The organism is Serratia sp. A07 (assembly GCF_058725505.1).
This window is the reverse complement of the sequence record NZ_JBZXDO010000002.1, coordinates 1-219690: the sequence shown is the minus strand read 5'-3', so window position 1 is coordinate 219690 and position 219690 is coordinate 1. Positions and strand designations below refer to the sequence as shown.

Annotated in this window: 221 protein-coding genes, 5 pseudogenes and 1 riboswitch (1 of these 227 only partly in view); of the genes and pseudogenes, 103 read left to right on the top strand and 123 right to left on the bottom strand. The window is 62.4% G+C overall.

Annotation, left to right across the window (positions count from 1 at the left end; genetic code table 11):
- The 4 genes from glnH to ybiO form a co-directional block, all read left to right on the top strand.
- A protein-coding gene (gene glnH / locus AC4PR2_RS03020; RefSeq protein ID WP_038880498.1) for a glutamine ABC transporter substrate-binding protein GlnH crosses the window boundary here: on the top strand, nt 1–676 show its 3' portion. The gene continues 68 nt to the left of window position 1, outside the view; 676 of the gene's 744 nt are visible here — the last part of the coding sequence; its start codon lies beyond the left edge, outside the window; the stop codon is at nt 674–676.
- A gap of 103 nt (nt 677–779) precedes the next feature.
- Entirely contained in the window at nt 780–1439 is a 660-nt protein-coding gene (gene glnP, locus AC4PR2_RS03015; RefSeq protein ID WP_019454487.1) for a glutamine ABC transporter permease GlnP, read from the top strand.
- Nucleotides 1436–2158 carry a glutamine ABC transporter ATP-binding protein GlnQ gene (gene glnQ / locus AC4PR2_RS03010; RefSeq protein ID WP_004939230.1) on the top strand — a complete coding sequence of 241 codons (723 nt, stop codon included), beginning with the start codon at nt 1436–1438 and terminating at the stop codon, nt 2156–2158. Before glnP ends, glnQ begins: the two co-directional genes overlap by 4 nt.
- A 154-nt stretch (nt 2159–2312) precedes the next feature.
- Nucleotides 2313–4538 (top strand): mechanosensitive channel protein, encoded by a 2226-nt coding sequence (gene ybiO, locus AC4PR2_RS03005; RefSeq protein WP_492174882.1) that lies wholly within the window; start codon nt 2313–2315, stop codon nt 4536–4538.
- Here the strand turns inward: ybiO and AC4PR2_RS03000 are convergent.
- The 5 genes from AC4PR2_RS03000 to rlmF form a co-directional block, all read right to left on the bottom strand.
- Nucleotides 4535–5542 (bottom strand): alpha/beta hydrolase family protein, encoded by a 1008-nt coding sequence (locus AC4PR2_RS03000; RefSeq protein WP_330113377.1) that lies wholly within the window; start codon nt 5540–5542, stop codon nt 4535–4537. The two genes, ybiO and AC4PR2_RS03000, sit on opposite strands and share 4 nt — an antisense overlap.
- Entirely contained in the window at nt 5530–6186 is a 657-nt protein-coding gene (locus AC4PR2_RS02995) for a GNAT family N-acetyltransferase (RefSeq protein ID WP_197801938.1), read from the bottom strand. Before AC4PR2_RS02995 ends, AC4PR2_RS03000 begins: the two co-directional genes overlap by 13 nt.
- 11 nt (nt 6187–6197) lie before the next feature.
- Complete coding sequence (locus AC4PR2_RS02990) at nt 6198–6767, bottom strand: TetR/AcrR family transcriptional regulator (RefSeq protein WP_330113376.1); 570 nt, start codon at nt 6765–6767, stop codon at nt 6198–6200.
- A 183-nt stretch (nt 6768–6950) separates the two neighbouring features.
- Nucleotides 6951–8255 (bottom strand): methyl-accepting chemotaxis protein, encoded by a 1305-nt coding sequence (locus tag AC4PR2_RS02985; protein WP_064290256.1) that lies wholly within the window; start codon nt 8253–8255, stop codon nt 6951–6953.
- A gap of 295 nt (nt 8256–8550) precedes the next feature.
- A complete protein-coding gene (rlmF, locus tag AC4PR2_RS02980; RefSeq protein ID WP_197801945.1) occupies nt 8551–9516 on the bottom strand; it encodes a 23S rRNA (adenine(1618)-N(6))-methyltransferase RlmF in 966 nt (321 codons plus the stop codon).
- A gap of 118 nt (nt 9517–9634) precedes the next feature.
- Between rlmF and AC4PR2_RS02975 the strand changes: the two genes are divergently transcribed.
- Nucleotides 9635–10264 (top strand): flavin reductase family protein, encoded by a 630-nt coding sequence (locus AC4PR2_RS02975; protein ID WP_197801947.1) that lies wholly within the window; start codon nt 9635–9637, stop codon nt 10262–10264.
- Between the two features lie 167 nt (nt 10265–10431).
- Nucleotides 10432–10692 (top strand): multiple stress resistance protein BhsA, encoded by a 261-nt coding sequence (gene bhsA / locus AC4PR2_RS02970; RefSeq protein WP_197801949.1) that lies wholly within the window; start codon nt 10432–10434, stop codon nt 10690–10692.
- 68 nt (nt 10693–10760) lie between these two features.
- Here bhsA (AC4PR2_RS02970) and AC4PR2_RS02965 read toward each other — a convergent pair whose 3' ends face one another.
- A complete protein-coding gene (locus AC4PR2_RS02965) occupies nt 10761–11177 on the bottom strand; it encodes a putative T6SS immunity periplasmic lipoprotein (protein ID WP_048795879.1) in 417 nt (138 codons plus the stop codon).
- 276 nt (nt 11178–11453) lie between these two features.
- Here AC4PR2_RS02965 and AC4PR2_RS02960 point away from each other — a divergent pair, with 276 nt between their 5' ends.
- Complete coding sequence (locus tag AC4PR2_RS02960; protein WP_004939270.1) at nt 11454–12089, top strand: carbonic anhydrase; 636 nt, start codon at nt 11454–11456, stop codon at nt 12087–12089.
- A 66-nt stretch (nt 12090–12155) separates the two neighbouring features.
- Here the strand turns inward: AC4PR2_RS02960 and AC4PR2_RS02955 are convergent, their stop codons facing one another.
- From AC4PR2_RS02955 to AC4PR2_RS02940, 4 genes are read right to left on the bottom strand one after another with little or no spacing between them, the layout of a single operon-like run.
- The gene (locus AC4PR2_RS02955) at nt 12156–14012 is read right to left on the bottom strand and encodes a M3 family metallopeptidase (RefSeq protein ID WP_197801951.1); all 1857 of its coding nucleotides are present in this window, start codon (nt 14010–14012) and stop codon (nt 12156–12158) included.
- Nucleotides 14013–14058: 46 nt separating this feature from the next.
- The gene (gene ybiB / locus AC4PR2_RS02950) at nt 14059–15018 is read right to left on the bottom strand and encodes a DNA-binding protein YbiB (protein ID WP_060456844.1); all 960 of its coding nucleotides are present in this window, start codon (nt 15016–15018) and stop codon (nt 14059–14061) included.
- 38 nt (nt 15019–15056) lie between these two features.
- The gene (locus AC4PR2_RS02945; protein ID WP_197801955.1) at nt 15057–15686 is read right to left on the bottom strand and encodes an FMN-binding negative transcriptional regulator; all 630 of its coding nucleotides are present in this window, start codon (nt 15684–15686) and stop codon (nt 15057–15059) included.
- Between the two features lie 56 nt (nt 15687–15742).
- Nucleotides 15743–17167, bottom strand: a complete 1425-nt coding sequence (locus AC4PR2_RS02940; protein WP_443014430.1) for an MFS transporter — start codon at nt 17165–17167, stop codon at nt 15743–15745.
- A gap of 99 nt (nt 17168–17266) precedes the next feature.
- Here AC4PR2_RS02940 and AC4PR2_RS02935 point away from each other — a divergent pair, with 99 nt between their 5' ends.
- Nucleotides 17267–18106: a helix-turn-helix transcriptional regulator gene (locus AC4PR2_RS02935; RefSeq protein WP_197801959.1), complete on the top strand. Its 840-nt coding sequence runs from the start codon at nt 17267–17269 to the stop codon at nt 18104–18106.
- Here AC4PR2_RS02935 and AC4PR2_RS02930 read toward each other — a convergent pair.
- From AC4PR2_RS02930 to prpB, 4 genes are all read right to left on the bottom strand, one after another.
- Nucleotides 18103–18732 (bottom strand): LysE family translocator, encoded by a 630-nt coding sequence (locus AC4PR2_RS02930; RefSeq protein WP_048321374.1) that lies wholly within the window; start codon nt 18730–18732, stop codon nt 18103–18105. The two genes, AC4PR2_RS02935 and AC4PR2_RS02930, sit on opposite strands and share 4 nt — an antisense overlap.
- 79 nt (nt 18733–18811) lie before the next feature.
- Nucleotides 18812–20263, bottom strand: coding sequence for a bifunctional 2-methylcitrate dehydratase/aconitate hydratase (locus tag AC4PR2_RS02925; RefSeq protein WP_330113568.1), 1452 nt, complete (start codon nt 20261–20263; stop codon nt 18812–18814).
- A gap of 40 nt (nt 20264–20303) precedes the next feature.
- Nucleotides 20304–21467 (bottom strand): bifunctional 2-methylcitrate synthase/citrate synthase, encoded by a 1164-nt coding sequence (gene prpC, locus AC4PR2_RS02920; RefSeq protein ID WP_049200932.1) that lies wholly within the window; start codon nt 21465–21467, stop codon nt 20304–20306.
- A gap of 33 nt (nt 21468–21500) precedes the next feature.
- Nucleotides 21501–22391 carry a methylisocitrate lyase gene (gene prpB, locus AC4PR2_RS02915; protein WP_049200934.1) on the bottom strand — a complete coding sequence of 297 codons (891 nt, stop codon included), beginning with the start codon at nt 22389–22391 and terminating at the stop codon, nt 21501–21503.
- 245 nt (nt 22392–22636) lie between these two features.
- On the opposite strand from prpB, the gene prpR reads away from it, so the two are divergent.
- Nucleotides 22637–24226, top strand: coding sequence for a propionate catabolism operon regulatory protein PrpR (prpR, locus tag AC4PR2_RS02910; protein ID WP_492174881.1), 1590 nt, complete (start codon nt 22637–22639; stop codon nt 24224–24226).
- Between the two features lie 3 nt (nt 24227–24229).
- Here the strand turns inward: prpR and AC4PR2_RS02905 are convergent, their stop codons facing one another.
- Entirely contained in the window at nt 24230–25138 is a 909-nt protein-coding gene (locus AC4PR2_RS02905) for a DMT family transporter (protein ID WP_060421219.1), read from the bottom strand.
- 136 nt (nt 25139–25274) lie between these two features.
- Between AC4PR2_RS02905 and AC4PR2_RS02900 the strand changes: the two genes are divergently transcribed.
- On the top strand, nt 25275–25709 hold the full coding sequence (locus AC4PR2_RS02900; RefSeq protein ID WP_038880548.1) for an Lrp/AsnC family transcriptional regulator: 435 nt from the start codon (nt 25275–25277) through the stop codon (nt 25707–25709).
- On the opposite strand, the gene dinG is transcribed toward AC4PR2_RS02900, so the two are convergent.
- The 4 genes from dinG to AC4PR2_RS02880 form a co-directional block, all read right to left on the bottom strand.
- Nucleotides 25710–27908, bottom strand: coding sequence for an ATP-dependent DNA helicase DinG (dinG, locus tag AC4PR2_RS02895; protein WP_033637643.1), 2199 nt, complete (start codon nt 27906–27908; stop codon nt 25710–25712).
- Between the two features lie 66 nt (nt 27909–27974).
- A complete protein-coding gene (locus tag AC4PR2_RS02890) occupies nt 27975–28367 on the bottom strand; it encodes a tautomerase family protein (RefSeq protein WP_084826590.1) in 393 nt (130 codons plus the stop codon).
- Nucleotides 28357–28689: a carboxymuconolactone decarboxylase family protein gene (locus AC4PR2_RS02885; protein ID WP_492174880.1), complete on the bottom strand. Its 333-nt coding sequence runs from the start codon at nt 28687–28689 to the stop codon at nt 28357–28359. Before AC4PR2_RS02885 ends, AC4PR2_RS02890 begins: the two co-directional genes overlap by 11 nt.
- A gap of 124 nt (nt 28690–28813) precedes the next feature.
- Nucleotides 28814–29470 carry a glutathione S-transferase family protein gene (locus AC4PR2_RS02880; protein WP_038880560.1) on the bottom strand — a complete coding sequence of 219 codons (657 nt, stop codon included), beginning with the start codon at nt 29468–29470 and terminating at the stop codon, nt 28814–28816.
- Between the two features lie 241 nt (nt 29471–29711).
- Between AC4PR2_RS02880 and ompC the strand changes: the two genes are divergently transcribed.
- From ompC to AC4PR2_RS02865, 3 genes are all read left to right on the top strand, one after another.
- Nucleotides 29712–30809, top strand: a complete 1098-nt coding sequence (ompC, locus tag AC4PR2_RS02875) for a porin OmpC (RefSeq protein ID WP_492174879.1) — start codon at nt 29712–29714, stop codon at nt 30807–30809.
- A gap of 179 nt (nt 30810–30988) precedes the next feature.
- Nucleotides 30989–31840: a GNAT family N-acetyltransferase gene (locus AC4PR2_RS02870; protein ID WP_443014427.1), complete on the top strand. Its 852-nt coding sequence runs from the start codon at nt 30989–30991 to the stop codon at nt 31838–31840.
- A gap of 17 nt (nt 31841–31857) precedes the next feature.
- A complete protein-coding gene (locus AC4PR2_RS02865) occupies nt 31858–32688 on the top strand; it encodes a 5'-nucleotidase, lipoprotein e(P4) family (protein WP_084826592.1) in 831 nt (276 codons plus the stop codon).
- A gap of 3 nt (nt 32689–32691) precedes the next feature.
- Here the strand turns inward: AC4PR2_RS02865 and AC4PR2_RS02860 are convergent, their stop codons facing one another.
- From AC4PR2_RS02860 to AC4PR2_RS02835, 6 genes are all read right to left on the bottom strand, one after another.
- The gene (locus tag AC4PR2_RS02860) at nt 32692–33210 is read right to left on the bottom strand and encodes a GNAT family N-acetyltransferase (RefSeq protein WP_060440418.1); all 519 of its coding nucleotides are present in this window, start codon (nt 33208–33210) and stop codon (nt 32692–32694) included.
- Nucleotides 33211–33212: 2 nt separating this feature from the next.
- Nucleotides 33213–33782: a helix-turn-helix domain-containing protein gene (locus AC4PR2_RS02855; RefSeq protein ID WP_197801974.1), complete on the bottom strand. Its 570-nt coding sequence runs from the start codon at nt 33780–33782 to the stop codon at nt 33213–33215.
- A gap of 69 nt (nt 33783–33851) precedes the next feature.
- Entirely contained in the window at nt 33852–34163 is a 312-nt protein-coding gene (locus AC4PR2_RS02850; protein ID WP_049200952.1) for an AzlD domain-containing protein, read from the bottom strand.
- On the bottom strand, nt 34160–34870 hold the full coding sequence (locus AC4PR2_RS02845) for an AzlC family ABC transporter permease (protein ID WP_346420225.1): 711 nt from the start codon (nt 34868–34870) through the stop codon (nt 34160–34162). Before AC4PR2_RS02845 ends, AC4PR2_RS02850 begins: the two co-directional genes overlap by 4 nt.
- A gap of 71 nt (nt 34871–34941) precedes the next feature.
- Nucleotides 34942–35790, bottom strand: a complete 849-nt coding sequence (locus tag AC4PR2_RS02840) for an AraC family transcriptional regulator (RefSeq protein ID WP_049200955.1) — start codon at nt 35788–35790, stop codon at nt 34942–34944.
- 30 nt (nt 35791–35820) lie between these two features.
- Complete coding sequence (locus AC4PR2_RS02835) at nt 35821–37275, bottom strand: MFS transporter (RefSeq protein ID WP_197801980.1); 1455 nt, start codon at nt 37273–37275, stop codon at nt 35821–35823.
- A gap of 103 nt (nt 37276–37378) precedes the next feature.
- On the opposite strand from AC4PR2_RS02835, the gene AC4PR2_RS02830 reads away from it, so the two are divergent.
- The 4 genes from AC4PR2_RS02830 to AC4PR2_RS02815 all read left to right on the top strand — a co-directional run bounded on the left by AC4PR2_RS02830 (nt 37379) and on the right by AC4PR2_RS02815 (nt 40018).
- Complete coding sequence (locus tag AC4PR2_RS02830) at nt 37379–38032, top strand: helix-turn-helix transcriptional regulator (RefSeq protein WP_060421189.1); 654 nt, start codon at nt 37379–37381, stop codon at nt 38030–38032.
- Nucleotides 38033–38210: 178 nt separating this feature from the next.
- Nucleotides 38211–38705 (top strand): DUF2878 domain-containing protein, encoded by a 495-nt coding sequence (locus AC4PR2_RS02825; RefSeq protein WP_197801986.1) that lies wholly within the window; start codon nt 38211–38213, stop codon nt 38703–38705.
- Nucleotides 38706–38814: 109 nt separating this feature from the next.
- On the top strand, nt 38815–39735 hold the full coding sequence (gene yedA, locus AC4PR2_RS02820) for a drug/metabolite exporter YedA (protein ID WP_197778783.1): 921 nt from the start codon (nt 38815–38817) through the stop codon (nt 39733–39735).
- Nucleotides 39736–39841: 106 nt separating this feature from the next.
- Nucleotides 39842–40018: a hypothetical protein gene (locus AC4PR2_RS02815; protein ID WP_016928550.1), complete on the top strand. Its 177-nt coding sequence runs from the start codon at nt 39842–39844 to the stop codon at nt 40016–40018.
- On the opposite strand, the gene AC4PR2_RS02810 is transcribed toward AC4PR2_RS02815, so the two are convergent.
- Complete coding sequence (locus AC4PR2_RS02810) at nt 40006–40917, bottom strand: LysR family transcriptional regulator (RefSeq protein ID WP_330113372.1); 912 nt, start codon at nt 40915–40917, stop codon at nt 40006–40008. The two genes, AC4PR2_RS02815 and AC4PR2_RS02810, sit on opposite strands and share 13 nt — an antisense overlap.
- Nucleotides 40918–41049: 132 nt before the next feature.
- Between AC4PR2_RS02810 and AC4PR2_RS02805 the strand changes: the two genes are divergently transcribed.
- Nucleotides 41050–41769, top strand: a complete 720-nt coding sequence (locus AC4PR2_RS02805) for an SDR family oxidoreductase (protein WP_197801991.1) — start codon at nt 41050–41052, stop codon at nt 41767–41769.
- A 6-nt stretch (nt 41770–41775) separates the two neighbouring features.
- On the opposite strand, the gene AC4PR2_RS02800 is transcribed toward AC4PR2_RS02805, so the two are convergent.
- The 9 genes from AC4PR2_RS02800 to AC4PR2_RS02760 all read right to left on the bottom strand — a co-directional run bounded on the left by AC4PR2_RS02800 (nt 41776) and on the right by AC4PR2_RS02760 (nt 49522).
- Nucleotides 41776–42537 (bottom strand): phosphate/phosphite/phosphonate ABC transporter substrate-binding protein, encoded by a 762-nt coding sequence (locus AC4PR2_RS02800; protein ID WP_080432947.1) that lies wholly within the window; start codon nt 42535–42537, stop codon nt 41776–41778.
- Between the two features lie 28 nt (nt 42538–42565).
- Nucleotides 42566–43339: an ABC transporter permease gene (locus tag AC4PR2_RS02795; RefSeq protein WP_048233049.1), complete on the bottom strand. Its 774-nt coding sequence runs from the start codon at nt 43337–43339 to the stop codon at nt 42566–42568.
- Nucleotides 43336–44271, bottom strand: coding sequence for an ABC transporter ATP-binding protein (locus tag AC4PR2_RS02790; protein ID WP_084826595.1), 936 nt, complete (start codon nt 44269–44271; stop codon nt 43336–43338). The genes AC4PR2_RS02795 and AC4PR2_RS02790 overlap by 4 nt, the downstream gene beginning before the upstream one ends.
- Nucleotides 44268–45428, bottom strand: coding sequence for an ABC transporter permease (locus AC4PR2_RS02785; protein ID WP_046686654.1), 1161 nt, complete (start codon nt 45426–45428; stop codon nt 44268–44270). The genes AC4PR2_RS02790 and AC4PR2_RS02785 overlap by 4 nt, the downstream gene beginning before the upstream one ends.
- 61 nt (nt 45429–45489) lie before the next feature.
- The gene (gene osmF / locus AC4PR2_RS02780) at nt 45490–46419 is read right to left on the bottom strand and encodes a glycine betaine ABC transporter substrate-binding protein OsmF (protein ID WP_047728273.1); all 930 of its coding nucleotides are present in this window, start codon (nt 46417–46419) and stop codon (nt 45490–45492) included.
- 40 nt (nt 46420–46459) lie between these two features.
- Nucleotides 46460–47491, bottom strand: coding sequence for a fatty acid desaturase (locus tag AC4PR2_RS02775; RefSeq protein ID WP_197801997.1), 1032 nt, complete (start codon nt 47489–47491; stop codon nt 46460–46462).
- 89 nt (nt 47492–47580) lie between these two features.
- Nucleotides 47581–48057 carry an OsmC family protein gene (locus AC4PR2_RS02770; protein ID WP_337046426.1) on the bottom strand — a complete coding sequence of 159 codons (477 nt, stop codon included), beginning with the start codon at nt 48055–48057 and terminating at the stop codon, nt 47581–47583.
- A gap of 140 nt (nt 48058–48197) precedes the next feature.
- A complete protein-coding gene (locus AC4PR2_RS02765; protein WP_060440426.1) occupies nt 48198–48566 on the bottom strand; it encodes a cell envelope integrity TolA C-terminal domain-containing protein in 369 nt (122 codons plus the stop codon).
- 44 nt (nt 48567–48610) lie between these two features.
- The gene (locus AC4PR2_RS02760; RefSeq protein ID WP_049200980.1) at nt 48611–49522 is read right to left on the bottom strand and encodes a LysR substrate-binding domain-containing protein; all 912 of its coding nucleotides are present in this window, start codon (nt 49520–49522) and stop codon (nt 48611–48613) included.
- 140 nt (nt 49523–49662) lie between these two features.
- On the opposite strand from AC4PR2_RS02760, the gene AC4PR2_RS02755 reads away from it, so the two are divergent.
- Genes AC4PR2_RS02755 through AC4PR2_RS02745 form a run of 3 tightly spaced genes read left to right on the top strand, consistent with a single transcriptional unit; the run spans nt 49663 to nt 52793 of the window.
- Entirely contained in the window at nt 49663–50307 is a 645-nt protein-coding gene (locus tag AC4PR2_RS02755; RefSeq protein ID WP_004939390.1) for a hydrolase, read from the top strand.
- Nucleotides 50308–50354: 47 nt separating this feature from the next.
- The gene (locus AC4PR2_RS02750) at nt 50355–50900 is read left to right on the top strand and encodes an antibiotic biosynthesis monooxygenase (protein ID WP_197802002.1); all 546 of its coding nucleotides are present in this window, start codon (nt 50355–50357) and stop codon (nt 50898–50900) included.
- Nucleotides 50901–50921: 21 nt separating this feature from the next.
- Nucleotides 50922–52793 carry an amidohydrolase gene (locus AC4PR2_RS02745; RefSeq protein ID WP_033637616.1) on the top strand — a complete coding sequence of 624 codons (1872 nt, stop codon included), beginning with the start codon at nt 50922–50924 and terminating at the stop codon, nt 52791–52793.
- Between the two features lie 102 nt (nt 52794–52895).
- Here AC4PR2_RS02745 and AC4PR2_RS02740 read toward each other — a convergent pair whose 3' ends face one another.
- The 3 genes from AC4PR2_RS02740 to AC4PR2_RS02730 all read right to left on the bottom strand — a co-directional run bounded on the left by AC4PR2_RS02740 (nt 52896) and on the right by AC4PR2_RS02730 (nt 55070).
- Nucleotides 52896–54026 (bottom strand): Gfo/Idh/MocA family protein, encoded by a 1131-nt coding sequence (locus AC4PR2_RS02740; RefSeq protein WP_049200982.1) that lies wholly within the window; start codon nt 54024–54026, stop codon nt 52896–52898.
- A 228-nt stretch (nt 54027–54254) separates the two neighbouring features.
- Nucleotides 54255–54878: a glutathione S-transferase family protein gene (locus AC4PR2_RS02735; protein WP_089185681.1), complete on the bottom strand. Its 624-nt coding sequence runs from the start codon at nt 54876–54878 to the stop codon at nt 54255–54257.
- Between the two features lie 9 nt (nt 54879–54887).
- Complete coding sequence (locus tag AC4PR2_RS02730; RefSeq protein ID WP_060440430.1) at nt 54888–55070, bottom strand: DUF1127 domain-containing protein; 183 nt, start codon at nt 55068–55070, stop codon at nt 54888–54890.
- Between the two features lie 180 nt (nt 55071–55250).
- Here AC4PR2_RS02730 and AC4PR2_RS02725 point away from each other — a divergent pair, with 180 nt between their 5' ends.
- The gene (locus AC4PR2_RS02725) at nt 55251–56690 is read left to right on the top strand and encodes an aminotransferase-like domain-containing protein (RefSeq protein WP_141958450.1); all 1440 of its coding nucleotides are present in this window, start codon (nt 55251–55253) and stop codon (nt 56688–56690) included.
- Here AC4PR2_RS02725 and AC4PR2_RS02720 read toward each other — a convergent pair.
- Entirely contained in the window at nt 56678–57100 is a 423-nt protein-coding gene (locus AC4PR2_RS02720) for an NUDIX hydrolase (RefSeq protein WP_060421150.1), read from the bottom strand. The genes AC4PR2_RS02725 and AC4PR2_RS02720 overlap by 13 nt on opposite strands.
- A gap of 106 nt (nt 57101–57206) precedes the next feature.
- On the opposite strand from AC4PR2_RS02720, the gene sseA reads away from it, so the two are divergent.
- Nucleotides 57207–58052: a 3-mercaptopyruvate sulfurtransferase gene (gene sseA / locus AC4PR2_RS02715; RefSeq protein ID WP_089185679.1), complete on the top strand. Its 846-nt coding sequence runs from the start codon at nt 57207–57209 to the stop codon at nt 58050–58052.
- On the opposite strand, the gene AC4PR2_RS02710 is transcribed toward sseA, so the two are convergent.
- Nucleotides 58049–58918: a LysR substrate-binding domain-containing protein gene (locus AC4PR2_RS02710; RefSeq protein ID WP_060440433.1), complete on the bottom strand. Its 870-nt coding sequence runs from the start codon at nt 58916–58918 to the stop codon at nt 58049–58051. The two genes, sseA and AC4PR2_RS02710, sit on opposite strands and share 4 nt — an antisense overlap.
- Nucleotides 58919–59023: 105 nt before the next feature.
- Between AC4PR2_RS02710 and AC4PR2_RS02705 the strand changes: the two genes are divergently transcribed.
- The 5 genes from AC4PR2_RS02705 to AC4PR2_RS02685 all read left to right on the top strand — a co-directional run bounded on the left by AC4PR2_RS02705 (nt 59024) and on the right by AC4PR2_RS02685 (nt 62078).
- Nucleotides 59024–59593 (top strand): DUF4865 family protein, encoded by a 570-nt coding sequence (locus AC4PR2_RS02705; RefSeq protein ID WP_070914036.1) that lies wholly within the window; start codon nt 59024–59026, stop codon nt 59591–59593.
- Between the two features lie 76 nt (nt 59594–59669).
- Entirely contained in the window at nt 59670–60905 is a 1236-nt protein-coding gene (locus AC4PR2_RS02700) for an FAD-dependent oxidoreductase (RefSeq protein WP_197802009.1), read from the top strand.
- 68 nt (nt 60906–60973) lie between these two features.
- Nucleotides 60974–61234: a type II toxin-antitoxin system Phd/YefM family antitoxin gene (locus tag AC4PR2_RS02695; protein ID WP_033637606.1), complete on the top strand. Its 261-nt coding sequence runs from the start codon at nt 60974–60976 to the stop codon at nt 61232–61234.
- Nucleotide 61235: 1 nt separating this feature from the next.
- Nucleotides 61236–61541 (top strand): type II toxin-antitoxin system RelE/ParE family toxin, encoded by a 306-nt coding sequence (locus AC4PR2_RS02690; protein ID WP_047568680.1) that lies wholly within the window; start codon nt 61236–61238, stop codon nt 61539–61541.
- Nucleotides 61542–61565: 24 nt separating this feature from the next.
- The gene (locus tag AC4PR2_RS02685) at nt 61566–62078 is read left to right on the top strand and encodes a GNAT family N-acetyltransferase (protein ID WP_197802012.1); all 513 of its coding nucleotides are present in this window, start codon (nt 61566–61568) and stop codon (nt 62076–62078) included.
- A gap of 22 nt (nt 62079–62100) precedes the next feature.
- Here AC4PR2_RS02685 and AC4PR2_RS02680 read toward each other — a convergent pair whose 3' ends face one another.
- From AC4PR2_RS02680 to trpS, 16 genes and pseudogenes are all read right to left on the bottom strand, one after another.
- Nucleotides 62101–62613 (bottom strand): DUF2165 family protein, encoded by a 513-nt coding sequence (locus tag AC4PR2_RS02680; protein ID WP_336947796.1) that lies wholly within the window; start codon nt 62611–62613, stop codon nt 62101–62103.
- 118 nt (nt 62614–62731) lie between these two features.
- Complete coding sequence (urtE, locus tag AC4PR2_RS02675) at nt 62732–63430, bottom strand: urea ABC transporter ATP-binding subunit UrtE (protein WP_049201010.1); 699 nt, start codon at nt 63428–63430, stop codon at nt 62732–62734.
- 12 nt (nt 63431–63442) lie between these two features.
- Complete coding sequence (gene urtD, locus AC4PR2_RS02670; protein ID WP_015377102.1) at nt 63443–64249, bottom strand: urea ABC transporter ATP-binding protein UrtD; 807 nt, start codon at nt 64247–64249, stop codon at nt 63443–63445.
- Nucleotides 64246–65322, bottom strand: coding sequence for an urea ABC transporter permease subunit UrtC (gene urtC / locus AC4PR2_RS02665; RefSeq protein WP_016928582.1), 1077 nt, complete (start codon nt 65320–65322; stop codon nt 64246–64248). Before urtC ends, urtD begins: the two co-directional genes overlap by 4 nt.
- Nucleotides 65322–66902 (bottom strand): urea ABC transporter permease subunit UrtB, encoded by a 1581-nt coding sequence (gene urtB / locus AC4PR2_RS02660; protein WP_330113367.1) that lies wholly within the window; start codon nt 66900–66902, stop codon nt 65322–65324. The genes urtC and urtB overlap by 1 nt, the downstream gene beginning before the upstream one ends.
- A 56-nt stretch (nt 66903–66958) precedes the next feature.
- The gene (urtA, locus tag AC4PR2_RS02655; protein WP_089185674.1) at nt 66959–68227 is read right to left on the bottom strand and encodes an urea ABC transporter substrate-binding protein; all 1269 of its coding nucleotides are present in this window, start codon (nt 68225–68227) and stop codon (nt 66959–66961) included.
- Between the two features lie 26 nt (nt 68228–68253).
- Complete coding sequence (locus AC4PR2_RS02650; RefSeq protein ID WP_084827869.1) at nt 68254–68973, bottom strand: GntR family transcriptional regulator; 720 nt, start codon at nt 68971–68973, stop codon at nt 68254–68256.
- Between the two features lie 14 nt (nt 68974–68987).
- Nucleotides 68988–72608, bottom strand: coding sequence for an urea carboxylase (gene uca / locus AC4PR2_RS02645; protein WP_443014426.1), 3621 nt, complete (start codon nt 72606–72608; stop codon nt 68988–68990).
- Nucleotides 72601–74439: an allophanate hydrolase gene (gene atzF, locus AC4PR2_RS02640; protein ID WP_330113365.1), complete on the bottom strand. Its 1839-nt coding sequence runs from the start codon at nt 74437–74439 to the stop codon at nt 72601–72603. The genes uca and atzF overlap by 8 nt, the downstream gene beginning before the upstream one ends.
- Before the next feature lie 223 nt (nt 74440–74662).
- The gene (locus AC4PR2_RS02635; RefSeq protein WP_197802024.1) at nt 74663–77230 is read right to left on the bottom strand and encodes a putative mucin/carbohydrate-binding domain-containing protein; all 2568 of its coding nucleotides are present in this window, start codon (nt 77228–77230) and stop codon (nt 74663–74665) included.
- A gap of 176 nt (nt 77231–77406) precedes the next feature.
- Nucleotides 77407–77871: pseudogene (locus AC4PR2_RS02630) on the bottom strand (YehS family protein).
- Between the two features lie 109 nt (nt 77872–77980).
- Nucleotides 77981–78880 carry a phosphonate ABC transporter, permease protein PhnE gene (gene phnE, locus AC4PR2_RS02625; RefSeq protein WP_033637591.1) on the bottom strand — a complete coding sequence of 300 codons (900 nt, stop codon included), beginning with the start codon at nt 78878–78880 and terminating at the stop codon, nt 77981–77983.
- Nucleotides 78877–79740: a phosphonate ABC transporter, permease protein PhnE gene (gene phnE, locus AC4PR2_RS02620; protein ID WP_019454695.1), complete on the bottom strand. Its 864-nt coding sequence runs from the start codon at nt 79738–79740 to the stop codon at nt 78877–78879. The genes phnE (AC4PR2_RS02625) and phnE (AC4PR2_RS02620) overlap by 4 nt, the downstream gene beginning before the upstream one ends.
- Nucleotides 79741–79818: 78 nt before the next feature.
- Nucleotides 79819–80751, bottom strand: a complete 933-nt coding sequence (gene phnD, locus AC4PR2_RS02615) for a phosphonate ABC transporter substrate-binding protein (protein ID WP_492174878.1) — start codon at nt 80749–80751, stop codon at nt 79819–79821.
- 41 nt (nt 80752–80792) lie between these two features.
- A complete protein-coding gene (phnC, locus tag AC4PR2_RS02610) occupies nt 80793–81626 on the bottom strand; it encodes a phosphonate ABC transporter ATP-binding protein (RefSeq protein ID WP_041034041.1) in 834 nt (277 codons plus the stop codon).
- Between the two features lie 117 nt (nt 81627–81743).
- Nucleotides 81744–82751: a tryptophan--tRNA ligase gene (gene trpS / locus AC4PR2_RS02605; protein WP_046686640.1), complete on the bottom strand. Its 1008-nt coding sequence runs from the start codon at nt 82749–82751 to the stop codon at nt 81744–81746.
- Nucleotides 82752–83041: 290 nt separating this feature from the next.
- On the opposite strand from trpS, the gene AC4PR2_RS02600 reads away from it, so the two are divergent.
- The gene (locus tag AC4PR2_RS02600) at nt 83042–83917 is read left to right on the top strand and encodes an NAD(P)-dependent oxidoreductase (RefSeq protein WP_149572575.1); all 876 of its coding nucleotides are present in this window, start codon (nt 83042–83044) and stop codon (nt 83915–83917) included.
- A 33-nt stretch (nt 83918–83950) separates the two neighbouring features.
- Here the strand turns inward: AC4PR2_RS02600 and AC4PR2_RS02595 are convergent, their stop codons facing one another.
- The 3 genes from AC4PR2_RS02595 to AC4PR2_RS02585 form a co-directional block, all read right to left on the bottom strand.
- A complete protein-coding gene (locus AC4PR2_RS02595; protein ID WP_149572079.1) occupies nt 83951–84478 on the bottom strand; it encodes a cysteine hydrolase family protein in 528 nt (175 codons plus the stop codon).
- Nucleotides 84479–84507: 29 nt separating this feature from the next.
- On the bottom strand, nt 84508–85611 hold the full coding sequence (locus AC4PR2_RS02590; RefSeq protein ID WP_038880072.1) for a suppressor of fused domain protein: 1104 nt from the start codon (nt 85609–85611) through the stop codon (nt 84508–84510).
- Between the two features lie 163 nt (nt 85612–85774).
- Nucleotides 85775–86647, bottom strand: coding sequence for an oxygenase MpaB family protein (locus tag AC4PR2_RS02585; protein ID WP_187307581.1), 873 nt, complete (start codon nt 86645–86647; stop codon nt 85775–85777).
- Nucleotides 86648–86888: 241 nt separating this feature from the next.
- On the opposite strand from AC4PR2_RS02585, the gene AC4PR2_RS02580 reads away from it, so the two are divergent.
- The 4 genes and pseudogenes from AC4PR2_RS02580 to AC4PR2_RS02565 all read left to right on the top strand — a co-directional run bounded on the left by AC4PR2_RS02580 (nt 86889) and on the right by AC4PR2_RS02565 (nt 90120).
- The gene (locus AC4PR2_RS02580) at nt 86889–87332 is read left to right on the top strand and encodes an acetyltransferase (protein ID WP_015377088.1); all 444 of its coding nucleotides are present in this window, start codon (nt 86889–86891) and stop codon (nt 87330–87332) included.
- Between the two features lie 264 nt (nt 87333–87596).
- Nucleotides 87597–88622 (top strand): methionine ABC transporter ATP-binding protein, encoded by a 1026-nt coding sequence (locus tag AC4PR2_RS02575; protein WP_033647004.1) that lies wholly within the window; start codon nt 87597–87599, stop codon nt 88620–88622.
- Nucleotides 88615–89282: pseudogene (locus AC4PR2_RS02570) on the top strand (methionine ABC transporter permease). Before AC4PR2_RS02575 ends, AC4PR2_RS02570 begins: the two are co-directional and overlap by 8 nt.
- Before the next feature lie 19 nt (nt 89283–89301).
- Nucleotides 89302–90120, top strand: a complete 819-nt coding sequence (locus AC4PR2_RS02565; protein ID WP_038880058.1) for a MetQ/NlpA family ABC transporter substrate-binding protein — start codon at nt 89302–89304, stop codon at nt 90118–90120.
- A 35-nt stretch (nt 90121–90155) separates the two neighbouring features.
- On the opposite strand, the gene AC4PR2_RS02560 is transcribed toward AC4PR2_RS02565, so the two are convergent.
- Nucleotides 90156–90800 (bottom strand): TetR/AcrR family transcriptional regulator, encoded by a 645-nt coding sequence (locus AC4PR2_RS02560; protein WP_049201030.1) that lies wholly within the window; start codon nt 90798–90800, stop codon nt 90156–90158.
- A gap of 176 nt (nt 90801–90976) precedes the next feature.
- Between AC4PR2_RS02560 and bhsA (AC4PR2_RS02555) the strand changes: the two genes are divergently transcribed.
- A complete protein-coding gene (bhsA, locus tag AC4PR2_RS02555; RefSeq protein ID WP_060421097.1) occupies nt 90977–91234 on the top strand; it encodes a multiple stress resistance protein BhsA in 258 nt (85 codons plus the stop codon).
- Between the two features lie 192 nt (nt 91235–91426).
- Nucleotides 91427–91684, top strand: a complete 258-nt coding sequence (gene bhsA, locus AC4PR2_RS02550) for a multiple stress resistance protein BhsA (RefSeq protein ID WP_004939517.1) — start codon at nt 91427–91429, stop codon at nt 91682–91684.
- 77 nt (nt 91685–91761) lie between these two features.
- Here bhsA (AC4PR2_RS02550) and AC4PR2_RS02545 read toward each other — a convergent pair whose 3' ends face one another.
- Nucleotides 91762–93060: an SLC13 family permease gene (locus AC4PR2_RS02545; protein ID WP_060440445.1), complete on the bottom strand. Its 1299-nt coding sequence runs from the start codon at nt 93058–93060 to the stop codon at nt 91762–91764.
- 84 nt (nt 93061–93144) lie between these two features.
- On the bottom strand, nt 93145–94050 hold the full coding sequence (locus AC4PR2_RS02540) for a bifunctional helix-turn-helix transcriptional regulator/GNAT family N-acetyltransferase (RefSeq protein ID WP_080347957.1): 906 nt from the start codon (nt 94048–94050) through the stop codon (nt 93145–93147).
- Between the two features lie 481 nt (nt 94051–94531).
- Between AC4PR2_RS02540 and AC4PR2_RS02535 the strand changes: the two genes are divergently transcribed.
- The 5 genes from AC4PR2_RS02535 (at nt 94532) to AC4PR2_RS02515 (ending at nt 98803) form a co-directional block, all read left to right on the top strand.
- Nucleotides 94532–95203, top strand: a complete 672-nt coding sequence (locus tag AC4PR2_RS02535; protein ID WP_004939528.1) for a CsgG/HfaB family protein — start codon at nt 94532–94534, stop codon at nt 95201–95203.
- Between the two features lie 18 nt (nt 95204–95221).
- On the top strand, nt 95222–95578 hold the full coding sequence (locus AC4PR2_RS02530) for a DUF4810 domain-containing protein (RefSeq protein WP_060421091.1): 357 nt from the start codon (nt 95222–95224) through the stop codon (nt 95576–95578).
- A complete protein-coding gene (locus AC4PR2_RS02525; protein ID WP_060421088.1) occupies nt 95575–96231 on the top strand; it encodes a DUF799 domain-containing protein in 657 nt (218 codons plus the stop codon). The genes AC4PR2_RS02530 and AC4PR2_RS02525 overlap by 4 nt, the downstream gene beginning before the upstream one ends.
- Nucleotides 96232–96343: 112 nt before the next feature.
- Nucleotides 96344–97834: an alpha-amylase gene (gene amyA / locus AC4PR2_RS02520; RefSeq protein ID WP_100396125.1), complete on the top strand. Its 1491-nt coding sequence runs from the start codon at nt 96344–96346 to the stop codon at nt 97832–97834.
- Nucleotides 97835–97954: 120 nt separating this feature from the next.
- Nucleotides 97955–98803 (top strand): PA4780 family RIO1-like protein kinase, encoded by an 849-nt coding sequence (locus AC4PR2_RS02515; protein ID WP_197802651.1) that lies wholly within the window; start codon nt 97955–97957, stop codon nt 98801–98803.
- 9 nt (nt 98804–98812) lie between these two features.
- On the opposite strand, the gene AC4PR2_RS02510 is transcribed toward AC4PR2_RS02515, so the two are convergent.
- Nucleotides 98813–99031, bottom strand: a complete 219-nt coding sequence (locus AC4PR2_RS02510) for a DUF7661 family protein (protein WP_038879994.1) — start codon at nt 99029–99031, stop codon at nt 98813–98815.
- A gap of 69 nt (nt 99032–99100) precedes the next feature.
- On the opposite strand from AC4PR2_RS02510, the gene AC4PR2_RS02505 reads away from it, so the two are divergent.
- Nucleotides 99101–99928, top strand: a complete 828-nt coding sequence (locus AC4PR2_RS02505; protein WP_089185666.1) for a helix-turn-helix transcriptional regulator — start codon at nt 99101–99103, stop codon at nt 99926–99928.
- On the opposite strand, the gene AC4PR2_RS02500 is transcribed toward AC4PR2_RS02505, so the two are convergent.
- From AC4PR2_RS02500 to lsrG, 3 genes are all read right to left on the bottom strand, one after another.
- On the bottom strand, nt 99904–100494 hold the full coding sequence (locus tag AC4PR2_RS02500; RefSeq protein ID WP_100396126.1) for a LysE family translocator: 591 nt from the start codon (nt 100492–100494) through the stop codon (nt 99904–99906). The genes AC4PR2_RS02505 and AC4PR2_RS02500 overlap by 25 nt on opposite strands.
- Nucleotides 100495–100577: 83 nt before the next feature.
- A complete protein-coding gene (locus AC4PR2_RS02495; protein WP_492174877.1) occupies nt 100578–101483 on the bottom strand; it encodes an EamA family transporter in 906 nt (301 codons plus the stop codon).
- 87 nt (nt 101484–101570) lie between these two features.
- Nucleotides 101571–101864 carry a (4S)-4-hydroxy-5-phosphonooxypentane-2,3-dione isomerase gene (gene lsrG / locus AC4PR2_RS02490; protein ID WP_492174876.1) on the bottom strand — a complete coding sequence of 98 codons (294 nt, stop codon included), beginning with the start codon at nt 101862–101864 and terminating at the stop codon, nt 101571–101573.
- A gap of 192 nt (nt 101865–102056) precedes the next feature.
- Between lsrG and lsrK the strand changes: the two genes are divergently transcribed.
- The 6 genes from lsrK (at nt 102057) to AC4PR2_RS02460 (ending at nt 107608) form a co-directional block, all read left to right on the top strand.
- Nucleotides 102057–103622, top strand: coding sequence for an autoinducer-2 kinase (lsrK, locus tag AC4PR2_RS02485; protein ID WP_060421069.1), 1566 nt, complete (start codon nt 102057–102059; stop codon nt 103620–103622).
- 221 nt (nt 103623–103843) lie between these two features.
- Nucleotides 103844–105028: an MFS transporter gene (locus AC4PR2_RS02480; protein WP_330113364.1), complete on the top strand. Its 1185-nt coding sequence runs from the start codon at nt 103844–103846 to the stop codon at nt 105026–105028.
- Between the two features lie 59 nt (nt 105029–105087).
- Nucleotides 105088–105981, top strand: coding sequence for a LysR family transcriptional regulator (locus AC4PR2_RS02475; RefSeq protein WP_330113363.1), 894 nt, complete (start codon nt 105088–105090; stop codon nt 105979–105981).
- A 79-nt stretch (nt 105982–106060) separates the two neighbouring features.
- Complete coding sequence (gene yajD, locus AC4PR2_RS02470; protein WP_016928619.1) at nt 106061–106402, top strand: HNH nuclease YajD; 342 nt, start codon at nt 106061–106063, stop codon at nt 106400–106402.
- Between the two features lie 271 nt (nt 106403–106673).
- Nucleotides 106674–107309 (top strand): division plane positioning ATPase MipZ, encoded by a 636-nt coding sequence (locus tag AC4PR2_RS02465; RefSeq protein WP_038879975.1) that lies wholly within the window; start codon nt 106674–106676, stop codon nt 107307–107309.
- Entirely contained in the window at nt 107306–107608 is a 303-nt protein-coding gene (locus tag AC4PR2_RS02460) for a hypothetical protein (protein ID WP_084826618.1), read from the top strand. Before AC4PR2_RS02465 ends, AC4PR2_RS02460 begins: the two co-directional genes overlap by 4 nt.
- 48 nt (nt 107609–107656) lie before the next feature.
- On the opposite strand, the gene AC4PR2_RS02455 is transcribed toward AC4PR2_RS02460, so the two are convergent.
- Nucleotides 107657–108412 carry a CDP-diacylglycerol diphosphatase gene (locus AC4PR2_RS02455; RefSeq protein WP_346420228.1) on the bottom strand — a complete coding sequence of 252 codons (756 nt, stop codon included), beginning with the start codon at nt 108410–108412 and terminating at the stop codon, nt 107657–107659.
- A gap of 236 nt (nt 108413–108648) precedes the next feature.
- On the opposite strand from AC4PR2_RS02455, the gene AC4PR2_RS02450 reads away from it, so the two are divergent.
- A complete protein-coding gene (locus AC4PR2_RS02450; protein WP_336947894.1) occupies nt 108649–109449 on the top strand; it encodes an alpha/beta fold hydrolase in 801 nt (266 codons plus the stop codon).
- A 28-nt stretch (nt 109450–109477) separates the two neighbouring features.
- On the opposite strand, the gene AC4PR2_RS02445 is transcribed toward AC4PR2_RS02450, so the two are convergent.
- The 5 genes from AC4PR2_RS02445 to AC4PR2_RS02425 all read right to left on the bottom strand — a co-directional run bounded on the left by AC4PR2_RS02445 (nt 109478) and on the right by AC4PR2_RS02425 (nt 113594).
- Nucleotides 109478–110203, bottom strand: coding sequence for a substrate-binding domain-containing protein (locus AC4PR2_RS02445; protein ID WP_197802670.1), 726 nt, complete (start codon nt 110201–110203; stop codon nt 109478–109480).
- Nucleotides 110196–110975, bottom strand: coding sequence for an ABC transporter ATP-binding protein (locus AC4PR2_RS02440; RefSeq protein WP_070914054.1), 780 nt, complete (start codon nt 110973–110975; stop codon nt 110196–110198). The genes AC4PR2_RS02445 and AC4PR2_RS02440 overlap by 8 nt, the downstream gene beginning before the upstream one ends.
- Complete coding sequence (locus AC4PR2_RS02435) at nt 110968–111969, bottom strand: FecCD family ABC transporter permease (protein ID WP_049201062.1); 1002 nt, start codon at nt 111967–111969, stop codon at nt 110968–110970. The genes AC4PR2_RS02440 and AC4PR2_RS02435 overlap by 8 nt, the downstream gene beginning before the upstream one ends.
- The gene (locus tag AC4PR2_RS02430; RefSeq protein WP_197802646.1) at nt 111966–113015 is read right to left on the bottom strand and encodes an ABC transporter substrate-binding protein; all 1050 of its coding nucleotides are present in this window, start codon (nt 113013–113015) and stop codon (nt 111966–111968) included. Before AC4PR2_RS02430 ends, AC4PR2_RS02435 begins: the two co-directional genes overlap by 4 nt.
- Nucleotides 113016–113201: 186 nt before the next feature.
- On the bottom strand, nt 113202–113594 hold the full coding sequence (locus AC4PR2_RS02425; protein WP_060421050.1) for a hypothetical protein: 393 nt from the start codon (nt 113592–113594) through the stop codon (nt 113202–113204).
- Between the two features lie 354 nt (nt 113595–113948).
- On the opposite strand from AC4PR2_RS02425, the pseudogene AC4PR2_RS02420 reads away from it, so the two are divergent.
- Nucleotides 113949–114806, top strand: a pseudogene (locus AC4PR2_RS02420) (methyltransferase); the annotation flags it as partial.
- Nucleotides 114793–114957, top strand: a complete 165-nt coding sequence (locus AC4PR2_RS02415; RefSeq protein ID WP_330113607.1) for a hypothetical protein — start codon at nt 114793–114795, stop codon at nt 114955–114957. The pseudogene AC4PR2_RS02420 and the gene AC4PR2_RS02415, both read left to right, overlap by 14 nt.
- Here AC4PR2_RS02415 and AC4PR2_RS02410 read toward each other — a convergent pair.
- From AC4PR2_RS02410 to AC4PR2_RS02400, 3 genes are all read right to left on the bottom strand, one after another.
- Complete coding sequence (locus AC4PR2_RS02410; protein WP_049201071.1) at nt 114954–115877, bottom strand: DUF7916 family protein; 924 nt, start codon at nt 115875–115877, stop codon at nt 114954–114956. The two genes, AC4PR2_RS02415 and AC4PR2_RS02410, sit on opposite strands and share 4 nt — an antisense overlap.
- 71 nt (nt 115878–115948) lie before the next feature.
- The gene (gene bglX, locus AC4PR2_RS02405) at nt 115949–118246 is read right to left on the bottom strand and encodes a beta-glucosidase BglX (protein ID WP_060440457.1); all 2298 of its coding nucleotides are present in this window, start codon (nt 118244–118246) and stop codon (nt 115949–115951) included.
- Between the two features lie 112 nt (nt 118247–118358).
- Nucleotides 118359–119279: a LysR substrate-binding domain-containing protein gene (locus tag AC4PR2_RS02400; RefSeq protein WP_193158821.1), complete on the bottom strand. Its 921-nt coding sequence runs from the start codon at nt 119277–119279 to the stop codon at nt 118359–118361.
- Nucleotides 119280–119397: 118 nt separating this feature from the next.
- On the opposite strand from AC4PR2_RS02400, the gene AC4PR2_RS02395 reads away from it, so the two are divergent.
- Both AC4PR2_RS02395 and AC4PR2_RS02390 read left to right on the top strand, forming a co-directional pair.
- On the top strand, nt 119398–120552 hold the full coding sequence (locus AC4PR2_RS02395; RefSeq protein WP_492174875.1) for a methionine aminotransferase: 1155 nt from the start codon (nt 119398–119400) through the stop codon (nt 120550–120552).
- Nucleotides 120553–120586: 34 nt separating this feature from the next.
- Nucleotides 120587–121366: an ABC transporter substrate-binding protein gene (locus AC4PR2_RS02390; RefSeq protein ID WP_060421038.1), complete on the top strand. Its 780-nt coding sequence runs from the start codon at nt 120587–120589 to the stop codon at nt 121364–121366.
- A gap of 34 nt (nt 121367–121400) precedes the next feature.
- On the opposite strand, the gene ddlA is transcribed toward AC4PR2_RS02390, so the two are convergent.
- Complete coding sequence (gene ddlA, locus AC4PR2_RS02385; RefSeq protein WP_492174874.1) at nt 121401–122504, bottom strand: D-alanine--D-alanine ligase; 1104 nt, start codon at nt 122502–122504, stop codon at nt 121401–121403.
- A gap of 168 nt (nt 122505–122672) precedes the next feature.
- Between ddlA and AC4PR2_RS02380 the strand changes: the two genes are divergently transcribed.
- The 5 genes from AC4PR2_RS02380 to AC4PR2_RS02360 all read left to right on the top strand — a co-directional run bounded on the left by AC4PR2_RS02380 (nt 122673) and on the right by AC4PR2_RS02360 (nt 127686).
- Nucleotides 122673–122876, top strand: coding sequence for a ParD-like family protein (locus AC4PR2_RS02380; protein ID WP_006324220.1), 204 nt, complete (start codon nt 122673–122675; stop codon nt 122874–122876).
- Entirely contained in the window at nt 122873–123667 is a 795-nt protein-coding gene (gene map / locus AC4PR2_RS02375; RefSeq protein WP_087762129.1) for a type I methionyl aminopeptidase, read from the top strand. Before AC4PR2_RS02380 ends, map begins: the two co-directional genes overlap by 4 nt.
- Before the next feature lie 125 nt (nt 123668–123792).
- Nucleotides 123793–125514 (top strand): D-lactate dehydrogenase, encoded by a 1722-nt coding sequence (dld, locus tag AC4PR2_RS02370; protein WP_492174873.1) that lies wholly within the window; start codon nt 123793–123795, stop codon nt 125512–125514.
- A 217-nt stretch (nt 125515–125731) separates the two neighbouring features.
- Nucleotides 125732–126157: a PAS domain-containing protein gene (locus AC4PR2_RS02365; protein WP_060421025.1), complete on the top strand. Its 426-nt coding sequence runs from the start codon at nt 125732–125734 to the stop codon at nt 126155–126157.
- A 5-nt stretch (nt 126158–126162) separates the two neighbouring features.
- Nucleotides 126163–127686, top strand: coding sequence for a flavodoxin domain-containing protein (locus AC4PR2_RS02360; RefSeq protein WP_159317770.1), 1524 nt, complete (start codon nt 126163–126165; stop codon nt 127684–127686).
- 13 nt (nt 127687–127699) lie between these two features.
- Here the strand turns inward: AC4PR2_RS02360 and AC4PR2_RS02355 are convergent, their stop codons facing one another.
- The 3 genes from AC4PR2_RS02355 to AC4PR2_RS02345 are packed head-to-tail and all read right to left on the bottom strand — an operon-like array spanning nt 127700 to nt 130392.
- Nucleotides 127700–128707, bottom strand: a complete 1008-nt coding sequence (locus tag AC4PR2_RS02355; RefSeq protein WP_169318140.1) for a FecCD family ABC transporter permease — start codon at nt 128705–128707, stop codon at nt 127700–127702.
- Nucleotides 128704–129660 carry an ABC transporter substrate-binding protein gene (locus AC4PR2_RS02350; RefSeq protein WP_492174872.1) on the bottom strand — a complete coding sequence of 319 codons (957 nt, stop codon included), beginning with the start codon at nt 129658–129660 and terminating at the stop codon, nt 128704–128706. The genes AC4PR2_RS02355 and AC4PR2_RS02350 overlap by 4 nt, the downstream gene beginning before the upstream one ends.
- A gap of 15 nt (nt 129661–129675) precedes the next feature.
- Nucleotides 129676–130392, bottom strand: a complete 717-nt coding sequence (locus AC4PR2_RS02345) for an ABC transporter ATP-binding protein (RefSeq protein WP_060421015.1) — start codon at nt 130390–130392, stop codon at nt 129676–129678.
- 565 nt (nt 130393–130957) lie between these two features.
- Between AC4PR2_RS02345 and AC4PR2_RS02340 the strand changes: the two genes are divergently transcribed.
- Entirely contained in the window at nt 130958–131809 is an 852-nt protein-coding gene (locus AC4PR2_RS02340; RefSeq protein ID WP_492174871.1) for a DMT family transporter, read from the top strand.
- 57 nt (nt 131810–131866) lie between these two features.
- Here AC4PR2_RS02340 and AC4PR2_RS02335 read toward each other — a convergent pair whose 3' ends face one another.
- Complete coding sequence (locus tag AC4PR2_RS02335) at nt 131867–132457, bottom strand: Yip1 family protein (protein WP_004939641.1); 591 nt, start codon at nt 132455–132457, stop codon at nt 131867–131869.
- 205 nt (nt 132458–132662) lie between these two features.
- On the opposite strand from AC4PR2_RS02335, the gene AC4PR2_RS02330 reads away from it, so the two are divergent.
- The 8 genes from AC4PR2_RS02330 (at nt 132663) to AC4PR2_RS02295 (ending at nt 137407) form a co-directional block, all read left to right on the top strand.
- Nucleotides 132663–133130 (top strand): acyltransferase, encoded by a 468-nt coding sequence (locus AC4PR2_RS02330; RefSeq protein WP_060421008.1) that lies wholly within the window; start codon nt 132663–132665, stop codon nt 133128–133130.
- Nucleotides 133130–133672, top strand: a complete 543-nt coding sequence (locus tag AC4PR2_RS02325; RefSeq protein WP_100396140.1) for a GNAT family N-acetyltransferase — start codon at nt 133130–133132, stop codon at nt 133670–133672. The genes AC4PR2_RS02330 and AC4PR2_RS02325 overlap by 1 nt, the downstream gene beginning before the upstream one ends.
- 104 nt (nt 133673–133776) lie before the next feature.
- On the top strand, nt 133777–134628 hold the full coding sequence (locus AC4PR2_RS02320) for a DUF1460 domain-containing protein (protein WP_203089324.1): 852 nt from the start codon (nt 133777–133779) through the stop codon (nt 134626–134628).
- Between the two features lie 130 nt (nt 134629–134758).
- Nucleotides 134759–135571: a MetQ/NlpA family lipoprotein gene (locus AC4PR2_RS02315; RefSeq protein WP_492174870.1), complete on the top strand. Its 813-nt coding sequence runs from the start codon at nt 134759–134761 to the stop codon at nt 135569–135571.
- 152 nt (nt 135572–135723) lie between these two features.
- Complete coding sequence (locus tag AC4PR2_RS02310) at nt 135724–136173, top strand: type II toxin-antitoxin system PemK/MazF family toxin (protein WP_060440468.1); 450 nt, start codon at nt 135724–135726, stop codon at nt 136171–136173.
- Between the two features lie 239 nt (nt 136174–136412).
- Complete coding sequence (locus tag AC4PR2_RS02305; RefSeq protein WP_172906356.1) at nt 136413–136568, top strand: MerR family transcriptional regulator; 156 nt, start codon at nt 136413–136415, stop codon at nt 136566–136568.
- Between the two features lie 112 nt (nt 136569–136680).
- On the top strand, nt 136681–137220 hold the full coding sequence (locus AC4PR2_RS02300) for a GNAT family N-acetyltransferase (protein WP_070914069.1): 540 nt from the start codon (nt 136681–136683) through the stop codon (nt 137218–137220).
- A gap of 103 nt (nt 137221–137323) precedes the next feature.
- Nucleotides 137324–137407, top strand: a complete 84-nt coding sequence (locus AC4PR2_RS02295; RefSeq protein ID WP_020825765.1) for a small membrane protein YohP — start codon at nt 137324–137326, stop codon at nt 137405–137407.
- 42 nt (nt 137408–137449) lie between these two features.
- On the opposite strand, the gene AC4PR2_RS02290 is transcribed toward AC4PR2_RS02295, so the two are convergent.
- From AC4PR2_RS02290 to AC4PR2_RS02270, 5 genes are all read right to left on the bottom strand, one after another.
- A complete protein-coding gene (locus tag AC4PR2_RS02290; RefSeq protein ID WP_060420992.1) occupies nt 137450–138370 on the bottom strand; it encodes a DUF808 domain-containing protein in 921 nt (306 codons plus the stop codon).
- A 122-nt stretch (nt 138371–138492) separates the two neighbouring features.
- Entirely contained in the window at nt 138493–139410 is a 918-nt protein-coding gene (locus tag AC4PR2_RS02285) for an AEC family transporter (RefSeq protein WP_025301959.1), read from the bottom strand.
- 11 nt (nt 139411–139421) lie between these two features.
- Nucleotides 139422–140207, bottom strand: a complete 786-nt coding sequence (locus AC4PR2_RS02280; protein ID WP_492174869.1) for a TauD/TfdA family dioxygenase — start codon at nt 140205–140207, stop codon at nt 139422–139424.
- A gap of 388 nt (nt 140208–140595) precedes the next feature.
- The gene (locus AC4PR2_RS02275) at nt 140596–141516 is read right to left on the bottom strand and encodes an alpha/beta fold hydrolase (RefSeq protein WP_492174868.1); all 921 of its coding nucleotides are present in this window, start codon (nt 141514–141516) and stop codon (nt 140596–140598) included.
- Between the two features lie 114 nt (nt 141517–141630).
- Nucleotides 141631–142035 (bottom strand): VOC family protein, encoded by a 405-nt coding sequence (locus AC4PR2_RS02270; RefSeq protein ID WP_060440471.1) that lies wholly within the window; start codon nt 142033–142035, stop codon nt 141631–141633.
- Nucleotides 142036–142111: 76 nt separating this feature from the next.
- Here AC4PR2_RS02270 and AC4PR2_RS02265 point away from each other — a divergent pair, with 76 nt between their 5' ends.
- Nucleotides 142112–142567, top strand: a complete 456-nt coding sequence (locus AC4PR2_RS02265) for a GNAT family N-acetyltransferase (RefSeq protein WP_033637538.1) — start codon at nt 142112–142114, stop codon at nt 142565–142567.
- Between the two features lie 34 nt (nt 142568–142601).
- On the opposite strand, the gene pbpG is transcribed toward AC4PR2_RS02265, so the two are convergent.
- The 3 genes from pbpG to AC4PR2_RS02250 all read right to left on the bottom strand — a co-directional run bounded on the left by pbpG (nt 142602) and on the right by AC4PR2_RS02250 (nt 145776).
- Nucleotides 142602–143531 (bottom strand): D-alanyl-D-alanine endopeptidase, encoded by a 930-nt coding sequence (gene pbpG, locus AC4PR2_RS02260; protein ID WP_038879897.1) that lies wholly within the window; start codon nt 143529–143531, stop codon nt 142602–142604.
- A gap of 151 nt (nt 143532–143682) precedes the next feature.
- Nucleotides 143683–144786, bottom strand: a complete 1104-nt coding sequence (locus AC4PR2_RS02255) for an adenosylhomocysteinase (RefSeq protein ID WP_492174867.1) — start codon at nt 144784–144786, stop codon at nt 143683–143685.
- 45 nt (nt 144787–144831) lie between these two features.
- Nucleotides 144832–145776, bottom strand: coding sequence for a GlxA family transcriptional regulator (locus AC4PR2_RS02250; protein ID WP_492174866.1), 945 nt, complete (start codon nt 145774–145776; stop codon nt 144832–144834).
- Between the two features lie 91 nt (nt 145777–145867).
- Here AC4PR2_RS02250 and AC4PR2_RS02245 point away from each other — a divergent pair, with 91 nt between their 5' ends.
- Entirely contained in the window at nt 145868–146545 is a 678-nt protein-coding gene (locus AC4PR2_RS02245) for a DJ-1/PfpI family protein (protein WP_060420976.1), read from the top strand.
- Nucleotides 146546–146595: 50 nt separating this feature from the next.
- Entirely contained in the window at nt 146596–147159 is a 564-nt protein-coding gene (locus tag AC4PR2_RS02240; protein ID WP_060420973.1) for a DedA family protein, read from the top strand.
- A 3-nt stretch (nt 147160–147162) separates the two neighbouring features.
- On the opposite strand, the gene AC4PR2_RS02235 is transcribed toward AC4PR2_RS02240, so the two are convergent.
- Together AC4PR2_RS02235 and AC4PR2_RS02230 are read right to left on the bottom strand one after the other, a co-directional pair.
- Nucleotides 147163–147789, bottom strand: a complete 627-nt coding sequence (locus tag AC4PR2_RS02235; protein WP_060420970.1) for a LysE family translocator — start codon at nt 147787–147789, stop codon at nt 147163–147165.
- Between the two features lie 69 nt (nt 147790–147858).
- Nucleotides 147859–148752, bottom strand: a complete 894-nt coding sequence (locus tag AC4PR2_RS02230) for a LysR family transcriptional regulator (protein WP_060420965.1) — start codon at nt 148750–148752, stop codon at nt 147859–147861.
- A gap of 112 nt (nt 148753–148864) precedes the next feature.
- Here AC4PR2_RS02230 and AC4PR2_RS02225 point away from each other — a divergent pair, with 112 nt between their 5' ends.
- Nucleotides 148865–149302, top strand: coding sequence for a PACE efflux transporter (locus AC4PR2_RS02225; RefSeq protein ID WP_047728368.1), 438 nt, complete (start codon nt 148865–148867; stop codon nt 149300–149302).
- A gap of 436 nt (nt 149303–149738) precedes the next feature.
- The gene (gene ansP / locus AC4PR2_RS02220) at nt 149739–151205 is read left to right on the top strand and encodes an L-asparagine permease (RefSeq protein WP_049201110.1); all 1467 of its coding nucleotides are present in this window, start codon (nt 149739–149741) and stop codon (nt 151203–151205) included.
- Nucleotides 151206–151242: 37 nt separating this feature from the next.
- Here the strand turns inward: ansP and AC4PR2_RS02215 are convergent, their stop codons facing one another.
- Nucleotides 151243–152022: a HalD/BesD family halogenase gene (locus AC4PR2_RS02215; RefSeq protein WP_197802633.1), complete on the bottom strand. Its 780-nt coding sequence runs from the start codon at nt 152020–152022 to the stop codon at nt 151243–151245.
- Between the two features lie 116 nt (nt 152023–152138).
- Between AC4PR2_RS02215 and AC4PR2_RS02210 the strand changes: the two genes are divergently transcribed.
- Both AC4PR2_RS02210 and AC4PR2_RS02205 read left to right on the top strand, forming a co-directional pair.
- Entirely contained in the window at nt 152139–153038 is a 900-nt protein-coding gene (locus AC4PR2_RS02210) for a LysR substrate-binding domain-containing protein (RefSeq protein ID WP_197802632.1), read from the top strand.
- Nucleotides 153039–153235: 197 nt separating this feature from the next.
- A complete protein-coding gene (locus tag AC4PR2_RS02205; protein ID WP_492174865.1) occupies nt 153236–155056 on the top strand; it encodes a putative phage tail protein in 1821 nt (606 codons plus the stop codon).
- A 32-nt stretch (nt 155057–155088) separates the two neighbouring features.
- Here the strand turns inward: AC4PR2_RS02205 and AC4PR2_RS02200 are convergent, their stop codons facing one another.
- Nucleotides 155089–155841: an SDR family NAD(P)-dependent oxidoreductase gene (locus AC4PR2_RS02200; RefSeq protein ID WP_187322120.1), complete on the bottom strand. Its 753-nt coding sequence runs from the start codon at nt 155839–155841 to the stop codon at nt 155089–155091.
- 151 nt (nt 155842–155992) lie between these two features.
- Here AC4PR2_RS02200 and AC4PR2_RS02195 point away from each other — a divergent pair, with 151 nt between their 5' ends.
- The 8 genes and pseudogenes from AC4PR2_RS02195 (at nt 155993) to AC4PR2_RS02160 (ending at nt 165184) form a co-directional block, all read left to right on the top strand.
- On the top strand, nt 155993–156757 hold the full coding sequence (locus AC4PR2_RS02195) for an arylamine N-acetyltransferase family protein (RefSeq protein ID WP_213873061.1): 765 nt from the start codon (nt 155993–155995) through the stop codon (nt 156755–156757).
- A gap of 123 nt (nt 156758–156880) precedes the next feature.
- Nucleotides 156881–157510 carry a response regulator transcription factor gene (locus tag AC4PR2_RS02190; protein WP_049201123.1) on the top strand — a complete coding sequence of 210 codons (630 nt, stop codon included), beginning with the start codon at nt 156881–156883 and terminating at the stop codon, nt 157508–157510.
- Nucleotides 157510–159050, top strand: a pseudogene (locus AC4PR2_RS02185) (MASE1 domain-containing sensor histidine kinase). The gene AC4PR2_RS02190 and the pseudogene AC4PR2_RS02185 overlap by 1 nt, the downstream one beginning before the upstream one ends.
- A gap of 60 nt (nt 159051–159110) precedes the next feature.
- Complete coding sequence (gene uhpC, locus AC4PR2_RS02180) at nt 159111–160439, top strand: MFS transporter family glucose-6-phosphate receptor UhpC (RefSeq protein WP_259677942.1); 1329 nt, start codon at nt 159111–159113, stop codon at nt 160437–160439.
- Entirely contained in the window at nt 160436–161467 is a 1032-nt protein-coding gene (locus AC4PR2_RS02175) for an ABC transporter substrate-binding protein (protein WP_060420945.1), read from the top strand. Before uhpC ends, AC4PR2_RS02175 begins: the two co-directional genes overlap by 4 nt.
- A 67-nt stretch (nt 161468–161534) precedes the next feature.
- Complete coding sequence (locus tag AC4PR2_RS02170) at nt 161535–163613, top strand: ABC transporter permease (RefSeq protein ID WP_060420941.1); 2079 nt, start codon at nt 161535–161537, stop codon at nt 163611–163613.
- An 11-nt stretch (nt 163614–163624) separates the two neighbouring features.
- The gene (gene fbpC / locus AC4PR2_RS02165) at nt 163625–164671 is read left to right on the top strand and encodes a ferric ABC transporter ATP-binding protein (protein ID WP_060438023.1); all 1047 of its coding nucleotides are present in this window, start codon (nt 163625–163627) and stop codon (nt 164669–164671) included.
- A 246-nt stretch (nt 164672–164917) separates the two neighbouring features.
- The gene (locus tag AC4PR2_RS02160; protein ID WP_049201133.1) at nt 164918–165184 is read left to right on the top strand and encodes a hypothetical protein; all 267 of its coding nucleotides are present in this window, start codon (nt 164918–164920) and stop codon (nt 165182–165184) included.
- A 41-nt stretch (nt 165185–165225) separates the two neighbouring features.
- Here the strand turns inward: AC4PR2_RS02160 and dusC are convergent, their stop codons facing one another.
- The 3 genes from dusC to rhlE all read right to left on the bottom strand — a co-directional run bounded on the left by dusC (nt 165226) and on the right by rhlE (nt 168696).
- The gene (dusC, locus tag AC4PR2_RS02155) at nt 165226–166158 is read right to left on the bottom strand and encodes a tRNA dihydrouridine(16) synthase DusC (RefSeq protein ID WP_038879839.1); all 933 of its coding nucleotides are present in this window, start codon (nt 166156–166158) and stop codon (nt 165226–165228) included.
- Nucleotides 166159–166242: 84 nt separating this feature from the next.
- Complete coding sequence (locus tag AC4PR2_RS02150; RefSeq protein WP_346420237.1) at nt 166243–167202, bottom strand: D-2-hydroxyacid dehydrogenase family protein; 960 nt, start codon at nt 167200–167202, stop codon at nt 166243–166245.
- 114 nt (nt 167203–167316) lie between these two features.
- Nucleotides 167317–168696, bottom strand: coding sequence for an ATP-dependent RNA helicase RhlE (rhlE, locus tag AC4PR2_RS02145; RefSeq protein WP_042783890.1), 1380 nt, complete (start codon nt 168694–168696; stop codon nt 167317–167319).
- A 297-nt stretch (nt 168697–168993) separates the two neighbouring features.
- Between rhlE and AC4PR2_RS02140 the strand changes: the two genes are divergently transcribed.
- From AC4PR2_RS02140 to AC4PR2_RS02120, 5 genes are read left to right on the top strand one after another with little or no spacing between them, the layout of a single operon-like run.
- Nucleotides 168994–169692: a CerR family C-terminal domain-containing protein gene (locus AC4PR2_RS02140; protein ID WP_443014423.1), complete on the top strand. Its 699-nt coding sequence runs from the start codon at nt 168994–168996 to the stop codon at nt 169690–169692.
- Nucleotides 169693–169710: 18 nt separating this feature from the next.
- A complete protein-coding gene (gene hlyD / locus AC4PR2_RS02135; RefSeq protein WP_197757442.1) occupies nt 169711–170697 on the top strand; it encodes a secretion protein HlyD in 987 nt (328 codons plus the stop codon).
- 8 nt (nt 170698–170705) lie between these two features.
- Nucleotides 170706–172442, top strand: a complete 1737-nt coding sequence (locus AC4PR2_RS02130) for an ATP-binding cassette domain-containing protein (RefSeq protein ID WP_337046416.1) — start codon at nt 170706–170708, stop codon at nt 172440–172442.
- On the top strand, nt 172439–173593 hold the full coding sequence (locus tag AC4PR2_RS02125) for an ABC transporter permease (RefSeq protein WP_038870906.1): 1155 nt from the start codon (nt 172439–172441) through the stop codon (nt 173591–173593). The genes AC4PR2_RS02130 and AC4PR2_RS02125 overlap by 4 nt, the downstream gene beginning before the upstream one ends.
- Before the next feature lie 12 nt (nt 173594–173605).
- Nucleotides 173606–174712, top strand: coding sequence for an ABC transporter permease (locus AC4PR2_RS02120; protein ID WP_033637509.1), 1107 nt, complete (start codon nt 173606–173608; stop codon nt 174710–174712).
- 75 nt (nt 174713–174787) lie between these two features.
- Here the strand turns inward: AC4PR2_RS02120 and AC4PR2_RS02115 are convergent, their stop codons facing one another.
- From AC4PR2_RS02115 to moaA, 6 genes are all read right to left on the bottom strand, one after another.
- On the bottom strand, nt 174788–175498 hold the full coding sequence (locus AC4PR2_RS02115; RefSeq protein ID WP_033637508.1) for a Bax inhibitor-1/YccA family protein: 711 nt from the start codon (nt 175496–175498) through the stop codon (nt 174788–174790).
- A 130-nt stretch (nt 175499–175628) separates the two neighbouring features.
- Nucleotides 175629–176096 (bottom strand): molybdopterin synthase catalytic subunit MoaE, encoded by a 468-nt coding sequence (gene moaE, locus AC4PR2_RS02110; RefSeq protein ID WP_004939764.1) that lies wholly within the window; start codon nt 176094–176096, stop codon nt 175629–175631.
- A gap of 2 nt (nt 176097–176098) precedes the next feature.
- Nucleotides 176099–176344: a molybdopterin synthase sulfur carrier subunit gene (moaD, locus tag AC4PR2_RS02105; protein ID WP_019453985.1), complete on the bottom strand. Its 246-nt coding sequence runs from the start codon at nt 176342–176344 to the stop codon at nt 176099–176101.
- Nucleotides 176341–176820, bottom strand: coding sequence for a cyclic pyranopterin monophosphate synthase MoaC (moaC, locus tag AC4PR2_RS02100; RefSeq protein ID WP_049201144.1), 480 nt, complete (start codon nt 176818–176820; stop codon nt 176341–176343). Before moaC ends, moaD begins: the two co-directional genes overlap by 4 nt.
- Before the next feature lie 3 nt (nt 176821–176823).
- On the bottom strand, nt 176824–177339 hold the full coding sequence (gene moaB / locus AC4PR2_RS02095) for a molybdenum cofactor biosynthesis protein B (RefSeq protein ID WP_033642238.1): 516 nt from the start codon (nt 177337–177339) through the stop codon (nt 176824–176826).
- A 24-nt stretch (nt 177340–177363) separates the two neighbouring features.
- Nucleotides 177364–178350, bottom strand: a complete 987-nt coding sequence (gene moaA / locus AC4PR2_RS02090; protein ID WP_004939778.1) for a GTP 3',8-cyclase MoaA — start codon at nt 178348–178350, stop codon at nt 177364–177366.
- Nucleotides 178337–178481: riboswitch (molybdenum cofactor riboswitch) on the bottom strand. (Overlaps the previous gene by 14 nt.)
- 259 nt (nt 178482–178740) lie before the next feature.
- Between moaA and yvcK the strand changes: the two genes are divergently transcribed.
- The gene (gene yvcK, locus AC4PR2_RS02085) at nt 178741–179658 is read left to right on the top strand and encodes a uridine diphosphate-N-acetylglucosamine-binding protein YvcK (protein ID WP_060420927.1); all 918 of its coding nucleotides are present in this window, start codon (nt 178741–178743) and stop codon (nt 179656–179658) included.
- A gap of 6 nt (nt 179659–179664) precedes the next feature.
- On the opposite strand, the gene AC4PR2_RS02080 is transcribed toward yvcK, so the two are convergent.
- Both AC4PR2_RS02080 and uvrB read right to left on the bottom strand, forming a co-directional pair.
- On the bottom strand, nt 179665–179931 hold the full coding sequence (locus tag AC4PR2_RS02080) for a VF530 family protein (RefSeq protein WP_049201151.1): 267 nt from the start codon (nt 179929–179931) through the stop codon (nt 179665–179667).
- A 100-nt stretch (nt 179932–180031) separates the two neighbouring features.
- Nucleotides 180032–182044 carry an excinuclease ABC subunit UvrB gene (gene uvrB, locus AC4PR2_RS02075; protein ID WP_492174864.1) on the bottom strand — a complete coding sequence of 671 codons (2013 nt, stop codon included), beginning with the start codon at nt 182042–182044 and terminating at the stop codon, nt 180032–180034.
- Nucleotides 182045–183150: 1106 nt separating this feature from the next.
- On the opposite strand from uvrB, the gene AC4PR2_RS02070 reads away from it, so the two are divergent.
- Nucleotides 183151–183873, top strand: coding sequence for an ATP-binding cassette domain-containing protein (locus AC4PR2_RS02070; RefSeq protein ID WP_330113359.1), 723 nt, complete (start codon nt 183151–183153; stop codon nt 183871–183873).
- A 26-nt stretch (nt 183874–183899) separates the two neighbouring features.
- Here the strand turns inward: AC4PR2_RS02070 and bioD are convergent, their stop codons facing one another.
- The 4 genes from bioD to bioB are packed head-to-tail and all read right to left on the bottom strand — an operon-like array spanning nt 183900 to nt 187506.
- The gene (gene bioD, locus AC4PR2_RS02065) at nt 183900–184574 is read right to left on the bottom strand and encodes a dethiobiotin synthase (RefSeq protein WP_492174863.1); all 675 of its coding nucleotides are present in this window, start codon (nt 184572–184574) and stop codon (nt 183900–183902) included.
- The gene (bioC, locus tag AC4PR2_RS02060; protein ID WP_060420921.1) at nt 184567–185334 is read right to left on the bottom strand and encodes a malonyl-ACP O-methyltransferase BioC; all 768 of its coding nucleotides are present in this window, start codon (nt 185332–185334) and stop codon (nt 184567–184569) included. Before bioC ends, bioD begins: the two co-directional genes overlap by 8 nt.
- Nucleotides 185318–186469: an 8-amino-7-oxononanoate synthase gene (gene bioF / locus AC4PR2_RS02055; protein ID WP_033647125.1), complete on the bottom strand. Its 1152-nt coding sequence runs from the start codon at nt 186467–186469 to the stop codon at nt 185318–185320. Before bioF ends, bioC begins: the two co-directional genes overlap by 17 nt.
- The gene (gene bioB / locus AC4PR2_RS02050) at nt 186469–187506 is read right to left on the bottom strand and encodes a biotin synthase BioB (RefSeq protein ID WP_031299723.1); all 1038 of its coding nucleotides are present in this window, start codon (nt 187504–187506) and stop codon (nt 186469–186471) included. The genes bioF and bioB overlap by 1 nt, the downstream gene beginning before the upstream one ends.
- A gap of 88 nt (nt 187507–187594) precedes the next feature.
- On the opposite strand from bioB, the gene bioA reads away from it, so the two are divergent.
- The gene (gene bioA / locus AC4PR2_RS02045) at nt 187595–188869 is read left to right on the top strand and encodes an adenosylmethionine--8-amino-7-oxononanoate transaminase (RefSeq protein ID WP_330113357.1); all 1275 of its coding nucleotides are present in this window, start codon (nt 187595–187597) and stop codon (nt 188867–188869) included.
- Between the two features lie 4 nt (nt 188870–188873).
- On the opposite strand, the gene AC4PR2_RS02040 is transcribed toward bioA, so the two are convergent.
- Nucleotides 188874–189275 carry a YkvA family protein gene (locus AC4PR2_RS02040; RefSeq protein WP_038870940.1) on the bottom strand — a complete coding sequence of 134 codons (402 nt, stop codon included), beginning with the start codon at nt 189273–189275 and terminating at the stop codon, nt 188874–188876.
- Between the two features lie 156 nt (nt 189276–189431).
- Between AC4PR2_RS02040 and AC4PR2_RS02035 the strand changes: the two genes are divergently transcribed.
- Complete coding sequence (locus AC4PR2_RS02035; protein ID WP_060420913.1) at nt 189432–189914, top strand: kinase inhibitor; 483 nt, start codon at nt 189432–189434, stop codon at nt 189912–189914.
- Between the two features lie 67 nt (nt 189915–189981).
- On the opposite strand, the gene pgl is transcribed toward AC4PR2_RS02035, so the two are convergent.
- The gene (gene pgl, locus AC4PR2_RS02030) at nt 189982–190977 is read right to left on the bottom strand and encodes a 6-phosphogluconolactonase (RefSeq protein ID WP_060423698.1); all 996 of its coding nucleotides are present in this window, start codon (nt 190975–190977) and stop codon (nt 189982–189984) included.
- Between the two features lie 178 nt (nt 190978–191155).
- On the opposite strand from pgl, the gene AC4PR2_RS02025 reads away from it, so the two are divergent.
- Nucleotides 191156–191974, top strand: a complete 819-nt coding sequence (locus tag AC4PR2_RS02025; RefSeq protein ID WP_492174902.1) for a pyridoxal phosphatase — start codon at nt 191156–191158, stop codon at nt 191972–191974.
- Between the two features lie 31 nt (nt 191975–192005).
- Here the strand turns inward: AC4PR2_RS02025 and modC are convergent, their stop codons facing one another.
- From modC to AC4PR2_RS01980, 9 genes are all read right to left on the bottom strand, one after another.
- Complete coding sequence (gene modC, locus AC4PR2_RS02020; protein ID WP_443014422.1) at nt 192006–193073, bottom strand: molybdenum ABC transporter ATP-binding protein ModC; 1068 nt, start codon at nt 193071–193073, stop codon at nt 192006–192008.
- Nucleotides 193074–193763: a molybdate ABC transporter permease subunit gene (gene modB, locus AC4PR2_RS02015; RefSeq protein WP_116286915.1), complete on the bottom strand. Its 690-nt coding sequence runs from the start codon at nt 193761–193763 to the stop codon at nt 193074–193076. It lies immediately after the preceding gene.
- Nucleotides 193760–194533, bottom strand: a complete 774-nt coding sequence (modA, locus tag AC4PR2_RS02010; protein WP_443014421.1) for a molybdate ABC transporter substrate-binding protein — start codon at nt 194531–194533, stop codon at nt 193760–193762. Before modA ends, modB begins: the two co-directional genes overlap by 4 nt.
- Nucleotides 194534–194691: 158 nt before the next feature.
- A complete protein-coding gene (locus tag AC4PR2_RS02005) occupies nt 194692–194841 on the bottom strand; it encodes an AcrZ family multidrug efflux pump-associated protein (RefSeq protein WP_004939813.1) in 150 nt (49 codons plus the stop codon).
- Nucleotides 194842–194986: 145 nt separating this feature from the next.
- Nucleotides 194987–195775, bottom strand: a complete 789-nt coding sequence (locus AC4PR2_RS02000) for an ABC transporter ATP-binding protein (protein WP_443014420.1) — start codon at nt 195773–195775, stop codon at nt 194987–194989.
- Nucleotides 195772–196797, bottom strand: coding sequence for a FecCD family ABC transporter permease (locus tag AC4PR2_RS01995; protein WP_060451378.1), 1026 nt, complete (start codon nt 196795–196797; stop codon nt 195772–195774). Before AC4PR2_RS01995 ends, AC4PR2_RS02000 begins: the two co-directional genes overlap by 4 nt.
- A gap of 1 nt (nt 196798) precedes the next feature.
- Entirely contained in the window at nt 196799–197554 is a 756-nt protein-coding gene (locus AC4PR2_RS01990; RefSeq protein ID WP_060440495.1) for a class I SAM-dependent methyltransferase, read from the bottom strand.
- Between the two features lies 1 nt (nt 197555).
- Nucleotides 197556–198551: an ABC transporter substrate-binding protein gene (locus AC4PR2_RS01985; protein ID WP_443014419.1), complete on the bottom strand. Its 996-nt coding sequence runs from the start codon at nt 198549–198551 to the stop codon at nt 197556–197558.
- Between the two features lie 4 nt (nt 198552–198555).
- Nucleotides 198556–200715, bottom strand: a complete 2160-nt coding sequence (locus tag AC4PR2_RS01980) for a TonB-dependent siderophore receptor (protein WP_492174862.1) — start codon at nt 200713–200715, stop codon at nt 198556–198558.
- A gap of 189 nt (nt 200716–200904) precedes the next feature.
- Between AC4PR2_RS01980 and modE the strand changes: the two genes are divergently transcribed.
- The 9 genes from modE (at nt 200905) to gpmA (ending at nt 209965) form a co-directional block, all read left to right on the top strand.
- A complete protein-coding gene (gene modE, locus AC4PR2_RS01975; RefSeq protein ID WP_049201184.1) occupies nt 200905–201696 on the top strand; it encodes a molybdenum-dependent transcriptional regulator in 792 nt (263 codons plus the stop codon).
- Between the two features lie 90 nt (nt 201697–201786).
- Nucleotides 201787–203274, top strand: a complete 1488-nt coding sequence (gene modF / locus AC4PR2_RS01970) for a molybdate ABC transporter ATP-binding protein ModF (protein WP_213873051.1) — start codon at nt 201787–201789, stop codon at nt 203272–203274.
- A gap of 95 nt (nt 203275–203369) precedes the next feature.
- Nucleotides 203370–203942, top strand: coding sequence for a cysteine hydrolase family protein (locus AC4PR2_RS01965; protein WP_084826663.1), 573 nt, complete (start codon nt 203370–203372; stop codon nt 203940–203942).
- Between the two features lie 167 nt (nt 203943–204109).
- Complete coding sequence (locus AC4PR2_RS01960) at nt 204110–204931, top strand: CPBP family intramembrane glutamic endopeptidase (protein WP_141958358.1); 822 nt, start codon at nt 204110–204112, stop codon at nt 204929–204931.
- A gap of 284 nt (nt 204932–205215) precedes the next feature.
- Entirely contained in the window at nt 205216–206268 is a 1053-nt protein-coding gene (gene galT / locus AC4PR2_RS01955) for a galactose-1-phosphate uridylyltransferase (RefSeq protein ID WP_047572323.1), read from the top strand.
- Nucleotides 206265–207416: a galactokinase gene (gene galK, locus AC4PR2_RS01950; RefSeq protein WP_180548232.1), complete on the top strand. Its 1152-nt coding sequence runs from the start codon at nt 206265–206267 to the stop codon at nt 207414–207416. Before galT ends, galK begins: the two co-directional genes overlap by 4 nt.
- Nucleotides 207410–208453, top strand: coding sequence for a galactose-1-epimerase (gene galM / locus AC4PR2_RS01945; protein WP_443014417.1), 1044 nt, complete (start codon nt 207410–207412; stop codon nt 208451–208453). The genes galK and galM overlap by 7 nt, the downstream gene beginning before the upstream one ends.
- Before the next feature lie 196 nt (nt 208454–208649).
- The gene (locus tag AC4PR2_RS01940) at nt 208650–208997 is read left to right on the top strand and encodes a PsiF family protein (protein WP_048232954.1); all 348 of its coding nucleotides are present in this window, start codon (nt 208650–208652) and stop codon (nt 208995–208997) included.
- Between the two features lie 215 nt (nt 208998–209212).
- On the top strand, nt 209213–209965 hold the full coding sequence (gene gpmA, locus AC4PR2_RS01935; protein WP_004939834.1) for a 2,3-diphosphoglycerate-dependent phosphoglycerate mutase: 753 nt from the start codon (nt 209213–209215) through the stop codon (nt 209963–209965).
- 56 nt (nt 209966–210021) lie between these two features.
- Here gpmA and AC4PR2_RS01930 read toward each other — a convergent pair whose 3' ends face one another.
- The 3 genes from AC4PR2_RS01930 to aroG all read right to left on the bottom strand — a co-directional run bounded on the left by AC4PR2_RS01930 (nt 210022) and on the right by aroG (nt 213581).
- On the bottom strand, nt 210022–211065 hold the full coding sequence (locus tag AC4PR2_RS01930) for a M48 family metallopeptidase (protein WP_337046408.1): 1044 nt from the start codon (nt 211063–211065) through the stop codon (nt 210022–210024).
- Between the two features lie 7 nt (nt 211066–211072).
- Nucleotides 211073–212263: a YjgN family protein gene (locus tag AC4PR2_RS01925; RefSeq protein ID WP_060440731.1), complete on the bottom strand. Its 1191-nt coding sequence runs from the start codon at nt 212261–212263 to the stop codon at nt 211073–211075.
- Nucleotides 212264–212528: 265 nt separating this feature from the next.
- On the bottom strand, nt 212529–213581 hold the full coding sequence (aroG, locus tag AC4PR2_RS01920; RefSeq protein WP_047568857.1) for a 3-deoxy-7-phosphoheptulonate synthase AroG: 1053 nt from the start codon (nt 213579–213581) through the stop codon (nt 212529–212531).
- A 212-nt stretch (nt 213582–213793) separates the two neighbouring features.
- On the opposite strand from aroG, the gene AC4PR2_RS01915 reads away from it, so the two are divergent.
- Genes AC4PR2_RS01915 through zitB form a run of 3 tightly spaced genes read left to right on the top strand, consistent with a single transcriptional unit; the run spans nt 213794 to nt 218558 of the window.
- Nucleotides 213794–214399, top strand: coding sequence for a response regulator (locus AC4PR2_RS01915; RefSeq protein ID WP_492174861.1), 606 nt, complete (start codon nt 213794–213796; stop codon nt 214397–214399).
- Nucleotides 214396–217596, top strand: a complete 3201-nt coding sequence (locus tag AC4PR2_RS01910; protein ID WP_337046407.1) for an ATP-binding protein — start codon at nt 214396–214398, stop codon at nt 217594–217596. The genes AC4PR2_RS01915 and AC4PR2_RS01910 overlap by 4 nt, the downstream gene beginning before the upstream one ends.
- Nucleotides 217596–218558: a CDF family zinc transporter ZitB gene (zitB, locus tag AC4PR2_RS01905; protein ID WP_033637476.1), complete on the top strand. Its 963-nt coding sequence runs from the start codon at nt 217596–217598 to the stop codon at nt 218556–218558. The genes AC4PR2_RS01910 and zitB overlap by 1 nt, the downstream gene beginning before the upstream one ends.
- A gap of 36 nt (nt 218559–218594) precedes the next feature.
- Here zitB and pnuC read toward each other — a convergent pair whose 3' ends face one another.
- Nucleotides 218595–219320: a nicotinamide riboside transporter PnuC gene (gene pnuC, locus AC4PR2_RS01900; RefSeq protein WP_048232945.1), complete on the bottom strand. Its 726-nt coding sequence runs from the start codon at nt 219318–219320 to the stop codon at nt 218595–218597.
- Between the two features lie 20 nt (nt 219321–219340).
- A pseudogene (gene nadA / locus AC4PR2_RS01895) lies at nt 219341–219613 on the bottom strand (quinolinate synthase NadA); the annotation flags it as partial.
- Between the last annotated feature and the right edge of the window lie 77 nt (nt 219614–219690).

Below are 219690 nucleotides of genomic sequence, written 5' to 3'. Positions count from 1 at the left end.
AGACAAACTGGTGGTCGCCACCGACACCGCTTTCGTTCCTTTTGAGTTCAAACAAGGCGACAAATACGTCGGCTTCGACATCGACCTGTGGGCCGCCGTCGCCAAAGAGCTGAAGCTGGACTACACCCTGAAACCGATGGACTTCGGCGGCATCATTCCGGCGCTGCAGACCAAAAACGTCGACCTGGCGCTGGCCGGCATCACCATCACCGATGAGCGCAAAAAAGCCATCGACTTCTCCGACGGCTACTACAAGAGCGGCCTGCTGGTGATGGTCAACGCCGACAACAACAGCGTGAAAAGCATCGACGATCTGAACGGCAAAGTGGTGGCGGTGAAGAGCGGCACCGGCTCGGTGGATTACGCCAAGCAGCACATCAAAACCAAGGATCTGCGCCAGTTCCCTAACATCGACAACGCCTACATGGAACTGGGCACCAAGCGCGCCGATGCGGTGCTGCACGACACGCCAAACATCCTATACTTCATTAAGACGGCCGGCGCCGGCAAGTTCAAAACCGTAGGCGATTCGCTGGAAGCACAGCAGTATGGCATCGCCTTCCCTAAAGGCAGCGACGAGCTGCGCGAGAAGGTGAACGGTGCGCTGAAAACCCTGCGCGCGAACGGCACCTATAACGAGATCTACAAGAAGTGGTTCGGCACCGAACCTAAGTAAGCTGTGAATTTGGCAAGCTATTAACTTAAGCACAGGGGGTCGCTTAACCCCCTGCGCTTCGTTGTATCTGATACCCACGTTTGGGATCACCGGGAGAAATATCATGCAGTTCGACTGGAGCGCCATCTGGCCCGCCATTCCTATCTTGTTAGAGGGCGCCAAAATGACCCTGTGGATTTCGGTCCTCGGTCTGATTGGCGGCCTGATCATCGGCCTCGTCGCCGGCTTTGCCCGTACCTACGGCGGTTGGATCGCCAACCACATCGCGTTGGTGTTTATCGAAGTAATTCGCGGCACGCCGATCGTGGTACAGGTGATGTTCATCTACTTCGCCCTGCCGATGGCATTTAGCGACTTGCGCATCGATCCGTTCACCGCGGCGGTGGTGACCATCATGATCAACTCCGGCGCCTACATCGCGGAAATCACCCGCGGCGCGGTGCTGTCGATTCATAACGGTTTCCGCGAGGCCGGCCTGGCGCTCGGCCTGTCGCGCCGCGAAACCATCCGCTACGTCATTATGCCGCTGGCGCTGCGCCGCATGCTGCCGCCGCTGGGCAACCAGTGGATCATCAGCATCAAAGACACCTCGCTGTTCATCGTGATCGGCGTGGCGGAGCTGACCCGTCAGGGTCAGGAAATTATTGCCGGTAACTTCCGCGCGCTGGAAATCTGGAGCGCCGTGGCGGTTATCTATCTGATTATTACCCTGGTGCTGAGCTTCGTGCTGCGTCGTCTGGAAAGAAGGATGAAAATCCTGTGATTGAATTTAAAAACGTCTCCAAGCATTTTGGCCAAACCCAGGTGCTGCACAACATCGATTTGAAGATCGACAAAGGCGAAGTGGTGGTGATCATCGGGCCGTCGGGCTCCGGTAAATCCACCCTGCTGCGCTGCATCAACAAGTTGGAAGAAGTCACCAGCGGCGATCTGATCGTCGACGGCCTGAAAGCCAACGATCCGAAAGTTGACGATCGGTTGATCCGCCAGGAAGCCGGCATGGTGTTCCAGCAGTTCTACCTGTTCCCGCACCTGACGGCGCTGGAAAACGTCGCCTTCGGCCCGATCCGCGTGCGCGGCGCGAAGAAGTCCGATGCGGAAAAGCTGGCGCGCGAGCTGCTGGCCAAGGTCGGTCTGGCGGAGCGTGCCCACCACTACCCGTCCGAACTGTCGGGCGGCCAGCAGCAACGCGTGGCCATTGCGCGCGCGCTGGCGGTGAAGCCGAAAATGATGCTGTTCGACGAGCCGACCTCCGCGCTCGATCCGGAGCTGCGCCATGAAGTGCTGAAGGTAATGCAGGATCTGGCCGAGGAAGGCATGACGATGGTCATCGTCACCCACGAAGTCGGCTTTGCCGAAAAAGTGGCGTCGCGCCTGATCTTTATCGATAAGGGCCGGATTGCCGAAGATGGCAACCCGCACGATCTGATCAACCATCCGCCAAGCCCGCGTCTGCAGGAATTCCTGCAGCACGTGTCCTGATCCCGGCGGTTTAACGGCGGGCGCGCCACGCGCCCGCCGCTTTCATTCCGCACGCTCTCCCACGCCCCAGCGCGCCATCTTTCCTACTATATTGATTGTTTTTCATCGTATTGCTTTTACATCCGCCGATCACAGAACGCCAAAGAGAGGAACAATGCCGCCAAACGCAGACTCCCGACGAGGTTCTCATCTGCGAGAACACCTGCTTTTCCTGCTGCTGTTGCTGACCCTGAACGTCTTCGCACCACCGGCCCTGGCGCAAAACGCACCGCCCGCGCCCACCGACAAAAGCGATCAGCAGAAAGCCGCCTACGCCGCGCTGGCCGATCTGCTGCAGGACGACAAAGCGCGCGCGGAACTCATCAACCACCTGAAACAGGCCGCCGGCGACGCCCCCGCCACCGCCCCGGCAACGCCGGTGGAATCAACGCCGGCGACGCTGAGCGACAGCCTGAACTCGCTGGCGCAGGAAGGCATCGGCACCTTTAACCAGAAGCTCGGCGCGCTGCAAAAGCTGATCGATTCCGGCCCGAAGCGCGTTTTCAATCCCGCCGGCTTTTTCCGCGCGCTGGGCTACTTTCTGCTGACGGTGGCGGTCACCTTTGCGCTGTTCCACCTGATCCGGCGGCTGATCGCGCCGCTGTACAAGCGCATGGGCAGTTGGGGGCACAACGCCCGGCTGCAGCGCGGCCCGTGGTATAAACGCCCCGCCGCCATTCTCGGCGCTTTCGCCGTCGATCTGCTGGTGCTGCTGCTGGCGCTGGCGGCGGGCAACCTGTTCGCCCGCCACGTCCACGCCGACAGCGCCACCATTCTGCGGCTGCAGACCCTGTTTCTCAGCGCCTTCGCGGTGATTGAGTTCTTCAAGGCGGTGCTGCGGCTGATTTTTGCCCCCAACTTCGACTACCTGCGCCCCTTCCCCTTCAGCGACCCGAGCGCGCGCTACTGGAACACGCGTCTCGCCTGGCTCAGCGGGCTGATCGGCTACGGCCTGATGGTGGTGGTGCCGGTGGTGGCGGTGCAGATCAGCTACCCGGCAGCCGCCGCCGTCAACCTGGTGGTCATGCTGGCGCTGACGCTGTATGCCATCTGGCTGATCCTGCACAACCGCAAGCCGATACAGCAACAGATCAACCTGCTGGCCGAACGGTCGATGGCGTTTTTCAGCGTGATCCTGCGCGGCCTGGGGCATATCTGGCATCTGCTGGCGATCGCCTATTTTCTGGTGTTGTTCGTGCTGTCCCAGTTCGACATCGGCAACAGCCTGCGCTTTATGATGAGCGCCACGGTGAAAAGCCTGCTGGTAGTCGGCGTCGGCGCTCTGCTGTCCGGCATGCTGACCCGCTGGATTTTCCGCCGCATTTCGCTGCCGACCGACGTCAATCTGCGCTATCCGATGCTTGAGCGGCGCATCAACGCCTATATTCCTAACGGGTTGAAGATACTGCGGGTGATGGTGGTGCTGGCGGTGACGCTGTTCCTGCTTGACGCCTGGCACCTGATTAATCTGTACCAGTGGGCAGGCAGCGAAAATGGCCAGCGGACGCTCGGCGGGCTGGTGCATATCCTGCTGATCCTGCTGATCGCCGTCTTCAGCTGGACGCTGATGGCCAGCATCATCGAGCACCGCCTGGCGTTGGAGCTCAGCAACGGCGTGCGGCCGAGCGCGCGCGAACGCACGCTGCTGACGCTGTTTCGCAACGTGCTGGCTATCGTTATCAGCACCATTACCGTGATGATCGTGCTGTCGCAGGTCGGGCTGAACATCGCGCCGCTGCTGGCGGGCGCCGGCGCGCTGGGGCTGGCTATCAGCTTCGGCGCCCAGACGCTGGTGAAAGACGTGATTACCGGCGTGTTCATCCAGTTCGAAAACGGCATGAACACCGGCGAATACGTCACCGTCAGCGGCATCACCGGCACCGTGGAGCGCATGACCATTCGCTCGATCGGCCTGCGCGACGACTACGGCGTCTACCACATCGTGCCGTACTCCTCGATCACTACGCTGGCCAACTATGCGCGTGAGTTCGGGGTGTATCGCGCCAACTACACCGTCAGCCGCGACGAGGATATCGATCGGGTCAATGAGGTGCTGCATCAGGCCGTCGCGGCGCTGAAGCAAGATGAACAGGTGAAGCATTTCCTGATTGGCGAGCCGGTCTTCAACGGCGTGGTGGCGCTGGGCGACCGCTCGTTCACCACCCGCGTGACGGTGCGCACGCAGGCGCTGAAACAGTGGGTGGTGCAATACGCCCTCGATCGGCTGGTGAAAATCCATTTCGATCGGGCCGGCATCGGCATGCCTCAGCAGGCGATGCAGATCTCCCGCGCGCCGCAGCCACACGAAGAACAGGCACCGCCCGCGGCTCCCGGCGGTTAGCGCCCGCGCCCGCAGGGCTGAGCGGCCAGGAAGGCCGCCACGTCCTGTCGGTAGGCGTCGTATTGCACCGAGCGCGGCGCAAACAGGCCTACCACGTTGATCAGCCACGGATGGCGGGCGAACAGCGGTTTGATCATCACGTGGTCGGCTTCGTCGATGCGCGTCACCGTCAGCAGCGAGGCCGGGATCGTTTGCCGATACACGCGCTCGGTTTCGTCCGCGTCCACGTTGACGTCGCGCCCGCCCAGGATCAGGTGCACCGGCGTGTTGAAATGCCGCAATCCCGCCGTCGCGTCGCTGGCCATGTTGGCGCGGATAAAGCGCCAGCGGTCGGCGCTCAATGCGGCGGAGCCATACTCGCGGCGGTACTGCGCGTAGCCGTCCGGTTGCTCGAGCAGCGTCTGGATATGGCGCCAGTGCGCTTCGCGCGCCTGGATTTTCGCTTCATCTTCCCCCGCCGCCGCCATCGCCGCGCGGGTGTTGTAACGCCCCTGCCGCAGCCAGTTGATCGCCGGCGCCAGCGCCAGCGTGAAGGCGATATCGGGGCGTAAACGCGCCACCTCCGGCATCACCCACCCCGCCTGGCTGGTGCCCCATAGCCCCACGCAGCGCGCATCGAAGCGCCCGTCTCGCCGGGCCCAGTCGATGATATCGGCGGTTTCCCGCGCACGATCCGCCATGGTCTGATGCAGCCAGTTGCCGCCCGAGCCGCCAACGCCCGGCTTATCGAAGGATAAACCCGCGTAGCCCTGCTGCGCCATCGCCTCCCAAATGCCGAAATAGCCTTCGTCGCGGCTGGCGTTAGCCGGCCCATCGCCGTGCACGAACACCACAACGCCGGGCTTGACCGGCGCATGCTGCGGCAACACCAGCGTGCCGGTCAGCCGGTTGCCGCCGGCGATCACCGTGATCGGTTCGGTGACGAAGCGAAAGTCGTTGACGAAAATGACCCACCCGAGCGCCAGCAGAAACAGCACCACACTGCACAGTCCTATTTTGCGCACGTCGCCTCCCCGCAGAGTCTCTCCATCAACACCCAGTCGGCCTGACCGAACAGCCATCCCAACGCAGCGTAATGCTCTTCTCGCCGCACCTGAAAACCACAGCGCCGATACAGGCGCAGCGCATCCACGTTGCGCCGGCTGACGTGCAGGCTCAGGCGCCGCCCCGAACCCTGCCCGGCAGCGTAGTCTTTCATCCACTGCAGCAGCCGCTTGCCCACCCCTTTGCCGCGCTGATTCTCGGCCACCGCCAGGTAAGAGAGATACAGTTCATCGGCCGCCGGGGTGTGCCGCAACACCGCCATTTGCAGATACATGCGCCAAACGTTCAGCCAACCATAGCGGCGGCACAGCCGCCAAATCGGCAAAGTGCGCGGACGCCACCCGGCGTTGTTCTCGCCAGCGGCCGCATTGAGGGCAAAGGCCGCATTGAGGGCAAAGGCCGCCACCACCTGTTCATCCTGCTTCACCACGAAGCTGTGCTCCCGGCTGCCGCCTTGCTTCCAACGCCACAGCCGATAGAACAGACGCCACTGAAGGCGGGGGCTCAGACGGCGCGCGCGCTGGAACTTGTCGCAGAACGCAGCGTAGATCAGCGCCGCCGTTTGCAGGCGGTCAGCATCGTGGTACGGCTCAATGTGCAGCATATCCACCTCGACTAGGGATGCCGGTAGAGCAGCTGTTCCAACAGCCGCACCGGCGCGGTCTCCTCCGGCGCGGACGACGCAAAGATCGCCTGCCGCCAGGCCTGACTTTCGATCACGTCCAACACCAGCTGCGCAAGCGGTAACGGCGCTATCGCCGGTGCAATCTCACCGGTTTGCTGAGCCTCGGCGATAACCGTCGCCAGCGCCTCAATCAGCTGCCGCTGGTTAGCGCCGAACGGCTCGGCCAACGCCGGGTTGCGCGCCACCTCCGCCACGATCTCCGCCGACAACTGCACATTGGCCGGCTCAGCGACAAAAGCGTGATAGGCGGTAAAAAAGGCCGACAGAGCCTGCTTCGGCCGCTTTCTGTCGGCCCACAATCCGGCGGCAAACTCGGTGAATACGCCGTTTTCCAGCAGCGCAATCTCGCCGATCAACGCCTCCTTGCCGGTAAAGTGGTTATAGAGGTTGCCGACGCTGACGCCCGCCGTCTGCGCGATATCCCGCATGCTGGTCTGGTGAAATCCCTTATGGGTAAAGCTGTGCAGCGCGGCCTCGACAATCTTTTCTCGGTTTCCCATCGGCAACTCCCGAAACGGTGAAGGGGGGCGCCTGGCGCCATCGAATAAATATTAATGAACGAACGTTCGTTCACATTTAAGGATAGCATAGGCCGGTAAAATTGAACCGCGGCTCAACGGCGTGTGAATCGGCGGGAAGATAAAAATGCCGCCCCCGTTTTCGGCGGGCGGCGTGGTGAAAACTCAGTGCAGCGCGTCGCCCTGCTTCACCGACGTAAACGCCTGCATCAGTTTCACGACGTCGTGCATGCCGATGTTGACCTGGTTGATCACTTCCCCGGCATCGTGGGTCAGCGCCACGCCGCCGCCGGCCTGCTCTACGCAGGTTGCCATGCCGGCAATCGCCGCCGCCACGCCTTGCTGAATGGACTTGGTCATGCGTTCGATCTCGGTCGCCGCCTTGCGCGACTGTTCCGCCAGCGTGCGCACTTCGTTGGCGACCACCGCAAAACCGCGCCCGTGCTCACCGGCATGGGCGGCTTCGATCGAGGCGTTAATCGCCAGCAGGTTGGTTTGGGAGGCGATTTTACGAATGGCTTCGACGATGGTGCCGATCTGCTGAGAACACTTACCGAGCTCGGTGACCACGTCCGAGGTTTCGCGCGCCGCCGCTTCGACCTGCTGCATGCCTTTCACCGCCTGCTGCACGATGATCGCGCCCTGCGCCGCCTGCCGATCGGTATCGAGCGACAGATGATGCGCGTTGCGCACCATCTCTTCTTCATGCTGCTGCTGTTGCATCAGCCGGGTGATGTCCTGGGCAATCTTCACCACTTTCACCACCTGGCCTTCGTTGTCGAGGATCGGGTTATAGCTGGCCTCCAGCCATACCCGTTCGCCGCGCCGGTTGAGACGCTCAAAACGCCCGGTAATGAACTCGCCGCGCGCCAGGCGCTGCCAATGCCGCCGATAATCGTCGGAAGCGGCGAACTCCGGCGGGCACAGCACCGCATGCGACTGCCCGCACGCCTCTTCCAGCCGATAGCCCATCAGCGCCAGCATATTGTCGTTGGCGCTGACAATGGTGCCCTGCGGCGTGAAAGCGATCATCGCCATCGAGCGATTCAGCGCCGCCAGCAGGCTGCGGTGTTCCTGCGCCTGAGTCACTCGCTCGGTCACCTCGCTGGCGATCTTGACGATTTCCACCACCTTACCCTGTTTATTCAGCACCGGCGCGTAGGTGCCCTGCAGCCATACCGCCTCGCCGTTTTTCGCGATGCGTTTTATGGTGTCCGTGATGGGTTGCCCCTTATTCAGCGTCTCCCAATGCTTACGATATAACGGGCTAGCGACATAGTTCGGATCGCAGAAAATACGGTGATGCCGGCCAATCACGTCATCGCGTTGAAATCCCAGCGTGCTGAGGAAAAGATCGTTGGCGCGCAAGACCGTGCCGTCGGGTGAGAAGACGATCATCGGAACGGCGTGTTCTATCGCGCTCAGCTCGGCGCCTTTGTGGGTAGTTAACTGACTGAATCGTAACAGCATAAGGTGTAGTCCTTGTGGCAGATGATGGCGCTTTTCTTATTTTTGCCTGGCCACATGCCGCGCCCACACGCAGACGTGCCATCGCGGAAGGAACGGGCAGCGCCGTTCCTTCTGGTTATTGCTATTAACCGGATTAAATTTATTTATTCAGTAAAGTAATTATTAGAATTTAAATAAACTAACAGCCTAAGATTTTTATTACTAAACCCGTATTGAGAATAACGTAAGTGATGAAAATTGAAAGGTAAAATGCGGATTTTTGTCGGCGCCGGCAGGATAACCGGCGCCGGAAGGGTTAGCGCCAGCGTTCGGCTGCCCAGACGGCCTGTTGCTCGGCGTTGTGGAAGGTCCAGGCGACGAAGCGGCTGATCTTCTGCCCTTGCGCCATCTCGATGGTGCGTACCTCGGCCGCGCCCGCCACGTTCAGCGCATGGTAGATGGCCGGCAGCGTGGTGTTTTTCGAGATGAGTGAGGTAAACCACAGGCAGTGGTTGGCCTTGCCGACGCTCTCTTCCACCATCTTGCGCACGAAGGCCTCTTCGCCGCCTTCGCACCACAGCTCGTTGTTCTTGCCGCCGAAGTTTTGCACCGGCTTGGCGGCCACTTCCCCTTTGCCCAATTTATGCAGCTTGCGGCGGGTGCTGGCGCGCGCTTCCTGCTCGGACGCATGGAACGGCGGGTTGCACAGGGTGGCGTCGAATTTCTCGGCCGCGCCGATGATGCCGCTAAAAATCAGCTCAGGCTGTTTTTGCAGCCGCAGACGCACGCTGTTACGCAGCGTCGGGTTCATCTCGACGATCATCTTGGCCGAGTTGAGCGACACCGGATCGATTTCAGACCCGGTGAAACGCCAGCCGTATTCGCGCAGGCCGACTATCGGGTAGATGCAGTTGGCGCCGACGCCGACGTCGAGGATCGCCACACCCTTGCCGCGCGGGATCTCACCGCCGTTGCTGGTCGCCAGCAGATCCGCCAGGTGGTGCAGATAATCGGCGCGGCCGGGGATCGGCGGGCACAGGTAGTCCGCCGGAATATCCCAGTGTTCAATGCCGTAAAAGTGTTGCAACAACGCACGGTTGAGCATTTTCACCGCCGCCGGATCGGCGAAGTCCACCGAGACATCGCCCCAGGCGTTCGGCTTCACGAACGGCGCCAGCGCCGGGCAGCTGGCGATCAGCGCCGGGAAGTCGTAGCGCGAACGATGACGGTTGCGCGGATGCAGGCCGCTTTTCTGCTGCGGGAAGGTTTTCTTTTTTTCCACCGTGACGGGCTCTCTTGAAGGTATTTCCGACGCGTAAGATAACACATCCGGCCCGCAATGGCGCAGCGGCGGGAAACCCGGCACAATGAAAGCTTCATCGATTGCCACAGGGTCCCCCATGAGCCGTGAATCTCGTTATTATTATGAACCCGCCGCCGGCCACGGCCTGCCGCACGATCCGCTGAACGCCATCGTCGGCCCGCGCCCCATCGGCTGGATCTCTTCCCGCAGCGCCGCCGGCTTGCGCAATCTGGCGCCCTACAGCTTTTTCAACTGCTTCAACTATCGTCCGCCCATCATCGGTTTCGCCAGCACCGGCTGGAAAGACAGCGTGGCAAATATCGTGGAAATCGGCGAGTTCGTTTGGAATCTGGCGACGCGCCCGCTGGCGGAAGCGATGAACAACAGCGCCATCAACCTGCCGCGCGGCGAGGATGAATTCGCCTTCGCCGGCGTCACGCCGCTGCCCGGACGCCGGGTCAAAGCCGAGCGCGTGGCCGAAAGCCCGGTGAACTTCGAATGCCGCCTGACCCAGTGCATTCAGCTGCAAACCGCCGCCGGTGAACAGGTGGAAACCTGGCTGGTATTGGGCGAGGTGGTGGCGGTGCACCTCGATCCGGCGCTGCTGGACGAACACGGCGTCTACCAGACCGCCGCCGCCGAACCTATCCTGCGCGCCGGCGGCCCGACCGCCTACTATGGCATTTCCGAACAGCACCGTTTCGATCTGGCACGCCCAACGCGCTGATCGTCTCCCCCGTTTAGGCAGAAGATGAACGGGGGAATATACAATCAAAAAATCTGAACAAAACCATCAATACTCTCCGATTTCATCCCGCCTGTCACTGCGCAATAATCTTCCCATCGAAAGGCAACCCCCTTTCTCCCTAATTCACTTTGACAGGAATGACGAACATGAAAACCATCAAAACTTTTGCTGCTGCTATCGCCCTGGCCACCGTTTCTTTCACTACTTTCGCCGCTGAGCACGTCAGCGCCCAGGATGCCGCCCAATTCGAAAAAGCCGGCGTGATCGTCGCCAGCGGTGCGACCGACCTGAGCAGCCTGAAGTCGCAGCTGGCCGCCAAAACCGATGCGGCAGGCGCCAAGGCCTTCACCATCACCTCCACCAGCGGTAACAACCTGATGCACGCCACCGCGGTTATCTACAAATAATCACCGCCCCAGACGTCAAAAAGCCCGCCGGCTATCACCCCGGCGGGCTTTTTTTATGTTCGCGTACGTCAGCGCTGAATGGGTACGACAGCGAGTTTATTACCATCCGCTTTATCAGCAACCACTGTAAATTCAGTCCAATATTTGCGCGGCGCCTCATTTGACGCATTGCCGACCGTCGCAATCTCAACCGAATAGCTATGCCCAATCTGGAACCCGCCGAAAGCCTCCGTCAGGCATTCGCCTGGCATGACCGCTATCGGTTGCTGACCTGGCGCAACCGAAGTGGACCATTCCGCCTTCCCGCCGGCCCCCGGTTGATAAATTCCGATGCCCACCAGCTCGCGTTTTCCGGCAATATCGTCCGGCACGCTAACGCATACGCGATTATTTTTAACGCTGACGTTTGCCGGATAGAACCAGGGACGCTCCTGCACACAGCCGCTCAGTAATACCAGCGCCAATAAAAAAGTCAGTTTTTTCATTTCATTGCCTTAGGGTTACGCGGCTCTTGGATGAACAACCGTAACACGGTTTCATCGTTAGCGCCGAACAGGCAAGACAGCGAGTTTCTTACTGTCCGCTTCTTCAGCACCCTACGCGTAAACGAACCGGACAATGCTGCCGAAAACGGGTAGAAACCCCGTATTTAATGGGGTTTGCAGGGGGGATGAGCACACATTTTTTTACCACCCCATTGCTGGACTAACGGGAGAGGATGATTATCATGTTACGCAGACTACAGATGCAGAGAGCGTTGTATGCAACATATTATTGAAGGTTTCCTCAGTTTCCAGAAAGAGATTTTCCCGCAGCGTAAGGAACTCTTTCGCAGCCTGGCCTCCAGCCAAAATCCTAAAGCGCTGTTTATCTCCTGTTCTGACAGCCGCCTGGTGCCCGAGCTGGTGACGCAGCAAGAGCCTGGGCAACTGTTCGTTATCCGCAACGCCGGTAACATCGTCCCTTCCTTTGGCCCGGAGCCGGGTGGGGTTTCTGCGACTATCGAATACGCGGTGGTGGCGCTGGGCGTGACTGATATCGTGATTTGTGGCCACTCGAACTGTGGCGCCATGAAGGCTATCGCGTCCTGTCAATGCCTCGACCCTATGCCTGCCGTTGCCCACTGGCTGCACTACGCGGATGCGGCCAAAGCGGTGGTCGAGAAGAAAACCTGGAATAGCGAAACAGACAAAGTTAACGCTATGGTTGAAGAGAACGTCATAGCTCAGCTAAATAATATCAAAACCCACCCTTCTGTTGCGGTGGGTCTGCGCAACAGCGGGCTGCGCCTGCACGGCTGGGTGTACGACATCGAAAGCGGCGAAATTCGTACGCTGGATAGAAACACCAAGAGCTTCGTGTCCCTGGCCGATAATCCCGACGTCTATTTCGAATAAAATAACGTCCGGTTTTAACCATTAAATAAAATCCACGCGGCCGCGTGGATTTTTTTATTGTTAGCCTTAAACCAAGCGTGCCTCTATCGCCGCGGCGAAGTCGCGGCACATCCGTTCGTCACCGTCGGCGTTATCCGCCAATACCGTCTCGCCGTCCACCACCCGAATGTGCGCCTCCAAATCGAAATCCGCCGGCGGCTGCGGGCGCGCGGCGGCGGCGGCCATGGTCTGCTGCGCCTCGCGCCACGCCTGCGCCACCGTCTGGTTACAGGCCTGCGCCAGAGAGTCCGGGTTGAACCCTTCGCCGGTCAGGCTGCGCAGCGTGTCGTCATGGCTGACGCTGTTGCCCGGCAACCAGTAGTGTTGCGCCAGATCCGGGCCAATGGCCGGGTTGTCCGTCAGGTAACCGTCGCGCTGCAGGAAGAACTGGCGGGTTTGTTCCACCGCCATCATCGCCAGCAGATAGCCCTGGTAAGAGCAGGCGGACTCCAGCGACAGCAGATGCGGGATCGCCAGCGTCGGGCGCGGGCTGCCGCTGATGCCGAGGATCTTTTGCTCGACCTCGCGCGCCAGCGCGGTGATGGCTTCCGGCGTGCGCTGCTCATCATCCCATTGATACAGCGCCCACTCGAAGTACGGCACCAGCAGGATATGGCGTTCGTTAAACGCGCGCATCGGCTGGCGCGCCGCGATGCCGGCTTCGATCAGCGCATCGGGCACCGCTTCGCCGGCGGCGTTTTTCGCATAGCGTTTCAGCCAGTCGGCGTCGTCCAGCAGGCTGTCGCAGAACATCGACTGGGTTTCGGCATAGGCCATCGAGGTCGGTGGGAACTCCTGCGAGAAGCACGGCGCATTCTGGCGAATGTTGGCGAAATGCGCCGCGTGGCCGCCCTCGTGGAACAGGGTGTTGAGCCCGTAAGCGCCGCTGCCTACCTGCCCCGGCTGCGCCAGGCTGGTGAAGTTGATGCGCGCCGGCACCCATTCCCCTTGGCGCACAAACGGCGGCACCGGGCCGTGCATAAAGCCGTTCTCATACTTGCCTTTGCGCACCAGCAGATCGAGGTTCATCTCGGCGCCGCCAAAGCCGATGTGCAGGCGTTTGAAGCTGTCGACCCAGCGTTCCAGCGAACGAGAAAACGGGAAGTAAGGATCCAGTTGACGGGTGACGTCGCCGGCGCTGGCGAAGCGCACGTTCCACGGCTCCAGCGCCTGGCTGCCCTTGTCGGCCGCCAGCTGTTGCAGGCTGCACGCGTTGGCCTCGCGGGTTTCCCGCTCGAAGCGATCCAGAATGGCGAACAGCTGCTCCGGCGTCATGCGCTCGGTTTTGTTCACCTTGTAGTCGAAATAGTTGCGATAACCCATCTGGCGCGCAAAGCGGTTGCGCAGGCCAATCAGCTCCGGCAGGCCGTTATGCAGCAGCCATTGCTCCAGGTCGCGCAGCGCCTGCTGCGAGCTGCGGCGGTAGTCTTCGTTCGGGTTGGTCGCCTGGTTGGTCAACAGTTCGCCGAGCGAGGCTGCCACCCGCTGGCCCTCGGCGTTCAGATGCGTGACCTGATAGCCCTTGCGGCGCGAGTAGAGATCGGATTCGGCGTGGATGATCTGATCCAACAACGCCTGCGCCTGCGGATCTTCAATGGCGTTACAGTCGAAGAAACGCAGCCAGCCTTGCAGGCCGTGGATCAGCGCATCGCGCTGCGCCTCCTGCGGCAGCGTTTCCAATCCGGCCAGCAGAGTGCGGATCTCCGCCAACCGGCGCGGTTCGGCGATAAAGCGCTTATAGGCGCTTTCCGCGGCGGAAAAGCGCGCCGACACGTCTTCACCGCCGGTGCCCATGTAGTTTTGCCAGAACAGCTCTTCTTTGGCGCGGTGTACGTCGAGGTAATCCTGGTTCAATTGATTGAAGTAATCGAGAGCCTGTTGCATAACCGTCCTTCTCAGCCGATGAGGAAATATCCCAGTATAGTCGCGCTCAGGCCTGATGCAGGCGCTGCAGCCCCTGTTCCAGCGTCTCGCTCTCGCCGGCGGCCACCAGGCAACAGGCGATCTGCCGCTGGATGGCCTGCGGGATCGCCACCTCGCCCGCCAGGCAGCGCTCGGTCCAGCGCGCGGTGGTTTCCGCGTCTTTCGCCGCCGGCAACGTCGGCGTTTCATCCTGCAAGGTGCGCTCCAGCAACACGCGCTGTTCGCCGCCGGCAATATAATGAATCTGCGGGCAGCGCAGCGGGTTGGCGTAGGCCTCGCCTTCGGTGCCGTGCATCAACAGCCCGCGGGCGCCGATCTGGCGGAAAAACGACGCCACCCGGCCGACATACTCCGGGTGTGAGACGCTGGCGAGGCGCAGCGCATCCTGTTCGCCGAACGGCGTCGCCAGCTTGGCCAGCGTATGGGCGCTGTTGCGCACCCCCATGCGCCAACGCAACCCGAGCTGCCGCGCCAGCGGCGCCGACAGCGTGGAAACCGGCATGAATACCGCCTCGCCGTTATCGAGACGCTGCTGGGCGTGAGCGGCCTGTTCCGACCACGGCAGCCCCAGGGCGCGAAAAATCTCGGCGCTGGTCACGCGGGTACTGTCGTCCAGCACGCCATGCACCACCACCGGCAGGCCCACTTTCGCGAGCAGCAGCGCCAGCAGCGGCGTCAGGTTGGCCTGCTTGCGCGCGCCGTTGTAGCTCGGCAGCACCACCGGCAATGGCCGCCCCTGCGGCGCCTGCAGCAGCAACACCTGCTGCTGCATCGCCTGGTAGAAGCCCAGCATCTCCTCTTCGGCCTCACCCTTGATGCGCAGCGCGATCAGAATGCCGCCCAGCTCCAGCTCGGGGACCGCCCCGGCCAGCATCGCCTGATACAGCTCAAAAGCGGTCTGCCGGTCCAGGTCGCGCGCATGATTTTTGCCGCGGCCTATTTCTTTGATAATTTTGGTGTAATCCATCCGAAGGTTCCCCTTGCTCACTCTTCGGTTAGCATACCCTATCCGCGCCGCCGCTCAACCTCCGCCGCCAGCCGCCGCTGCGTTTCATCCCCTTCGCGCAGCCCGGCGATCACCCCATCGGCATCGTCGGCGCTGCGGTTTTGGCTCATCTTCCATTTGCCTTCGCGCCGGGTGACGGCGATCTCGATACCGACAATGCCTTTTAGCTGCGCGGCGATGTAGTTGGCCGGCGCGTCGTCGAGCCGCCAGGGCGCCGGGCGGCGCCCTTCCTGTTGCGCCGTCAGGTCGATCAGCTGGCGGCGCAGCCAGGCCGGGTCGTCCATTACCGTCGGCACGCCATACAGTTGCACCATGCTGTAATTCCAGGTCGGCACCACTTTGCCGGTCTGGCGCTTGCTTGGGTACCAGCCGGGCGACACATAACCTTCCAAACCCTGAAAAATCACCAGGCATTCCGCCGCGTGCTGCAGCCGCCGCCAGTGCTCGTTGGCGCGCGACAGGTGCGCCCGCAGCCGGATCTGCCCCTGTTCGACATCGGCCAGAAACGGCAGCGGATCGGCCGTCAATCCCTGCTCGCCGTGGCTGACCAATAGCCCCAACGGGTGGGCGCGCACCAGCGCCAGTTGGGCATCCAGATCGTCTTCGCGAAATGCGGCGGGTTGAAACATCAGTGTGGCTCCTTACGCTCTCTCATGATGACCACAGTAAAGCACCCGCCGGCGGCCTACTTAAGATCCGCTTTCTGACTATTTTGAGTGATCCGGTTTAACAAGATCAGGGCAATGCCCATCGCCAACAGATTAAATACCATGGCGCCGGCAAAGGCCTGCGCATAGCGTTCCGCCGCGCCGCCGTTTGCCAGCAGCGGCACGAAGCCGACGCCGCTGACCACGATGCCCAGCGCACCTCCCACCTGCTGCACGGTGGCAACCAGGCCCGCCGCCATGCCCGCCTGCCACTCCTGCGCCAAACCGAGCACCAGATTCAGCAGCGGCGTCATGCTCAGCGCCTGGCCGAATCCCAGCACCACCAACCCCGGCAGCAGCCGCAGCGGATGCGCCAGCGCCGCGCCCCACAGCGCCTGGGCCATCAACAGCGCCAACCCGGCGGCGTAAATCGCCACGCCCACGCTCAGTACGCCGTTGCCCCAACGCAGCGCCAGCCGGGGCGCCAGCATCGACGCCAGCATAAAGGCCGCGCTGGCTGGGGCGAACAGGCTCCCCGCCTGAAAAGGCGTCAGCCCCGCCCCCGCCTGCAGCAGCAGCGCGAAGCACAAGAAAAACGAGGAGGCGGTGGCATAAATCGCCAGCACCACCGCCATGCCCGGCGCGAAGCCTGCCTGGCGTAACAGCGCCGGATCGAGCACTGCATCGCCGCCGCGCCGCGCCAGACGGCGCTCCCAACGCAGGAAGCTCCATAGCGTCACCATCGCCAACGCCAGCATCGGCGCTATCCACCACGGCCAGCCGCGCGCCGGCCCCTCCAGCAGCGGCAGCAGCAACAGCGACAGGCCGATCGCCGCCAGCCACAGGCCTACGCCGTCCAGCCGCTGCGCCTGCGCCACCCGCGATTCGGGAATGCGCCGCGCCGCCCACAGCGCCAGCGCGCCAATCGGCAAATTGATCAAAAAGATCATGCGCCAACCACTGCCGAACAGGTTGGCCTCGATGATAAATCCGCCGAGGATCTGGCCGAAGATCGCCGCCAGCCCCAGCGTCATGCCCAGCCAGGCGAAGGCGCGCCGCCGCTGTTGCGGCGCGTACAGCACCCGCATCAAGGCGTAGATCTGCGGGAACAGCAGCGCCGCCGCCGCCCCCTGCAGGATACGCGCCGCGATCAGCAGGTTGAGCGATCCCGCCAGCCCGCACAGCAGAGAGCTCAGCGTAAATCCCAACATGCCGAGGCTGAACAGACGCCGGCGCCCGAAGCGATCCCCCAGACGCCCACCGGCGATTAGCAGCACCCCGAACGCCAGTTCATAGCCGGCGACGATCAAACCGACACCGGCGAAATCGGCGGCGAACTGCCGCTGGATCACCGGCGCCGCCACGTTGACCACAAACAGATCGAACACCGTGACGAAGCCGCCCAACAGCAGCACCGGCAGGCCGGGCAGCCCTCGCCGCTCACGAGATAATGAATATTCCATACCACCTCCAGAGATTATGATGGCCGCAGTATGGAACAGGGTTTAAACTGTTACTATATAGCCAGTTATACTATTACTCACAGCAACAGGACGGCCGCCATGCCCCCACGTACCCTCGAGCGCACCCGCCACGAACTGGCGGATTTTCTACGTCAAAAGCGAGAACAGCTGTCGCCGGAGGCGGTCGGTTTGCCGAGCGGCAGCCGCCGCCGCACGCCGGGATTGCGGCGCGAGGAAGTCGCGGCGCTGGCCGGCGTCGGCCTCACCTGGTACACCTGGCTGGAACAAGGCAGGGAAATCAATGCGTCGGTGGCATTTTTGGAGAACCTGGCGCGGGTGCTGCAGCTCGACGCCGCCGGCCGCTACCACCTGTTTTTATTGGCGCATCAGCGGCCGCCGGTGCCGGTCGGCCATCAGTGGTGCCAGGTCTCGCCGCTGGTGCGGCGGCTGCTGGACGACCTTGTGCTGCGGCCGGCCTACGTCATGAACCTGAGTTGGGACATCATCGCCTGGAACCCGGCGGCGCAGCGACTGTTCGCCATCGGCGAACGCCCGGCGGAAGAGCGCAACATGTTGTGGATGCTGTTTGCCGATCCGCAGCTCAATGAACGCCTGCTGGAGTGGGAGGCGCAGGCACCGCAAATCCTGGCCAGCTTCCGCCGCGACTACGCCCGCGCGCCGGAGGATGAGGTAATGCGCCAACGGGTACAGGCGCTGGAGCGGGTATCGCCGCCGTTCCGCCGGCTCTGGCGGCAGCACGATATCCACGGGCGCTGCCAGGGGCGGCGCAGCTTTATCGTTCCGGAGATCGGCCCGATCACCTTTGACCACGCCTCTTTCATCGTCGACGAAGAGAACCACCTGCGGCTGGTGATGTACAGCGCGCTGCCGGACGAGCCGGCCAGCGCGGCGTTTGAAGCGCTGCTGCGCGAGGGTTAACGGCGGCTGTCGAAAATGAGCTTGCAGGCCAGCCCGGCGAACACCCCGCTCAGCAGGTAGTTCGGCCAGCGGGCGCTGAAGCGGCGGCCGGCGAAGCGGCTTTTCATGCCGCTGACCGCCAGGATCACCCCACCGTTAATCAGCAACCCCACCAGATTCAGCACCGTCGCCAGCGCCAGCATCTGCACCACCACCGAGCCTGAACGCGGATCGATAAACTGCGGGAACAGCGCCAGTACGAACAGCGCCATTTTCGGGTTGAGGATGTTGGTGAACAGCCCCTGGCGGAAGATGCGCGCCGTCGGCACCGCCTGCAACCCGGCGGAAGCCTGCAAACTGCTGCCGGATCGCAGCGTTTTCCACGCTAGATAGAGCAGATAGGCGGCGCCCAGCATTCTTACCGCGTCGTAGGCCAGCGGCACGGCGACGAACAGTTGCGACAACCCCAGCGCCGCCGCCAACGCGTGGCAATACGTGCCGAGCTGAATGCCCGCCAGCGAAGCGAAACCGGCGCGCCGCCCCTGGCTGACGCTGCGCGAAGCGATCAGCAGCATATCCGGGCCGGGGGTCAGCGCCAGCGCCACGCAGGCACCGGAAAACAACAACAGCGTTGCGGCATCAATCATGAATCACCTGATAAGAAGATGGACGGGAATGGAGCGTCCATCATAGCGACGCCGACGTGGCTTGTCAGCGTCGCTCGCGTCAGATCACCCACAGATCGAGATACTCGTTGACCGGCATCTGCGCCAGCCGCTGCCGGTCCAGCGACACCTCGAGAATACGCTGCTGCTGCAGGGCCGGGAACTGGCGCGCCAGGTTGGTTTTGAACTTCTCGATCAGCAGTGGGATGCCCTCTTCGCGCCGCCGTGCATGGCCGATAGGGTACTCCACCGCCACCTCATCCAGGCGGCTGCCGTCGGCGAACTCCACCGTCAGCGCATTGGCGATCGATCGTTTTTCCGGATCGTGATAATCGCGGGTGAAGGCAGGATCTTCATGGCAGTGGATCTTGCCGCGCAACGCGTCGATGCGCGGATCCTCCGCCACCCGATCCTCGTAGTCCGCCGCCGTCAGCCGGCCGAACAGCAGCGGGATCGCCACCATATACTGAATGCAGTGATCGCGATCCGCCGGGTTATCCAGCGGCCCCTGCTTGTCGATAATGCGCAGGCAGGCCTCGTGAGTGCGGATGCTCACCCTGGCGATGTCGGCGGCGGTTTTACCGGCGGCCTGCATATGACGGTACAGCGTCATGGCCGCCTCCACGGCGGTCTGGGCATGGAACTCCGCCGGGAACGAAATTTTAAACAGCACGTTCTCCATCACGTACGCGCCGTACGGCCGCTGGAAGCGGAAAGGCTTGCCGTTGAAAGAGACGTCGTAGAACCCCCAGGTCGGCGCCGTCAGCGCCGAGGGGTAGCCCATCTCGCCGGTGGCGGCCATCAGCGCCAGCCGCACCGCGCGGGCGGTCGCATCCCCCGCCGCCCAGGATTTGCGGGTGCCGGCGTTCGGCGCGTGGCGATAGGTACGCAGCGACTGCCCGTCCACCCACGCCAGCGACACCGCGTTCAGGATCTCCGCCCGGCTCAGGCCGAGCAGCTGCGCCACCACCGCGGTGGACGCCACCTTCACCAGCAGCACGTGATCCAACCCCACCCGGTTGAAGGCGTTTTCCAGCGCCAGACAGCCCTGGATCTCATGCGCCTTGATCATGGCGATCAACACCTGCCGCATGGTCAGCGGCACCTTGCCCGCCGCCACCGCCTGGCGCGAGAGCCAGTCGGCCACCGCCAGGATCCCGCCCAGGTTGTCCGACGGGTGGCCCCACTCCGCCGCCAGCCAGGTGTCGTTGAAGTCGAGCCAGCGGATCATGGCGCCGATATTGAACGCCGCCTGCACCGGATCCAGCTGGAAGCGGGTGCCCGGCACCCGGCTGCCGTTCAGCACCTCGGCGCCCGGCACCACCGGCCCCATCAGTTTCTTGCAGGCCGGATAGCTCAGCGCCTCCAGCCCGCAGCCGAGGGTATCGAGCAGGCAATAGTGGGCGGTGCGGTACGCCGCCGGGGTATCGACGGCCTCTTTCATCACATAATCGACGATATCGACCATTTCGCGATCGAACGGCGGACGGCGGGTATTGGCAGACTCAAGCATCATGATTCCCAAAGGCTCCATAGTGAATAACGATCGGCGCTCAGCGCTGATCCAGCGGTACGAACGCCCGCGCTTCCGGCCCGGTATAGTTGGCGGACGGGCGAATGATTTTGTTGTCCTGCCGTTGCTCGATGATGTGCGCCGACCAACCGCTCACCCGCGCCATGACAAACAGCGGCGTGAACATTTCGGTGGGCACCCCCAGCTGGTGATAAGACACCGCCGAGAACCAGTCGAGGTTGGGGAACATCTTTTTGGTGTCGCGCATCACGCTTTCCAGCCGATCGGCGATGTCATACAGCTTCATCGCCCCCGCTTCCTGCGACAGGCGCAGCGCGATCTCTTTGATCACCTGATGGCGCGGATCGGAGACGGTGTACACCGGGTGCCCGAAGCCAATCACCACCTCTTTGTTGTCGATGCGGCGGCGAATGTCGGCTTCCGCTTCGTCCGGCGTTTCATAGCGTTGCTGGATCTCCAGCGACACCTCGTTGGCGCCGCCGTGCTTCGGCCCGCGCAGCGCGCCAATGGCGCCGACGATCGCCGAATAGACATCGGATCCGGTGCCGGCGATCACCCGGCCGGCGAAGGTCGAGGCGTTGAACTCATGCTCGGCGTACAGGATCAAGGAAGCGTGCATCGCCTGTTCCCAACTGGCGGAAGGCGCTTCGCCGTGCAGCAGGTGCAGGAAGTGGCCGCCGATGGAATCGTCGTCGGTCTCCGGCTGAATGCGCTCGCCGTTGTGGCTGTAGTGATACCAATACAGCAGCATCGATCCCAGCGACGCCAGCAGCCGGTCGGCGATGTCGCGCGCGCCGGCCGCGCCGTGCTGCTCTTTTTCCGGCAGCGTGCAGCCAAGGGCCGAGACGCCGGTGCGCATCACGTCCATCGGGTGAGACGCCGCAGGCAACGCCTCAAGCACCGTGCGCACGCTGGCGGGCAGGCCGCGCAGCGCTTTGAGACGGTGTTTGTAGGCCTGCAGCTCATCGCGGTTGGGCAATTTGCCGTGGATCAGCAGGTGGGCAACCTCTTCAAACTCGCAGTGGCGCGCGAGATCGAGAATGTCGTAACCGCGATAGTGCAGATCGTTGCCGCTGCGCCCTACGGAGCACAGCGCGGTATTCCCGGCGGGCACGCCGGATAACGCCACGGATTTTTTCGGCTTATCGCCAGTCGGGCTTTGCGGGGGGATCGCTTGGCTCATACTGTCCTCGTTTGGCTTCTGCGTGAATGGCGCTTATTCGTCGCGCTGGCGAGCGAACAGAGCGTCGAGTTTCTCTTCGAACAAATAGTAGTTGATGCTTTCGTACAGCTCGTTGCGGGTCTGCATGGTGTCGATGACGCTTTTCTGCGTGCCCTCCTCACGCAGGGCGCGGTATACCCGCTCCGCCGCGCGGTTCATCGCCCGGAAGGCCGACAGCGGATACAGCGCCATATCCACCTGGGCGCTGCGCAACTCGTCGGTGGTAAACAGCGGCGTCGCGCCGAACTCGGTGATATTGGCCAGGATCGGCACCTGCGTCGCTTCAGCGAAGCGGCGGTACATGCCCAGTTCGGTGATCGCTTCCGGGAACAGCATGTCGGCCCCGGCCGCCACGTAAGCCTGAGCGCGCTCGATGGCCGCCTCCAGCCCCTCCACCGCCAGCGCGTCGGTGCGCGCCATGATCACGAAGTCCGGATCGCTGCGCGCATCCACCGCCGCCTTGATGCGATCCACCATCTCTTCGGTGGAGACGATGGCCTTATTGGGGCGATGGCCGCAGCGCTTGGCGCCGACCTGATCTTCGATATGCAGCGCCGCCGCCCCGGCCTTGCTCACCGAGCGCACCGTGCGGGCGACGTTGAACGCCGAAGCGCCGAAACCGCTGTCCACATCCACCAGCAGCGGCAGCGGGCAAACGTCGGTGATGCGGCGAATGTCGGTCAGCACATCGTCCAGGGTCGAAATGCCCAGATCCGGCAGCCCCAGCGAACCGGCCGCCACGCCGCCGCCGGAAAGGTAGATGGCCTGGAATCCGGCCCGCTGGGCCAGCAGCGCATGGTTAGCGTTGATCGCGCCGGCGATTTGCAGGGGTTTTTCTTTACTCAGGGCCTGACGAAAGGCGAGCCCGGGTGAGCGCAGCGTCATGACGTTTTCTCCGATTAGCCAGATGAAACAGACAGAGCAAGGGGCGGGCCAGGTTGTACTTCGGTGAGGGGAAAAATTAAACACGATAAAAATAAGTGAGTTACAACACCTTCAGCGCCATTAGCCTGGCAAAGGGGTAAAAAACGTTTCAGTTAACGTTTCAATCGTTGTTTCACACAGTAAATTTGAAACATCACTGAAACCGGGCTACACCTAATGCAGCCACTTCCATTCGGTAACCCACCATGAGCGATCACGTCATGCCGGACAAACCGGTGATCTGGACCGTCTCCATCACCCGTCTGTTCGATCTGTTCCGGGACATCAGCCTCGAGTTCGACCATCTGGCGACCATCATTCCGATCCACCTCGGCTTTGAGGAGGCGGTGCAGCACATCCGCGCCCGCCTGGCGACCGAGCCTTGCGACGCCATCATCGCCGCCGGCTCCAACGGCGCCTACCTGAAAAGCCTCCTGTCGGTGCCGGTCATCCTGGTCAAGCCCGGCGGTTTCGATCTGCTGCAGGCGCTGAGCAAGGCGCGCAGAACCGCCGATCGGATCGGCGTCATCACCTATAAGACCCCTCTGCCCGCGCTGCTGGAGTTCCAGCAAACCTTCGATCTGCCGCTGGAGCAGCGCAGCTACGTCACCGAAGAAGACGCCCGCGGCCAGATCGCCGAGCTGAAAGCCGCCGGCATTCAGGCCGTGGTCGGCGCCGGCCTCATCAGCGATCTGGCGGAAGAGGCCGGGCTCACCGCCATTTTTCTCTATTCCGCCGCCACCCTGCGCGCCGCCTTCAGCGATGCGCTGGACGTGACGCGCCTGATGCGGGGCGGCAGCAAACGCGGTGGCGATTACGCCGCGCGCAATACCCTGCAACCGCGCTACGGGCTGGACGATTTGCAGGGCGAGTCCCCGCAGATGGAGCAAACGCGGCGCACCATCATGCTGTACACCCGCTCGCCGGCGGCGGTATTAATTGAAGGAGAAACCGGCACCGGCAAGGAGCTGGCGGCGCAGGCGATCCACCGGGAATACTTTTCCCGGCGCGGCGCACCGGCCAGGGGCGCGACGCCGCCGTTCGTCGCCATCAACTGCGGCGCCATCGCCGAATCGCTGCTGGAGGCGGAGCTGTTCGGCTATGAGGAAGGCGCCTTTACCGGCTCACGGCGCGGCGGCCGACGCGGGCTGCTGGAAACCGCCAACGGTGGCACCCTGTTTCTGGATGAGATCGGCGAAATGCCGCTGCACCTGCAAACCCGGCTGCTGCGCGCGCTGGAAGAGAAGGCCGTCACCCTAGTCGGCGGGCAGCAGCCGGTGGCGGTCGACTTTCGCGTCATCAGCGCCACCCACAACCACCTGGAGCAGGCGATTCAACGGGGCGACTTTCGCGCCGATCTGTTCTACCGCCTGAGCGCCCTGCGGCTGCAGCTGCCGCCGCTGCGGGCGCGCGGCGACGATATCGCGATGCTGGCGGAACACTTTCTGAAACGGTCACTGGCGGCGCTCGACGTGCCGCTGACGGAGCCGCTGCGCGCCGCCATGGCCGGCTGTTACGCCGCGCTGAGTCATTACGCCTGGCCCGGCAACCTGCGCGAACTGCGCAACATGATGGAGCGGGTGGCGCTGATGCTGAGCACCGGCGCCGCACCGAGCGGCGAGACGCTACGCTGGCTGCTGCCGGAGCTGGCGACGGGCACTCAGCCCGAGACGCCGGTAGCGCCCCTCTCCGCTCATGAAGCGCTGGCGCGGTGCGGGGGCGACCACGCCGCCGCCGCCCGGTTGCTCGGGATCAGCCGCACCACTTTATGGCGCCGGCTGAAAAAAACGAACTGAGCATCAGCCGGCGCGCCGGCCGTCCGAGGCCGGCAGCAGCCGCGCTCGCCGCTCGCCCAGCAGGTTCATGCCCGCCGCCGCCAGCAGAATGATCGCCGCGCCCAGCAGCTGCCACGCCGACAGGCGGTGGCCAAACGCCAGGCGATCCACCAGCATGGCGGCGACCGGGTAGATGAACGACAGTGAGCCGATCAGGTTGGTCGGCAGCTTCTGCAGGGCGCCGTACATCAACACATACATCAGGCCGGTGTGCAGCACGCCGAGCGTCGCCAGCATTCCCCACTGCCCAACGCTGGCCGAAACGTGGAAATCCACCAGCGGCAACAGCATCACCGCCCCCACCGCCACCTGGATCAGCGCAATAAGATGCGGCGGCGTGCCCTTCAGCCGCTTGGCCGCCAGCGCCATCAGGGCGTAGAAAAACGCCGCCCCGAGCGCCAGCGCGATGCCCGCCAAATAATGACTCTGTTCCCCCGCCTGCCGCGGCTGCGCCAGCACCACCAGCATCATGCCGCCGAACGCCAGCCCCAGCCACAGCAGCTTGCGGGCGGTCAGCCGCTCCCCCAGAAACAGCGCCCCCAGCCCCACCAGTATAAACGGCTGGGTGTTGTACACCGCCGTGGCGATGGAGATAGAGGCATAGGAATAGGCGGCAAACAGCAGCAGCCAGTTGATCACCAGCGCGACGCCGCCGGCGATCGCCAGCAGCAGCGTGGCGCGCGTCAGCGCATCGCGCCGCAGCTGCCCCAGCGCGCCGCACACCGCCAGCAGCACCAGCGCCCCCACCGCGCAGCGCCAAAACACCACGTTGACCACCGGCTGGCCGGACATCAGCACAAACCAGCCGATGGAGCCGGAAATCAGCATCGCCGCCGTCATCTCCAGCGAGCCGCGTTTTATCTCTGCATTCATTCTGCGTTCCTCCAAACTTGCCCAGAGGCATAGCTTGCGGCTTCGCGGGACGGCTTTCCATAGCATAAAAAAGGCAGATATGCTTAACTGCCTTTTTCTCGTAGCTATAATAAAGAAAATACCTAACGGAGGCGTTATGGATGATATCGATCGCCAGATCCTGACTCTTTTGGCGCAGGACGCACGCGCGTCGTTGAAGACGCTGAGCGCGCAGGTGGGGCTGTCATCGCCGAGCACGTCGGAAAGGCTGCGGCGGCTGGAGGAAAGCGGCGTGATCCAGGGCTATACCCTGAACGTCAATCTGCAGGCGGTGGGCTACGCCTTCGAGTCACTGGTGCGTATCAAGCCGCTGCCGGGCATGCTGAAGAAGGTTGAACAGCTGATTCAGGCGATCCCGGAAGTGGTCGAGTGCGATAAGGTGACCGGCGAAGACTGCTTTATCGTGCGGCTGGTGGCGCACTCGATGGAACAGCTCGACCACACCCTCGATCGGCTGGCCGAGCATGCGCAGAGCAACACCTCGATCGTGAAAACCACGCCGGTCAAACGCCGCCTGCCGCCGCTGCTCTGATTAACGCCGCCGCTTGCGGGCAAACGGGTTGCCGCGCTTCTTCTCTTTTTTGGCCGCGTCGGCGGCGGATTTCAGCGCCGCCAGATGCGCCTTGTCGGCCTCCGGCACCGCGCGCTGTTCGATCGGGAACACCGGCAGCGACGCCAACAGCCGCGAACCGTAGTTTTTGGTCAACAGCCGACGATCGTAGATCACGATCTCGCCGTAGCATTGGTTGCTGCGGATCAGGCGGCCGACCTGCTGGATCAGGTTGAACGAGGCGCTCGGCAAGCTCTGCACTTCGAAAGGATAGCGCTTCAGCGATTTCAGCCACTCGCCTTCGGTAATGATCACCGGGCTGTCGATTGGCGGGAACGCAATTTTGTGAATGTGTACCTGGGTCAGCAGCTCGCCTTTCAGATCCAACCCTTCGGCGAACGATTGCAGCCCCACCAGCACGCTGGCGACGCCCTTCTCCACCCGCTTGCGGTGCTCTTCCACCAGCCGGTAGCGCGGCTGGTCGCCCTGCACCAGCAGCATCAGCCGCAGATCGGTCACGTAGCTGAGGAAAGTCTGCATCGCCCGGTGGCTGCTGAACAGGATCAGCATGCCTTTGTGTTTGCCGCTCGCTTGCTCGGCGCGGAAACATCGCGCCATCTCCTCAAGGTGCTCCGCCTCGTTGGCGAGCGCCGGTTCGTAGCGCATCTGCGGAATGACAATCTTGCCCTGTTCGACATGATTGAACGGCGAAGAGAGCGTTTCGAAGCGATCGCCGGCCTTCTCGCTCAACCCGCTCATCTCCTGCAAACGCGCGAAGCTGTTCAGCGAACGCAGCGTGGCCGAGGTCACCACCACGTGCGGCACCTTGCGCCACAGCAGCTTCTCCAGCTGGTCGCTGACGCGGATGCCGACGCAGTGCAGGTAGAGATGGGTAACGTTATCGCGCAGTTCGCGCGTGACCCATTTGGAGATCGGCGCGTTGGACGACTTGTCGAGCGCCGCCAGCCGCCACAGCTTGCTCATCGCTTCCAGATAGCCCAGCGTGCGGCTCATCTGAATGATCGACCGGTGCAGGCGCACGATGTCATGCTTGCCGGTCTGCTCGGTGAGATCGTTAAGCACGAACTCCGCCAGCCCGCGCAGCGCATCGGTCAGTTTGAACAGCCGCGCGCAACTCTCCACCATCTCCGCCGGCAGCTCGCCCATTTCAAAACGGTGCTCGGCTGCCACGCTGTCGCCGGGCAGGTAGGCGCTGACCTGATGCTCGAAGATCTGCACCAGCTCGCGCAGCTCCTCACAATGGTTCTTCAGCCGCTCGCTGTTGGCCAGCCCCGGCGGATTCTTCGGCCGGTACTGCGTCATGCACTGCTCGACCTGCCGCACGATCATGTCCAGCTGCAGGTTGGTCGACAGCGCGGTAATTTCCCCGTCGATCTCCAACGCGTCGCGCGCCACCTCAGGCAAATGGTGGCCTTCGTCCAACACCAGCAGCAGCTCTTTCGGGTTCGGCAGCACCGACTCCGTCTCCAGTGCCGCCATCACCAGAGCGTGATTAGCCACCACCACGTCGGCGCTCTCGATCTCTTTGCGGGCAATATAGAACGGGCATTCGCGAATGTAGTGGCAGTTGCGCCCCAGGCAGTTGGCCTTGTCGGTGCTCAGCTTGGCCCACAGCGGATCGTCGATGCTCTGTTGATAGTGATCGCGCAGCCCGTCCCACTCGAAGCGAGCCAGCGCCTTGGTCAGCTTCTGGCACAGCGCCTGCTCTTCGCCGCTGGACGGCGCCAGCTCGTCGTCGAGGAACAGCGTCAGATCGCCCTGTTGACTGACGTCGGTGCTCATCGCCGCCAGGTTGCGCGGGCACACGTAGCGCCCGCGGCCAAAGGCGCCGGTAAATTTCAGATCGGGGATAATCTTCTTCAGCAGCGGCAAATCTTTGCTGTAGATCTGGTCCTGCAGCGCCACGTTGGCGGTGCTGACCACCAGCGGTTTGCTCTCCGCCCGCCCGACGGCGATGCCCGGGATCAGGTAAGACAGCGTTTTACCGACGCCGGTCGGCGCCTCGATCGCCAGATGGCGCGGGTAGTCACCGGCCAGCGTCTTCGCCACCTCGGCGATCATCTGGCGCTGGGGCGCGCGGGAAATAAAATCCGGTATTTGCTGCTGCAGGGCTTTGTACCACTGGCCAATCTGATCTTTAACTGCGGAGGAGAGCGCCATTCAACTCTTATCTAAACGAAATGATGGCGCTATTGTCCCACAGACCGCCCGCGGCGTCAGCCCGAGTTACGTCTGCGGATCGATCATCGAGGCGCGCCCGGCGCTGAACGACCACTCGTCCAACTGGGTGGTGGTGATCACCACCATCACATCCTCGGGGCGCAGCCGCAGGTTTTCCGCCAGCAGCGCCGCCAGCCGCCCGTAGAAACGCCGCTTGGTGTCGGTGTCGCGCGGCCGCCCGGCGGTGATATAAAACAGCACGAAATCCGCGCTGCGCGGCCCGCCGAGATAGTCGCGATCGTAGATAAGCTCACCGGGGCGGTATTGATCGATCACCTGAAATTTATCCGTCGGCGGCACCTCAAAGGCCTCCACCAGCGCCTGATGCAGGCTGTCGGACAGGGTTTGCAGATAGTCGGCGGACTTGCCCTGAAGCAGGGCGATACGGCTAAACGGCATGATTGTCCTCCTGTTCCAGCTCGCGCAGGCGCGCCACGGCCGACGCCGCCGCGGGCCAGCCGGCGTAGAACGCCAGATGGGTGATGAGCTCGGCCAGCTGCTGACGCGTCACGCCGTTGCGCTGCGCCAGCTGCAGGTGAAACGGCAGCTGTTCCACGCGGTTGAGCGCCACCAGCGCGGCGACGGTAATCAGGCTGCGCTCGCGCGGGCTCAGCGCCGGCCGCTGCCAAATATCGCCAAACAACACTCGGTCGCTGAGCTGCGCCAGCTTGGGGGCAATATCGCCGAACGCCTGTTGCCCGGCCTGGGATTCTGATGGCATCACACTCTCCTGTCAGTTGCGGATAGCCTTACGCTACCCGCCGCCGCAGCGAGTGAAAATCGGGATTTTCGGCAGTCTCGGTTCAGAAAAACGGGAGGGTTCCCCGCCGGGCGGCGGGGAGGATTCACGATTCCAGCGGGGCAACGCCGTCGAACTGCGCGCTCAGCAGCGCATTCAGCTCCGGCCGCTGTTCCACCCGTTCAGCGATGGCGTACAGCCGCGGACAGTGTTGCCGGAACCACGCGCGACCCGGCCGCCAGTGGCACATCACCGCCACGTACAGATCCAACGCGCTGAAGCTCTTGCCGAGAAACCACGGGCCCGCTGCGCCGGCGGCGGCGTTCAGCTGCTGCAATAAACGCTCGCGATAAGCCATTACCGCGTTTTTCAGCTGTTCCGCCCCCGCCGCCTGCGGCTGCCAGCGCTGCGGATGGTCGGCATAGGTGAAGGTGGGGTAAATCTCCGCGTTGATGAACAGCAGCCAGCGCAGAAAACGCGGCAACAGCGGCGAACCGCCGGGCGGCGCCAGCTCGGCATGCGGTGCGCGATCGTGCAGCAGCAGAATAATCGCCGCACTCTCCGTCATCACTTCGTCATTGGGCAACACTAAGGTGGGCACCTGACCCAGCGGGTTCAGCGCCAGCAGGCGATCGCGCTCCGGGCCGTCCTGCGTGTAGTCCACTTCCTCATAGCCCCAGGGGAAAGCGGTCAACGCCAACGCGGCGGCCACGATCGTCGAGCCGCAGCCCTGCGTACCGAACAAAGTATAAGTATCGTGCATGATTCCTCCCGCAGCGGAACAAGGTATCGGTAACTGTAGACCAGCCGCCGACCGTCGGCTGAAGAAAAAATTCACCCTTTGCGCGACTTTTTTAATCGTTCGACATGAAAATGAATTTTTTGTCATAAATAGATCACATTACTACGGTAAAAATTCTCCGCCGCAAACAATCAGGCGGCACAGTAAAACAGCAATGCAACTGATGATAAGCGTCTTTCAATCGAATAAAGCAGGGTAACTCATGAAACGTAATCTTCTGGCCGTTATTATTCCGGCACTTTTACTTGCGCAAGCGGCACAGGCAGCAGAAATCTACAATACAGACGGCAACAAACTCGATTTTTACGGTCGTGTGAAAGCCCTGCATTATTTCTCCGATGATGCCGGCAACGACGGTGATAAAACCTACGTCCGTATCGGCTTTAAAGGCGCGACCCAGATTAATGACATGCTGACCGGTTACGGCCAGTGGGAATATCAGATCGCCGCCAACCATTCTGAATCCGACGGCACCAAAGACACTAAAACGCGTCTGGGCTTCGCCGGTCTGAAATATAAAGACTTCGGCTCTTTCGATTACGGTCGCAACTACGGCATTATTTACGACGTCGGCGCCTGGACGGATATGCTGCCTGAATTCGGCGACGATGCTTACGTCAAGACCGACAACTTCATGAACGGCCGCACCAACGGCGTTGCCACCTACCGTAATAACAACTTCTTCGGTCTGGTTGACGGCCTGAAATTCGCCGTGCAGTACCAGGGCAAGAACGAAAACGACGGCCGCTCCGCCAGCAAGGCGAACGGCGACGGTTGGGGCCTTTCCTCCAGCTATGAAATTATCGACGGCCTGAGTGTGGGCGCCGCCTATGCCTCTTCCAACCGTACCGCCAGCCAGAAAGCGGGCACCTTCGGCAAAGGCGACAAGGCCGATATCTGGGCCGCCGGTATGAAATACGACAACAACGATGTCTACCTGGCTGCCACCTACTCGGAAAGCCGCAACATCGCGCCTATTTCCGGCACCGCCACCATCAATAACCGCTCCACCTCCGTCAGCGGCTTCGCCAATAAAGCAGAAGGCCTGGAACTGGTTGCGCAATATCAGTTCGATTTCGGTCTGCGCCCATCGCTGGGCTATGTTCAGCAGAAAGGCAAAGATATTGAAGGCATCGGCGATGCCGACCTGGTGAAATATATCGATGTCGGCGCGTACTACTATTTCAACAAGAACATGTCGACCTATGTCGATTATAAAATCAACCAGCTCGACAGCAATAACAAGCTGGGTCTGAAAGACGACAACGTGATTGCCGTCGCCCTGACCTACCAGTTCTGATGTGATGAATGAATAACCACCACTGCAAACTTTAGCGTCACTTGATACCCAGAGTTTTATTTCGCCGGGCGGCTGCGTCCGGCTTTTTTGTTTTTATTTTCCCGCCAACGAATGCCCCCGCTTGCCTTGCAAAACAAACGGGTCTACATGTATAGCTTTCCCCCCGAGCGGAATCAGCCATGCATAACGACGGACGCTTCGACTACCACAACGCCCTGCGCTACAGCAGCAACGAACTGGCAAACATCCTCAACCACTGTTTTGAAAACTACATCGTGCGCTTCGTGCTCGACGGACCGACCTTCGCCGCCCGCTTCGGCGCTGAGGATCTCAGCCTGAACGACAGCCTGATCGTCACCCACCGCCATGAACCGGTGGCGGTGGCGCTGATCGCCCGCCGCGGCCGGCACAGCCGGATTGCGGCCTTTTCCGTGCGCCCGGAGATGCGCGGCCAGGGGCTGGGCAAGGCGCTGATGCAGCGGCTGGTGGCGGATGCCCGCCACCGCGGCGACCGACGGCTGTCGCTGGAAGTGATCGAAGGCAACGAAGCCGCGCTGGCGTTGTATCATCGCGCCGGGCTGCGCATCGTGCGCACCCTGACCGGCCATCAGGCGCCGGCGGAAGCGCCGCCAGGCACGGCGGCGCTGCAGGCAGTCGATCCGCTGACCGTCAGCCATCGCCTGACGGCGGAAGGCGCCACCGACCTGCCCTGGCTGATCGCCCCCGAATCGCTGTTCAAGCTGCCGGGCAAACCGCAGGCCTATACGCTCAATCGTCAAGCCTACGCCGTGGTGATGCCCGGCGCCGAGCACTGCTGGCTGCGCCTGATCTACGTGCCGCCGCAGCACCGCGGCCAGGGGCATGCGCGCGCCTTGCTGGCCGCCCTGCAAACGCGGTTCGCCCCTTTGCCGCTGACCGCCAACGTCTTTGTGCCCGAGGTGGCGGCCCCCTTCTTTACGCATCTTGGCTGGCGGCAGGATCCCCTGCGCCAGTTCGAGATGGATATGCTGCTGGACAGCCCACAAGAATAAAACCGAGAGAGATAACGATGGCAGGAAAACAGGCAAGGAAACTCACCCTCGGCGCGGCGGTCGGCGTCGCGCTGCTGACGTTGGCCGGTTGCGCGCAGCCGCCGCACACCGACGCCCAGGCCCAGCAACGGCTGGCGGATCAGTCGGTGCTGGCGGTGAACTGGTTCCAACAGTCCGGCGAATACCAGGCGTTGGCGCATCAGGCGTTCAACAGCGCGCAGCGCGCCTTCGATCAGGCCAAGGCCGCGCCGGGCCGTAAAAAGGCGGTGGTGGTCGATCTGGATGAAACCATGCTGGACAACAGCGCCTACTCCGGCTGGCAGGCGCAGCAGGGCCAGCCGTACGACGGCGCCACCTGGGCCCAATGGACGCAGGCCGAACAGGCCGGCGCGGTGCCGGGCGCGGTGTCGTTTGCCCGTTACGTTAATACCCATCAGGGGACGATGTTCTACGTATCGAACCGCAAGCAGAGCGAGTACGCCGCCACGGTGGCCAACATGCAGAAGCTCGGTTTCACCGGCATGTCGGAAAAGACCGTGCTGCTCAGCACCGACACCTCCAATAAGCAGGCGCGCTTCGACGCCATCAAACAAGCCGGCTATGACATCGTGGTGTACGCGGGCGATAACCTGAACGACTTCGGCGCCGCGACTTACCACAAGGACAATGCGCAGCGCCGGGCATTCGTCAGCGAGAACCAGGGCAAGTTCGGCACCGAATACATCGTGCTGCCCAACCCGATGTACGGCGATTGGGAAAGCGGGCTGGCCCGCGATTACAACAAGCTGACGCCGCAGCAGAAGCTGCAGGTGCGCCAGCAGGCGATCAAAGCCTGGCGCGGGCGCTAAGCCTCACAGCAGTTTGTACATATAGCAGGTGGCTTCCAACGCCCCGCCGTCGCTGGCGCGGGCGTATTGTGGGATGTCACCTGCCGCTTCGAACCCCAATTGGCAGTACAACCCCTGCGCCGCGCTGCCGCTCAGGGTATCCAGCACCAACAGGCTGCGGCGATGACGCGCCGCCAGCGCCTGCACTTCCTGCATCAACAGCCGCGCGACGCCCTGCCGCCGCGCCTGCGGGTGCACCATCAGCTTGACCACTTCCGCCCGGTGGCGGCCATTGTCCGGCATCGCCAACAGCAGCTGCACGGTGCCGACCGGCCGCCCGTTCGCGAGCGCCACCAGCATCGCGCGCTCGCCCCGCGCCAGGGCCGGCAGCAGCCCCTGCCAAAACGCCCGCGCCTGTTCCAGCGTAAAAGGCATGACAAAACCGATGCTGGCGCCGTGCGCCACGCTGGCGTGCAGCATTTCGGCCAGGTCGGCTATGGCGTTGTGCGCTGCGTCGGCGTCCCACTGTTGTAATTCAATCATGGCTATGGCCTGCAGATAACGAGCGTGTAATGGGCCGGCTCATCGCCGGGGACATGGAAACGGGAAGCGCCGAACAGGCGGTAGCGCAGACAATCGCCGGGCGACAGCCGGAAAACGCGCCCTTCCAGCGTCAGCTCCAGCTGCCCGGACAGCAGCCAGAGGTGATGCTCCAGCGCCGGAATCGACGGCAGGTCGTAATCGATCTGCGCGCCGGCATCGAGCCGGGCTTCGATAAATTCGGCCTTATACAGCGCGGCAGGCGGGGAAACGGAGCGACGGTGAAAACCGCTGGCGCGATCGATCCATACCGGCTGTTGCGGCGGCCGCAGCAGCTCCGGCGGTTCGTCTTCGATTTCGCTCAGCAGGCGCGACATGGTCAACCCGTAGGCGGCGCACAGCCGGTTCAGCAGCGACGCCGTCGGGCTGGTTTCGGCGCGCTCCACCCGCGAGAGCGTCGCCCGGCTAAGGCCGGTGCGTTGCGCCAGCGCCTCCAGCGACCACCCCTGCTGCTGGCGCAAATCCGCCAACCGCTGCGCCAACCTCAGGTCAGCCGTCTCCAAACCGTTATCCATCGCTCACACTCCGCCGAAAAATCCCATATAAGAGAAATAATCTCAAATTAGAGATATGGCAAGCGAATTTTAAAAAATGCCGCGCAGCGCGATAAATATCAGCAGGCTCAGCAACACCACCGCCAGCATGTTGCGCAGAAAGAACGCCAATATCACCGCAAACACCGCCCCCCACAGGTAAGGGTTATCCGGCGCGGCGCGCAGCTGGTCGCCGCTGAAGGCGATAATCGGCCCGCAAATGGCCGTCAGCACCGCCGGCACGGAAAAGCTCAGCAGGGTTTTGACGCGCGGCGATAACCGCAGTGGCAATCCCGGCGCCAAAAAGCAGTAGCGGTTGAAGAACACCACCAGCCCCATCAAGACTATCGTCAGCCAGATCATCGGCGCCCCCCGCTGCACAGCAGCCCGACCAGCATCGCCGCCACGGTGGCGATCACCAGTGCGCCCGGCGTCTGGAAATAGTGCAACACAATGGAAAGCAGCAGCGCGGTCAGCACGCAGGCCAACACCGGCAGGCTGCGCACCAGCGGCACCACGATGGCGATAAAGGTGGCGGCGATGGAAAAATCCAGCCCATAACCGTCCAGATCCCCGGCGCTGTCGGCGGCTACGATGCCGAGCAGCGTGGAGAGAAACCAGCACAGGTAAAAGGTCAGCCCGGCGCCCAGCGCATACCAGCGGTCGAAACGCGCCGGCGCCTGTTCGCCGGTCAGCGCAAACAGTTCATCGGTGAGCAAGAATCCCAGGGCCAGCCGCCAGCGTAACGGCAGCGGCGCAATGCGCTCCCGCAGCCGCAGCGCATAGAGAAAATGCTGGGCGGTGACGAAAAAGGTCGACAGCAGGATCGCCAGCAGCCCGGCGCCGCCCTTGATCATGCCCATCGCCACCAGCTGCGCCGCCCCGGCGAACACGATGGCCGACATGCCCAGCCCCTGTGCCGGCGTCAGGCCGTTTTGCAGGGCCATCGAGCCCGCCAGTATGCCCCACGGCACCACCGCCAGGCACAGCGGCAAGATCGCCACCCCACCCTGCAGAGCGGGGCGCAAGCGGGCAGACGGCGGCGTGATGAGGGGGATTGAATCAGTCATGGGCTTCTCCTTTGATTGAAGAAGCCAGCTTACGGCGCAGGCGCACACGGGTATTGCACCCGATTGCCCGGTTATTTCAGCGATTTGACGTAGTCGCCCGGCGTGATGCCCATCGACTTGCGAAAATGGCGGTGGAAATGGCTTTGATCGTGAAAACCGCAGCTCAGCGCGCTGTCCAGCACGCTGCTGCCGGCCTTCAGCATGCCGCGCGCCTTGCGCAGCCGCGCCTGAATTTGATAGGCGTGCGGCGGCAGACCGGTGGCCTGCTGAAACTGCCGCAGCAGGTAATAAGGGCTGAGCGCCACTCGCTCCGCCAGCTCCAGCAGCGAAATGTCCGCCTCGGGGAAATCGTCGAGAAAGGCTTTCACCCGCGCCACCTGGCTTTGCGCCCGGCTCTGCGGCGTGGGATCGATGCGGCTTTTGCCGTGCCGCAGCATCAGCCAGGTCAGCGCCGAGAACACCATGGTCTCTTTCATCAGCCGGTTCTCATCGCTGCGCAGCAGGCTGAACGCCATCCGCAGCTGGCCGGCCAGGCCGACGTCGTGCACCACCGGGTTGGGGAAATAAGGCGTCGCGCCGGCGCCGGTTTTCAGATCGCGCGACAAAAACGCCAGCAGCTCCGGCGTCGGGTACATCGCCTGATACGACCATCCCTCTTCGGTGGCGGAGCTGCCGGTGTGGATGTCGTCGGCGTTGACCAGAATGATGCTGCCCAGCGGCGCCACGTGTTCGCCACCGGTGCGGTAGAAACGCTGGGCGCCGTCGTCGATGACGCCCACGCAGAAGCCTTCATGGCTGTGGCGCGAGAAGGTTTGGCGGCGGTAGGTGGCCTGCAGCACTTCCAGCCCGCCGAGATCGTCGACGTGCATGAAATGGGCCTGTTCCCGGGATGCTTTGCGCGCTGCGCCTTCCACCTTCATCTTGCCTACCTCCGCTGAATGAGCGCCATTCTAGCACTCACGCGAGGGCGGGGTTTGTACAAAATTGCCCGTCTCGGCGCCCGGCGGCGCGATCGCCGCGCACCGCCAGGCGCTGAACACCGCCAGCAGCGGCGCCAGCGCGAACGCCAGGAACAGCCAACGCGCCGCCGACGCCGCGCCCACCGCCCCGCCCGGATCGTTCAGCCCCGCCAGATTGGCCGTCATCCCGGCCAGCGCCGCCCCGAACGCGGTGGCGAACAGCTGCACCGTGGTAATGGAAGCGCCGGCGATGTCTTTGTCCGCCTCAGGCGCCACCTGCAAAATGCGCGTCAGCAGGTGCGGCCAGCCGAAACCGATGCCGAATCCCACCAGCAACAGCGCAATGACGATCGGCGCCAGCGCCTGCCAGTGGCCACCGGACGGCACCGGCATCAGGATCGCCAGCGCCAGCAGCCCCACCAGCACAAACAGCGGCCCGCTGACGATCGCCCGGCGAATACCCGCCCCGCGCCAGCCGGAGCTGAGGATCTCGGACAGCGTCCAGCCGGCGGCCATGGCAGCGGCGATATAGCCGGAGATCAGCGGCGACTGGCCGTGCAGCAGCTGCAGGAAATACGGCACGAAGATCTCGCTGGTCATGCCGATCACCAGCAACGCGGTCGTGATGTAGAGCGCCGCCAACGATGATCCGCGCCGCAGTGCGCCGTGCGGTAACAGACGGGCTCTCGAGTGCGCTTCACGCTTCAGCAGCCAGGCCATCAGCAGCAGCGAGAGCGCGATGCCCGCCAGGTTGATCCAGGCGCTGTGCGCCAGGCTGCCGGCGGACACCACCAGCACCGCCACGGTCAACAGCAGCAGCTGGGCGGCCGGCAACGGCGCGGCCGCCTGCTGCGCTTTGCCCTTGGGCAGGATCAGGAAGGTAAACGCGGCGTACAGCGCCATGATCGGCAGCAGAATGCCGAAGGCCCAACGCCAGGCGTGCAGCTCGGCGAAAATGCCGCCCACCGCCGGCCCCACCAGGGTGGCGATGCCCCACATCGCCGAGATGAGCGCCATGGCGCGCGGCCACAATCGCTGCTCGAACACCAGGTTGATCATCGCGTAGGAGAGCGCAAATATCAGCCCGCCGCCGAAGCCCTGCACCGTGCGGCCGATCAGCATCACCGGCATGCTCGGTGCCAGCGCACACAGCGCCGCCCCGGCGATGAAGAACAGCGAAGCCACCAGATAGGCGCTGCGCGCGCCGTAGCCGCTGAGCAAGCGGGCCGACAGCGCGGAGCCGAGGATCGACGCCACCACGAACAGCGTGGTGTTCCAGGCGTAGAGATCCAGCCCGCCGATATCCTGCACCACCGAGGGCAGAATGGTGGTGGCGACCAGAATATTGATGGCATGCAGCGCTACGCCGAGCGAAAGCGCGATCGCACTGGCCGCATTTTTGCCGGAGAAAAGGTCGCTCCAGCGTCTATCGTCATGGGTTATCACGGTTGTCGTCCTGTTTTCAGAGGAATGGCATTGAGTTGGTCATGAGATTGCGTTAAATTTAACAAGAGATATCTTGGAATAAGTTAGGGCGAGGCGGAGAAATATGTCAAGAATAAACTTGGAAAATAGCGGCAGCACCGCACAATCGGTCAGTGACCGCTTGCTGACGCTATTGAAAACCCGCGGCCCGCAGCAAGCTTCTGACGCAGGAAAGGTGCTCGGCACCACCGGTGAGGCAGCCCGCCAGCAGTTCGTCAAGCTGGCGAAAGAGGGGCTGGTCGAAGCGGTGGCGGAAACGCGCGGCGTGGGCCGCCCGGTGCAGCTGTGGCATTTGACCTCGGCCGGCAACGCACGCTTTCCCGACACCCATGCGGATCTGACGGTGCAGCTGCTGCGCACCGTGCGCGACAAGCTGGGCGAACAGGCGCTCGACGTGCTGATCGAGACCCGCGAGCAGGAAAACCGCATCAACTACAAGCAGGCGATGATCGGCGCCGCCGATCTGCAGGAGCGCGTGGCGCGCCTGACCGAGATCCGCTGCCGCGAAGGCTATATGGCCGAATGGCGCCAGGAAGAGGACGGTACCTATCTGCTGGTGGAAAATCACTGCCCGATCTGCGCCGCCGCCACCGTCTGCCAAGGCTTCTGCCGGGCGGAGTTGAGTATCTTCACCGAAGTGCTGCAGGCGCAGGTAGAGCGCGCCGAACACATTCTGGCCGGCTCGCGGCGCTGCGCCTACCGCATTTCGCTCCTGTAACACCGGTTTTTGCCCACGTTTTCAACCGGTACAGATTATTCTGCTTGTGCACCCCGCACCTTCCCTTCTAAGGTTGAATTAACGAACATTCAGGCAAACAGCGGGCCTCGCGCCCGCCCTGAGAAATCCGCCGGCGCCTGGCGCGCTAGCGGCAGAGTAACCCCACGGGAGTTGAACGATGAAGAAGCCGCATGCCGGATTCTGGCTGGCGACGCTGGGACTGGGCGTCTGCTGGCTGCTGGCGCTGCTGACTCGCGATCGGCTCAACGGCATACTGCTGGCCGGCGCGGCGCTGGCGCTGATTTTTACCCCCGCCGCCCGCCGTAAAGGCGCGGCCCTGGCCGCCTTGGGCGGCATCGGCATGGATGGGCTTTGGAGCTACAGCGGCGTGCTGCACTACAGCGGGCAACACGGCCTGCCGCTCTGGGCCATCGCGCTTTGGATCGGTTTCGGCTGCTGGTGGTATTGGCTGCTGGACGTGGTCAGAGCGGCCCCCTGGCCGCTGGCGGTGCTGGGCGCTGCCGTCGGCCCCTTCGCCTACGCCGTATCCTGGAAGCTAGACGCCTTGCTGCCCGGCGTGCCGCCGGAGTTCATGCTGCTGCTGCTGGCCGTCGGCTGGTCGATTTATCTGCCGGCCGTCAGCTGGCTGCAGTGGAAACGACCGGACAGCTGAACGGCGGGCAGCGGCTGGGAAAAATAATGCCGAAGGCCATTGCTTATCGGTTGCCCGATCGGGTTTACTGAGCGTTCTAATAATAATCATCCCTGCAAAATACAATCCTATGCTTAGCCAACCAAGCCGTAGCGTCCTGCCGTTGATCGGGGCGTTGTTCACGTTATATATCGTTTGGGGTTCCACCTATTTCGTCATTCGCCTCGGCGTCGCGCAGTGGCCGCCACTGATGATGGCTGGCATTCGCTTTCTGACCGCCGGCATCGTGCTGTTCAGCTTCCTGGCCTGGCGCGGCCACGCGCTGCCGACGCCGAAGCAGTGGCTGGCCGCCGGCGTCATCGGCATTCTGCTGCTGGCGGTGGGCAACGGCCTGGTGACGGTAGCGGAGCACCAACACGTACCGTCCGGCATTGCCGCGGTGATGGTGGCGACGGTGCCGCTGTTCACCCTCTGCTTCAGCCTGCTGTGGGGCATGCGCAACACCAAACTGGAATGGGCCGGCATCGCGCTCGGGCTGGTGGGCATCGTGCTGCTCAACACCGGCAACAACCTGGTGGGCAACCCGACCGGCGCGCTGCTCATTTTGCTGGCGTCGGCCAGCTGGGCCTTCGGCTCGGTATTGGGATCGCGCATCTCGCTGCCGGCCGGGCCGATGGCCGGCGCGGCGGAGATGCTGGTCGCCGGCGCGGTGTTATTGGTCGCCAGCCAGCTGAGCGGCGAACACCTGACTCAGATGCCGAGCACCAGCGGCTTTCTGGCGCTGGGGTACCTGATCGTCTTCGGTTCGATGCTGGCGATCAGCGCCTATATGTTTTTGTTGAAGAACGTGCGCCCGGCGGTCGCCACCAGCTACGCCTACGTCAACCCGGTGGTGGCAGTGCTGCTCGGCATCGGCTTTGCCGGCGAATCGCTGGCGCCGCGCGAGTGGCTGGCGCTGGCGATCATCGTGGCGGCGGTGGTGCTGGTGACGCTGGGGAAATACCTGTTCGCCCGCCCGGCCCGCGTGCAGGCCATCGACAGCGAACGGTAGCGATCGCAAAAGGCGGTCTGTGGGCCGCCGTTAAAAACGATTCTTGTTTCACCCGGTGAAGGGGCTATAATTCCCGCTGTTCCAAGCAACCTGCGAAATTATTCCTATGCTGAAAAAAGCGTTCGTCATCGTCATCGCCCTGTGCGCCTTCGGTTCTTTGGGCGGCGTATTTCTCGCCGGGCTGAACATCTACACCCGTTCTACTACCCCGCACGAAGAAAGCGCGCCTGCCGGGGATGCCGCCGCCACGCCGGCGCAAACCGAAACCCTTCAGGCCAAGTGATCGTCCATCCAACGCTGGCAGCGCTGCTGTAAAAAGCGCTGCAGCTGCCTGACGCGTTCCGACACCTGCGAGCGATGCGGGCAGACCAGATTGATCGGCACCGCGTCGCTGCGCCATTCCGGCAGCAGTTGCACCAGCCGCCCGGCGCGAATATCCGCCACCACGTCGATCGCCGACTTGCGCACCACCCCGTGGCCGGCCAGCGCCCAGCGCCGCGCGATCTCGCCGTCATCGGTAAAATAGCTGCCGTTCAGCGGCACTTCGACCAGCTCCTCACCGCGCCATAGCCGCCATTCCACCTGCCGTTTGCCACTGGGTTGATACACCAGAATGCTGTGCCGGGCCAGATCGGCCGGCGTTTGCGGCACGCCATGCCGCCGCAGGTAATCTGGGCTGGCGCAGATCAACCGCCGGTGCTGCGGCAAAATAGGCAGCGCCACCAGTGAAGAGTCGGCCAGCGGCCCGAAACGCAACGCCACGTCCACCGGTTCGCGGAACAGATCGGCCTGCCGATCGTTGATCAGGAGCTGCAGCTGAATATGCGGATGCTGTTGCCGGAACTCGTCCAGCCAGCCTAACAGCAGATTACGGCCGAAATCCGACGGCGCTGAAATCTGCAGCACCCCAGACAGCCCCTGATGCTTTTCGCGGATCGCCTGCTCCCCTTCAGCCAACGCGCCCAGCGCCAGGCGCGCGCTGTCGAGATAGCGGGCGCCCTCCTCCGTCAACCGCAGGCTGCGGGTGGAACGCACCAGCAGCCGCGCGCCCAGCTGCTGTTCCAGCCTTTTCACCGCGATGCTGGCCGCCGCCGGCGTTATATCCAGCGCGCGCGCCGCGGCGGAAAAACTGCCGCCGTCCACCGTGCGGACAAACACCTCGAGATCGACAAATGAGGTCATCAGCTCCCCTCCTTTAGCGCCATCGATTATTAATATTAATTTACAAGTGTTTGCTATTAGGCGGGGTTTTTTCCTCATTTTCAATCAGGAAAGATAGATCCCGTTGAAACTTACCCTAAAAGAGGCCTTAACATGGCGATTCCCGATTCCCCACTGAAACGACAAAAACTGGTGATCCTGGGCGGCACCAGCGGCATTGGCGCCGCGGTGGCCTACGCGGCGGCGGCGCGCGGCGCTGAAGTGGTGCTGGCTTCGCGCCGCCTGCCCCACGCCAGGGAGAAGAACGACGCGCTGCGCCTGATGCAGGCCGATCTGACCGATGAAGCGTCGCTGCACGCGCTGTTTGCCGCCGTCGGCGCTTTCGACCATTTGGTGATCACCGCCGGGCCGCTGGTGGAGGCCAAGCCGCTGGCGGAGACCACCCTGGAACGGGCGCAGGCCGACTTCAACGTCAAATTTTGGGGCAGTTTGCGCGCGGTGCAGGCGGCGCTGCCGACGCTGGCGCCACAGGGCTCCATCACCCTGACTTCCGGCCAGCTGTCGCGTAAATATCTCGGCGGTCAGCTGATCAAAACCGCCATCAACGCCGCGCTGGAAGCGGCCGGCAAGCAGCTGGCGAAGGAGCTGGCGCCGCGGCGGGTGAACGTGGTCAGCCCCGGCATCACCGCCACCGAAGCCTACGACGGCATGAGCGCCGCGCAGCGTCAGGCGCTGTTCGAACGGGTTGGCGGCAGCCTGCCTGTCGGCAGGGTCGGCCAGGCGGCCGACGTCGCGGCGGGTTACCTGCTGGCGATGGAGAACGGCTTCGTGACCGGCAGCGTGATCGACATCGACGGCGGCGGCCTGTTGTAACGGCGGCTAGAGCGCCGTCACGCCCTGCGCGGCGGCCTGCTGTTCCAGCACGGTGATAATCTGGTAGGCCGAACGCGGCACCAGGCTGAAATCGCCGATCAGCAGGCGGTCGCTGACCGCCTCATCCAGCATCGCCCGGGCGCCGGCGCGCAGGATTTCCACCTGTTCCGGCGGCGTACCCGCCGCGGTGATCAGCGGCAGACCGGGCACCGCCGCCGTGCGGCCGATGATTTTCAGCCCCTCCAGTGCCTGCGGCTGCGCGCGACGCAGCAGTTCCATGCTGATCGAATCGATGGCGGCGATATCCGCCTGCCCGCTGCGGATCAGCTTCAGCGACTGATAATGCGCGCCGGAGGCCATCGCCGCACCGAAGAATTTCCCGTCCTGCGCCAACGGCGCGATCAGCGCGCGCAGGCCGTTGTAGCCGGACTGGGAATCGGTGCTGTTATAAGCCACCGTCCGGCCGCGAAAATCCGCCAGCCGTTCGCCGGGATCGCCCGCACGCACCACCAGCCAACTGCGGTAATTCGGCCCGTCGCACCCTTCAACCCGGTAATGGTAGGTGCCGATCAGCTGCACCTGCGACAGGGTGCTGACCAACGGATAACCGCAGGTTTGGCTGAGCAGCAGATCGTCGCGCCGCCAGTGCTGCGCCAGATCGTCCGGCCAGCTGAGCCGCTCCGGCGCCGCCGGCAGCCCCAGCCGCAGCAGCTTGTCGCGCAATACCTGCCAGAAGGATTCGGCCTGCTCCCGGCCAACGCCGTACATCGGTAGAGACACCTGCATCATTTCCCCCTTATCCCGCCGGAGTGGTCGCCAGCGTCTGCTGACGCCAGGCGGTGAGATAACGCACCCAACGTTCGAACAGCATATCGGTGATAATAGCCAACAACGCCACCACCGCCGCGCCCTGGATCACATAGGCGGTGTTAAACCCGCTCAGACCGATGATGATCGGCGAGCCGAGGGTTTTGGTGCCGACGGTGGAAGCGATGGCCGCCGTGCCGATGTTGATGATCACCGACGTGCGGATCCCGGCGACGATCACCGGCGCCGCCAGCGGCAGTTCGACCCGCCACAGAATTTGCCAGGCGCTCATCCCCACGCCGCGGGCAATCTCGCGCGTGGCGGGCGGCACCGATTCGATGCCCGCCAGCGTGCCCTGCAGGATCGGCAGCAGGCCGTACAGCACCAGCGCAATGATCGCCGGCTGTTCGCTGAAGCCCATCACCGGCACCGCTACCGCCAGCACCGCCACCGGCGGGAAGGTCTGCCCCACCGCCACCACCGTTTCCACCAGCGAACGAAACTCCCGACCGCTGCGCCGGGTGACGGCCACGCCGGCCGCCACGCCGAGAGCCACCGCGATCAGGCTGGAGATCGCCACCAGCGACAGGTGCGCCCCCACCAGCGCGATAAAGCTGTCCTGCTGATAAATGGGCCGCTCCAGATCGGGGAACCAGGCGGCGAACAGGCCGCGCAGATGATCCATGCCGAACACCAGCGCCAACAGCAGCGCCAGCGTCCAGGGCAGCGGATCGCGCAACAGGCGCCAGACGCGCCCGCTCATGACAGCGCCTGCCCGGCGATCAGATCGTTAAAGTGCAACACCCCCAACGCTTCGCCCCGTTCATCCACCACCGGCAGGCAGTCGCTGCCGCGCGCCACAAACACCGACAGCGCCTCGCGCAGGCTCATGGCGGCGGCGATCGGTTCGCCCTCGGCGGCGCCGGGCCGCACCCGCTCCGCCACCGTTCCCAGCGACAGCAGCTTGATGCCGCGATCGCTGCGCCCGAAGAAATCCCGCACGAAGTCGTTGGCCGGCGCGGTCAGCAGCGCCAGCGGCGTGCCCTGTTGCACCACCCGCCCCTGATCGAGCAGCACCAGGCGATCCGCCAAGCCCAGCGCTTCATCGATGTCGTGCGTCACCAGCACGATGGTGCGGCCGGAGAGCTGATGGATGCGCGCGATCTCCGCCTGCAGCGCCGCACGGGTGACCGGATCCAGCGCGCCGAACGGTTCGTCCATCAGCAACACCTCGGGATCGGCGGCCAGCGCGCGCGCTACCCCCACCCGCTGCTGCTGCCCGCCGGACAGCTGATGCGGGTAGCGGCGACGAAACAGATCCGGCTCCAGATGCAACAGCTCCAGCAGTTCGGTCACCCGATCGCGAATGCGCGCGCGCGGCCATTTCAGCAGCTGCGGCACGGTGGCGATGTTCTCCTCCACCGTCCAGTGCGGGAACAGGCCGATCGACTGGATCGCATAGCCCATGCGCCGCCGCAGATCCTGCGGGTTGAACGACTGGATCTCTTCGCCGGCAAAGAGAATCTTGCCCCGATCGTGTTCGATCAGGCGATTGATCATTTTTAACGTCGTGGACTTGCCGGAACCCGAGGTGCCGATCAGCACGGTGAATTCGCCCTCGGCGATGTGCAGCGTGAGATCGTCCACCGCCGGCTTGCCCTGAAAAATTTTGCTGACTTGCTCAAAGTGAATCATCGGCGCGATACGTCCAGGATTGAAACCCAAAATTTAAACAGCGAATCGACGATGACCGCCATCATGACCACCGGGATCACCCCCAGCAGAACCAGATCCAGCGCACTGCTGAGCAGCCCCTGGAACACGATGGCGCCAAAGCCGCCGGCGCCGATCAGCGCCGCCACCACCGCCATACCGACGGTTTGCACCGCCAGGATGCGCACGCCGGTCAGAAACAGCGGCAGCGCCAACGGCAGCTGCACGCGCAGGAAGATCTGCCCGCGCGTCAGACCCATGCCGGTGGCGGATTCGATCACCCCGGCCGGCACGCTTTGCAGCCCCGCCACCACGCTGCGCACCAGCGGCAACAGCGCGTACAGCACCAGCGCCACGATCGCCGGTGCCATGCCGATGCCGCTGACGCCGTGCTCCGCCAGCCAGGGCACCGCCGTCGCCAGCCCCGCCAATGGCGCAATCAGCAGGCCGAACAGCGCGATGGACGGCACGGTCTGGATAATGTTCAGCGCGGAGAAAATCGGCCGCTGCCAGCGTTCGGAGCGAAAACACAGCACCCCGAGCGGCACGCCGATCGCCAGCGCCGGCGCCATCGTCGCCAGCAGAATCGTCAGGTGCTGCAGCAGCGCGGCGTCAAACACCTCCTGGCGATTGTGGTACTCCTTCAGCAGCGACAGCTGATCGAGCTGATGCCCGAACAGCAGCAGCGCCGGCGGCACCAGCACCAGCGCGTTGCCGAGCATGCGCCACAGGTGCGACGCGGTGAGGCGCGCCATGGCGTCGGCGGCGATCAGCAGGCTCAGCGCCATCGTCAGCCAGCATCCGCTGCCCCAGGAGGTGCGCGCCAGGCGCGATCCCTCTTGCGCCAAACGTTCAGCAGCCTGCCCGCTGATCCAGAAGGCCAGCGTCAGCACCCCGCAGGCGGCCAGCGCCGCCAGCAGCGCCCGCCCCCGCGTCGGCGGCAAAAGGCTGAGGATCGCCAACGCCGCCAGCGGCAACAGCAGCCACAGCGCCGGGCCGTGCAGCAGGGAGAACAAGGAGAGGCTTTTGCCCGACAACAGGCGATTGGGGGCATAACTGAGGAACGGCAGGCCAAACGCGGCCAGCAGCAACAGCATGAACAGCGTCAACAAGACGCGATGTTTTACGGCGATAGTCAAAGAAACGCTCCGGCTCCCTCGGTTTACCCCCTCTCCCGACGGCAGAGGGGGCACCTCGGCATTATCCCTTAACAAACCCTTTCTCTTTCAGGTAAGCGGCCGCCACCTGTTTGGCGTCCTGGCCTTCCACGGCGATCTGCGCGTTGAGTTTTTGCAGCGTCGGCCCGTCCAGCGAGGCGAATACCGGCTTCAGCAGCTCAGGCAGATTGGCGTGCGCCTTCAGCGCCGCTTCGCGCACGATCGGCGCCGGTGCGTAGATCGGCTGTACGCCTTTCGGGTCCGCCAGCGTCTGCAGCCCCAGCGCCGCCACCGGGCCATCGGTGCCGTAGGCCATCGCCGCGTTGACGCCGGAGGTCTGCTCCGCCGCCGCCTTGATGGTCACCGCCGTGTCACCGCCGGCCAGGGACAGCAGCTGATCCTGATTCAGTTTGAAACCGTAGGCGTTCTGGAACGCCGGCAGTGCATCCGGCCGCTCGATAAATTCCGCCGAGGCCGCCAGCTTGAACTTGCCGCCGCCGTTGATCCACTTGCCGAGATCCGACAGCGTCTTCAGATGGTTGGCCTCCGCCACGTCCTGACGAATGGCGATGGTCCAGGTGTTGTTGGCCGGCGCCGCATCCAGCCAGACGATTTTGTTTTTGTCGTAGTCGAGCTGCTTCACCTTCTCGAAGCCGGCCTGGGCGTTCTTCCACGCCGGATCTTTCTCATCGGAGAAGAAAAACGCGCCGTTGCCGGTGTATTCCGGGTAGATGTCGATCTCGCCGGAGGTGATGGCGCCGCGCAGCACCTTGGTGGTGCCGAGCTGCAGCTTGTTGGTGGTCTTGATGCCGTTGGCTTCCAGCACCTGCACGATGAGGTTGCCGAGCAGCGAACCTTCGGTATCGATCTTGGAGCCGACGCGCACCGAGTCGGCCGCCTGCGCCAGACCGCCGGTGGCCAGCAGGGCCAGCGCGACGGCAAAGGAACGTCCGCGTGATAAGGTGATTGCCATACTTTTCCTCTGGTTATATGTTTTCCGGCTCATGGGCCGGTTAGGTTGGAAAATCCTGAGAAACACGCTTCCAGCGCGCAATAAATTTTTCCGTCGGCAGGGCATCGCCTTCTCCCTGCGGTTCATCGGCGCGCAACGGATGCACGCCAACGTCGATCGGCGTCAGGGCGTAATCGCGCAGCCACTCGCCGTAGCCCTGCGCGACAAATCCCTGGCTGCGCCGCTGATACGCCTCACGCTCCGCCAGATAGACTTCGCGCAAACCGTACCAGGGCAGGCCGGGCAGATCGTGATGCACTAAATGGTAGTTCAGATTGAGAAACAGCAGCCGCCACGGCCAGCCCGCCTCATTAATAATAGAACGTGCCTGCGGTGCGTCCACGGCGCGATGCTCAAAAAACGATCTTACCTTGGTCAGCGCCAGCGCCGGGTAGCTGATGGCCAGCAGGTAAAACGCCGCACCGATACCCTGCGCCTGCAGCCAGTTCAGCAATATCACCAACAGCGACAGGTGCACTCCCCACATCATCCAGGTACGCCACTCCCCAGAGGCAAGCGCTTTCACCGCCCCGGCCAGGGTCGCGGCGATATCCAACGCCGGGCCGAGGAGCACCCGGCCGATCAGCGTATTGCGCACGGCGGTCAGCAGCGGCAACAGGCGGGGATAGCGCCGCCACTGCGCGGCGCTGAAGTAATAGCTTTCGGGATCTTCGTGCGGATCGGTCAGGTGGTCGTTGCGGTGGTGGCGCAGATGCGAATCGCGATACAGCCCATAGGGATACCACACCGCCAGCGGCAACAGGCCGAACAGCTGATTGACGCGCGGCCAGCGCGTCGGATGGCCGTGGATCAGCTCGTGTTGCAACGACAGGTACCAGGTGGTCAGGAGAATCAACAGCGGCGCGCCAAGCCACGGGCCCAGCGTTTGCCATTCCAGCGCCACGCCGAACCAGCCGCCGTACACCGCCGCCATGATCCCCCAGGTGGGCAATTCCATTCGCCAATAGCGGCGCCGATAAAGCTGCCTGATTCGTTCGCGCTGTTCGGGGTGCAAATAGTGGGCATGGGACATGCTGCGGCTCGCGGTGAGAGATTTTCTCCCAGTATCCGCGAGCCGTAGCGGCGTTCAAAATAACGAAAATGGCAAAGCTAAGTGAAAATTCAGCGGGTTGCGTACGCGGCCTGCGGTTCGCAGGCCACCGGGAAATTCACCGAGTTGGCGATAAAGCACAGGTGATGCGCCTTCTCGTGCAGCTGTTGCGCCAGTTGCAGATCGTCGCCGTCGCGCACCGTGACCTGCGGCCGCAGCGTCACCGAGGTGAAAAAGCCGCCGCGCGCCGCGTCTTCACGCATCACCCCGGCGGCGTTGTCCTGATAGGCCAGTACGGAAATGCCCGAGGTGGCGCACAGATGCAGATACCATAATTTGTGACAGGCGCTGAGCGAAGCCACCAGCAAATCTTCCGGGTTCCAGCGCGTTGCGTCGCCGCGGAAGGCCGGATCGGCGGAGCCGGCGATGTCTGCCTTGCCCGCGGCGCCGATCAGGTGATCGCGCCCGTAGGCGCGGTAATCCTCGGTGCCTGCGCCCAAATTCCCCTGCCAGGTGACCGCCACCTGATAATGATGTTCGCCTTTCATGCCTTTTTCTCCCGTTGGCCAGCCAATGCAACCTCGTCTTGAGACGTGCCCGGAAAACACTATTGGTGGAAAAGCGTGAATACGCAAACGGCGAAACGAGAAAAAACGGGCCGCGCAGGCGGCCCGTCGGTCACATCCCTTCAGGGAACGAAATCGAGCACCACGGCGTTGAACAGCGCGTACTCGGTGGCGGTGGCCATCGGCGGAAACTGCGCGTGCTGCACCGCCGCACTCGCCGCTGAGCACAGGGGCGCGTCGCCTCTTACGATCTTGCTGCTCGCCAGCTTGCCGTCCGGCCGTAGCCGAATGCTGATGGTGCAGCGTTGGCCGCGCGCGCGTTCCGGCAAACGCAGCTCGCGGCTCACCGCGTTATGCACCCGCACCGGATAGCTGAGCGGCGCCGTGGCCTGCGCCTCGGCCTGCGGCTCCGGCAACGGGATGCCGGCCTGACGCCCGGCTCCGCAGCCGCTCAGCAGCAACAGCGCCAACAGGCTTAGTGTCTTTTTCATTCCCTATGTCCTTATTGGGGGGATTTATCCTTATCGCGCGGCCCTCACTGCGCCGCCGGGTAAGCCTCGCCGTCATCCGCGTAACGCTGCAGCCGCTCGCGCCACCACTTGGCCGCCAGACCGCTGGCGCTTTCCCGCCAGCCGAAATAGGCAACGTCGCTGCAGCGCTCAGACTCCACGCGTTTCGCCACCAGTTCGCCGCTGTTCAGGTAAGGTTCTGCCAGAGAACGCGGCAGATAGCCGCAGCCCAACCCGGCCAACTGCGCCTGCAGCTTGGCGTCGAAGCCGAAGACCGTCAGCGTATCCTGCTCTTCGAGCAGGTTCAGGCTCTGCGGCGCATTGACCCGCGAGGTATCGCGCACCACCACCGCCCGGTGCTGACGGATTTCGTCCTTCGGCAACGGTTCCGGCAGCGTCGCCAGCGGATGCTGCGGCGCGACGGCGAACACGTAATCCAGCTGCCCCAGCCGGCTGAACGCATAGCCCACCCGCGACGGCGGCTCGCAGATGGCGCCGATGATAATGTCGGCGCAGCCATAAACCAGCGATTCCCAGGAGCCGGCCAGTACCTCGTGGCTGAAACGCAGCCGGGTATGATGATGTTGCCGATAGAACTCGTCGATCAGTGGCAACAGGCGGGCGAACGGGAATGAGGCGTCGATCCCGAGCGTGATCTCGCTTTCCCAGCCGTTCTCCACGTAGCGCGCCTGCTGCTCCAGATCCTGCGCCGCCCGCAGCAACACCCGGCCTTTTTCCAGCATCAGCTTGCCGGTATCGGTGAACTTCGCCCGATGGCCGGAGCGGTCCAGCAGGGTGATGTCGAGATCGTTCTCCAGCTTTTGCACCATATAGCTAAGTGCCGAAGGGGTTTTAAACAGTGCGGCGGCCGCGGCGGCGAAAGATCCGTGCCGGTCCAGCGCGTCCAAAATCAGCAGCGCTTCCAGGTTTAATCTCATGCTTTCTCCCGTGTATAAAAAAACTCAACAAGTCGGCAAAAATTCTGCGGTATCTTTGAAATCGCCCTCTGCCTACCATGCGTTTTATCGGCGTTACACTCATCAGATGTTCAACCGAAATATCACTGGGAAGGTAAATTATGTCCAAGTTTCAACTGCTTGATAAAGACAACTCCGCACTGATTTTTATCGATCATCAACCGCAAATGGCCTTCGGCGTGGCTAATATTGATCGTCAGCAACTGAAAAACAACGTTGTTGGCTTGGCGAAGGCGGGCAAGATTTTCAACGTGCCCACCCTTTTCACCTCGGTAGAAACCGAAAGCTTCAGCGGCTATATCTGGCCGGAACTGCTGGCGGTACACCCTGAAATCACCCCGATTGAACGCACCTCGATGAACTCCTGGGAAGACGCGGCCTTCGTTAAAGCCGTGGAAGCTACCGGCCGCAAAAAGCTGGTGATCTCCGCGCTGTGGACCGAAGTGTGTCTGACCTTCCCGGCACTGATGGCGCTGGAAGCCGGCTATGAAGTGTATGTGGTGACCGACACCTCCGGCGGCACCTCCGTCGATGCGCACGAGCGTTCGATCGACCGCATGGTGCAGGCCGGCGCCGTGCCGGTGACCTGGCAGCAGGTGCTGCTGGAGTACCAGCGCGACTGGGCGCGCAAAGATACCTACGACGCGGTGATGGCGCTGGTGCGCGAACACAGCGGCGCGTACGGCATGGGCGTCGACTACGCTTACACCATGGTGCACCACGCACCGGCTCGCACGGTGAAATAATCCCCTTGCCCCGGCCCTGCGCCGGGGTATTTTCAGGAGTCGGTTTTATGGCCCATCCGCAGCATGTCACGCTGGTGATCACCCACCGTTTGGCGCCGGGGAACGAGCAGGCCTATGAGGCCTGGCTGAACCGCATCATGCCCGACGCCGCGGGCTTCACCGGCCATTTGGGCGTCAACGTGATTCGCCCTTCCGGCGACGAACAGGCCTATACGGTGTTGGTCCGCTTCGACAACCTCGACAACCTGTACCGCTGGATCCACTCGCCGCTGCGCAAGCAATACATCGAAGAAGTCACCCCGCTGCTGCTGGAGAGCGACCATATCGAGATCCGCCCCGGCGCGGAGTTCTGGTTTACCCCGCCCAACCCCGGCGTGCGCCAGCCGCCCCAGTGTAAGCAGTTCATCATCACCCTGCTGGTGATTTTCCCTTCCACCAATCTGGTGCCCTGGTTTTGGGGGTTGGTGCTGCCGCAGCTGGACGGCACGCTGCTCGGCCATTTTCTCAATGACGCCACCGTGGTCGCCCTGGTGGTGTACCTGTGGATGCCTATCGTGACTCGCGTTTTTCATCAATGGCTGACCCGCCGCTAGGCGGTTCGCCGGGAGAATGTTATGAACCACCACGCTTCATTGATCATCACCAACGGCAAGTTTCACACCGTCGATCGCCAAAATCCCACCGCACAGGCGGTCGCCATCCGCGACGGCAAGTTTCTGGCGGTCGGTAGCGAAAGCGAAGTCATGCAGCACGCCGGGCCGGAAACCCAGGTGATCGACCTGCATGGCCATACCGCTATTCCAGGCCTGAACGACTCGCACCTGCACCTGATCCGCGGCGGCCTGAACTATAACCTGGAGCTGCGCTGGGAAGGCGTGCCTTCGCTGGCCGACGCCCTGCGCATGTTGAAAGAACAGGCGCTGCGCACGCCGAACCCGCAGTGGGTACGGGTGGTCGGCGGCTGGACCGAATTCCAGTTCGCCGAGCGCCGCATGCCGACGCTGGACGAGATCAACCAGGCGGCGCCGGACACGCCGGTGTTCATACTGCACCTCTACGATCGCGCGCTGCTCAACCGCGCGGCGCTGAAGGTGGTCGGCTACACCAAAGACACGCCGAACCCGCCGGGCGGCGAGATCCAGCGCGACGCCAACGGCAACCCGACCGGCATGCTGATCGCCAAGCCCAACGCCATGATCCTGTACGCCACGCTGGCGAAAGGGCCGAAGCTACCGCTGGAACAGCAGGTTAATTCCACCCGCCAGTTTATGCGCGAGCTGAACCGTCTGGGCCTCACCAGCGCCATCGACGCCGGCGGCGGCTTCCAGAACTACCCGGAGGATTATCAGGTGATCGCCGAGCTGCACGAGAAAAAGCAGCTGACCATCCGCATCGCCTATAACCTGTTCACCCAGCGGCCGAAGCAGGAGCTGGAAGACTTCGAGCTGTGGACCGACATGCTCAAGCCGGGTCAGGGTACCGACTTCTATCGCCACAACGGCGCCGGCGAGATGCTGGTGTTCTCCGCCGCCGACTTCGAAGACTTCCTGCAGCCGCGCCCGGATCTGCCGCCGGGCACCGAAGACGAGCTGGAGCGGGTGGTGCGTCATCTGGTCGAGCACCGCTGGCCGTTCCGCCTGCACGCCACCTATGACGAGTCCATCAGCCGCATGCTGGACGTGTTCGAGAAGGTGAACCGCGACATTCCGTTCAACGGGCTGCACTGGCTGTTCGACCACGCCGAAACCATTACCGAGCGCAATATCGAGCGGGTCAAGGCATTGGGCGGCGGCATTGCGGTGCAGCACCGCATGGCGTTCCAGGGCGAGTATTTCGCTGACCGCTACGGCATCGAAGCCACCAAACATACGCCGCCGGTGGCGAAAATGCTGGCGGCCGAGCTGCCGGTCGGACTGGGCACCGACGCCACTCGCGTCGCCAGCTACAACCCGTGGACGGCGCTGTACTGGCTGGTTTCCGGCCGCACCGTCGGCGGCATGGCGATGTACGACGACAGCGCCCGGCTGGATCGCGAAACGGCGCTGATGCTGTGGACGCAAGGCAGCGCCTGGTTCTCCACCGAACAGGGCAAGAAAGGCCAGATCAAGGTCGGCCAGCTGGCGGATGTGGCGGTGCTGTCGCAGGACTATTTCAGCGTGCCGGAAGAGCAGATCAAAGGCATCGAGTCGGTGATGACGGTGGTGGACGGCAAGGTGGTCTACGCCGCCGGCAGCTTCTCGCCGCTGGCACCGCCGCCGCTGCCGGTGCTGCCGGAGTGGTCGCCGGTTACCCAGGTGCCGGGCCACTACCGCTCCGCGCCGCCGTCGGCGGCGGCCAAAGTCGGCGTGCTGAGCCAGGCGCACCAATGCTGCGGCCCGTGCGGCGTACACGCGCATCAGCATGACATCGCGCGCCGCTCCAGCATCCCGGTGTCGGACGAGAATGCCTTCTGGGGCGCGTTCGGCTGTTCGTGCTTCTCGTTCTAAGCTGCCAGGTCAGCAACTTACTATGCAACTAGCTTAATAAGATATTAAGTTAGCAAAATAACAAATTAATGGCGCTGTCCACGGGAGAGCGCCATTTCATTTTCAATCGCGGTTGATCTCCAGCCAGCGCCGCTGCTCGGCGGAGGCGGCTATCGCATCCAGCACGCAAGACACCTTCCAGCCTTCTTCAAAGTCCGGCCACATGCGATCGCCCGCGGCGATGCCGTTGACCAGATCGCGGATCTCCACCGTCTTCTGATCGTTAAAGCCGATGCCGTGCCCGGCGCTGATGCAGAACGCCGCGTAGTCCGGGTGCTTCGGCCCTACCAACAGCGTTTTGAACCCCTGCCGCTCCGCCGGCTCATCGTGCCGATACAGCTTCAGCTCCGCCATCCGTTCCTGGGTATAGCTCAGCGTGCCTTTAGTGCCGGTGACCACATAGGTCAGCCCCATCTTGCGCCCGCAGGCGATGCGCGAGGTTTCGAGAGTGCCCATCGCCCCGCCGGCGAAGCGCAGCAGCGCGCTGGCCTGATCTTCGTTTTCCACCGGCAGCAGGCGCGCCGGGTCTTGCGGATCCGGGCGCTGTTTGATCACGGTCTGCATATCGCCGGAGACCGCCACGATATCGCCCACCAGGTAGTGCGCCATGTTGACGATATGCGCCGCCAGATCCCCCAACGCACCCAGCCCAGCGCTGGCGCGGCGGCAGTGCCAGTCAATCGGCGTGCGCGGGTCGGCCAGATAATCCTCATTGTGGGTGCCGTAAAAATGCACCACCTCACCGATTTCGCCGTTGGCGATGATCTCGCGCGCCAGCTGGCTGGTCGGGTTCTTCATGTAGTTGAAACCGACCAGCGTTTTCACGCCTTTGGCGCGGGCGGCCTGCACCATCTCCGCCGCGTCGGCGGCGTCCAGCGCCAGCGGCTTTTCCGAATACACGTGCTTGCCGTGGCGGATCGCCTCCAGCGCCATCTCTTTGTGCAAGAAGTTGGGCGCGCAGATGTCCACCACGTCGATCGCCGGATCGGCCACCAGCTGCCGCCAATCGCCGGTCGAACGCGCAAAACCGAACTCGCCGGCGCGCTGCGCCGCCAGCTCGGGCGTCACTTCCGCCAGCATCTCCAGCACCAGCTCCCCTTTCAGAGGAAAGACCGTGGGGGCCTGCGCATAGGCGATAGCGTGACAACGCCCGATATAACCGGTGCCGATTAACCCAACGCGTACCTGTTTCATCATTTTCTCCCGTGATCGAAATCCTGCGTAGAACCAGGCGCCGTTCAATGAAACGCGCCGTCTGATAACGGGTTTATATGGAATATAAATTTCAATAACAAGCGCGCGGGAAAATAAAGTTCATATTCGTGATGCCGTTCATGAAACGTTGACGGGATGATGCAACGCAGAAAGCCCAGACACGGCTTGCCGTATCCGGGTGAGATAAAATGAACCGTTTATTTCATATCACGGTAAACCGTTGGCGCCGTGCTGCACGTAGCCGGGGCGTTGCAGCAGGCGCTGCTGATAGGCCGCCAGCGCCGCATAATCCGGCCGCTCGAACGGCGTCATCAGCCAGCGATTCAGCGACAGCCCCAGCACCACGTCCGCCAGCGTGAAGGCGGCGCCGGCGGCATAAGGGCCGTGCTGCGCCAAATGCCTGTCCAGCAGCCCCATCAGCCGGTTCCACTCACGCTCGGCGGCGGCCAGGCTGGCGGCATCCTGATAATCTGCATGCCCTCGCACCCGCGACATGAACACATAGCGCCAGGCGCTGTTCAGATCGGTGGCCTGCCAGTCCATCCACATCTCCACCGCCGCGCGCGCACCGGGTTCCTGCGGCAGCAGATCGCGGCGCCCTTCCCGCCCCGCCAGATAGCGGCAAATGGTGTTCGACTCCCACAGCACCCGCTCGCCGTCGATCAGCACCGGCACCAGGCCGTTCGGGTTCAGCGCCAGAAACGCCGGCTCCTGCGTGGAGCGAAAGCCGCTGCCCCAGTCCTCCCGCGCCAGCGGCAGCCCCAGCTCCTGGCAGGTCCACAGCACCTTGCGCACGTTGATCGATGAAGCCTTGCCCAAGACTCTCAGCATCGGTTTTCCTTATTCTTTCCAGAACGGTTTATAGCCTTCACGCCGGGCTTCCACCTGCGTCAGGCCGATGTCCGCCAGCTGCCTGTCGTTCAACAGTAACAGCTCCTTTCTCGTTCTGTGCCGCAGCAGATACAGATGCCAGCGTGACCAACCGACCGAGCGCCGCAGCGGCGTACCAGAAAACAGAGCCATGTTGTTATTCTCCCTGATGTTTTCACGTTGCAGTCATCATGCTCGCCGGGAGAAAAACAATACAGATTCACACTGGCGCTATTTTTTTCATACAGCTGTGCCAAAAAAACCGCTGAATGGTTTACTTTGAAAGCATCTGTACCGGTTTTTTAATTCTTCATCCCGATAAGAGGCCTCTGTATGACACGCTACGCCACCCTGGCCGCCATTCTCAGCCAACGTATTCAGCAAGGGCTGTATCCGGCCGGCCACCGCCTGCCTTCGGTGCGCACGCTGAGCCAGGAGCACGGCGTCAGCATCAGTACGGTACAGCAAGCCTACCGACTGCTCGAGGAACAGCGCCTGGTGGAAGCGCGGCCGAAGTCGGGCTACTTCGTGCATACGCAGCGCGCGCAGGCCGAGCTGCCCGCCATGACGGCGCCGGTGCAGCGGCCGGTAGACATTTCGCAATGGGAGCAGGTGCTGGAGCTGGTGCGCAGCCGGCCGCGCGAGGGCCTGATCCAGTTGGGGCGCGGCATGCCGGATATCGCCGAGCCGACGATGAAACCGCTGATCGTCGCCCTGCGCAACGCCGCCCGCCACGGCGACCTGCGCAGCCTGTATTACGACAGCATTCAGGGCGTGGCCGCGCTGCGCGAGCAGGTTGCCCGCCTGCTGCTGGATTCCGGCTGCCAAATCGGCCCCGACCAGTTGCTGATCACCACCGGCTGCCAGGAAGCGATCTCCGCCGGGCTGCGCGCCGTTTGCCAACCCGGCGATATCGTGGCGGTCGACTCGCCCTGCTTCCACGGCACCATGCAGACGCTGAAGGGCCTGGGTATCAAGGCGCTGGAAATCCCCACCGATCCGCTCACCGGCGTCAGCCTGGCGGCGCTGGAGATGGCGCTGGAACAGTGGCCGGTCAAGGCCATCCTGCTGACGCCCAACTGCAATAACCCGCTGGGCTACATCATGCCCGACGCCCACAAACAGCGGCTGCTGACGCTGGCACAGCGCCACGACGCGGCGATCATCGAGGACGACGTCTACGGCGACATCGCCTATCACTACCCGCGGCCGCGCACCATCAAGTCGTTCGACGAAGACGGCCGCGTGCTGCTGTGCAGCTCGTTTTCCAAAACGCTGGCGCCGGGGCTGCGGGTGGGCTGGATCGCGCCCGGCCGCTACCTGGAGCGGGTGCTGCACATGAAGTTCATCGGCTCCGGCGCCACCGCCACCCAGCCGCAGCTGGCGATCGCCGAATTTATCCGCGGCGGGCACTATCTGCAGCACCTGCGGCGTATGCGCGCCCGCTACCAGCAGAACCGCGACCGCATGACCGACCTTATCCTGAAGCACTTCCCGGCCGGCACCCGCGTCAGCCGGCCGCGCGGCGGCTTTATGCTGTGGATCGAACTGGACGAGGCGTTCGACACCCTGCGGCTGAACCGCCATCTCGAGCCGCAGGGCGTGCAGATCGCCGTCGGCAGCATCTTTTCCGCCGCCGGCAAATACCGCAACTGCCTGCGCATCAACTATGCACCTAAGCTGACGGCGGAGATCGAACAAGCGGTGCAGCGGGTCGGCGCCACCATCCAGCAGCTGATGCCGAGCGGCGTGCTGCAACCTCAGACGGACTGAAGCAAAAACTCCGCCACCCGGCGGCGCAGATGTTCGATGCCCTGCGGATGGTGAATAAACTGCGCCACCGGCATCATCTGCCAGCGCTGGCCTTCATCGCCGAAGCGAATGGCGGCGATCTGCGCCGGGGCGATGTCGCCGGCCATAAACCAGGTCGGCGGGGAGCCGGGCAGGATGCCGTCGTAGCGCCGCCGCCAGGTCACCTGGCATTCGGCGATCGCCACGCCGAATTCTTCCTGCGTCTCCCGCTGCACGCACTGCAGCGGCGTTTCGCCGTTTTCCCGCCCGCCGCCGGGCAGATCCCACTGGCCGGGCCACGGAATGCCCGGTTTGTCGTCCCGCTGGTAAACCAGCAAGCGATCGTCGCACAGCAGCGCGATCTTGGCCCCGCCAAACGCCTGATCCGTCATGTTTTCTCCGCTCCCCGCCCATCCTCTTTGACTGAACATCATACTTCATCCCCGCACGGCCTGGTGTATAGTGAAAATCCGTTTTCACAACAGGCGAACAATGACGATGAACTCTCCGTTTCTGGTGACTCCCCAATGGCTTGCGCAGCATATCAACGATGAAAATCTGGTGGTGATCGACGTCCGGATGTCGCCGGTCGGGCTGACGCCGAAGAAAGACATGCTTGCCGAGTTCGAACGCGGCCATATCCCTGGCGCGGTCTATTTCGATATCGACGAGGTGGCGGACAAAAACACCGCGCTGCCGCACATGCTGCCGACGGCGGCGGAGTTTGGCGCGGCGGTGGGCAAGCTGGGCATCAGCGAGCGCGATACCCTGGTGATTTACGATGAGGGCAACCAGTTCTCCGCGCCGCGCGGCTGGTGGACCTTCCGCAATTTCGGCGCCCGGCATGTTTACGTGCTGGACGAAGGGCTGAACGGCTGGACCGCGCTGGGCCAGGCGCTGGAGACCGGCCCGGCGCAGCCTGAGCCGCAGACGTTCAACGCCCGGTTCAACGCCGACGCGGTGGTGGATATGCGGCAAGTGGAACAGGCGTTAGGCACGCCGGTGCAAATTCTCGACGCGCGCGCCGCGCCGCGCTTTTATGCCGAAGCGCCGGAGCCGCGCCCCGGCCTGCACCGCGGCCATATTCCCGGCAGCATCAACATTCCGTACGGCGAGCTGCTGGAGAACGGCCGCTTCAAATCGCTGGAAGCGCTGCGCCAAACCTTCAGCGACAAGGGCGTGGACATCAACGGGCCGATCATCACCAGCTGCGGCTCCGGCGTGACGGCGGCGGTGCTGGCGTTCGGCCTGCTGTCGCTCGGCGCGCCGCAGGTCAAGCTGTATGACGGCGCTTGGAGCGAATGGGGCCAGCTGAGCGGCAAGCAGCCTATCGCTAAAGATTAAGTGCCGATCCGCTCGACCACGATCTGCGCCAGCCGCTGCACGGCGGCGGAAGGCTGATCCTCGGCGCGGTGCAGCACCACGCCGAGCTGGCCGAGAGCGGGCAGCAGTTCGGGCGCCAGCGGCGCCAGGCCGGGCGGCAAACCCGCCGCCGTGCGCACCGTAACGCCCAACCCGGCATTCACCGCCGCCCAAATGCCGTTCAGGCTGCGGCTGGTAAAGGCAATGCGCCAGGGAATGCCGGCGCGATCCAGCGCCTGCGTCGCCGCGCTGCGCATCAGGCAAGGCGCGTCGAACATCACCAGCGAAAGCGGCTCATCCCCTTCCCGCCAGGGCGCCAGCGCGAAGCCGGGCGAGGCGATCCAGTGCAGCTGCCGCTGCCCCAGCGCCTGATGAAACGGCGTGTTCAAGCCGCCATCCCACGCCAGCGACAGATCCAGCTGGCCTTTCAGCACCCAATCGATCAGCTCGGCATTGCGGGCGATGCGCGCCTCGATGCGCACCTTCGGATTGGCGCGCGCGAAACTGCCCAATACCTGCGGCAGAAACGTCTCGCCGAAATCCTCCTGCAGCCCCAGCCGCACCGTGCCCTGCAGATCCAATCCGCGCACCGCGGCGGCGGCTTCGTCATTGAGCTCCAGCAGACGGCGCGCGTAGCCGAGCAGGGTTTCCCCCGCCTCGGTCATCACCATGCCGCGCCCGGCCTTGCGCAGGATCGGCGCGCCGACCTGCTGTTCCAGCTTTTTCAGGTGGGCGCTGACCGCTGAAGTCGAGCGCCCTAACCGTTCAGCGGCCTTGGCAAAGCTACCCAGTTCGACGCCGGTAACAAAGCTGCGCAAATCCTCGAGATCGAACGTTATTCGCCCCATGCTGACCATCCTGATTTTCTGAATCATCAATCAAAATAATACCGATTTTACTGATAAAGATGGCGTGTCACGCTCTCCCGGTCAATGTCTTTCCGGAGAATCCTTATGCTCGCGATGCAATACCGTTTCACCCTGCCCGCCGATTACGACATGGCGATCGTCCGCCGCCGCATCGCCGATTTCGGCCACCGGCTCGACGCCTGCCCGCAGCTGATCGTCAAAGCCTATCTGTACGCGCAGCGCAGCGAAGGCAGCGCCGAGAACCTCTACGCCCCCTTCTATCTGTGGAACAGCAGCGCCGGCATGAGCGACTTCCTGACCGGCGAAGGTTTCAGGGGGCTCAGCCAGGCATTCGGCTGGCCACGCGTCAATCATTGGCTGCCGTGGCTGGCGCATTTCGATCGTCCTCATCTGGCCGGGGCCGCGTGGGCGACCTGTCAGGAGCAGATTATCGCCCCCTACAGCGATCTGCCTGCGCTGCGTCAGCAACAGCAGGCGGCCCCCGGCGCGCTGGCCTCCATCGTGGCGTTCGATCCCGCCGACTGGCGATTAGTGCGGCTGGATTTATGGCGTGAACCGCCGCAGTCCCCTGTGCAAAACGGCCAGCTGTTCCGCGTCGGCCATCTGTCCGCCCCCTTTGACCACACTGCGCCGCGGGTTGACAGCCAAACTTGATATTGATAATCATTATCAACACTAAACATTCATTTGCGGTTCGCGGGATGCGGGCCGCTCTCCGGGGTCAATCGCCATGCCGTCATCACCGATCACACCTTACGCCACCACCTGCTGCATCGTGGGGGGCGGCCCCGCCGGGCTGATGCTCGGCTATCTGCTGGCGCGGGCGGGGATCGACGTGACGGTGCTGGAGAAGCACGCCGACTTCCTGCGCGATTTTCGCGGTGACACCATTCACCCGTCGACGCTGGAAGTCATGCACCAGCTGGGCCTGCTCGACGAACTGCTGACGCTGCCGCACCAGCGCGCCGAATCCCTGCACGCCGAAGTCGCCGGGCGCGACATTAAGCTGGCGGATTTCACTCGCCTGCCGACGCGCTGCAAATTTATCGCCTTTATGCCGCAGTGGGAGTTCCTCAACTTTTTGGCGCAGCAGGCCGCAGCATTCCCCCATTTCAGGCTGCTCACCTCGACGCAGGTTCATCAGCTGCTCTACGACCGCGGCCAGGTATGCGGCGTGCTGGCCAACACGCCGGAAGGCCCGATCCGCGTGCGCAGCCAGCTGGTGATCGGCACCGACGGCCGCAACTCGGTGGTGCGCGAGCAGGCGGCGCTCAGCAGCCGCTCCTTCGGCGCCCCGCGCGACGTATTGTGGATGAAGCTCAGCAAGCAGACGGGCGATCCGGCCTGGTCGATGGGCCATACCGGGCCGAAGCAGAACTTCATCATGATCGATCGCGGCGACTACTGGCAGTGCGGCTACTCGATCGATAAAGGCAGCTTCGACGCGATCCGCCGCAGCGGCCTGGAGAAATTTTTGCTGCACCTCGCCGAGGTGGCGCCATTCCAGGACGATCGCCTGCAGGAGATCGTCGAGTGGGATCAGGTGAAGCTGCTGAGCATCCGCATCGATCGTCTGGATCGCTGGGCCAAACCGGGGGTGCTGTGCATCGGCGACGCCGCGCACGCCATGTCGCCGATCGGCGGCGTGGGCGTCAACCTGGCGATTCAGGACGCGGTGGCCGCCGCCAACGCCCTGATCCCGCCGCTGCGCCAGCATCGGCTGCAGCTGAAGCATCTGCTGAGCGTGCAGCGCCGGCGCGAATTCCCCACCCGGGCCATCCAGTTTTTGCAGATCAAAATGAGCCAGCGCAAGCCGGGCGAACGCCGCGCGGCGGGCGGTTCGCGCCTGATCGCCCGCGTCGGCAACAGCCGCTGGCTGCCGCGCCTGTTCGGCCGCATCATCGGCCTGGGTTTTCGCCGTGAAACGCCGCGACATCTGTCCAACGACACCTGCCCGCCGGAATAATATTGGTTGTTTTTCCATCGCACCGTATAATGGTTAAATCGAACGATTTAATTAACTGGAGCGATTAAATGTACGCACTCAGCGCGAACGAGGCCAAAACCCAATTCGGCGATTTGCTGCTCAAGGCGCAGCGTGAGCCGGTGCAAATCAATCGCAACGGCAAACCGGTCGCCGTCGTCATGTCGGTAGAAGACTACCAGGCGCTGGAAGATCTCAAATTACGCGCGCTGCAGCAAAAAATCGCGCAGGCTACCGCCGAGGAAGACGCCGGTAAGGCGGTAGACGGCGATGCCTTCTTCAACCGTCTGCTCACCGACGAAACCGACTGATATGCCCGCGTTTCGCCTCACCCCGCAAGCCCAACAAGATCTGTTGGCTATTCGTCATTTCACCGTCGAGCACTGGGGCAAAGCGCAATCTCACCGCTATCTTGAGCAGTTGAGAGAGGTCATGCATCATCTGGCGGATATGCCGGAAGCGGGTAAGGCACACTTTCACGATCTGGGCGAAGAGATACGCAGTTTTCCTTACGCCAGCCATAGGATCTACTACCGCAGCCGCCCTGCCGGCATCACCGTTCTTGCCATTCTGCACCAGGCGATGGTGCCCCACCGGCATCTGGAACAACGGCTGTAATTTTTCTTACTCAAAGGGGCACAGATGTTCACCGTCCGTCAGGCATTGCTGGAAGATTTAACCCAGGTACGCGATATCGGCATCCGCACCTATCGCGCGCACTTCGGTGAGCTGTGGCGCTACCCGCACGAGCTGGAGGCCTTTCTGGCCGAGGATTTTTCCGTCTCTGCGCTGGAACGGACGCTGCGCAATCCCGACGTGTGCTGGCTGTTGGCCTATGAGGATGACGCCCTGGTCGGCTATGCACGTGTGAACTTCGATAGCCTGTTGGCTGCCACCCAACGGCGCGGCGCCGAACTGCAAAAGATCTACTTCCTGCCGGATTACGCCGGGCGCGGTTTCGGCCGACAATTTTTCGAACAGGTGCAGCGGCGGGCCGTCGAACACCGTCAGCCCCTGCTGTGGCTGGAAGTGCTGAAACAGAACGCAGACGCCCAGCGCTTTTATCAGCGGCAAGGCCTGGCCGTATGTGGCGAGGCCCAATACACCAGCGAACAGGGTGCCATCGAACTTTGGGCGATGAGCAAGGCGCTGTAACCGCGCCCCGCTCCGCCGTCGTTTAGCGCGGCTCCCGCTGCAGCATCAGGAACAGCAAGGCAAACGCATTGGGCGCCAGGTAGATCAGCGCCCCCAGCTGCACCGCCAGCGGATCCTTCTTGGCCTGCCAGGCCATAAACCAGTCGCCGGCGACCACCATAAAGCCGACGCCCCACACCGCAATTGCGCAAATCGCCCCCAGCATCGCCCAGGCTTTACCCTTGGCGAAGGCGGCGTAAGGGCCTTTCAATCGCCCGATCATCAGCACCACGCCTACGGCCGCGAATAGGCCGGCCAGCGTTTCCAGCGTGGTGATGACAGCCAACCCCAACATGCAGGCCCAGTCGGCGCTGATCGCGCGCCACATCAACCCCGGCGTCTGATAGGTATCCTGCATGGCGAGCAGCGGGCCCACCGCATTGCGCGCGGTGCCGGCGAAATCCGCCGTATTGTTCAACAGGCTGAACAGCCCCCACAGGGCTGGAAACAGGGACAGGACGATGCAACCGAGTCGTGACACAGTGATTTCGTTCATGATGATGTTAGCTATCCATGGCAAGGGATTAATAAAAAACGCCTTTTAGATTAGTCCATAACATCCGCAAGGAGAAACAGCTGCACGACTTTCAGACATGCGGCTCCCTTTGCCTCGTTCAAATCGCCACCAGCCCGCGTACACCGTCCTGTTCCATATTGCTGCCGGCGCCGCGCTGCACGATGCTGCCGCGCGACATCACCAGATAGCTGTCCGCCAGATCGGCGGCAAAGTCATAAAACTGTTCCACCAGCAGGATCGCCATATCGCCCTTCGCCGCCAGCTGCTTGATCACCGCGCCGATCTCCTTGATCACCGAAGGCTGGATCCCTTCCGTCGGCTCGTCGAGGATCAGCAGCTGCGGCCGGCAGGCCAGCGCCCGGCCGATCGCCAGCTGCTGCTGTTGCCCACCGGAGAGATCGCCGCCGCGCCGATCCTTCATTTGCCGCAGCACCGGAAACAAGTCATAGATCGGATCCGGCACCGTGCGCGCAGCGGCGCCGGAAAAGCGCGCCAGCCCCATCAGCAGATTTTCCTCCACCGTCAGACGCGGGAAAATCTCCCGCCCCTGCGGCACATAGGCGATGCCCGCCTGCACCCGCTGATGCGGTTTTTTACCGGTGATGGTTTCGCCCTGCCAACGGACGCTGCCGCTGCGCGCCGGGACCAGCCCCATCAGGCATTTCAGCAGCGTGGTCTTGCCCACGCCGTTGCGCCCCAGCAGGCAGGTCACCTCGCCGATGCGCGCCTCGAACGACAGGCCGCGCAGAATGTGGCTGCCGCCGTAATACTGATTCAATTCCTCTACCTGCAGCATCGTTACGCCTCCTCAGCGCCCCAGATATACCTCAATCACCCGTTCATCGGCCTGCACCTGTGCCAGCGATCCTTCAGCCAGCACCTGCCCCTGGTGCAGCACCGTCACGCGATCGGCGATGGTTTCCACAAACCCCATATCGTGTTCCACCACCATCAGCGAATGCTTGCCCGCCAGCTCGCGGAACAGTTCGGCGGTGTAGTCGGTTTCGGCGTCGGTCATGCCGGCCGCCGGTTCGTCGAGCAGCAGCAGGTGCGGTTCCTGCACCAGCAGCATGCCGATCTCGAGAAACTGTTTCTGCCCGTGGGACAACAGCCCGGCGGGCCGGTGGCGTTCATGCCCCAGCCGCAGGGTCTTCAACATCTCGTCGATGCGGTCGCGCTGTTCGCTGCTCAGGCGGGCGCGCAGGCAGGCCCACACCGATTTGCGGGTTTTCTGCGCGATCTCCAGATTTTCGAACACCGTCAGCGCCTCGAACACCGTCGGTTTTTGAAACTTGCGGCCGATGCCGGCGTGGGCGATCTGCATCGGCGCCAGCCGGGTCAGATCGACGGTCTGATCGTAAAACACCCTGCCGCTGTCCGGCCGGGTCTTGCCGGTGATCACATCCATCAGCGTGGTCTTACCGGCGCCGTTGGGGCCGATCACGCAGCGCAGTTCGCCGACGCCAATGCGCAGCGACAGATCGGTCAGCGCGCGAAAACCGTCGAAGCTGACGTTGACGTTGTCGAGCTGCAGCACCGGATCGGTTTGCTGCCGGTATTTATCCGCCGGCAGCGGGTGGGTAAACAGCTCGTCGGTCACTTGCATCGCTTTCATGAGGTTTTCCTCCTGCGCAGCAGGCCGATCACCCCTTTGGGCAGAAACAGCGTGACGACGATAAACATCAGGCCAAGGAAGAACTGCCAGTATTCGGGAATGGCCATGGTGAACCAGCTCTTGGCGCCGTTGACGATGCCGGCGCCGAGCAGCGGCCCCACCAGCGTGCCGCGCCCGCCGAGCGCCACCCAGATGGCGGCCTCGATCGAGTTGGTCGGCGACATTTCGCCGGGGTTGATGATGCCGACCTGCGGCACATAGAGCGCGCCGGCCAGCCCGCACAGCACCGCCGACAGCGTCCAGACGAACAGCTTGAAGCCCTTCGGATCGTAGCCGCAGAAGGTCAGCCGGTTTTCCGCATCGCGCACCGCGGTCAGCACCCGGCCGAACTTGCTGCGCGCCAGCGCAAAGCCGATGGCCAGGCTGGCGGCCAGCAGCAGCACCGTCGCCAGAAACAGCGCCACCCGCGTGCCGGCGGCGGTGATGGGAAAGCCGAGCAGCGTGGTGAAACCGGTAAAGCCGTTATTGCCGCCGAAGCCGGTTTCGTTGCGAAAGAACAGCAGCATGCCGGCATAGGTCAGCGCCTGGGTCATGATCGAGAAATATACCCCTTTGATTTTCGAGCGGAAGGCGAAGTAGCCGAACAGGAAGGCCAGCAGGCCCGGCACCAGCACGATCAGGCACAGCGCCCAGGCGAAATGCTGGGTGCCGCTCCAGAACCACGGCAGCTCATTCCAGGAGAGGAACGCCATAAACGCCGGCAGCCCGTCGCCCGCCGCCTGCCGCATCAGGTACATGCCCATGGCGTAGCCGCCGAGCGCGAAGAACAGCCCGTGGCCGAGCGACAGCAGCCCGGCATAGCCCCATACCAGATCGAGCGCCACCGCCACCACCGCGTAGCACAGGATCTTGCCCGCCAGCGTCAGGGTATAGGTGGACACCGCCAGCGGATGATCCGCCGGCAACAGCGTCATGAACGGCATCACCAGCAGCGCCAGCAACGCCAGCCCGCCGATGCTCAACGCCAGCCGGGGCGCTTTCTGCACGCCGGTCACGGTCAATGGTTGGCTCATCAGTCAATCACCCTGCCCTTGAGGGCGAACAGCCCCTGCGGGCGCTTTTGAATAAACAGAACGATCAGCACCAGGATCAGGATCTTGCCCAACACGGCGCCGATCTGCGGCTCGAGGATCTTGTTGACGATGCCGAGGCCGAAAGCCGCCGCCACCGTCCCCGCCAGCTGGCCGACGCCGCCGAGCACCACCACCAGGAACGAATCGATGATGTAGCCTTGCCCCAGCTCCGGCCCGACGTTGCCCAACTGCGACAGCGCCACCCCGCCGAGCCCGGCGATGCCGGATCCCAACCCGAAGGCCAGCATGTCCACCCGCCCGGTGGGCACGCCGCAGCAGGCCGCCATCGCGCGGTTTTGCGTCACCGCGCGCACGTTCATGCCGAGCCGGGTCTTGTTCAGCAGCAGCCAGGTCATCGCCAGCACCAAGAGCACGAACGCGATCACCGCGATGCGGTTCCACGGCAGCACCAGGTTCGGCAGCAGCTGCACGCCGCCCGACAGCCACGCTGGGTTGGCGACCTCCACGTTCTGCGCCCCGAACAGCACCCGCACCAGCTGGATCAACACCAGGCTGATGCCCCAGGTGGCCAGCAGGGTCTCCAGCGGCCGGCCGTACAGGTGGCGGATCACCGTGCGCTCAAGCAGCATGCCGATCCCGGCGGTGATGGCGAACGCCACCGGCAGCGCCGCCAGCGGGTAGAGCGCCAGCCACTGCGGCGCAAACTGCTGAAACAGCCCCTGCACCAGGTAGGCGGAATAGGCGCCGAGCATCAGCATTTCGCCGTGCGCCATATTGATGACGCCGAGCAGGCCGTAGGTGATCGCCAGCCCGAGCGCCGCCAGCAGCAGGATCGAACCGAGCGACAGGCCGCTGAACGCCTGGCCGAGCAGATCGCCGATCATCAGGCGATGCTGCACCCGCTGCAGGCTGCGTTGCGCCTCGGCGCGCACCGCGGCGTCCGGCTCGTGGGCGGCATCGGTCAACGCTTGCAGCCGCGCGCGGGTTTCCGGTTCACCCGATTCGCCCAACAGCCGCACCGCATTGAAACGCACCTGCGGATTGCCGTCGGTCAATTGCAGGTTCGCCAGCGCAATGCTCAGCGCGTCGCGTACCTGCGGGTCTTTCTCCTGCGCCAGCCGCCGGGTCAACAGCGGCAGCTGATCGCCCTGCGCTTCGCGCTGCAGTGCGCTCGCCGCCTGCAGCCGCACCGCCGCGTCCGCGCTGACCAGCCGCTGCGCCGACAATGCGTTGGCAATCAGAATGCGCAGCCGGTTGTTCAGCCACACCTTCTTCGGTTCGCCAACCGGGGCCGCCTCGCCCTCGAGCGGCAGATAGCGATCGCCCTGGCGGATAAAGGCGCGCTTCGCCCCGTCGATCGCCACGGTTTCCTGCTGCAGCCCCTGCAGCAGCGGCAGGCGCGCGGCGTCCGGCTCGGCCGCCCACGCCTGCAGCAGTTTGGCCTGCTGCGCACGGTTGGCCGCCGCAAACTCATCGGCCGGCCCGGCCTGCGCCAGCAGGGGCCAGGCGCACAGCAGCCACAGCCCGACGCGCAGAGAAGATAAAAACGGAGATTGCATCAGCTGCCTCTTCTGTTGGGCCGGCGGGCGTTGGGCCGCGCCGGCGCTGAGTGACGTTACTTGCCGCCCTTCACCGGGTAATCCGGCCTCTTGTCGTTGCCGGCGATATACGGGCTCCACGGCTGTGCGCGCACCGGCGCTTCGGTCTGCCACACCACGTTGAACTGGCCGTTGCCCTCGATCTCGCCGATCATCACCGGCTTGTGCAGATGGTGGTTGGTCTGGTCCATGGTCAACGTGAAGCCCGACGGCGCGGCGAAGGTTTGCCCGGCCATCGCCGCGCGCACCTTATCGACGTCGGTGGTGCCGGCCTTCTCCACCGCCTGCGCCCACATGTGCAGGCCGACGTAGGTGGCCTCCATCGGATCGTTGGTGACCGCGGTGGCGTAATTCGGCAGGTTGTGCGCCTTGGCGTAGGCTTTCCACTGGCTGACAAACTGCTTGTTGGTCGGGTTATCCAGCGATTCGAAGTAGTTCCAGGCCGCCAGGTTGCCCACCAGCGGTTGGGTATCGATGCCGCGCAGCTCTTCCTCGCCGACCGAGAAGGCGATCACCGGCACGTCGGTGGCCTTGACGCCCTGGTTGGCCAGCTCTTTGTAGAACGGTACGTTGGAGTCGCCGTTGATGGTGGAGATCACCGCCGTGTTGCCGCCGGCGGCAAACTTCTTGATGTTGGCGACGATGGTCTGGTAATCGCTGTAACCGAACGGCGTGTAGACCTCTTCAATATCCTTGTCCTGCACGCCTTTGCTGTGCAGGAAGGCGCGCAGGATCTTGTTGGTGGTGCGCGGATAGACGTAATCGGTGCCCAGCAGGAAGAAGCGCTTGGCGCCGCCGCCGTCCTCGCTCAGCAGGTATTCCACCGCCGGGATCGCCTGCTGGTTCGGCGCCGCGCCGGTATAGAACACGTTCGGCGACATCTCTTCGCCTTCGTATTGCACCGGGTAGAACAGCAGCCCGTTCAGCTCCTCAAACACCGGCAGCACCGACTTGCGCGACACCGAGGTCCAGCAGCCGAACACCGCCGCCACCTTGTCCTGGCTCAGCAACTGGCGCGCCTTCTCGGCGAACAGCGGCCAGTTGGAGGCCGGATCCACCACCACCGGCTCCAGCTTTTTACCGAGCACCCCGCCTTTGGCGTTGATCTCGTCAATGGTCATCAGCGCCACATCCTTCAGCGGCGTCTCGGAAATCGCCATGGTGCCGGAGAGCGAACTCAGAATGCCGACCTTGATGGTGTCGGCGGCCTGCGCGCTCCAGGCCAGGCCCAGGCCGATCGCGGCGGCGGACAGCGCAAAAGCTTTGATAAAACGACGACGTTGCATAGTTCAAACTCCTGATGTGTGTGAAATCAAAATCGTTGCGCCGAGCGCGCGGGCTGCTGGGCCCGCGCCTGATGCAACATGTGCAGCGTTATTTTTCGTACCTCTGCCTTGCTGACGGCGATATGCTCGCCGAGCAGCGCTTGCGCCGCCTCGCTTTGCCGCTGCAGGATCGCCTGCAAAATGGCGGCGTGTTCGCGGTAGGTGGCGTCCACCCGCGCCTGCTGGGTGAAATCCAGCCGGCGAATGATGCGGATCTTTTCGGTCAGCTCGCGGTGAATGCGCGCCATCTCGCCGTTGCCCGCCGCGGCCACCAACGCCTGATGAAACTGCTCATCGTGCTGCGACACCGCCTGGCCGTCCGCCAGACGCGGCGCTTCGGTCCAAAAACGGTTCAGCGCCGCCAGCGCGGCCGGCGTTTCCCCGGCCGGCCATTCGCACAGCCGTTTCACCGCCTCTTGTTCCAGCACGATGCGCAGGTCGTACAGCTCTTCGAAGTAGGCGAAGTCGAACGGCCGCACCTGCCAGCCGCTGCGAAACAGCACCTCGACATAGCCTTCGCGCTCGAGCCGAAACAGCGCCTGACGCACCGGCGTGCGGCTGGCCGCCATGCGCTGCGCCACGTCGCTTTCGCTGAAGCGATCGCCCGGCAGCAGGCGAAACTCGAAGATGTCGGCCTTGAGCTGCAGATAAATGCGCTCCGCCAGCCCCTCAGGCCGCGCCTTGTGCTCCCCGTTGGTGATTTGCATCATCGCCCCTCCGTTCAGACCGCTTTTTCCAGCCACAGCAGGGCGTCGCCCGGCCCGACCGGCCGCCCCTGCCGGCAGCTGATGCGTTTGACGATCCCGGCGCGCGGCGCGGTGACCGCCAGCTCCATCTTCATCGCCTCGACCACGATCAGCGGCTGCCCGGCCGCCACCGCCTGCCCCGGCTCCACCAGGATCTTCCACACGCTGCCGTTCAGATCGGCGCTGACCAGATCGCCGTCGATGGCGTCTTCTTCCTCCGGCGGCAACAGCTGCGCCTCGGCCTCGTCGTCATCGCTGCGCCAGCGCGCCACTTCGGCGCTGAACGCCTGCTGCTGGCGATGCTGGAAGTCGGCGATCGCCTCGGCGTTGTCGGCCAGGAAATCGGTGTAGGCGGCGAAGTCGAATTCGCTCTCTTCGATGCGCACCTGCATGCGCCCTTCGCGGAACGCTTCGCGCTGCTCGTCCAGTTCTTGCTCGCTGACCGGGTAGAAGCGCACCTGATCGAAGAAGCGCAGCAGCCAGGGCTCACCGGCGGTGAACTGCGGGTTTTTGAGGAATTTGTTCCAGATCGGCAGCGTGCGCCCCACCAGCTGGTAGCCGCCCGGCGAATCCATGCCGTAGATGCACATGTACATGCCGCCGATGCCGACCGTCCCTTCGGCGGTGTGGGTGCGCGCCGGGTTATATTTGGAGCTCAGCAGGCGATGGCGCGGATCGAGCGGCACCGCGCAGGGCGCGCCGAGGTAAACGTCTCCCAGACCGAGGATCAGGTAGCTGGCGTCGAACAGAATGTCGCGCACCTGCTCGCGTTGGCTCAGGCCGTTGATGCGCTGGATAAAATCGACGTTGTTCGGCAGCCAGGGCGCCGAAGCGCGCACCGTCTGCTGATAGCGATCCACCGCGCCCAGCGTGGCCGAATCCTCGAACGCCATCGGCAGCCAGACGGTGCGCGTCGGCACCTTCAGGCGGCTGACGTCCCCCAGCGCCCGTTCGCGCGCCAGCAGGCGCTGCAGCAGGTCGACCTGGCTAATCTGTCGGCTGTCGTAGCGGATCTGCAGCGAACGCACGCCCGGCGCCAGCTCTGCCACGCCCGGTATCGCCTCCTCTCGCAGCGACTGCATCAGCAGATGGATGCGCAGCCGCAGCGCCAGATCGAGCACGTTGTCGCCGTACTCCATCAGAATGTAACCGTCCCCCGCCTGGCGATACGCCACCGCCGGGCGCCCTTCCGCCGCCGGCAGCGCCGCCAGCACCGCGGCGGAAACGGTCTCCGCCGGGGCCAGATCCGGCGGCGGCAGGGTGATGGCCTTCACCGCCGCCAGCGCTTCGATGCTGCCAAGCTGCGCCTGCTCCAGCGACTGCGCCTGGCGAAAGCCGATCGGATGGAACCGGATGCGGTCGCCCGGCTTCACCTGCCCCACTTTCCACAGCTCGGCCTTGGCGATGGTCACCGGGCAGACGAAGCCGCCGAGGCTGGGCCCGTCGCGGGTCAGGATCACCGGGAAATCGCCGGTGAAGTTGATTGCACCGATGGCGTACTCGCAGTCGTGCACGTTGGAAGGATGCAAACCGGCTTCGCCGCCGTCCTCCCGCGCCCATTCGGGCTTCGGCCCCGCCAGGCGCACGCCGAGGCGGTTGGAGTTGTAATGCACCTGCCAGTCGGTGGCGAAGAAGGTCTCTATTGATTCGGCGGTGAAAAAGTCCGGCGCGCCGTGCGGACCGTACAGCACGCCGATGTGCCACTGGTCGCCGTAGTACGGGATCAGGCTGTCGTCCATCGCCTGCGGCGCGGCGATCGGTGCCGGCGTGGTGCAAGCAGCCAGCGCCGGTTGAGCGATCGCCAGCATGTCCGCCACGCGCAAGGTGCGCCCGGCATGCCCGCCGAACTGGCCCAGCGCAAAGGTGGAACGGCTGCCGAGATACACCGGCACGTCAAAGCCGTTGCGTACCGCCAGATAGGTGCGGCAGCCGTGCGTGGCGCGCCCCAGCGTCAGCACCTGCCCGGCCCGCACCGCGATCGGCCGCCAGTAAGCGACCGCTTCGCCGTCCAAATCGGCCGGGCAGCTGGCACCCGTCAGCGCGATGATGGCGTCGCAGTGAAAGCGCAGCGTCGGCCCCTGCAGGGTAAACTCCAGCCCGGCGGCCGCCGGGTGGTTGCCGACGATGCGGTTGGCCAGCCGGAACGCGAAGTCGTCCATCGGGCCGGACGGCGGCACGCCGATGTCCCAATAGCCGAGGCGGCCGGGATAATCCTGCACGCTGCTGTAGGTGCCGGGTTGCAGCACTTCGAGGCAGTGCGGCTGGAAACGCACCTCGTCCAGCAGGCGCGTCCAAACGTCGCCGCGCTGAAATTGCGGCGTGGCGATCACCTGCCGCAGATAGTCGAGGTTGGTGGCGATGCCGTGCAAACGGGTCGCCGCCAGCGCCACGCGCAGTTTTTCCAGCGCCTGCGCCCGATCCGCGCCGTGCACGATCAGCTTGGCGATCATCGGGTCGTAAAACGCCGAGACTTCGCTGCCGGTCGCCACCCAACCGTCGAGGCGCACGTCGGTGGGGAAATGCACCTCGGTCAGCACGCCGGGGCTGGGCTGGAAGTTTTTCAGCGGATCTTCGGCGTAGAGGCGCACTTCGATCGCCACGCCCTGCGGCGCGCGTTGCAGCGCCGCCCATTCCAGCGCGTCGCCCGCCGCCACCTGCAGCATGCCTTCGATCAGATCCAGGCCGGTGACCATCTCGGTGATCGGGTGCTCGACCTGTAAGCGGGTGTTCACTTCCAGGAAGTAAAACTCGTCGCGCGCGGCGTCGTAAATGAATTCCACGGTGCCGGCGCTGCGGTAATTCACCGACTCGCCCAGCGCCACCGCCGCCCGATGCAGCGCCTGGCGGGTCGCCGCCGGCAGGTGTGGCGCCGGGGTTTCTTCCACCACTTTTTGGTTGCGGCGCTGCAGCGAGCAATCGCGCTCGCCGAGCGCTACCACCCGCCCCTGGCCGTCGCCGAAAATCTGTACCTCGACGTGGCGCGCGCGATCGACGAAGCGTTCGATAAAGGCGCCGGCGTCGCGGAAGAACTGTTCTCCCAGCCGTTTGACGCTGTCGTACGCGTCGCGCAGCGCCGCCTCGTCGTCACAGCGCGTCAGGCCGATGCCGCCACCGCCGGCGGTGCTTTTCAGCATCACCGGGTAGCCGATGCGCGCGGCGGCGGTAACCGCCTGCTCAACGCTCTCCAGCAAGCCGGTGCCCGGCGTCATCGGCACTCCGGCCAATGCCGCCAGCTCGCGCGCCCGGTGCTTGAGGCCGAACTCGCGGATCTGCGCCGCCGTCGGGCCGATAAAGGCGATGCCCGCCGCCTCGCAGGCTTCGGCAAACTCGGCGCTCTCGGACAAAAAGCCGTAACCGGGGTAGATCGCCTGCGCGCCGGTGGCGGTGGCGGCCGCAAGGATCTTGTCGATGCGCAGGTAGCTGTCGGCGGCCTTGTCGCCGCCGAGCGCCACTGCCTTGTCGGCTTCGGTGACGTGCGGCGCATTGCGGTCGGCGTCGGAATAAACCGCCACGCTGGTGACGCCCAGGCGTTTCAGGGTGCGAATGGCGCGGCAGGCGATTTCGCCGCGGTTAGCGATCAGTACGGTATTAAACATGTTCGTGCCCCTTAAGGCTGGCGAGATAGTCGCGCCAGCCGCCAAACTCAGTGATATCCGTGGCGCCTTCCAGCGCCCAGGCTTCGCAGATAAACCCCTTCACCCGCCGGCCGTCCGCCAGCAGCAGCGTGCCGATGCCCAAGGGCGCCGGGATTTCCGCCACAAACTCGCCGAAACGGGCCAGCGGGATGTCCCACAGCTCAAGACGGATCGCAGCTCCCTGCGCCACGCGCGCCAGCCCCGGCTTCGACGGCTCGGTATCAGCCAGCGCGTAGAGGCGGTAACAGGGGGCGGTGACGGTTTGCTCCACCCGCACCGCGTCGCGCTGCGTCAGCTGGACGTTGAGCGGCATACCGCTGAGGTGAGCGCCCACTACCGCCAGACGCACATGTCCCGCAGACGGGGCCGGTGTGGGCTGCGGCGGCAATGCCCGGCCGGTAGCCCCGAGCGGTAAGGCGCTTTGCCGTTGCCAGCGCAGGCCAAACGCCGCCAGCGCCCGGTCATGCCAGGCGGGCGCAATCAGGGTGATGCCCGCCGGCAGCCCGTCTTCGCGCAGCGGCCCCGGCAACGCCAGCGCGCTCAGATCGGCCAGGTTGGTGAAATTGGTGTAAGTGCCGAACTGCGAATTGAACAGCACCGGCTCCTGCGCCATCTCCGCCAGGGTGCGGATAGTGGGCGCGGTCGGCACCACCAGCGCGTCGAACGGCGCCAGCCGCTGAGCAATTTGCCGCGTCAGCTCGGCGCGCAGGTATTCCGCCTTGTAGGCGTCGCAGGCGCTGTAGCTCAGGCCGTTGCCGACGATGCCGCGCACCACCGGGTCGATAGCCTGCGGGCTCGCTTCCAGCACCTGCTCAATCGCCACGGTGCGCTCCGCCACCCAGGGGCCGTAATACAGCTGTTCCGCCAGGGTGCGAAACGGCGCGAAATCGAGGGGTTCCAGCGTGGCGCCGCCCGCCTGCAGCTGCGCCAGCGCGCGGTGAAACGCCCGCTCAGCCTGAACGTCACCGAAAAACTCCAGCTGGGCGGGGATGGCGAAACGCGGCGCGGCGGGAATATCCGCCGGCGCGGTATGCGGATCGGGGCGGGAATACGGATCTGCCGCGTCAAAGCCGCTCGCCAGTTCCGCCACCTGCGCCGCATCGGCCACCGTCAGCGCGAAGACCGACACCGTATCGTTCAACCGGCAGGCCGGCACCACGCCGCGGTTGGACAACCGGCCCTTGGTCGGCTTCAGCCCGACGATGTTGTTGAACCCGGCGGGCACGCGCCCCGAACCGGCGGTGTCGGTGCCCAGCGCGAACGGCACCAGGCCGCGCGCCACCACCGAGGCGGAGCCGGAGCTGGAACCGCCGCTGACGTAGCGGCTGTCGAAGCTGTTGACCACCGCGCCATAAGGTGAGCGGGTGCCCACCAACCCGGTGGCGAACTGGTCGAGGTTGGTTTTACCGAGGGCGATCGCCCCGGCGGCGCGCAGGTTGGCGACCACGGTGGCATCCGCCGCGGCCTGATAGGTGAACGCCGGGCAGGCGGCGCTGGTTGGCCAGCCGCCGACGTCGATATTGTCTTTGATGGCGAAGGGCACGCCGAACAGCGGCAGGCGGCTGAGATCGCCGTCGACCGCCGCCAGCAGTATCGCCAGCTGCCGATACTGCTGCTCGCGCTGCGCCGGCGTGGCGAGATACAGCCAGGCGTTATCGTCCGGGTTCAGCCCGGCGAGCAGCGTTTCGATCGTCGCGCTGACGCAGGCGAGGCGCTCACCCGCCGGACGGGTTTGATAATGGTGCTGCCATTCACTGAGGGTAAAACCGCACGTTTCAACAGGGTCGCTCATCGGCTGAATTCCATCTGGTACACAAGATGGGATTCAACAGAGCAACCGGCGTGCCAATTTTTAATCTCATGATTTCAATAAATTATAATTAAAACTTATGACGGCGAGGGTGAACGGCCTGCACCAGCGGCGCGCAGCGGGAGAACAAAAAGAGTGCAATAAGGGGATGATGCAGAGGAAAATCGGGGCGACGACACTCGCCGCCCCGGGAGGCCGATGGGGATCAATCCTTAATGCGTTTCAAACCGACCGGCGTAATGCAGTAGGTCTGTTGCTTGCCCTTCTCCGCCAGCCGCACATGCTGCATCTCGTTGACGATCGTCAGACGGTTGTCCGGCTCTTCATGCCGCAGATGGATCACCTCACCGCCGTAGCCTGACAGCGGCAGCACCCAGGTTTTAGCCTGTTGATTTTGGCTGCCGATGACGTCGTAGCTGAGCAAGGTATTACCGTCCGCATCCGTCACGCTGAGGAAGACGTAGCTGTCGGCAAAGTAGTGGTGAGCAATCCCCGCCGCCAGCGTCACGGTCACGGTTTTCTTCACCAGATCGACGGCGCAGGTCAGAAACTGGCGATCGCTAATCCCTTTGCCGGCCACGGTAAACGCATTGCCGACGTTAGCGCCCGGCGGCGTATTGTCGGCCGGCAGGCAATCCCGATAGGTCGCCAACAGCGGCTCGCGCTGCGGCTCGGCAAAGGCGCCGATCGCCAGATAAATATCGTCCTTGAACGACGACGACGGCGCGTAGTAGGCCGGCAGCAGCCGGCGCAAACGCTGCGCCGCCTGTTCCAGGCGCGTCAGCAGCGCCTGCTCGGGATCGCCGGAAAGCGCCGGATTTTTCAGCCCGCTGGTTTCGATACGCAGCACGTTGGTTTTGTTTTTGTTATCGATGACGCCGGCCGCCGCCGGATTCAAACGCACCCGGCTCGGCTCCACATGATAAATCTCGATGTCATCACCCTCGGCAAACGGCAGCTCGTCATGACTTAACGTAGCCTGAGTGCCCTGAATCTCCTTAGCGAAGCGCACCGCACCCTGCCGATCGCGCAGCGTCACCCGGGCATAGGTTTCACCCGGGAAGTAGGCGTGCGGCGTGGTGCTGGTCACGTCAACCACCACCGCCCCTTTGGCGCGATCGACGACCACGGTGGCGAAGACCGCATCGCTCAGGCCCAACAGATTGATCTCCTGCGACACGATCGGCGAAGCGGCTTTGCGCTCGAAGCGAAGCGTCACCGCGCTTTTCCCCTGTTTCACCGTCAGGTAACCCGCCGTCGGCCGGTATTTGCGATCTTTACCGGTCGGCAACCGCAGGGTGTACACGCCGATCGGCAACGCAGCCAGGGCCAGGGTCGGCGCGTCGATACGGACCTTGTGGGCATAGCGCGCCCCTTCCATCAGCACAAGCTCCTCACCGTAGATCTGCGCAAAGTCATCGATATCCAGACTCAGGGCGACATCGCCTTTCAGGCCGCTCGCCTTGAGCTGAGAGGAATCGACCAGGCGCAGGGAGGAATCCAGCTTCAGCTGTGCCTGCACCGCCGGCAAACTCTGCGCATCCACCAGTTGATACAGCGGGTATACCGCCTTGGCGTGGCTGAACGCGTTGAGATCGCGCTGCGTTTGGGTGATCACGCCGCCGGTCAGCTCGACGAACGGCGTCACGTCGATTTGCTCGCCGGCCGCGGCGAAGCTTGCCGACAGCAGGTCCAGCAAGGCATGTTCGGACGGCACGAAGCCCGGCGTATTGCAGCTTTGGCGATACTGCTGGTTAAAGTGCGTGAAGGCGTTCTTGCCTGCCTTGTCGACCATCAGCATCGCGAAGAACAGCTTGGAGCGCAGATCCCACTGGTTGAGCGGCGTGCCCTGAGCGATCAGATCGACGATTTTCTTCTCGACGCCGGCCGCGTTGCCGTAGTTATACAGCCACCCTTCCTGGTATTTACGCTCTCCCAGCATCACGTCCTGATAGCAAGCGGCGTAAATATTGTTCCACATCTCACCGGTGGAGAAATATTTGTCGCCCATAAAGTGCCCCTGATAGCCGTGCGCGATCTCATGCAGGCTGCCCCAGTTGCTGTCTTTCGGCGTCAGCCAGAAGCTGCTGACCGAGCTGCTGGTTTCCGCCGTCCAGCGGCCGCCGTAATACGCGGCACCGGCGCCGTGTTTATCGGCCTTCATAAAGTAGCGGTTGCGAATATTGCGATCGGATTCGTGTTCAGCCTCGAACGAGACGCCGGTCAGCGCATTGTAGAAGGTGAAAATGCGGTCATAGTAGGCGATCAGCCCGTCGATGTTTTTCGCTTCACCCAGCGACTTCAGCGCCGGTTTACTGATTTTCGGCACCAGCAATACCGCGTATTCCGCATCGACCAGCGCAAACTCGGCGTCCCGATCGTCCCAGCGGGCGAAGAATGCGGCTTCGTTTTCGCCGCGGCGATAAACCGGCAGCGCTTTCGCCGTGTCCGGATACTCGAACTCCAGCGCCGGTTCGCCCTGCCCGTACGGCGTATCGATAAACGGCACCGAGACGGCATTGACCTGGGCCTCGACCCAGCTCGCGCCGACGCTGAATTCAGCCTCCGTTTTGCTGTCGTCATTCAGCAAGCGCAGCGTGAGCTTGCCGGTAAACGCCGCGTTGGTCTGCCGCACTCGCAGCACCTGCCCGGCGGCGAGAATGATGCCCAGGTGCTGGCGATCGTGATCGATACCTTTGCTCATGCCTGCCGCATCCAGCCAGACCGGCCGGGTCAACGTGTAAAGTGATTGGATTTTCGTGATGGTTGGCATCCTGCTTTCCTCATGGTTTGGGTGATTGAATTGACCATGAGAAAGTAACCGGGGGGCGGCCCGCCCACCATCGATGGCGGATGGCTGAGGGCCTGTACAACAACGGCGGGCGGGAGAGCGGCAATAAAAAAGGCGCAACCTTGCGATTGCGCCTGAGGCTCAGTGAACGCTGCGCGTTACTCGCCGCGAACGCGTTGCGCCAGCCCCTTGAGGAAGTAGCGCAGCATCTGATCGCCGCATGGGCGGTAGTTCTTGGTGCCTTCTTTGCGGAACAGCGCGCTCAGCTCCGGCTTGGAGATGCGGAAGTCCACCGCGGTGAAGATCTGGTGCATGTCGGTGTCTTTCAGCTCGAACGCCACGCGCAGCTTTTTCAGCACCAGGTTATTGGTGATCGGCAGCTCAACCGCCGGCGCCGGGAACTTGTCGTCCTTGCCGCGTTTGAAGAACACCAGGCCGTTGAGGAAGTGCGCCATCACTTAGTCCGGGCACTTCTCGTAGCCCGGCTCGCCTTCTTTGATCACGTAAGCGTCCATCGCCGACACCGCCACCTCGAAATCGTCCAGTTTGATAATCTCGACCATTTTGGCGTTGTTAATGCTCAGCATATAGCGCACACTGCGCAGCACGTCGTTGTTCATCATGGGATTGCATTGCCTTTACTTGTCTAACGGGGACGTGCGCACATTGCGAAACGAAATGACTGCCACACACCTTGAATGTGCGGCAGTATAGGGATCGGCAAGGGGTTTCTCAATCGATTTGGCTTTTTTGCTGATACAGCGGGATGTCTTCGCCGATGATGTACTTGTTGCGCAGCATCGACGAGACCTTATCCATGATCATCACCACCACCACCAGAATCAGGGTGATGAACATCACCACGTCCCAGTTCCACAGCCGCATGTTTTCCGCGTACACCAGGCCGATGCCGCCGGCGCCGACGAAGCCCAGCACCGCCGCAGAGCGGGTGTTGGACTCGATCTGGTACAGGCTGAGCGCCAGGAAGGTCGGGAACGACTGGGTGAAGATGCCGTAGCGGTGCTTCTGCAACCCGTTGGCGCCCACCGCCGTCAGGCCGCGGCTGGGGGACTTGTCCACCGCCTCGTGCCCTTCGGCGTACAGTTTGCCCAGCAGCCCGACGTCCTGCATCACGATCGCCAACACCCCGGCCAGCGGCCCCATGCCGACGGCGCGCACGAAGATCAGCCCCCAGATCGCCATGTCGATACCGCGCAGCACGTCCAGCAAGCGGCGCACCAGCACGGAGATCGGCCGCAGCAGCGGCGTCGACATCACGTTGCGCGCGGCGAAGAACGACAGCGGCAGCGCGATCAGCGACGCGGTGATGGTGCCGGCGAACACGATGGCGATGGTGATGCCGATCTGCTGGAAGTAGTACATGAACGGCCAGTTGACGAAGTCGTGCCAGACGAACATGCGCAGGAAATAGCGCCCCAGCTGCTGGCAGCCGTTGATAAACTGCGGCCAGGTAATGCCGAAGACCAGGAAGAAGAACACATAGTACAGCACGATCGCCAGCGCGATCAGGCCGACGGTGCGCAGGTAGCGCCCCTGCTGCGCGAAGATCGCCGGATGCTGTTGTTTCAACTGGCGCAGCGTTTCCGCCGACGCCGGAGTGCCCGCTATCATTTTGCCCCCTCCACCACGCGCTTACGCAGCTCGCCCGACACGTAGTCGAGCACGGAAACCACCACGATGATCAACAGCAGCGTCATGCTGACCTGATCGTAGCGGTCGAGTTTAATGTTGGTCATCAGCTCCTGGCCGATGCCGCCCGCGCCCACCAACCCCAAAATGGTCGACTGACGGAAGTTGATCTCCAGCCGCATGAAGCTGTAGGAGAGAAACACCGGTTTCACCTGCGGCCACAGGCCGAAGCGCATGCGCTGCAGCGGCGTGGCGCCGCAGGCCGCCAGCCCGCGCACCGGTTTGTTGGAGGCGGTTTCGATCGATTCGTAGAACAGCTTGGTCAGGCTGCCGATAGTGTGCAGTGCCAGCGCCAGGAAGCCGGGAATGGCGCCGATGCCGAACGCCATCACGAACATCACCGCCCACGCCAGCTCCGGCATGGTGCGCAAAAACGCCACCAGCGTGCGGATCGCCAGCCGCACCGAGGCCGGGGTATAGGTGTTGCCGGCCGCCAGAAACGCCAGCACGGTCGCCACCAGCACCGAGAAAATGGTCGCCGCCAGCGCCAGCTGCAGGGTCTCCCAGATCAGCGGCAGCTGGATATTCAGGCGGTAACCCCAGTAGGCCAGCGAGCCCTCGGTGCGCCCGTCGGCGAACAGTAAATGCCAATGCAGCGTCGGAATGGTTTCGGCCAGGTAGTCGAAGAAGTGCGGAATAGACACCCAGACGGTGTGCAGGTTGAACTCGGCGAGGTTGCCGGCGCCCAGGTACAGCACCACCAGTCCGAGCGACCACAGCAGCGCTTCGCGCTTTTGCTTGCTGCGGATCCGTTGGTAATAGTGTGCGAAATCGGTATTCAAAAGAGGTCTTCCATCTTTATGGAACAAGGGGTTCAGCACGCTGAACCCCTTCATTCGGACGGCCGAGGCAGCCGGGAATTAACGGTCGCCTTTAGTCAGCTCGCGCTTCATATCGATGATGTTCTGGTATTCCGCCAGGGTGGTGTCGCCGATGTGCTGTTTGCCGCCCATCGCTTTGATAAAGCACTGGTGATCGTCTTTATCCAGCTTCTTGATCGCGGTGACCACTTTGGCCTTGAAGTCGGCCGGCAGCGAGTTGCTCACCAGGATCGGGCCGTTCGGGATCAGCGGCGACTGCCAGATGATGCGGATCTGTTTCATCAGGTCAGGGTGATCCATGCGGATCATGCGGGTGAACGCGCCGCTGGTGTAGCCGGTGTTGTAGTCGCCGATCATCGACGCCCAGGTCACCGCGCCTTCGAACTGGACGTTCAACACGCCGAGAATGTCCTGCTCGTGGCCGCCGGAGAAGGTGACGCTGGAGAAGGTGTTGTTGTATTTGTTGTCGACCGTGCCGCCGAACAGCTTTTTAAACGCCTGGTTCGGGATCAGGAAGCCGGAGGTGGAATCCGGATCGGCGAAGCCGATGGCCTTGCCTTTCAGGTCTTCCAGTTTCTGGTACGGGCTGCCGGCCTTCACCACCACCACCGAGTGGTAGCCGCGCGACTGGTCGACGTCGTCGACCGCGATGCCGACGATGTCCACCGCTTTCGGATCCTTGATGTAGACCGAAGCGAACGACGACGGCGACATGCTCAGCACCAGGTCAATCTTGCCGCCCAGCAGGCCCTGGATCACGCCGGAATAGTCGGACGAGTTGCGCAGCTTGGTATCGACGTTCAGCTCTTTATCCAGAAACTGCTTCACGCACTGGTTATCGCCGATCTGCTGGGTGGCGTTCTGGCCGCCGAGAATGCCCAGGTTCAGCTCTTTCGGCGCATCCGCTGCGGCAGCATTAAATACCATCATCGCGCCGGCCATCAGGGTGGTCAGACTCAATACTTTTTTCATTAGGTGTGCCTTGTGTGTAAAGGGTAAAGGTCAAAAGTGCTTCAATGGATCTGATTGGCTTCTTCGCCATACAGCTGGTGCAGGATCCGTTCGTTCAGTTGCGAAGGATGCCCGTCAAACACGATCTTCCCGTGGGCGATGCCGATCACCCGCGAGCAATACTCTTTCACCAGTTCGACCGAGTGCAGGTTCACCATCACCGCGATGCCGTCTTCGCTGATTTTCTGCAGCGCGTCCATGATGCGGCGGGTGTTTTTCGGATCGAGCGACGCGACCGGCTCATCGGCCAGCAGGATTTGCGGGTTTTGCATCAGCGCGCGGCAGATGGCGACGCGCTGCATTTGGCCGCCGGAGAGGTTCTCGGCGCGCTGCAGCGCGTGCGGCAGCATGTTGAGCCACTGCAACAGCTCGATGGCGCGAGCGCGGTCGGCGTCATCGAACAGTTTGAAGAAGGATTTCAGAGTGGAAGTGTGGCTCAGACGGCCCAGCAGCACGTTGGTCATCACGTCCAGCCGCGGCACCAGGCAGAAGTCCTGGAAGATCATGCCGCAGCGCGCGCGCCACTGGCGCATCTGGCGGCCGGCCAGCTGAGCGATATCCTGCGCCACGCCATCGTCTTCGAAGTGCAGCATCTCGCCGCAGCTGGAAGGAATGGTGCCGTTCAGGGTGTGCAGCAGCGTGGACTTGCCCGCGCCGGAACGGCCGATCACCGCCACGAATTCGCCGGCATGCAGATCGAAATTGATGTCATCCAGCACGCGCTGCTGCGCTTTGTAGGCCTTGCCGAGTCCCTTTACCGATAAAACTTTGCGGGATGCGGCGGCGTGCTGCCCTGGAAAGTCGTGCTGTGCCAATTTTAACAGTGCCTGAGCCATATGATTTCTCTGGTTTCAGTGGCTAATCATTATGGGCACCTATTAACGGATAAGTTTATGACAGTGGGATGATCGTTTTATGGCCGGGGCGTGACGCGTGCCGCCCCGGCGTTCGCCTCACGCCAGGGTGAAGAAGTCCAGCCCCAGCGCCGTCTTGACCTGCTGCAGCGTCTGCTGGCTGACCTGATGCGCGCGGCGGGTGCCGTGCTGCAGGATGCGCGTCAGCTCGCCTTTATCGGCGATGAACTCGGCGCGGCGGGTGCGGATCGGCTCAAGCAGGCTCTGCAGGCAATCCTCCAGCAGCCGTTTGATTTTCACGTCCCCCAACCCGCCGCGCCGATAGTGCGCCTTCAGATCCGCCACCAGTGCGGCGTCTTCGCAGAAGGCGTCCAGGTAGGTGAACACCATGTTGCCTTCCACCCGACCGGGATCGCTGACGTTGAGATGGCCGGGGTCGGTGAACATGCTCATCACCGCCTTGTGCACCTCGTCGGCGCCGGCGCCAAGCTGAATAGCGTTGCCGCGCGATTTCGACATCTTGCCCTGCCCGTCCAGCCCCGGCAGACGCCCGACGTTGCTCAACAGCGGCTGGCACTCCGTTAATATCGGTTGGCCGACGATGTGGTTGAAACGCCGCACGATCTCATTGGTTTGCTCCAGCATCGGCAGCTGATCCTCGCCGACCGGCACGTGGGTGGCGCCAAAGGCGGTGATGTCCGCCGCCTGGCTGACCGGATAAATCAAAAAACCGGCCGGCAGGCTGCGGGCGAAATCCTTCTCGGCGATTTCGTTTTTCACCGTCGGGTTGCGCTCCAGCCGCGCCACGCTGACCAGATTGAGGTAGTACATCGTCAGCTCGGCCAACGCCGGCAGCGCCGACTGCAGGCAGATCGTGGTCTTGTGCGGATCAATGCCCACCGCCAGATAGTCGGCCACGACGTTGAGCACGTTGGCGCTGATTTTTTGCGGGTTGTTGCCGTTGTCGGTCAGGCCCTGCAGATCCGCCACCATCACCGTTTGGTTATGCTGGTGCTGCAGTTCGACGCGCTGACGCAGCGAGCCGACGAAGTGGCCTAAATGCAGTGGGCCGGTGGCGCGATCGCCGGTAAGAATGGTGTAGCTCATGACAGTGCTCCTGAAGGTCTGTAGACCGCCGGATCAACGCCACAAAAAATAATGCCGCCAAACCGGCGGCATTAAAAAGAGATGTGAATACTCGTGCCGCCTCAGAAGAGGCGCCACCATGACTGATTGTGGGTGGAGTGCATCGATATATTCATGCCATCAAGGTATACCCGCAGCGGCAGCGCGTCAATAGCCCGCCGCCGGCGCGTAAGACGGCGTTACACTCCGGCATTTGCGTTCCTGGCCTGGCGCGCTAGGGTAAAACCTTCAACCTGAAAAAGGAGCGCATGATGAAGATCGGATTTGCCGGACTGGGTGGGATGGGCAGCGCCATGGCGGCCAACCTGTTGCAGGTGGGCTTCGCCTTAACGGTATGGAACCGCTCGCCGCAGGCGGCGCAGCCGCTGGTGAGCGCCGGCGCGCAGCAGGCCGAACGGCCGGAGCAGCTGGCCGATGCCGACGTGCTGATCACCATGCTGGCCGACGATGCCGCCACGCAACAGGTGGTGGTCGACAGCGGGTTGCTGCAACGGATGAAACCGGGCGCGCTGCATATCAACATGGCAACCATCTCGGTCGAACTCGCCCAGCGTTTGACGGCGCTGCATGCGGAACACGGCATCGGCTATCTCGCCGCGCCGGTGCTGGGACGGGTCGACGTAGCCGCCGCCGGCAAGCTGAATATTCTGGCGGCCGGCGATAGCGAGCTACTGAAGCAAGCGCAGCCGCTGTTCGATGCCCTCGGCCAGAAAACCTGGCACTTCGGCGCCGATCCGGCGCAGGCCAACGTCGTCAAGATCGCCACCAACTTTACGCTGGCCAGCGCCATTGAAGCGATGGCGGAAGGCAGCGCGCTGGTGCGCAACTACGGCGTGTCCGGCGCCGACTACCTGCAGATGCTGAGTAGCACCGTCTTCGCCGCCCCGGCCTATCAGGGCTATGGCGCGCTGATCGCCGCCGAGAAGTATTCCCCCGCCGGATTCCGGCTGGCGCTGGGGCTGAAGGACGTCGGGCTGGCGCTGGCCGCCGGGGCCGAAAGCCATACGCCGATGCCGTTCGCCGGGGTGCTGAAAGACAACTTCCTCGACGCGATGGCGCAGGGGGATGCGGATCTGGACTGGGCCGCGCTGGCCAAGGTGGCGGCGCGGCGGGCGGGCCTGAAATAACGAACGGGGGCCTCGGCCCCCGTTTTTCCGTTCTCAGAACACGATGTCCGCCGCGGGAACGGCGCGGATCGGCACGCCGAAGCTTTCGATATTCGACAGCGTCTCGTTATGGTGGGTGCGGATCAGCAGACCGTCGGCATAGGGTTTGTCGTGGCAGGTGTGGGCATCCGCCGCCAGCGTCACCGGATAACCGTGCGCCGCCGCGCTGCGCACCGTGGTGTCGATGCAAAACGGCGTGGAGTAGCCGCAAACCACCAGCTGCGATACACCGTTGGCGATCAGTAACGCGCCCAGTGAGGTGTGCAGGAACGAGTCCGGCGTGGTTTTATCCACCCGGTGATCGCCCGGCGCCACCTTCAGCGCCGCGAGCACTTGCCAGGCGGCGCTGCCGTGCCGCAACTCGTCGTCCGGCGTGTGGTGCTGAATGACGACAACCGGCACGCCCACCCGGCGGGCGCGCTCGCTCAGCTGATTGATGCGCGCAACGGTGCCCGCGGCATCCGCCGGCGGCGGCGTAAACAATCCTTCCTGCACATCGATAATCAACAGCGCGGTGGTCATGGCGGCTCCCGAAGAGAAGATAAGTGGCGTCAGCACACCGGCTGGCGCGGGCGGAAAATATGGTCGACGCCCTGCTCCCGCAGCCGATTCACCAGATCGTGCCCGCCGTTCGGCGTGGCGTGCGCCAGCTGCCGCTCGGCGGTAAACACCGGGCTGGCCCAAAACAGGTTCACCGGATCGCCGTACTGCTGCGGCAGAGCCAGGTGCGCGCTATGCGGGTAGAAGGACGACGATAAAATATAGCCCTCGTAGCCCAGCGGCGCCACGTCCGACTCCAGCGTATGCCCTTCGCCGATCCAGGTCAGCCGCGCCCACGGCGCGTGCGCGAAACCGGCCAGCGCACTGGCCATCTGCACCGCGTTGTCTTCGGTCATGTATTGACTGTCGATAGCGATCGCCATCTCCATGCGGCGATAGCGCGAAGCCTCGTCGTTGAACAGGATCTCCACCCACGGCATCGGCCGGATGCTCACCCCCATGGTGAGGAAGTAATAGATGCCGTCGCGCTCGTGCTGGGTGATGGCCATCGGTGGCCACTTACCCTGATCGATGGCGTAGTACTTCACCGAAGGGCCAAAATGCGGCTCATAGCGCGCCTGAAAATCGCGCTGCATCTTCGGCCACGGATTGCCCTCTTCACGCTGCCAGCTGCGCCAGAACTGGCGGGTGCTCTCCGCCTGCGCATACTGGGTGTTGGTCGAGGCCGAGCCGAGCGGATAAGCCAACGGGCTCTCCTTGATGCAGCTGGCGGAATAGCACACCGAATGGTCGATATACAGGCTCCAGCCGGGGATCACCGCCAGCAGTTGGCCGTAATACCACAGGGCCGCGCCGTCGTCGCTTTCGCTCCACACCACCATCAGCCCTTCCGGGTTCAGCGGCGCTTCGCCTTCCAGGTTGCGGCAATACTCCGCCGCCAGCATCGGCGGCTGCCCTTGTTCCAGCGCGGCGCGATCTTCCTGCAGCGGCGCGGCGGCCAGGTTGCGCAGCCAGCAGGCGCGCACCTGATAGCGATCGCTGTAGGCTTCGGCGGGATAGATATAAAAATAGGCTGCCCGGTGATCTTGCTGAACCACCGCAACCAGCGTCTGGTTCTCATTGCTGACTTCAGCAAGTACGTATGACTCGTTCATATCACCTCAATAGGGTCAGGGCGCGGCAGAATCGGCTGCGCGCCAAAAATGGAATGTGGCTTTGCCCCCAAGTGTAAAACGCATTACTGGCCGGATCACCCGTAAAAGTCTCAAAAGCGGCCGTAAACGAAGATAAACAAAGGTTAATTATAGCGGCTGTGGCTCATGACGGCTGAGTGATGCGCCGGACCGCGCGCTGATAGGAGCCGTTGCGCATCGACGCGCCCAGCACCTTGCCGAGGCCTGCGGCGCCCGTTCGCACCAGCCGCCGCCGCAGCGCGCCCGGATGAAAACCGAACTGCCGCTGCGCCCACTCGGGTAACAGATCGATGCCCGCCTGCATCACCACCCCGCCGAGCGGGCGCGCCAATGCGCTCGGCGCCGGCGCCTTCAGCAGAATGCGCGCCACCTCTTGCGTGCGTTCATCGCAGACCAGCTGCGGCCGCATCGCCTGCAGGTACTCTTCGACCTCCGCGCAGGACTGAGGAATTGCGGTCGCCCCCAGCGCGGCGGCCACGCGCGCCGCTTCGCGGTAGTATTGATCCTGCAAATCGCGGGAAAGATGGGGGTTGCGGTAGCGCAGGTGGCTGGCCAGAAAACGGCTGCTCTCCGCGACGTGTACCCAGGTCAGCAGCGCCGGATCGCTGGCGGCATAAGGCGTGCCGTCGCTGCCGACGCCGGTCACCCGCAGATGGATGGCTTTGACTTTGGCAATCAGCCGCTCCGCCTCGGCGGTCGGGCCGAAGGTGGTGACCGACACGAACTGGCTGGTGCGGCGCAGGCGGCCAATCATATCTTCGCGGAAGTTGGAGTGATCCCACACCCCGGCCAGCGCCAGCGGGTGCAGCATCTGCAGCAGCAAGGCGCTGACGCCGCCGCACAGCATCGGGGTGAAATCGCGGTGAACCTGCCAGATGACCGACTGCGGGCCGAACAAGCCCGGATCGCCCGGTGGGTTCTCAAAATCGACGCCGCCGAGCGCCAGCCCGGTCAGGCTGAGCACCTGTTTTTCTATCGCTGCGCGTACCGCTTCCATCCTGCTGCCCTCTCGCTCATTCAGAGGCCAGTGTATCACGCGGAGGGCGCCCCATTGCGCCCTGCGGCGGTTGAAAGCATTAACTTACTGAATTACAGTTATTATACCGCTGGCAGAAAGGCGGGCCTATTCGATCCACTGCAGAGGCGCTTTGCAGGGCGTTAACCCACGTTAATTCGGCACTAACCCCACAAAACCTCTATCTAGTTTTTTTCCTTCAACTTAGATAGCAGAGAGTTCGATGATTACCATCAGAGCACGCGCGGCGGAAGACAACGCGCAATTGGCAGATATCTGGCTGCGTTCGGTGCGCGCCACTCACCATTTTTTAACCGAAGACAACATCGCACAGCTGTTCCCGCTGGTGCTGAACGACTACCTGCCGGCGGTTAACGTCTGGGTGGCCGAAGAGCGGCCGGGGCACCCCTGCGGCTTTATTGGCCTGAACGGCAACAAGGTGGAGATGCTGTTCATCGACGCCGATCAGCGCGGCAAAGGGGTGGGCAAAGCGCTGCTGACCCACGCGGAAACGCTGCACGATGAACTGCAGCTGGACGTGAATGAGCAAAACCCGCAGGCCAGCGGCTTCTATCGCCACTACGGGTTTGTCATCACCGGCCGCTCGCCGCTCGACGGCCAGGGCAACCCGTTCCCGCTGCTGCACATGAAGCTGGACAAACGCTAGCCCTCCCGCCGGCCGCCCTGCGGCCGGTTTTCTCCCCCCTGTTTCACCCGCCGATTTATATATCAAATAAGAATAAGTAATAGAATTTACATTCTTCCTGTCACTATAAACCCTCGGTAGGATTGCCCGGTATCCACCCGCAACAGAGGTTCCGTCCGCCACTCCCCGCCGGGTTGTGCCCCGCAGAAAAGCCGAACGATCCCTGTCCGGCGCACCGCGCTCTGGACGGAATGCTGTGAAGTATCGATAAGGATCCGCTTCGCTATGATCGTTCTTTCGAACGTTTGCAAAACTTTTGACAGCACACAGGGCCGCGTCGTGGCGGTAGACAACGTCAGCCTGGCGGTAGAGGCCGGGCAAATTTACGGCATCATCGGCTACAGCGGCGCCGGCAAAAGCACGCTCATCCGCCTGCTTAACGGCCTGGAAACGCCCACCAGCGGCCGCATTGACGTAGGCGGCTTCGATATCGCCCGCGCCAAAGGCAGCCACCTGCGCCAGGCGCGCCTGAAAATCAGCATGGTGTTTCAGCACTTCAACCTGCTGTGGTCGCGCACCGTCAGCCAAAACATCGCTTTTTCCATGCAGATCGCCGGCGTGCCCAAGGCGCAGATTGCGCCGCGCGTGGCGGAACTGATCGCGCTGGTCGGCCTGCAGGGGCGCGAAGACGCCTACCCGTCGCAGCTCAGCGGCGGCCAGAAACAGCGCGTCGGCATCGCCCGCGCGCTGGCCAATAACCCGAGCGTGCTGCTGTGCGACGAGGCCACCTCGGCGCTCGATCCGCAGACCACCGACGCCATCCTCGACCTGCTGCTGGACATCAACCGCCAGCTGAAATTGACCATCGTGCTGATCACCCACGAGATGCACGTGGTGCGCAAAATCTGCCACCGCGTGGCGGTGATGGAAAACGGCCGCATCGTCGAAGAAGGCCCGGTGCTCGACGTGTTCACCCGGCCGCAGCAGCCGATCACCCGGCAGTTCGTCAAACAAGTGTCGCAGTATGCGGATACCGAAGAGAGCTTCAACCCGCTGCTCACCGCCCATCTGCCGGGGGCGATTTTCAAGCTGACCTTCGTTGGCGTGCAAACCCATCAGGCGGTGATCTCTGAAGTGATCCGGCGCTACGCCCTGACCATCAACATTCTGCACGGCAAGATCAGCCACACCCTCAACGGTTCGTTCGGCGAACTGTACATCCACGCCGAAGGCAACGAACAACAAGTCGCCGACATGCTCAGCCTGCTGCACGAAAGAGACATCGCCGTCGAGGTTATCCAACATGATTGAATCCCTGTTCCCCCACCTGCGTCTGGATCAACTGTGGGACGCCACCTGGGAAACGCTGTACATGACCGGCATCGCCGGTTTGGCCACGTTGGTGCTGGGCATCGTGCTCGGCGTGCTGCTGTTTTTAACTTCGAAGGGCCAGCTGTGGCAGAACCGGGCGGTCTACTCGCTGATCTCCGTGTTGGTCAACGTCTTCCGCTCCATTCCGTTCATCATTCTGATCGTGCTGCTGATCCCGTTCACCAAATCGCTGATCGGCACCATTCTCGGCGCGGACGCGGCCCTGCCGGCGCTGATCGTCGGCGCGGCGCCGTTCTACGCCCGGCTGGTGGAGATCGCGCTGCGCGAGGTCGACAAAGGGGTGATCGAGGCGGCGCGCTCGATGGGCGCCAAAAACCGCACCCTGATTTTCCGCGTATTGCTGCCGGAGAGCTCGCCGGCGCTGGTTTCCGGCATCACCGTCACCCTGATCGCGCTGGTGAGCTACACCGCGATGGCCGGGGTGATCGGCGCCGGTGGCCTGGGCAACCTGGCCTACTGGAAGGGTTCCAACGCAACCACAGTGACGTGACGCTGGTGGCGACGCTGACGATTCTGCTGATCGTTTTCGTCATTCAGTTCATCGGCGACACCCTGACAAGAACGCTCGATAAACGTTAATTAACCAAGGAAAACGATGATGAAAAAGCACCTACTGATGTTGGCTTTCGCCTCCGTCGCCACCCTCGCCTCTTTTGGCGCCACGGCAGCGACCAAGCTGGTGGTCGGCGCCTCCAACGTGCCGCACGCCGAGATCCTCGAACAGGCCAAGCCGATACTGGCGAAGGAAGGCATCGATCTGCAGATCAAGCGCTTCCAGGACTACATCCTGCCGAACACCGCGCTGGCCAGCCACGACATCGACGCCAACTACTTCCAGCACGTGCCTTACCTGAACTCGGTGCTGAAAGACCACGCCGACGACAAGAGCTACGACTTCGTCAGCGCCGGCGCGATCCATATTGAGCCTATCGGCATCTACTCGAAGAAGTACAAGAGCCTGAAAGATCTGCCGGAAAACGGCAAAATCATCATGCGCGACGCGGTGGCGGAAGAAGGCCGCATCCTGTCTATTTTTGAACGGGAAGGCGTGATCAAGCTGAAGCCGGGGGTGAGCAAAGTGGACGCGCGCATCAGCGACGTGGTGGAAAACCCGAAACACCTGAAGTTCCAGGCCAACGTTGAGGGCGCGCTGCTGCCGCAAATGTACAACAACGACGAAGGCGACGCGGTGGTGATCAACGCCAACTACGCCATCGACGCCGGGCTGAATCCGACCAAAGATCCGATCGCGGTCGAAAGCGGCGAAAACAACCCGTACGCCAACATCATCACCGTGCACAAGGCCGACGTGAACAAACCGGAGATCGTGGCGCTGGTCAAGGTACTGCACTCCAAACCGATTCAGGACTTTATCCGCGAGAAATACCAGGGCGCGGTGATCCCGGTCAATCAGTAATGGGTTACACGGCCCGGTAAAAGCCGGGCCGGTTGTTACACCTTATTGCCAATCTGGCTGAGCCGCGGCCACACCAGCATCAACGCCTCCAGCAACCGCAGCAGATCGCTCCGGCTTGCCCCTTCACGCGCCTGCACCGACATGCCTTCAATGGTGCAAATCACGTATTTCGCCAGCAGCGCGGTGTCGGTTTTCGCCAGCAGTTCGCCCTGCTGCACCTTGCGATCGAAGCAGGCCTTCAGCGCCGCTTCCTGCGCATGATGCTTCCTGCGCAGCATCTGGGCGACATCATCGGACGCCGACGACAGCGCGGCGGAGGCGCACACCATAAAGCAGCCTGACGGCGTGTCAGGGTCGGTAAACACCTCGGCGGAAGAACGCACGTAGGCTTCGACGATCTCGGCCACCGGCAGATCCTGCTCCAGCATTTGGTTGGCGCAAACCGTATATTTCTGCAGATAGCGCTCCACCGCCGCGCGGAACATCCCTTCTTTGTTGCCGAATTCCGCATACAGCGTTGGCGCCTTGGCGCCGGTCACTTCCACCAGATCGGCCAGCGAGGTAGCTTCATAACCGTGCCGCCAGAACAGATCGAGCGCGCTTTCCAGCGCCCGGTCGCGATCAAATTGTTTCGGTCTGCCACGGCTTTTTTTGCCGCAGACCGTTTCATTGATGCTCATCGTTCCTCTCCTATCCCGCTCCACAGCAGGGTTAGCACAAATAACTTAACGATCATTATAAAAAAATATTGCGCCCTCGTCGAGAACCTATTAGCATTTAGTTATCGATCGTTAAGATAAGTTAGCGAAGCGGATTAAAACCCTCTATTCACCGTTATCGGAAAGGAAATAACATCATGAAAAACTTAAAATTAACCCTAGCAGCTCTCACTCTGGCCAGCGTTTCCTTCGGCAGCTTCGCCGCCGATTTAGTCCAGAGCCAACCGGCTGACCAGCAGAAAGTGGGCGTCATCACCGTCAGCGGCGCATCCGATCTGACCTCGCTGGAAAGCAGCCTGGCAGCCAAAGCCGATCAGGCCGGTGCAAAATCCTTCCGCATCATCGGCGCCGGCGGTAACAACCAGCTGCACGGCACTGCAGAAATCTATCAATAACAACGCATTAAGCCAACGGATTGCCTGTTCTTTTGCTCACAACGCCAGGGCGTAAAAAAAAATTAATTAACGAGCATTAAAAAATACTTGCAATCTGTCAAACCGGCATCCAACATTAAATTATCGATCGTTAATTAATTTAACGACCTTACCAAACAAACATTGTAAAGAACACAGATAGGAAATAAGACCATGAAAAACCTGAAAATGACCATCGCCGCCATCGCACTGGCTTCCGTCTCCTTCGGCAGCTTCGCCGCCGAACTGGTCAACGCTCAACCGGCCGATCTGCAAAAAGCCGGCGTCGTCACCGTCAGCGGTGCGTCCGACCTGAGCAGCCTGGAAAACAAACTGGCGGCCAAAGCCGACGCAGCCGGCGCCAAATCCTTCCAGATCATCGCAACCACCGGCGACAACAAACTGCACGGTACCGCGATCATCTACAATTAATTGCCACACCGGCAATCGCGCAAAAGGGCGGCTCAGGCCGCCTTTTGTTTTATCTGCCCACCAACGCGCCGGTCGGTTTACGGGATCCACCCCAGCAGTCTGAACCACAGATAATCCAGCGGCACCAGCAGCGCAAAGCTGAGCGCGGCCAACAGCAGGCACAGCTTCAACCCTTCACGCGCCGGCACTTTGCCCATCCCCATCGCCACCACGATCGGCGAGGCCTGATACGGCAGCAGCGGCGTGGCGTAACCGATCACCTGGGTCATCAGCACCGTCAGCAGCGGCAAGCCGCTGCCCGCAGACAACGCCTGCGCCAGCGGGGTAAACAGCGCCGGCACACCGTTGGCGGTCACCACGAAATTCAGCAATGCGGTGATCCCCACCAGCGAACCGAATGCGGTGAACGGTTTGCCGTGCAGGTCCGGCATCATCGCCAGCAGCGCACCGCCCAGCCGATCGCCAAGCCCCGAGTGGCTGACCAACGCGGTCAGCCCCAGGATCCCCGCCACGTAAATGCAGGTGCGCACGTTAACCCCGGCGGCGAACTGCTCGCCGTTGAGAAATCCGATGCGCGGCAACAGGCAAACGCAGGCCGCCGCCAACCCGATCCAGGCGGGAGCGATGCCATGCCAGCTGTCGGTCATCCACAGCAACACCGTGACGCCCAACAGCGCGATCAGCCGCCATTCGGCGGCGCTGAGCGGGGTTTGCGCCGCCTCGGCCGCCACCGGCTGCGGCCGCGCACGGAACAGGCCGCAGATGCACAGCGTCAGCAGCGCGCCTTTGGCGATCCCGAGCACCGGGGCGTGCAACAGCAGGTAAGAAAGATAGGCGAAGTGGCTGCCGTAGGCGCTTTCCGCCGCGCCGCTCATCACCAGATTGGGCACGTTGGCCGGCAGGATGCTGGCGGAGAGCTGGAAGGTGCCGAACCCCACCGCCAGCGCCAAACCGATGCGGCCGCGCGAGCCCTCCCCCAAACCGGCGCGATCGGCCAACGCCATGACGATCGGCATCAGCAGCGTAATGCGCCCCATGTTGGAGGGCATGACAAACGCCAGCGCGTAGCTTATCGCCACCACGCCGCCCACCAGGCGGGGCCAGGAGCCGGCCAGGTGCGGCAAGAGCCGGTTGGCCAGGCGATCCGCCAAACCGGTGCTGCGGATGGCGGTGCCCAGCACGAAACCGCTAAGCACCAGCCAGAATGCGGAAGACGCGAAACCGGAAAAGGTCACCGCGGCGGGCGCCAGCTGCAACACCATCACCGCCGCGAAGAACAGCAGCGCGACCAAATACTCCGGCAAGCGGGCGCTGGCCCATAGCGCGATGACCACCAGCGTGACCAGCGCGGACAGCGCCATCGGATCCCCCAACATAGTTTCCTCCCTGATAAAACGTTGTGATTGTTATCAAACGGTTAACAGGGTGGCACAAGGCGCGGGCGCTAACCTTGAAACCGCTCACATATCGTCGTTCTTCAGATTTTTCAGCATGCACACGTTACAGCCGTGATGGCCGGTGTTGCCGCGCCGTTCCGTCAGCAGCGTGAATCCCAGCGCGTAGTACAACCCGATCGCCTCTTTCAACTGTTCGGTGGTTTCCAGGTAGCAGTAGCGATACCCCGCCGCCCGCGCCGCCTTCAGCGCCTGTACCACCATATAGCGCGCCATGCCCAGCCCACGCGCGCCGGGTTTGAAGAACAGCTTTTGCAGCTCGCAATAGCCGGGCTCTTCGCCCGCCAGCGGCGCCATGCCGACGCCCCCCACCACCTGCCCGTCCCGCTCCAGCACCCAGTAATGGCCGCCGTTGTCGCGATACAGACCGGTCAGACGATCGAGATCCGGATCGTGCAGGCTGACGCCTTCCATCTTGTCCATGCCGTACTCGCGAAACACATCGCGAATGATCGCCGCCATCGCCGCATCGTCGCGCGCGGCAATCGGCCGCACCCGCAGGTTGGCGTCGCGCTGTTTGCGCGCGCTGCGCAGCGCCGCGGTCATCTTTTTCATCGCCGCGGTGGTACTCGCCAGCTCATCGTCGTCCAACTGCGCCAGCGCCGCCTGCATAAAACCGTCGGCGTCGCTCTCGATGCCGGCCAGCGCCTTGCCGCCCTTTTTACTCAGCCGGTGCAGGTTGTGCCGCTTGTCATCCGGATGATCCACCGTTTCTATCACACCGGCGGCAACCAGGCTGCGCAGCGCCCGGCTGGCGCTGGCTTTGTCGATGCAAAGCCGGGCCGCCAGCTCGGTGACGCCCAGCGGCTGCTCGCTGACTTCAATCATCAGATGGATCTGCAGCGGCGAAAAACGCGAGCCGTTGCTCTGCTTGTTCAACATGCCGAATTCTCTGACCAAACTGCGCGCCAATGCTCTGAAATCCCTGATGTTCACGATTGATATCCCCGATTAGCTACCGATAAAAAATGACACTTGGTTGATAGTGTTACCTAATTTTCACTACCTTAACGGATCATCAAGCCGTCATGAACCCCGGCATAACACAGGAGCTGATGCAAAACGTAACATTAATCAATACAACAAACTGGTTAGTTAAAATATTTCAGGATTAATGGCCATGTATTTAAGATTAAAAAGACAATAACCCAGACAAAAAATACACAATCGTGAAAAACACTGTAATGAAGAGAGAAAATCGAGACTAATCCATTGCATTCCAACGGGTTACAACAATGTTAATAGCGGCATTAATGCCGATATATTGTTGTAATTTGTTACATATTCATGGCAGGATCGCGGCGTTTCTATAACGGCGACAACGCTCGTTATATCAACGTCGGGCGCGGGTTGCTCCCGCGCTGTTTTATGCTCATGGAGAGATTGCACGCCAATGAAAAAATCACTCGCCGTCTGTTCCGTCGCCCTTTCCGTCACCTTGCTGGCGGGCTGCGCGACCGAATCTTCTCGCACTTTGGAAGTGCCGAAAGTCGCTTCCTACAACACCACTTATCAGGGCCCACGCAGCCCTATCGCCGTCGGTAAATTCGACAACCGCTCCAGCTACATGAACGGCATCTTCTCCGATGGCGTCGATCGACTGGGCAATCAGTCCAAGACTATCCTGATCACGCATTTGCAACAGACTGGCCGTTTCAACGTGCTGGATCGCGCCAACATGGAAGAGCTGAAAACTGAAGCCGGCATTAAAGGGAAGGCACAAACGCTGAAAGGCGCCAATTATGTGATTACCGGCGATGTCACCGAATTCGGCCGTAAAGAAGTCGGCGATCATCAGCTGTGGGGGATCTTGGGCCGGGGTAAATCACAAGTCGCTTACGCCAAAGTCAATCTGAACGTCGTAAACGTACAGACCTCAGAAGTCGTCTTTTCCTCTCAGGGCGCCGGTGAATACGAACTGTCCAATCGCGAAATCATCGGTTTCGGGGGCACCGCCAGCTACGACTCCACCCTTAACGGCAAGGTGCTGGACCTGGCCGTGCGTGAAGCCGTCAATAACCTGGTCACCGGTATCGAAAATGGCGCATGGCGCCCTGCTAACTAACGGAATAGAAGCAGAAAGATGATAACTAAAAAAATGGGCGGGGCGCTGTTTGCAGCGACCCTGCTGGCCGGCTGCGCCGCGCCGAAAACGCTTTACAATTGGGATGGCTACCAAACTTCTCTCTATCAATACTACCAGCAGGAGGGGCAAAGCCCTGAGCAGCAGATCGCCACGCTGAAAGAGATCGTCGAGAAATCCCGCGCCAAGGATAAAGCCGTACCACCAGGTCTGCATGCGCAACTGGGGCTGCTGTATAGCAAAACCGGCAACGACGGACAAGCAATGAGTGAATTCAACACGGAAAAAACGCTGTTCCCGGAATCGGCGCCGTTTATGAATTTCCTGATGGCCAGGGATAAGGGGAGTTTTAAATGAAGCGTGTACTCACTTTACTCGGCGTTGCCGCCACCCTGTTGCTAAGCGGCTGTGCCAAGCAGACACCTTATGATTATGCGGCGTTCCATGAGAGCAAGCCGAAGTCGATTCTGGTCTTGCCGCCGGTTAACCAGTCGCCGGATATCAAAGCCAGCCACAGCGTACTCGCCAGCGCCACCCTGCCGTTGGCCGAGGCCGGTTACTATGTGCTGCCGGTCGCTGTAGTGGAGGAAACCTTCCTGCAAAACGGTCTAACCAACGCCAACGACATTCGCGCCGTCAGCCCGAAAAAACTGCACCAGATTTTCGGCGCCGACACTGTGCTGTACCTGGATGTCACGCAATACGGCACCAGCTACATGGTGATCAGCAGCGAAACCCGCGTTACCGTAGCCGCTCGCCTGGTCGATTTGCGCAACGGTAAACAGCTGTGGGCCGGCACCGCCACCGCATCCAGCAACGAAGGCAACAACAACTCCGGAGGCCTGCTGGGCATGGTGATCAGCGCCGCGATTTCACAAATCGCCGATACCATCAGCGACAAAGGATTTGATGTTGGCGCCATCGCCAACACCCGTCTGTTATCGGCGACAGGTCAGAACGGCGCCATTCTTTATGGCCCACGCTCACCTCATTACGCCAGCCAGCGTTAAGCCATCTCTCGGGCGGCCTTCTCGGGCCGCCTATACCAAACTTGTCCCTTTTGCCAAAAGTAGCCCATGCTTTAACTGCTCCTCTCCTTCTGGCTAACCGGGACGCTGGCTCATGACGAAAAAAACCACCCTGCTGCAATTCTTCCACTGGTACTACCCCGACGGCGGCAAACTGTGGCAGGAGGCCGCCGAGCGCGCGCCGCACCTGGCCGAACTGGGCATTACCGACCTGTGGCTGCCGCCTGCCTACAAGGGCGCTTCCGGCGGCTACTCCGTCGGCTACGATACTTACGATCTGTTCGATCTCGGCGAATTTGACCAGAAAGGCAGCGTGGCCACCAAATACGGCGACAAGGCGGCGCTCGAACACGCCGCCACTACGCTGCGCGAACACGGCGTCGGGGTGCTCTACGACGTAGTGTTCAACCACAAGCTCGGCGCGGACGAGAAAGAACAGGTACACGTGTTCAAAGTGGACGCCAACAACCGCAACGACATCGACGACCAGGGCTTCGACGCGCTGGCCTACACCCGCTTCACCTTTCCCGGCCGCCAGGGCGTGCATTCCGAGTTTATCTGGGATTACACATGCTTCAGCGGCGTCGATTACGTTGAGCAGCCGGACGACAAAGGGGTGTTCAAAATCGCCAACGACTATGGCGACGACGGCTGGAACGATCAGGTCGACGACGAAAAAGGCAACTACGACTATCTGATGGGGGCCGACGTGGAGTTCCGCAATGCCGCCGTGACGGAGGAGCTCAAATACTGGGCGCGCTGGCTGTTGGAAAGCCTGCCGTGCGACGGCTTCCGCCTGGACGCCGCCAAACACATTCCCGCCTGGTTCTTCAAAGAGTGGGCGGATCACGTGCGCGGCAGCGCACAGCGCGACCTGTTTATCGTCGCCGAATACTGGTCGCACGATCTGAGTGCGCTGCAACAATACATCGAGCTGGTGGACGGCAAGGTGATGCTGTTCGACGTGGCGCTGCACCTGAAGTTTCATCAGGCGTCGAAACAGGGCGACGGCTTCGACATGGCGCAGATCTTCACCGATACCCTAACCGCCGCCGATCCGGCCCACGCGGTAACGCTGGTCGCCAACCACGACACCCAACCGTTGCAATCGCTGGAAGCACCGGTGGAACCCTGGTTCAAACCGCTGGCCTACGCGCTGATCCTGCTGCGCGAACAGGGCGTGCCCTGCGTGTTTTACCCCGATCTGTATGGCGCCAGCTACCGCGACAAGGGGCGCGACGGCGGCGAGTACCAGATTGACATGCCGGCGATCCCAGAGCTGGAGAAGCTGATCGCCGCCCGCCAGCGTTTCGCCAACGGCCCGCAAACCGACTACTTCGACGACAGGCACTGCGTGGCCTTCAGCCGCGCCGGCACCGCCGAGGCCCCCGGCTGCGTGGTGGTGCTGACCAACGGCGACGAGAGCGGCAAGACCGTCGCGCTGGGCGCCGATTTGGCGCACACCGCCTGGCGCGATTTCCTCGGCAACCGTCAGGAGGAGATCACCACCGACGACCAGGGCAGCGCCCATTTCCCGGTCAACGCCGGCAGCGTCAGCGTCTGGGTGCCGGCCGCCAGCCTGTGAGCGCCCGCCGCCGCGTAATGATGACGCGGCGGCAAAACTAATGTTTGCCTTTCGGGTCTAACTTACGCTATCAACTGCGCAAGCCATTCACACCGGAGCCTAAATAGGGTACAAGGCTGCATGAAAATTCCAAAACGACTCCAGCCGCTGGTTGATGACGGGTTAATCGACGAAGTCATCCGCCGGTTGAAAAGCGGCAAAGAAGCCGACGTGTTTATCGTGCGCTGCGGCGATGAGATCCGCTGCGCCAAAGTGTACAAAGAGGCCGAGAAGCGCAACTTCAAGCAGGCCGTTCACTATCAGGAAGGGCGCAAGGTGCGCAACAGCCGCGACGCGCGCGCCATGAGCAAAGGCTCCAAATTCGGCCGCCAGCAGCAGGAAGAAGCCTGGCAAAACACCGAAGTGGACGCGCTGTATCTGCTGGCCAAGGCCGGGGTGCGGGTGCCGCAGCCGGACATCTGCCTGGACGGCGTGCTGCTGATGGAGCTGATCACCGACGAAGAAGGCCTGGTGGCGCCACGCCTGAGCGATGTCATCCTGACGCCGGAACAGGCGCGCGCCGATCACGCCCTGATGATGAACTACGCGGTGCGCATGCTGTGCGCCGGGCTGGTGCACGGCGACCTGTCGGAATTCAACGTGCTGATGGATAAAAACGGGCCGGTGATCATCGATCTGCCGCAGGTGGTGGACGCCGCCGCCAACAACCACGCCAAAAGCATGTTCGAGCGCGATATCGGCAATCTGGCCGAGTATTACGGCCAGTTCGCGCCGGAGCTGCGCGACAGCCAATACGCCAAAGAGATTTGGGCGCTGTATCAGGAAGGCAACCTGACGCCGGACAGCGTCCTCAGCGGCCGGTTCAGCGAAATCCTGAAACGTGCCGACGTCGGCTCGGTGCTGGAAGAAATCCAGGCCGCCGGCGAGGAACATCAACGGCGCATGATGGCGCGCAACGCGGAAGAGTGACGCGCCGCGCTATTCGACGCGAAACACGTCCGGCCGCTGTGGCGTCGCCGCCTCGTGATAGATATCCCCCAGATAGCCGGCGATCTCCTCTTCGCGCAGATCGGCCGGCAGCACGATATCGTAGCTGGGGGCATATTTGCGCTCCGGCAGCGTCACGCGGAACAGCCGCCATTCGTCCCCGATGCGCTTCACGCCCAGCAGACGGCCGAACACGTTAAAAATCATCATCCGCCATTCCCCCCCTCGTCGCTTTCAGGCTATAACACTGTGATGCCGCCGCAGTGAAAAGGAAAGCGTATGAGTGAAAAAACGCCGCAGTTCTGGCGCGATCCGCAGTTGCCGTTCGTCGAAGCCCGCGCCATCGAGGATGGCCGCCAGGTGTGCTACAGCCTCCACAGCCACGAATTCTTTTCTATCGGCGCCATCACCGGCGGCGTCAGCACCTATGTCAACGGCGAGCGGCGCATGCAGGTCAGCGCCGGCGATCTGGTTGTCATCAACCCGCAGCAGGCGCATGCCTGCAACCCCATCGCCGATCGCCGTTGGTCGTACATCATGTTCTATCTCGATCTCGCCTGGCTCGGCGCGCTGCAGCAGGAGCTGCTCGGCGGCGACGGTGACCGTTTTGTTCCGTTCAGCCAGCCGCTCAGCCGCGATCCGGCGCTGTTCCACGGCCTGAACCGGCTTTATGCGCTGCTGACGGATCCGCTGTGCTGCGCGCTGGAAAAACAGATCGCCATGGTGGAGTATTTCAGCGCCCTGCAGCTCGGGCTGGGCGCTGTCCGCCAGCCGGAGACACCGGCGCATACCCGACTGGAAGCGGCGGCGGCGTTTATCGACGCGCACTGCACCCGGCCGCTGACGCTGGACGACATTTGCCGCGCCGCCGCGCTGTCCCCTTCTTACCTGATCCGCGCCTTCCGCCAGCGCTACGGCATGACGCCGCACGCCTATCTGGTCAACCGCCGCGTGCAGCACGGCCATCGGCTATTGAAGAGCGGCCTGCCGATCGCTGCGGCCGCCAGCGAAAGCGGCTTTGCCGATCAGGCGCACTTCCAGCGCACCTTCAAGCAGCTGCTGGCCGCCACGCCGGGGCAGTATCAAAAACCCTCCGCCAGCAGATAGCAGGCGCTGGCCGCCAACAGCAGCGCCATCGCGCGGTTGAAACGCCGCACGTTGTGCGCCTGTCTGAGCAGGCCGCGCAGCATCGCGCCGATATAGGCCCAGCAGGCCACCGAGGCATAGCAAATCACGAAGTAGAGCCCGGCGAACTGCCACAGCAGCCGGATGTCGCCGTCGCCGACAAAGGCGCCGAGGCTGGCCACCGACGCCAGCCACGCCTTGGGATTCAGCCATTGCATCAGTGCGCCGTACCAACAGGAAGGCGCCCGCGCCGCGCCGTTGCCCAATCTGCCGTCGTCAAACGCCAGCCGGTAGGCCATAAACAGCAGGAAGGCCACGCCGGCCCACTGAATCAAGCGGGTCAGCGCCGGCCACAGGGTCAGCAGCTGGTGCATGCCCAATCCCAGCAGCACCAGCAACAGGGTAAACCCCAGCGTGGCGCCGAACACGTGACGCTGGGTCGCGCCAAAGCCGAATTGCGCCCCGGCGCTCAAGGCGACGATGTTGACCGGGCCGGGGGTGATGGAGGCCGCCAGCGCAAACGCGGCCATGGAAAGGTAGATATTCATGATGGGCACCTGAGAAAGTATTCACAGGCGCCAGAATGCCGACCGCCGCCGACAACGTATTGAACAGAATTGCCCTGTTCGGTTTAACGCGCGATCGCCGCCCGGCGGCGCGGCAGCCCGAAGGTGTTGACCGCCATGCCGGCCAGCACCAGCAATGCGCCGCCGAACTGCGCCGGCGACAGCGCTTCGTCCAGCAGCAGCCAGGCGGCGAACAGCCCGACCAGCGGCACCAGCAGCGTCAGCGGCGCAACCCGCCAGGTTTCATAGCGCCCCAGCAGGCTGCCCCACACCGAATAACCGAACAGCGTGGCGGCGAACGCCAGATAGGCAACCGCCAGCCAGGTGCCGACCTGCACATGGCTCAGGCTGCTCAGCACCGCCTCAGAGCCGTCGAACAGCCAGCTGCAGGCCAGGAACGGCACGACCGGGATCGGCGCGCTCCACACCACCAGCGATAAAATATTACGCTGCGGGAAACCGGCCAGGATCTTCTTGTTGGTCAGGTTGCCCAGCGCCCAGGAAAACGCCGCCGCCAGCGTCAGCAGCAGGCCCGCCAAGGGGACCGCGCCGCTGCCCGGCTTATGCAGGCTGGCCTGCGCCAGCACCAGCATGCCGCCGCTGGCGATAGCGATGCCGACAAAATGGTTAACGCGCAGCTTTTCGCCCATCAGCACGACACCCAACAGCAGGGTGAAGAACACCTGCGCCTGCAGCACCAGCGAAGCCAGCCCCGCCGGCATCCCCACCTTGATGGCGATGAACAGAAAGGCAAACTGCGCGAAGCTCATGGTCATGCCGTACAGCAGCAGCCATTTCCACGGGATCGTCGGGCGCGGGATAAAGAAGATCGCCGGCAACGCCACCAGCAAGAAACGCATTCCGGCCAGCAGAAACGGCGGCATGCCCTGTAAACCGAACTTGATCACGACGAAATTCACGCCCCAGATCACCACCACCAACAGCGCCAACAGCCGATCGCGCAATATCATCCTCGCCCCGCTTATCCCATTGAAAATTCGCTTTAGCTTGCAGGTTACAACCAAACCGGGCGCATGGACACCGGCAAACGCCGGCGATTATTCAGGCATCAGGCCGATAAAGGTGGTCTTCTTGCGCGGGACGGTCATCAGCGCTTCCAGCTTCTCCACGCACTGCAGGTAGTGCGGGGTCTGCTTGTGCGCCGCCACCGCCTGCTCGTCGCGATAGGCTTCGTAGATGTAAAACCGCGTCGGAATCTGTTCGTCCTGCAGCACGTCGAAGCGCAGGTTGCCCGGCTCTTCGATTGCCCCCCGATGATTGGCGCGGAAAACATCGATAAATTCGTCGATTTTGTCTTGTTTAACGTTGATCTCAACCAATGTGACGTGCATGGCAACTCCTTGTTTAAACGGCGTACCGCAAAATGACTCTTTCCAACCATAGGTTTATTCCCGTCGATTGCCCGCCGCAACGGCAATTTTGCCGCCTGGCTCACAAATCGCAGCGGCGACGCCCACTCCTCCCCCGGCGGGGTAAGGCGGCGGCATCTATAGTTAACACTCCTCCCCCTGAGAGCATAGGCTATGGACAACTACTTGATGGCGCTGGACGCAGGAACGGGCAGCATTCGCGCGGTGATCTTCGATGTGGCGGGCAACCAGATCGCGCATGGCCAGGCGGAGTGGCAACATCTGGCGGTGCCGGGCGTGCCCGGCTCGATGGAGTTCGACCTCAGCCGCAACTGGCAGCTGGCCTGCCAGTGCATTCGCCAGGCCTTGCAGCGCGCCGGGCTGACGGCGCAGGCGATACGCGCGGTGGCCTGCTGCTCGATGCGTGAAGGCATTGTGCTGTACGACCGCAACGGCGTGCCGATCTGGGCCTGCGCCAACGTCGATGCGCGCGCCAGCCGCGAAGTCAGCGAGCTGAAAGAGCTGCACAACCACGGCTTCGAACGCGAAGTGTATCAATACTCCGGCCAGACGCTGGCGCTGAGCGCCATGCCGCGCCTGCTGTGGCTGGCGCACCATCGGCCGGACATCTACCGCCAAGCGGCGACGCTGACCATGATCAGCGACTGGCTGGCCAACATGCTGAGCGGCGAGCTGGCGGTCGATCCTTCCAACGCCGGCACCACCGGCATGCTGGATCTGACCAGCCGCGACTGGCGCCCGGCGCTGCTCGACATGGCCGGGCTGCGCGCCGATATTCTGTCGCCGGTGAAAGAGACCGGCAGCGTGCTGGGGCGCGTAACCGAACAGGCGGCGCAGGAGAGCGGGCTGCTGCGCGGCACCCCGGTGGTGATGGGCGGCGGCGACGTGCAACTCGGCAGCCTGGGGCTCGGCATCGTGCGCGCCGGGCAGACGGCGGTGCTCGGCGGCACCTTCTGGCAGCAGATCGTCAACCTGCCGGAGCCGGCCATCGATCCGGAGATGAACATCCGCATCAACCCCCACGTCATTCCCGGCATGGCGCAGGCGGAATCCATCAGCTTCTTTACCGGCCTGACCATGCGCTGGTTCCGCGACGCCTTCTGCGCGGAGGAAAAATTGCTGGCGGAGCGGCTGGGGGTCGATGCCTACAGCCTGCTGGAAGAGATGGCGGCCAGGGTGCCGCCGGGCGCCTACGGCGTGATGCCGATCTTTTCCGACGCCATGCATTTCAAAACCTGGTACCACGCGGCACCGTCGTTCATCAATATGTCGATCGACCCGGAGCGCTGCAACAAACAGACGCTGTTCCGCGCGCTGGAGGAGAACGCCGCCATCGTCTCCGCCTGCAACCTGGAGCAGATCGCCGCCTTCTCCGGCGTGCAGGCGCGCTCGCTGGTGTTCGCCGGCGGCGGGGCCAAGGGCAAGCTGTGGAGCCAGATCCTCAGCGACGTCACCGGGTTGACGGTGCGGGTGCCGGTGGTGAAAGAGGCCACCGCGCTGGGCTGCGCGATCGCCGCCGGCGTCGGCGCCGGGCTGTACGAGTCGCTGGCCGAAACCGGCGAGCGCCTGGTGCGTTGGGAGCGCGAGCATCAGCCGGACATGACCCACCACGCGCTGTATCAGGAACAGAAAGAAACCTGGCGGCAGGTTTACGCCGATCAGCTGACGCTGGTGGATAACGGCCTGACCACTTCGCTGTGGAAAGCGCCGGGGCTGTAAACGCCACGCGGCATTCGGTCATAACCTTATGCCGTTTTATTCCTTTCCCCTCAGCGCGGCGCAAGCCGCGTTTTCACTCGCCGCCGGCGATTGTTTCCCCTCAGAAACAGTGTAACCACCGCAAACGGATTTATCCGCGGCTTCGGCCTGCCGTAGATTGTGACTTCGGTCACACCGCGCCCCGAGCGCGGCCTGCGCATTCACCCAAGACGAGCGGCATTATGCTGAATAATAAAGATAAACCTGCATCATCCCCGTGGCCGGCGATCTTCTCGCTGACGGTCGCCTGTTTTGTCATGGTCACCACCGAGTTTCTGCCAATCGGCCTGCTGACCAACATCGCCCCTTCGCTCGGCGTCAGCACCGGCACCGCCGGGCTGATGGTCACCATGCCCGGCATCGTGGCGGCGGTGGCCGCCCCCGCATTAAGCCTGATTTCCGGCCACCTGGACCGGCGTTTACTGATGCTGGGGCTGTCGCTGCTGCTGATCGTCTCCAACCTGGTGGCGGCGCTGGCCGTCAACTTCCCGATGATGCTGCTGGGCCGCGTGCTGCTGGGCATCTGCGTCGGCGGCTTCTGGTCGTTCGCCGCCAACTACGGCCGCCATCTGGTGCCGGAAGCCAGCCAGGGCCGCGCCACCGCGCTGATCCTCAGCGGCATCTCGGTCGGTGCGGTGTGCGGCGTGCCGGCGGGGGCGCTGATCGGCGATCTGTTCGGCTGGCGCGCCGCCTTCTTCGGCGGTGCGGCATTGGCGGTCGGCGTACTGCTGGCGCAGCTGCGTTTGCTGACCTCGGTGCCGCCTTCCCGGCCGGTCACGCCGCGCGATCTGGTGCTGCCGCTGCGCCTGCCGATGGCGCGCATCGGCCTGATCGCCATCGTGCTGTTGTTCATCGGCCACTTCGCCGCCTACACCTATCTGCGGCCCCTGCTGCAACAGGTGTTCGTCCTCAGCCCGTCGGCAATCTCGCTGCAGCTGTTGGCCTATGGCGCCATCGGCCTGCTGGGCACCTTCCTCGGCGAGCGTCTGGGGGAATACAGCCTGCGCGCCACCTTCATCCTGATCGCCGCCATGCTGGCAGCCATCCTCATCGTCTCGCCGCTGCTCAGCGGCCTTGGCGGCGCCACGCTGATGGTGATGGTCTGGGGACTGGCCTTCGGCGCGGTGCCGGTATGCGCCACCAACTGGATGTTCGCCGCGGTGCCGCAGGCGCCGGAAGCCGGCCAGGCGCTGCTGGTATGCGTGGTGCAGATCGCGCTGGCCTCCGGCGCACTGCTGGGCGGCGAGGTGGTGGACTGGCAGGGCGTCAGCAGCGCCATGCTGTTCGGCGGCGCACTGATCCTCTCCGCCGCGTTGGTGTTCGGCCTCAGCTTGCGCTCCGGCGTGATAGGCGCTAAACAGTGTTAATCCTTATTTATCCGCAGAAACGCGCCCCGGCCGCCGCCGGGGCGTTGCGCTGAGAGCCTATGGACCATCATCTACTCGCCATCCGGGTGTTTAACCGCGTGGTGGAAACCGGCGGCTTTACCCGCGCCGCCGATTCGCTGGGCATGCCGAAAGCCACGGTGACCAAGCTGATCCAGAGCCTGGAAGATCACCTGCAGACCAAGCTGTTTCAGCGCACCACCCGCAGCGTGTCGGTCACCCGCGAAGGCGAATGCTATTACCAGAATACGGTGAAATGGCTGGCGGATTTGGAGCAGATGGAAGGCTGCCTGACCGAATCGCAAAGCTCTCCGCAAGGCGTGCTGCGCATCGACACCGGCGGCGGCACCGCGCGCCGACTGCTGTTGCCCGCGCTGCCCGATTTTCTGGCGCGCTACCCGCAGATACAGATCGATCTGAGCGTCGGCGACCGCGTTATCGATCTCATTAGCGACAGCACCGAGTGCGTGATCCGCAGCGGCCCGCTGGCCGATTCCAGCCTGATCGCCCGCCGCCTGTTCGATCTGGACTGGGTGAGCTGCGCCACCCCGGCCTACCTGGCGCGCCACGGCACGCCGCGCCACCCGTGCGATCTGGAGCAGAGTTTCCCGATGGTGCACTATCGCCATCCGGTCAACGACCGCATCCATCCGCAACGCTATGTCGAGCGCGGCAAAGAGATCGCCATCCAGCAACGCTATCCGGTCAGCATCAACGAAGGCAACGCGCTGCTGGCGGCGAGCCTGGCCGGGTTGGGCATCATCCAGACCTATCGCTTTATGGCGCAGCCGCACCTCGACAGCGGTGAGCTGGTCAGCCTGCTGCACGACTGGCAGCCGCCGCCGGAGCAGATGTACGTGGTCTACCCGTCCAACCGCCACCTCAGCGGCAAACTGCGGGCATTTATCGACTGGGCGGTGGAGACGTTTCGCTAGCGGCAGGATGAGCCGCACGTTGTAACCGCACGCAGTGTGGTATTATTTGTCGCATAGTGATTCACGACGGACGACCACCATGGCCTATATCCCCAAAAACTATGCGAAGCTGGAAACCGGCTACCGCGAAAAAGCGCTGAAACTGTTCCCCTGGGTATGCGGGCGCTGCTCGCGCGAGTTCGTTTATTCCAACCTGCGCGAACTGACGGTGCACCACATCGATCACGATCACAGCAACAACCCCGAAGACGGCAGCAACTGGGAAATGCTGTGCCTGTATTGCCACGACCACGAGCACTCGAAATACACCGAAGCCGATCAATACGGTTCGACGGTGGTGGCCGGTGAAGACGCGCAGAAAGATGTCGGCGTCGCCACCCACAACCCGTTCGCCAACCTGAAGGCGATGATGAAGAAATAATGTCGACAACAGCTTAATGGGCCACTAACTTATTAAGCTGTTAAATTAACAAAACCCGCCTCCGCATCGCCACTTCCCAGAGAATTCCTACTTACCCATCCGGGCTATCCAGCGCAAAATAAGCTGCGCAGTTAACGACATACTGGCTTGGCAAGCCGCCGCAGTTGGTGCATATTGTTCGCGAGTTGTTCTTGTTAACCTGTTTGATTATCAACCTAATAAGCACATTAACTTAATAAGTTATCAGCTTAATAACTTGAGAGATGGCAGCATGATTGTCCTGATTGGCTCGCAAAAAGGCGGCGTCGGCAAATCGACGAAAGCGGTGAATATCGCCGGGTATCTGATTCTTAAGCAAGGCAAGACGGCGATCATCGTCGATGCCGACGACCAGAAATCGATCATGACCTGGTACAACGACCGCCAGAACGTCGAAGGGCTGCCGCACATTCCGGTGGTGGCCGCGTCGGGCAAAATCAAGGAAACGCTGCTGGAGCTGGATCGTCATTACGACTACGTGATCGTCGACACCGCCGGCCGCGACAGCGCCGAACTGCGCTCCGGGCTGCTGGCCGCCGATCTGTTCCTCTCGCCGCTGCGCCCTTCGCAGATGGATCTCGACACCGTCGGCTATCTGTCGGAGATGTTCTCCACCGCGCAGGAATACAACGAGAAGGTCAAAGGCTACATCGTGCTGAACATGTGTCCGACCAACATCTTCATCAATGAAGCCAACGAAGCGGCGCAGGTGCTGAGCGAATACCCGGAGTTCACCCTGGTGAGCCACCGCCTGTGCGACCGCAAGATTTACCGCGACGCCTGGGGCGAAGCCATCACCGTGCATGAGGCGAACAACGAAAAGGCGCAGAGCGAAATTGAATGCCTGGTGAAAGAGGTGATCCTGTGAAGAAGCGCACCCCCACCCACCGCATGTCGGAAGACGAATTCATCAACAGCGCCACCTCGCACACGCTGCCGGTCACGGCGCCCGCGCCGGAAGCCAAACCGGCCGGCCGCAAGCGCACCTACAAGGCGATCTCCGTCAGCCTGACGGACAACCACATTGAAGCCATCGATGAAGTGATCGTGCAGGCGGCGCGCAGCGGCATCGTGCGTATCACCCGCTCCGACATCATCAAGCTGGCCATCGACGGGCTGGCGGAGAAAAGCGAAGCGCAGCTGCTGGAACTGCTGAAGAAGCTTTGAACGCACTACAGCCGCCGGCGAGCCACAGCCGGCGGGTTGTCATCACCTTCAGTTCCCCGCAACCTCACATTGGTAGTCCTGAATTTCGCCGGCTGAGCCCAGGTTCAGGTCGGTCAACTTCAAACGGTTCGCCAACAGCAGCATCTCGCCCTGTGGGCTGACCGCCAGCGCCAGGCCATAATTGCCGATGCTGTCGCCCTGCTCGACCACATAGTTCTGCAGTAACCGGAAAGGATCTTCCTGGGTTAAATCGGTGCCCGCCAATTTTCTGGCCAGATATTGGTGGCCGACCAATTTCACCGCCAGCGGGCGCCACTGTTGATCTAATTGTTCCGCCTGCTGCCCCAGCGCGTTATAGACATCCTGACGCAGGCAGGCAACGTGAATATGCAGCTGATTCTGAGAGCGGCCATATTTCGAATTGACCGCCAGAGAAAGCCACGCATCTTTTAACGGTTTGCCCAGCTCGCCGGATATATGTTCCCGGTTATTCCAGGCCTGGGCGAAATAAGGCGGCGCGTGCTCCGTCTGCAATGCCGGGCTCTCGATGCCGCTGACTTTTTCGGTTGGCATCACCAGATCGTGATAGGGGCCTTTGCTGTCCTTAAACAGCACATAACCCTCGGTTAAATCAACCTTTAAGCAGGGCGCCGGATCGTTGTTCTGCTGCTGATTAGGCACGCACTGTTGGCTGACGATTTGCCACAGCGCATTCGGATTACCACGCCCGAAGAACCACCACAGCACCGCCGCCAGCAGCAAAATGACAAGCAAAATAATTAATAGTCTGAAAAGTCTTTTCATCGTGACTCCCTGTTTACCTATTCCATCTTGAAAGGAGCGCCAGCATAAACCAAGGCTCTTATCGTCACCAGAATATTATCCTTAACGTCACCTTTCATTGACGTCTTGTTATCAAGAGAAATTAAAAATAAGGGTTTACCTAAGTAATTTAAGGTAAATTAATACCGCAGGTTGAATATGAGTGTGATATAAGCAGCCGGACTCTCTTTATATAAGGAACCGATAAGATGCCAACGATGGGCAAATCCCTGCATTATCTCGACGTGGGCTCAGGCTTTCCGTTGCTGCTGGGCCACAGCTATCTGTTCGATCTGAACATGTGGGCACCGCAGTTCGAAGCGCTGGCGAAACGCTACCGCCTGATCGTGCCGGATCTCTGGGGCCACGGCGACTCACCGGCGCTGCCGGCCGGGCGAAACAGCCTGTCGGATATCGCCGCCGATCATTTGGCGCTGATGGATCATTTGGATATTGAAGAGTTCGGCATCGTCGGCCTGTCCGTCGGCGGCATGTGGGGCGCCGAACTGGCGGCGCTGGCGCCGGAGCGGGTCAAGGTGCTGGCGCTGATGGACAGCTATCTGGGCGACGAAACGCCGGAGGCGCGGCAGCGCTATATGGGCATGCTGGCAGCCGTTGAACAGGCCGGCGCCATCACTTCGCCGCTGCTGGAATACATCGCCGCGCAGTTTTATTCCGACGAAGTACCCGATGCGTTGTCGCAGCCATTGCTGGCCCATCTGCAGAGCCTGCCCGCCGATCGCCTGCGCGAGAGCGTCGTCCCGCTGGGCCGGATGATCTTCGGTCGCCCCGACAAGCTGCCGCTGCTGAAAAACATCACCGCCGCCAGCATCGTCATCACCGGCGCGCAGGATAAACCGCGCCCGCCGGCGGAAGGCCAGCGCATGGCCGATCTTCTCGGCTGTCGTCACGTGCTGATCCCCAACGCCGGGCATATCAGCAACAAGGAAAACCCGGCGGCGGTCAACGAAACCCTGCTGGCGTTTCTGGCTGAAAACACCACCCCGCTGTTCTGGTAAGATTCCCCGGGCCACCTGGCCCGGCGAGTCATTCCGCGCACCGCATAAATCCGTGTCGGCTCAGGATTTCCTGCCCCTGTTCGCTCAAGATAAATGCGGCCAACCGCTGTGCGCCGTCATCCAACAGGCATAAACCGTAATCCGCCTCAATGTCCAGCGGCGGCGCCAACGGCCGCACCGCCAACGTCGGGTAGGCGGCTAAAGCCGGAGCATAGCTGGCGTAGCCGAGAAAAATATCCGCCTGCCCGCCGCCTATCAGATATTCCGCCGCCAGCCGGCCCGCCGGTACCGGGGCGGAATCCATACCGCCAACCAACGGCAGCGCCCGGCGGCGCAACGCTTCCCCTTGCCCCGGCCAGCATTGCTCACAGCGTTCGAAAAGCTGCTGCGCATAATCGCCGGAAGGATCTGCCCCCGGTGTCGAGGTGGCAAGGCGCCAGTGCGGATCGAACAGCACCTCCGGCAGCGGACGTTCGGTTAATGCCGGCACGTTGCGAACCGTCACGCAGAGCCGATTGCGCGCAAAAATCTGCACCGCCCCCGCAATACCGAGATCCGCCAGCCTTTGCGGGTGCGCCAGGTTGGCCGAAGCGAACAGCTGTGGCCGCTCACCATTCTCTATCCGTTGGCGCAACAACCCCGCCGGGCCGAATTCCGCCGTGACTTTTTGCCCGGCGTGCCGCTGAAATGCCGACAGCAGCGGCGCAAACGCCAGCCGCAGGCTGCCGGCGGCAAACAGCAGGATATCACTCATCATGTCGCTCCAGTTGGCTGCGATACAGCGGCACCAGCGTCGCGTAACGGCGGCCCGCCACCGTCAGCGGCACCCGTTCGATCGCCAGCTCGAACAGGGGCGACAGGGATTGCGCCGTTAACACCTCGCGGCAGGCCCCGAGCCGGCTGCGCCCTTCCTTGCCCAGCAGCAAAGCTCGATCGGCCACCGCGTGAGCCTGGTTGGGCTGATGCGTGGAGAACACCACCGCCAACCGCTGCTCCCGCGCCAGGCGGGCCATCAGGCTCAATACCCGATCCTGGTAATGCAGATCCAGCGCCGAAGTCGGTTCATCCAGAATCAACACCTCGCAGCGCATCGCCAACGCGCGGGCGATCATCACTAATTGACGTTGGCCGCCGGATAGGCTGCCAAACTCACGCTCTGCCAGGTGCTGCAAATCCAACGACTGCAACGCTTCTCTCGCCAGCCGATGGTCCTCGGCTGACGGTGAACGGAACAGGCCGACATGGCGCGCCCGCCCCATCAATACGATATCCAGCACCCGATAGGCGAACGGCGGCGCAAAGTGCTGCGGGACAAAGCCCATCTCACCGTGGCGCTCAATCTCGCCGGATTGCGGCGTCAGGCTGCCTAACAACAGCTGCAGCAGCGTGCTCTTGCCACGCCCATTCGGGCCCAATACCGCCAGCACTTCGCCGCGCCGCAGCTGAATGTCCAGATGCTGGAACAGCGGTGCCCCGCCCGGCCAGGCGAAACTCACGCCGCTGGCGGCCAATAAGGTGTCAGTCATGCCAGCCTCTCACTTGCGCGCGGCGCAGCAGCAGCGCGAACAGCGGCGCGCCAATCAGCGCGGTCAGAATGCCCAGCGGGATTTCGCTGCTGCTCAGCGTGCGCGCCAAATCGTCAATCAACAGCATGTACAGAGCCCCCAGGCAAAGCGAAGCCGGCAGCAGGCGCCGGTGATCCGGCCCCACCAGCCGCCTCGCCACGTGCGGGATCACTAAGCCGACCCAGCCGATGCTGCCGCTGACCGCCACCTGGGCGGCCACGATGGCGGCGCACAGCGTCAAAATCAGCCAGCGGGTGCGCTCAACGTTGATGCCTAATGCACCGGCATCCTCATCGCCCAACGACAGCAGATTGATGCGCCAGCGCAGCGCCAACAGCAAGCCGCCGGCCAACAGCAAAGGCACAAACAGCATCAGCAGCTTTTGCCGATCGGCGGTGGCAAAGCTGCCGAGCAGCCAAAACACGATGCTCGGCAGTTTCTCTTCGGTATCCGCCAGATATTGCATCAGGCTGACGCAGGCGGAGAAAAAGCCGCTGAGGATCACCCCCGCCAGTACCAAAGAGAGAATATTGCGCCGCGCAATGGCGCTGGTGAGAGTGAAAATCAGCAGCAGCGCCGCCATACCGAAAACAAAAGCCGACAGCAGCAGCGCCGCCAACGGCAGGCTGAGCAGGATAGCCAGCGTGCCGCCAAACGCCGCGCCGGAAGACACGCCGATAATATGCGGATCGACCAGCGGGTTGCGAAAGACGCCTTGCAAAGCCGCGCCACACAGGGCCAGCGCCGCGCCGGCGCCCATCGCCAACAGCACTCGCGGCACGCGCACACCCAGGATCACCTGGCGTTGGATAGCATCGATGCCGGCATAATGTTGCCCGGTGAACGGCTCCAGCAAAATCATCAGGCTGTGCGTCATCGGCACCTGAAAGCGGCCAACGCCGAGCGAAAACAGCGCGCAGCACAGCGTCAACAACGCCAGCCAGCCCAGCCTCATTGCCCGCTCTGGCAGCAGGTGGCGCGGTAATAACGTTGATAGTAAGCGTCGACCCGCTGCTGCAGATTGATATCGGCAAAGCGCTGCGGGTAAAGTTTTTTCGCCATCCACAACTCACCCAACGCCATCGCCTCTGGCATCGGATATCCCCAGGCCTTGGCGTACTCCGGCATCAGGTAGACCCGCTTATTCTTCACCGCGTCGACCGGCTGCCACTGCGGTGACGTCAGGATCTGTTTCACCACGTCCGGGTAGCGCTCCTGCACGAAAATCACCGCCGGATCCCACTTCAGAACATCCTCGATAGAAACCTGTTTAAACCCCTGAATGTCCTTCGCCGCCACGTTGAGCGCACCGGCGTGCCGCATCATCAACCCGGTATACTTGCCGGCGCCGTAGGTGGTGAGATCGGGGTTGGCCATATACACCCGCACCCGCCGATCTTCCGGCAGATCGCGCAGCCGTTCGGCGACCAGCGCGCGCTGCTGAATGACGTCCTTAATCAGGGCTTCGGCCTGAGGCTGACGCGACATCACTTCGCCGATCAGGCGAATGCCGTCCTGCAGCCCCAGCGTATAGGCCCGATCTTCATCGCTCAGCTGGGGGTTCATTTTGCCCGCCTGATCGGCTGCCTCGCGGCGCAGCGAGACCGCCACCACCGGAATGCCCGCCCGTTCGATCTGCGCAATCATCTCCGGCGGCGCGTAATTGGCCACGAACACCACCTGCGGATGCAGGCCGAGCAGGCTCTCGATGTTCACCGAAGTCAGATCGCCCGGCATCGGCAGGGTTGCCAACGTCGGCGCCAGCCGCAGGTAGTTTGGCCCCAGCTGCTTTTTCCAACTGCTGAGCACGCCGACCACCTGCGGCATCGCATCAAGCTGCACCAACAGGTTCAGCGTCTGGTGTTGCAGCACCACCGCGCGGGTGATGCGATCGGGCAACGTCACCTGGCGGTTGAGTTGATCGGTGACCTGGCGATCCGCCTGGGCGGCGGTGGAAAACAAAACAAGCGCCAACAGCAGGCGCGGGAGAAAGTTAAACATGGCAGTGACCGGTTGATTATCGTTGTATAGCAAATAATATAGCGATGAGCATGGCGAAACAATCAGCGGGATCAAACCGGATGCGGGTACTCGGGAGGTAAAACGAGGCGTGAATGCGATCCTGGAAGCGGATCCGCCGGTGCGGCGACGGATCCCATCGGCCCTGTAAGGGCGCGTGAAGAAGACTTATTGACCGATAGACGTCAGACCCTGGCGGATCCCTTCGTCAGCCTGCTGGCACCATGTCTGCAGCCCCTGCGGCGCTTCTTTTTCCAACGCAACCACTTTGCCGTCGTCGTTCAGCACATTGCCTTCACGGCCCATCGCTTCGCGCTTGTCGCCATCGCGGGTGTCGACGCCGCCGGGAATAGCCGCCACGTAGGCCACCATTTTCTTGGCGTTGTCGATGCTGTCGGCTTTCAGGAAGCCTTTATCGACGCAGTAAGACATCAGCCCGGCGGTATTGCGCGTGATGTCATAAACGTTTTTCAATGCGGCAGGATCCATCCCTTCAGCGTTAGCGGTGTTGAACAGGCCCAGAGTCGCGGCAATCATGCCGGTCAGAATGCTTTTTTTCATTGTTAACTCGTTTTAATAATGAAATAGTTAAGTTTTAATTATTCACAAAAAGAATGCGAACACCGCTACGGTATAACGGCGGCCTAGATTAGCACAACCCTAACGCGTTAATAACTGTGATTAAGTTAACCCCCAATAAAATAAAAACGCACGATAGGGTAATGACCCCCGCCCGGTATCATTTTTTCATGCTCGATATTGGCCGCGCTCAATTCATATTAAAAATAATCTCACCCAGGAATTATTTGCAACGGAAGTGTTGGCCTGCGGTCAATCGTGCTCCCGCCCTTTGCTAAAATCACAGGCGTGACATAGCCTGTTAAGACGCGCCATGCCTAGTGGGAGGGGATTCACATGAACTATTCCGTCCGGCCGCCGCAATGCGACGACAAAACCATTCTCGATATCACGATGAATTTATATCTCTATCCGGCGGTACTTATCGCGCATCGCCTGGGCATCTTTGAATTTATTGCTTTGCACCCCCGCAACCTGACCGATATATGCGCTCAGGCCAATGTGGAAAGACGCCCGGCGGAAACGTTGGTCATGGCGTTATTGGCATTGAAATTGATAGACAGAGACGGTGAAACATTCTCTCTCACGCCGGAAGCGGAAACCTTTTTGTTAAAAAACAATCCGCATTATTTCGGCTACTTCTGGGATTTGATGGTTGAAAATAGCGAAATTTTCTCGCTGAAAAACCTGGAAAGCGCCATCAGAAAAAATACCTCACAGGTGTACGGCGAGCAGGAGCTGTTTGAAACCCATACGCTCGACGCCGACAGAATGCGGCGGTTTACCCACGCCATGCACAGCCTGAGCATGGGCTCGGCCAGCGTTTGGCCGGCGCTGTTGCCCCTCGGTGCCTGCCGCGCGGCGCTGGATATCGGCGGCGCCTCCGGCGCCCATGCCATCAGCCTGGCGGCCCACTGGCCGACGTTGACCTGCACCGTGTTCGATCTGCCGGAGGTGTGCCCGCTCGCCGCCGACTACGCGCGCCATTACGGTCTCAGCCAGCGCATCGGCACCCACAGCGGCGATATGTGGCGCGATCCCTACCCGGCGGCGGATCTGCACCTGTACTCCAATATTTTCCACGACTGGCCGATGGACAAGAACCGCTTCCTGGCGCAAAAGAGCTATGCGGCCCTCCCGCCCGGGGGCAGGATCGTGATCCACGAAGTGCTGTACAACGATGACGGCGACGGGCCGCCTGCCGCCGCGGGGTACAACGCAGGGCCGCCAATACTCCGGCAGGGAAATCGGCGACCTGCTGCGCGACGTCGGCTTCGGGCCTGCTCAGGTGCTGCCGTCGCTCGGCTATTTCAGCATCGTGACGGCGCAAAAGCCCCAGGCTTAGCGGTTCACCGAGCGCGCCATGCGGCTGTAGGTGTGGCGCACGCCGCGAATCGCCACGCTGTAAGCGAAGATGTTTTCCGGCAGCGCCAGCCCCAGATAGCCGGTATCGCCGATATGGTGCAGGTCCGCCCCGGCCATTTTGCTCATCAGCGCAATCTGCCGCACGGTCTGCACGTCGGCCCCCTCTTGCGAGGTGCCGATCGCCGTCATCGCCAGCGCGCCCTGCCGCTGGGCAAAGGCGATCAGCGCCGCCACTTTCTCCTGCGACATGCCGGGAATGGTGCCCGGCGCCGGCAACAGCACGATGTCCGCACCGTTCTCCACGAACAGCGCAATGTCCTGCTCGCCGATCAGCTGGCTGCCGCTTTCGCGCACAATGCCGGCACCGTGCATCTTGCCGGTCACCAGCACCATCTCGTCGCCCACTTCATCGCGAATCGCTTTCAGCGCGGCGGCAATCGCCTGATTGCTGACGCCGTTGTTCGGGTTGCCGGTCAGCACCAGCATGCGCGCGCCGAGTTGATATAGCTTACGGGCATTCTCGGCGGTGGCGGCGCGGCCCGCCGTCATCTGCCAAAAGTCGTTATGTTCGGTGGCGAAGGCCGGATCGACGGCCTCCAGGTTCACGCCGATAACCCGCCCGGTCAGGCGCTGCAGCGTGCGCAGCGCCTCCTGCGGCGGCACGTCGGCGGGCAGGCCCGCGATGTGCGGATGGTCGACGTCGAACAGGTTCAGCAGCAGCAGGTCGGCGCCCTGGCTGGCCGCCAGCTCGGCGTTGGTGACGTTATTGAGCAGCGGCTGAGTGACCGCGATGGTTTCGCTGACCAAAATGCGCCCTTCGCTGGCGCGGATGGCATAGAGCAGGTCGGCTTTGCCGATATCGGCCAGATCGCTGGCGCTGCAGTCCAGATAGCGTTTCATGAGGCAAGCTCCGATGACGTTAGCGGGAATGGATGCCCCCTCGCTCAGCGCGGCGAACGAGGGGGACAGGGTTACTTCAGCGTAAAACTTTGCGCCTGCACGTTGTCGGAGTCCAGGCCGACGAACACGTTGAATTTGCCCGGCTCCGCCCCCCATTTCAGGCTGGCGTTGTAGAACTTCAGATCGTCTTCGCTAATCGGCAGCTCAACCTGCTGCGACTGGCCGGCCTTCAGCGTCACTTTCTTGAAGTTACGCAGCTCTTTTACCGGCCGGCTGACCGAGGCGGTCACGTCCTGCAGATACAGCTGCACCACCGTGGCACCGTCGTACTTGCCGGTATTTTTCAGCGTGACGCTGGCGGTTAGCTTGCCGTTGCGCGCCATCGTCGGGCTGGACAGTTTCAGATCCGACAGGCTGAAGGTGGTGTAGCTCAGGCCGTAACCGAACGGATACAGCGGGCCGTTCGGCGAATCGAAGTAGCGCGAGGTGTACTTGCCCGGATTCTCCTTGCCGAACGGGCGGCCGGTGTTCAGGTGGTTGTAGTACATCGGGATCTGGCCGACCGAGCGCGGGAAGGTCATCGGCAGCTTGCCCGACGGGTTGTAGTCGCCGAACAGCACGTCCGCCACTGCGTTGCCGCCCTCGGTGCCGCTGTACCAGGTTTCCAGCATCGCGTCCGCCTGCTCGCTCTCCCAGCTCAGCGCCAGCGGCCGGCCGTTCATCAGCACCAGCACCAGCGGCTTGCCGGTGGCTTTCAGCGCGGCGATCAGATCGCGCTGGCTCTGCGGGATGGTGATATCGGCGCGGCTGGAGGCCTCATGCGCCATACCCTGCGATTCCCCCACCACCGCCACGACCACGTCGGCCTTGTTCGCCGCCTGTACCGCTTCGTCGATCATCTGCTGCGGCGAACGGGTATCGAACGCCACCGCCGGCTCATACTCGTTCAGGTAGTCGATGATGCCCTTATCCTGCGTGACGTTGGCGCCCTTGGCGTAAAGAATGCGCGCCTTGTCGCCCACCGCCTGCTCCAGCCCTTCACGCAGGGTCACCGACTGCTTGACCACTCCGGCGGCCGACCAGCTGCCCATCACGTCGCGCTGGCTGTCGGCCATCGGCCCGACCAGCGCGATGGTCGCCTGCTTGCTCAGCGGCAGCGTCTGCTTATCGTTCTTCAACAACACCATCGTTTTGCGTGCCACCACCCGCGCCTCGGCGCGGTGCAGACGGCTTTCGGCGTTGGTGTCCTGCGGGTCGGAACCCGCCGGGCCCAGATGCACATACGGATCGGTGAACAGCCCCATGTCGTACTTGGTGTTCAGCACGTCGCGGCAGGCGCGATCGATATCGCTTTCAGGCACCAGCCCGTCTTTCACCAGACCCGGCAGGTATTTGTCGTAAAACTCGTCGCTCATGCTCATGTCGACGCCGGAGGTGATTGCCAGGCGTACCGCGTCGCGCGCGTCGGCGGCCACGCCGTGTTTAATCAGCTCTTTAATTGCGCCGTGGTCGCTGATGGTGATGCCTTTAAAGCCCCACTGGTCGCGCAGCAGGTCTTTCAGCAGCCACGGGTTGGCGGTGGCCGGCACGCCGTTCACCGAGTTGAGCGACACCATCACCCCGCCGCTGCCGGCATCCACCGCCGCTTTGTAAGGCGGCAGATAGTCCTGATACATGCGCAGCGGGCTCATGTCGACGGTGTTGTAATCGCGGCCGCCTTCGACGGCGCCGTACAACGCAAAGTGCTTAACGCTGGCCATCACCGAACCGGGCTTGGCCGGGTCGCCGTTTTGATAACCGTCGACCATCACTTTGGCGATTTTCGACACCAGCCAGGTGTCTTCGCCGAAGCCTTCGGAGACCCGGCCCCAGCGCGGATCGCGGGTGATATCGACCATCGGCGCGAAGGTCATGTTCAGACCGTCATCGCTGGCCTCCTGCGCCGCCACGCGGGCGCTGAGCGCAATGGCTTCCAGATCGAAGCTGGCCGCCAGCCCCAGGCTGATCGGGAACACGGTGCGCTGGCCGTGCACCACGTCATAGGCGAAGAACAACGGAATTTTGAGGCGACTGAGCTGCATCGCCTGATCCTGCATCACCCGAATGTCCGGGCGGGTGACGGTATTGAAGATGGCGCCGATCTGCCCTTTGCGGATGCCCTCGCGGATCGCTTCTTTCGGGTTATCCGGCCCGACGCTGATCAGCCGCAGCTGGCCGATCTTCTCTTCCAGCGTCATCTGCTTCATCAAATGGGACACGAAGGCGTCGCGCTGCTGGGCGTGAATGCCCTGCGTTATCGGCGTTTCCTGCGCAAAAGCCGGGCTGAGGGCCAGACCGGACAACATACTCACCACACAAAGCCATTTCATCTTGTTTTATCTCAGGCGTGTTTCCGCAGCCAAAGCCGCGAGGTTTAATCGGAGTGAAGAAACAGTTTGCCACACTCTGTTTCATCGCCAAGGGAATTCGCATCGGTAATGTTTACAAAGCATTACAGGTTATCGGCAGGTAATTCTGCAGCCGGGCGCGGCTGTCGGCGGCCTCCGCCGTCAGAAAATCGATCAGCGGCGCCAACGCCGGCGGCGGCGCCCCGCGTTCAGGATAGACCAGATAATAGGCCGCGCCGCTGCTGACGCAGAGCGGGAAAGGCGTGACGACGCGCCGCGCCTGAATATCCTCCTCCAGCAGGCACAGATCGCCGATGGCGATGCCGAACCCCTGCAGCGCGGCGCTCATCGCCAGATCGAGAGTATCGAAATGCTGAGCCTTGCCGGACGGCAGCGCATCGGCCCCCGCCGCCTTCAGCCAGCGCAGCCAGTCGCGCCGATCGCGCGTCGGGTGCAGCAGGGTTTTGTCCGTCAAATCCGCCAGCCGAGGCGCCGGCGGCAGAAACGTCGGCGTGCAGACCGGCGTGAGGATTTCGTCGAACAGCAGGTGCGCGGCCAGCTTTTTACCCGGCGGCCGGCCGAATACCACCGCGGCGTCAAACTGCTCGGTGCTGAAATCCAGGCCGTGCGACACCGAGGCGGTCAGCTCGATATGCATGTCCGGCCGTTCATTATGCAGGCGAATCACGCGCGGCAGCACCCAGCGCATCGCGCAGGTCGGGCATTTGATGCGCAGCGCCCCCGGCGGGGCGGCGGCCCGCGTCAGCGCCTCGTCCAGTTGCCCCAGCGCCTGCTGCACCGGTGCCAGCAGCTGCGCGCCCTGCGGCGTCAGCGCCAAACCGCGCGCCTGGCGGCTGAACAGCGGATAACCCAGGCGCTGCTCCAGCCCGAGAATTTGCCGGCTGACCGCCCCCTGCGTCAGGTGCAGCTCCCGGGCGGCATGGGTAAAGTTGAGGCGTTGCGCCACCACCACGAAGGTTTTCAACACGTCGAGCGACGGCAGGGATATCGGCATAGCGGGCCTCGATTAGGTATGATCGTAGTGCATGGCAAGTATGACAAACTTTCCCTTGTCCGCCTACGCCGGCTGATGCTTAATCGCTCAACACTTCCCTGTTTGCCTGGAGCCCATCATGCAGAGCGCCTGTTCATCCCGCTCGAAGCTGCCGGACGTCGGCACCACCATTTTCACCGTCATTGGCCAACTCAGCGCAGAACATCAGGCCCTCAATCTGTCGCAGGGCGCGCCCAACTTCGCCGGCGACCCGCAGCTGATCGAGGCTACGGCGCAAGCCATGCGCGCAGGTCATAACCAATACGCGCCGATGAGCGGCGTGGCGGCGTTACGTGCTGCTCTGGCGGAAAAAGCTGAACGATTGTATGGCGCACGCTATGACGCCGACGAAGAAATCACGGTGATCGCCAGCGCCAGCGAAGGGCTGTACTCGGCGATCAGCGCGCTGGTGCATCCCGGCGACGAGGTGATCTATTTCGAACCGGCGTTCGACAGCTATGCGCCGATCGTGCACCTGCAGGGCGCCACGCCGGTGGCGATCAAACTGTCGCTGCAGGATTTTCGCGTCGACTGGGACGAAGTGGCCGCCGCCATCAACGGCAAAACGCGCATGATCATCATCAACACGCCGCACAACCCGACCGGCGCGGTGTTTGACGAGCACGACATCGAACGCCTGACCGCCCTGACCCGCGACACCGACATCGTGATCCTGTCCGACGAGGTCTACGAACACGTGGTGTTCGACGGCGAAATTCACCACAGCATGGCGCGCTATCCGCAGCTGGCGGAACGCAGCGTGATCGTGTCGTCGTTCGGTAAAACCTACCACGTCACCGGCTGGCGCGTCGGCTACTGCCTGGCGCCGGCGGCGCTGATGGACGAGATCCGCAAGGTGCACCAGTTTATGGTGTTCTCCGCCGATACGCCGATGCAACACGCCTTCGCCGCCGCGCTCGCCAACCCGCAGAGCTACCTGGGGCTGGCGGCGTTTTACCAACAAAAGCGCGATCTGCTGGCCAGCGCCTTGCAGGATTCGCGCTTTGAGCTGCTGCCCAGCCACGGCAGCTTCTTCATGCTGGCCCGTTTTAGCGGCTTCAGTCACGAAAGCGACAATGATTTCGCCGTACGCTTGATCCGCGAAGCGAAGGTGGCGACGATCCCGCTGTCGGCGTTCTACAGCGACGGCACCAATACCGGCCTAATCCGGCTGAGTTTTTCCAAAGATAACGAGACCCTGCTGGAAGGCGCGCGCCGCCTGAGCCAGGCGTAATTTTTTGTCCGACCATGGGAAAGGGGCACTGCCTATGAAAGCACTGAAAACGCTGTTCGCCGCCGGATGCCTGCTGGCCGCCGGCACTTCGCTGGCGGCGGAAAACAGCCTGCGCTTCGGCCTGGAAGCGCTGTATCCGCCGTTCGAATCCAAATCCGCCAGCGGCAAACTGGAAGGGTTCGACATCGAACTGGGCGACGCGGTATGCGCCGCCGCGCAGTTGAAATGCAGCTGGGTGGAAACCTCGTTCGACAGCCTGATCCCGGCATTGCAGGCGCGCAAGTTCGACGCCATCAACTCGGCGATGAACGTGACCGAACAGCGGCGTCAGGCGATCGCCTTTACCGACGCCATCTATCAGGTGCCGAACCGCCTGATCGCCAAGGCCGACAGCGGCCTGCTGCCGGACGCCAAATCGCTGGCGGGCAAACACGTGGGCGTGCTGCAAGGATCGATTCAGGAGATTTACGCCAAAACCCATTGGGCGCCGGCGGGCGTGGACGTGGTGTCTTATCAGGATCAGAATCAGGTTTACCTCGATCTGGCGGCCGGTCGGCTCGACGCCACGCTGGTGATGGCGCCGTCGGGGCAAAGCGGCTTCCTGTCGCAGCCGGACGGCAAAGGCTTCGCCTTCGTCGGCGAGGCGGTGCGCGACGACAAAATCCTCGGTGAAGGTATCGCCTTCGGCCTGCGTAAAGGGGATGAGGCGCTGAAGAAAAAACTGGATGCCGCCATCGCCAAAGTGAAACAGCAAGGCACGGTGGCGGCGCTGTCGAAGAAGTATTTCGGCGACATCGACGTGACGGTGAAGTGATAGACGGGGGCGGCACCGCCGCCCCCTCCCGCGTTTAGCGATCGAATACCGAACTGTTCAGCGCACGATCCTGCTGGTGGCGCTCCAGCGCCAATTCGATCAGGCGCGTGATCAGCGCCTGATAGCTGACGCCGCTGGCGGCCCACAGCTTGGGATACATGCTGATGTTGGTGAAGCCCGGCAGCGTGTTGATTTCGTTGATTACCACCTGGTTGTCCGGCGTCAGGAACACATCCACCCGTGCCAGTCCGAAGCACTCCAGCGTGCGGAACGCCTTCAGCGCCACCTCGCGGATGTGGTCGCTCACTTCCGGCGCGATTGCCGCCGGCACCACCACCTGAGCTCCCTGCTCATTGATGTATTTGGTGTCGTAAGAATAGAAGGCGTCGCTCAGCACGATCTCGCCGCACACGCTGGCCTGCGGATCGTCGTTGCCCAGCACCGCGCACTCGATCTCGCGGCCGACGATCGCCGACTCCACCAGCACTTTGTGATCGAAGCTGAAGGCCAGCGATACCGCCGCGTCGAACTCGGCGCGGTTTTCCACCTTGCTGACCCCGACCGAGGAGCCCTGGTTGGCCGGCTTGACGAACAGCGGCAGGCCGAGGTGCTCGCTCAGTTGCTCAAACGTGAATCCGGCGCGGTTGGCGCGCGTCAGGGTGACGAACGGCGCCACCGCCAGCCCGGCGTCGCGCAGCAGGCGCTTGGTCACGTCTTTGTCCATGCTGACCGCCGAACCGAGCACGCCGGCGCCGACGAACGGCATATTGGCCATGCGCAGCAGCCCCTGCAGCGAACCGTCCTCCCCCAGCGTGCCGTGCACGATCGGGAAGATGACGTCCAGTTGGCCCAGCGCGCCGGCGCTGCCCGCTTCGATCAGCTGTTGTGTTTCCTGGCCCGGGATCAGCGCCACGTTTTTGTTCGAGCGGTTCAGCGCGATCAGCGCCGGGTTCTCGGCGTTGAGCAGGTAGTTGGAGGCGTCGTTGATGTGCCACTGCCCCTGTTTGTCGATCCCCAGCAGCGTGACGTCAAACTTCTCTTTGTCGATTGCATCCACAATGTTTTTGGCCGACTGCAGCGACACCTCATGCTCCGCCGATTTACCGCCAAAAATCACCCCAACACGTAGTTTAGTCACGCCTTAAATCCTTCTGAAAAATCATGGCAAAAAAGTCGTTCATCACAATAAACGCATTGTCTGGCGGCGGCAATCGTTGTTGCCAGAATCTTCTTACGCCACAGAATGCCACATCGCCACCATCCAAAGCGTATACACTTCGTATATCGTTCACTTAGGGAGACGCCGATGGGCATCGTAAAAATTTCGGACGCGCTGCATGACGATCTGCGCCTCGCCAGCCTGACCATGACGCGTTCGATCAACGCGCAGGCTGAATACTGGATCAAGATCGGCATGCTGGCGGAGTTCCATCCGGAACTGACCTACCCGCAACTGGTAAAAAAAATGATGAAAGATAATGCGCTGACGCTGAAGGAGATTGTCGGGTGAAACAGATTGTGATTAAAACGCCGGAAGAGATTGCCAAAATGCGCCATTCCGGCGCCCTGCTGGCGAAAGTGTTTGCTATGCTCGATGAGGTCATCGTCGAAGGCATCTCCACCATGGAGATCAACGACCGCGCCGAGGCGTTTATCGTCGACGAGCTGAAGTCGCGCCCGGCCAGCAAAGGGCAGTATGATTTCCCCTATGTGCTCAACACCTCAATCGACGAGGTGGTGTGCCACGGGGTGCCGTCGGCCAGCAAAATCCTGCGTTCCGGCATGATTATCAACGTAGACATCACGCTGGAAAACGGCGGTTATATCGCCGACTCCAGCAAGATGTACTGCGTCGGCCAGGTGACGCCGCTGGCCAAACGGCTGGTGAACAACGTCTATGAATCGATGTGGCAGGGCATTCGCGCGGTAAAACCGGGCGCCACCCTGGGCGATATCGGCCATGCCGTCCAGCGGCACGCCGAGCAGGCCGGCTACAGCATCGTGCGGGAGTATTGCGGCCACGGCATCGGCCGCGATATGCATGAAGAGCCGGCGGTGTTGCACTACGGTCAACCCGGCAGCGGTATGGTGCTGCAGGAAGGCATGGTGTTCACCATCGAGCCGATGATCAATCAGGGCGACCGCCGCATCAAGCAGAAGAAAGACGGCTGGACGGTGGTGACGCGCGACAAAAAACTGTCGGCGCAGTGGGAGCACACCGTGGCGGTCACCGCCGACGGCGTGGAGATCCTGACGCTGCGCGACGAAGAGCGCCGGGCCGGCTACGCCGAACGCTACTAAACCCGCAAGCCATTAGCCTGGCAAGCTGATAGCTTAATAAGTTATTTAATTGATAGCCTCTTAGCTTATATGCGGCACTCCGGCGCCGCGGTTAAAGCGACGGGGATGACAGGGAGACAGGCAGCATGCAGTCAGGCAATCAGGCATTTATCAACCAGCTTAAAGACATCGTCGGCGGCCCGCAGCTGTTGACCGGCGATCGCAACACCGAGCGGTATCGCAAGGGGTTCCGCTCCGGCGAAGGCCAGGCGCTGGCGGTGGTGTTTCCCACCAGCCTGCTGCAGCTGTGGCGCATTTTGCAGGCCTGCGTGGCCGCCGACAAAATCGTCATCATGCAGGCCGCCAATACCGGCCTGACCGAAGGATCGACCCCCAGCGGCAACGACTATGACCGCGACATCGTCATCGTCAGCACCCTGCGCCTCGACCATATTCAGGTGCTGGATAACGGCAAGCAGGTGGTCGGCTTCCCCGGCAGCACCCTGCACCACCTCGAGAAATTGCTCAAACCCTACGGCCGTGAACCGCATTCGGTGATCGGTTCTTCCTGCATCGGCGCCTCGGTGATCGGCGGCGTGTGCAACAACTCCGGCGGCTCGCTGGTGAAACGCGGCCCGGCCTATACCGAAATGGCGCTGTACGCCCAGCTAGGGGAAGACGGCCAGCTGCGCCTGGTGAACCATTTAGGCATCCGCCTCGGCGACACGCCGGAAGAGATCCTCACCCGGCTGGAAAAAGGCGACTATCGCCCGACAGACGTCGAGTACGGCGAGCTGCGCGCCTCGGATAACGAGTACGCCAGCCGGGTGCGTGACGTCGATGCCGACACCCCTTCCCGCTTCAACGCCGACAAACGCCGCCTGTACGAGGCCTCCGGCTGCGCCGGCAAGCTGGCGGTGTTCGCGGTGCGACTCGACACCTTCGAGAAAGAAGGCAAAGAGCAGGTGTTTTATATCGGCACCAACGACACCGCGGTGCTGACCGAACTGCGCCGCCACATGCTGAGCCAGTTCGAAAACCTGCCGGTGGCCGGTGAGTACATGCACCGCGATATCTTCGACATCGCCGAGGTGTACGGCAAAGACACCTTCATGATGATCGACAAGCTCGGCACCGATCAGATGCCGCGCTTCTTCACCCTGAAAGGCCGTATGGACGCCAGCCTCAACAAGCTGCCGCTGCTGCCGCACAACCTGACCGATCGGCTGATGCAGGGCCTGAGCCATCTGGCGCCGAGCCACCTGCCGAAGCGCATGAAGGAATACCGCGAACGTTTCGAACATCACCTGCTGCTGAAGATGGCCGGCCCCGGCGTAGACGAAGCGCAGCGCTACCTGACCGAGTACTTCGCCCAGGCCGAAGGCGCTTTCTTCACCTGCACGCCTGACGAAGGCAAAAAGGCCTTCCTGCACCGCTTCGCCGCCGCCGGCGCCGCCGTGCGCTACCATGCGGTGCACGCCGACAAGGTGGAGGATATTCTGGCGCTGGATATCGCCCTGCGCCGCAACGACACCGACTGGTTCGAAACCCTGCCGCCGGAGATCGACAGCCAGCTGGTGCATAAGCTGTATTACGGCCACTTTATGTGCCACGTCTTCCATCAGGACTACGTGGTGAAAAAGGGCGTCGACAGCCACGCGCTGAAGGAAAAGATGCTCGAGATCCTCAACCGGCGCGGCGCCGAGTACCCAGCGGAGCATAACGTCGGCCACCTGTACCACGCCAAGGCAGATCTGCAGGCGTTCTACCGCACCGCCGATCCGACCAACAGCTTCAACCCCGGCATCGGCAAAACCAGCAAACGTAAAGGCTGGGCCGCCCCCCCCCCGCTAAGACCGCCCGATTAGCCCGCCGCCGCACCCGGCGCGGGCTTCCTCTCCCCCTGCCTGCCTCGTCGTGACCTTTCTGCGCCCTTAAAGATGTATTTTTATTGCAACTTATAAATTTCCCGATTACCATTCACCGCATAATCGCAAATGAGAATCAATTACAAAACTGTCATGACGGATACATGGCATCCGCCGTGGCAATCACCGCGAAGTTGTTAATGAGAAGGAACCTACCATGAGTCAGACTCTCGATTCCGCCCAGCTGTTGTCCGCGCTCGATAAAGTGATGGTGATCTCCACCACCGATCTGCAGGGCACCATCACCTACGTCAACGATCTGTTTTGCCAACTGACCGGATTTTCCCGGGAAGAGCTGGTGGGCCAGCCCCACAGCATCGTGCGCCACCCTTCCGTGCCGAAAGCCGTTTACAAAGCGATGTGGGACACCATCAAGGCAGGCGGCATCTGGACCGGCATCATTCCGAACGTCGGCAAAGGCGGCGTGCTGTACGTGGTCGACACCACGGTGCAGCCGCTGTATGACGCCCAGGGCAATATCGCGGCCTATATCAGCATCCGCCGCGTGATCAACGATCTGATGACCGACTTCGAATCGGTGGAATTCGCCAAAGAACAGTTCGACAACCACTACGACAAGTAACCGCCATGGCCGACCTTATCGAACGCATCCTGATTGGTTACGGTTCGGAGTCGGGCAACGCCCGGGCGCTAGCGATGCGCCTGGGCGAGCAAAGCAGCCTGCAACCCTACCGCCCCGTCGTGAAAGAACTCAACGCCATCCAGCCCGCCGATGTAGGCGAACGTGACGCCCTGCTGATCGTCTCCAGCTCATTTGGCGACGGCGAACCGCCCGCCAACGCCGAGCGTTTTTCCGACGCGCTGGCGCAATGGCCGGATCGCCACCGGTTGCGCTACGCCATCTTCGGTCTCGGCGACACCGCGTACCCGCATTTCTGCGGCTTCACGCAGGCGCTGGATGCACGTCTGACGCAATACGGCGCCCGCGCCATCATCAATCGCGTCGACGCCGACGTTAACTTCGAACCGTTCTTCGCAACCTGGCTGACGACGCTGGAGAAGGTGCTGGCCGGTGATGCCCAGGCCGGCCGCGATTTGCATCTGCGCGTGACCGCCTACGGCGAAGACCATGCGTTCAGCGCCGCCCTCCTTGAACGGCGGCCGCTCAGCGCACGCACGCCGCAGGCCTGGCACCTGCGGTTGAATATCGCCGGCAGCGGCATCGTTTACCGGGCTGGGGATACCGTCTATCTGTTGCCGGAGAACGACGAAGGATTATTGACCCGGCTGGCTGACTGGCTCGGCAGGCCGGAGGCCGCTGACGCGCTGCGCCGCCGGGAACTGCGCCAGCTCAGCAAAACGACGCTGCGCGAACTGGCGCAGTTGGCCGACAGCGAAGAGCTCAAAGGCTTGCTCAAGATCCGCCAGCGCAAAGCCATGGAGAGCTATCTGTACGGCGCCGATCTGCTGGACGTACTGCACGATTTTTGCCCGCCGCAGACGGTCACGCTGGAGAACCTGTTGGCGCTGCTGCCCGTTTGCCTGCCGCGCGCCTACTCCATCGCTTCGGCAACGCGGGCAGAGAGCCTCGACCTGTGCGTGCGCGACGTACGATATGAACGCGACGGCCGCACCCGGCGCGGCACGGCGACCGGCTGGCTGCTCAGCCAACCCGGCCCTTTCCGCCTCTTCTGCCGCGCCAACCCCGGCTTTTACCTGCCGCGCGATACCACCGTGCCGGTGCTGCTTATCGGTACCGGTACCGGCATCGCGCCCTTGATAGGCTTGCTGCGCGAAATGGCCGCCCAGGGTGAACGGCGCGAAACCGTGCTGATCTTCGGCGAAAAACGGCGCGATGAAGACTTCCTGTATCACGAAGCGTTAGAGGCACTGAACGCGGCGGGCGTACTCACGCGCCTCATCACCGCCTTCTCGCGCGATGCCGCCGCCAAATATTATGTGCAGCATGCGATCGGCGAGCATGCCGATGCCATCAGCGGCTTGCTGCGGCGGGGAGCGCATGTCTACCTGTGCGGCAATCGCCAGTATCTGGAACATGCCGTGGCGACGGCGCTGGAGCAAGCCTGCGGGGCGGAAAACCTGTGGCAGACGCTGATTGAGCAGCAGCGCCTGCATCTGGAACTCTATTGAGACAGGGTGGCGTTCATCGTTCCGCACGCAGCAGCAAGGACACGATGAACGCGCCCCCCAGCCCGGCCGTAATGATGCCGATAGGCAGCTCCTGATGGGGGATCAGACTGCGGCTGAGCATGTCGCCGCCGGTCAGCAGCGTCGCCCCCAGCAGGCCGCACATCGGCACGGCCAAACGGTGGCGCACGCCCACCAGGCGCCGAGCCAGGTAGGGCACCATCAGCCCGACAAAGCCGATCACGCCCGTCAGCGAAACGAGAAACGCCGTGGACAGTGCGCAGCACAGAAAGGTCTCGGTGCGCAGGCGCGCCACGCTGACCCCCATCGAATGGGCGGTTTGCTCGCCCGCCAGCAGCGCGTCCAGCGCCCGCCAACGCAGCGCCGTAAACCCGGCCAGCAGCACGAAACTCGCCAGCGGAATGAACAGATTATCCCAACGCGCCAGCCCCAGCCCGCCGAGCGACCAGAACAACACCGAACCGGCCGCCCGCTGATCGCCGGAAAACACCAGGTAGCTGGTGAGCGCGCTGAACAAAAACGAGACCGCCAGGCCGCAGACGATCAGCTGCTCGGCGCGCCTGACCCGGCCGACGCGAAACAGGATCATCACCGCCAAGGCGGACAAAACGCCGCCGGCGAAGGCGGACAGCGGCAACGTCAGCGCGCCCAGCGCATCGCCGAAGCGCGTGATGACCAGCACCGCGCCGGCGGAGGCGCCGGAGGAGAGCCCAAACAAAAAAGGATCGGCCAGCTCATTGCGGGTGGTGGTCTGCAGCAGCGCGCCGGTCATCGCCAGCCCGGCGCCGGTCAAGGCCGCCAGCAACGCTCTGGGCACCCGCAGTTGCACGACGATAGTGTCCAGCATGCCGGAGAGGGGCGCCGATGAAAGCCCCAATGCCGCCATCGTCTGCCGCCATGACAGCGCGACGCTGCCCAGCTGCAGGCTCCAGATCATTAACCCGCACAATACCGACAGCGCCAACGGCGCGAGCAGCATAAACCGCCGGGTCGGCGAGTTCATTCAGCCTCCGGCGCGTACAGCGCCCGCGCCAGCTTTTCCACTGCGCCGATGTTGGCCGGCCCCGGCGTCAGCTCCGCATACTGCAGTTTCAGATAGCGATGGTGCCGTACGGCAGGCGTTAATTTCATCAACGGGTGGGACTCGAGGAAGCGCCGCAGCGCATCGGCGCCCGATCCGGTCTGGTAATCCAGCAGAATAATGAAGTCGGGCTCGGCCGCCGCTACCGCCTCCCAGGACGCCGTCGTCCAGCTCGCCGGCAAGCCGTCCATCACGTTGCGGCCGCCGGCCGCTTCGATGATCGCCGTCGGCATCGCGTATTTGCCGCTGGTGAAAGGCTTCTCCTCCCCCGAGTCATAGACGAACACCTTGAGCGGCGCCTGGCCCGCCGGCCTGGCGGGCAGCGCAGCCAACCGGCGCTGCCAGCCCTCAACCAGCGCGCTGGCCTCTTGCCGCTTGCCGAAAATCTTGCCGAGCTTCAGCTCATCGTCATACAGCAGATTCATATCGGCCTTCTGCGGCCGCCCGCCGGCCTGTACGCAGCTCTCGCTCAGCACCAGCGTTTTGATGCCGAACGGGGCGAGCTTCTCCGGCGTGACGTCGCCGCCGATCTTCATGCCGTAATTCCAGCCGGCGAAAAAGAAATCCGGCTGTGCCGCCAGCAGCGTTTCCAAAGCGGGATATTTCGGCGCCAGTTCGGGAATGGCACCCATCGCGGCCTTGAAGTCGGGCGTCAGTTTGTACCAGCCGGTGATGCCGGTCAGCCCGACAATGCGATCCTGCAGATGCAGTGCAAAGGCCATCTCGGCCATGTTGATGTCGTTGATGACGGCGCGCTGCGGCGCCTGGTTGAAGGTGACCGGCACACCGCAGCTTTCTACGGTGACGGGAAAATGTTCGGCCGCTGCCGACCTGGCGGCCAGCAGCAGAAGCAGGATGAATACGCGTGCGTTCATGTACTCTCTGGTTGATCAAGCGCAATGGGGAACGTCAAAAATGCGCAGCGTTTTCCCGCTGACGGGATGCGCCACCTTGAAACTGTTCATGCCGAACACCGGCAAAATCACCGGAGTTTGCAACACCGCCTCGGGCGTACCACAGGCTACCTGGCGGCTTTCGTTCAGCACCAGGATCCGATCGGCAAACGCCTCTGCCACGGGCAAATCGTGCAGCACCGCAATCACGGCAATCTCTTTATTTTTCACTAACGACAGCAGCGCCGAGCGCCCGGGCGGATCGAGGTGATTGGTCGGTTCATCCAGCAACAACAGATCGGGAGACTGTGCCAACGCCCGGGCCAGCGCGGCGCGCTGACGCTGGCCGCCCGAGAGCCGCCCCAGCGGATGGTGCCTGAGCGGCGCCAGCCCGGTTTCCCCGATGGCTTCGTCAACGATGCGTTTTCCCGCCGCAGAGCGTTCGCCATGCGGTAAACGGCCCAACGCCACGTAGTCCTCAACCGACAGCCGCAAATCCGGCGAATCGTTTTGCGCCAGAAAGGCGATGCTTTTGGCGCGTTCCGCCGCCGGCCACTCGGACAAGGCCCGCCCTCGCCAGTGAATGCCGCCGCTGTCCGGCCGCGTTTCGCCGATCAGGGCACGCAGCAGGCTGGACTTGCCGCTGCCGTTAGGGCCGATCACCGCCAGCTTCTCACCGGCGCGCAGCGCGAAATGGATGTTGTCGAGTATCAATGCCCCGCCGTGGCCGGTCAGGCTAACTCCATCAACGTGGAGGATGTCGTGAACTGGATTCATCATGCATTAATTGTTATATTATAACATATCAATATTTTTATCACGATTGCCCGCCTTCTGCAAAAGCGAATCGCAACGTCTTTTGCCGCGCCCCCTGCGTCAACACTGCGCGGCCAAAGCAACATAGCACAGCCTTTTATTAATGATAATGATTTTCATTATCAATTAAGTAATGATGATTTCCGATTGCGCATCCCGGCGAACTTGGTTATGTTTGAAGCGATTAGTTTCATTGCCGATTTTCAGGAACTCACATGACCTACCTGGCGCACAGCACAGATCCGACAGACGCGACCGTTCCGGCCGTCGTTTTGCTGTGTGCTTCCTCCGCTCCACCCGCCGTTTCATCTGTCGTTTCAGCGGTTGCCGCTTACCCGCCACGCATTGTGGTTGTGCGCTAAGCCAAACCGACTTTTTACCTCCGGCTTATTGATCTGTTGCGTTCAGGCGTAGACCGCCGCGCGCGCCGGAGCCTGTAATTTTCACGACAGGTGAAATTGACATGCGATTACCTTCTCTCTGGGCCAATGCCGGCCTGGCTACGCTGTTCGTCCTGCTTTGGAGCAGCGGCGCGATCTTCTCCCGTTGGGGGTTGGAGCACGCCTCCGCCTTCGCTTTCCTGTTCTTCCGCTGCGCCATCGCGCTGGCGGTGCTGTTGGCCATCGGCCTGTGGCAGCGCCAGTGCCTGCCCGCTCCCGGCACCCGCCGGCGCGTCGCGCTGATTGGCGTGTTGATGATCGGCAGCTATCAAATCTGCTATCTGCTGGCGCTGGAACAGGGTATTACGCCCGGCGTGCTGGCGACGTTGCTCGGCGTACAGCCGATCCTCACCCAGTTCATCACCGAACGGCGCTGCACCAGGCTGCGGGCGCTCGGCCTGGCGCTGGCAATGGTCGGGCTGACGCTGGTGGTGTACCAAAGCCTGATGGTGGCCCACTTCTCGCTGAGCGGCATGCTGTTCGCCTTTATCGCGCTGGGCTGCATGACCGCCGGCACCCTGCTGCAAAAAGGCATGACGCAGCCGCCGCTGGCGGTCTTGCCGCTGCAGTATGCCGTCGGGTTGCTGATGTGTACGCTGGCGCTGCCGTTTGAGCCGCTGCGGGTCGAATGGGGGCCGGCGTTCGTGCTGCCGCTGCTGTGGATGGCGGTGGTGATCTCGGTGCTGGCGACCTTCTTGCTGTATCGCCTGATCCAGCGCGGCAACCTGGTGCAGGTCACCAGCCTGTTCTATCTGATCCCGGCGGTGACCGCCCTGCTGGACTACCTGTTGCTCGGCCACGCGCTGGCGGCGCTGAGCCTGCTGGGCATGGCGGGCATCGTGCTCGGTGTGATGCTGGTTTTCCGCCGCGTATAAAAGCAAAAGCCCCCGCGCCGTTCCACCGGCGCGGGGGCGATAACAACAGCCGTTAACTCAGAACAACCAGGAACCGTACCCCCACAGCAGCACCGTCACCCCAAGCAACAGCTCGAGCAACAGGATACCGATAGCGAAGGTCGAGCTGGAGAAGATGAACCCTTCCTTACTGTCGATATTCAGGAAGTGCGGGATCCCCAGATTCAGCAGATAGCCCGAATAGCACAGGCCGATAATGCCGACAAACAGACACAGCCAGACGACCGGATAGAGCGCCACAATCCCGCTGAGGAACATCGGGGTCGCCACGTAGCCAGCAAACACCATGCAGCGGTGCAGGCTGGGGCGCGATTCATAGCGCCGCGCCATCCAGTGAATGACTTTCCCCATGGCCGCTACGCCCGCCAGCATCAGCAGGTAAAACGCCACGGCGGTATAAAGCGCGGTAAACATGTCGAGCCTGATGGCATGTCCCTCGCCGGAGAGCCAGCCCAACTGGGTGGTGCCGATAAAGGCGCAGACCACCGGGATTGCTGCCAAGAGCAACACGTGATGGGTGTATAGGTGCGAGACGCTTTCATTCTCGCTTTTGATCTGTTCGAACTCGGCGCTGGGATGCGCCAGAAGTCCCCAAACATGACTGACCATGAGACACCTCCTATCTCGCCGTAGGCCGCGATCGGCGAACGAATTTCACACCTCCGACGGACAGCTACCCGTGCGAGGATTGCGGCCACGGGGCTCTCTCCCCTGTACTAATTATAGTCTTTCGGCGAAAAAACGTGCGGAAAGCGCAACGCCGCAACGCTTTGTCTTATACTCCCACCATAAAAACCAGGCTGCGAGGAAGGTCATGTCATCCGTTATCACCACCCGCCAGGCGGGGATCGTCGACGTCGACGCCGGGCGCAACGTCACAGTAGTCGAGCCCAGCAATCTGTACGGCTGCCGGCTCGGCGACGATGTCTTCGTCGGCCCGTTCGTGGAGATCCAGCGCCACGTCAGCATCGGCGCGCGCAGTAAAATTCAGTCGCACAGCTTTATCTGCGAATACGTCACCCTCGGCGAAGCGTGCTTTGTCGGCCACGGCGTCACCTTCGCCAACGATCTGTTCAAAGACGGCGCGCCCAATGCCGATCCGGCCAGCTGGGGGCGCACGCGCGTCGGCGATCGGGTGTCCATCGGCTCCGGCGCCACGATCCTGGCGGTGGAGATCTGCAGCGACGCGGTGATCGGCGCCGGGGCGGTCGTGACCCGCGACATTACCCGCAAGGGAATTTATGCCGGCAACCCGGCGCGCCTGCTGCGGGAGCTGCCATAATGACCCCGGCCATCCGCATCGCGGCCATTGAGGCGCTGCCCGATGATTACCTGACGCGCGGCGATTTCAGCTTTACCATCCGCTGTTACGCCCTGCCGCAGTTCGACTGCCCGGTCGACAGCTGGCCAACCCGCCCGGTGGCGCCGTTTCGTAAACAGTATCCCCTGGCGCCGTTCGCCAACGAAGACAGCGTGACCTTCCTGGCGTATCGCCAGGACGAAGCCGTTGGCCACATCACGCTGAGCAAAAACTGGAACGGTTACACCTTGATCGACGAGATCGCGGTCAGCGCTCACGCGCGCCGTCAGGGCATCGCCGGGGCACTGCTGGACTGCGCCAAACAGTGGGCGCGGCAGCAGGAAACCTCGGGTATGATGCTCGAAACGCAGAACAACAATCTGGCCGCCTGTCGCTGCTACCAGCATTACGGGTTTATTCTCGGCGGCATCGACCGTTTGCTGTACCGCGCCGAGCCGGAGATCGCCGATCACGAAATCGCGCTGTTCTGGTATTTGCCGTTCAATAGCGAAATCGGTTACTGATTTATCGGCCGCCATTGAGGCTATGTTTACTTTTTAACCCCTACCATCGGATGAGAACTGTTATCACTTACTCTGATAAACCAGCGACACCCAGGGAGGGCCGTATGAACCAGAACAAGGTTGTTTTACTGATGTTAGCTATCGCCATGAGCGGATGCGCCGATCGCCCCGCCGCCGTCACCCCCGCAACGCCGCCGACCGAGGTCACCGTTTCGCCGCCGGGCGTGCAGCCGGAGATGGACGCCAGCACCCGCAGCAAGCTGCGTGAGATCCTCACGCTGCGCGCCGGTTGGCCCGCCGCACAGCCGCACGGCCGCACCGTCGATTTGATTTCGCGCGAGTTTCTCGGCACGCCCTATCTCGCCAACCGCCTGATCGGTTCGCAAAGCACGCCCGAGCAGTTGGTGATCGACTTCCGCGGGCTGGATTGCTTCACCTACATCGATTATGTGGAAGCGCTCAGCACCGCCCGCAGCGAGGGCGAGTTCGTTCAGCGTCTGGTCGACATTCGCTACGTCGACGGCAAAATCGCCTTCCCGCAGCGCAAACACTTCTTCACCGACTGGGCGCAACGGCCGCACCAGGTGGCCGAAGACATCACCGCGCAGCTCAGCCCGCACGCCGTTACCCTCGTGAAAAACCTCAACCGCAAAGCGGACGGCAGCAGCTACCTGCCCGGTTTACCCAACGTACAACGCAGCGTGACCTATATCCCCAGCGACAACGTTGACGACAAAGTGCTGGCCCAGCTGCGCACCGGCGATTACATCGGTATTTACACCAACCTGGACGGGCTGGACGTGACCCACACCGGCATCTTCGTGATGACCGACAGCGGCCCGGTGCTGCGCAACGCCTCTTCGCGCAAGGCCAACATGCGGGTGGTCAATTCGCCTTTTATGGATTACGTGATGGCTACGCCGGGCATCGTGGTGCTGCGTTCGCTCAGCCGATAATCCCCCGCCGCATAACGGCTATAAGCTATAGCCGTTTATGCTGAACGAGCGTTTGACTTCATCGGCGGTTCAGGCTTAGCTGTAAGGACAAAAAACAACTGATTTTATTGTTCTTTTCAGGGAGACTTCGATGACCTTACGCTGGCGTATCACCCCTCTGGCGGCGGCCTTCGCCGCCGTATTGGCACTTCAGGGCTGCGATCAAAAAACCGATCGGGACCATATCAAAGTCGGCGTCATCAACGGCGCGGAACAGGATGTGGCGGAAGTCGCCAAGCAAGTGGCGAAAGAGAAATATGGTCTGGACGTCGAGCTGGTCGGTTTCAGCGGTTCGCTGCTGCCGAACGACGCTACCGACAAGGGCGAATTGGACGCCAACGTGTTCCAACACCGCCCGTTCCTCGAACAGCAAAACAAAGATCACGGCTATAAGCTGGTGGCAGTCGGCAATACCTTTGTCTTCCCGATGGCCGGCTACTCCAAAAAGATAAAATCGCTCAAAGAGCTGCCGGACGGCGCGGTGATCGCCATCCCGCTTGATCCGACCAACCTGGGGCGCGCCCTGCTGCTGCTGGAAAAAACCGGGTTGATTACGCTGAAACAAGGTAAGGGGTTGTTGCCCACCGCCCTGGACATCAGCGCCAACCCGCACCATTACCAAATCATGGAGCTGGAAGGCGCGCAGCTGCCGCACGTGCTGGACGATCCAAAGGTCACCGTCGCCGTCATCAGCACCACCTACATCAACCAGACCGGTCTGACGCCGACCAAAGACGGCATCTTCATCGAGGATAAGGACTCGCCGTACACCAACATCATCGTCACCCGCGAAGACAACAAGGACGCGCCGAACGTGCAGAACTTCATCAAGGCCTACGAGTCAGACGAAGTGGCCAAGGCCGCCGAGAAAATCTTCAACGGCGGCGCGGTGAAAGGCTGGTAAATTCGGCCACCATCAAGGCGGATTCTGCGTACGAATCCGCAATATTTCACTTTCATTCCCCGTTTCCTTACGCCACACCTTTCTCTAAAAGCAAAACGCCCGCATGCTCACTCCTCCATAACACGGATTGTTCACAACAAAGGAGTGTCTCGATGCCGATCAAATTTGCCCCCAAGGTCGGGGAAATTCTTGAGTGCAACTATGGCAACTATCCCCTCTCAGTCTGCCAACCGTATGAAGCCGGCTTTTATGATGGCCACATTCCACCAGAAATGGTGAAGAACCGTTTAGTTGTTGTGTTAAACGGCAAAATTAACGGCAACGCCTGCATTATCGTACCGCTGTCGACCACCAGAGATTCGAACAAGATCGAACGGGGATTGCACATCGAAATTACGCGTGAACTCATCGAAGATATGAGATTCTTTCATCCGCAAACGCGCTGGGCAAAGGGCGATCTGGTGCAGCAAGTCAGCCGCCAACGGCTGAACAGAGCCCGTAAAGAGAGAGGCTTTCTTACCCAATGTCTGTCGCGCGAGCTTGTTGCTGACATACAACGCGCCGTCATTAAGTCGATCAATGCCAAAAATATGCTGTTCTGACCAGTACGCTGTTGTTGACAAAACAGACAAATCAGGTGAAATTGTCGCCGTAGCCGATAAAGGCCCTTATGCTATACCTTCCCTTTCAGGGACCTGCGAAGCCCAGCCATCCAGCTGGGCTTTTGCCTCTCTGGCGCCCACCGATTTTTAAAACGTCATCTTTTCTTCCCACTCTTGTCCCTTACGTGGCGTCAGGCTTTAGTATCCCGGCACGCACAAGGGAGGAGCTAGATCGGTTATTGAAAATCGGCGAACTGGCGCGCCGGATGGGCGTTTCACTGGCGGAAGCCGGGGCAATTCTGGCGCGTTCAGGGCCGGCGCTTCCGGCGGTGATTGAGCAGCAGATCGCCATGTTGGACCCGCAGTTGGCACAGAGCGCTGCATTGTGCGGCTGACAACCCCATAGGGTTTTCTTATCTCAACATAAGAAAACCCGATTTACCCCGGCGGTGAGCGGCGCGCATAATGGCGTTTATCCGCTGATTTCCAAGGTAAACAGGCATTACCATGACGCTCTCCGCTCCCGTACTCAGCCTCCTCGATGCCACGCCGGACGATATGGCCGCCGTGCTGCGCATTTACACCCACCACGTGCTGTACGGTGCCGCCTCGTTTGAAGAACAGCCGCCGACCCTGGCGGAAATGCAGCTGCGGCTGAGCAAGGTGCAAGAAGCCGGGCTGCCCTGGCTGGTGGCGAAGAGCGAAGGCCGTATTGTGGGCTACTGCTATGCCACGCCGTATCGCCCCAGGCCGGCCTATCGCTTTACCGTGGAAGACTCGGTGTATATCGCCGAGGGGCAACAGGGCAAAGGCGTCGGCAAGGCGCTGCTGAGCGCGCTGATCGCCCGCTGCGAGCAAGGCCCCTGGCGCCAGATGCTGGCGATCGTCGGCGATTCCGCCGCCAACCGCGGTTCGCTGGCGCTGCACCAGTCGCTCGGCTTTACCAGCGTCGGAACGTTAAAGGCCGTGGGGTTCAAACTGGGGGAATGGCGCGACACCCACATCATGCAGCGCGCGCTGGGCGCGGGCGACAATCAGCATCCCTGAATGCATGGCGACGCACGATAGAGAGTTAGCGTCTATAGTGAAGAGTGATTTCATTGAGTTAGCGCCAATCGCGCACGCCATTTAACCGATAAGGGAGAAGTGAATGAAAATTATTCTGTGGATTGTCGCCATCATTTTCATCGTGGGTTTATTGACGATTACCGGCGTTTTCAAACTGATTTTTTAAAGCGTCTGCACCGTCCCGCCCCTCTCGGGGCGAGACTTTTCATCATGCCTTGAAACGCGCGCGTACCGCGCCCAGCGCCGACACCACCGCCAGCACCACGCCGCCGGCCACCAGCCCGAACACCACGTTCAGCAGAGCCGGAACCACCCCCTGCAAGATATGGCCAAACGTCGGCACCACCGTGGTGTACGAGGCCCAGTCTTCGAAAAGGTGATGCACCGGCGGCAGACCGTGGGTCAGGATGCCACCGCCGACCATAAACATGGCGACCGTGCCGACGATCGACAGCGTTTTCATCAAATAAGGCGCGGCACGCACGATGCCGCCGCCGAGGGAGCGCGCTAACGCGCTGCTTTTGCGGCTCAGATACAACCCCAGATCGTCCAGCCTGACGATGCCGGCGACGATGCCATACACGCCGAGCGTCATCACGACGGCGATGCCGCACAAAACGATCACCTGCTGGCTGAAGGTGGCGCCGGCAACGGTGCCCAGCGTGATGGCGATAATCTCGGCGGAGAGCACGAAATCGGTGCGTATTGCGCCTTTCACCTTGCGCTTCTCATAGGCCGCAGCGTCCTCATTGGCGCCGGGCCCGTCCGATTTTTCCTCCTGCGCCGCCTTGCCGTGGCTCAGGCTGTGAAACACCTTTTCGAACCCTTCGTAGCACAGGTAGGCGCCGCCCACCATCAGCAGCGGCGTAATCGCCCAGGGTGCAAAAGCGCTGATCAGCAGCGCCAGCGGCACCAGGATCGCCTTGTTGATCAACGAACCTTTGGCGACGCTCCACACCACCGGCAGTTCGCGATCGGCTTTAACGCCGGTGACCTGCTGCGCGTTGAGCGCCAGATCGTCCCCCAGCACCCCGGCGGTTTTTTTTGCCGCCATTTTGCTCATTAACGAGACGTCGTCCAACAACGAGGCGATGTCGTCGATGAGGGTAAGTAAGCTACTTCCTGCCAAAATGATTCATCCTTTTCATATTCACGGGCCATTCTATTTTTAGCATAGCGGTAAAGCGTCATGAAAGGATATGAGAGGATTGCGGAAAACGCCGGGCGGGCGAATGCCGCCCGGCGCCGGCGTTAGAGCGCTACGCTGCCCAGGATGAACGTCACGGTGATAACCGACAGCAGCGTCGTCCAGGTGATGATGGAGGCCATCGCTTCATGATCGCCCCCCATTTGCCGCGCCAGAATATAGGCGTTGCCGGCGCAAGGCACGGCGGAATAGAGAATGGCGATGCTGGCCGGCACGCCGGTAGCACCGAAGTAGTGCACCAGCGCAATGGTAATCAGCGGCATGGCCACCAACTTCAGCACGGTCGCATAAGAGATGGAAACCAGCTTGCGGATATGCATGCTGACGATCAACCCTGCGCCGACCGACATCAGGCTCAGCGGCGTGGCGGCGTTGGAGAGATAAACGAACAGCTGTTTAAGCGCGCCGGTAATGTGCAGGTTGCACAGGTTCATCAGCACCCCGAACAACGCGCCGATGATCAGCGGGTTTTTCGTCAGCGCCAGCAGCGCGCCGCTCAGGCTTTTCTTGCTGCCGGTGCCGTAGTGGTTCATCACCAACACGCTCATGATGTTGGTCAGAATGATCATGTATGCCACGAAGAAACCGGACAGTGCCACCCCTTCGCTACCGAACAGCGATTGCGACAGCGCGATGAATACATAAGAGTTGTATCTGACTCCGCCCTGAAAAATGGAGGTAAACAGATCGGCCGACGTATTGAAGAACAGTTTGCCAACGAAAATAATCAACGCGATGGCCAGCGTGGAAACAATGGTCGCCACAACGGGATAAAAGCTGTCCGCGCCGCTAAAATCCGCCTCACTGATATCCAATATCAACAGCGCCGGAAAAAACAGGTAATAAACGAATTTGTCTGAGAAGCCCCAAAATACGGCGACGTCTTTAACATAGAGTTTTGACAAATAGCCCAGCACGATTAACAAAAAAATCGGCAATATAGAAAGAAAAACGTTCAGCATGAATAATAACCTTAAATCGAGAAAATGCGCTCTTCAACCTGATTGAGGTTGCGGTGATTCCACAAGCTTGCCGAAATGAAGACGCGTTGCACCCAGCGCAACGGCGTATCTCTTTCATCGAAAGAAGGCGTGAATTTATCGCGCGAATGCAGCGCAAAGCGGTTATCGATATACACCAAATCGCCCGGGCAAATATCGATGCCGATGGCGTTTTCTTTCACCAGCCCGTAGAAACGCTCCAGCGCGGCTTCCGCTCGCGGCGTGCTGGCCGCAATCATGCCGGGATAGAAGACGGCGCTCACATCCGGCAATACGTGATTTTGCGAAATCAGCGGCACAAGCGCGGTTTCTTCCCGCCCGGCCTGCGTGGATTGGCGCCAGCGGTAAGGCAGTTTGATGCTGTACAGCGGGCTGGCCAGCATTTCGACGTCCTCGCGGCTCAGTTGAGCGATCGCCAGACGCGAATCGGAGATGCGCGTCATCGGGCTGTGCGGATCGCGGCGCACACCGGCCAGCAGCAGGCCCATCGGCGAGACGTTGAACTGTTCCAGGTGTTTCAGCGCCGCATTTTCAATATGGAAGTCCAGTTCAACATCGAACCCCAGACCGGTATACTCTTTTTTGGCTTCACGTTTGGGGATCAGATTATTAATCAGCTCCTTCCCCTCGAAATACATCGAATAGGGCTCACCGATTAGCGAAGAAATACCCACCAACAGGTTTTCGCTGATATTCCCGGATTTGGCCGAAGGCGTGTATTGGTTCGGACAAGGGGAAAAGAAAACTTCTTTATCCACCGGCACATTTTTTAAAATAAGGTAAGGCCGTGGTTTGATTGACGCCTTTTGCTGGCTTAATGCGGCGCTTAATCTGTGGGGCAAATGGGTAATCATCGCCGTTCGTATAGCGTGAATATACGCATCACCGCCGGCGGGATCGTAAGCAATTTTATCTAATGCCGAAAATAACTCGTTTCGTTCCTGATCCGTCAATTGAAAGACGTTTTGGTAATCCATCCTGAGCATTCCTTGACAATAAGAATATCATTAGAAAGCCTAATGAAAGCGGCAGGATGTTAACACTTTGCAATCAAATTCATAAAGATTTATTAACTAATTTCGTGATCTTAATCACCACTCCTCCGTCCAGTTAATGGCGGAGAAGAAGTGATTAAGAAACAAACAGCTACGCGGATACGTCTCCATCAGACGCGCCAGCGAATACGCGCGAGAGGTAGCGCAGGACATGATCGTGGGCCTCAAAGACGCACGATAAATGCGTACTGCCCTCAAGCAAGCCAAAGGCAACATGCACGCTGCCGTGCTGTTCGACGAAACGCTGCAAGGATTGCGCGCTGAACAACTCATCCTGCACCGCCGCCAGCAGCAAGGTCGGCAATCGCAGCGCCGCCAGTTGCTTTGCCGGGGTGCGTGGTGTCAAGGCGTTAGCCATATTAACGCTGTATTGGCAGACAAAATCGGGGGCGGCGGCCAGCACGGCCGGGGGAAAATTCAGGCTGACCGCCCGAGATTGCCCAAACCACCGTCCACCGCTGAGCGCATTGGCCACAAAGGGCCATTGGCGCACCTGGGCAAAACGGGCCGCCGCCGGCAGATCGCGGGCCATCCCGGAAAATGGCCCCAGCTCGGGCGCCAGCAGGGTCAGGCTGTCCGCCTGCTGTTCACAAGGATAGCGGGTCAGGTAGTTGAGCAACATCCCGGCACCGCTGGAATGGCCAAGCAGGTGCCTGCGTGCCAACGGAAAACGCAGGCGCATTTCCGCCAGGATAACATCGACATCGCGCCAAATACGCTCAGGCCGCTCAACCGCCCCCCGCTCTCCCGTGGAATCGCCATGCCCGCGAATATCGACCAGGCACACCGCGAGCGTTGGCTCGGCAGCCAGCTGGCGCGCAAGAATGTCATACCCGGCGGCGCTGTTAACCCCGCCGCCGTGATAAACCACGATCACGTCTTCGCTCTCGGCAGTTTGCCGATACAGGCGGTAGCTCAATCCCTCAACGCTGCCGGACGACGTGCCCACCTGTGCCCCCGGCCACTCGCCGTAAGACTTCGCTTGCTCAACATAACGGTCAAAATCAATCAATTCGCACCTTTCCATGATGTTGTCGGTATTCCCCACGGCAGAGCCGCTGCCCCGGCGATAAGCATATGAAACAACAGCAGGAACTGCCATGCCTTTTGCACGCTCCCCTTAGCCTCAGGGCAAATCCCCCGCCGGGACATTGAGCTGCCAGGAGAGCCCAAAGCGATCGTTGAGCCAGCCGAAGCGGGCGCTGAAGCCGTAGTCGTCGAGCGGCATCAGCACCTTGCCGCCCTCCGCCAGGCGGTGGAACGCCTGCTCCAGCGCCTCTTCGTTAGGCAGGTTGATGAACAGCGACACCGCCGGGGTGAAGCTGAAATCATGGCTGATCGGGCTGTCGATAAACACCAGGTTCTGCCGGTCGAAATCGATGGCGGCATGCTTGATCAATCGCCGGCCGTCCGGCGTCGGATCGTAATGCTGTACCTGCATGAGCCGAAAACGCTCAAACACCTGGCTGTAGAGGTCGATCGCCTGCTGCGCCTCCCCCTGGAACATGACAAAAGTCGAAACCTGACTCATAACATCCTCTCCGGCAATCGTTGTGGTATTAATGGAGAATAGCGGATTACCGTTGAAGCGGCGGAAAGGAGCAACCATGAGCATCATTCATCGCCTGGCGCAGCCGGACGATCTCAACGGCCTGTTGGCTCTGTATCGCGAGCTGCGCCCACAGGATGCGCCGCTGCGTACCGACGACGCACGCCGCACCCTGCAACGCCTGCTGGACGATCCGGCGATCCGTCTGGTGGTGGCGGCAGACGAGGAACAGCCGATCGCCACCTGCATGCTGGCACTGATCCCGGGGCTGGCGCACCAGGCGCAGCCGTTCGGCGTCATCGAGCACGTGGTGACGGCAGAGCCCTATCGCGGCCACGGCGTGGCGCTCGCGATGATCGAATACGCGCTGCAGCTGGCCTGGCGCAAGGGCTGTTACAAGGTGATGCTGCTGTCGGGGCAGCAACGCACCGGCGCGCACCAGCTTTATCTCAAAGCGGGTTTCGACGGCGATCGCGAGCGGGGATTTGTCATCAGGCGGCCCGAGGGCCGATAGCGGCCTGCTGCAAACGAGCAGGCCGCCAGGCGGGTCATTCGGTGGCGTTTTTCGCCAGGCTGGCGTCTTTTTGCCGACGATAGTCGCGGGCGGCGGCCGGGATCGGCGTCACCTTGCCGGTTTCAATCCAGCTGCGCAGCCGGTTGGCGTCGGCGAAGTGGGTATATTTGCCGAAGGCGTCCAGCACCACCAGCGACACCGAGCGGTTACCGATTACCGTACGCATCGCCAGGCAGTGGCCCGCCTGGTTAGTGAAACCGGTTTTGGTCAGCTGGATATTCCATTTCGGGTTATACACCAGATGGTTGGTGTTGCGGAACGGCAGCGTATAGTTCGGATCTTTGAAGCTGGCCATGCGCTCGGTGGTGGTGCTGAGCTGGCCAATCAACGGGTATTGCTTGGTGGCGATCAACAGCTTGGTCAGATCGCGCGCCGTCGACACGTTATGGATAGAGAGCCCGGTCGGTTCCACATAATGGGTATTGGTCATGCCCAGCGCCTTGGCCTTGGCGTTCATCGCTTTGATGAAGGCGTTGTAGCCCCCCGGATAGTGGTGCGCCAGGCTGGCGGCGGCGCGGTTTTCCGACGACATCAGCGCCAGCAGCAGCATATCCTTACGGCTGATTTCGCTGTTCAGCCGCACCCGCGAATACACCCCTTTCATCTCCGGCGTCTGGTGGATATCCACCGCCAGCATCTCGTCGAGCGGCAGGTGCGCGTCCAGCGTGACCATGGCGGTCATCAGTTTGGTGATCGAGGCGATCGGCACCACTTCATCCGGGTTGCGCGCGTACATCACCTTATGGGTTTGCATATCGACGACCATCGCGCTGCCGGAGGCCAGCTCCGGCTGGGTGGCGTGCAGGGCGGCGGCGTTGTCGCTGGCCAGCGCGCGCGGCGCAAAGCCTGCGCCCGCCTGCAAAGCGAGCAGGGTCAGAACCAAAACACGTATTTTCACAGGCATTACTCTGAAATGGGGGCTTGAACTCAGCGAATTATATGTGAGGGTTCAGCGCTTGGCACTGGGATTATAGGGCGGATTTGTGACAAATTCTGTCGGCCGAAAAACGACGCAGCCCGCGGGCGCTCTGGGATGAACGCCCGCGTAGAAAAAGTTACAGCGCCGGCTGCCAGGCCGACTGCGGCAGCAGGTACAACCCCGGCGTTTGCCGCGCCCCCGCGCCGACGATATGGCCAATGCCGGCCGCCATCACTGCCAGCGTCACGTCGAAGGCGTTGAGGCTGTCGCCGTAGCCGGCGGTCAGGTTGAACATCGAACCGTTGGCCAGCAAATAGACCGTCTTCTCATTGAGTTGGTAAGCGTTCACATAAGGCATCGGCTCGTGGTGTGGCAGGCCCTTGAGGAAGCCGATGTCGATCTCTTCCGCCACGTGGCCGACGTTGAGGATAAACACGCCATCCTGCGCCTGTTGCAAATGCTGCGCCGAGAGCACGTTTTTCGCGCCGGTCGCGGTAGCGATCACGTCCGCCTGCGCGACGGCGCTCGCCAAATCCACCACCTGCCAGCCGTCATAACGCGCCTGCAGCGCCCGTGCCGGATCGATTTCCGCCACCATCACCTGGCCGCCGTAAGCCCTGGCCGCCGCCGCCGTCCCCTGCCCGACCAGGCCGTAGCCGATCACCAGCACGCGCTTTTCGTGCAGCGTCAAATGGGTGGTCTGGAAGAAGGTGTGCCAGGCGGTCAGCCCAACCATATGCCGATTGTGCAGCCCCTCTTTCACCGGCAGATCGTCCCAGTTGAAGATCGGGTAGCGCGGCGCCACGCCGTTCAAACGATTGATGCCCGATCCGGTGGCTTCCAGCCCGGCGACGATCTGCGGGCCGTTCGGCGATTGGTGCAAACGGGTGGTCAAGTCCGCCCCCATTTCGCACAGGTGAGTCGGCTGCCAGGCCAACGCGCGGTCGAAAGATTCCGACCACTCGCTGGCGCTCATGTCACGCCAGGCGTAAGCCTGCGCGCCCCGCCGTTCCAGCCAGGCCACCACGTCGTTCTGCACCGTGGTGGGATTGCAGGTGGTCAGAAAGATCGCCGCGCCCTTGTCCAGCAGACCGGCCACCAGCGGCGCCATTTTCAGATCCAGGTGCATATTGCACGCCAGCCGCACCCCTTGCAGGTCCGGCAACGCCGCCACCGCCGCCCGGGTGCGCGGCATATGGCGCATCGCCCAGTTCAATTCGCTCTCGAAATCCTGATACATCCGTTGCTCCTCTGGTGTGCCCCGCCGCCAGGCGTGGCAAAAAAGTTATCCCGCGCGGCCGAGCCGGCGGATCGCCTGCGGCGACAGGCCAAATACCCGGATAAACGCCCGCCTCATGCGCTCCGGATCGCTGAATCCCACCGAACGGGCGATCGCCTCCAGCGGCTCGGTGCTCTCTTCGATGCGCACCCTGGCCGCCTCCACCCGCAGCTGTTCGATCACCTTGGCCGGCGTCTGCCCGGTTTCGGCGCGGAACAGCCGACCGAACTGGCGCTCGCTCAGGCAGGCGGCGTCGGCCAGATCCGCCACCAACAGCGGCAGGTGCAAGTGCTCGCGCGCGAACGACAGCGCGGCGCGCATGCGATCCGACGACGGGTTCAACGCCAGCAGCAGCGAGTACTGCGACTGCCCGCCGGGGCGCCGGTGATAGACCACCAACTGCCGCGCTACGCCCGCCGCCATCGTGGCGCCAAGGTCGTCTTCTATCAACGCCAGCGCCAGATCGATGCCGGCGCTGATGCCGGCCGAGGTCCAGATATCGCCGTCGCGAATGAAGATACGGTTGCTGTCGACGCGGATGCGCGGATAACTCTGCTGCAGCCGCGCCGCATGATACCAGTGGGTGGTGGCGCGCTTGCCGTCCAGCAAACCGCAGGCCGCCAGAATAAACGCGCCAGTGCACACGCTGGCGATGCGCCGTGCCCGCCGGCTGTGGGTCGTCAGAAACGCCACCAGCGCCGGCGACTGCGCCGCCATCACGTTGCCGCTGCCGCCGGCCACCACCAGCGTATCGAAACGCTCGTCGCCGCATGGCTGCGTGGCGATCTCCACCCCGGCCGAGCTGGCGACCATCCCGCCCTGCGGCGAGATCGCCACGCAGCGGTAGGCCGGCGGATCGGTAAACTGGCTGACGTTATCGAACGCCGCCAGCGGGCCGGCAAAGTCCAGCAGGTTGAAACCGGGAAAAACCACAAAACCGATCGTTTTCATGATGGCGCTTTTTGAGGGTTATCTGTCATATCAGCCAAAAACAGGGCGGCTATTATGGCCCAGGTCCAACGATAAAAATGAGGCGAATGTCATGTCTGAACCACTCGTGATTGTATTTCCCATCTATCAAGGCGTCACCCAGCTCGATTTCACCGGCCCACTGCAGTTTCTGCGCCACATGCCGGGCGCGGAAATCGTCGTCGCTTCGGTAGACGGCGCGGATGTCGAATCGGAAGGCTTGCACTTCACCCAACTGCGCCCGCTGCCGGAGATCGCGCGCTGCGACGTGCTGTGCGTGCCGGGCGGCAGCGGCTGCACCCAGGCGCTGCAGGATGAAGCGTTCATGCGGCAAATCCGGCGGCTGGGCGCCGATGCCCGCTACCTGACCTCAGTGTGCACCGGTTCGCTGATCCTGGCCGCCGCCGGCTTGCTGCCGGGCAAACGCGCCGCCTGCCACTGGTCGATGCGCGACAGCCTGGCGCTGTTCGGCGCCATACCCAGCGCTGCACGCGTTGAGCGCGACGGCAACGTGATCAGCGGCGGCGGCGTCACCGCCGGCATCGACTTTGCGCTGGCGCTGATCGCCGAACTGCACGGCGAAGACACTGCCCAGACGATCCAACTCTATCTGGAATACGCCCCGGCTCCGCCGTTCACGGGCGGCACGCCGGAACTGGCCCCGCCGCACATTTACGCCAAGGTACAGGCACAAATGGCGGAAAGCCTGGCGCAGCGCAGAGCGTTGGTGGCCCAGATCGCCCAAGGCTAACGATCGGGCGTATACTTGCCCTTATGCGTCAGTCACATAAGGAGTAAGGAATGACCGATTTGGCCCACTACATTACGGACTACGGCTACTGGGCGTTGTTTATCGGCTGCCTGGCTGAGGGAGAAACCATCACGCTGCTGGGCGGCATCGCCGCCCACGAAGGGCTGCTGCACTGGCCGTGGGTCATAGCGGTGGTGGCGCTCGGCGGCACGTTGGGGGATCAGCTGCTGTACTTCACCGGCCGCCGGTTCGAAGGCCGGGTCATCTCGCGGCTCAAAGGGCAGGAAAAGCGCATCGCGCGCGCCAGAAGGCTGATCGCCCGCCACCCGATGCTGTTCGTTATCGGAGTGCGCTTTATGTACGGCTTCCGCATCATCGGCCCGGTGCTGATCGGCGCCAGCCGCCTGCCGCCGTCGCGCTTTGTGCCGCTCAACATCCTCGGCGCCATTCTGTGGGCGACGATCTTCGTCATGCTCGGCTATTTTGGCGGCCAGGCGATCGAAAGCTTCTTTACCGGCTTCAATAAAAAACTCTCCAGCCTGCTGTTTGTCGCGCTGGCGATTGCCGCCATCCTGCTGGTGCGCTTCTGGTGGCGCAAACGCCACGCGGAGTGAAACTCAGCGACTAAGCATCAGTTTGATGCCCAACAGCGCCAGCACGCCGCCGCTCAAGCGATCGAACCAGGCCTTGAAGCGCAGATAAATCTGGCGCGGACGCGGCGAAGAGAGCACGAAGGCGACAAAGGCGTACCACGCCACATCGACCGCCAGCGCGATCAAGGGTAGCGCCACATACATCCACGGCGCAATCGCGTGGCTAAGCAACGCGGCGAACACGCTGGCAAAGACGATGGCCGTATTCGGGTTGCCCAATTGAGTCAGCAGACCGGTGGTGAAGGCTTTACGCCATCCCAGCGGCTGCCCGCCCACTCCATCCACGTTCAGCGGCCGGTTGGCACCGCGCAACATGTTGAACGCCAGATAGATAAGATAGGCGCCGCCCAACAGCTTCAACGTCCCGTAAAGCCATGGCAGCGCCAGCAACAGCGACTGCAGCCCAAGCAGGGCCAACAGTGCAAAGACAAAGCATCCGACGCCCATTCCCAGCGCGACCGCCATGCCGTCGCCACGTGAGGAAGCCACCGCCGTACGCGCCACCAGAATAAAGCTTTGCCCCGGACTCATCGCCCCCAGCGCTATCGCGCCGGTAATGCTTATTATTGACAGCGCCGTCTCGCTCAACATGCCCACTCTCCCGTTGTCATTTTTTATTCAAACTAGCGCAGAGGTGAAAACAAAAGCAATAACGGTGCGTCAAGATCCCTGCGGCGCCGCGCGCATCAGCTCGACCAGCTCGCGCGCCGCCTTGTCCAGCGGGCGGCTCTTCAGCCAGATCAGATGCATCGGCAAGCGCAGCTCGTTCTTGGTGTTTTTGAATTTCAGCCGCACCAGCCGCCCCTGCGCCAGCAGCGGCTCGGCCAGCGACAGCGGGAAATTGCCCCACCCCAGGCCCGCTTCCACCATGTTCAGCGCCATCGGCAGGCTGTCGGTGCGCCAGTAGGCCTCCGCCACCTGCGGGCGCAGATCGCCGATCGGCAGATCGCGGCTGGCCACCATGATCTGCCGCACGTTGATCAGATCCTCGAGAAACAGCTCGCCCGCCGCGCCCTCCAGCGCCGGATGCTGCGGCGATACCATCGCCACCAGCGACTCCGCGCCGACGGAGTGGAACTGCTCCGCGCTGTTGATGTTCAGCCCGCCGAACGCCAGGCAGACGCCAATGCGCCCCTGATGCAGCATATGCAGCACGTCGTCCTGCGGCGCGCTGAGCACTTCGATGTTCAGCAGCGGATAACGCTGCGACAGCGTTTTCACCGCCGCCAGCAGGCCGGCACCGTTGATGTCCGACGCCACGCCGATCGAAAGCGTGCTTTCCAGCCCTTGGGAAAGTTCGATGGCGTGCACCTGCAGCTGCTTGAGCTGCCCGGCGATCAGGCGGGCGTGCGGCGCCAGGGCCAACGCTAGCGCAGTCGGCGTCGGTTCGCGGTGCGAGCGATCGAACAGTGCGAAACCGAGCTCCGCCTCCATGTTGGCGATGCCCATGCTGACGGCAGAGGGTACGCGCCGCAGCGCGCGGGCGGCGGCGGAAAACGAACCGCGATCGAGCACCGCCAGAAACAGTTCGATATTGTCGCTGGAAAAGTTCATCGTTTAACCTGTCAGTAAAACTGACAGCTCCTGACTTTTTCTATCAATGTGATTGACGCTATCTTAGCCGCCGTCGCCACAGAGGCAACTAAAAACAGATCGGGAGAAAACAATGCAAGGCGTCAAACGCAAACTGGTGTATGTCACCGCTTATGAACTTATCGGCATGACGATCTCGGCGCTGGGGCTGGCGCTGCTGTCGGGCCACGCGCCGAGCAGCACCGGGCCGCTGGCGGTGGTGATCACCACCCTCGCGGTCAGCTGGAACTTCATTTACAACTACCTGTTCGAGTGGTGGGAAAGCCGCCAGGCGTCGCGCACCCGCACCCTAAAGCGCCGCATTTTGCACGCAGTGGGCTTTCAGCTGACGCTGGTGGTGTATCTGATCCCGCTGATCGCCTGGTGGATGGGCATCACGCTGTGGCAGGCGCTGCTGCTGGACATGGCGCTGATCGTCATCATTCCTTGCTACACCTTCCTGTTTAACTGGGCGTTCGACAAGCTGTTCGGCCTGCCGGCTTCGGCTCTGCCGGCCGGTGAATCCGCCTAAAAAACCCCCTCGCCCCATTCGCCTGCGCACGCCCATCGCCGCGCAGGCGCCACCGCTTTATTTTCCGCCCGCCTTTGCCCCCACGCGAAATAACCTTCAAATCCCTTTAGTTTGCACGGTAATTATTATTCTGTGATTTCAATCACTTTTATCGTTCGATATTTCCGTGTTGATAATGAGACTCATCTTACTGAATAATATGCGCTTTTGTTTTCAGTTTAAAAAATACACACAATTGCTCACGCTTTGCGCACAGGTTTTTTTGCCACATTTATCGGGAAACGGTAGCATGCCACGCCGTTATTTAACGGCAGCTGTATACACAATAAACAGCGGAATGATGCTACGACCTCATTCTCATTACGATTGCTGATGGCAATCGTTTGCCCTGCAGCTCAGGGCGGAGTTCATCATAGACAGGTAAACAGGACGGATAATGCACTCACAAAAAAAGTCGGCGGACGATAAACACGCCGCCAGACGACGCTGGCTAGACTCCCATGAATCCGGTTATCACAAAAGCATGGGTAACCGGCAGATCCAAATGATCGCCATTGGCGGTTCGATCGGCACCGGCTTGTTCCTCGGTACCGGCGGCCGTCTCGAACTGGCCGGGCCGGCGCTGGCGCTGGTCTATCTGGTGTGTGGGATCTTCTCTTTCTTCATCCTGCGCGCGCTGGGCGAACTGGTGCTGCATCGCCCTTCCAGCGGCAGCTTCGTTTCTTACGCCCGCGAATTTCTCGGTGAGAAAGCCTCTTACGTCGCCGGCTGGATGTATTTCCTCAACTGGGCGATGACCGGCATCGTCGACATCACCGCGGTAGCGCTGTACATGCACTACTGGGGCACCTTCGCCGACGTGCCGCAATGGCTGTTCGCCCTCGGCGCGCTCGGCATCGTCGCCACCATGAACATGATCGGCGTGAAATGGTTCGCCGAAATGGAATTCTGGTTCGCGCTGATCAAGGTCGCCGCCATCGCGCTGTTCCTGATTGTCGGTGTGGTGTTCCTCGGCACCGGCACCCCGGTCGCCGGCCACACCACCGGCATGCACCTGATTACCGAAAACGGCGGCATGTTCCCGCACGGCCTGCTGCCGGCGCTGGTGCTGGTGCAAGGGGTGATCTTCGCCTTCGCCGGCATCGAGCTTATCGGCACCGCCGCCGGCGAGTGTAAAGATCCGGCCAAAATGATGCCCAAAGCGATCAACAGCGTGATCTGGCGTATCGGCCTGTTCTACGTCGGCTCCGTGGTGCTGTTGGTGCTGCTGCTGCCGTGGAACGCCTATCAGGCCGGCCAAAGCCCGTTCGTCACCTTCTTCAGCAAGCTGGGCGTGCCTTATATCGGCACCATCATGAACATCGTGGTGTTGACCGCCGCGCTGTCCAGCCTCAACTCCGGCCTCTACTCTACCGGCCGTATCCTGCGCTCGCTGGCGATGGGCGGCTCCGCGCCGAAGCTGATGGCCAAAATGAGCAGCCAGCAGGTGCCTTACGCCGGCATCCTGGTCACCTGCGGCATCTACGTGATCGGCGTGGTGCTCAACTATCTGGTGCCGTCGCAGGTGTTCGAGATCGTGTTGAACATCGCTTCGCTGGGCATCATCGCCTCCTGGGCATTTATCATCGTTTGCCAGATGCGTCTGCGCAAAGCCGTGCGCGAAGGCCGCGCGCAGCCGGTCTCGTTCAGAATGCCGGGCGCGCCGTTCACCTCCTGGCTGACGCTGGCGTTCCTGCTGATCGTGGTGGTGATGATGGCGTTCGACTACCCGAACGGCACCTGGACCATCGCCACCATTCCGGTGCTGGCGGTGCTGCTGACGCTGGGCTGGTTCGGCCTGCGCAAGCGCGCGCAGGAAGTGAAGCTGGAACAGCAGGCTCACGAAGAACAAAACCCGCACTGATTCGACAAACCGCCCTCCGGGCGGTTTTTTTTATCCGCTATAACCGGCCGTAGAACGTCATTCTGGCGCTTTCAGACAGCATCACGTCCGGCTGCGCATTGTAGGCCAGCACCACCAGCATGCGCGTGATGTCGCCTTCGGTCGGCGTCACCCGGTGCATGGCGTTGCGCCCGCGAAACAGCACCAAATCCCCCTCCTCCATCGCCAGCCGTTTGGCCGCCCGCTCCCCGTCCAGCACCTGCGTGACCCCGGCATAGTTCATCTCGCCGCGATCGGCATCGCGCAGGTTCTCCACGTACTCGAAACGCCCGCCCGCCGCCGGTTTCTGGATCAGCAGCGTGATGGCGAACGACGAATTGTCGAAGTGCCAGCCCAGCTCCTGGCCGGTGTGGGCGTAATGCAGGTTGATCGACGACAGCCGATCGGCGTAGGGATACAGCTGCGCCTCATCCAGCACCGCGCAGAGAAACGCGCGAAACGCCGAAGCGTCGTACAGCGCACGCAGCGGCGACTGCGGCGGAATATCTTCGTCGGTAATGCAGCCTTTGGATGACACCACCAGCCGGTTACGCGCATGATCGGCCGGTAGCGCGTCGTCCTGCGGCCGCAGATACACGTTGTGTTTGCTGGTGGCATAAAACGCCGCGTGGTGCTGTTCGGCGCCTTCCAGCCGCACCGTCGCCAGCGCGGCGGCGCGCAGAAATCCCGGCAGTACTAACGCACCGCTGCGCTCCAGCGTTTGCCGGCAACGGGCGCGGAACTCGGCGTCGTCGATGGGATGGGCGGACAGATCGATAATATCGGCAAGTTGCGGCATGACATTCCCCTCGTGTGCGATAGCCGGATGCCTCTCACTGTAGCGAATGGCGCATTGCCGCCATAACAAAAATACGTTATGGATAAGCTAACCAATTCTTAGCGATAGCCCTGCCCATGCACTCACCGTCCCGCGCGCGCTTGCCCAAGCTGAGCGCCATTCTGGCGTTCGAAACCGCCGCCCGCACCGGCAGCCTGGCCCGCGCGGCGGATACGCTGGCGCTAACCGCCGCCGCCGTCAGCCAGCAGATCCGCCAGCTGGAGCAACACCTGGGGATCACGCTGTTCATCCGCGCCAAAAGCGGCGTCACGCTGACCGAACAGGGCGCGGACTACCTGGCCTACGTGCAGGAGGCGTTCGAAACGCTGCGCGTGGCGCAGCAGCACGTCGAGCGCCAGCGCGGCAAACAGGCGCTGACGGTATTCGCCCTGCCGGCGTTGGCCTCCAAGTGGCTGAACCCGGCGCTGGGCGACTGGCTGGCGCAGTGCCCCGACGGCGATCTGCGGCTGCACGCGACCCATGCAGCGGTCGATTTCGCCCATTCGGCGGCGGACTTCGCCCTGTGCTTCGGCGATCAGGACTATCCGCTGCTGGAAAAGGTGCGGCTGTTTCAGGATCGGGTGCAGCCGGTGTGCAGCCCGGCGCTGCGCGATCGCGGCGACTGGACGCAGCTACCGCTGATCCACGTCGACTGGGGCAAGGAGAGCCAGTTTCTGCCGGGCTGGCACGAGTGGTTCACCGCCGCCGATCGAATGCCGCCGGCGCGGCACGGGCTGACCTATAACCTGACTTCGCTGGCCATCGACGCCGCCGTGCAAGGGCGCGGGGTGCTGCTCGGCCAGCGGCGGATGATCGCCCGTGAACTGGCGGAAGGCCAGCTGGTCACCCTGGCCGAACCGGCGCTGCCGCTCAGCAAACCCTACTACGTGGTTTACCCACCGCGCACGCTGGAAAAACCCGGCGCAGCGGCGTTTCTGGCCTGGTTGCAAACCCTCGCATCTACAGACCAAACCTGAACCCCGGCGGCGATGTTTGCTGGCGTCAGGCACAACCCTGAACGCTTAAACCTCTCACCTCAGCCTGTTAATTTATCTCTGCCGACCGGGATCGCGAACCGATTCGCCCTTCGGCCACAATGCCACTTCCCTATGCCACCGCCCCTGCAATCGCCATATTGCATCGGCCTCTTATTGTCCAAAACGAGGGCTATTCCATGATTTCATTAAATGATTACGCCAACCTGCGCAGCTATGCCGGTAGCGAAACCGCGGTGATGCTCGAAAACCGCTACCACCACGGCGTATTTACCCGAGACGATGCGGATACCGCCAGCCAGGACAACGGCGTTACCCTGCTCGTCGATGCGCAAAACCGCCGCTGGAAGCGCATCATCAATGATGGCGATTACAGCATCGATTGGTGGCACCTGCCGGGCGATGAGCTGGATTACTCGCTGACCATTACCCGCGCGTGCAACTTCTTGCAGGTCAAAGGCGAAGAGTGGTGGCAGTTGCCTATCCCAACCACCCCGGCGGGGATTACCCTGGTGGGCCCCGGCGGCATTCGCCCTTGTAAAACCACCGCCAACCTGAAGCTATGGAAAAACGCCGTCGATTTTAAGGGCACTATTCTGGACTTCAGCGGCGCCACCAACATCGAGTGCGTACGCGTGCAATATTCGCTGGGAGCGCCGGCGATTTACAACCTGCGCATCGTGGGGGCCCCTGGCGCGGCGGCCAACCTGCGCGGCCTGTGCGTCTACAGCGATGCCTCTAACATGCACGGCTTGCCGGCCTGTCAGCTGCTGGTGCAAAACGTCTGGCTAACCAACCTGTACAAAGGCATCGTCTTCGGCAATAACGCCTATATCCAGAGCTGGCACAGCATCATGGTGCGCGGCTGTTTCTGGCCGATCTGGTCTGAAACCACCGCCAACGCCGGCGAAAAAATCGTCTTCTACAAATGTCTGTTCGGCGACAGCAGAAACTATTATCAGGGGGTGCACGCCCTGGCCTTCCGCGATTGTTCGTTCGACTACAGCGGCTTTAGCAATGAAACCGAACAGTTGGCCAATACCGACTATGGTTTGTTCGACCTTAAAGGCGGCACGCTGGACTTTAAAAATTGCCACTTCGAATGGGGTAACGCCAACTGCCGCAACTACCGGCCGGTCTTTACCAGCAACAACGGCGGTACGGTAAAAATCAAAGACAGCCAATGGCACAGCGTGATGACCAACAACACCGATGCCGGCAGCAGCGTGCCCTATCAATACGTCGAGTATTTCTTCTTCGATAAGTCCAGCGATCTGAGCGGAAAATGTTATATCGACGGTTTCGATCTGGTGAACGCCGACATTAAAAAAGGCTGGTCCAACAACCACATCGAGATGAAAAAGATCGTCGCACCCGGCTACGTAAACATGTGGCGCCTGCTCTATCTGGGTGATGGCGTCAACCATCTGCCGGAGCCGAGCTGGAAAGAAAGCGGCGCGCTGGCGTTGAATAACGTCTACGCCTTCGGCGGCGCACGTCTCTCGCAAACGGCGACCGCCGATCTGGCGGTAACGCTGCAAAACGGCGTGCTGACCGCCACCACCAAAACGGCAACGACGGCGGACAAACGCGTCGAGATCTACTTCCCGATCGCGAAAAACGATCTGGTGCTGTGGCGCGCCACGCTGGCCAACCTGAAAGGTCAGAGCAGCCTTGATGTCATCATCGGCACCTACCAAGGCAAGTATGTCCTGAACGGCGATGCCGGCGTCACCACCGTGCTGGAAAAAGCCTGCCAGTGGGGCCGCACCGGTACGGTAACGCCGACCACTTCGGCAACGATGACCTCGGATCGCATTACCGCACTCGACGTCGCCGAGTATTTGCCGCTGCCTGAGGGCTACGTCAATTACGCCCGTATCGCCATCGTGCTGAAAAACTTTGTCGGCAGCGCCGCTCAGCCCACCTCGGTGGACCTGACCCAACTGCTGTGTCAAAAGATCGACATCGTCTCACTCAACCCACATAAATCCTGGTAACCGCACAGGCCCCGCAAGGGGCCTGTTTTCCATTAACGCGCGGTATAACCGCCGTCGATGCTGTAAAACGCGCCGGTGGTGAAACTGCTGTCGTCCGAGAGCAGGAAAGCCACCGTTTTCGCCACCTCTTCCCGCGTCGCCATTCTCCCCAGCGGGTGCGAAGCGGCCATCTGCGCCCGCGATGACGCCGGCAGCGCCCCCATAGCCGGCGTATCCACATAGCCCGGCCCGACGGCGTTGATGCGCACGCCGCGCGTGGCGAATTCCAGCGCCGCCGAGCGCGTCAGGCCCAGCACGCCATGCTTGGCGGCGGTATAAGGCGCAATCCCGGCAATGCCCACCACGCCGTTGGCGGAAGAGAGGTTCACCACCGCCCCGCCGCCGCCGGCGACGATCGCCGGCAGGCCGTACTTCATGCCGAAAAACGTGCCGCTCAGGCAGGTGGCGATCACCTCATGCCAGTCTTCGACCGCGTACCGATCGATGTCCACCTCGTGCGGGCCGGTGATCCCGGCGTTGTTGACCAGCAGATGCAGCGCGCCGCAGCGCCGCACCGTCTCTTCAATGCCCTGCTGCACCGACGGCGCATCGCGCACGTCCATCCGCAACGTCATCACCCGTCGACCGTCGGGATCGAGCCGCGCGGCGGCTGCGGCGAGAGGCGCAGCGTGGCGGCCGGTCATTACCACCGTGGCGCCGCGCCGAAACAGCTCGGCGGCGATCGCTTCGCCGATGCCGGTGGAAGCGCCGGTCACCAGCGCCACCCGATGTTTGAAATCTTGCATAGCCGTTCTCCTGCAACGTTGAACTCAGGGGAACAGGCTAGCGCCGACCGGTGACAGTTTGCGGCAGCAGCGACAGCGCAGCACGTAATGCGCTCACAAACGCCGCAAAGCCCGCTATTTTATGCCTACTTTTTCTCATGCGAGACACCCTGTGGATACCCAACGCTACCTACAGCATATCGGCTTTACCGGCGCCGCCCGCCCTGACCTCCCCACGTTGCAACAGCTGCACCATCGCCACATACTGAGCGTCCCGTTCGAGAACCTGAGCATTATTTATCATCAGGGCATCCGGCTGGCGCCGGAGGCGCTGTTCAGCAAGGTGGTCGAGCGCAACCGCGGCGGTTTCTGTTATGAGCTGAACACGCTGTTCGCTCTGCTGCTGCGCGAGATCGGTTTCAAGGTGAGCTTCATCTCCGGCGAGATCCGCGCGCGCGACGGCCATTTCGGCCCGCCCTACGACCACCTGGCGCTGCGGGTGGATCTGGAAGATCAAGCATGGCTGGTAGACGTCGGTTTCGGCGATTCCTTCCTGACGCCGCTGAAGATCGTCATCGCCGAGCCGCAACCGCAGGCCAGCGGCACCTTCCACCTGGAACGGGAAGGCGAGTATTACCTGCTGGAGCGCCGCAACGGCGACCAACGTTCGCATGCCAAAACCCTGTATCGCTTTACCGTTCAGCCACGCGAGCTGCACGAGTTCGACGAGATGTGCCGCTTCCACAGCACCTCGCCGCAGTCGCATTTCACCCAGCGCCTGGTGTGTTCACGGCCGACGGAACACGGCCGTGTGACCCTCAGCGACATGAAGCTGATCGTGACCGAAGATCACCAGCGCCACGAAACGACGTTGCATTCGGAAGAGGAACGGCGCGCCGCGCTGTGGCAGCATTTCGCCATCGATTTGGATCGTTGAGGGCGCCGGCGGCGCCCTTTTATTACGATTCTGTTACACCGATTGCATAACCGCGCTTGGCTGATTGCCAGCACCGCGGCGGCAGGCATCATAGGGCCATGATTCGGCAACAGAGTGCGAAAAATGATCCGTGTGATACTGGTGGATGACCATGTGGTGGTGCGCTCCGGCTTTGCGCAGTTGCTCAACCTCGAGGACGATCTCGACGTGGTGGGGCAATACAGCAGCGCGGCGGCGGCCTGGCCGGCATTGCTGCGCGACGACGTCAGCGTCGCGGTGATGGATATTGCCATGCCGGATGAAAACGGCCTCAGCCTGTTGAAACGCCTGCGGGCGCAGAAGCCGCAGTTCCGCGCGATCATCCTCAGCATCTATGACTCCCCCACCTTCGTGCAGAGCGCGCTGGACGCCGGCGCCAGCGGCTATCTGACCAAACGTTGCGGGCCGGAAGAGCTGGTGCAGGCGGTGCGTTCCGTCGATATGGGTGGCCATTACCTGTGCGCCGACGCGCTGCGTGCGCTGCGCGGCGGCGAGCGGCCGGCCACCGCGCTGGAAGTGCTGACCCCACGCGAGCGTGAAATCTTCGATCTGCTGGTCAAAGGCGACAGCGTAAAGGAGATCGCTTTCAAGCTCGATCTCAGCCATAAAACGGTGCACGTGCATCGCGCCAACGTCCTGGGCAAGCTGCAGTGCAACAGCACCATCGAGCTGGTGCATTTCGCTCTCGACCATCAGCTGCTGGCGGGGCATTGATGTCGCCCCGCTTCCGGCCCTGGGTTATCTCGCTGTTTATCCTGTTGGCCTGGGGCAGCGGCTGGCTGATGCTGTGGACGCTCGGTTTCTATCTGACCCGCAACGGCAACCAGGCGGCGCTGTTTCTGCCGCACGGCGTCTATCTCGCGCTGCTGATCCTGCTGGCGCGTCGCTATTGGCCCGCCTTGATCGTGCCGCCGATCCTGCTGCTGTTCTGGCTGCACGGCGAACGCCTGCTGAGCGGCTACGGCCTGCTGGCCGCGCCGTTTATCACCCTGTTTCCGGCCGCGGTCGCGCAACGACTCTGGCACCGTTTTCCGCTCTACTGGCAGCGGCTGACGCTGCTGCTGGCTGCGGTGACCGCCGCCTCGCTGCTCAACACCGCCCTGCTTTCGCCGTTTGTGCCAAGCCCGGCGATGCTGCTTGGCCTGGCGTCGTTTACCGGCGGCGTCTTGCTGACCCCGTTCGTCTATCTGATCTTTGAATTTCTGCGCCAGCAGCACCGTTACCACCTGCTGGGTCTGGACACCCCCAACCCGCCGCTGCGCGCGTCCTTAATCATCTGGTGCAGCCTGTTTTTCGTTATCGGCATCGGTACGCAGATGGTGCTGTCGCCGGAAATCGAGCGCCTGCTGCTGATCGTGGTGTTTCTGCCGAACGTGGTGATGGCGTGGAAGTTCGGCTGGCAGGGTGGCGTGCTGTCCGGCCTGCTCGGCAGCATGATGATCACCCTCGCCCGGCAGGTCGGCGTGGGGTTCGGCAACTTGGTCGAGCTGGAAATCTTTCTGGCGACGCAGGCGCTGCTCGGCATCGGCCTGGGTATCGCCATCAGCCGCCAGCAGCACCTGGCGCAAAACCTGCACCACTATCAGCGTCGCCTGGAAGAAGAGCTGGCGGCGCGGCGGGCGCTGACCAAAAACTGATCCACACCGAAGAAGACACGCGGAAAAACCTGGCGCGCGAGCTGCACGATGAAATCGGCCAGAACATCACCGCGATTCAAATCCAGTCGCAGCTGGTCAAACGGGCGCACGATCCGGCGCAAACCCAGGCCGCCGCGCACCAGATAGGCGAGCTCGCCCGGCGCATTCATCACTCCACGCGCCAGCTGCTGCGCCAGCTTCGGCCGCCCGCGCTGGACGAGCTGGCGTTCAAAGAGGCGCTTCACCACCTGCTGAACGAATTCGCCTTTGCCGAACGGGGCATCCACTGCCGTTTCGATTACCGGCTGAGCGACACGCCCGCCGGCGAAACGGTGCGCTTCACCCTCTACCGCCTGCTGCAAGAGCTGCTCAACAACGTGTGCAAACACGCCGAGGCCAGCGAAGTCGCCATCGTTTTGTATCAACAGGGGCCGCTTTTGCACCTCGAGGTGCGGGACAACGGCATCGGCATCCGTGCGGACAAGGTGCCCGGCCTCGGCATTCAGGGGATGCGCGAGCGGGTCAGCGCGCTGGGCGGCGAGCTGACGCTGGAAACGCAGTGCGGCACGCGGGTAATTGTTAACCTGCCCACAAATTTGCAACAAACCGCCGGCTAACTAGGAAAAAGTCTTAGCCACTCCGGACTTTATCTCATCCCCTTTCCCTTTCACCTTCTTATAGTCACCACCAGGGAGGCGGCTATGCAGGCACGCTCGGCATCTGAAATCGATCATCGTTACCGCGCGCTGCGCCCGCGACTGCTGCTGTACATGGTCATCGGGTACGCCGCCTTTTACCTGACGCGCAAAAGCGTGAATTACGTGCTGCCGGCGCTGCAAACGGATTTGGGGCTGGATAAAGGGGACATCGGCCTGCTCGGCTCGCTGTTTTACCTGAGCTACGGCCTGTCGAAATTCGCCGCCGGGCTGTGGCACGACGGCCACGGGCAGCGCAGGTTTATGGGGATCGGCCTGTTCGCCACCGGCTTGCTGAACGTGGCGTTTGCCTTCGGCGAATCGCTGACGCTGCTGCTGGTGGTCTGGGCGCTGAACGGCTTCTTTCAGGGCTGGGGCTGGCCGCCCTGCGCGCGGCTGCTGACCCACTGGTATTCTCGCAACGAGCGTGGCTTCTGGTGGGGCTGCTGGAACATGTCGATCAACCTCGGCGGCGCGATCGTGCCGCTGATCAGCGCCTTCGCTGCCCAGCGCTGGGGCTGGCAGGCGGCGATGCTGATCCCGGGCGCCGTCAGCATGGTGTTGGGCCTCTGGCTCACGCAGCAGCTGACAGGCACGCCGCAGGAAGAAGGCCTGCCGTCGGTCGGCCAGTGGCGCCACGATCCGCTGGAGCTGCGCCAGGAACAGCAAAGCCCGCCGCTGGGGCTGTGGCAGATGTTGCGCACCACGATGCTGAAGAACCCGATGATCTGGCTGCTCGGCGTCTCTTACGTGCTGGTCTATCTGATCCGCATCGCGTTGAATGACTGGGGCAATCTCTGGCTGACGGAAAGCCATGGCGTCAACCTGCTCAGCGCCAACGCCACGGTGATGCTGTTCGAGATAGGCGGCCTGCTCGGCGCGCTGTTCGCCGGCTGGGGTTCGGATGTGCTGTTCGGCGGGCAGCGCGCGCCGATGATTTTGCTGTTCACGCTCGGGCTGATGGTTTCCGTCGCCGCGCTGTGGCTGGCGCCGGTGCATCACTACGCGCTGCTGGCGGGCTGTTTCTTTACGGTGGGCTTTTTTGTCTTCGGCCCGCAGATGCTGATTGGCCTCGCCGCCGTGGAATGCGGGCACAAAGGCGCAGCGGGCTCCATCACCGGTTTTCTCGGCCTGTTCGCCTACCTGGGGGCAGCGCTGGCGGGCTGGCCGCTGTCGCAGGTCATCGAAGGCTACGGCTGGTCAGGCATGTTCAGTTTGCTGTCGATCGCCGCCGTTCTTATGGGTTTATTGCTGATGCCGCTGCTGATGGCGAGCGTCGCCACCTCTACCGAGAGAAGGATAAAACAATGAAAAAAATGTGGGTCACGACTCTGATAGCTTCCGGCATCGCGCTGGCCACGCTGAGCGGCGCCGCGCACGCCAAGGGCCGCCTGGTGGTTTACTGCAGCGCCACCAATGAAATGTGCGAAGCGGAGACCAAAGCCTTCGGCGAGAAATATGACGTGAAAACCTCGTTCATCCGCAACGGCTCCGGCAGCACGCTGGCGAAAGTGGACGCCGAGAAGAAAAACCCGCAGGCGGACGTCTGGTACGGCGGCACGCTCGATCCGCAATCCCAGGCCGGTGAAATGGGGCTGCTGCAGCCCTACAAATCGCCGAACCTCGAACAGGTGATGCAACAATTCCGCGACCCGGCGAAGCTGAAAGGCAACTACTCCTCGGCGGTCTACGTCGGCATTCTCGGCTTCGGCGTCAATACCCAGCGTCTCAAAGAGAAAAACCTGCCGGTGCCCAAGTGCTGGAAAGACCTGACCAAGCCGGAATACAAAGGCGAGATTCAAATCGCCGATCCGCAGAGCTCCGGCACCGCCTATACCGCGCTGGCGACCTTTGCCCAGCTGTGGGGAGACGATCAGGCCTTCGATTACCTCAAGCAGTTGAACGCCAACGTCTCGCAGTACACCAAGTCCGGCATTGCCCCGGCGCGCAACGCCGCCCGCGGTGAAACGGCGATCGGCATCGGTTTCCTGCATGACTACTCACTCGAAAAAGAACAGGGCGCGCCGCTTGAGCTGATCTCGCCTTGTGAAGGCACCGGCTACGAAATCGGCGGCGTCAGCATCCTCAAAGGCGCACGTAACCTCGACAACGCCAAGCTGTTTGTGGATTGGGTGCTGTCGAAAGAGGCGCAGGAACTGGCATGGCAGAAAGGCAAGTCCTATCAGATCCTGACCAACACCACCGCCGCTACCTCGCCGAACTCGCTGAAGCTCGACGACCTGAAGCTGATCAACTACGACATGGACAAGTACGGCTCGACCGAGGTCCGCAAGGCGCTGATCAATAAATGGGTCAGCGAAGTCAAGATGGGTAAATAAGCCCACATTCTGCGCCTGTTGCCGGGTAAGCCTCACGCCTTACCCGGCCTGAACATCCGGGAAACTTATGTCACATACACATGCACTCCATCTCGTGAAAAAACGAGATGCGATATTCCTTTGGGTCTTGCTTGGCTGGCTGGCGTTCGCCCTGCTGCCGAGCTGGAGCCTGGATTACGGCCTGCTGGAGTCCACCGGCGATGAAATCCTCGCGGCCTACGGCTGGTCACACCGCAATGTCAGCTGGCTATGGTGCCTGTTGCCGAGCCTGCTGCTGCTTCGCCCTTACGCCCCGGCGGGCGGTGAACGGCGGCGGCGCCACGCGTTCGATGCCGGCTGGGCGCTGCTGTGCATGGCCTTTATCGTCGTCAGCGCCACGGTGGCGGGGCGCGGTTTAGGCTACGCCACCCTGGTGCAATTGACCGCGCTGGGCGCCATCATGACGCTGGCGCTGACCCGCCTCGAATGGCTGGGCGGCGACCGTTTCGTTATCGGTGCGCTGGTCACCATCGTGGCGCTGATCGGCGTCTTCATCGTCTGGCCGAGCATCGCGATTTTCATTCCGATGTTCACCGACCAGGCGGGGGCATTCGCGCCGCTGGCGTTTATGAACGTGCTGTCGCAGGCGCATATCGTTCAGGTGATCCTCAACTCCATCGCCCTGTCGATCGCGGTCGGCGCCGGCTGCACCTTCTTCGGCCTGGTGCTGGCGATTTACACCACCCGCATCGCCAAGCGCAGCGCCATTATCGGCCGCATCTTCTCCATCCTGCCCATCGTCACGCCGCCGTTCGTCGTCGGCCTGGGCGTCACGCTGATGATGGGGCGCTCCGGCTACGTCACCGAGTGGATGGTGGCCTGGTTCGGCCTGACCAACACCAACTGGCTGTACGGCTTTACCGGCATCTGGCTGGCGCAGGTGCTGGCGTTCACGCCGATGGCGTTCATGATCCTCGATGGCGCGATCAAGACCATTCATCCTTCGCTGGAAGAGGCCTCCTACACCCTGCGCGCCAGCCGTTGGCAAACCTTTAACGGCGTGTTCGTGCCGCTGCTGAAACCGGCGCTGGCCAACGCGTTTCTGATCGTGGTGGTGCAATCGCTGGCCGACTTCAGCAACCCGCTGGTGCTCGGCGGCAACTTCGACGTGCTGGCGACGCAAATCTATTTCTACATCACCGGCTCGCAGCTCGACTATCAGGCCGCCAGCACCCTCGGCGCCTTCCTGCTGCTGTTCTCGCTGCTGGTGTTCTGCATCCAGTACCTGTGGATCGGCAAGCGTTCCTACGTCACCGTGTCCGGCAAATCCTATCGCGGCGACGTACAGCCGCTGCCGGTCACGCTGGTGTGGGGCGTGATCGCGTTGCTGGCGGTGTGGGTAGCCTTTAACGCCCTGCTCTACGGCAGCATTTTCTACGGCAGCTTCACCGTCAACTGGGGAGTGGATTACACGCTGACGCTGGATAACTTCATCAAGCTGTTCGGCCAGGGCATGAGCGACGGCGCGTGGCCTTCGCTGCTCGACACGCTGCTGTACGCCGCGATCGCCGCGCCGATCACCGCCGCCTTCGGCCTGCTGATCGCCTGGATCGTGGTGCGCCAGCAGTTCAGGGGCAAAAAGACCATCGAGTTCACCACCATGCTGTGTTTTGCGGTGCCGGGCACCGTGGCGGGCGTCTCTTACATTCTCGCCTTCAACAGCGCGCCGGTGTACCTCACCGGGACGGCCGCCATCGTGATTATCTCGATGGTGATGCGCAACGTGCCGGTGGGCATTCGCGCCGGGATCGCCGGGCTGGGCCAGATAGACAAATCGCTGGACGAAGCCTCGCTCAGCCTGCGCGCCGGCTCGCTGCGCACCATTACGCACATCCTGCTGCCGCTGCTGCGCCCGGCGATCCTGTCGGCGCTGATCTACAGCTTCGTGCGCGCCATCACCACCGTCAGCGCCATCGTTTTCCTGGTGACGCCCGATACCCGCGTGGCCACCGCCTACATCCTCAACCGCGTGGAAGACGGCGAATACGGCGTGGCGATCGCCTACGGTTCAATTCTGATCGTGGTGATGCTGGCGATTATTTTTCTCTTTGACTGGCTGATCGGCGAGGCACGCATCTCCCGTTCAAAAGCCAAAAACCAGGCGTAATGGAGCCCATGATGAGCCAGAAAAATTTCGTTGAACTGCGCAACGTCTCCAAACGGTTCGGCAGCAACACGGTGATCGATAACATCACGCTCACCATCCCTCGGGGGCAGATGGTGACGCTGCTCGGCCCTTCCGGCTGCGGCAAGACCACCATTTTGCGCCTGGTCGCCGGGCTGGAGAAACCGAGCGACGGGCAGATATTCATTGATGGTGAAGACGTTACCCATCGTTCCATCCAGCAGCGTGACATCTGCATGGTGTTTCAGTCTTATGCCCTGTTCCCGCACATGTCGCTGGGAGAAAACGTCGGCTATGGGCTGAAGATGCTCGGCATTCCGCGCGCCGAAGTGAAAGCGCGCGTGCAGGAAGCGCTGGCGATGGTGGATCTGGCGGGGTTCGACGATCGCTATGTCGATCAGATCTCCGGCGGCCAACAGCAGCGCGTGGCGCTGGCGCGCGCGCTGATCCTCAAGCCGAAAGTGCTGCTGTTCGACGAGCCGTTGAGCAACCTCGACGCCAACCTGCGCCGCAGCATGCGCGAAAAGATCCGCGAGCTGCAAAAGCAGTTTGATATCACGTCGCTGTACGTCACTCACGATCAGAGCGAGGCTTTCGCGGTCTCAGACACCGTGCTGGTGATGAACAAGGGGCATATCATGCAGATAGGCTCGCCGCAGGATCTCTATCGGCAGCCGGCGTCGCGCTTTATGGCGAGCTTTATGGGGGACGCCAACCTGTTCCCGGCCGGCTTCAGCGCGGACTATGTCGATATCAGCGGCTATCGCCTGCCGCGCCCCGCGCACTTTGCCACCGAAGGCGCCGGTACGGTGGGCGTGCGGCCGGAAGCGATCACGCTGAGCGAGCACGGCGAGGAAAGCCAGCGCTGCGTGATCCAGCATGTCGCCTATATGGGGCCGCAGTATGAAGTCACGGTGGCGTGGCATGGGCAGCAGATTTTGCTGCAGGTCAACGCCACCCGCCTGCAGCCCAACGTCGGCGAACAGTATTATCTGGAAATTCACCCCTACGGCATGTTTATGCTGGCGGACGCGGCATAATAAGCATCACTCTTAAGCGTTAGAATAACGGTCATTCCTCATGGAATGACCGTAAATAACCACCAAAAAAACCGTATTTATCTATTTTTACAATTCCTTCCAAGTCCTTGTTCAGCCGAGAAATAAATATATCCGTATTCATTAAAAAATAACCGCCTGGGCCACCAAGGATGATATTTTTATTTAGATGGGGTAAGCTTAATCCCGCAGTCGAAATTATTTAACGGCCAACTCAAGGAGAAATTCATGAGCAACAATGCAAACGCACAGGCGCAGCTGGATAATTTACGCAACGTCGCTTCCCAGCTGAAGGAAATGCGCCACTATGCGCAGTCGAACACCGAAACGCTCTCCGCACACTGGCTGGCCTTCGATCAGGGGGAATGCAAAAATAAGGCATTCGCCGAAGCCATTAACGACCTGTTGAATAAACAGGGTGCCTGCCTGGAAGGGCTGGAAAAAACCATTCAGGATATCGAGATAGAATTGAACCGTCTCGACAAAGCCGCCTGATAATACCGATTTAAATAAACCCGCCGCGTGCGGGTTTATTTTTAGCTGCGGCAGATGACGCGCGCAATATCCCCTGACGTCGTCAGCGCGCGTATTTCGCTGAACAGTTCGGTGGCTTCGTCATATTCTTTGCGCAAATAGCCCAGCCACTGTTTGATGCGTGCCACATGATACAGGCCGGTGTCGCCCTGCTTTTCCAGATGGACGTATTTTTGCAGCAGCTCAACCACCTGCGGCCAGGGCATGCGCGGTTCGTTGTACTTCACCACCCGGCTCAGGTTTGGCACGTTGAGCGCACCGCGCCCCAGCATGATGGCGTCACAGCCGGTCGCCTGCAGGCAATCCTGCGCGCTCTGGTAATCCCAGATCTCGCCGTTGGCGATCACCGGGATGCTCAGCCGTTGACGGATCTCGCCGATCGCCGCCCAGTTGATGCGATCCGCCTTGTAGCCGTCCTCTTTGGTGCGGCCGTGCACCGTCAGCTCGCTGGCGCCCGCCTGCTGCACCGCATCGGCGATTTCAAAACTGCGGCTGGAGGAGTCCCAGCCCAGGCGCACCTTCACCGTGACCGGCAGATGGGCCGGCACCGCCGCGCGCATCGCTTTGGCGCCCTGGTAGATCAACTCCGGATCTTTGAGCAGCGTCGCCCCGCCGCCGCTGCCGTTCACCAGCTTGGACGGGCAGCCGCAGTTGAGATCGACGCCGTAAGAGCCCAATTCCACCGCGCGCGCGGCGTTCTCCGCCAGCCACTGCGGGTACTGCCCCAGCAGCTGTACGCGCACCAGCGTGCCCGACGGCGTGCGGCTGGCGTGGCGCAGCTCCGGACACAGCCGGTAGAACGATTTGGCCGGCAGCAGCTGATCGACCACGCGCAAAAATTCGGTGATGCACAGATCGTAGTCGTTCACGTCGGTGAGCAACTCACGCACCAAAGAATCGAGAACGCCCTCCATCGGAGCCAATAATACGCGCATGACCAATCCCAGCTAAAAAAAGACCCGCAATGATACGGGTGAATGCCCGCGCCAGACAAGCCTCTGCGGGCATTAAAAGCGCCGTTAGCCCAGCCGGCGGATCGGTTGGCCGGCGAGGAATGCCGCAATGTCCTCGACCGCCTCGGTGAAGTAGGCGCGGTAGTTGTCGTCCGCCACGTAACCCACGTGCGGCGTCGCCAGCACGTTGGGCAGTTGACGAAACGCATCGTCGGCCGGCAGCGGCTCCGTCTCGAACACGTCCAGCCCGGCGCCGGCGATCTTCCGCTGTTGCAGCACGTCCACCAATGCCGCCCGATCGACGATGCCCGCACGCGCGGTGTTGATCAGGTAAGCGGTGGGCTTCATCGCCGTCAATTCGTCGCGCCCCACCAGCCCGCGGCTGCGATCGCTCAACACCAGGTGGATAGAGACAAAATCGCTCTGCTCGAACAGCGCCCGTTTGGACGGCGCCAACAGGGCCCCCTCCTGCGCCGCCCGTTCCGCCGTCAGGTTCTGGCTCCAGGCCAACACCCGCATGCCGAACGCCTGCGCCACCCGGGCCATCTGGCCGCCGATCTTGCCCAGCCCCAGCAGCCCCAGCGTTTTCCCCTGCAGGGTGACGCCGAGATCCCGCTGCCACGGGCCGTTGTTTTTCAGCCCGACGCTTTCCGGCACGATATGCTTCGCCAACCCGAGCAGCAGCGCCCAGGTCAGCTCCATCGGCGCCGCCGACCCACTGCTGGTGCCGCATACCACTACGCCGCGCTCGGCGGCGGCAGCCAAATCGATAGAAGCGTTGCGCATGCCGGAGGTGATCAGCAGCTTCAGCTTCGGCAGCCGCGCCAACAGCGAGGCGGTCATCGGCGTGCGCTCGCGCATGATGACCAGAATGTCGCACTCCTGCAGATGCACCGCCAGCTCCGTCTCATCGGTAAAGTGCGCGCTGATGGCGGACACCTCCACCCGATCGGCCAGCGCCGACCAGTCCGCCATCTTGAGCGCCACCTGCTGGTAATCATCGAGAATTGCGCACTTCAATTTCATCTCCGTCTCCTGGAATGTAGGGTTAGCCACCGTCCAGCCTAGTACGAAAATGCCGTTCCGCCAGGCAAAAAAAAAGCCGCCCGTATCGGCGGCTTACTCTTTGAGCAATCAGGCTTATTCAGCCGGTTTGCGGTTGCGTGGGCGACGCGAAGCCGGTGCGCCGGAACGGCGCTGGCCATCACCCTGCGGGCGGGCGTTACCGTTGCCATTGCCGCGGTTTTCACGCTGGCCGCCGTTCGCGTTGCCGCTGCGCTGACCGCCGCCGTTACCGGAACGCTGGCCACCGCCGTTGCCGCGCGGGGCGCCGCGCCCGCCACCCTGACGGCCGTTGATGATCGGCTCGGCCTTGATGGTCGGATCCGGCTCGTAGCCCGGCAGCGCAATGCGCGGAATTTCACGCTTCAGCAGACGCTCGATGTCGCGCAGCAGCTTGTGCTCATCCACGCACACCAGCGAGATAGCTTCGCCGGTGCGCTCCGCGCGGCCGGTACGGCCGATGCGGTGCACGTAGTCTTCCGGCACGTTAGGCAGCTCGTAGTTCACCACGTGCGGCAGCTGGTCGATATCCAGGCCGCGCGCCGCGATGTCGGTCGCCACCAGCACGCGGATGCGGCCGTCTTTGAAGTCGGCCAGCGCACGGGTACGGGCGCCCTGGCTCTTGTTGCCGTGGATCGCCGCTGCGGTGATACCGTCTTTGTTCAGCTGCTCCGCCAGGTGGTTGGCGCCGTGCTTGGTGCGGGTAAACACCAGCACCTGTTTCCAGTCGCCTTCGCCGATCATCTGCGACAGCAGTTCCCGCTTACGCTTCTTGTCGACGAAGTGCACGCTCTGCTCGATCTGCTCAGACGCGGTGTTGCGGCGCGCCACTTCTACCGAAGCCGGGTTGTGCAGCAGCTTGTTGGCCAGCGCCTTGATGTCGTCGGAGAAGGTCGCGGAGAACAGCAGGTTCTGACGCTTGGCCGGCAGCTTGGCCAGCACGCGGCGGATGTCGTGGATAAAGCCCATGTCCAGCATGCGGTCCGCTTCGTCCAGCACCAGAATTTCGATTTTGGACAGGTCAACCGCGTTCTGATGTTCCAGATCCAGCAGACGGCCCGGCGTTGCCACCAGGATATCGACGCCGCCGCGCAGCTTCATCATCTGCGGGTTGATGCTCACGCCGCCAAACACCACCAGCGAACGCAGGCGCAGGTGTTTGCTGTAGGCATCGACGTTTTCGCCGATCTGCGCCGCCAGCTCACGGGTTGGCGTCAGGATCAGCGCGCGCACCGGGCGACGGCCCTTGACCGGATGGTCATGCTTGCTCAGCAGCTGCAACAGCGGCAGGGTAAAACCGGCGGTTTTACCGGTGCCGGTCTGGGCGCTGGCCATCAGGTCACGACCTTCCAGCACGACAGGGATAGCCTGACGCTGAATTGGCGTCGGTTCGCGATAGCCCTGTTCTTCAACAGCGCGCACAATTTCAGCACTTAAGCCGAGGGTTTCAAATGACATAAAGAGAAAAACTCCAGATCCCCCCTAACCTAACGGTGTTCGGTGCAGTTTCCTGGGAGGATGATCAGACGGGGCATTAAGCATGACCACGAGGGATTGGCACAAACTGCAGTGCACCAGGCGGCGATTGTAACAGAAGTCGCGCAATAAAAAGCACTTTTACGCACCCAGAGCACAATCTGCCGTAAATTCAGCATTGTCTGAAGCCGATCACATAACTCATTGTGATTAGCGGTTGCGTTTTAAACAATCTGGCATAAAGTTAATCAAATGATTGATTAACTTTGAGCGTGCCCCATGCCAGCTTCCGTCCCTCATCAGGCCGCCGGCCGAGCGCGCGGCGAGCAAACGCGCCGGCAGCTGCTCGCCGCGGCGACCGAACTGTTCGGCGAATGCGGCCTGGAAGGCGCCACCACCCGCGACATCGCCCAACGGGCCGGCCAGAATATCGCCGCCATCACCTATTACTTCAACTCCAAAGAGGGGCTGTACCTGGCCGTGGCGCAGTCGCTCGCCGATTTCATCCAGCAGGCGTTCGCCCCGCTGGCCGAGGAGGTCGATCGCTTCTGGCAACAGTCCGCCGCGCAGCGCTCACCCGACGCGGCGCTGCGTTTGCTGCAGCGTGGCCTGCTGGCCTTCAGCGAACTGATGACCCAGCCGCACACGCTGAACCTGAGCAAAATCATGTCGCGCGAACAGCTCGCCCCGACCGAGGCCTACCCGCTGATCCACCGCCAGGTGATCGCGCCGATGCACGCGCGGCTATGCCGCCTGCTGGCGGCCGCGACCGGTACCGACGACCAGGCGACCCGCCTCGTGCTGCATACCCACGCGCTGATCGGCGAGGTGCTGTCGTTTCGCGTGGCGCGCGAAACCATCCGCCGCCAGGCCGGCTGGCAAGCCATTGGCGAGGACGAAGCGGCGCAGATCGGCGCCGTGCTGAGCGAACATATTGAGATTCTGGTTACCGGGCTGCGCCAACGTCACGGCGCGTAAATTCAGGCAGGGAGTGTTATGAACAAAAAACGCAGTGCCTTGATCGTGTTGTTAATTCTGCTGATCGCGGCCGCCGCTTACGGGGTATGGCATTACCAACAACAGCAGGATAAGCCGCTGACGCTGTACGGCAACGTCGACATCCGCACGGTGAACCTCGGCTTTCGCGTCGATGGCCGCCTGGCGTCGCTGACGGTGGATGAAGGCGATGCCGTTCAGCCGGGCCAGCTGCTCGGCAAACTGGACGACGCGCCCTACCGCAACGCGCTGCAGCAGGCCGAAGCCAACGTCGGCAGCGCGCGCGCCAAGCTGTCGCTGCTGCAGGCCGGCTACCGCAGCGAAGAGATCGCCCAGGTACGGTCGGAAATGGCGCAGCGCCAGTCCGCCTTCGCCTACGCCGACAGCTTCCTGAAACGCCAGCAGGGGTTGTGGGCGAAAAACGCCACCTCCGCCGACGCGCTGGAGGATGCACGCACCGCCCGCAATCAGGCGCAGGCCAACCTGCAGGCGGCGAAAGACAAGCTGGCGCAATACCTCAGCGGCAACCGCCCACAAGAAATCGAACAGGCCAAGGCCGACGTGGCGCAGAGCGAGGCGGCGCTGGCACAGGCGCAGTTGAACCTGCAAGACGCCACGCTGGTCTCCCCTTCCGCCGGTACGGTACTGACCCGCGCGGTGGAGCCGGGCACCATGCTCGGCGCCGGCGGCACGGTCTTCACCCTGTCGCTGACCCGGCCGGTGTGGGTGCGCGCCTACGTCAACGAAACCAGCCTGAACCAGGCGGTGCCCGGCACCGAACTGGAGATCTATACCGACGGCCGCCCCGACAAGCCTTACCACGGCAAGATCGGTTTCGTCTCGCCGACCGCGGAATTCACGCCGAAAAGCGTTGAAACGCCGGATCTGCGCACCGATCTGGTGTACCGCCTGCGGGTGATCGTCACCGACGCCGACGACGCGCTGCGCCAGGGCATGCCGGTCACCCTGCGCTTCGCCAAACCCTGAGGCCGGCCATGGAACAGGCGCACACCATTGAGCTGGAAGGGCTGGAGAAGCGCTTCCCGTCGCTTGAGAAACCGGCGGTCGCCAGCCTGACCACCACCCTGCGCAGCGGCGCGGTGATCGGGCTGGTCGGCCCGGACGGCGCCGGCAAAACCACCCTGCTGCGCATGCTGGCCGGGCTGCTGCAGCCCAGCAGCGGCAAACTGCGGGTCGCCGGGCTGGATCCGATCGCGCAGGATCGTCAACTGCACGCGATCCTCGGCTACATGCCGCAGAAGTTCGGGCTGTATGAGGATCTGACGGTGATGGAGAACCTGACGCTGTACGCCGATCTGCGCGGCGTCACCGGCGATCTTCGCCGCCAGACCTTCGAGCGGCTGTTGAAATTCACCGATCTGACCCGCTTCACCGAGCGCCTGGCGGGCAAGCTGTCCGGCGGTATGAAGCAGAAACTCGGCCTGGCCTGCACGCTAGTGGGCGAACCTCAGGTGCTGTTGCTGGATGAGCCGGGCGTCGGCGTCGACCCGATCTCGCGCCGCGAGCTGTGGCGCATGGTGCATGAACTGGCCAACGACGGCATGTTGATCCTGTGGAGCACCTCCTATCTCGACGAGGCCGAACAGTGCCGCGAAGTGCTGCTGCTCAACGAGGGCGAGCTGCTGTTCAGCGGCGCGCCGCAGGCGCTGACCCGCCGTATGGCCGGGCGCACGGTGTTGATCGCCGCGCCCCCCGGCAGCCATCGATCGCTGCTGCAGCGGGCGATCTGCCTGCCGGCGGTCACCGATGGGGTGATCCAGGGCAAGTATCTGCGCCTGATTCTGAAGGAAGGCGAAGATCACCGGCAGCTGTTGCAGGCGCTGGATCTGCCGGAGGCCGAACTGGACGAAGCGGATCCGCGCTTCGAGGATGCGTTTATCGATCTGCTCGGCGGCGGCCCCAACCACCGCTCGGCGCTGGCGGAGATCATGCCGACCGTCAACGGCGAAAGCGGTGAAACGGTGATCGAAGCGGTGCAGCTGACCAAAAAATTCGGCGACTTCGCCGCTACCGATCACGTTGATTTCCAGGTGCGGCGCGGCGAAATTTTCGGCCTGCTCGGGCCGAACGGCGCCGGCAAGTCCACCACCTTTAAAATGATGTGCGGCCTGCTGATCCCCTCCAGCGGTAAGGCGCTGGTGCTGGGGATGGATCTCAAGACCAGCTCCGGCCAGGCGCGCCAGCGCCTCGGCTACATGGCGCAAAAATTCTCGCTGTACGGCAACCTGACGGTGGTGCAGAACCTGAAGTTCTTCTCCGGCGTCTACGGCCTGAGCGGCAAGGCGCAGCGCGACAAAATCGACGAGATGTCGCGCGCCTTCAACTTCGCGCCGATCCTCAATCAGACGCCGGACGCGCTGCCGCTCGGCTTCAAACAGCGCCTGGCGCTGGCCTGCGCGCTGATGCACGAACCGGATATCCTGTTCCTCGACGAACCGACTTCCGGCGTCGATCCGCTGACGCGGCGCGAGTTCTGGTTGCACATCAACGGCATGGTCGACAAGGGCGTCACGGTGATGGTGACCACCCACTTTATGGACGAAGCGGAGTACTGCGACCGCATCGGCCTGGTGTACCGCGGCAAGATCATCGCCGCCGGCACGCCGGACGAGCTCAAACAGCAGGTGGCGCGCGACGACAATCCCAACCCCTCGATGGAGCAGGCATTTATCGAGCTGGTGCAGGGTTACGATGAGGAGGAATCACGGTGAGCGATAACCGCACCCCAATCGACGACGGCGGCTTCTCCTGGCGCCGGCTGCGCGCACTGTGCCTGAAGGAAACGCGGCAGATACTGCGCGATCCCAGCAGCGGCCTGATCGCCTTCGTCATCCCGCTGATGTTGCTGTTTATCTTCGGCTACGGCATCAACCTGGACTCCAGCAAGCTGCATCTGGGCATTCTGATGGAGCAGCAGAGCGAAGACGCGCGCGATCTGGCCCAGGCGTTCGCCGGCTCGCCCTATATCGAACCGACCATCAGCGACAACCGCCAACAGCTGATCCAGCAGATGCAGGCCGGCACGATCCGCGGCCTGGTGGTGATCCCGGTGGATTTCGACCAGCGCATGGCGCGCCCGCACGACAGCGCCCCTATCCAGATCATCACCGACGGCAGCGAGCCGAACACCGCCAACTTCGTGCAGGGCTATGCCCAGGGCGTATGGCAAATTTGGCAGCAGCAGCGCGCCACCGATCGGGGGAACAGCGACAAACCGCTGATTGACGTACAGATGCGCTACTGGTTCAACCCGGCGGCCATCAGCCGGCACTACATCATTCCCGGCGCCATCACCATCATCATGACGGTGATCGGCGCCATTCTCACCTCGCTGGTGATCGCCCGCGAATGGGAGCGCGGCACCATGGAGGCCCTGCTGTCCACCCAGGTGACGCGCAGCGAGCTGTTGCTCTCCAAGCTGATCCCTTATTACTTCCTCGGCATGGCCGCGATGGCGCTGTGCATGGCGGTGGCGGTATGGGTGCTCGGCGTGCCCTATCGCGGCTCCCTGCCGATCCTGCTGCTGATCAGCAGCCTGTTCCTCGCCAGCACCCTCGGCATGGGCCTGCTGATCTCCACCCTCACCCGCAATCAGTTCAATGCGGCGATGGTGGCGCTGAACGCCGCCTTCCTGCCTTCGATCATGCTGTCCGGCTTCATCTTCCAGATCGACAGCATGCCGGCCATCGTGCGTGCGGTGACCTATATCATTCCGGCGCGCTACTTCGTCAGCACGCTGCAAACGCTGTTCCTGGCGGGCAACGTCGGCACCGTGCTGCTGATCAATCTGCTGTTCCTGATCGCTTCCGCCGTGGTGTTCATCGGCCTGACGGCCTGGAAAACCCAGCGCCGGCTGGATTGAGGAGAAAGAGCGATGTTTCATCGTCTGTTGACGCTCATCATCAAGGAAATGCAGGCGCTGCTGCGCGATCCGCAAACCCGCGCCATTTTAATCATGCCGGTGATCCTGCAGGTGCTGCTGTTCCCGTTCGCCGCGACGCTGGAAGTCACCAACGCCACCATCGCGGTCTACAGCGAGGACAGCGGCCAGGCCTCGGTGGAGCTGACCCAGCGCTTCGCCAAGGCCAAGGCCTTTCAACACGTGCTGCTGCTGCGCAGCCCGCAGGAAATAAAGACCACCATCGACAACCAGCGGGCGCTGCTGCTGATCCGCTTCCCGGCGCAGTTCTCGCGCGATATCGCCACCGGCAACACCGCGCCGCTGCAGCTGCTGCTCGATGGGCGCAACTCCAACAGCGCGCAGATCGCCGCCAACTACGTGCAGCAGATCGTGCAGGAATATCAGAACGAGCTGCTCGGCAACCGCGCCAAACCCAACAACAGCGAGCTGGTGGTGCGCAATTGGTATAACCCGAATCTGGACTATAAATGGTTCGTGGTGCCGTCGCTGATCGCCATGATCACCACCATTGGCGTGCTGATCGTCACCTCGCTGTCGGTGGCGCGCGAACGCGAACAGGGCACGCTGGAACAGCTGCTGGTCTCGCCGCTCACCACCTGGCAGATCTTTATCGGCAAGGCGGTGCCGGCGCTGATCGTCGCCAGCTTCCAGGCCAGCATCGTGCTGCTGATCGGCATCTTCCTGTACCAGATCCCGTTCGCCGGATCGCTGCTGCTGTTCTATGCCACCATGCTGATCTACGGGCTGTCGCTGGTCGGTTTCGGCCTGCTGATCTCGTCGCTGTGCGCCACTCAGCAGCAGGCGTTTATCGGCGTGTTCGTGTTCATGATGCCGGCGATCCTGCTCTCGGGTTACGTCTCGCCGGTGGAGAATATGCCGGTGTGGCTGCAGGATCTTACCTGGGTCAACCCGATACGCCACTTCACCGACATCACCAAGCAGATCTACCTGAAGGACGCCAGCTTCGACATCATCTGGCACAGCCTGTGGCCGCTGCTGGTGATCACCGCCACCACCGGCAGCGCCGCCTACGCGCTGTTCCGCCGCAAAATCGCATAAAAAAAGCTCTGCATGTCACATGCAGAGCCCGGTAAGTCCTGTGGATTTCAAGCTACTGCTTGAAAGGCCACGGATTTAGCGACGGTTGCCGAAGATACGCAGCAACATCAGGAACAGGTTGATGAAGTCGAGATACAGCGTCAGCGCGCCGACGATGGCGTACTTGCGGAAGCTGTCTTTATCATCGGCGTTCAGCTGCTCGCCCATCGCCTTGAGTTTTTGCGTGTCGTACGCGGTCAGGCCGACGAACACCACCACCCCGATGTAGGTAATCGCCCACATCAGCGCGGTGCTTTTCAGCCAGATGTTCACCAGCGAGGCCAGCACGATGCCGATCAGCGCCATGAACAGCATGCTGCCGAAGCCGCTCAGATCGCGCTTGGTGGTGTAACCGTACAGGCTCATGGCGCCGAACATGCCGGCGGTGACCACGAAGGTGCTGGCGATCGAGCTGTAGGTGTAGGCGATGAAGATGCTCGACAGCGTCAGCCCGGTCAGCGCCGAGTACAGCATGAACAGCGAAGTGGCCACCGCGCCGCTCAGGCGGTTGACCATGCCGGAGATCACGAACACCAGCGCCAGTTGGGCGATGATCAGACCGAAGAAGGTGATCTGGCTGGAGAAGATGAAGTTGAGGATCGCGGGCGTGTTGGCCGCATACCAGGAAACGAACGCCGTCAGCAGCAGACCGCAGGTCATCCAGCCGTAAACCTGCGCCATGTAGGCCTGAATGCCGCTGTTGGCACGTTCGACGATTGAACCATTAGAGCGTGGATATCGGTCCATGACGGTTACCTTTTGCGTAGTAAACAAGATTCCGAAGCCCCGCGAACGGGGCTTCGCCTGCTATAAGCGTACCACAGAATATGCCGGGCGAAAGCGGCAAAGGTCTTGATTTGTTTCCGCTGTTGACGCGTTATTTAGCCGCGTCGTGCCAGCGCTGCGCGGCCTCGCGATCGCTGTCGCGGGCATCGACCCAACGATCGCCCTGGCCGGTGGCTTCGCGCTTCCAGAACGGCGCGCGGGTCTTCAGGTAGTCCATGATGAACTCGCTGGCGGCGAACGCCATGCTGCGGTGCGCGCCGGTCACGCCGACGAACACGATCTCGTCGCCGGGATACAGCGCGCCGACGCGGTGGATCACCGTCACCCGCTGCAGCGGCCAACGGCTGCGCGCCTCGGCCACGATCTCCGCCAGCGCCTTCTCGGTCATGCCGGGGTAGTGTTCCAGCGTCAGCGCGCTGACGTCGTCACCCAGATTATGGTTGCGCACCTTGCCGGTGAAGGTCACCACCGCGCCATCGGCGTCGCACTGCGCCAGCCACTGGTACTCGTCGCCGACGTTGAACGGCGCCTCGCCCACGCGAATGCGGGTATTTTCCATGCTTACCCCCCGGTGACCGGCGGGAAGAAGGCCACTTCATCGCCGGCGCGCAGCGGATGGTCCGCCGCCACCAGCGACTGATTGACCGCCGCCAACAGCTTGCCGGACTCCAGCGCCAGCGCCCAGCGATCGCCGCGCGCGCACAGCGCCTGGCGCAGCGCCTCGACGGTCGGGTAATCCGCCGGCATCGACAGGCCGCCGGTGCCCACCAGTTCGCGCACCTGCGCGAAGAAAAGAATATCGATCATACGTTCACCTTAAAATCGCCGGATTTGCCGCCGCTTTTCGCCAGCAGGCGCACCGGGCCGATCACCATGTCTTTCTGTACCGCTTTGCACATGTCATAGATGGTCAATGCCGCCACCGAGGCGGCGGTCAGCGCCTCCATCTCGACGCCGGTTTTGCCGGTCAGCCGGCAGCAGGTTTCGATGCGCACCCGGTTGTGCTGCGTTTGCGCCTCCAGCTGTACTTCGACCTTGCTCAGCATCAGCGGGTGGCACAGCGGGATCAGCTCCCAGGTGCGTTTGGCCGCCTGAATGCCGGCGATGCGCGCCGTGGCGAACACGTCGCCCTTGTGATGGCTGCCGTCGACGATCATCGCCAGCGTGGCGGGCAGCATCTCGACGAAGGCTTCGGCGCGCGCCTCGCGCACCGTTTCGGCCTTGGCGGAAACGTCAACCATATGGGCTTCGCCGGCGGCGTTAATGTGGGTTAGCTGTGTCATGACTCAGGGCTTCTTCAAATGGGGCTGGAAGTTGCACGGGCGATGGCGCGCGTCCAACTGCTCTTCGATAATCCGCTCCCAGGCGGTGCGGCAGGCGCGGGTAGAGCCCGGCATGGCGAAGATCACCGTGCGGTTGGCCAGGCCGGCCAGCGCGCGCGACTGGATCGTCGCGGTGCCGATCTCTTCGTACGACACCATGCGGAACAGTTCGCCGAACCCTTCCACCTCTCTGTCGAACAGCGGCAGCAGCGCTTCCGGCGTGTTGTCGCGGGCGGTAAAACCGGTGCCGCCGGTGATCAGCACCGCCTGCACGTTGTCATCAGCGATCCAGGCGGAAACCCGCGCGCGGATCTGGTAAATGTCATCTTTGACGATGGCGCGATCCACCACCTGATGGCCGGCTTCCTGCGCCGCTTCCTGCAGATATTGGCCGGAGGTGTCTTCCGCCGCGCCGCGGCTGTCGGACACGGTCAGGATGGCGATATGCGCCGGAATAAACTCGCTGCTCGCATGGCTCATGGTTCAATAGGCTCCTATTGGCTGTCAGCCGCCGATAAACGACAGGTTCTGGGTGATCCCGCTGTTGCCCTGATGCAGGAAATGGGTCTGCTTCTTGCTCAGCAGCCCGCTCTGGATGCGCGCCTTCAGCGCGTCGAGCTGGCCGTCGTCCGCCAGCAGATCGCGCAGGGGCACCCCCTGCTCGCCGAACAGGCACAGGTGCAGATTGCCGATGGAAGAAACGCGCAGCCGGTTGCAGCTGGCGCAGAAGTCTTTCTCATAAGGCATGATAAGACCCACCTCACCCTGGTAGTCCGGGTGGCTGAACACCTGCGCCGGGCCGTCGCTGCGGCCGCGCGCCTGGCGCTGCCAGCCCTGCTGCTCCAGCTGCCGGCGAATCACTTCGCCGGAAACGTGGTGTTTGCGAAACAGCTCGCCGCCCTCGCCGGTTTCCATCAGTTCGATAAAACGCAGCTGGATAGGCCGGTCTTTGATCCAGGCGAGAAAGGCGCCGAGCTGCTGGTGGTTAACGTCGCGCATCAGCACCGCGTTGACCTTAACCTTGCTGAAACCGGCGCTGAAGGCGGCGTCGATGCCGTCCATCACCTGGCGGAACTTGTCCTGACCGGTGATGGCGTGAAACTGGCGGGGATCCAGGCTGTCGACGCTGACGTTAATCGCCGTCAGACCGGCGTCACGCCAGGCGGCGACGTCGCGCGCCAGACGGTAGCCGTTGGTGGTGACCGCCAGGGTACGGATGGCCGGGTTTTCCCGCACGGCGGCGATGATCTCGGTAAAATCGCGGCGCAGCGAAGGCTCGCCGCCGGTCAGGCGCACCTTTTCGGTGCCCAGTTCGGCGAACGCGCGGCTGACGCGGCGGATTTCATCCAGCGACAGGAAGCTTTTCGGGCTGCCGCTCGGCTTGTAGCCGTCGGGCAGACAATAGGTGCAACGAAAGTTGCACACGTCGGTGATCGACAAGCGCAGGTAATAGAACTTGCGCTCATAAGCATCAATGAGTTGCGGCACCATAACACCTTTCCAAAGTCGGGAGATGCGAGCGTTTCCCCTCTGCACCCTGGTGGCTGACTTCGCCACGGCCCAGGCGCCATATCGTTCCGGATGAACAACGTAGGCGCAGGGGCTAGGAGTTTGATTTCTCTTCCAGCTACCTTGAGTAGCCGGAACGAAACCGTGGTTTTCAGCAGAATTCTAGCGCTAATCGGCAACGATAGCCAACGCGCAAATTCGCTATATAATTGTCTATACAGCGTTTTTAGACGCCGCGTATTCTGGTAAACCATGATAAACATCACTTGCGCGGACGAATTGACCGGAATCACGCAAATGACACTCTTATCGCGTTTTTATGCCGGATCCGCTACCTTATGCGGGCAGTTCAGCCCCTTTGTAAGGAAATTTATGCGCAATCGTACCCTGGCCGATCTCGACCGCGTGGTGGCGTTAGGCGGCGGACACGGTCTGGGCCGTGTGATGTCGGCCCTGTCGTCCTTAGGCTCCCGCCTGACCGGCATCGTCACCACCACCGACAACGGCGGTTCCACCGGCCGCATCCGCCGCTCGGAAGGCGGCATTGCCTGGGGCGATACCCGTAACTGTCTCAACCAGCTGATCACCGAACCGAGCGTCGCCTCGGCGATGTTCGAATACCGCTTCAGCGGCAACGGTGAGCTGGCCGGCCACAACCTCGGCAACCTGATGCTGAAAGCGCTGGATCACCTGAGCGTGCGCCCGCTGGAAGCGATCAACCTGGTACGCAGCCTGCTGAAGGTGGACGCAGCGCTGATCCCGATGTCGGAGCAGCCGGTGGATTTGATGGCGCACGATCACGAAGGCAACCATGTTTACGGTGAAGTGAATGTCGACCAGCTGACCCATATGCCGCAGGAGCTGATGCTGTCACCGCCGGTCAACGCCACGCGCGAAGCGCTGGACGCCATCGCGCAGGCCGACGTGATCCTGATCGGGCCGGGCAGTTTCCTCACCAGCCTGATGCCGCTGCTGCTGCTGGACGATCTCACCCAGGCACTGCGTCGCAGCAGCGCCAGCATGATCTATATCGGCAACCTCGGCCGCGAGCTGAGCGTGGCCGCCGCGGCGCTGTCGCTACAGGATAAGCTGACGCTGATGGAAGAGAAGATTGGCCGCCGGATGATCGATGCGCTGATCGTCGGCCCGGCGGTGGACGCCAGTGAAGTGCAGGATCGGGTGGTGATTCAACAGCCGCTGGAAGCGAGCGACATCCCCTACCGCCACGATCGCCAGCTGCTGCGTCAGGCGCTGGATCGGGCGCTGGTGGCGCTGGCCGATCGCCGCTGATCGAATTTAACCGTCTCGCCCACGCAGCCAGGGATTATCGCTGGCTGGGGCGGGATGGCTGACCATATCGATATACAGGTCTTCCACCTCTTTGCGCGCCCAGGGCGTGCGACGCAAAAACTTCAGGCTGGACTTGATGCTCGGATCGCTGCGGAAGCAGTTGATGCGAATGCGCGCACCCAGCTCGGACCAACCGTAGTGATCCACCAGTTTAGTCAGCAGTTGCTCCAGCGTCACGCCGTGCAGCGGGTCTTTGGACTGGTGTTGGCTCATGTTCGGTACTCTTCGTGGTCAAATCGGGCCGCACACCATAACAGCTTTGGCGCGGCCGACAAGGAATTTTGACGCCCGCGGCGCGGGCGCCATCTAACGGTCAGGAAATCGCGATGAACTGCTCGCGCAGCTGGTGGATCTCGTCGCGCAGCGCAGCGGCCTGTTCGAACTCCAGGTTTTGCGCGTGGGTGTACATCTGCGCCTCCAGATCGCGGATTTTCTGATCCAGCGCTTTCGGCGTGAGGTTCTGAAGCGAAGCACCGCCGTCCAGCGCCTTGCCCTTGCCTTTGTTCTTGGCGCGGTTGACCGGCTGGCCGATCTGCAGAATATCGCCGACCTTCTTGTTCAGCCCCTGCGGCACGATGCCGTTGGCTTCGTTGTAGGCCTGCTGCTTGGCGCGGCGCCGCTCGGTTTCACCGATCGCCTTGGCCATCGAATCGGTGATGCGATCGCCATACAGGATCGCCTTGCCGTTCAGGTTACGCGCCGCGCGGCCGATGGTCTGGATCAGCGAACGCTCGGAACGCAGGAAGCCTTCCTTGTCGGCGTCCAGAATCGCCACCAGCGACACCTCAGGCATGTCGAGCCCCTCACGCAACAGGTTGATGCCCACCAGCACGTCGAACTCGCCCAGACGCAGGTCACGGATGATTTCGACCCGTTCCACGGTATCGATGTCCGAGTGCAGGTAGCGCACGCGCTCGCCATGCTCTTCCAGGTATTCGGTCAGGTCTTCCGCCATGCGTTTGGTCAGGGTGGTCACCAGCACGCGCTCGTTGATCGCCGCGCGCTTGCGGATCTCGGAGAGCAGATCGTCCACCTGGGTGGCGACCGGCCGCACCTCCACGATCGGATCCAGCAGCCCGGTCGGCCGCACCACCTGATCGATCAGATCGCCCCCGGATTTCTCCAGCTCATATTTGCCCGGCGTCGCGGAGACATAGATGGTCTGCGGCGCCAGCGCCTCGAACTCCTCGAAGCGCAAGGGGCGGTTGTCCAGCGCCGACGGCAGGCGGAAGCCGTACTCCACCAGCGTTTCTTTACGCGCGCGGTCGCCCTTGAACATCGCGCCGATCTGCGGAATGGTGACGTGGGATTCGTCGACCACCAGCAGGCCGTCCGCCGGCAGGTAGTCGAACAGCGTCGGCGGCGGCTCGCCCTCGGCGCGCCCGGACAGGTAGCGCGAGTAGTTTTCGATACCCGAGCAGTAACCCAGCTCGTTCATCATTTCCAGATCGAACTGGGTGCGCTGCGTCAGGCGCTGCTCTTCCAGCAGCTTGTTGTTGGCCAGCAGCACCTTGCGGCGGTCCGCCAGATCGACCTTGATCTCTTCCATCGCCTGCATGATCCGCTCACGCGGCGTCACGTAGTGCGATTTCGGGTAGATGGTAAAACGCGGCACCACCTGCTCGATCTGCCCGGTCAGCGGATCGAACAGCGACAGCCGTTCCACTTCATCGTCGAACAGCTCGACGCGCAGCGCCAGCTCGTCCGACTCCGCCGGGTAAATGTCAATCACCTCGCCGCGCACGCGGAAGGTAGCGCGCTGGAAGGCCTGATCGTTGCGGGAGTACTGCAGCTCCGCCAGCCGGCGCAAAATGGATCGTTGATCGATGATCATGCCCTGGGTCAGGTGCAGCATCATCTTCAGGTAAAGATCCGGATCGCCCAGGCCGTAGATCGCCGACACCGACGCCACCACCACCACGTCGCGCCGCTCCAGCAGCGCCTTGGTGGCGGAAAGACGCATCTGCTCGATGTGCTCGTTCACCGAAGCGTCTTTTTCAATGAAGGTGTCGGAGCTGGGCACATAGGCTTCCGGCTGGTAGTAGTCGTAGTAGGAGACGAAGTATTCCACCGCATTCTCCGGGAAAAACTCTTTCATCTCGCCGTACAGCTGCGCCGCCAGCGTCTTGTTCGGCGCCAGCACCATGGTCGGCCGATTCAGATCGGCTATCACGTTGGCGATGGTGAATGTCTTGCCCGAACCGGTGACCCCCAGCAGCGTCTGGTGCGCCAGGCCGTCTTCCAGCCCCTCTTCCAGTTTGCGGATGGCTTCCGGCTGATCGCCGGCCGGTTTGAACTCTGAATGCAGTTTGAAAAGTTTACTCATTGCTCGGCTACCCTGTGGAGATGCGCGCGCTCAGGCGGCCAGCCGGCTCTGCGCCGGGCATGGCCCCTAATTATGGAAAGTGTCGGCGATTTGCGCCAGTGCCCATGATACTGGATATAAAACCAGCTTCAAGCGGATTCGTCGCTGGGATCGACGCCGCAGCAACGCCGCTGCACCGTGGCGTTACAGCCCGGTGACATTTTTATTGTCAATAACAGATTTATCCCCAGAACTTGCCGCGAATTAACTTATTGATAGCACCGCGTCGAAAAATCATACATAGAGGCCTGATCAATACCCCTGCGTCTTGATTTTAATTAAATTATTGATATTTAATAATATTAATAAAAAGACGAGAATGCGGACAAAGCGAACAGAACCCGCGTCGGCTCTCGCTTTACAGCGTTTTTCTAAATCTAATACACAAGGTTATCCACAGGAATAGTGGATAACTCTCACCGCCCCGCCCGGGGCGGGAGTTACAGAAAGAAAGCTTTTCGCCCTTTACACTCGCCAAAATGCCTTTTTTAGTTATTTTTTCATAAAAATATCGCTTTGTTTATGCCGATTAATACTAAAAATCCCCATTGCCAAAATCGCATTGGCCCCTTTCACGCGGATCGCTCTTGACGGCAGCGCAACGCCTTGCACCATGCCCTGACCAAAGAGCACCACAAGAGTGCAAAAAACGTCCGGGTTAACTTCCCCGCGTATTTTCGGGCCGCCACGGCAGCGCCTGTCAGGCCTGACGCGTGGTTAACAAGGCGATAACAATCCCCGTTTTCACCCGGCGGCAAAACTGGCCTGAGAGTTGCTTTATCTTCCTGCGTATAAACGCGGTGCGACAGCATGATGCGCTGCCTTCCGCGACGCGTAATCTCCGCGGCGCTATCGCCCGTAAAAGCGCAAGAACGACACCAAGTCGTCACAAGCGTCGTTTTTAACGACATATTGACTGTCATTCCGTCTACCGCAGACCTTGCTCTGGCTCATTAGACGGACGGCATTTTGTTCCAGACATTGCCACACTCGGGAAATTCGCCGCGCATGCGGCCTTTGCAGTCCCCGCCAACGAGTGAAACGGGCGTCTATGAGGAGAATGCCAAATGCTGAGCCTGAGATCGGTCAATCAATTTTACGGGCAGAACCACACCCTGTGGGACATCAACCTAGAGCTGCCGCGCGGCCAGTGCACCGTGCTGCTCGGCCGCAACGGCGTGGGCAAGACCACGCTGGTCAACTGCATTATGGGGCATGTGCCGGTGGTGAGCGGCAGCATGACCTGGCAGCCGGCGGATCAGCCGCCGCAAAACCTGTTGCTACAGCCGATGGAGCGCCGCGCCGCGCTGGGCATCAGCCACGTGCCCCAGGGGCGGCAGCTTTTTTCGCAGCTGAGCGTGGAGGAAAATCTGCAGGTGGCGCAAATGGCCGGGCGCGGCGCCCCTCGCCGCATTCCGCCGCTGATCTACAGCCTGTTTCCCCATTTGCGCCAGATGCGCGCGCGCCGCGCCGGCGATCTTTGCGTGGGCGCCCAACGCCAGCTGGCGATTGGTCGGGCGCTGGCCCAGGAGCCGGCGCTGCTGATCCTCGACGAACCGACGGCGGGCGTCCCCCCCTCGATAGCTACCGACATCGGCAACGTGATCCGCAGGCTCAACCGCGAATTGGGCATGACCATTTTACTGGTGGAGCATCAGCTGCCGTTCGTGCGCCGGGTGGCGGACCGCTTCTGCCTGTTGGACAGCGGGCGCTCGGTGGCGCACGGCGCACTGGCGCAGCTGGATGAGGCGTTGATCGGCGCCGGGCTGGCGCGCCAGGAAGGAGAATGAGGGAGAAAGCCTCCCTCATGGAGGGTTTATAGCAGGCTGATATCCAGATACTGCCCCAGCGGCGCCCGCTCGGCCTGCGGCAGGTGCGGGATTTCGCCCAGCAGCGGCGCCGGCAGCATGCGGCGCAGCGTGGCCAGGTATTCCTGATGCCGTCGCCCCGGCGGCGGCACGTCGTTGGCGATCCAACCGGCCAGCGTCAGCCCCGCCTGTTGCACCGCCTGCGCCGTCAGCACCGCGTGGTTGATGCAGCCCAGTTTAATGCCCACCACCAGGATCACCGGCAGTTGCTCCTGCTGCACCCAGTCGGCGAAGGTGTACTGCGCCGACAGCGGGGTAAACCACCCGCCCGCGCCCTCGACCAGCACCCAGTCGGCGCGCTGCTCCAACCGGCGCAGGCCGTCGGACAGCTGCGCCGCCTCGATCGGCCGGCCTTCATCGTCGCTGACGATATGCGGCGAGGTCGGTTCGGCAAAAACGTAAGGGTTGACTTCGTCGTAGCGGAGCGCCACGCCGCTGTTGGCCTGCAGCGCCAGCGCGTCGCCGTTGCGCAGCCCCTCGGCGGTCATCTCGCTGCCGGAAGCCACCGGCTTATAACCGGCGCTGCGGTAGCCCGCCCGGTTGGCGGCCTGCAGCAAGGCGCTGCTGGCGACGGTTTTACCGACTTCGGTGTCGGTGCCGGTCACGAACCAACGTTTAATCACGATAAATCACTCCATAAACCAGATGATAGCTGAGTGGGAACTGCCCCTGCCGGCACGGGTAAGCCGCCTGCAGCGCGGCGAGACGGCCACGCGACATCAGGCCGCCCTCGCGCCCCTGATGCAGGTGCGTGGCCCCGATGCCCTTGAGCGAACGCATCAGCGTCATCACGTCCGGGTAGTTCAGGGTGCGCAGCTCCGTGACCAGCTCGTGCCGATAGTCAGCACAGGCGGCGCGGATCTGCGCCAGCGGCAGGAAAGCGTTCACGTGGCGCTCGCCATCCACCTGTTGCCAGGCGTCCCCCAGTTCCTGCAGCGATCCCGCCGCCAGCGTGGAAAACAGAATTACGCCGCCGGGGCGGGTCACGCGATACAGCTCCGCCAGCGCGGCGGGCAGATCGCTGCACCATTGCACCACCAGGCTGCTGAAACAGATGTCCATCGCCGCATCGGGCAGCGGCACCTGTTCGATATCGCCCAGCAGATAATGGTGCGCCGCCTGCCGTTGACGGGCGACGTCCAGCATGCCCGGCGCCAGATCGAGCGCGGTCACCTGCTTGCCGCGCTCGCGCCACAGGCGGCTGAAATAGCCGGTGCCGCAGCCGGCATCCAGCAGCCGTTCGCCCGGATGGGCACTCCCCATCCCCAGTAAGCGCTCGCCAACGTCTCGCTGCAGCGCGGCGGCGGCGTCGTAGCTGCCGGCGGCGCGGCTGAAGGCCGAAGCGACCGCCTGTTTGTTCACCGCGTCATTGGCTGACGTCATGCAATACCTCCAGCAGGCGATCGATGTCCTGCGGCTGATGCGCCGCCGTCAGGGTGATGCGCAGCCGCGCGCCGCCCGGCGGCACCGTCGGTGGGCGGATGGCGCTCACCCACAGCCCGCGCTCGCGCAGGCGGGTCGCCAGATCGAGCGCGCGTTGATTGTCCCCCACCAGCAGCGGCTGGATGGCGGTATCGGAATCCGTCAGGGTTAGCGCCAGCGGCGCCGCGCCCTGGCGGAAACGCCGAATGTTGTCCTGCAGCCGGGCGCGCAGTTCATCGCCCTCTCGAATGCAGGCCAGCGCCGCCTGCAGCGCACAGGCCTGCGCCGGCGGCATCGCGGTGCTGTAGATCAGATGGCGGGCGAACTGCAGCAGATACTCGGCGGTCGCCTCATCGCACAGCACCGCCGCGCCGCTGACGCCGAACGCCTTGCCGAAGGTCGCCACCAGCAGTTCAGGGCGCACGCCCTGCTGCCAGCAGCTGCCGCGGCCTTGCTCGCCGCGCACGCCGACGCCGTGGGCATCGTCCACCATCAGCCAGGCGCCCGCCGCGCGGGTTAAGCGATGCAGTTCCGCCAACGGTGCGCCGTCGCCGTCCATGCTGAACACCCCTTCGGTCACCGCCAGCCGCTGCCCGTCGCAGGGTTTGGCCAGCAGATCCGCCAGCGCCTGCGGCTGATTGTGCTGGAAGCGGCGCAGCTCGGCCGGCGATTGCGCCGCCGCCTCCAACAGCGAGGCGTGGCTGAGGCGATCGGCTAAAATGCGATCGCCTTTCTGCATCAACGCCGCCAGCACCGCCTGGTTGGCGGCGTAACCGGAGATGAACAGCAGCGCGCGCGGATAGCCGAGCCACGCCGCCAGTTGCTCCTCCAGCGCCTGATGCGCCGCGCTAAAGCCGGTGACGTGGCCCGACCCGCCGCTGCCGACGCCGTAACGCTGCGCGCCCTGCTGCCAGGCAGCGATCACCCGCGCATCCTGGCTCAGCCCCAGGTAGTCGTTGCCGGAGAAGTTCAGGTAGAGACGATCGCCGAGTCGGATCTGGCGGCCGTTGCCGCCCTCGGTGGTCTGTCGCCGACGGTAGGCGGCGTTCAGGCGCCGCTCTGCCAGCGCCTGCTCGATGCGTTGTTGCCAGCTCATCACGGCGCCGCGTTGTAAAACTCGGCGGTATCGGCGTTCAGCAGCTGCTTAGCCAGCACCTGCTGTTGCTGGTTGTCGCCGTGTTCGGTGGCGGTCTGCTGCGGGTTCAGCCCCAGCTTGCGGAACAGCTGTAGATCCTTGTCTTCTTCCGGGTTCGGCGTGGTCAGCAGCTTGCAGCCATAGAAGATCGAGTTGGCGCCGGCCATAAAGCACATCGCCTGCGTCTGTTCGTTCATCTGTTCACGGCCGGCGGAGAGGCGGACATAAGAAGACGGCATCATGATGCGCGCCACCGCGATGGTCCGGATAAAGTCGAACGGATCGACGTCATCATTATCCGCCAGCGGCGTGCCTTTTACCTTCACCAACATGTTGATCGGCACACTCTCCGGCGGCTTCGGCAGGTTGGCCAGCTGCACCAGCAGCCCGGCGCGGTCGCGCACCGTTTCACCCAGCCCGACGATGCCGCCGGAGCATACTTTGATGCCGGCGTCGCGCACTTTGTCGAGCGTATCCAGGCGTTCCTGGTAGCTGCGGGTGGTGATGATGCTGCCGTAAAACTCCGGCGAGGTATCGAGGTTATGGTTGTAATAATCCAACCCGGCTTCCGCCAGCCGCTCGGCCTGAGTGCCGTCAAGCGTGCCCAGCGTCATGCAGGTTTCCATGCCCATCGCTTTCACGCCCTGCACCATCTGCTGCAGATAAGGCATATCGCGCTCGTGCGGGTTCTTCCACGCCGCGCCCATGCAAAAACGGGTCGAGCCGTTTGCCTTGGCCTTGCGCGCCGATTCCAGTACCTGTTCGACCTGCATCAACCGCTCCGACTCCAGGCCGGTCTTGTAGCGCGAGCTTTGCGGGCAGTATTTGCAGTCTTCCGGGCAAGCGCCGGTCTTGATCGACAGCAGCGTGCTGACCTGCACCTGACGCGGGTCAAAGTGCTGGCGGTGTACGGTTTGCGCTTCGAACAGCAGTTCAAGCAGAGGTTTATCAAACAGGGCCTGGGCTTGCCCTACTGTCCAGTGAATGCGATCGGCCATCATGGCGTCTCCAAAACGAAAAAGTGTCGCCAGTTTAAATATTGTGGATATACTGTCAACCAATCTTAATTCAATTTGGTTTACAAGTATGTCTGTGACCGCTTCCGACCTGGCGTTTGACCAACGTCATATCTGGCACCCCTACACCTCCATGAGCCGCCCGTTACCCTGTTACCCGATCGAGTCGGCCAGCGGCGTCGAGCTGCAGCTGGCGGACGGCCGGCGTCTGGTGGACGGTATGTCCTCCTGGTGGGCGGCGATCCACGGTTACAACCATCCGCACCTGAATCAGGCCGCCAGCCGGCAGCTGGAGAAGATGTCGCACGTGATGTTCGGCGGTATTACCCATCCGGCCGCCATCTCGCTGTGCCGCCGGTTAGTGGCGATGACGCCGGAAGCGCTGCAGTGCGTGTTCCTGGCGGATTCCGGTTCGGTGGCGGTGGAAGTGTCGCTGAAGATGGCGCTGCAGTACTGGCAGGCGCGCGGTGAGCGGCGGCAGCGCATCCTGACGCTGCGCCACGGCTATCACGGCGATACCTTCGGCGCGATGTCGGTCTGCGATCCGGACAACTCGATGCACAGCCTCTATCAGGGCTACCTGGCGCCGCACCTGTTCGCCACCGCGCCGCAGTGCCGCTTCGATGAGGAATGGCGCGAAGAGGACATCGCGCCGTTCGCCGCGTTGCTGGAGCAGCACGCCGGTGAAGTGGCGGCGGTAATCCTGGAACCGGTGGTGCAAGGCGCCGGCGGCATGCGTATCTACCACCCGACCTACCTCAAGCGGGTGCGCGAGCTGTGCGATCGCCATCAGGTGCTGCTGATCGCCGACGAGATCGCCACCGGCTTCGGCCGCACCGGCAAGCTGTTCGCCTGCGAGCACGCACAGGTGGTGCCGGACATTCTCTGCCTGGGCAAGGCGCTGACCGGCGGCTACATGACGCTGTCCGCCACCCTGACCACCCGCCACGTGGCGGAGACCATCAGCAACGGCGCGGCCGGCTGCTTTATGCACGGCCCAACCTTTATGGGCAACCCGCTGGCCTGCGCGGTGGCGGACGCCAGCCTGGCGCTGCTGTCGGAAAATCGCTGGCAGGTGCAGGTGAGCGCCATCGAAGCCCAGCTGAAACAGGAACTGCTGCCGCTCACGGCGCTGCCGAAGGTGGCGGACGTGCGGGTGCTGGGCGCGATTGGGGTGGTGGAGATGCGTGAACCGGTGGACGTCGCCGAGCTGCAGCGCGGATTCGTCGAACGCGGGGTGTGGATCCGGCCGTTCGGCAAGCTGATTTACCTGATGCCGCCTTACATCATCGAAGCGGAACAGCTCAGCCGCCTGACCGCCGCCGTCGCCGCCGCCGCGCGTTAATGCCTTACCAATGCTGGTCCAGATAGCGGGCCAGCAATCCCAGACACAGCAGCCAAAGTAAAATGATCATCGCTGCCGCCATGCGGCCGGTGGGGTTATCGACGCGCTTTTGCGCCTTCTCGCGCAGCTCGGCCATCAGCGGCTTGGGGATCAGGCGCACCGCCAGCATAATGCCCAACGGCACGATGATGACGTCATCCAGATAGCCCAGCACCGGAATGAAGTCCGGGATCAGATCGATCGGCGAGATCGCATAGCCGGCCACCAGCAGCGCGATCAGTTTGGCGTACCACGGGGTGCGCTTATCACGGGCGGCCAGCCACAGCGCGTAAATATCGCGCTTGATGCTTTTGGCCCAACGGCGCAGCCAGCCGAACCACGGCGTGCGTTTTTTCAGTGAGATCATGGTGGCGTTGTTTGGCTATCCGGCGGTCTGTAGGAAGGAAGATGCGGCCATGGTAACCGATCCGTGCCGCCGTTGGCGAATGGCAATCCCACTTGTATTGTCACGGCGAAACGATCTAGCTTAAGGGTCCGCGTTTACCGACAACTGGGAGTCACTATGGCTTTTCGTTTGTACAGCAACGATCTGCAGGACGGCGGCAAGCTGCCGCAGGCGCAGGTCTTCAACGGCATGGGCTACCACGGCGATAACCTGTCGCCCCACCTGGCCTGGGACGGCGTGCCGGCCGGCACCAAGAGCTTCGTAATCGCCGTTTACGATCCCGATGCCCCGACCGGCTCCGGCTGGTGGCACTGGATCGTGGCCAACATTCCCGCCGACGTACGCGAGCTGCCGCAGGGCGCGGGCTCCGGCAAAGCGCCGCTGCCCGCCGGCGCACTGCAGACCCGCACCGACTTCGGCTCGGCTGGCTACGGCGGCGCGGCGCCGCCAGAGGGCGAGAGCCACCGCTACCAGTTCACCGTGCATGCGCTGGACGTGGAGCGTATCGAAGTGGATGAGGGATCCAGCGGCGCGCTGGTGGGCTTTAACGTCCATTTCCACAGCCTCGGCAGCGCCACGCTGACGGTGACGTTCAACTGATCCCCCGCCAATAAAAAAGCGCGATTCAACCGAACCGCGCTTTTTCCATACTCGTCTGACCGCCGAATTACTTCGCCAGCACGCTCACCCACATCGGGCCTTTGCCCACCGGATAACGCGCCAGCGTGGTCAGCTCACCGCTGCGCTGATCAATCTCATGCACCGCGATGTGATCGGATTTCTGGCCGGACGAAATCACGAAGCGGCCGCTGTGATCGATATTGAAACCGCGCGGCTGCGCTTCGGTCGGGTGATAGCCGACCACGCTCAGCGTGCCGCCGTCTTCGGAAACGCTGAAGATGGTCAGAATGCTGGCGGTGCGATCGCTGGTGTACAGGAAGCGGCCGTTCGGCGTGATATGAATGTCCGCCGCCCAGCGGGTGCCGTCGAAGTCGGCCGGCATGATGTCCAGCGTCTGCGTCACGGTGTAGTGGCCGCCGTTTTCCGAGATGGCCAGCACGTCCACCGTACCGTCCAGCTCATTGACGCAGTAGGCGAACTTGTCGTTGTGGTGGAACGCCATATGACGCGGCCCGGCGCCGGCGGCGGTCGCCACCGCTTCCTGCGCGTGTGGCGTCAGCTGGCCCGCCAGGCTCAGGTTGAACAGGCGGATGCGGTCTTCTTTCAGGCAAGGCACCAGCACCAGCTGGTTGGTCGGATCGATATTCGCCGAGTGCGGCGCGGTCAGGCCGTCGATCTGCTGAATAGGCGCCGTCACCACGCCGTCGTGGCCGATCGGGCTGATGCTGGCGCAGTTGCCGCTGTAGGAGGCGGAGAACAGGTAACGCCCCTGCAAATCGGTGGAGATATGGGTCGGGCTGCCCGGCAGCGGCGCCATGCCGGCCTGCTGCAGCGTGCCGTCCGCCTCGATGCGATAGCTGACGATGCCGAACGCCGGACGTACGCCGACGTACAGGTGGGTCTTGTCCGGATGAAGGGTCATCGGCTGCACCTGGCCCGGCACATCAACGGTTTGCAGCAGCGCCAGCGCGCCGGCATCGTCCAACTGCCAAACGTGGATCTGCTGGCTCTCCGGGCTGGCGACATAAACGATTTGCTTCATGTGTTCTCCTTGCAAAGGGTAAAAGAGGAACCGGTTTCAGGCCGTTCGATTGCCCCTAGCTTACCGCACATCCGTCGCATGGCAACCCCGCTTAGCACCGGAAGCTCACGCGGTTTTCTCCGTTGGCTATCCGGTGTACCATCGGATTAATTTTATGGCTAACGATAACGAGAACCCTATGAGCTACCGCGTCATCGCCCTCGATCTTGACGGCACCCTGCTGGACAACCAAAAACGCATCTTACCGCAGTCGCTGGAAGCGCTGGCGCAGGCGCGCGCCGCCGGCATCCAGGTGGTGGTGGTCACCGGCCGCCACCACGTCGCTATCCATCCGTTCTACCAGGCGCTGCAGATAGACACCCCGGCCATCTGCTGCAACGGCACCTACCTGTATGATTTTCAGCAGAAGAAGGTGCTGGCGGCCGATCCTCTGGCGAAAGATCAGGCCAAGCAGGTGCTGCAGATGCTCAAACAGACCGACATTCACGGGCTGATGTATGTTGACGACGCCATGCTCTACCAGGAGCCGAGCGGCCACGTGACCCGCTCGCTGGCCTGGGCCGAAACCCTGCCGGTAGCGCAGCGCCCAACGCTGCTGCAGGTCGGCAGCCTGGCGCAGGCGGCCGACGACGCGCAGGCGATCTGGAAATTCGCCACCTCGCACGCCGATACCCTGGCGCTGCGCGAGTTTGCCGACACGGTGGAGAAAGAGCTGGGGCTGGCATGCGAATGGTCCTGGCGCGATCAGGTGGATATCGCCAAAGGCGGCAACAGCAAAGGCAAGCGCCTGCGCCAATGGGTGGAGTCGCAGGGGCTGAGCATGGATCAGGTGGTGGCATTCGGCGACAACTACAACGACATCAGCATGCTGGAAGCGGTCGGGTTGGGCGTGGCGATGGGCAACGCCGATGACGCGATCAAGGAACGCGCCGATCTGGTGATCGCCGATAACCTGCAGCCGGGCATCGCCGAGGTGATCCGCACCCGCGTACTGTAATCTTTTCGCCCTCCCGCCGGGAGGGCCTGTCTTAGCGGCTCTCGCGGCTGATCGACACGCTCTTCACCTGCGCGTACAGCCACTGCCCGGGGCGGATCGCCAGTTCGTCTCGCGCCCACGGCGTGATCCGCGCCCACAGCACGTGTTCCCCGACCGCCAGCTTCACTTCCACCTGCCCGTCCACGTCCAGACACTCGCTTACCTTGGCCGGCAACACGTTGCGAATGCTGCTGTTGACCGGCAGCTGCAGCACCAGCGAGACGTCGGCGGCGTTGATGCGAATGCGCAGCTGGGTGCCCAGTTCGGCGTCGATACCGCTGACCCACAGCCTTTGATCGCCGAGCGCCAGCGCGGTCATGGCATAGCGCTGATGATGCTCAATCACGCTGACGCGCAGCACGCTGCTCTGATCTTCACGCTGCAGCCACGGCCGCAGCGCGCTGCTGGCCCAGACGGCTTCCAGCCCGCCGAACGCACGCACCTCGCCGCGATCCAGCACCATCACCTGCTCGGCCAGGCGCAGGATCTCGTCCAGGCTATGGCTGACGTAGAGGATGGGGATGTTGACGTCCTGCGCCAACCGCTCCAGATACGGCAGCAGCTCGCGTTTGCGCGGCAGATCGAGCGAGGCCAGCGGCTCGTCCATCAGCAGCAGTTCCGGCGCGGTCAGCAGCGCGCGGCCGATCGCCACCCGCTGTTTTTCACCGCCGGAGAGCGTCAGCGGCAGCCGATTGAGCAACGGCCCGATGCCCAGCAGCTCGACGATAGTGTTGAACTGTGCGCGCATGCCGGCCGCCATGCCGTACTGCAGGTTGCCGCGCACCCGATAGTGCGGGAACAGCCGTGCATCCTGAAACACGTAGCCGATACGGCGCTTTTCCGGCGGCAGGCAAAGGCCCGCGGCGGTATCCACCAGCGTGCGGCCATTGAGCGCGATGCGCCCCTGCTGCAAACGGGTCAGGCCACCGATGGCGTTGATCAGGGAAGTTTTGCCCGCGCCGGACAGGCCGAAAATCGCGGTGATGCCCTGCGCCGGCAAATCGGCGCGAACGTTGAGATTAAGGTCGCCCAGCTGCTGCGAGAAATCCAGCTCCAGCATTTACACCCCCATCCGTTTGCGGCCCCAGCGGGCCAGCCATTCGGACACCATCAGCGAAGCCAGCGACAGCACGATGGCGATCACGCACAGCCGCGCGGCGGCGGCTTCCGCCCCCGGCGTTTCGATCAGCGTATACATCGCCAGCGGAATGGTGCGGGTTTCACCGGGAATGTTGGAGACGAAGGTGATGGTGGCGCCGAACTCCCCCAGCGAGCGGGCGAAGGCCAGCACCACGCCGACAATGACGCCGGGCAACGACAGCGGCAGCGTGATGGTGAAAAACACCCGCCACGGGTTGGCGCCCAGCGTGCGCGCCGCCTGCTCCAGCCGGATATCCACCGCTTCCAGCGCCAGCCGGATGGCGCGCACCATCAGCGGAAACGCCACCACCGCCGATGCCAGCGCGGCGCCGCGCCAGCTAAAGCTGAAGCTGAAGCCGAACCAGTCGTACAGCCACTCGCCGATGACGCCGCGCCGCCCCATGGCGATCAGCAGCAAATAGCCGACCACCACCGGCGGCAGCACCAGGGGCAGGTGAATGACGCCGTCCAGCAGCGCCTTGCCGGGAAAGCGGCAACGCACCAGCACCCAGGCCATCAGAATGCCGAACGGCAGGCTGCAGACCACCGCCAAACCGGAGACTTTCAGGCTCAGCTCAACCGCCTGCCACTCGTACTCACTCAGAATCATTTACGCGGGGTGAATCCATAATGTTCAAAAATAGCGGCCGCTTCCGGGCCCTTCAGATAGGTATAGAAAGCGCTGACCGTCGGATTTTGACGATCTTTCACAATCGCCATCGGATATTCAACCGGTTTGTGGCTGTCTTCCGGGAATACGCCCACCACTTTCACCTTGTCGCTGGCGACCGCGTCGGAGCCGTAGACGATGCCGAGCGGCGCTTCACCGCGCTCCACCAGCGCCATCGCGCTGCGCACGTTGTTGGCGCGCGCCAGTTTCGGCTCCAGCGCGCTCCAGGCGCCCAGGTGTTCCAGCGCCTCTTTGGCGTAGATGCCGGCCGGCACGTGATCCGGATCGCCCACCGCCAGACGGCCGCCGTTGAGCAGCTTGGTCCAGTCGGTCTGCTTGTCGATGGCGATCTTATCTTGCATATCGCTCTTGGCGGCGATCAGCACCAGTTCGTTGCCCAGCAGCGTATAGCGGGTGTCTTTCACCATCTGCTGCTTGTCGATGGCGTAATCCATCCACTGTTGATCGGCGGAGATGAACAGATCGGCCGGGGCGCCCTGCTCAATTTGGCGCGCCAGCGTCGAAGAGGACGCAAAGGAGGAAACCACCTGCACATCCTTGCCTTTTTGATACTGGGTGGCGATGTCCTGCAGCGCGTTGGTCAGCGACGCGGCGGCGAACACGGTGATCTTTTCCGCCGCCGAAGCCTGTGCCACCAGGCCCGATGCCAACACGATCCCGCCAACCCATTTGGTCCATTGCTGTTTCATTGTTTTTCTCCGCAAGTTAACGTGCATTATCACTCTTCGTTATATAAAAAATAATATAACGTTGCGCGAAAGCTTGTCATGCGGTTTATCGGCAAAGCGTGAGATAACTTGAGGAATGCCCGCCGGGCGATGCCGGCGGGTATCAGGATGGGGAACGGTCAGTGCTGGGTGCGATTTTCTTTCGAACGGCCCACTTTGGAGAAGACGTTGAACACTTCGCCAAAACCGTAGATCAGGCCGAGGATCAGCGCCATGACCACCGGCACCATGACCACGGCAAACAACAGACTTTTCAATAATTCCAACATGATAGCCTCGCTTAACTGCCCATTGAGCAGCAAATGCCTTTCACCGCATATCGGGTTATTCTAACCCAAAAAATCGGTAAAACCGGAGTTATTTTAGCCAGCGGGGCGAAATTGTGATCGGCTAAACGTGCCCTTTCCACCGGGCTCATGCCGAGGCGGGGTAATAGATCAGCGGCGGCGCATAGCCGGCGGGCGCCGCCAGCCGGGCCTCCACCCCGTACACCGCGCGAATGTTCTCCGGCGTCAGCGCCTGCCGCGGCGCACCTGCCGCACAGACCCTGCCCCGCTGCAGCAGCGCCACCCGATCGCAATAGCAGGCGGCCAGATTCAGATCGTGCAGCGTTACCACCACGCTGAGCTTCAGCCGCCGCAGCAAGGCCATAAACTGCTGCTGATGGGCGATATCCAGATGGTTGGCGGGCTCATCCAGCAGCAGCCACGGCGTTTGCTGCGCCAACGCGCGCGCCAGGTGCACCCGCTGCCGTTCGCCGCCGGACAGCCGCTGCCAATCGCGATCGGCCAGGTGGCTGATGCCCACTTGCTCCATCGCCTGCCCGGCGAGACGGCGATCTTCGGGGCCGAAACCGCGCCAGCGGCCGATATGGGCCAGGCGCCCCAGCAGCACCGCCTCCTTCACCGGCAGCGCGAAGGCGCCGGGGGCGGATTGCTCGAGAAAGGCGATGCGCCTGGCGCGCTCCCGCCCGGAAAACGCAGTAATTTCGCGCCCTTCCAGCCAAACGCGGCCCCCGGCGGCAGGCTGCAACCCGGCCAGCAGCTTGAGCAACGTAGATTTACCGCTGCCGTTGACGCCGAGCACGCCGGTGACCTCACCGGGCAAGGCGCAGAAATCCAGATTTTCCAGCACCGTGCGTTCGCCCGCTCGCCAGCTCACCGCTTCGGCGCGCAGGCCGGATCGCGCTTTTTCAATCGTCATGCATTGACCTTCCGATACAGCAACAGCAGGAATACCGGCACCCCCAGCAGCGCCGTCAGCACGCCGACCGGCAGCTCGCGCGGGGCAAACAGCGTTCTGGCCAGCGTGTCCGCCGCCACGGCGAACAGCGCGCCGCACAGCGCGCTGGCCGGCAACAGCAGCCGATGCCGCGAGCCGACCAGCCGCCGGGCGACATGCGGCACCGTCAGCCCGATAAATCCCACCGCGCCGCTGAACGCGACGATCGCCGCCGTCAGCGCGGTGGTCACCACATACAGCAGCAGCTTCAGCGGAGCCACCGCCACCCCCAACGAAGCGGCGGTCACGCCGCCGAACGCCAGCGCGTCCAGCTCACCCGCCCGCAGCCAACAAAGCAGCAGCGCCGCCGCCAGCGCCAGCCCGCACAGCCCGACCTGCGGCCAGCGCGCATCGCTGAACGATCCCAGCAGCCAGAACATCACGCCGCGCGTGGCGTTGGCGTCCGCCTGCCAGAGGGTGATCAGCGAAGTCAACGCAGAAAGCAGCTGCGTCACCGCCACCCCGGCCAGAATAAACAGCGTGGACTCCCCCTGCAGCGAACGCCCGGCCAGCAGCATCACCAACGCAAATGCTCCCAGCGCGCCGATAAACGCGCCGCCGGACACTGACAGCAGGCCGCCCCCCAGCCCCAATACCAATACCGTTACCGCCCCCACGCCGGCGCCGGAGGAGATGCCCAGCACCCAGGGATCGGCCAGCGGGTTGCGGGTCAGCGACTGCAGCACGGTGCCCGCCAACGCCAGCCCGGCGCCGGCCAGCGCCGCCAACAGCGCGCGCGGCATCCGCAGCGACCAGATGATGCGCTGATACACCTCGGCGTCGGTCGCCGCACTGCCGCTGACGCCGAATACGATGCGCCAGGCGTCGTGCCACGCGATCGGCGCAGGCCCCGACAGGGTGGCGCCCAGCAGGACCAGCGGCAACGCCGCCGCCAGCAACAGCAGCCAGCCGGCCTCACGGCCGGGCAGTAACCGCCGGATCATGCTATTTCCAGCCTGCGATCACATAGTCGTCCAACAGCTGCCACACCGTCCCCGCCTCGCTGAAACCGGCTTGTCTAAGCGCCGCGAGCTGGAAATCCACCGGCGTCGGCGGCGGCACCGGGCGGCCGGCGAACAGCGCTTCACGCTCGGCCTGATAAGCGGCCAGCGTCGGCGATTGCAGCGCGCCCGCAAACCAGCGATCCCAATCCTCGACGCCGTTGTCCCAGGCGCGCTGTTGGGTCTGCTCGTCGTGCCGCTCCGCCAACGCTTTCAGCCGCGGCTGACGCTGGTCATAGCGCTGATGATCGGCGTTCAGGAACACGCCGCCGTCGGCCAGCAGCCCGGCAACGTTGCGGTACAGCGCCAGCTGCTGCTCGGGCATCAGCCAGTGCAGCGCCGTGCTGGATACCGCCGCCTGTGGCGCGGGGCCGGACAGCGCGGCAAAACAGGCCGGATCCGCCAGATCGGCCTGCAGAATGCGGATCCGATCGCCGTACTCCGCCAGCGCACCGCGCGCCACCGCCAGCAACAGCGGATCGAGATCGATGGCGGTCACCCTGGCCTGCGGAAAGCGCTGCAAAATGCGCAGGCTCAGCGATCCCGGGCCGCAGGCCAGATCCACCACGTGAAAATCCTGGCCGGCGGCCAGCGCCAGCACCTCCAGCTGGGCGTTAAAACGCGCTTCCCGTTCGGCGATGTAGGCCGCCTGCTGGCGATCCCAGGAGTCCAGCAGCGAAGAGAATGAAACGGCAGTCATATCAAGGTTCCTTGTTGGAAAAAGTCGGCGCCTGCGGCGGCAAGGCCGCCAGGCCCCGAATCAAACGGCCCAGCGCCGCCACGGTGCGGGCGGAAGGGTCCATGTCGTAACCGGGGAGGATCACGTAGCGCCGCTGACGCACGGCGCGCAGCGTCGCGGTCAGCGGGTGATGTTCCAGAAAGGCGATCTTATCGGCCGCGCTGTCGCCGAGGCCGCCGCGCGGCAGATCGCCAAGCACGATCGCATCCGGATCGCGGGCGGCGATAACCTCCCAGGACACCGTCGGCCACAGCTCGGGCCGATCGCCGAACAGGTTCTCGCTGCCGACGCTGCGGCTCAGCAAACCTGGCGCGCCGCAGCAGCCCGCCACGTAGGGCGTTTGCGCGCCGGCATACCACCACAGCAGACGTAAATGCGGCAGCGGCGCGCGCTGCGCCTCAAACGCCCTCAGCTGCCCGCGCAGCCGCGCGATCAGCGCTTCACCGGCGCGGCTGACGTTGAAAATGCGCGCCAGCTCCCGCAGCTCGGTGAAAATGTCTTCGAATGTCAGCGCGGCGGCGATCGCGCTTTGCTGGCCGCTGCAGGCGCCGGGAGAGAGATAAGTGCCGATGCCCCATTCTGCCAGCCGCGCCCGATCGGGCGTTTCCGGGCTGTGCAGCCAGTAATAGCTAGCCGAATAGACAAAATCCGGCCGCATCAGCAGCAACGCTTCCGCCGTGGGCGGCGCCGGGCTGGTGGGCGCCTGCAATGTCTCGGCCGACGCCGTTGGCACGGGATCGCGCGTGCGGTCATACCCGACCACGCCGATCGCGCGGCCAGCCAGCCCCAGCGCCATCAGGTTTTCCAGCGCCGGGTTGGCGTAAACCAGCACCCGCTGCGGCGGCTGCGGGTAATCGCGCGTTACCCCGCAATTTTGCAGGCTGACGGCAGCGGCACGCAGCGGCGCGCTGCCGCCCAATCCCAGGGCGCACAACAGCAGGGCAAGCCAGCCTTTCACGCCGTCAGAACCTGACCGACACGAAGGTTTCATAGCTGCGCGGCGGCGCGATCAGCGCCTGGTCCGGGTAAGTACGCTGATAGGCGTACAGCTGGTTGGTGGCGTTGCGAATGCGAAAACCGACATCGACGATCGGCGTCAGCTGATAGTCTGCCGCCAGATCGAGCGTGGTGTACGCACGCATCTTGCGCCGGTTGGCGTCGTCGTTGTAGCTGCTGCCGACGTAGCGCAGCGAAGAAGCCAGCCCCAGGCGCTCCGTCGCCTGATAATGCACGCTGAGGTTGGCGGTCCAGTCCGGGATATAGGCCGGGCGATTGCCGTTGTAGCTGCGCAGCGGGCTACCGCCGCGATAGTCGTCGTAGCGGGCATGCGTGTAAGCGGCGTTGCCGGCCAGCTCCCAGCGTTCGTCGGGACGCAGCACCACGCCAAGCTCAATGCCGCGCGACGTCTGCCTGCCTACCGCGTTCAACGCATCCGGCCGCTGCGCGTCGGGCACAAACAGGTTGTCCTTGCGCAGTTCGTACAGCGCCAGCGTCGCCTCGCCCTTGTTCCCCCAGAACTGCCCTTTGGCGCCGGCCTCCCACTGGCGCGCTCGCGTCAGCGGCAGATCGGTCTGCGTTGGGCTGAGGAAGAACAGATCGTTGCCCGGCTCCTGGCCGGTGGTGTAGTTGGCGTAGAGCGTGAGGTTGTCGGTCAATGCATAGCTGGGGCCCAGGCTCCAGGTGCTGAAAACGTAGGTGTGCGCGCGGCTCTCTTCCTGCGGCCCCTGGAAGCGCCAGTCCATGTTCATATGGTTGTAGCGCAGCTGGCCCAGCAACGCTAAACGCTCGGTCAGGCTGAAGCGATCCTCGAGAAAGGCGGCGTACTGGTTCTGGGTAACGTGGCGCACCGGCGCGCGTTGGCGGTCGGTACCCTGGGCGAACGGCTCTCTGGGCGGCGCGCCAAGCGGCACGTCTTCCGAGCCGGGGAAACCGTTGGAATAATACTGAAAATGCCGCTTGCTCAGATCGAGGCCGACCAGCAACCGGTTATCAAAACCGGCGATGGCGCGGTCGAATACCAGCGAACTGCGGTTGCCGATCAGATCGTCGTCGTGCGCCAGGGCGCCGAAGGAGTCGCGGTTGACGTCGCCGGGCCGGGCCGCCGCCGCGACGCGGAAGCGCTCGACGTTGCGCCATTCGCGAAAGCCGCTGTAGTAATAGAATTGGTTATGCCATTCCACTTCGGGCGTCATAAACCAGTCCAGGCTGGCCTGAAATGCGGTGGCGTTGCTCTGGATGCGGCTGTCGGTCAGGTTGTTGTAATTGATGTCGCGCAGCTCGCCGGCAATGCGCCCGTCCAGCAGCGGCGTGCCGTAGTAAGGATTGTTGGTGCGGTTGAGCATGCGGTCCAGGCTAAGCGTCAACAGCGCATCGTCCGTCAGCTTAAACAGCAGCGAGCCGGAAACCCGCTTCTGCCGATCGCGTTCATACTGCACGTTGCTGCCGCTGTCGTTGCCGCTGACGTCCAACCGGTACGCCACCGCATCGTCCACCAGCGCGCCACCGGCCCCCAGATGCAGACGCTGGCTGCGGTAACTGCCGAAGCCATAATCGAGCTCGAACGGCTGGCGGCTGAAGGTCGGCCGCCGCGAGATCAGGTTGACGCTGCCGCCCGCGGCGCTCAGGCCGTTCAAGGCCGATCCCGGCCCGCGCAGTACCTCGATGCTGTCGTAATGCGCCGGATCGCCCAGCTGCAGCGTGCTGCCGGGCATCTCCACGCCGTTATACAACCAGGCGATAGGCCGGAAACCGCGCGCGGAAAAGTTATTGGACAACGTTGGCGAAGCGACGCCGGACAGACCGGTGGCGTGCTCGACGGCGGCGGCCAGCGAGCGGTCGCCCCGCTGTTGGATCGCTCTTGCGCTGATGATATCGACGCTGCGCGGCGTCTCCCGAGCGGTCAGCCCGAGCTGCGAAGCGCTGCGGCTCACGGCGCTCAACGCATCGTAGCGCCCGGCGGGGGCCGCCGCCTCCACCGTGAGCTGTTCTTCGCACCCCGTGGCATTGCGGGCTGTATCGCAGTCGGCAGCGAAAGCCAGCGGCGCCGTCAGTGCGCCGCCGACCCAGGCGGCAAGGCATAAAGATTTTCTGGGCGTGACAAGACGCCGGCGTGTCGTACTCATGTGGAGCATCCCTGTGGTGAAATAAAAACCGGCCGTAAGCCGGCGTAAAGCCTTATTGTTTTTCTATTATGTTATATTATAACAACAAGGCAATACCAGTCTTTATTGCCACGCGCTCCACCGCACTGCGTTTGGCGCTTTGCCGCCAAATCGGCGACAATAAGATTTTTGCCGCCGACAGGATGCGCTATGCAGGCCGAAATTCTTCTGACTCTCAAACTCCAGCAAAAGCTGTTCGCCGATCCGCGCCGCATCGCGCTGCTGAAACAGGTGCAGCACACCGGCTCCATCAGCCAGGGCGCCAAACTGGCGGGCATCAGCTATAAAAGCGCCTGGGACGCCATCAATGAAATGAACCAGCTGGCGGAACAAACGGTGGTGGAACGCGCCACCGGCGGTAAAGGCGGCGGCGGCGCGCAGCTGACGCACTATGGCCAGCGGTTGATCCAGCTGTATGACCTGCTGGGCCAGGTGCAGCAAAAAGCTTTCGACGTGTTGCAGCAGGACGATCTGCCGCTCGACAGCCTGCTGGCGGCCATCTCGCGCTTCTCGCTGCAAACCAGCGCGCGCAATCAGTTCTTCGGCACCGTCATCGAACGCGATCATCAGCAGGTGCAGCAGCACCTGGCGATTTTGTTGAACGACGGCACCACTCGCCTGATGGCGGCCGTCACCCAACAAAGCGCCGACCGGCTGCAGCTGACGCCGGGTAAAGAGGTGCTGGCGCTGATCAAGGCGCCATGGGTGCGGTTAAGCGTCGATACGGCGGAGCATACCGGCGCAGATAACGCGCTGGCGGGCGTGGTGGCCGGCATTCAGCCAGGCGCTGAACACAGCGAGGTGCTGGTGACGCTGGCGGGCGGCGAAACCCTGTGCGCCACCCTGACGACGGCGGAGTTGCAGCGTCTGCAGCTGAGCGTCGGTGCCGCCGTACACGCCCTGTTCAACGCCGATCGCGTGATTGTCGCCACGTTGTGTTAAGCGCAACGTGACGTTGCGTTTTTGTTGATTGACATCCCCCTGCAATGCGCCTATTTCTAAGGCAAATAATTGCAAAAAAAGGAACAGGTGATGTCGTCGTTGCACATTTCGCAAGGTTCATTCCGCTTAAGCGATACCCGCACCCTGACGCTGGACGCGCTGGAAATCCAGGCCGGCGACAGCTGGGCCTTCGTCGGCGCCAACGGCAGCGGCAAATCCGCCCTGGCGCGCGCGCTGGCGGACGAACTGGTTCTGCTGAGCGGTGAACGCCGCAGCGATTTTCAGCACGCGGTGCGCATCTCCTTCGAACAGTTGCAAAAAATGGTCAGCGACGAGTGGCAACGCAACAACACCGATCTGCTCAGCGCGGACGAGGACGACACCGGCCGCACCGCGGCGGAAATCATTCAGGAAGAGGTGAAAGACGCCGCCCGCTGCGAGCGGCTGGCCGCGCAGTTCGGCATCACCGCCCTGCTGACACGCCGCTTCAAATACCTCTCCACCGGCGAAACGCGTAAAACTCTGCTATGCCGGGCGCTGATGCCCGAGCCTGACCTGCTGATCCTCGACGAGCCCTTCGACGGGCTGGACGTTCACTCGCGCGCGCAGCTCGCCGCATTGCTGAGCGAGCTTTCCGCCCAGGGCCAAACCGTGGTGCTGGTGCTCAACCGGTTCGACGAAATACCGGATTTTGTCCGGCAGGTGGGCGTGCTGGCGGACTGCACCCTGACCAGCCGCGGGCCGCGCCGCCAGGTGATGGCGGACGCGCTGGTGGCGCAGCTGGCGCACAGCGAAAACCTCAGCGGGCTGGCGCTGCCGGAGACCGAGGATCCGACGCAAAAGGTGACGCTGCCGGCGGATCGGCCGCTGATCGTCCTGCGCGACGGCGTGGTCAGCTATAACGATCGGCCGATCCTCAATCATCTCGACTGGCAGGTTAACCCCGGCGAACATTGGCAGATCGTCGGCCCGAACGGCGCCGGCAAATCCACGCTGCTCAGTTTGATCACCGGCGATCATCCGCAGGGCTACAGCAACGATCTGACGCTGTTCGGCCGCCGCCGTGGCAGCGGGGAAACCATCTGGGAGATCAAGCGCCATATCGGCTACGTCAGCAGCAGCCTGCATCTGGACTATCGCGTCAACACCAGCGTGCGCAACGTGGTGCTGTCGGGGTTCTTCGATTCGATCGGCATTTATCAGGCGGTCTCGGATCGTCAGCGGCAGCTGACCGAACAATGGCTGGCGCTGCTCGGGCTCGACGGCGCGCGCGGCGATGCCCCGTTCCACAGCCTTTCCTGGGGCCAACAGCGGCTGGCGCTGATCGCCCGCGCGCTGGTGAAACACCCGGCGCTGCTGATCCTCGACGAGCCGCTGCAAGGGCTGGATCCGCTCAATCGCCAGCTGGTGCGTCGCTTCATCGACGTGCTGATCGGCCAGGGCGCCACCCAGCTGCTGTTCGTCTCGCACCATGCCGAAGACGCGCCGCAGTGCATCACTCACCGCCTCAGCTTCGTGCCCGACGGCGAGGGCGGCTACGGCTACCAACAGCAACGGCTGGAGACGGCCTCCGCCTGAAGCGCGGCGTAAACATATCCGGCAACACTTCACCGCAGCACATCACATTTGGCCTTTTATCATAGAAAGAAAGAAGGCCATTTTCTGGAGACGCCATGTCCGCTGCGTTGATTATTATCGACCTGATCGAGGATCTGATCGGGCCCAAAGGGCGCGCCAACCACTGCCGCGAACAGGTGGTGGCGACCCACCTGCTCGCCAACGTCAATGCCGCCGCGGCCTACGCCCGGGTGCGAAAAATCCCGGTGATTTGGGTGCGGGTGGGATTCGCCGACGATTATCATGATATTCCCCCCCACTCGCCGCTGTTCAACCATTTGAAACAGATAGGCGCGCTGCGGCTTAACAGCCCGGGCTGCCGCTGGATGCCCGAACTGCATCAGGAAGAGACCGATCTGCTGTTTGAAAAAACGGCGGTAAGCGCCTTCTCCGGTAACAATTTGTTAGCCTGGCTACGGCAGCATCGGTGCCATCATCTGCTGCTGGCGGGCGTCAGCACGCCGCTCGCCATCGAGAGCTCCGCGCGTCAGGCGCACGACGCCGGCTTTCAGGTGACCGTGCTGCACGACCTGTGCGCGGCCCCCACGCAGGAGATCCACCAGCAGAGCCTGGACACCCTGCAAAACCTGGCCGAAATCACCCGCTCGCAGGCCTGGATGAAAGGCTGACCCGCGTTGTCGCCGGTCGTATGGGCCGGCATCATGCACAAATCCGTCACTGCCCCGACCTTTAGCGTCATTTGGGTGTGCTACTATCCGCTTTAGCGCTCAATTTCGCCATCATCGCACGCCGCAAAGGCGCTGAGCGCCGTGTACATATTTTAAAGGGACATATTATGTGGGGCGTACTGGCTGCTTCGTTATTTTTCTTGCCGTTTAACCGGCTGATAGCCTGGGTGATCCTGGCCGCCTCGGCGGGCATGGGGCTTTATCATGGGGTACTGACGCCACTCAGCCTGAGTTATCTGCTGGCGATCGCAGCGTTGGCGGGGCTGCGTCACCATTTTCGCGAGCAGCGTAATCTGGCGATCGCGTTCGAAGGGTTGGTGGTCGCCGGCTGCATCGCGCTGTTCTTGCATCTGGTGCCGGGCATCCACAACCAGCTGATGATCGACGGCGACAAAGCCGGCCCGCTCAGCGCGCCGTTCACCATGTATTACAACTTCGACAAGGCGATGGTGCCCTTCCTGCTGTTCGCCTGCTTGCCCACGCTGTTCAGAACCGATAAAGCGGAAAAAAGCGTCGCCTCGGGTTCCTGGATTGCCTTGATCATCAGCGTACCGGCGCTGTTGCTGCTGGCCGTGGCGCTGGGCGGTTTAAAAATCGAACTGCATGCGCCCGCCTGGATCCTGCCGTTCGTGATGGCGAACCTGTTCTTCGTCTGCATGGCCGAAGAAGCGCTGTTTCGCGGCTACCTGCAACAGCGCCTCAGCCAATGGCTGGGGGCCTGGCCGGCGCTGATCGTCGCCGCCCTGGTGTTCGGCGCCGCGCATTTGGCCGGCGGCATGCTGATGGTGATCTTCGCGACGCTGGCCGGCGTGATCTACGGCCTGGCATGGATGTGGAGCGGCCGCCTGTGGGTGCCGATTCTGTTCCATTTCGGGCTTAACCTCACCCATCTGCTGTTCTTCACCTACCCGCTGTATCAGCACCCCTGACGGCTGACGCCGGCAGAGAGCCTCTCTCTGCCGGTTGACCAGGTGAAAACGCTATCACCGGCAGCTCACCGCAATCCCCTCAAGCACGTAGCCACCGGCTCATCTCCGCGCATCCGGCGCTTTTCAATGAAGTGTAAACGATTCCATTTTTCGCGTTAGATCACCTTTTTATCGCCGCGAGCATGCTATCTTTTTGCGCAATGTACTCTCCCTTTTCAGCAACGGGCGTATCAAGACGGCGGCTGAAAGCGATTACACCTCGTCGACGCCAAGAAAGGAACCGTATGACGGCATTTAACCCTATCGATCATCCACACCGCCGCTATAACCCGCTGAGCGGCCAGTGGGTGCTGGTCTCACCGCACCGCGCCAAGCGCCCCTGGCAGGGCCAACAAGAGGCCGTCCCCACGGAAACGCTGCCGGCGCACGATCCCGACTGTTTCCTGTGCCCGGGCAACGCGCGCGTCACCGGCGATCGCAATCCGGATTATCGCGGCACCTACGTCTTCACCAACGATTTCGCCGCGCTGATGAGCGATACGCCGCCGGCGCCCGACAGCCAGGATCCTTTGATGCGCAGCCAGAGCGCGCGTGGCGTCAGCCGGGTGATCTGCTTCTCTCCCGATCACAGCAAGACCCTGCCCGAATTGACGCTGCCAGCGCTGGAGCAGGTGGTCGCCGCCTGGCAGGCGCAAACCGATGAGCTGGGCAGGCAGTACCCCTGGGTGCAGCTGTTCGAAAACAAAGGCGCGGCGATGGGCTGCTCCAACCCGCACCCGCACGGGCAGGTCTGGGCCAACAGTTTTCTGCCGAACGAGGCCGAGCGCGAAGATCGCCTGCAGCACGAGTATTTTCAGGAACATGCCTCCCCGCTGCTGCTGGACTACGCGCAGCGCGAGCTGGCCGCCGGCGAACGCATCGTGGTGAACACCGAACACTGGCTGGCGGTGGTGCCCTACTGGGCCGCCTGGCCGTTTGAAACGCTGCTGCTGCCGAAAGCGGCGGTGCAGCGCATTACCGATCTCAGCGCGGCACAAAGCCAAGATCTGGCGCTGGCGCTGAAGAAGCTGACCAGCCGCTACGACAACCTGTTCCAGTGCTCCTTCCCCTATTCGATGGGATGGCACGGTGCGCCGTTCAACGGTGCCGACAATCGGCACTGGCAGCTGCACGCCCATTTCTACCCACCGCTGCTGCGTTCAGCCAGCGTGCGCAAATTTATGGTCGGTTACGAGATGCTGGCGGAAACCCAGCGCGACCTGACCGCCGAACAGGCCGCAGCGCGTCTGCGCGCCGTCAGCGATATTCATTACCGTGAAGCCGGAGCCCAAGCATGAGCCTGAAACCGCTTACCCATTCCCTGTTTACCGAACACTTCGGCTACGCGCCGGCGTTGACCATCCAGGCGCCGGGGCGGGTGAACCTGATCGGCGAGCATACCGATTACAACGACGGCTTCGTACTGCCCTGCGCCATCGATTATCAAACCGTCATCGCCTGCGCCAAGCGCGACGACCGCCAGATCCGCGTCCTCGCCGCCGATTATCAGAATCAGCAGGATCAATTCTCGCTCGACGATCCGATCGTCAGCCACCCCGATCAGCGCTGGTCCGACTATGTGCGCGGCGTGGTGAAGCACCTTCAGCGCCGCAGCGCCGACTTCGGCGGCGCGGATCTGGTGATCGCCGGGAATGTGCCGCAAGGGGCGGGGCTCAGCTCCTCCGCCGCACTGGAAGTGGCGGTGGGCCAGGCGCTGCAGGCGCTCTATCAGCTGCCGCTGGACGGCGTAGCGCTGGCGCTGAACGGCCAGGAGGCGGAGAACCAATTCGTCGGCTGCAACTGCGGTATCATGGACCAGCTGATCTCCGCGCTCGGCCGGCGCGACAGCGCTCTGCTGATCGACTGCCGCTCGCTGGAAACCCGTGCGGTACCGATGCCGGACAACGTCGCGGTGGTGATCGTCAACTCCAATGTGCAACGCGGGCTGGTGGACAGCGAATACAACACCCGCCGCAAACAGTGCGAGGAAGCGGCGCGGTTCTTCGGCGTCAAGGCGCTGCGCGACGTCAGCCCCGAACAGTTTGAGGCGCGTCAACGCCAGCTCGATCCGTTAGTAGCCAAACGCGCGCGCCATGTGATCAGCGAGAACGCCCGCACGCTGGCAGCGGCCGACGCGCTGGCGGCCGGCGATCTGCAGCGCATGGGCCGGCTGATGGCGGAGTCGCACGCCTCGATGCGCGACGACTTTGAAATCACCGTGTCGCCGATCGATAAGCTGGTCGAGATCGTCAAAGCGACGATCGGCCCACGCGGCGGCGTGCGCATGACCGGCGGCGGCTTTGGCGGCTGCATCGTCGCGCTGATGCCGCAAGATCTCGTGGAGACGGTGCGTGCCGCCGTGGCGCACGAGTATCCGCGGCAAACCGGCGGATTGCAGGAAACCTTCTATGTCTGCCAGGCTTCGCAAGGCGCCGGCCTATGCTGACGACAACGGCGGCACTCGCCCCCGATGGACGGCCTTATCAGCTGACGCAGCTGCAAAACGCCGGCGGCATGACGGTGACGCTGATGGACTGGGGCGCCACCTGGCTGTCCGCCGTCTTGCCGCTCAAATCCGGTGAAAGGCGCGAGCTACTGCTCGGCTGCCGCAGCCCGGCGGACTACCAACGTCAGGGCGCCTATCTGGGCGCCACCGTCGGCCGCTACGCCAACCGTATCGCCAACGCCAGTCTGCCCATCGACGGGAAACCCCATGCGCTGGCCGCCAATCAGGGCGCCCACCAGCTGCACGGCGGCCCCGACGGTTTCCATGCCCGCCGCTGGCGCCGGGTACAGCACGATGCGCATCAGGTCTGCTATGCGCTGCACTCGGCGGAGGGCGATCAGGGTTTTCCGGGCAATCTCGACGTGCAGGTCTGCTACCGCCTGACCCCCGACAATCGCGTGGAAATCAGCTATCTGGCGCAGGTCGATCGCCCCTGCCCGGTCAACCTGACCAACCACGCCTATTTCAATCTGGACGGTGCCGGCACCGACGCCCGCGCCCAGCGGCTGCAGCTGTTCGCCGATCGCTATCTGCCCGTCGACGCCGAGGGCATTCCCTGTGCCGGGCTGACGCCGGTGGACGGCAGCGGCATGGATTTTCGCCAGCCGAAAACGCTGCTGCAGGATTTTCTGCGCGACCGCGACCAGCAGCGGGTAAAAGGCTACGATCATGCTTTTCTGCTGCACCGCACCTGCGGCGCGCTGGAGTGCCCGGCGGCCCATTTGTGGTCCGCCGACGGGCAAGTGCAGATGAGCGTGTTCACCGACGCGCCCGCACTGCAACTCTACAGCGGCAATTATCTGGCCGGCACGCCGGCGCGCGACGGCGGCAGCTATGCCAACCACGCCGGCGTGGCGCTGGAGAGCGAGTTTTTGCCGGACAGCCCGCACCATCCCGAATGGCCACAGCCGGACTGTTGGCTGCAGCCGGGGAGCCGCTACCGCAGCACCACGCATTATCAGTTTTATCCTATCTGACCGCCACGCCCCTCGCCGCGCGGCCGGGGGCGATTTGTTATAAATGCTTACCTTTTAGCGCTATTCCCCCGCCGGCGCCCACCTTTCCTTATTCCAAAGCGCGCACTACACTCAGGCTACCGTGATAAGCACAACGCCTTGTGCAACGTCACAATTTTCGGCCGATGGCGGCCAATCAATAGCTGAAGGAACACCTATGCGTCTGATTACTGCACTTCCATTGCTGGCGGGCTTAATGCTGAGCACCAATCTGATGGCGGCCGACGCGACGACGGCGACAAAAACGCCTTCGCCGGCGCAGGCGGCCCAACAGAAACGCATGACCGATTGCAACCAACAGGCATCCACCAAATCGCTGAAAGGCGCGGATCGCTCCACCTTTATGAGCACCTGCCTGAAATCTGAAGGCGCCGCCGCGACGGGCAAAACCCTGACGCCACAGCAGCAGAAAATGAAAACCTGCAACGCCGACGCCAAGACCAAGAACCTGAAGGGCGACGCGCGTAAAACCTTCATGAGCAGCTGCCTGAAAAAATCGGCCTGATTTGCCCCACGCCACGGCGCGTCCGAAGCGATTTCGGCGCGCCGTTTCCCCCTCGCAGCGCCAGCCTGAACGATTCAGCTTTTTCCTTTCGCCAGCCCTTACTTTGCGGCAAGAAATTGGCTATGGTTAGACACTATCGATTGCCGAGCCCCGGCCCGCGGCAATATAATGATTTTCGTTATCATTGAAATGTCAGATTATTAAGGAGTTAAGCTATGGCTGTAACTAAGCTGGTTCTGGTGCGTCACGGCGAAAGCCAGTGGAACCAAGAAAACCGCTTCACCGGTTGGTATGATGTCGATCTGTCCGACAAGGGCCGTACCGAAGCGAAAGCAGCAGGCAAGCTGTTGAAAGAAGAAGGGTTCACTTTCGACTTCGCTTACACCTCCGTACTGAAGCGCGCGATCCACACCCTGTGGAACATCCTCGACGAGCTGGATCAGGCCTGGTTGCCGACCGAAAAATCCTGGAAGCTGAACGAACGTCATTACGGCGCGCTGCAGGGTCTGAACAAAGCGGAAACCGCTGAAAAATACGGCGACGAGCAGGTGAAACAATGGCGTCGCGGCTTCGCGGTGACCCCACCTGAGCTGACCAAAGAAGACGAACGCTACCCTGGCCACGATCCGCGCTACGCCTCGCTGACCGAGCAAGAGCTGCCGCTGACCGAAAGCCTGGCGCTGACCATCGATCGCGTGATTCCTTACTGGGACGAAGAGATCCTGCCACGCATCAAGAGCGGCGAGCGCGTGATCGTTGCGGCGCACGGCAACTCGCTGCGCGCGCTGGTGAAATACCTGGATAACCTGAGCGAAGACGAAATCCTCGAGCTGAACATCCCAACCGGCGTGCCGTTGGTGTATGAATTTGACGAGAACTTCAAGCCAACCAAACGTTACTACCTGGGTAACGCCGACGAGATCGCTGCAAAAGCGGCCGCCGTGGCAAACCAGGGTAAAGCGAAGTAATTTCGCCCGTTAACGAAAAAGCCCCCGGTGAAAACCGGGGGCTTTTTTATTACTGATTACTGTGGCGGCTGCTGCGCCATCGCCTCGTTCACCGCGTCCAGCCGTTCCTGCATCGCCGGGTGGGTGCTGAGCCAGGCCGGCAGCGCCCAGTCATCGGCCTGTTCTCGTTCAGGCGCCTGCGCCAACGCGCGATAGATCGCTGCCATTTGCGCCAGCGAACGCCCCTGTCGCTGCATTTGCGCTATCGCGAACGCATCCGCCTCGCGCTCCATCACGCGGGAAAACTGCATCTCATTCACGAAGGACGCAGACTGCAGCAGCGTATCGCCGATGCCGCTGACGTCACCGGTCATCCACATCAGCGTCAACGCCACCAGCGACGAACGCACCAGCATGCGCATTGGGTGGCGATGAGCGTGGTGCCCCATCTCATGCAACATGACTGCCGCCAGCCCATCGTCGTTTTTCGCCAGGGCGACCAGACTATCGCTGAGCACCAGCGTGCCGTCCGGCAACATAAAGGCGTTCGGCGCACCGGGCACCGCCATCAGCTTCAACGACAGCGGCGTACGCGCCTCACGCATTTCGGCCGGCATCACCTGCCGGAACAGCTGCTGCAACGCCCGCTGCCGCTCGGCCGGGAGTGCAGAAGGCTTGAAGCCGCTCTGGCTTAAAAACGTCTGCGTGTGTTCGCCCAGCGTCTGTTCCACCGAGGTGGGGATGCGCATGGCGATCTCGCTGCTCGCCCACGGCAGCACGACGTAAACGTAGGCCACGACCGCCAGCAGCGTCATCAGCAGCGCCAGAGCGACGCCGCGTTTGTGGCGTTCCAGGCGATGCACCCAGCCCGGCGAACGCCGCTGATAGAACCAGCGGCGAAACGCCGCGTCGTCGTCCGGCACAAAGCGCGCGCCGTCCTTAAAGGTCAGCGTCAGCGGAATATTGCCCAGCGCCGCAGAGACGGTGATGTCCGCCAAGGGGATGTAACGTTGCTCATCCTGCCGTTGCAGCATCACGCCCTCGCCGCTTTCGTTCACCAGCAGGCGGGCCGCCTCACGTGCGGCCCGCCCCGGCAACTGATAGGCGCCCTCAAGGATCATCGGCGCCTCAGAAGCTGCCGCCCAGATCCAGCGCCTGCACCGCTTCTTCAGCCACCGCGCTGTTGGCGGTTTCCTGATGCGCCGCGATGTCCAGCAATGCCAGATCGCCTTCAACCGCCGTGCACTCCGCCAGATAACGGGCGTGACGCACTTCCGCCACCGGCGCAGCAAAGCCGAGCGAGAACAGCGTGATCAGGGTATTGGTGATCAACAGCCCCATATACGGCAGGGTCTGCATGGAAGAGTGCAATTTGATGCTGCCGTTCAGCGTCGCCTGGTTAAACAGATAGTTGCGTTGGGCGACAATCTGGTAACTGCCGGCAATCAAGGCGCCAACCAGCAACACCACCATCATCAACAGCAGGCTGCCAATATTCTCCAACACCAGCAAGTCGGCGGTTTCATCCGTCAGTATGCCCATCAATACCATTTGGTACAGCGACAGCATGAACGACCCCATACACACCAGCGCCGCCAACATAAACGGCAGGAAAATGAGCAGGCCGATCAAGGCAAATTTGATAAAGGCCGACTTTTTCAGCTCGGCAATAAACGGCGTGCGGCCGAAGAACAGATTATTAACGTACAGATCGTGCTGCAGCGCGCTAATAATACCGTTGACGGCGGCGAATGCCGGCACGGCCAACAGCAGCGTCAACACCAGCATCAGGCCGATGGCGTTAATGCTGTCAAAGCTGCTGCCAATACTGAGCAAAATGATTAAGCCGACATAAAGCCCGATAATCAGTAATAGCGGGCAGAACAGTAGCGCCCAATAAGCGCGCCCGGTGCGGCAAACATAATTAAAACGCACGCCGCGATAGCTCGACATAATCGCATTGTAGCGCCAGCTGCGAATCACCACCCATGGCAGCAGGGCAAGCAACACCAATAAGGCCAGCAGCCCCAGCAGCGGCGCCACCGCCAGCAGGATATAAAACACGATGATACCGCCGATCACCAACAGCCGCCCTTTCAGAATTTGCAGCGGCTGCGCATGGTAATCGAAACGATCGCCGTCCAATTCCGTGTTGCCGTAAAAATAGCGGCGACGACGCACCGTCGCCCAGGCGGAATAGATGCCCAGGGTCACGATGGTCAATAATGCATTGACTAACCAAATAGCGAAGTACTCGCCGCCTTTCCCATGGAATTTAATCCGGTGCAGCCCCAGCGGCTGCGAGGTATTGCTTGTCATAATTCTTTCGTCCTGAAAGGAATAGGTCATACCACTCCCCGCTTATTTGTCATGCGGGGTTTGTGGAATAAAAAAGCGTCTTATATAAGCACAATGCCATGAGCAGTGACAATTATTCTTTTATTAAATAGGAATAATGCGAAGGAGGTCGCTTAATGATTTCATTGGCCTATTAATTGTAAGCCTTAAATGAGTGGGATATATAGAGGTGCAATGACAAGGATAAAACAAGGGCCCGGCTGCCAGGCCCTTGTCATTTTAGCAATTATCCGCGGCGCGCTTTCACCGCCGCCGCCAGATCGCGCAGCACGGTTTCGGTGTCCTGCCAGCCGATGCAGCCGTCGGTCACGCTCTTGCCGTAAACCAGCGGTTCGCCGCTTTCAAGGTTCTGGTTGCCTTCCACCAGGTGGCTTTCGATCATCACGCCGATGATCGCTTTTTCACCGCCGCTAATCTGCCCGCAAACGTCAGCGCTCACGTCCATCTGCTTTTTGAACTGTTTGCTGCTGTTGGCATGGCTGAAGTCGATCATCACCTGCGCCGGCAGCCCGGCTTTGCTCAGGCCGGCTTTGACGTCCTTCACGTGCGCCGCGCTGTAGTTCGGCTCTTTGCCGCCGCGCAGAATAATGTGACAGTCGCCGTTGCCGCTGGTGTTAACGATAGCCGAGTGGCCCCACTTGGTTACCGACAGGAAACAGTGCGGCGCGCCGGCGGCGTTGATGGCGTCGATCGCCACCTTGATGGTGCCGTCGGTGCCGTTCTTGAAGCCGACCGGGCATGAGAGGCCGGAGGCCAGCTCGCGGTGCACCTGCGATTCCGTGGTGCGCGCGCCGATGGCGCCCCAGCTCATCAGATCCGCCAGGTACTGCGGCGTGATCATATCGAGGAATTCGCCCGCGGCCGGCAGGCCGCTGTCGTTGATCTCCACCAGCAGCTTGCGCGCCAGGCGCAGACCGTCGTTGATGTTGAAGCTGTTGTCCATCTGCGGATCGTTGATCAGGCCTTTCCAGCCCACGGTGGTGCGCGGTTTTTCGAAGTATACGCGCATGACCACTTCCAGCTCGCCCTTCAGTTCTTCACGCAGCGCCAGCAGGCGCCCCGCGTACTCTTTGGCGGCTTGGGTATCGTGGATAGAGCAAGGGCCAATCACCACCAGCAGGCGATCGTCGCTGCCGCGGAGGATATTGTGAATTGCGCTGCGGGCCTGGGACACCGTCTTTGCTGCGCGTTCAGTGGCCGGGAATTTCTCCAGCAAAGCCACCGGCGGCAGGAGTTCCTTAATATCATTAATGCGTAAATCGTCGTTTTGGTAATTCATAGCTTTTCCATTCGGTATCGAGGGGTATTTCGCAGTGCGTAACGGTGTAGATCCCAACAATCTAGCCTGTGGGAATGGCGCTGTAAATCACCTTTGCCCCCCTCCGCTGGAACCGCCAAATTAACAGCAGATTGTGCTGTTTCATCAGGGGAGCGCAGAGCCTCCTTTTTCGCTATGCTAGCGATCGGAATATAAAGCGACCCGAGTTGAACATGCCCTCTCTGTTATTAGTTGATGACCACCCGGTGGTTCATGTCGCACTGGAAGCGGCGCTAATGAAATCATCCCGCTCCTACCGCCTGCAGGCGGCGCAGGACGACGTCCAGGCGCTGGCCCTGCTGGCCGAGGCCGCTTTCGGCCTGGTGCTCCTGGATATCGGCCTGCCGCAGGTCGACGGGCTGCAGCTGTTGAAAAAAATCCGCCGCCGCTACCCGCAGCAGCCGATCCTGATCTATACCGCGCAGGAGGCCGAGGTCTATGCGCGCATGGCCCATGCCGCCGGAGCCAACGGTTTCGTCAATACAGGCAGCTCGTTGGCAGAGCTGGTACAGGCGATCGAGCAGGTGCTGGACGGTGAAACCCACTTCCCCGCCGCCGCGCTGGCCGAAGAAGCGCCGACGGCGGACGGTGGGCTGCTCACTCCCAAAGAGCTCGAAGTGCTGGGCTTGCTGAGCCAGGGGCTGTCCAACCTGCAGATCGCCGATCGGCTGCACATCAGCAACAAGACCGTCAGCACGCACAAGAAGAACATCCAGCGCAAGACCGGCGCCGGCAACCTGCTGGAGCTGGTGGCGGTGTTTAAAGAGCTGGCGCCATGATGCGCCGCGCGCTGCTGCTGCTGATCCTGTGGTGCGGTCTGGCGCAGGCGGCGGAGCCGGTGCGCTATCAGCTGGTCAGCAATCTGAATACCCCCGAGAACATGCTGATCGTCGGCGAGAAAAATCCCTGGCGCGACCGAACGCTGCGCATCGGCATCATCAGTGAGAACACCAGCCCGTACAACATCATCGTGGACGACGATCTGTACGGGCTGAACGCCGACTACCTCGGCTATATCCAGCAGGTAACCGGCATTCGCTTCGCCATTTACGGCTTTGCCGATCTGACGCAGCTGGAGCAGGCGCTGCACGACGGCAAGGTCGACCTGCTGTACGGCATCCCGCAGAGTGAGGCGCTGCACGGCCTGGCGATCTCTCAACCCTATTACGTCAGCAACCTGCGCGTATTGCGCGATCGCAGCAACGATCGGCCGGTGATGCTCAATTCCGCCAACGCCCGCGTTGCGATCGGCGCGCTGACCGACATGCAGTCCGGCGGTGCTCTGCAGGCCGTGGCGTCGCAGATCCAGCGCTACGACAACAATCTGCAGGCGGTCTACTCGCTGCTCAACGGCAGCAGCGACTACTTTATCGCCGACGAGGCCAGCGCCAGCTTTATCATCGACCAGCTGCAGCTCGGCCAGCTCTATCAGATTGAAAGCAACGAGAACCTGGGCAACCTGTCCTTCGTGTTCGCCGCCGCCGACTCACGGCTGATAGACACGCTGGACACCGCCATCGCCGACGCGCCGATGGAGCTGATGAACGCCCTGCAGAGCCGCTGGAGCAAAAAGATCCCCAGCTACCTCGACACCGGCAATGCCGACCTGACGACGATGGAGAAGAATTGGGTGGCGAGCCACCGCGTGGTTTATTACGCCGCCATCGAGAACAACTTCCCGTTCGCCTACCGCGGCTCTGACGGCCAACCGCGCGGCTACGCCATCGACATTCTCAACATCATCGCGCAAAACACCGGGCTACGTTTCGCACCGCTGTGGGCGCGCAACGCCGAGCAGGCCGATCAGCTGGTGCAGGCCGGCCAGGCCAGCTTCCGCGCCGCCCTGCCGCTGGCGCGCGGCGTCAAGGCGCGCTACGGCGCCAGCATGCCGATCCACCGCTCGCTGTGGGGCGTTTACGTCGGCCAGCACGCCGACGGAATTTCCACCTGGAACGATTTGGCCGGCAAGCGCATCGGCGTGCTGCAGGGCGATTTGGCGCAGGGGCTGGTGCCGGAACAGGAGCAGACCGTCAGCTTCGCCGACAGCAAGTCGATGTACGACGCGCTGGCCAACGGCCAGTTGGATGCGCTGGTGGATAACGTCATCTCCGCCAACTTTTTGGCACTGTCGCGCTATTCCGGCGCCATCAAGCTGGCCTTTGCCGCCAACAACATCCCCTACCCGGTGGCCTTCGGCGTGCGCCGCGATCAACCTCTTCTGTTGGCGATCCTCGATAAGAATCTGATGCAGATCCCAGCGGACACCCTGCAATCGCTGCGCGACGAGTGGATCGTCGACCGCAGCAATCTTATCGACGCGGTGAATGACAACCGCATGCCGCCGCAGACCACCTGGCTGCTGGCGCTGCTGGCCGCCGCCACCGTGCTGCTGCTGGCGCTAACGCTGCGCCGTTTCATGCTGCAGCGCCGTGAAAAACGCGAACGCGAAGAACTCGAGCACGCGCGCCGCCGCGCCGAAGCAGAAAACCGCATGAAGAGCAAATTCCTCGCCACCGTCAGCCACGAGCTGCGCACGCCGATGCACGCCATCCTCGGCCTGCTGGAGCTGGAGCTCAAACGCCAACCCGCGCCGGAAGGCCTGCCGGTGATATACAGCTCGGCCTCTTCGCTGCTCAACCTGCTCAACGACCTGCAAGATCACGCTCGGCTGGAAACCGGTTCGCTGACGCTGGCGCCGAAACCGGTGGCGCTGCGCCTCTGGGTAGCGCGCATCGACGCCCTTTACCGGCCGCTGATCGGCGAACGCCCGTTGACGCTGAGCGTGCTGGCGGATCCGGCGCTGCCTGAGGCGGTGATTATTGATGGTGAGCGTTTACTTCAAGTGGCTAACAACCTGATAAACAACGCGATAAAGTTTACACCGCGCGGCACTATTCAGGTCGAGATCGGCTGGCGCGCGCAAGATGAGCGGCAGGGGGAATTGCGATTAACGGTGAACGACAGCGGCTGCGGCATCGCCGCCGATGAGATAGGCAAGCTGTTCCAACCGTTTTACCGCGCGCGCGGCGCGCAACGCATCTCGGTGCAGGGTACCGGTTTGGGACTGTCTATCTGCAAAGAGATCGTCGAACAGATGGGCGGCCGCATCGGGCTGCACTCGCAGCCGGGCGTCGGCACCCGCGTCGAGGTCGCGATACCGGTCGAGCTGAGCGGCGCGGCGCCGGCTGTCGCCCAGGAGGAGCACACCTATGCTCTGCCGTCTTCCGCCTTGCGTACCGCGCTGATCGACGATCACCCCACCAATTTGTTGCTGCTGGAACGCCAGCTGCGCCACTTCGGGCTGCAACCCGCCCGCTTTGAACAAGGCTATGCGCTGTTGAAGGCCCAGCGCCGGCAACCGTTCGATCTGCTGTTTATCGACTATAACATGCCGCGCCCGGACGGGCTGACGCTGGCCAGGCTGATCCGCCGCGACGAACAGCGGCTGCAACGCCCGCCTTGCCGCATCGTGCTTTGCTCGGCAGACGTGCAGGAGTTTACCCGCATCCCGCCGGGGCTGGTGGCGATCGACCACTTCCTGACCAAACCGATTTCACTGGCGGCGATCGGCCAGGTATTGGCTCAGCAACCGCAGGCTCAGGAAGAAAAGTCAGTCCTTACTGACCTGCGACAAACGCTGGCCGAAATGGCAGGTGGCGATCGCGCCATGCTGCAGCGGCTGGCGCAGACGCTCGGCGATACGCTGCGCCAAGACCGGCAGCGGCTCGCGGACGCCGTCGCCGCGAGCGACTGGCCACAGCTGGAGCAGGCGGCGCACCGCATCAAGGGCAGCCTGCTGATGCTGCAGCTGCCGGAAGCCGCGCAGCTGTGCCAGCAGCTGGTGGATACCGCACGTCGGGGCGAGCTTGCCGCCGCCGCTTATACTAAATTAAAGGCGTTAGTGGCGCAGATAGAACCGGAGCTGGACGCTCTGCTCGCCGCCGCCCCCTCTTTCGCTATGCATAAGGATGAATAATGTCGGACACTCCACACGTACACCTGCCGAAAGACAGTAATAGTAAACGCCTACTGACCGCTTTTTTAGTCACCGCCGTCTTTATGGTGGCCGAGGTGGTCGGTGGCCTGTTGTCCGGCTCGCTGGCGCTGTTGGCCGACGCCGGCCATATGTTGACCGATGCCGCCGCGCTGCTGGTGGCGCTGATGGCGGTGCACTTCTCCCAGCGCAAGCCCAACGCGCGCCACACCTTCGGCTATCTGCGCCTCACCACCCTGGCGGCCTTCCTCAACGCCGCGGCGCTGCTGGTGATCGTGGTATTCATCCTGTGGGAGGCGATACGGCGTTTCTTCGAACCGCAGCCGGTGATGGGTACCCCGATGCTGATCATCGCCGTAGCGGGGCTGCTGGCGAACCTGTTCGCCTTCTGGTTGCTGCATCGCGGCAGCGAAGAGAAAAATATCAACGTGCGCGCCGCCGCGCTGCATGTGTTGGGCGACCTGCTCGGTTCGGTGGGCGCCATCGTCGCCGCCATCGTCATTCTTGCCACCGGCTGGACGCCGATTGACCCGATCCTGTCGGTGCTGGTCTCCTGTCTGGTGCTACGCAGCGCCTGGCGGCTGCTGAAGGAGAGTTTCCACGAGCTGTTGGAAGGCACGCCGCAGGAGGTCGATATCGCCAAGCTGCAAAAAGACCTGTGCCTGAATATCCCGGAAGTGCGCAACATCCATCACGTGCATGTCTGGCAGATCGGCGAACAAAAGCTGATGACGCTGCATGCGCAGGTGATCCCGCCGCATGACCACGATGGGCTGTTGCAACGCATTCAGGCTTATCTGTTGGAACACTACAAGATTGGCCATGTGACCATTCAGATGGAGTACCGGCACTGCGAGACGCCGGACTGCGGTATCAACCGGGCGCCGGAGCCGAGTGAACACTCACATGCCGAAGCGCACTCCCATCTGGGACATCGTCACTAAGCCAAGAGGGCGCCACCACGGCGCCCTCTGCTGTTGCTACGGTGCGGACGAGAGCGGGTTGGAACGGTTACGCCCGGCGCTCTTGATCCACAGCCAGGAGCCGTTCAGGGCGATCAGCGTCAGAATGACATACTCCAGCGCCATCGCGTACACCCCCTGGTAGGCGAAGATCGCCACGCTGATGACGTCGATAACCACCCACAGCAGCCAGTTTTCCACATACTTGCGCGTCATCAGGATCATCGCCACGATGGAGAGCACCATCATCGCCGAATCCCAGAACGGGAACGCGTCCGGCTGCAGTTCAGGCATCTGCACGTTCAGCCCCAGCCCTTGCATCACCGCTACCGCGATCTGCGTCAGCCAGGCGAACACGCGGTCGATGTTAAAGGTCATCAGGCCAATGCCGATGACGCAAACCGCCGCCCAGGCCAACGCTTTCGGCAACGGCAGCCAGCGGATCTGCAGCTCAGCCTGATTATCCTGGGTTTGGCGGCTCCAGGCATACCAACCGTAAATGTTGGCGCCGAAAAAGAACAGCTGCAACAGCAGGCTGGCGTACAGCTGGATCTGGAAGAAAATTACCGCGAACAGCGTGACGTTGATCAGGCCGAACAGGTAGTTGATGATTTTTTCCTTGCTGGCGTACCAGATGCACAGCAACCCGAACAGCGTGCCGATGGCTTCGATCCACGACAGATCGTAACCGCCCGCGCCAAGCGGAATGTGCACCAGAATATTGCTGGTACTGAAGAAGCTCATGAAGTCATCCTTTTAAACGGTTAAGCGTTGCCTTTAACCTGCATCTTAAGCTGAGCGGCGAAATCCAGCATGCGGTTCAGCGGCACCAGGGCCTTCTCACGCAGCGCGGCGTCCACGTGGATCTCATGCTGCGCGCCCCCCTGCTCCAGCCCTTCAGCAATCGCCTTCAGGCCATTCATCGCCATCCACGGGCAATGCGCGCAGCTGCGACAGGTCGCCCCTTCTCCGGCGGTCGGCGCTTCGAACAGCTCCTTGTCCGGGCAGGCCTGCTGCATCTTGTAAAAGATACCGCGTATCTGACGACAATTAATCTGGCCGGTTCGCGACAATTATTTTGGCCGGTTTGTAATCTGAGATCACAACCTACTCA

What these genes read in the sequence shown, in the direction of transcription:
- AC4PR2_RS02200 (WP_187322120.1), bottom strand. Translation starts at nt 155,841, where the DNA reads ATGCAAGATTTCAAACATCGGGTGGCGCTGGTGACCGGCGCTTCCACC.
- AC4PR2_RS02930 (WP_048321374.1), bottom strand. Translation starts at nt 18,732, where the DNA reads ATGATTGATGCCGCAACGCTGTTGTTGTTTTCCGGTGCCTGCGTGGCG.
- AC4PR2_RS02430 (WP_197802646.1), bottom strand. Translation starts at nt 113,015, where the DNA reads ATGTTTAACTTTCTCCCGCGCCTGCTGTTGGCGCTTGTTTTGTTTTCC.
- AC4PR2_RS01965 (WP_084826663.1), top strand. Translation starts at nt 203,370, where the DNA reads ATGTCCGCTGCGTTGATTATTATCGACCTGATCGAGGATCTGATCGGG.
- AC4PR2_RS02730 (WP_060440430.1), bottom strand. Translation starts at nt 55,070, where the DNA reads ATGGCTCTGTTTTCTGGTACGCCGCTGCGGCGCTCGGTCGGTTGGTCA.
- AC4PR2_RS02860 (WP_060440418.1), bottom strand. Translation starts at nt 33,210, where the DNA reads ATGATTGAATTACAACAGTGGGACGCCGACGCAGCGCACAACGCCATA.
- uca (WP_443014426.1), bottom strand. Translation starts at nt 72,608, where the DNA reads ATGTTTAATACCGTACTGATCGCTAACCGCGGCGAAATCGCCTGCCGC.
- AC4PR2_RS02500 (WP_100396126.1), bottom strand. Translation starts at nt 100,494, where the DNA reads ATGAATATCTACCTTTCCATGGCCGCGTTTGCGCTGGCGGCCTCCATC.
- AC4PR2_RS02510 (WP_038879994.1), bottom strand. Translation starts at nt 99,031, where the DNA reads ATGATGATTTTTAACGTGTTCGGCCGTCTGCTGGGCGTGAAGCGCATC.
- AC4PR2_RS02705 (WP_070914036.1), top strand. Translation starts at nt 59,024, where the DNA reads ATGCTCGCGATGCAATACCGTTTCACCCTGCCCGCCGATTACGACATG.
- AC4PR2_RS02680 (WP_336947796.1), bottom strand. Translation starts at nt 62,613, where the DNA reads ATGAACGAAATCACTGTGTCACGACTCGGTTGCATCGTCCTGTCCCTG.
- AC4PR2_RS02635 (WP_197802024.1), bottom strand. Translation starts at nt 77,230, where the DNA reads ATGCCAACCATCACGAAAATCCAATCACTTTACACGTTGACCCGGCCG.
- ompC (WP_492174879.1), top strand. Translation starts at nt 29,712, where the DNA reads ATGAAACGTAATCTTCTGGCCGTTATTATTCCGGCACTTTTACTTGCG.
- AC4PR2_RS02795 (WP_048233049.1), bottom strand. Translation starts at nt 43,339, where the DNA reads ATGAGCGGGCGCGTCTGGCGCCTGTTGCGCGATCCGCTGCCCTGGACG.
- AC4PR2_RS02300 (WP_070914069.1), top strand. Translation starts at nt 136,681, where the DNA reads ATGACGCTCTCCGCTCCCGTACTCAGCCTCCTCGATGCCACGCCGGAC.
- AC4PR2_RS02395 (WP_492174875.1), top strand. Translation starts at nt 119,398, where the DNA reads ATGCAGAGCGCCTGTTCATCCCGCTCGAAGCTGCCGGACGTCGGCACC.
- bhsA (WP_004939517.1), top strand. Translation starts at nt 91,427, where the DNA reads ATGAAAAACCTGAAAATGACCATCGCCGCCATCGCACTGGCTTCCGTC.
- AC4PR2_RS02905 (WP_060421219.1), bottom strand. Translation starts at nt 25,138, where the DNA reads ATGAATGCAGAGATAAAACGCGGCTCGCTGGAGATGACGGCGGCGATG.
- AC4PR2_RS02740 (WP_049200982.1), bottom strand. Translation starts at nt 54,026, where the DNA reads ATGAAACAGGTACGCGTTGGGTTAATCGGCACCGGTTATATCGGGCGT.
- ybiO (WP_492174882.1), top strand. Translation starts at nt 2,313, where the DNA reads ATGCCGCCAAACGCAGACTCCCGACGAGGTTCTCATCTGCGAGAACAC.
- AC4PR2_RS02210 (WP_197802632.1), top strand. Translation starts at nt 152,139, where the DNA reads ATGCACTCACCGTCCCGCGCGCGCTTGCCCAAGCTGAGCGCCATTCTG.
- AC4PR2_RS02725 (WP_141958450.1), top strand. Translation starts at nt 55,251, where the DNA reads ATGACACGCTACGCCACCCTGGCCGCCATTCTCAGCCAACGTATTCAG.
- bioA (WP_330113357.1), top strand. Translation starts at nt 187,595, where the DNA reads ATGTCTGTGACCGCTTCCGACCTGGCGTTTGACCAACGTCATATCTGG.
- AC4PR2_RS02575 (WP_033647004.1), top strand. Translation starts at nt 87,597, where the DNA reads ATGATCGTTCTTTCGAACGTTTGCAAAACTTTTGACAGCACACAGGGC.
- prpB (WP_049200934.1), bottom strand. Translation starts at nt 22,391, where the DNA reads ATGACGCTGCGCTCACCCGGGCTCGCCTTTCGTCAGGCCCTGAGTAAA.
- AC4PR2_RS02985 (WP_064290256.1), bottom strand. Translation starts at nt 8,255, where the DNA reads ATGCTGTTACGATTCAGTCAGTTAACTACCCACAAAGGCGCCGAGCTG.
- AC4PR2_RS02735 (WP_089185681.1), bottom strand. Translation starts at nt 54,878, where the DNA reads ATGCTGAGAGTCTTGGGCAAGGCTTCATCGATCAACGTGCGCAAGGTG.
- AC4PR2_RS02215 (WP_197802633.1), bottom strand. Translation starts at nt 152,022, where the DNA reads ATGCCGCAACTTGCCGATATTATCGATCTGTCCGCCCATCCCATCGAC.
- AC4PR2_RS02595 (WP_149572079.1), bottom strand. Translation starts at nt 84,478, where the DNA reads ATGACCACCGCGCTGTTGATTATCGATGTGCAGGAAGGATTGTTTACG.
- bhsA (WP_197801949.1), top strand. Translation starts at nt 10,432, where the DNA reads ATGAAAACCATCAAAACTTTTGCTGCTGCTATCGCCCTGGCCACCGTT.
- AC4PR2_RS02295 (WP_020825765.1), top strand. Translation starts at nt 137,324, where the DNA reads ATGAAAATTATTCTGTGGATTGTCGCCATCATTTTCATCGTGGGTTTA.
- AC4PR2_RS02040 (WP_038870940.1), bottom strand. Translation starts at nt 189,275, where the DNA reads ATGATCTCACTGAAAAAACGCACGCCGTGGTTCGGCTGGCTGCGCCGT.
- AC4PR2_RS02840 (WP_049200955.1), bottom strand. Translation starts at nt 35,790, where the DNA reads ATGAAGGTGGAAGGCGCAGCGCGCAAAGCATCCCGGGAACAGGCCCAT.
- AC4PR2_RS02755 (WP_004939390.1), top strand. Translation starts at nt 49,663, where the DNA reads ATGTCCAAGTTTCAACTGCTTGATAAAGACAACTCCGCACTGATTTTT.
- AC4PR2_RS02505 (WP_089185666.1), top strand. Translation starts at nt 99,101, where the DNA reads ATGAGTGAAAAAACGCCGCAGTTCTGGCGCGATCCGCAGTTGCCGTTC.
- AC4PR2_RS02535 (WP_004939528.1), top strand. Translation starts at nt 94,532, where the DNA reads ATGAAAAAATCACTCGCCGTCTGTTCCGTCGCCCTTTCCGTCACCTTG.
- AC4PR2_RS01980 (WP_492174862.1), bottom strand. Translation starts at nt 200,715, where the DNA reads ATGAGTACGACACGCCGGCGTCTTGTCACGCCCAGAAAATCTTTATGC.
- AC4PR2_RS02880 (WP_038880560.1), bottom strand. Translation starts at nt 29,470, where the DNA reads ATGCACGATACTTATACTTTGTTCGGTACGCAGGGCTGCGGCTCGACG.
- modC (WP_443014422.1), bottom strand. Translation starts at nt 193,073, where the DNA reads ATGCTGGAGCTGGATTTCTCGCAGCAGCTGGGCGACCTTAATCTCAAC.
- AC4PR2_RS02130 (WP_337046416.1), top strand. Translation starts at nt 170,706, where the DNA reads ATGGAACAGGCGCACACCATTGAGCTGGAAGGGCTGGAGAAGCGCTTC.
- AC4PR2_RS02255 (WP_492174867.1), bottom strand. Translation starts at nt 144,786, where the DNA reads ATGTATCAGGATTTCGAGAGCGAATTGAACTGGGCGATGCGCCATATG.
- osmF (WP_047728273.1), bottom strand. Translation starts at nt 46,419, where the DNA reads ATGGCAATCACCTTATCACGCGGACGTTCCTTTGCCGTCGCGCTGGCC.
- AC4PR2_RS02685 (WP_197802012.1), top strand. Translation starts at nt 61,566, where the DNA reads ATGTTCACCGTCCGTCAGGCATTGCTGGAAGATTTAACCCAGGTACGC.
- AC4PR2_RS02225 (WP_047728368.1), top strand. Translation starts at nt 148,865, where the DNA reads ATGCAAGGCGTCAAACGCAAACTGGTGTATGTCACCGCTTATGAACTT.
- AC4PR2_RS02775 (WP_197801997.1), bottom strand. Translation starts at nt 47,491, where the DNA reads ATGTCCCATGCCCACTATTTGCACCCCGAACAGCGCGAACGAATCAGG.
- AC4PR2_RS02360 (WP_159317770.1), top strand. Translation starts at nt 126,163, where the DNA reads ATGGCCGACCTTATCGAACGCATCCTGATTGGTTACGGTTCGGAGTCG.
- AC4PR2_RS01915 (WP_492174861.1), top strand. Translation starts at nt 213,794, where the DNA reads ATGCCCTCTCTGTTATTAGTTGATGACCACCCGGTGGTTCATGTCGCA.
- AC4PR2_RS01995 (WP_060451378.1), bottom strand. Translation starts at nt 196,797, where the DNA reads ATGATCCGGCGGTTACTGCCCGGCCGTGAGGCCGGCTGGCTGCTGTTG.
- AC4PR2_RS01990 (WP_060440495.1), bottom strand. Translation starts at nt 197,554, where the DNA reads ATGACTGCCGTTTCATTCTCTTCGCTGCTGGACTCCTGGGATCGCCAG.
- modB (WP_116286915.1), bottom strand. Translation starts at nt 193,763, where the DNA reads ATGATTCTGAGTGAGTACGAGTGGCAGGCGGTTGAGCTGAGCCTGAAA.
- AC4PR2_RS02580 (WP_015377088.1), top strand. Translation starts at nt 86,889, where the DNA reads ATGATTACCATCAGAGCACGCGCGGCGGAAGACAACGCGCAATTGGCA.
- AC4PR2_RS02440 (WP_070914054.1), bottom strand. Translation starts at nt 110,975, where the DNA reads ATGACTGACACCTTATTGGCCGCCAGCGGCGTGAGTTTCGCCTGGCCG.
- AC4PR2_RS02495 (WP_492174877.1), bottom strand. Translation starts at nt 101,483, where the DNA reads ATGATATTGCGCGATCGGCTGTTGGCGCTGTTGGTGGTGGTGATCTGG.
- AC4PR2_RS02310 (WP_060440468.1), top strand. Translation starts at nt 135,724, where the DNA reads ATGCCGATCAAATTTGCCCCCAAGGTCGGGGAAATTCTTGAGTGCAAC.
- AC4PR2_RS02790 (WP_084826595.1), bottom strand. Translation starts at nt 44,271, where the DNA reads ATGATTCACTTTGAGCAAGTCAGCAAAATTTTTCAGGGCAAGCCGGCG.
- AC4PR2_RS02515 (WP_197802651.1), top strand. Translation starts at nt 97,955, where the DNA reads ATGAAAATTCCAAAACGACTCCAGCCGCTGGTTGATGACGGGTTAATC.
- urtC (WP_016928582.1), bottom strand. Translation starts at nt 65,322, where the DNA reads ATGAGCCAACCATTGACCGTGACCGGCGTGCAGAAAGCGCCCCGGCTG.
- AC4PR2_RS02955 (WP_197801951.1), bottom strand. Translation starts at nt 14,012, where the DNA reads ATGCAACAGGCTCTCGATTACTTCAATCAATTGAACCAGGATTACCTC.
- AC4PR2_RS02845 (WP_346420225.1), bottom strand. Translation starts at nt 34,870, where the DNA reads ATGACTGATTCAATCCCCCTCATCACGCCGCCGTCTGCCCGCTTGCGC.
- AC4PR2_RS02450 (WP_336947894.1), top strand. Translation starts at nt 108,649, where the DNA reads ATGGGCAAATCCCTGCATTATCTCGACGTGGGCTCAGGCTTTCCGTTG.
- phnD (WP_492174878.1), bottom strand. Translation starts at nt 80,751, where the DNA reads ATGAAAAAAGTATTGAGTCTGACCACCCTGATGGCCGGCGCGATGATG.
- AC4PR2_RS02070 (WP_330113359.1), top strand. Translation starts at nt 183,151, where the DNA reads ATGCTGAGCCTGAGATCGGTCAATCAATTTTACGGGCAGAACCACACC.
- AC4PR2_RS02745 (WP_033637616.1), top strand. Translation starts at nt 50,922, where the DNA reads ATGAACCACCACGCTTCATTGATCATCACCAACGGCAAGTTTCACACC.
- AC4PR2_RS02285 (WP_025301959.1), bottom strand. Translation starts at nt 139,410, where the DNA reads ATGCTGAACGTTTTTCTTTCTATATTGCCGATTTTTTTGTTAATCGTG.
- glnP (WP_019454487.1), top strand. Translation starts at nt 780, where the DNA reads ATGCAGTTCGACTGGAGCGCCATCTGGCCCGCCATTCCTATCTTGTTA.
- AC4PR2_RS02890 (WP_084826590.1), bottom strand. Translation starts at nt 28,367, where the DNA reads ATGCCGTTTAGCCGTATCGCCCTGCTTCAGGGCAAGTCCGCCGACTAT.
- AC4PR2_RS02765 (WP_060440426.1), bottom strand. Translation starts at nt 48,566, where the DNA reads ATGAAAAAGACACTAAGCCTGTTGGCGCTGTTGCTGCTGAGCGGCTGC.
- AC4PR2_RS02810 (WP_330113372.1), bottom strand. Translation starts at nt 40,917, where the DNA reads ATGACCTCATTTGTCGATCTCGAGGTGTTTGTCCGCACGGTGGACGGC.
- yvcK (WP_060420927.1), top strand. Translation starts at nt 178,741, where the DNA reads ATGCGCAATCGTACCCTGGCCGATCTCGACCGCGTGGTGGCGTTAGGC.
- galT (WP_047572323.1), top strand. Translation starts at nt 205,216, where the DNA reads ATGACGGCATTTAACCCTATCGATCATCCACACCGCCGCTATAACCCG.
- AC4PR2_RS02815 (WP_016928550.1), top strand. Translation starts at nt 39,842, where the DNA reads ATGCTGAAAAAAGCGTTCGTCATCGTCATCGCCCTGTGCGCCTTCGGT.
- AC4PR2_RS02770 (WP_337046426.1), bottom strand. Translation starts at nt 48,057, where the DNA reads ATGAAAGGCGAACATCATTATCAGGTGGCGGTCACCTGGCAGGGGAAT.
- AC4PR2_RS02885 (WP_492174880.1), bottom strand. Translation starts at nt 28,689, where the DNA reads ATGCCATCAGAATCCCAGGCCGGGCAACAGGCGTTCGGCGATATTGCC.
- galM (WP_443014417.1), top strand. Translation starts at nt 207,410, where the DNA reads ATGCTGACGACAACGGCGGCACTCGCCCCCGATGGACGGCCTTATCAG.
- AC4PR2_RS02005 (WP_004939813.1), bottom strand. Translation starts at nt 194,841, where the DNA reads ATGTTGGAATTATTGAAAAGTCTGTTGTTTGCCGTGGTCATGGTGCCG.
- AC4PR2_RS01960 (WP_141958358.1), top strand. Translation starts at nt 204,110, where the DNA reads ATGTGGGGCGTACTGGCTGCTTCGTTATTTTTCTTGCCGTTTAACCGG.
- prpR (WP_492174881.1), top strand. Translation starts at nt 22,637, where the DNA reads ATGAGCGATCACGTCATGCCGGACAAACCGGTGATCTGGACCGTCTCC.
- AC4PR2_RS02080 (WP_049201151.1), bottom strand. Translation starts at nt 179,931, where the DNA reads ATGAGCCAACACCAGTCCAAAGACCCGCTGCACGGCGTGACGCTGGAG.
- AC4PR2_RS02695 (WP_033637606.1), top strand. Translation starts at nt 60,974, where the DNA reads ATGTACGCACTCAGCGCGAACGAGGCCAAAACCCAATTCGGCGATTTG.
- hlyD (WP_197757442.1), top strand. Translation starts at nt 169,711, where the DNA reads ATGAACAAAAAACGCAGTGCCTTGATCGTGTTGTTAATTCTGCTGATC.
- AC4PR2_RS02590 (WP_038880072.1), bottom strand. Translation starts at nt 85,611, where the DNA reads ATGAACGAGTCATACGTACTTGCTGAAGTCAGCAATGAGAACCAGACG.
- AC4PR2_RS02825 (WP_197801986.1), top strand. Translation starts at nt 38,211, where the DNA reads ATGAAGAAGCCGCATGCCGGATTCTGGCTGGCGACGCTGGGACTGGGC.
- AC4PR2_RS02805 (WP_197801991.1), top strand. Translation starts at nt 41,050, where the DNA reads ATGGCGATTCCCGATTCCCCACTGAAACGACAAAAACTGGTGATCCTG.
- moaB (WP_033642238.1), bottom strand. Translation starts at nt 177,339, where the DNA reads ATGAGCCATGCGAGCAGCGAGTTTATTCCGGCGCATATCGCCATCCTG.
- bglX (WP_060440457.1), bottom strand. Translation starts at nt 118,246, where the DNA reads ATGAAATGGCTTTGTGTGGTGAGTATGTTGTCCGGTCTGGCCCTCAGC.
- zitB (WP_033637476.1), top strand. Translation starts at nt 217,596, where the DNA reads ATGTCGGACACTCCACACGTACACCTGCCGAAAGACAGTAATAGTAAA.
- AC4PR2_RS02350 (WP_492174872.1), bottom strand. Translation starts at nt 129,660, where the DNA reads ATGAACGCACGCGTATTCATCCTGCTTCTGCTGCTGGCCGCCAGGTCG.
- yedA (WP_197778783.1), top strand. Translation starts at nt 38,815, where the DNA reads ATGCTTAGCCAACCAAGCCGTAGCGTCCTGCCGTTGATCGGGGCGTTG.
- AC4PR2_RS02390 (WP_060421038.1), top strand. Translation starts at nt 120,587, where the DNA reads ATGAAAGCACTGAAAACGCTGTTCGCCGCCGGATGCCTGCTGGCCGCC.
- AC4PR2_RS01940 (WP_048232954.1), top strand. Translation starts at nt 208,650, where the DNA reads ATGCGTCTGATTACTGCACTTCCATTGCTGGCGGGCTTAATGCTGAGC.
- rhlE (WP_042783890.1), bottom strand. Translation starts at nt 168,696, where the DNA reads ATGTCATTTGAAACCCTCGGCTTAAGTGCTGAAATTGTGCGCGCTGTT.
- modE (WP_049201184.1), top strand. Translation starts at nt 200,905, where the DNA reads ATGCAGGCCGAAATTCTTCTGACTCTCAAACTCCAGCAAAAGCTGTTC.
- AC4PR2_RS02380 (WP_006324220.1), top strand. Translation starts at nt 122,673, where the DNA reads ATGGGCATCGTAAAAATTTCGGACGCGCTGCATGACGATCTGCGCCTC.
- AC4PR2_RS02270 (WP_060440471.1), bottom strand. Translation starts at nt 142,035, where the DNA reads ATGAGTCAGGTTTCGACTTTTGTCATGTTCCAGGGGGAGGCGCAGCAG.
- sseA (WP_089185679.1), top strand. Translation starts at nt 57,207, where the DNA reads ATGAACTCTCCGTTTCTGGTGACTCCCCAATGGCTTGCGCAGCATATC.
- AC4PR2_RS02545 (WP_060440445.1), bottom strand. Translation starts at nt 93,060, where the DNA reads ATGTTGGGGGATCCGATGGCGCTGTCCGCGCTGGTCACGCTGGTGGTC.
- AC4PR2_RS02175 (WP_060420945.1), top strand. Translation starts at nt 160,436, where the DNA reads ATGAAAAAAATGTGGGTCACGACTCTGATAGCTTCCGGCATCGCGCTG.
- AC4PR2_RS02600 (WP_149572575.1), top strand. Translation starts at nt 83,042, where the DNA reads ATGAAGATCGGATTTGCCGGACTGGGTGGGATGGGCAGCGCCATGGCG.
- phnC (WP_041034041.1), bottom strand. Translation starts at nt 81,626, where the DNA reads ATGGCTCAGGCACTGTTAAAATTGGCACAGCACGACTTTCCAGGGCAG.
- AC4PR2_RS02235 (WP_060420970.1), bottom strand. Translation starts at nt 147,789, where the DNA reads ATGTTGAGCGAGACGGCGCTGTCAATAATAAGCATTACCGGCGCGATA.
- AC4PR2_RS02355 (WP_169318140.1), bottom strand. Translation starts at nt 128,707, where the DNA reads ATGAACTCGCCGACCCGGCGGTTTATGCTGCTCGCGCCGTTGGCGCTG.
- AC4PR2_RS02335 (WP_004939641.1), bottom strand. Translation starts at nt 132,457, where the DNA reads ATGGTCAGTCATGTTTGGGGACTTCTGGCGCATCCCAGCGCCGAGTTC.
- galK (WP_180548232.1), top strand. Translation starts at nt 206,265, where the DNA reads ATGAGCCTGAAACCGCTTACCCATTCCCTGTTTACCGAACACTTCGGC.
- urtA (WP_089185674.1), bottom strand. Translation starts at nt 68,227, where the DNA reads ATGCAACGTCGTCGTTTTATCAAAGCTTTTGCGCTGTCCGCCGCCGCG.
- AC4PR2_RS02000 (WP_443014420.1), bottom strand. Translation starts at nt 195,775, where the DNA reads ATGACGATTGAAAAAGCGCGATCCGGCCTGCGCGCCGAAGCGGTGAGC.
- bioF (WP_033647125.1), bottom strand. Translation starts at nt 186,469, where the DNA reads ATGAGCTGGCAACAACGCATCGAGCAGGCGCTGGCAGAGCGGCGCCTG.
- AC4PR2_RS02975 (WP_197801947.1), top strand. Translation starts at nt 9,635, where the DNA reads ATGAGCCGTGAATCTCGTTATTATTATGAACCCGCCGCCGGCCACGGC.
- bhsA (WP_060421097.1), top strand. Translation starts at nt 90,977, where the DNA reads ATGAAAAACTTAAAATTAACCCTAGCAGCTCTCACTCTGGCCAGCGTT.
- AC4PR2_RS02365 (WP_060421025.1), top strand. Translation starts at nt 125,732, where the DNA reads ATGAGTCAGACTCTCGATTCCGCCCAGCTGTTGTCCGCGCTCGATAAA.
- AC4PR2_RS02700 (WP_197802009.1), top strand. Translation starts at nt 59,670, where the DNA reads ATGCCGTCATCACCGATCACACCTTACGCCACCACCTGCTGCATCGTG.
- modA (WP_443014421.1), bottom strand. Translation starts at nt 194,533, where the DNA reads ATGAAACAGCAATGGACCAAATGGGTTGGCGGGATCGTGTTGGCATCG.
- AC4PR2_RS02160 (WP_049201133.1), top strand. Translation starts at nt 164,918, where the DNA reads ATGAGCAACAATGCAAACGCACAGGCGCAGCTGGATAATTTACGCAAC.
- AC4PR2_RS02900 (WP_038880548.1), top strand. Translation starts at nt 25,275, where the DNA reads ATGGATGATATCGATCGCCAGATCCTGACTCTTTTGGCGCAGGACGCA.
- amyA (WP_100396125.1), top strand. Translation starts at nt 96,344, where the DNA reads ATGACGAAAAAAACCACCCTGCTGCAATTCTTCCACTGGTACTACCCC.
- bioC (WP_060420921.1), bottom strand. Translation starts at nt 185,334, where the DNA reads ATGACGTCAGCCAATGACGCGGTGAACAAACAGGCGGTCGCTTCGGCC.
- AC4PR2_RS02190 (WP_049201123.1), top strand. Translation starts at nt 156,881, where the DNA reads ATGATCCGTGTGATACTGGTGGATGACCATGTGGTGGTGCGCTCCGGC.
- AC4PR2_RS02925 (WP_330113568.1), bottom strand. Translation starts at nt 20,263, where the DNA reads ATGCTTGAGTCTGCCAATACCCGCCGTCCGCCGTTCGATCGCGAAATG.
- AC4PR2_RS02320 (WP_203089324.1), top strand. Translation starts at nt 133,777, where the DNA reads ATGAACCAGAACAAGGTTGTTTTACTGATGTTAGCTATCGCCATGAGC.
- AC4PR2_RS02400 (WP_193158821.1), bottom strand. Translation starts at nt 119,279, where the DNA reads ATGCCGATATCCCTGCCGTCGCTCGACGTGTTGAAAACCTTCGTGGTG.
- AC4PR2_RS02865 (WP_084826592.1), top strand. Translation starts at nt 31,858, where the DNA reads ATGGCAGGAAAACAGGCAAGGAAACTCACCCTCGGCGCGGCGGTCGGC.
- AC4PR2_RS02965 (WP_048795879.1), bottom strand. Translation starts at nt 11,177, where the DNA reads ATGAAAAAACTGACTTTTTTATTGGCGCTGGTATTACTGAGCGGCTGT.
- AC4PR2_RS02530 (WP_060421091.1), top strand. Translation starts at nt 95,222, where the DNA reads ATGATAACTAAAAAAATGGGCGGGGCGCTGTTTGCAGCGACCCTGCTG.
- AC4PR2_RS02415 (WP_330113607.1), top strand. Translation starts at nt 114,793, where the DNA reads ATGACGGCGACGGGCCGCCTGCCGCCGCGGGGTACAACGCAGGGCCGC.
- AC4PR2_RS02960 (WP_004939270.1), top strand. Translation starts at nt 11,454, where the DNA reads ATGCAACATATTATTGAAGGTTTCCTCAGTTTCCAGAAAGAGATTTTC.
- moaA (WP_004939778.1), bottom strand. Translation starts at nt 178,350, where the DNA reads ATGGTGCCGCAACTCATTGATGCTTATGAGCGCAAGTTCTATTACCTG.
- AC4PR2_RS02120 (WP_033637509.1), top strand. Translation starts at nt 173,606, where the DNA reads ATGTTTCATCGTCTGTTGACGCTCATCATCAAGGAAATGCAGGCGCTG.
- trpS (WP_046686640.1), bottom strand. Translation starts at nt 82,751, where the DNA reads ATGAGCTACACCATTCTTACCGGCGATCGCGCCACCGGCCCACTGCAT.
- AC4PR2_RS02245 (WP_060420976.1), top strand. Translation starts at nt 145,868, where the DNA reads ATGTCTGAACCACTCGTGATTGTATTTCCCATCTATCAAGGCGTCACC.
- AC4PR2_RS02425 (WP_060421050.1), bottom strand. Translation starts at nt 113,594, where the DNA reads ATGAAAAAAAGCATTCTGACCGGCATGATTGCCGCGACTCTGGGCCTG.
- phnE (WP_033637591.1), bottom strand. Translation starts at nt 78,880, where the DNA reads ATGATAGCGGGCACTCCGGCGTCGGCGGAAACGCTGCGCCAGTTGAAA.
- AC4PR2_RS02475 (WP_330113363.1), top strand. Translation starts at nt 105,088, where the DNA reads ATGGACCATCATCTACTCGCCATCCGGGTGTTTAACCGCGTGGTGGAA.
- AC4PR2_RS02025 (WP_492174902.1), top strand. Translation starts at nt 191,156, where the DNA reads ATGAGCTACCGCGTCATCGCCCTCGATCTTGACGGCACCCTGCTGGAC.
- AC4PR2_RS02855 (WP_197801974.1), bottom strand. Translation starts at nt 33,782, where the DNA reads ATGGATAACGGTTTGGAGACGGCTGACCTGAGGTTGGCGCAGCGGTTG.
- AC4PR2_RS02990 (WP_330113376.1), bottom strand. Translation starts at nt 6,767, where the DNA reads ATGGGAAACCGAGAAAAGATTGTCGAGGCCGCGCTGCACAGCTTTACC.
- AC4PR2_RS02940 (WP_443014430.1), bottom strand. Translation starts at nt 17,167, where the DNA reads ATGGAATATTCATTATCTCGTGAGCGGCGAGGGCTGCCCGGCCTGCCG.
- dinG (WP_033637643.1), bottom strand. Translation starts at nt 27,908, where the DNA reads ATGGCGCTCTCCTCCGCAGTTAAAGATCAGATTGGCCAGTGGTACAAA.
- AC4PR2_RS02325 (WP_100396140.1), top strand. Translation starts at nt 133,130, where the DNA reads ATGACCCCGGCCATCCGCATCGCGGCCATTGAGGCGCTGCCCGATGAT.
- pnuC (WP_048232945.1), bottom strand. Translation starts at nt 219,320, where the DNA reads ATGAGCTTCTTCAGTACCAGCAATATTCTGGTGCACATTCCGCTTGGC.
- AC4PR2_RS02565 (WP_038880058.1), top strand. Translation starts at nt 89,302, where the DNA reads ATGAAAAAGCACCTACTGATGTTGGCTTTCGCCTCCGTCGCCACCCTC.
- ansP (WP_049201110.1), top strand. Translation starts at nt 149,739, where the DNA reads ATGCACTCACAAAAAAAGTCGGCGGACGATAAACACGCCGCCAGACGA.
- AC4PR2_RS02035 (WP_060420913.1), top strand. Translation starts at nt 189,432, where the DNA reads ATGGCTTTTCGTTTGTACAGCAACGATCTGCAGGACGGCGGCAAGCTG.
- urtE (WP_049201010.1), bottom strand. Translation starts at nt 63,430, where the DNA reads ATGCTGCAGGTAGAGGAATTGAATCAGTATTACGGCGGCAGCCACATT.
- moaD (WP_019453985.1), bottom strand. Translation starts at nt 176,344, where the DNA reads ATGATCGATATTCTTTTCTTCGCGCAGGTGCGCGAACTGGTGGGCACC.
- AC4PR2_RS02410 (WP_049201071.1), bottom strand. Translation starts at nt 115,877, where the DNA reads ATGAAACGCTATCTGGACTGCAGCGCCAGCGATCTGGCCGATATCGGC.
- AC4PR2_RS02250 (WP_492174866.1), bottom strand. Translation starts at nt 145,776, where the DNA reads ATGAAAACGATCGGTTTTGTGGTTTTTCCCGGTTTCAACCTGCTGGAC.
- atzF (WP_330113365.1), bottom strand. Translation starts at nt 74,439, where the DNA reads ATGAGCGACCCTGTTGAAACGTGCGGTTTTACCCTCAGTGAATGGCAG.
- AC4PR2_RS02850 (WP_049200952.1), bottom strand. Translation starts at nt 34,163, where the DNA reads ATGATCTGGCTGACGATAGTCTTGATGGGGCTGGTGGTGTTCTTCAAC.
- AC4PR2_RS02205 (WP_492174865.1), top strand. Translation starts at nt 153,236, where the DNA reads ATGATTTCATTAAATGATTACGCCAACCTGCGCAGCTATGCCGGTAGC.
- AC4PR2_RS02525 (WP_060421088.1), top strand. Translation starts at nt 95,575, where the DNA reads ATGAAGCGTGTACTCACTTTACTCGGCGTTGCCGCCACCCTGTTGCTA.
- AC4PR2_RS02800 (WP_080432947.1), bottom strand. Translation starts at nt 42,537, where the DNA reads ATGTACGGCGTTGGCCGGGAGCAGGCCGAATCCTTCTGGCAGGTATTG.
- AC4PR2_RS02340 (WP_492174871.1), top strand. Translation starts at nt 130,958, where the DNA reads ATGCGATTACCTTCTCTCTGGGCCAATGCCGGCCTGGCTACGCTGTTC.
- AC4PR2_RS02455 (WP_346420228.1), bottom strand. Translation starts at nt 108,412, where the DNA reads ATGAAAAGACTTTTCAGACTATTAATTATTTTGCTTGTCATTTTGCTG.
- modF (WP_213873051.1), top strand. Translation starts at nt 201,787, where the DNA reads ATGTCGTCGTTGCACATTTCGCAAGGTTCATTCCGCTTAAGCGATACC.
- AC4PR2_RS02995 (WP_197801938.1), bottom strand. Translation starts at nt 6,186, where the DNA reads ATGCTGCACATTGAGCCGTACCACGATGCTGACCGCCTGCAAACGGCG.
- AC4PR2_RS02480 (WP_330113364.1), top strand. Translation starts at nt 103,844, where the DNA reads ATGCTGAATAATAAAGATAAACCTGCATCATCCCCGTGGCCGGCGATC.
- AC4PR2_RS02230 (WP_060420965.1), bottom strand. Translation starts at nt 148,752, where the DNA reads ATGAACTTTTCCAGCGACAATATCGAACTGTTTCTGGCGGTGCTCGAT.
- AC4PR2_RS02560 (WP_049201030.1), bottom strand. Translation starts at nt 90,800, where the DNA reads ATGAGCATCAATGAAACGGTCTGCGGCAAAAAAAGCCGTGGCAGACCG.
- dld (WP_492174873.1), top strand. Translation starts at nt 123,793, where the DNA reads ATGCAGTCAGGCAATCAGGCATTTATCAACCAGCTTAAAGACATCGTC.
- gpmA (WP_004939834.1), top strand. Translation starts at nt 209,213, where the DNA reads ATGGCTGTAACTAAGCTGGTTCTGGTGCGTCACGGCGAAAGCCAGTGG.
- lsrG (WP_492174876.1), bottom strand. Translation starts at nt 101,864, where the DNA reads ATGCACGTCACATTGGTTGAGATCAACGTTAAACAAGACAAAATCGAC.
- AC4PR2_RS02435 (WP_049201062.1), bottom strand. Translation starts at nt 111,969, where the DNA reads ATGAGGCTGGGCTGGCTGGCGTTGTTGACGCTGTGCTGCGCGCTGTTT.
- yajD (WP_016928619.1), top strand. Translation starts at nt 106,061, where the DNA reads ATGGCCTATATCCCCAAAAACTATGCGAAGCTGGAAACCGGCTACCGC.
- AC4PR2_RS02240 (WP_060420973.1), top strand. Translation starts at nt 146,596, where the DNA reads ATGACCGATTTGGCCCACTACATTACGGACTACGGCTACTGGGCGTTG.
- moaE (WP_004939764.1), bottom strand. Translation starts at nt 176,096, where the DNA reads ATGGAAAATACCCGCATTCGCGTGGGCGAGGCGCCGTTCAACGTCGGC.
- AC4PR2_RS02140 (WP_443014423.1), top strand. Translation starts at nt 168,994, where the DNA reads ATGCCAGCTTCCGTCCCTCATCAGGCCGCCGGCCGAGCGCGCGGCGAG.
- aroG (WP_047568857.1), bottom strand. Translation starts at nt 213,581, where the DNA reads ATGAATTACCAAAACGACGATTTACGCATTAATGATATTAAGGAACTC.
- pbpG (WP_038879897.1), bottom strand. Translation starts at nt 143,531, where the DNA reads ATGCCTGTGAAAATACGTGTTTTGGTTCTGACCCTGCTCGCTTTGCAG.
- AC4PR2_RS02870 (WP_443014427.1), top strand. Translation starts at nt 30,989, where the DNA reads ATGCATAACGACGGACGCTTCGACTACCACAACGCCCTGCGCTACAGC.
- AC4PR2_RS02315 (WP_492174870.1), top strand. Translation starts at nt 134,759, where the DNA reads ATGACCTTACGCTGGCGTATCACCCCTCTGGCGGCGGCCTTCGCCGCC.
- urtD (WP_015377102.1), bottom strand. Translation starts at nt 64,249, where the DNA reads ATGAAAGCGATGCAAGTGACCGACGAGCTGTTTACCCACCCGCTGCCG.
- moaC (WP_049201144.1), bottom strand. Translation starts at nt 176,820, where the DNA reads ATGACACAGCTAACCCACATTAACGCCGCCGGCGAAGCCCATATGGTT.
- AC4PR2_RS02445 (WP_197802670.1), bottom strand. Translation starts at nt 110,203, where the DNA reads ATGAGTGATATCCTGCTGTTTGCCGCCGGCAGCCTGCGGCTGGCGTTT.
- AC4PR2_RS02935 (WP_197801959.1), top strand. Translation starts at nt 17,267, where the DNA reads ATGCCCCCACGTACCCTCGAGCGCACCCGCCACGAACTGGCGGATTTT.
- AC4PR2_RS02265 (WP_033637538.1), top strand. Translation starts at nt 142,112, where the DNA reads ATGAGCATCATTCATCGCCTGGCGCAGCCGGACGATCTCAACGGCCTG.
- AC4PR2_RS02690 (WP_047568680.1), top strand. Translation starts at nt 61,236, where the DNA reads ATGCCCGCGTTTCGCCTCACCCCGCAAGCCCAACAAGATCTGTTGGCT.
- AC4PR2_RS01930 (WP_337046408.1), bottom strand. Translation starts at nt 211,065, where the DNA reads ATGATCCTTGAGGGCGCCTATCAGTTGCCGGGGCGGGCCGCACGTGAG.
- uvrB (WP_492174864.1), bottom strand. Translation starts at nt 182,044, where the DNA reads ATGAGTAAACTTTTCAAACTGCATTCAGAGTTCAAACCGGCCGGCGAT.
- AC4PR2_RS02760 (WP_049200980.1), bottom strand. Translation starts at nt 49,522, where the DNA reads ATGAGATTAAACCTGGAAGCGCTGCTGATTTTGGACGCGCTGGACCGG.
- lsrK (WP_060421069.1), top strand. Translation starts at nt 102,057, where the DNA reads ATGGACAACTACTTGATGGCGCTGGACGCAGGAACGGGCAGCATTCGC.
- ybiB (WP_060456844.1), bottom strand. Translation starts at nt 15,018, where the DNA reads ATGGATTACACCAAAATTATCAAAGAAATAGGCCGCGGCAAAAATCAT.
- AC4PR2_RS02170 (WP_060420941.1), top strand. Translation starts at nt 161,535, where the DNA reads ATGTCACATACACATGCACTCCATCTCGTGAAAAAACGAGATGCGATA.
- AC4PR2_RS02585 (WP_187307581.1), bottom strand. Translation starts at nt 86,647, where the DNA reads ATGGAAGCGGTACGCGCAGCGATAGAAAAACAGGTGCTCAGCCTGACC.
- dusC (WP_038879839.1), bottom strand. Translation starts at nt 166,158, where the DNA reads ATGCGCGTATTATTGGCTCCGATGGAGGGCGTTCTCGATTCTTTGGTG.
- AC4PR2_RS02710 (WP_060440433.1), bottom strand. Translation starts at nt 58,918, where the DNA reads ATGGGGCGAATAACGTTCGATCTCGAGGATTTGCGCAGCTTTGTTACC.
- AC4PR2_RS01925 (WP_060440731.1), bottom strand. Translation starts at nt 212,263, where the DNA reads ATGACAAGCAATACCTCGCAGCCGCTGGGGCTGCACCGGATTAAATTC.
- bioB (WP_031299723.1), bottom strand. Translation starts at nt 187,506, where the DNA reads ATGGCCGATCGCATTCACTGGACAGTAGGGCAAGCCCAGGCCCTGTTT.
- AC4PR2_RS01910 (WP_337046407.1), top strand. Translation starts at nt 214,396, where the DNA reads ATGATGCGCCGCGCGCTGCTGCTGCTGATCCTGTGGTGCGGTCTGGCG.
- AC4PR2_RS02465 (WP_038879975.1), top strand. Translation starts at nt 106,674, where the DNA reads ATGATTGTCCTGATTGGCTCGCAAAAAGGCGGCGTCGGCAAATCGACG.
- prpC (WP_049200932.1), bottom strand. Translation starts at nt 21,467, where the DNA reads ATGAGCCAAGCGATCCCCCCGCAAAGCCCGACTGGCGATAAGCCGAAA.
- AC4PR2_RS02150 (WP_346420237.1), bottom strand. Translation starts at nt 167,202, where the DNA reads ATGAAATTGAAGTGCGCAATTCTCGATGATTACCAGCAGGTGGCGCTC.
- fbpC (WP_060438023.1), top strand. Translation starts at nt 163,625, where the DNA reads ATGAGCCAGAAAAATTTCGTTGAACTGCGCAACGTCTCCAAACGGTTC.
- AC4PR2_RS02720 (WP_060421150.1), bottom strand. Translation starts at nt 57,100, where the DNA reads ATGACGGATCAGGCGTTTGGCGGGGCCAAGATCGCGCTGCTGTGCGAC.
- AC4PR2_RS02945 (WP_197801955.1), bottom strand. Translation starts at nt 15,686, where the DNA reads ATGTTTCAACCCGCCGCATTTCGCGAAGACGATCTGGATGCCCAACTG.
- AC4PR2_RS02650 (WP_084827869.1), bottom strand. Translation starts at nt 68,973, where the DNA reads ATGCAAATCACCAACGGGGAGCACAAGGCGCGGCCTGAGGGGCTGGCG.
- pgl (WP_060423698.1), bottom strand. Translation starts at nt 190,977, where the DNA reads ATGAAGCAAATCGTTTATGTCGCCAGCCCGGAGAGCCAGCAGATCCAC.
- AC4PR2_RS02830 (WP_060421189.1), top strand. Translation starts at nt 37,379, where the DNA reads ATGTCAAGAATAAACTTGGAAAATAGCGGCAGCACCGCACAATCGGTC.
- AC4PR2_RS02750 (WP_197802002.1), top strand. Translation starts at nt 50,355, where the DNA reads ATGGCCCATCCGCAGCATGTCACGCTGGTGATCACCCACCGTTTGGCG.
- AC4PR2_RS02115 (WP_033637508.1), bottom strand. Translation starts at nt 175,498, where the DNA reads ATGGACCGATATCCACGCTCTAATGGTTCAATCGTCGAACGTGCCAAC.
- urtB (WP_330113367.1), bottom strand. Translation starts at nt 66,902, where the DNA reads ATGCAATCTCCGTTTTTATCTTCTCTGCGCGTCGGGCTGTGGCTGCTG.
- AC4PR2_RS02330 (WP_060421008.1), top strand. Translation starts at nt 132,663, where the DNA reads ATGTCATCCGTTATCACCACCCGCCAGGCGGGGATCGTCGACGTCGAC.